Raw genomic sequence first — 172,253 nt, forward strand, 5'->3', positions numbered from 1 at the left:
TGAGATTGATGAGAAGGAGCGCACGGCACTTTATCACCAGTTTCAGCAATTGGTGGAAGCCGATCTGCCGCTCATCAATGTGGCTGAATGGGGCTTCATTACTGTTGCCAATGATCGCGTGCAGAATGTTGCCAACAATCCGCGCTGGGCTGTCTCCAATTGGGCCGATAGCTGGATTAAACAGTGACGCAGCTTCTGTTGCTTCTCAGAAAACGACTGATCGGCAGCCTGATGGTGCTGCTGATTGTTATTATAGGCTGTTTTCTGATGCTGGAAACAGCACAGGGAGATGCGGTCGATGCCTATGCTGTGAGCTTTGGTGGTGATGCGGTTGCTATTGCGGACATGCGTGCGCGTTGGGGGCTTGATCAGTCTATATGGCATAGGCTCACGGCCTATCTTACAGCGCTTTTACAGGGAAATCTTGGTTGGTCGGTCAGTTTTAACCGTCCTATTCTGGATGTCATTCTTGAACGTTTGCCCAATACGCTTTTGTTGATGGGCGCAGCCACCGCGCTGTCCTTTGTTGTGGGTTCTGCTCTGGGTATAGTGGCCGGTACAAAGCCCGCAAGTTTTCGCGACCGTTTTTTGTCCGTTGCTTCGCTTGTGCTTTATGCCATTCCCGGTTTCTGGCTGGCGCTTGTGCTGGTTATCCTGTTTTCGATCCGGCTGCGCTGGCTGCCTTCAAGCGGCATAGAGACAATTGCTTCCGGCAAGGAAGGTCTTGCGCGTGGACTTGATATAGCGCGTCATCTTGTGCTGCCGGTTGTCTCGCTGGCCCTGATTTATCTGGCTCTTTATCTGCGTGTCATGCGTGCTTCGATGGCTGAGATTTGGCGTATGGATTTCGTCCGCGCACTGAAAGCGCGAGGCATATCTCACCCGCGTATCGTGTTGTGCCATGTCGTGCGCAATGCACTCCTTCCACTGGTCACTATGCTTGGGCTGCAAGCTGCGTCCATGCTGGGCGGCAGTGTGGTGATTGAAAGCGTTTTTGCGGTTCCTGGCCTCGGTCGGCTCGCGCAGGAGGCGGTGGGAAGCCGTGATACGCCTCTGCTGCTGGGCGTCATTTTGACCAGCGCCATTATGGTGATCTTGGTCAATTTCGTCGTTGATCTTCTCTATCTCTGGCTTGATCCGCGCATATCTGCCGGAAAGGTCCGACAATGAATGGGGGCAGGCGTTATTTCAGTTCAGGAGAAGGCATTGCAGGCGCGATTATTCTGCTCGTGCTGATCGCCGCAGCACTCTTTGCGCCATTGCTCTTTCCCGGTGATCCTTTGCGCATTGTGGCAACGCCGATGCTTGCGCCTTTCGACAATGCATCCTTTCCATTTGGAACGGATCGGCTGGGTCGTGATGTACTGGCCGAGCTATTCCACGCAAGTCGCACATCGCTGATCGTGGGGCTGGCCGCAGCGGCGGTATCCATCCTGATTGGCAGTGTTGTCGGCACATTGGCAGGTTTTGTGGGAGGGCTGGTTGATGAAGTGTTGATGCGCATAACAGAAGCTTTCCAGACCATTCCGGGTTTTTTACTGGCGCTTGCCTTGGTCAGCATTGCCGGGCCTTCGTTGCCTGTGCTGGTTGCAGCGATTGCGCTTTCAAGCTGGACGCAGGCCGCACGCCTGACGCGCGGACAAGTGCTGTCAATCCGCGAGAGCGATTACGTAGCCTCAAGCCGTGTGATCGGTATGCACTCGCTGGAAATCGCATTCCGGCAAATCCTGCCCAATGCTTTGCCGCCGGTGCTGGCGCTTGTGCCGGTCATTGTCGCCTCTGCTATTTTGATTGAAGCAGCACTTTCATTTCTGGGGCTTGGCGATCCCAATCGCGTGACGTGGGGCGGTATGATTGCCGAGGGCCGCACGGTTTTGCGCTCGGCGCCATGGCTGTCTATTCTGCCGGGGATGGCACTGGCGTTCACGGTCGTGGGGGTCTATCTCGCAGGCGAAGGCATCACCAATGCTGCATCGCGGCGGGAGGTGCAGACATGAGTGTGCTTGCCCATATAACCAATTTCGGTGTGCGTTATGGTCGGGATCATGCGCTGCACAATATCAGTCTGGATATCAATAAGGGCGAAACGCTTGCCATTATCGGCGAAAGCGGTTCTGGAAAAAGTACGTTTGCTTTGGCGCTGGCCCGTCTGTTGCCTCTTAATGCTTGCACTTCAGGCGCGATCCAATGGCCGGGTGGAACCCCAAAGCAGGGGCGTGATGTGGGCTTCGTGTTTCAGGACCCCGCTTCAAGCTTTGACCCCTTGATGCGTGTTGGGGCCCAATTGATTGAAACGATTCAGGCTCATGAAAGCATAGATCGGAATGCTGCAAAAGATAAAGCAATCAATCTGTTAGAGCGGGTTCATATACCTGTTCCCGAACTCAGTTTTTTACGCTATCCGCATCAGTTTTCCGGTGGGCAAAAGCAGCGCATCGCCATAGCGCTCGCCATGGCTGCAAACCCTTATATTCTGATTGCGGATGAACCGACCAGTGCGCTCGATACCATTGTGCAACGGGAAATCGTGGCACTGCTGCGTGCCTTGGTTAAGGCCAATGGCATGACGCTGATTTTTATCACGCACGATATTGCACTGGCTTCCAATCTGGCGGACCGCATCGCCGTTTTCCGTCATGGTGAACTGGTGGAATGCGGTTCAGCGCGCACAATTGTTACCACGCCGCAGAGCGATTACACGAAAGCGCTGATTGCAGCCGTCCCCGTGCTGGAGCCTCAGCATGGATAGAGCGTTGTTACAGGCGAGCGACGTGACCGCGCGCTATGGCGATAAGCTGGCGCTCGATCATATAAATCTCGCGATTAAGGCCGGTGAAACGCTGGCGCTGGTGGGGCCTTCGGGCAGCGGTAAATCGACATTGGCGCGTGCGCTGTTAAGGCTGCATCCCCTTGAAACGGGTTCGGTTCAGTTTGAAGATGAAGACTGGCTTGCCCTCAAAGGGGGCGAACTCAGAAAGCGCCGCGCGCGATTGCAGATGGTGTTTCAGGACCCGCTCTCTGCTTTTAATCCACGCGCAACGGTCTATGATCTGCTGCGCGAGCCACTGCGTATTCATGGGATAACACGGGATATTTCAGAGCTTTTGAAAAAGGTTGGGCTTGATCCTGAACTGAGCAAACGCGGCGTGCATGAGATTTCCGGTGGGCAGCGTCAGCGTGTGGCGATTGCACGCGCGCTTGCAACAAGGCCATCGCTCATTGTCCTGGATGAAGCGGTGTCTGCGCTTGATGTAACGGTGCGAGGCACAATTCTGAAATTGTTGCTGGAGATACAGAAGACCGAGGGCACAGCCTATCTTTTTATCACGCATGATCTGGCCGTTGCGGCACAAATGGCTGATCAGATTGCTGTGATGGAGCAAGGGCGGATTGTTGAGTGCCGCCCGACGCAGGAGTTGATTGCGGCACCGCACATGCCTGTTACGAAAGCATTGATAGAAGCGGTGCCGAAAATATTGGTTTAAGCCTTTCCCAGCTCAATAGAACGGTTGCGCGCAGCTTCAACCGCTTCTGTTACAAGGTTCTTGAGGCGGTTTTCACCCATCAAAACATCTAGCGCTGCGGCTGTTGTGCCATTGGGGCTTGTGACCTGCTCGCGCAATTTCGTTGGGCTGTCGCTGCTGGAGGCAGCCAGCGCTCCCGCACCCATCACGGTTTGCATGGCAAGAAGCGCTGCCGTTTCGCGCGGAAGACCGGCGGTCACGCCAGCATCGGTCAAGGCTTCAATGAAGTGGAATACATAAGCAGGGCCAGAGCCGGAAACGGCAGTCACGGCATCCATCTGTGCTTCATCGTCAATGCTTGCAACCTTACCGGATGTTTTGAGCAGGCTTTTTACGAATGCTGCATCATCGTCACTAACATTTGTGTTTTTGAAGGTGACAAGCATGCCTTTACCAATTGCGGCAGGCGTATTTGGCATACAGCGCATGATTTTTGCATCGCTACCCAGATGCTGTTCGAAAAATGAAACTGGAATGCCAGCAGCCACGCTGACAAAAGTGGCATTGGGTGCAAAGCGCTTATAAGCCGGCAGTACATCGCCCATAACCTGTGGCTTGACGGCAACCAGCACCATACGTGGGTTAAGGTTATCAGGGAGCGAGCCGGCGCTTGAGCAGGCATTCACACCGGCAAGCGCTGCCCGCGTCTGAAGGGTTTCTGAAGGCTCAACCACATGCACATTCTCAGCTTGTAGAATCCCGCTGTCGAGCCAGCCTTTGAGCATGGCAAAGCCCATATTGCCGCAACCAACGAGAATGACTGTGTCCTGCATGAGAAAGTTCCGCCCTGATTAAATTGATATGTTTTCGGGTATAGCCTCCACCGACAGCAATTCGCAAGGCTTGTAGCAAAAACGGCGTGTTTGAAATGAACTGTATATTTATAATTTTATCGTGATTTATTGAGCGCTCTTATTTTATAGAAATAAAGCATGTCTCCTAAAAGCGGGGACCGATTTTGGATTAAAGACATGCGTCAAACCAAGAGTTAAAACGTGTTATATGACGAGAATAACACACAACACGCTTTCATTCGGTAAAAGCTGGATTTGAGGGAATAATGGATCCATCGCTTACAACAGGTGTGCCGCCTGCAGAGGCCTTCACGCATGTCCGCATCATTATTGGCATTATCCTTGGCCTGTGTGTGTCGCGTCTTCTGACAGGATTTGCCCGTTTTATTCAGCATCCGGGCAAACAGAAAATCTATCCTGTGCATCTGGCATGGGTGGGCTTTATTCTGCTCTCGGTTATCCATTTCTGGTGGTTCGAGTTCAATTTGCGTGCCGTTCATGTGTGGACGTTCGAGAAATATTTCTTCGTCATTTTTTATGCAGGGCTTTATTTTCTGCTCTGCACGCTGCTTTTTCCGGACGATATGGGGGAATATACCGGCTATCGTGATTATTTCATTTCGCGGCGCAAATGGTTCTTTGGCATTCTGGCGCTGGTATATGTTGCCGATGTTGTTGATACCTTTCTCAAGGGCGTGGAGCATTATCAGCTATACGGGGTTGAATACCCTATTCGTGTCGGTGCGCTGGTTGTCGCAAGTCTTATTGCGATGTTTACGGATAACCGGCGCTATCATGCGATTTTTGTGAGCGTCGCGCTGCTATACGAAATAGCCTTCACGCTCCGGCATTTTGCGACTTTATCCTGAAACTCGGCCAATCTGAGATTGTCATCTTGGCCGATGACGCTTATTGGCATGGTTTCAGGATCAAGGCGATGTATCCCAAGGCATCGCCTGTTTAAAGCGGAGCATTGATATGGCCCAATTGATCGACGGCAAGAAGCTCGCCGAGGACGTGGTGTCCACGGTGAAGCGTGAGACCGAAAAACTCGTGGCTGCAACTGGCGTGGTTCCCGGTATTGCGGTGGTGATTGTCGGTGAAGACCCGGCAAGTCAGGTCTATGTTGCTTCCAAGGGCAAAAAAGCCAAGGAATGCGGCTTTGTTTCCGTGCAGCACGATCTCCCGGAAGACGCTTCTGAGCAGGAGCTTCTGGATCTGATCGACAGCCTCAACAACGATCCTGCCATTCATGGCATTCTGGTACAGTTGCCACTGCCAAAGCACATTGATTCCGGCCGTGTGATCCAGACAATCGCGCCGGAAAAAGACGTCGACGGCTTCCATTTCATCAATGTCGGTAAGCTTGGCACCGGCGAAGTCGATACGGCTTTCGTACCTTGCACACCAGCTGGAGCAATGATCATGATTGAGCGCGTTCATGGACGCGATCTTTCGGGCCTCAATGCGGTTGTTATTGGTCGCTCTAATATCGTTGGCAAGCCGATGTTCAACCTTCTGCTTGCTGCCAATGCAACGGTAACGGTTGCACATAGCCGTACCAAAGACCTGCCAGCGATTGCCCGCACCGCCGATATTCTGGTTGCAGCAGTCGGTCGTCCGCAGATGGTCAAGGGCGACTGGATCAAGCCGGGTGCGACTGTGATCGATGTGGGTATCAATCGCATTCCTGCACCTGAAAGGGGCGAAGGGAAGACGCGTCTGGTTGGCGATGTCGATTTTGTGGATGCGGAAAAGGTGGCAGGTGCCATTACGCCAGTTCCGGGTGGGGTTGGTCCGATGACCATCGCCATGCTGATGGCAAACACTTTAACCGCCGCATGCCGCAGCGTTGGATTTGAGAAGCCAGTATTCTGAAAATAAAAGAAAGGCCGCATGGATGATGCGGCCTTTCGATTTTCAGAACACCGATGCACCTTCATCGGCGCGTCCGGCGATGCTTCGAAAGGCGCGGAAAAGTTCACGGCCCATACCATGATCATTGGCTGAAAGGTCGGGACGCTGTTCGATGCGTTCATGAAGAAGTGCATCACTGATCAGCACGTCCAGAGTTCCGTTCACGGCATCAAGTCGAACAATATCGCCATTGCAAATTTTTCCGATCGCGCCACCATCGAGTGCTTCCGGTGTCACATGGATGGCCGATGGCACCTTCCCGGATGCGCCGGAAAGACGGCCATCGGTGACGAGCGCTACGCGCTGTCCGCGATCCTGCAAAATACCAAGCACAGTCATCAGTTTGTGCAACTCAGGCATGCCATTGGCTTTTGGCCCCTGATAGCGCACAACGGCGATAAAGTCGCCGATGAGGTCGCCAGCCTTGAATGCGGCTTGCAATTCGGCCTGATCGTTGAAGACTTTTGCCGATGCTTCAATGACATGGCGCTCTGGTTTCACTGCTGAAACCTTGATGATCGCATTGCCGATGTTGCCGGTCAGAACCTTAATGCCGCCTGAGGGCTGGAAGGGCGCGCCGATCTTGGCCAGAACCTTGTCGTCGCCGCTCTTTTCGGGAACCGGTTCGCGAACAACCGTGCCATTTTGCCCAAGTTTTGGTTCGATTGCGTAAGGTCGCAAACCTTCTCCCCAGACAGTGCGGACATCTTCATGCAGAATGCCGCCGTCGAGTAATTCGCGGATCAAAAAGCCCATGCCGCCAGCTGCATGGAAATGGTTCACATCGGCGAGGCCGTTTGGATAAACACGCGCCAGTAAAGGCACGACGTCAGAAATCTCCGAAATATCCTGCCATGTCAGTTTGATCCCGGCAGCTGCGGCCATGGCGATCAGGTGGATCGTATGGTTTGTCGAACCGCCGGTCGCGTTCAACCCAATGATACCATTGACGAAAGACCGCTCGTCCAGCATCTCGCCAACGGGCGTATATTCATTGCCGCAAGCAGTAATCGCCAAGGCGCGCTTGGTGGCTTCGCGGGTCAGCGCTTCGCGTAACGGTGTGCCAGGATTGATGAAAGACGAGCCGGGCAGGTGCAGCCCCATGATCTCCATCAGCATCTGATTGGAGTTGGCGGTGCCATAGAAGGTACATGTGCCGGGGCCGTGATAGGATTTTGATTCAGATTCGAGCAATTCCGCGCGGCCAACCTTACCTTCCGCATAAAGCTGGCGGGTCTTGGCTTTTTCGTCATTCGGCAGACCGCTTGTCATAGGCCCTGCCGGAATGAAGACCGCTGGCAGATGACCAAAGGTGAGGGCACCGACGATTAGCCCCGGTACAATCTTGTCGCAGACACCCAGATAGACGGCAGCGTCAAACATGTCATGTGAGAGGCCGACAGCCGTTGCCATGGCAATGACTTCGCGCGAAAACAGTGACAGTTCCATGCCCGCAAAACCCTGCGTGACACCATCACACATGGCAGGCACGCCGCCTGCAACCTGCGCCACGCCACCTGCGTCACGCGCAGCCTTGCGGATCAGATCGGGATAGGTCTCAAACGGCTGATGCGCTGAGAGCATGTCATTATAAGCGGTTATGATGCCGAGATTTGGGACAACATCGGCGGTCAGGGCAGCCTTGTCATTGGGGCCGCAGGCTGCAAAACCGTGGGCGAGATTGGCGCATCCAAGGATCGAGCGATGTGGCTTGCGGGAGGCCGCATCACGAACACGTCCAAGATAGGCTTCTCGAGTGGGCTTTGAGCGCTCAACGATACGCTCTGTGATGGCCTTGATGCGGGTATGCGCAGTCTGCGTTGTCATGGGTATCACCTGTTGGAAAATGCCAGGCTTGCCTGTGGTTGATTATAACACAGTCCCAAACGCAAACTGCTGCGTTCAATGAGACCGTTAGCTTGTCCAATAAAGTTGTATCGGCTTGCGGGCGTGATGGAACACGGCGCGAACCGGCATTTCATTTTCGTCGTCGCTGGCAAGTGCCTTTTCAAGTGTTGCCTGCTTGGCAGCACCCTCAATATGCAGAACCAGCATGTCTGCTTCCACCAGCAATGGCAGGGTCAGTGTCAGGCGCTTTTCACCTGCACCTTCTGCATGAATTGGCAGAACAACAGCCTTGGTCTTTGGATCAATCGCCTGATCAAGACGGTCGGCATTCGGGAAAAATGATGCTGTGTGCCCATCATTGCCCATGCCAAGCACAACGACGTCAAACGGGCGACGCAATGCATCAATACGGCTGGCAGCCGCCAGTGCTGCTGTTTCTGCGGTCGCAGCCGGATTATAAAGGCCGACAAATTTCGCGACACCTGCATGATCACGCAACAGATGATCACGCACCAGCTTTTCGTTGGAACGTTCGTTGGTTGGTGCGACAAAGCGCTCATCGACGAGCGTAATGGTCACAAGCGTCCAGTCAATCATTTTGCGGGACAAGATGTCGAACAGCTTGAGCGGCGTTGTGCCGCCGGAAACAGCAAGTGTCGCTTGCCCCCGCTCAGCAATAGCGGCAGCCAACTTGTTCGCAATTGCTTCAGAAAGCGCCTGCGCAAGTTCTGTTCCACTGGTAAAATCGTGCCGTTCGATGCTCATGCCGTACCTTTCAAGTCCAAACGTCCGGAACGAGCGCAATCTCTGCGGATATTCGCGCTCGCTCTTTATTTTGTGGCACAAAGACTGATCCGGGAATGTCTGTCAACGTCCCCGGACTTTGCTTTGTCAGCTTTCGTGCCAGGTCCGACCATCACGCTCGATAAGAGCGATCGAAGACGACGGTCCCCAGGTGCCTGACGTATAGCCCTGAACCTGTTGGTTGTTCACCTCCCAACCCTTGAGGATCGGATCAACCCAGCGCCATGCCGCTTCCACTTCATCGCGGCGCATGAAGAGTGTCTGGTTGCCACGTACAACGTCCATGATCAGACGCTCATAGGCATCAGGATTGCGTTCATTGAAGGATTCAGCAAAGCTCATATCAAGTGGAACGTGGCGAAGGCGCATCCCGCCCGGACCTGGATCCTTGATCATCAGCCACTGCTTGACACCTTCATCCGGCTGCAAACGGATAACGAGCTGGTTGGCGACAACTTTGCCGGCATGTTCTCCGAAGATCGAATACGGGATCGGCTTAAAGGTGACGACGATTTCCGAAACACGGGACGCAAGGCGTTTGCCTGTACGCATGTAAAACGGAACGCCAGCCCAACGCCAGTTGTTGATTTCGGCCTTCAGCGCCACAAAAGTTTCGGTGTTGCTATCGTCGCTGCCAAGGTCTTCGAGGTAGCCCTTAACAGGACCACCTGCGGATGCGCCAGCGCGATACTGGCCGCGTACCGTCACGTCTTCGACATTGGCCGAGGTAATTGGTTTGAGCGAACGCAGTACCTTGACCTTTTCGTCATGGACGGCATCGGCTTCGAGCGACGAAGGTGGCTCCATGGCGACGAGGCAAAGAAGCTGCAGAATATGGTTCTGTACCATATCGCGCAATGCGCCAGCAGTGTTGTAATAGCCCGCGCGACCTTCAAGGCCGACAGATTCGGCAACCGTAATCTGAACGTGGTCAACGTGCGCAGAATTCCACAATGGCTCATAAAGTGCATTCGCAAAGCGCAGAGCCATCAGGTTCTGGACGGTTTCCTTGCCCAGATAATGGTCGATACGGAAAATCTGGTCTTCGCGGAAAACGCTGCCGATGGTGTCATTAAGCGCATTGGCGGATTCGAGATCGCGGCCAATTGGCTTTTCAACGATGATGCGCGTATCGCGCGTGATCAAGCCATGCGACTTGAGACGGTTGGCAATGTCACCAAACAAAGCTGGGCTGACTGCGAGATAAAACGCGCGGATCTTTTCAGGCTTTTTGCCAATAGCCTCTTTCAGAGCAGCCCAGCCATCTTCCGACTTCGCATCGACTGCGACATAGGTCAGCCGAGCCATAAATGCCTCGACTTCCTTGGCGTCAATTTCGGAAGCTTTCACATGCTCGTTGATCGCATCACGGGCAAATTTACGATATTCCTCATCGGTCATGGCGCTACGCGATGCACCGATGATACGTGTTGGCTCACTGAGCTGACCTGCACGTTGGCGCTGGTACAGAGCAGGAATCAGTTTGCGTTCGGCAAGATCGCCGGAACCGCCGAAAACGATACAATCGAAGGGCTCTACCGGTATTATCTGGCTGGTCATATATTGCTCTCTTCCACTTCTGACGCAAATCACTTCGCTAATAGCAGATTGCGATTTTCGCGCAGCCTTTGTCTACGATCTAATCGATTTAAATTCAACCGTCCAATATAACATTCTCGCGAATGTTGCCAATTACAGGTGTCTTATGACTCTGGTTAACGGCATATGCATATATAGCGTGTTCAAGATAATGCGATAGAAGTGATTTGACGGGCGGATTCTAATAAATATCCGCGAAAGGAGCATGACATGAAAAGGCTGCAGGATAAGGTTGCGATCATCACAGGTGCGGGATCGGGTTTCGGTTCTGCGATAGCGCGCCGATTTGCAGCTGAAGGCGCTAAAGTCGTGCTGGCGGATGTCAATGTGAAGCGCCTTGAAGACGAGTTAGCCGATATTGGCGAGAATGCTTTATCCGTACAGGCTGATGTTTCGCGCAAAGATGACATGGAGCGGCTGGCGCGCGCGGCATTCGACAAGTTTGGTCGTATCGACATCATGGTCAACAATGCCGGTTTCACCCACCGTAACATGCCTTTGACGGATGTGGATGAGCATAATTTCGATCTCATCAATGCCGTTAATATGAAGGCGATCTATTATTCGACGCTGCTCGTTGCCCCGATCATGGAGCATCAGGGGAGCGGCGCGATTATCAACACGGCATCGGCGATGGCCAATCACCCACGCAAAGGGCTTACATGGTTTGCGGCGTCCAAAGGCTGGGTTGTGAGCGCAACCAAGGCGATGGCGCTTGAGCTGGCCGAGAAAAATATTCGCGTCAACTGTATCTGCCCCGCTGAAAGCGACGGCGAAGCTTTGGCGCTTTTTCTCACGGAAGATACGCCGCAGGCGCGTAAAGATCTGAAAGAAACCATTCCGCTTGGCCGCTTCTCCAAGCCTGAAGATGTGGCCGAGGCTGCGCTGTTCCTTGCTTCCGATGCATCATCAATGGTGACAGGAACAGCGCTTAGCGTTGATGGTGGTTACTCTATCTAACGCCGTTCCTGAGAGCGCCCCAGTTATAAGCCGCACCGAGGCCCATGAGCACTGACGTGGCAATAAATACGGCGGGCATGCTAAACTGTCCGCCGACAAAGCCACCGGCCACTGGACCCGCAACCTGCCCGACATATTGGGCGGAAACAGAAAGTCCAAGCACGCTGCCTGCTACGCGGTCAGGGACATTGTGCCGGATGACGCTGCTGATGCAGGGTAAAAGGCCGCCCAAAGCCAACCCCATCAGGAAGCGGAGACCGATCAGCTGCCAGGCTTCGGTCACAAAGGCTTGGGGAATAAGCAACAGTGCTGCAATGGCCAATGCGCCGGTAATGACGCGAGTATGGCCGATGCGATCTGCAAGGCGGCCAAGGCGTGAGGCGGACAGGATGCTGCCGAGCGCTGCCGCAGCCATGACGACACCGGAAATCAGAGTGACCTTCGCCTGATCATCCATCAGTTGCATCACATAGACGGTGATGATCGGCTCAATCGACATATTGGCAAACATCAGCAACATGCCGGTCGCAAGCATGGCGATGACGGGTTTGCGGTCGGGAACTAAAGCCCATATCGATTGCTTCTTTTGTTCGTTGTTTCGCTTGGGTGGTTTGCGATCTTCGCGGATCAGAAATGTTGTTGCAAGAAAGGTCAGGAAGATCACGCTGCCTGCCAGCCAGAAGGTCGTGCGGATACCGATCAGCGGTGGAAGCGCACCACCCAGCAAAGGGCCAGCCAGATTGCCAGCCATGATGCCGGCAGAAAGTGCACCCAGTGCCCAGCCGGTCTTGTCCTTTGGTGTCTGGGTTGCGACGAGAATCATAGAGCCAGAGGAATAGCCGCCTGCAATGCCGACAAACAGGCGCAGCGCCACCAGCTGCCAGATATCTGTGACCATGCCCATCAGCGACATGGCAATCGCCATGCCTAGGCTTGCGCGGATCAGCATCAGCTTGCGGCCATAAAGGTCACCGAGCTTGCCCCAGAAGGGGGCCACGATAGCGGCTGCGAGAAAGGTCGCGCCATAGGCGATGCCCGACCATTGCACGATTGCAGCTTCGTCGGCCACGCCCAATTGTGCCACATAAAGCGGGAGGAACGGCAGAAGCAGCGACATGGCAATGAGCGTGGTGAATGAACCAATGAGGCAGATGAAAAGATTCTGCTTCCAATAGCGTTCGTGGTTTTCATCACCAATTGCCGCCTTATCGCCTGTTTCGGCATGCCGGGTATTCATGGTTTATTCCGTTGTAATAATGTGCGGTTGTTTTGTATTCCATTTTGGGATACCAATTTGGAATACACACATGCGCCTGACACAATAAGTTGTCAATCAGGCAACCGGAAAAATTGGGATGCAGATGTCACAGATGCGGCACGTCGAAGAACAGCTTCGCGATATGATCCTTGGGCTTGAACTGGGACCAGGCGAGCGGCTGACTGAACGCTGGATCGAGACGCAGTTCAATGCTTCGCGCACGCCGATCCGAGCGGCGCTTTTACGGCTTGAAGCCGAGGGACTTGTCGGACGGGAAGGCCGCGGCTGGACTGTTTCACCGATCAATCTCGCCGAGATTGAACAGATCGGCGTCTATCGCGAGGCACTGGAGATTGCCGCCCTCAAGGTCACTTGCGCGATGGAAGATCGCAGTGGGGTCGATGCGATTGCTGAAATGCTCAACAGTTGTGATGCGACGCGTTCGCGTGAAGAGTGGCATCGCGTGGGGATGGATTTTCACATCGAGCTTGCCCGACTTTCGGGCAATGAATTTCTCAGCCGTGGCGTTCGCGATGCCATGCAGCGGCTTTCGCGCGCACGCTGGCTTGAAGTGCGCGATGCGGATGCGCTGGCGCGCGCCTGGCAACAGCATCATGCCATTCTGGATGCGGTGCGAGAAGGAAACGTGTCTCAAGCCACCACTCTGATGACATCGCATTTGGGTGGGAGCCGGTCGCGTCTGATCGACAATCTGCGCGAAGACCGGCGCGGCCTGAAAGCGCGTGGCTTTGCAGTGGTTAGTGGCTAAAGCATTTCCAGCAAAAGTGCGAAGCGGTTTTGCGCGGAATAATGCGTTAAAACAAAAAAATATCACCATTCAGGCAGCTTATGTCCGTCACGGGCAAAACGGGTTGGTCTGCCTTCTTTGATACCCACATCGCGCAGCAAATATTCCGGCGAGTGTTCGTTGATGACGTAATACTTACGTTTCCGCTTGAACAAGTGCGCAATCCACTTGCGCAAGCTCAATGGCGTAGTTTTTTCAGGGCAAGCAGCGGCAATCGTTGATGAGCTGATCACAAAATCACGCATAGTAGGTCTCATTTTTTAGGGGTATGTGTTAAATTGTGCCTATAGTTATGATGGAAAAATGCTTTGTTTTCCAATTGAATGTCGATTATCCTATATAAGGAGAACTTATGTATTATGACGTCGCCCCTGCCACCGCTTTCAGCCATTCGTGTTTTTGAATCCGCTTCCCGCCACGCAAGCTTTACGCGTGCGGCGAAAGAGTTGGGAATGACGCAGGCTGCCGTCAGCTATCAGATCAAATTGCTGGAAGAGCGTGTCGGCGCTCCACTGTTTCTGCGCAAACCGCGACAGGTGGAATTGACCGAACTGGGCAAGCGCTTGGCTCCTGCGATTAACGATGCCTTTGAAACAATGCGGGCGGCCTTTGCTTCGGCACGGGATGACACGCAGGGCGTTTTGACAATCAGCGCTGTGGTGACGTTCGCATCAAACTGGTTGGTACAGCGGTTGGGATCGTTCCAGATGCAACATCCGGCGCTGGCCGTGCGACTGGATACCTCAAACGATATAATTGATTTCTCGACGTCAAATGTCGATATGGCCATTCGCGCCGGGCGAGGAAATTGGCCGGGACTTGAGGCGCATGAGCTGATCAAGGCGCAGTTCTCACCGATGCTCAGTCCCAAGCTTATAGAATCGGTCGGAGGTATCAGGGAACCATCGGATCTGTTGCGTCTTCGCGCTGTCGATCCCAACGATCCATGGTGGAAAATCTGGTACAAAGCTGCCGGAATTGAAAATCCGGCCATAAAGGGCAATTCTTTCAGCCGTTATGGCGCGCAGCATCTCGAAGGGCGAGCAGCCGCTGCCGGGCAGGGCGTTGGTATCCTGACACCTGCGTTTCATGCCGCAGAACTGGCATCAGGGCAACTAATCCAGCCCTTTGATCTTCTTTGTGATGACGGACAGGCCTATTGGCTGGTTTATCCTAAAGCACGCAAGAACATGCCCAAAATCCGTGCTTTTCGCGAATGGATTATGGGCGAGCTTGCCCCGTAACCCTAGCCCATCAGATAGCGGAAAAAACCAGCCGAGCAGATGCCGATGATGACGGTCGGCAGCATAGAAAAGCGTGTTGCCGCTAGAATGGTGATCGCAAGCGCTGCAAGATCAGCCGGTTTGTCGGAAACGAAATCGGGCGCAATGACGGAAATCAGCACGCAGCCGGGAGCGGCTTCCATGACGGCTGTGGCGCGCTTGCTGAGCGTACGATTGCGCAACAGAATATAGCCGCCAATACGCGTGAGATAGGTGACGCTTGCCATTAAAACGATGGCTACAACTGCTATTGGATCAATCATTGTCTTTACCTGCCAGAACATAAGCAGCAATCAGACCGGAAATCGCACCGGCTGCGACATACCACGCACCGGGGATAGTGAGATAGGTTGTTGCTGCAACAACAAGGCTGACCAGCCATGGACGGGCGGCGGCAACGCCTTTCCACATGCCTGCAAGCAGCACGAGGAAGACAGCCGGAAAAGCCATGTCAAAGCCATATGGACGCATATCGCCCATCATCGGGCCGAAAGCTGCGCCAAGGGTCGTAAAGAACACCCATGCAATGTAAAACGGGACCGCAACACCGGCATAGAATTTAAGGCTGAGAGCAGGGTTGATGCCTTTGGCCTTTCGGCGTTTCGCATCGGCAATGCCGATTGCCCAGCTTTCATCGCACATGAGAAACAGCGTCGCAAAAGCCTTGCGCTTGGGCAGATGACGGATAAATGGAGCGAGCGCTGCCCCCATCAGTAGATGACGGCTATTAACGAGAAAAGTAATTGCGGCAATCAGCAAAATATGCGGCGGGGAGGTCCACAGCTGAATAGCTGCAAATTCCGATCCCCCAGCAAAGTTGAGACCGGTCATCAATGGAACTTCGACGAGACTCAACCCTTTTTGTGCAGCAAGCGCACCCAGAACCACCGCATAGGGAATAATGCCAAGCAGAACCGGAAACCCGGCAACTGCACCCCGGCGAAATTCCGAATAACGCGCAGTTCTGCTTTTTTGCGGCGCATAGGCCTGTGAAATATCCATAAAACGTCCGTTGGCCTGCCGTCAGGCTGCCCCTTATGCATTGCATGATTTGTCTGAATTTTGGATAATGTAGCCAATGTCTGACGCAATTTGGTTGCAAAGATTGGTCTTATGCATCAATGTTTGGCACAAAATGCCAATAATATTTTAAAAAATGGAATTGATAGCCAATGAAGCTGGATGATATCGATAGACGGATCCTTCGTGTACTTCAGCGCAATGGTCGCATTGCCAACAATGATCTGGCGCGTGAGGTGGGGCTGTCGGCGTCACCATGTCTGCGTCGCGTCCGGCTTCTTGAAGATGCGGGCGTGATTGATCGCTATGTTGCGGTGCTTAATCCGGCAAAAATTGGCAAAGGGCTGACTTTTTTCGTGCGCATTCGTCTCGATCAACAAGATGAGGAGACACTGCAAACCTTTGCAAAGGCCATCCTGAAGCTACCGCAGGTGGTTGAGTGCTATTTCATGTTGGGGGATTTTGATGCAATGATCCGCGTTGTAGCGGCTGACATTGAAGACTATCGCCGTTTTCAGTCGGAGCATTTGAGCCGCATCAAAGGCGTGCAAAGCCTCAAGACAGACGTTCCGAGCCAGACGGTAAAGCAGGTTTCCGAAATCCCGGTTTAAATCAAGAAAAAGGCCCGGAATGACCGGGCCGTTTTTCATTTCGTTATGCTGCGAGGGTCGCGCTGTCGATGACAAAGCGGTATTTCACATCACTTTTCAGCATGCGTTCATATGCATCTTCGATGTTCTGGATTGCAATCATTTCAATATCGGCAACAATGCCTTTTTCAGCGCAAAAGTCGAGCATTTCCTGCGTTTCAGCAATGCCTCCGATCAGCGAACCGGCAATCGAGCGACGTTTGAAGATCAGCGTAGCGACATTTGGCGATGGATGCGCATGTTCCGGCACGCCAACCAGTGTCAGGGTGCCATCACGCTTTAAGAGCTGGGTGAAGGCATCGAGATTGTGGCTGGCTGCAACGGTGTTGAGGATAAAGTCAAAGCTGTTGGCGTGTGCCTTCATCTCTTCATCGTTGCGCGAGACGATTACTTCATCAGCACCGAGCGCCTTGGCGTCTGCGCGCTTGCTTTCGGATGTGGTGAAAGCGACTGTATGAGCGCCAAGCGCATGAGCAAGTTTGATGCCCATATGTCCAAGGCCACCAATGCCGACAATGCCGACTTTCATGCCGGGACCAACGCGCCAGTGACGCAGCGGCGACCATGTGGTGATGCCTGCGCAAAGCAGTGGTGCAACGGCAGCAAGCTGTTCCTTAGGATGGTTGATCTTGAGAACGAACTTGTCTTTAACAACGATCTGCTGCGAGTAGCCGCCAAGTGTGTGGCCCGGCGCGTCAGGCGTAGGCGAATTATAGGTGCCCGTGAAGCCGTGTTCGCAATATTGTTCCAGCCCGTCATCGCAGGCATAGCAATGCTGGCAACTATCGACCATGCAGCCAACGCCGACCGTATCGCCGACCTTGAATTTGCTGACATTTGCGCCGACAGCGGTAACGTGGCCGACAATTTCGTGGCCGGGAACGCAAGGATAGACCGTTCCGGCCCATTCCGAACGAACCTGATGCAGATCGGAATGGCAGACACCGCAATAAGCGATTGCGATCTGCACATCGTCTGCACCCGGCGCGCGGCGTGTGATGTCGATCGGTTCAAGTGGCTTGTCACCGGCATAAGCACCATAGGCTTTTACGACCATGTGGTTGCTCCTTGTTGTGGTTGAGACCGGACGCATGCTCACACATGAGGCCAGTCGGAAATCTGTTCTGTTGCCGTTCGTTCTTTCGATGCCAGCATATCCACAAACCTGAACACAGGTTTATGACAATCGGCTGACTTGGCAGGCATGTTAAGATGGGGTGAAGAAGCGAAAAAGGAAGAGCAATATGCCGCATTGGCCATCACGAATGCGTGCGCCGTGTTGCTCAGCTTAAAGCGCCAATCTGGTTTGACGTGCTTTAGGGATGTGGTTGTGCAAAGCCATGGCGTTCGGAAAGGGCCTTGAGGATTGCATCCTTGTCGGAGATGAAGGCGCGTCCTTCATATTCGCCTGTTTGATGGATTGAGCTGTCACCTTGCGCCAATATCAGCAGTGGTAAAGACTGGTTTTCCTCACCCACAAGTGCGATTACATCTGGTCTCGGACGCGGCCAGGCGATGCGCATGATCTCGATTTTCTCTCCCAATGCGGGAAATGATGCGAGCACGCCTTCCATCAGCGCACAATGTTCGCAGTAAAAAGTCTGGCCCGGATAGGCCGGATCTTCAAAACCGGGCATTAGAAGAAAAAGCGTGTCTTTGCTCAATGGAAACTCCTGCGCTGCTTTGTTCGTGAAATGATAGGATGATTCTCAGAGCAATTGCGCGTTTCTATTGTGTTTTACTTAATCTCGGTTAGCGCTGCGCGCCCTTGAGAGCACCCACAATCTCATAAAATCTACGCCCTTTGCCCTATGCTCTACCTCTATTTGCGGACGTGGTAGATCGGATTGCTGTAACATTTTCAATGGCATGGTGGAGTAATATCAGAGCGGTAATTGGGGTGAAGTAATCGAGGCATTCTAACTCCGTGCAACACGGAATGGTGCTTCATGTTCTTGAACAGACGCATCGTGCTTTGCAAAAACATGCTGTTTTTGGCCCGATGCCATAACTCTTAGAGCGGAGGGACTTATGTCAGCAGATAAAGACCGGCATTCACCGAGCAGTCGCGCGCGACGCCATTTTCTGGGTGCTGCGGCGGGCATGATTGCAAAGGGTTCGGCCCTGGGCGCGCTGGTGGCGACTGTATCGTCTTTTCCAGCTCGAGCTCTTGGTACGAAATGGTGGGAGCACGGCGGCGGTTCAGGTTCTAACTGTCTTTTGAAAGGTACACTCATAGAGACCGCGAAGGGGCCGGTTGCGGTAGAAAATCTCGTGATCGGAGATTTCGTCAGGACAGTTGATGGTTCTTTTATGCCCGTTAAGTGGGTGGGCTGGCAAAGCCACCGCAAAGGCGGAGCGGGTTGGAACGAGAACATCATGCCGATCCGTATTGCACGTCATGCGATTGACGGCAAAGCGCCTCGCCGTGATCTCTATTTGTCTCCAAACCATGCTCTTTTTATTGATGGCGTTTTGATCAGAGCGAAAGATCTCGTCAATGGCCGGTCTATCACGCGCGCTTTAGCACAAAATATCATCGACTATTATAATATTGTGCTCGATAGCCATGCGGTTGTGCTGGCCGAAGGCGCCGCGGTCGAAACTTATTTGATGCGCGGCGAAAGCTACAAAAGCTTTACAAATTTTGCGGAGTATGAGGCTCTTTACAGAGGCGAAGCACGTATCGTTATGCAGTCTTTTGTGCCGATCATTGGCTATGAAGGTGTGCGTGAACACATAAAGGCATTGCTATGTTTGAGCGGAATTCTGCCGATGTGTGATGTGGTGGAAGAGACATATCAACGCCTTGCAGCAAAAGCCGGGGAGGGTGTGGTTTAAATCCGATCCATCAGCGCATACCATGACAAGGCAACAAATAGCAGTGGGGCACGCAACGTGCGGCCGCCGGGGAAGGCGGGAATGCGCAATTCTTCAAAGAGTTTGAGCTTCTCGCGCTTACCGCTGATCGCGTCCGCATAAAGTCTGCCCATGTAATTGGCGAGCATGACTCCATGGCCGGAGTAACCACCTGCTGAAATAACGCCAGGCATCACTTCACGCACAAATGGCTGGCGCGGCATGGTTATACCAACGGATCCGCCCCATGCGTGTGTAATGTCGACCTTGTCGAGTGCGGGATAGATTTCAGCAATCTGGCGGCGGATATGTTCGCTGATGTCACGCGGATTGTCGGCGGTATAGGCTTCACGGCCTCCGAACAGAAGACGGCCATCCTTTGATTTACGGAAATAACGAACGACGAAGCGCGAGTCATCAACCGACTCACCACCGGGAATGACCGGGCTGTTGTCGCCCAGAGGGGCAGTTGCGCCAATAAAAGAACGGATTGGCATCACGTGAGTTGCACTTGTCGGCTCCAAATCACCGCCGTGCGCATTGACTGCGAGAAACGCTCTCTTTGCTGAAATCGTGCCGCGTGGCGTTTCAACTTCAACGCGACCGCTTGCTGTGGTTATCTTTGTGGCTTTGGTGTTTTCAAAGAGATGCGCACCGGTGGACTGTGCCGCTTTTGCCAGCCCAATCAGCAATTTCAACGGATGGATATGACCGGTGCCCGCATCATAAATCCCGCCATGATAGCGGTTAGAGCCGAGAAGTGTGGCCATTTCGTCGCGTTCAACAAAACGAATATGAGGGTAATTGAAGCGCGTGGCCATCAGTTCCGCATGGGCCTGATAGTGCTTCAGATAACGCGGCTTGTGCGCGGCTGAAATCTGGCCGGGCATATATTCCATATCGATAGAGTGTTCGCGCGCAAAGCCAAGAAGGTAAGCCTTGGCTTCTTCCGCAACATCGAACAGAGCCTTCGCCCGTTCAAAGCCATATTGCTTTTCGAGGTCTTCCGGCCATGTGCGCTGACCGGTGCCGAACTGACCACCATTGCGTCCCGATGCGCCATCGCCAAAGCGTGCCGCTTCGATCAGCACGACGTCAGCTCCCTGTGTGGCCAGATGATAGGCTGCCGAAAGTCCCGTATAACCACCACCAATAACAACGACATCTGCCTGACGGGCACCATCAAGTTCTTCGTATTGTGGTCGCTCTGGAGCGCTCGCTTCGTACCATGAGAAGCCGGGCGAGATTGGGCTTTGATAGGTCATGTGGAACCGGTCAGACGTTGAGCAGAAGGAACTCACGTTCCCACGGGCTGATGACTTCCATGAAAGTCTCGAACTCCGCGCGCTTGATTGCTGCATAAGTGGTGACGAACGAGTTTCCGAAAAGGTTGCGCAATTCCTGATCATTTTCAAAGAGTTGCACAGCTTCTATCAGACCGCGCGGCAGATCGATTTCCTTGGTGTTAACGCTTGTCGATGCAGGTTGATCAGCTTCGATTTTGTTCACCAAACCAATCAACCCGCAGGCGAGCGATGCAGCGAGTGCCAGATAAGGGTTGGCATCAGATGAAGGAATGCGATTTTCGACGCGGCGGCTACCGGACTCGGAACGCGGTACACGGAAGGCCGTCGTGCGGTTGTCGTAACCCCATTTCACGTTAACCGGCGCCGATGCATCAGGCGTAAGGCGGCGATAAGAGTTAACATAGGGCGCGAACATCACGAGCGCGTTTGGTACATGATGTTGCATGCCGCCGATGAAGTGGCGGAAGGCTTCGCTTTCACTGCCATCTTCGTTGGAGAAGATGTTGCGTCCTGTTTTCTTGTCGACGATCGATTGATGGATATGCATCGCCGAACCCGGCTGGCCTTGAATAGGCTTGGCCATGAAGGTTGCATACATATCATGCTTAAGGGCGGCTTCGCGGATTGTGCGTTTGAACAAAAACACCTGATCGGCCAGCTCAACCGGATCGCCATGGCGCAGATTGATTTCAAGCTGTGCTGCACCTTCTTCGTGGATCAGTGTATCGATCTCAAGGCCCTGTCCTTCGGAGAAATGATAGATGTCGTCGATCAGTTCATCAAACTCGTTGACGCCTGCAATTGAATAGCCCTGACCGCCACCAATGGCGCGGCCGGAGCGCCCCACCGGTGGCGTGAGCGGATAATCGGGGTCCGGGTTCTTACGTACCAGATAAAACTCGATTTCCGGTGCAACAACCGGCTTGAGGCCGCGCTTGTTATAGGCAGCAACGACAGAGCGCAGCACATTGCGCGGCGTGAATTCAACCGCGCGTCCATCCTGATAGACCAGGTCGCAGATGACCTGCGCTGTTGCATCCGTTTCCCATGGCACCGAGGAGAGTGTCGAGAGATCAGGCAAAAGCCTGAGATCACCATCATCTTCGGGATATTGAAAACCATGACCGTCTTCAGGATAATCCCCTGAAATGGTCGTCATGAACACAGCAGAAGGCAGAGCAAGCGACGTATTGGAAGTGAACTTCTTTGATGGCATCATCTTGCCACGCGCCACACCCGCCTGATCAGGGGTAATGCATTCGATGTCTTCAATGTCGCGCCATGCCAGCCACTCTGTGGCTTGCTTCCAGTTCTTCACGCCGCGAAGCGATTTGACATAAGCAGGCGTACGGCGACGCGGCGCACGCGTAACCTTCTTTTCCGTCGTATCAGCAGACATCCAACACCAAAAAATGATTTCGTATAGCATCATGATAGCTGGAGCATGATGCGTTGACAAATGAAGCTTTGAACAACAACAACATTAAATATGGGGAGTGATAAATGAGGGGGTATGCACAAACGTGTGGATTGCCGTGTTTGCGTAATGTTGGCGCCATGTTTGAGAAAAGAATTCGCGAAAACATGTCTTGAGAGGTTTTCTGGATGCAAAGAACGATCAAAGCGGCTTTGGGAATGGCAGGAAGCGCTTTTTGCATGATGCTCGCCCTGCAAGGACAGGCATCGGCCAAAAGCGAAAAACTCACCTGCATGATCATCCTTAATGCGAATAATGGCGACATCATCTCTAAAGAAGGCGACGTTTGCGATACGCGCAACAGCCCGGCATCAACCTTCAAAGTGCCATTGGCGTTGATGGGGTTTGAAAGCGGCATTCTCGAGGATGCACACACCCCCTCCTGGCCTTACAAGGAAGGTTATCCCGCGTGGCGTGAATCATGGAGGCAATCTGTCGATCCGACCTATTGGGAGGATCAGTCGGTTGTGTGGTTCTCACAAGAGCTGACGCGGAAGCTAGGAAAAGATAAATTTCAAAAATACACAGATCAACTCAATTACGGTAACCGTGACCTAAGTGGCGATCGGTGCAAGAATAACGGCCTTTTACGTTCTTGGATTTCCTCATCATTGCAAATATCACCCAATGAGCAGGCTGATTTTCTCATGAAGATGGTGAATTACAAGGTGCCGTTTTCTGAGGTTGCGATCACCAAAACCATGGAAATTTTGCCAAGTCATCAGCTTTCAAACGGCTGGATGGTCCATGGTAAAACCGGCTCGGCCTTTGAAACAGGCCCTAAAGGCAAGCCGGATCGACGCCGTCAGTTCGGCTGGTATGTCGGATGGGCGGAGAAAGGCGATCAAAAGGTTGTATTCGTGCGTCTCAATCGAAATGTGCTGGCCAGAAAGGGCGGAATGGGTTCGGTGACGCGTGAAGAGCAATGGGCGATATTGGAAAAGACACTTCAATAATGCGAAATCCGCGCCGTCGCTGAGCATATGTAGTTTATTGTGCCTAATTTGGTCTTGTGAACGGCGAAAGAAAAAATCCGAATGAGCTGTGAAGCAGATTGCGTCTTTTGGGCTGCATAGCAGCATCGAAGCATTTAGGCTTCACGCCTGCGCGATCCATTCGCGCGAAGCGGTGTGGGAATAGATTTCCCAAAAGCGCCTAGCCAAAAATGTCTGTTGACGCAAAAAAGAACCCGACTGGCAGAGCCAGCCGGGGAGGTCAGTTAAGCTAATCCAACATGAATGGACTGGTATATCAAGTTATAATCCGTTGTTTTTTGCTGATCACGGGTTTCGGGTAACGATAACCGGGATCAAGAGGTCGCCCCAGTTGCCATCTCCCGCATGATGTCGGGCAGAACGAACCAGCTCTACAGAAACACCGGCCTCGACTGCTTTCATAACCGACTGATTGAGACGGTGCAGGTCATTGGCAAGCATACGGATCGCGCTTTGCTGATCGGTGCTCATCGAGGTTGATTGCTCTTCTGCTCTTTCCTTAACGCGTGCAATCGAAGCCATTTTATGTTCCCTTCGTTGTTATTCCGCAGCCGGACGGAACTGCGCTGTTTCGGTGGATTCCTTCATGGCGGTGGTCGAAGACTGGCCGCCGGTGATTGCGAGCGATACGGCATCGAAATAGCCGGTGCCGACTTCGCGTTGGTGTTTGGTCGCGGTGTAGCCGTTGGCTTCGGCTGCAAATTCCGCCTGTTGCAGTTCGGAATAAGCCGCCATCTGACGATCTTTGTAACCACGCGCCAGTTCGAACATGCCGTAGTTGAGCTGATGGAAACCGGCCAGCGTAATGAACTGGAACTTGTATCCCATCGCACCAAGCTCGCGCTGGAACTTGGCAATTGTTGCGTCGTCGAGGTTCTTCTTCCAGTTGAACGATGGCGAGCAGTTATAAGCCAGTTTCTTGCCCGGATGAGCCTTATGCACAGCCTCTGCAAAGCGCTTAGCCTGTTCGAGATCGGGCTTGGATGTTTCCATCCAGATCAGATCGCAATAGGGTGCGTAGGCAATGGCACGGGCGATGCATGGCTCAATGCCGCTTTTCACCTGATAGAAGCCTTCCGCCGTGCGGCCAGCATCGTAATCGACGAATGGCTTATCGCGCTCGTCAATATCCGAGGTCAGAAGCTTGGCGGCTTCTGCATCCGTGCGAGCGATGACCAACGTTGCCGTTCCCATGACATCGGCTGCAAGACGTGCCGCATTGAGGTTGCGGATATGGGCCGCAGTCGGGATCAGAACCTTGCCGCCAAGGTGGCCGCACTTCTTTTCAGAGGCCAGCTGGTCTTCATAATGCACGCCAGCAGCACCGGCTTCGATGAAGGCCTTCATGATCTCAAATGCATTCAGCGGTCCGCCGAAGCCTGCTTCCGCATCCGCAACAATTGGTGCAAACCAAGTATCAACCGACAGGCCTTTGCCTTCCGCAGTCTCAATCTGGTCGGCACGCTGCAATGTCTTGTTGATGCGCTTTGCCAGTTCTGGGGCAGCATTGGCCGGATAAAGCGACTGGTCGGGATACATGGCCGATGCCGTGTTTGCATCCGCTGCAACCTGCCAGCCGGACAGATAGATCGCCTTCAAACCAGCACGTACCATCTGCATGGCCTGATTGCCGGAGAGCGCGCCAAGCGCGTTGACGAAATCTTCCTCGTGGATCAGTTTCCACAGACGGTTTGCACCCATCTCGGCCAGCGAATACTTGATCTCCACCGAACCGCGCAGCCTTTTCACATCTTCGGCTGTATGTGCGCGCTCAATGCCGTCAAAGCGGCCTTTGGGTGCCGAAGGGATGAGGCTGTAAAAATCTGTCATTTCGGTGTCTCCTCACACTAAGATTAGGTTCTGGAAGAGCTGATTGTTGTCGCTCTTTCTGTGACCAGATTTACAACCCTATTGCTCGAACAGCTAGAAAAAGCAGGAAAACGGCTGAGAAATTGAGGTAATGCTGTCTGAAAATTGACTGAGGTTATTTGTAAATTTGTAAATCTTGTCAAAATCAAACTTTGCAGCTATTTTGTCATGAATTGTAAATTTCATCATTGCTGACTTGGGAGGCCTCATGAGCGAACGCAAGATCTTTGCTGGTCCACGCATCAGGCGCATCCGCAACGAACGCGGTCTGACGCAGACATCCATGGCCGAGGCGCTTGGTATTTCGCCGTCCTATCTCAATCTGATTGAGCGCAATCAGCGTCCGCTGACGGTGCAGCTCTTGTTGAAGCTTGCCAGTGTTTACAAGCTTGATCTCGACAGCCTTCAGGCTGAAAGCGGCGCAACGGTTGCTGGGCTGAAAGAAGTATTTTCCGATCCACTGCTGACGGGAGAATTGCCGGGCGATCAGGAACTGGTGGAGATTGGCGAGGCGGCACCCAATGCCGCCACCGGCATCGTTAAACTCTACCGTGCATACCGCGAGCAACAGCAGCGCCTTTCTGATCTCTCGCAATTGCTTTCGCATGAAGGCAGTGATGCGCAGCTTTCCGCCACGCGTTTGCCGCTGGATGAAGTGCGTGATGTTATGGCGCGGCGGCCCAATCATTACCCGCGGATCGAGGAAGAGGCGGAAAGCTTTTATGGTTTGCTGAAACCTGATGGCGACTTGTCAGGTGCGTTGAAAGAATGGCTGCGGCGCGAGCATGGCATTACGGTGCGCACATTGCCCGTTGCAACCATGCCGAACTGGCGCAGGCGTTACGATCGGCATTCACAGCGGCTTTTCATATCGGAGCGATTGTCGCCTTTTGATCAGTTGCAGGAAATTGCCATGGAAGCAGCGCTGATCCGTATGCAAGTAATGATCGGCGCTGAAACAGAAGGGCTAAAACTCTCGTCCAGTGAAGCAAAGCGCATCGCGCGTTTTGAACTGGCGCGTTATGCGGCACAGGCTTTGATGATGCCTTACCGGCAGTTTCGTGATGCTGCTGTGCGGGCGCGCTATGATATAGACGTGTTGCGTTCACGCTTTGGCGTGTCGTTTCAACAGGCGGCAAACCGACTGACAACGCTTCAGCGGCGGGATAATTCTGCTTTACCGTTTTTTCTGATGGAAATCGATCATGCTGGCAATCGCTTGCGCATGGCGGGTGCCGAAGGCTTTCCGGTGCGATTTGGCGGTCAGTGTCCGAAGCTTCCGGTCTATGCAGCATTCACACAGGCGGGGCAGGTGCTGGTGGAGCCAGCCGAATTGCCCGATGGTTCCAGTTTTCTGACGGTTGCGCGAACGCTTGAAGGACCGCAAGGTGCATTTAACGAGCGTCCGCGGCGCACGGCAATTCTCATCGGCTGCTCGCTCGATGCTGCTATAGAGACAGTTTACGGTACAAACAGTGCGCCTCGCACAGAAATAGGCCCCGCTTGCAGGCTTTGTGAACGGCAAGGCTGCATCACCCGTGCCGAGCCGCCGTTGACGCGTCCATTAGGGCTTGATGAAATGGTGGCGGGGCTATCTGCTTTCGATTTCCAGTAAAGCCGCGATATTTTGACTCCGACGGTCTGCAAATGGCGTGGTTCTGCGCTCCCGGTGCTCGTGTACCCGAAGTACACTCCGCTCCGGTTCTCGAACCTCACTATTTTCGCCGCGCCATAGTCAAAATCTCGTTGGCTCTCAGGCGTGGCATCGCAATTTTTATGTTTGTGTTGTCATCAGCCGGTTGACGAATGCTGCACAATCTAAAAAGGTAGAAAATGAAACAATTTACCCACCCTTAAGCTGTACCGGAAATTACGGTGCAGAATGGAGCACGCGATGAGGATGAAATCCTTTCTTCTGGCGACAACGATGGTCACGACCCTTGTGAGCGCCACCGTATTTCCCGCAAGCGCGCAGGAGCGGGTTGTCAATATTTATAACTGGTCGGATTATATCGACGATTCGATCCTCAAGGATTTTACCAAGGAAACGGGCATTAAGGTCGTTTACGACGTTTATGATTCCAATGAAATTCTTGAAACCAAGCTTCTTGCCGGTGGTAGCGGCTATGATCTTGTTGTGCCATCGGGTGAATTCCTTGGCCGTCAGATCCCGGCTGGTGTGTTCTTGAAGCTCGACAAGGACAAGCTGCCAAACCTCAAGAATATGTGGGATGAAATTTCGACCCGTGCCGCGACCTACGATCCGGGCAACGAATATTCCATAAACTACATGTGGGGCACGACCGGCATTGGCTATAACAAGGCCAAAATCAAGGAAATCCTTGGTACCGATACGATTGACTCTTGGGATGTGCTCTACAACCCGGAGATTTCGGCGAAGCTGAAAGACTGCGGTATTTATCTGCTGGATACATCAAGCGAAATGCTGCGCCCGGCTTTGAATTACCTTGGTCTTGATCCCAATTCCCCTTCACCGGAAGATATGGAAAAGGCGCAGGAGCTTTATCTCAAGATTCGTCCGAATATCCGCAAGTTCCATTCGTCGGAATATATCAACGCGCTGGCGAATGGCGACATCTGCATGGCTGTTGGTTATTCAGGTGACATCTTCCAGGCACGTGATCGTGCCGAGAAGGCAAATCAGGGCGTAGAGATCGGTTATTCGATCCCGAAGGAAGGCGCGCTGATGTGGTTTGACCAGATGGCAATCCCTGCTGACGCAAAACATGTACCTGAAGCGCTTGAATTCATGAATTATATCATGCGCCCGGAAGTTGCGGCGAAAGCATCCAATTTCGTATTCTATGCGAATGGTAACAAGGCTTCGCAGGCGTTCATCGATAAAGATATTCTCGATGACCCAGAAATCTATCCGAGCGAAGAGGTGTTGAAAAAATTGTTTGTGCCAACACCTTATGACCAGAAAACTCAGCGTTATGTTACGCGGGCCTGGACCAAGATCGTCACAGGTCAGTAACAGTTGGATAATAAGACGGTTGTGAACGTCTGATCGGGTTTGGTCCCGTCAAATTGTTAAGAGCGGCTCACTGTTCATACAGGAGGGCCGCTCTACGTCTTAATATAGTCGTTTAGTGGCAGACTGTGCCTGTGAATGCAGGCCCTCGATTAAGTCGATAGGGGAACGGAATGGAATCTTTTGGCAGCTTTCGCCGCAAATTTGCACCCTGGAATGATCCGGCGGCGAAGCCTTTCATCTCTTTTGAGAATGTGACCAAGATTTTCGGCGATTTTACCGCGGTTGATGATCTGTCGCTCAATGTTTTCAATCGCGAGTTTTTCTCGCTCTTAGGTGCTTCCGGCTGCGGCAAGACCACATTGATGCGCATGTTGGCGGGTTTTGAGGAGCCGACATCGGGGCGCATTACGCTCGATGGTCAGGATTTGCGCGGCATTCCTCCCTATAAGCGACCGGTCAATATGATGTTCCAGTCCTATGCACTGTTCCCGCATATGACGGTAGAGAACAACATTGCTTTTGGGCTCAAGCAGGACGGCATGGCGAAATCGGAAATCGATGCGCGTGTCGCTGAAATGCTCAAACTTGTGAAGCTTGAGAAATATGGCAAGCGCAAGCCGCATCAGCTTTCTGGTGGTCAGCGCCAGCGTGTGGCCTTGGCGCGTGCTGTTGCCAAGCGTCCGAAAGTGCTGCTGCTGGATGAGCCGCTTGGTGCGCTCGACAAGAAGCTGCGCGAAGAAACCCAGTTCGAATTGATGGATTTACAGGTCAAGCTCGGTCTTACCTTCATGGTCGTCACCCATGATCAGGAAGAAGCCATGACCATGTCTGATCGTATCGCTGTCATGGATAAGGGTCGCATTATGCAGGTGGCAACACCGGCAGAAGTTTATGAGGCGCCGCGTTCAAAGTTTGTGGCCGACTTCATTGGGAATGTGAACATCATCGAAGGTGAAGTGGTCAAGGTCGCCAATGGTGAGGCTGAAATCGCCACGGAAAAATTTGGCTTTCATATCCACACTGAAACGCGCGAGCAGCTCAATGCCGGTCAGAAGGTTTGGTATGCGGTGCGTCCTGAAAAGACACGCATTAACCGCGAAAAGCCGGAAGAGACCGCTGTCAACGCGGTTGAGGGTGAGCTTTGGGATATTGCCTATTTTGGCGATATGACGGTTTTCCACGTCCGCCTCGACAATGGTCGCACCATCAAGGCTGCAAGCCTGAATGCTGTGCGCAAGACGGAAAATCCGCTGACCTATGATGAGCGCGTATGGGTTTCGTTTGATACCGATGCCGGTCTGGTGCTGACGGCCTGAGGAGGGGAAGCACATGCAAAAGCTGATCGCTTCCATAACCAGTCGCCTCGTGATCGCAGTCCCTTATCTGTGGCTGCTGATCTTCTTTCTGGTTCCGTTTTTTATTGTCTTCAAGATTTCGCTTTCCGAAGTCACGATGGCAATACCGCCTTATCAGCCAGTTATTGATTTGACGCAGGGCTTTGGTCTTGCATGGGAGCGCGTGAAGCAGCTTTCTATCGATAACTATCTCTGGCTGATGGATGATCCGCTTTATTATATGGCGTATCTTTCCAGCGTGCGGATTGCGGCAATCTCGACATTTCTGACATTGCTCGTCGCTTATCCTATGGCTTATGGCATGGCGCGGGCACCGCAAAGTCTGCGACCGACATTGCTTATGCTGGTCATCCTGCCGTTCTGGACATCGTTCCTGATCCGCGTTTATGCGTGGATTGGCATCCTCAAGCCGGAAGGTCTGCTCAACCAGTTTTTAATGTGGCTGAATATCATCGATACGCCACTCAACATTCTGAACACGGAAACGGCAATCTTCATTGGTATCGTTTATTCTTATCTGCCGTTCATGATTCTGCCGATTTATTCGTCACTCGAAAAAATGGATTATTCGCTGATCGAAGCGGCGCAGGATCTCGGCTGTACTGCATTTTCAGCTTTCTGGAAGATCACCTTTCCACTATCGCTTGCAGGCGTCGTGGCGGGGTGTTTCCTTGTGTTCATTCCGGCTGTTGGTGAATTCGTGATCCCCGATCTTCTTGGCGGATCGCAGACGCTGATGATCGGTAAGACAATCTGGAGTGAGTTCTTCTCCAATCGCGACTGGCCGGTATCTTCGGCTGTGGCCGTGGTTCTGCTGCTCCTGCTTATCGTGCCGATCGTGATTTTCCAGCAGGTGCAGGCGCGCCAGCAGGAGAAGGGGAAATAACATGCAAAACAATTGGTCACGTTTTAATATTGTCTCGGTGTCGCTTGGCTTTGCTTTTCTTTATCTGCCGATTGTTCTGCTGGTCATCTATTCGTTCAACGAATCCCGCCTCGTCACTGTCTGGGCGGGCTTCTCGACCAAATGGTATGTGGAGCTGTTCCGCAATCAGGCGCTGATGGATGCGGCATGGGTGACGATCCGCGTCGGGCTTTTGTCTGCGACGATTGCAACCGTGCTTGGAACGCTGGCCGCACTTGCACTCACGCGCTACACGCGGTTTCGCGGGCGAATTCTGTTCTCGGGCATGGTCTACGCGCCGCTGGTCATGCCGGATGTCATCACCGGCCTTTCGCTGTTACTTTTGTTCGTGGCGATGAATTTTGACCGTGGTTTCTGGACGGTTACGCTTGCGCATATCACCTTCTCGATGTGCTTTGTGGCCGTTGTCGTGCAGTCGCGTCTGGTGAGTTTTGATCGGTCGCTGGAAGAAGCGGCAATGGATCTTGGCGCGCCACCCGTGACAACATTCATGAAAATCACATTGCCAGTTATTCTGCCTGCCGTTGTTTCCGGCTGGATGCTGGCTTTCACCCTTTCACTCGATGATCTGGTGATTGCAAGCTTCACCTCTGGTCCGGGTGCAACCACACTGCCGATGAAGATTTACTCTCAGGTGCGGCTTGGTGTGACACCGGAAATCAACGCGGTCTGCACTATCCTGATTGCACTGGTGGCGACGGGCGTGATCATTGCTTCGGTTGTCAACAAGCGTCGCGAAGTGCAGCGCCGCCGTGACGAGCAAGCCGCATTCCGTATGGGATGATGATCATAAGGAGAGGGGCTTACTGCCCCGTTTCGCTTCCTGTCGATGATGGGGAGATAAAGGGCCGATCCCAGGAGCCGCCAACAAAGAAATGCAGCGGTGGCTTCGCGGGCGTGGTTTCGGCAAGTTGTCCATCCGTATTCTGCGGCTGCGGCTGGCTATCGGGGAAGATGACTTCGCCGCTTAATGCCAGACTGCGGTCAACAAATGGAACAATACCAGCCAGATTGAGCGTGCCATCATTCGTGGCAAGACGCGCATTCTCCAGCGTTGCCACGCCATCGGAAAGATTTGCCTTGAGGTCGAGGCGATTGAAGGCAAGAGAGACGTTTTCCTGCCGTTCAAGCGCAAAGAAACCTTGGCTCTGCGCTTTTGTCAAAAAATCCTGAACCGAAAAGCCTTGCATTTGCCCGTTGTTAAGCTGAACGGAGACATTGCCCTGCGCGCTGTTCAGAAGCGCTGACCAACGGTTGGCTGGCGCTTTCATAAACAGTGAAACATTACCCTTGCCATTGACGAATGGCTTGTCAAAGCCGAGCGCTGCAAAAAGCTGCGAGCTGTCAATGTCTGATGCGTTGAACCGCAATTCACCACTGGCGGTCTTCAGGTCGCGAACAATCTGCAGATTGGCCTGAATAATGCCGTTAAAGGCTTTGGCGTCACCAATATCGAACATCGCGCGACCGCCTCTGATCTGTACGGCCGCTGCAACGCTGGTTAATGATACCGGACCTGCGGTGGCGGCTTGCGCCGAAAGACGCAGGTCAAGCTCAGCCCGGTCGATGAAGCTCGTATTGATATTGTCCTGCTCGCTTTGATTCCGTTCGCTCGGAGAGCGAGGCTGATTGACGGGCAGCGGCACGAAGATGGAGAATAACCGTCGCAGATCAAGCTTATCGAAGGCGAGGGTGCCGGTAACCGCAGGCGTGTCCTGCTCAAAGCCAATTTCAATCACACCCTTGGCCGGGCTTTCATCCGTTGTCATTTCGACATTATCGAATTTCAGCCGCTTCGGTGTTGATGTAATGGTTGAATCAAGGGAAAAAGCCCCGATTTCGGTGCTGCCGGCGACGGGTGGCAGGCCGAGCCAGCGAACACTGTTGCTGAGCGAGGGCGTTTTTGCACTCAACGCGCCCTCAAAGAAGCGGTCATTGGAAATATTGGCCTTACCCTCAAAGGTAATATTGAGGGGTGTGGATGTGAAGCTTGCGTTTACGTCAGAGGTGCCACCGGCAAGAAGCGACAATGCTTGACCGGCGGTGACATTGAATTGGGTGGCCTCGCCCCGCCATTGCGCACTGCCGCGCAAGGTTGCCGCACTTGATGTTCGCGGCCATTCAAGCGTGGCGTTCAACTTTGTAATCTGCTGCTCTTCCTTCGAAGCCTCCTGCTCGTCGGGATGATTAAATGAGACCGTACCATCACGGATCACAACGCGGCCAAAAGGTTGCGATGCCTGTTGCGCGGCAAGCGCTTTGTCATTGGCGCCGTTTTGCTGCAAAGCGCGTTGCGCGCGGATGGCCGTGCCGAGGCGCCCGCTGGAATTGGCAATCGCATCAAGCAGACCGGAAAAATTATCGACCGGTCCACCAATATTGAAATGCGGCCTTACAATCTGCGTTTCAGAGAAAGACAAACGCCCCATAAGTGCATCGAGTGGGGAAAGTTCAACTTCAATCCGGTTGGCACTCATGAAGGGCTTGGAACCCTGATCTGAAACCTTACTCAGTGTGACACCATCAAGTGAAGCGCGTAACACCGGAAATACCCGCAAACGCGGTGCTTCACGCAGCTCGACGCTATAGCCGGTCCAGGCACTGATTTCCTGGGCAACGCGAATACGGATCGCATCTGTGGAAACGATAAAAGGAACGATTGCGAGCAACGTTGCTGCTGCTGCCGCACCAAGAATGATGAGCGCAATAATAAGGCGCGTAAATCTGGGCCAGCGCATCAACCATCCTATCAGTGACATATAATCCGTAATCTATCTCAGCATTATAGCAAAGCATAGCCACCTATGCTGATTCCAACATATGGTTAGTTCATCAATGCAAAAACCGGTAATGATTTTTGAAAGCTGGAATCATAGATTTAGGGATTTAATCTGCCAGAACGCGTGTTGGCGGAAAGATGATTTCGACAACTGTGCCCTGACCCGGTGTCGAATCGATTGCAAATTGTGCGCGATTGGCCTCAACCATCGCCTTTGTCAGCGGCAGTCCGAGGCCTGTGCCTTCGTTGCGCCAGTCCTTCGCATTTTCTGCCTGCCTGCGTTGCATGGCATTGACCTGACGGAAAGGTTTGAGTGCCTGCTGAACTTCCGCTTTTGTCATGCCAACGCCTGTATCGCGCACGCGCATAACGACATCGCCGTTCAATTCGTAATTTGTTGAGACGATGACCTGTCCGCCGGTTGATGTGAAGCGAACTGCGTTGGAAAGCAGGTTGAGCGCGACCTGTTTGATCGAGCGTGCGTCTGCGACAATATCCGGCAGGTTCGACTGGAAGCTCGAGCGGATAATCACGCGCTCACGATTGGCCTGCGGCTGCATCAACGCGATGGCCTCGCCAATCGCGTCATTGAGCGAAACCGCTTCAAACTGCATATCCAGACCACCCGCTTCGATCTTGGATATATCGAGCAGATCATTGACCAGCGCCAGCACATGGTTGCCGGAACGATTGATATCCCGCAGATAATCGCGATAGCGGTCATTGCCGACAGGTCCGAATTTCTCATCCGCCATCAGCTCCGAAAAACCGATGATCGCATTGAGCGGCGTGCGGATTTCGTGGCTGATACGGGCCAGAAACTCGGTCTTCTGGCTGGATGCACGCTCGGCTTCCTTGCGTGCTTTGGTCAGTTCTTCTTCAGTGCGCTTCCATTGTGTGATGTCACGAAGAACGGCGCAGTAACCGCTTGTGTGCGGTAGTTTGCCGATGGTCATATACAGCGGAATAAAGCCGCCTTGCGCTTCCCTGCCGATCACTTCGCGGCCGTCATTGAGCACACTGAGAACACCGTTGTCAGAAAGCCCGTGCAGATAATCCATCGCAGCACGCTGGCTTTCAATGGCAAAAAGCATTGAGAAGAATTTGCCTTCTGTATCTTTATGATCATAACCAAAAAGCGCAGCCGCTGAATGGTTCATCGAACGAATGCGGCCTTCCGGCTCAATGAGCACAACGCCGTCAGTGGCGGTGTCGAGGATGATCTTGAGTTCTTCCACATTGGCTTGAAGCGCTTGCTTCTCAGCGAGATCGGCGCTTGGCGTTTCTGCTGGCCCGGTCACCTCTGCAAGTGTAGGAGCCACAGGCATCAGGCTCAGCATGAGCGCACGACCATCACGCCAGCCAATGGCGTTGAGATGAGCCTCTACGGGCTGTTCGCTGCCATCCGCACGTCGCAGAACCATGCCCTGGGAATTTCCGCCATCTTCGTTGTCGCTGTTGAACAAAGCTTCCACACCACCGGCATGATGAATGTCTTGCAGCGTTGCATAGCCTGTCAGGTCAAGAAGTGCCTGATTAACATAATGAATTTCGTCGCCGGAATGAATGATGACCGGGATAGGCAGATTGGCGAGAAGCGTTGTTTCGTCGGAAGCATGCTTCTGTTCGGTCTTGGCGGCATGCTGCGTCTCGTCCGCTGGTTTGGGGTTTTCAGACACAAGCGCTACAACCGCTGAATGCTCCGCCGCAGGCTGCTCGCCGTCTTGCCTGGAATTGGCCAGTCCCTGCTTGCGCAAACGATCTGCAATCTCGCGAAATGCGCTGCGTTCCGTAGCAGTCAGCCCGCCTTCTGGGCGCTGTTCCTTGTTTTTGCTGTGCTTTGCCTGATCCGCTTCCACTTTTCCGCGTGCGGCAGCATTGAGCAGCTCAATGATCTTATCTGACTCGCGGCGCCCCGCGTTCGGAGTCAGCTCAAATGGCAACGTTGGCGAGGCAGGGGGCGGATGCCCGGCTCCGATTCGATCATCATTGGCAACTTCCTCTGAAAGCGCCAATATATCGCCTTCATCATCCGCGTTCAGCATATCCTGTATCGTCGGCGCGGCGTCCCGTTTCTGCGGAACGCCACCAGCAAGTACCAGACCGATTGCCTCTGGATCCTCTTCCGCATCTTCCGGGCGCACAAGGCCAAACCCACGGAAGCCAATGAATTCGCGGTCGCGCGAATATACGGGCAGGGCTGCAAGCTCTACCGGTACACGCAGCTGCGTTCCTTCAACAGGCCAGAGCAGTTTCTTGCCGGACCACGTGTCTCGCTTTTGCAGCAGTGACGCGATGCTGCCATCCGTATCAAAGCCGAAAACCTTTGCTACCTCCGAAAAGCGTCTGCCAATGACGTCTGCCGCATTCGGCCCAATGATGACGCCAAGCTCCGGCGAAACCTCGGTAAATGAACCTGCTGCATCTGTTTTCCAGATGAACCGGGCAGGCGCGCCTTTTTCATCGAATGCGAAGCTTTTGGGCTCTACTTTCTTTTCCACAGCGGCATCGGCTGTTGGAGCTCTCTGTTTATCGCTTGTTTTGGCAACCGCTTCCCCGACGATGCATACCAGATGCAGGGCAGGATGATCGGAAAGCCGGGCAATCGCACCGGGTACCGAGTGTTTGCCCGCACGAATGCGGCGCTTCACGACACGGTCGCTGGCGTCGCCTGCTTCAATGATAAGGTCTTCAAGGGTTGAGACAGAAATATCCAGCGCAGAAAAACCTGGGCTTGCGGCGATGATTTTCGCGTCTCCCTCAATGAGGGCGACATGGGTTTCTTCATCACTGATGCCAGAAATAATCGTTTCGGGCGAAGCATTGTGGTTTTCGACTGTGAGCAGCGTGGCTTTTACACCATCTGGCATTGTCAGTTGTGAAACCTGAAGACGGGTGAGTTCGGAACGCATGCCTGAGCTAAGGCGCACTGCAACAATATGCGGTTCGCCGTCTTTAGGGCTGCTGGAGCCTGCGATCTGGCGACGGGTTGCGACGGGTAGTTCAAGCTCGCCGCCGATAATGTCTTCGATATGCTCAAAACCGAATAGCTTGGCGCCGGGGCCATTGATCCACAGAACAGTCGACAGGTCGTGCGTCAGCACGAGCTGCGCATCGCCTTTTATAAAGCCTTCGCGGATTTGATCCAGCGCAGCAATATTGATGAAGGGGTATGATCCTGACATACCGGTCCTTTACCTGTTCTTCCGACCACCCAAAGTGCTCTTTAATTATATGTTAATAAGCTGCTTGCGGGTTCGGGTCTACATTCCCGTTCGATATGGACCTGACTTTCTGTTCCATTAGTTAATAGAGGCGTGGTAATTTTAAGTGTCAGCTCATTTACGAGCTTTGTGCACAAGCATGCATAAAACATGGTAACCAGAATGCATCCAATTTTAACGATTGGGGCGTTTGCGTTAACAAACGGGGATTTCTTCAACAAAGATCATTTTAATGACTTGCAATATGGATCGATTCTCCGTATGTGACCCCCTGTCAGCGGACGCCGTAAGTGAGTTCGTTGAGATTTAGGTACGCGGTCGTAGCTCAGTTGGTTAGAGCGCAGGATTGTGGCTCCTGAGGTCGGTGGTTCGAATCCACCCGTCCGTACCATCTAGTTTTCCCTAAGTGATTGATATTGCTGCATAAAATGCCAATGCAAAAATTGACTATTGTGCTTCGCTCAGTAATTGTGCCACATTTCGCTCCACATTTTGCGCCACGCGCACCCTTGGGGAACGTCTTTAATGTCACGCAAACGCGAAGATAAACGGCCTGACAGGCACCTGCAGCAGCGCAACGGAAATTATTTTTATAAGCGTCGTGTCCCGCGCGAAGTTGCTGCATTCGATACGCGAGGTGAACATATTCGGATATCCCTTAAAACGGATGACCTCGCCACAGCTCGCGCCAAGCGCGACATCTATGAAGCTGCCGACAACGATTACTGGGCGTCGCTTATTCTCGGATTCGACGGCGATAAGGCAAAGCTGCAGTATAGCGCAGCCGTAAAGCGTGCTGAGGCATTTGGGTTCACGTATAAGCCGGCCTCCTTGCTTGCGCGTGAGTCTATCCACGCGCTGGCGGATCGTTTTGAGGCGATCCTGACATCGCGGACCGATAAAAATTCAGTCACAGCCGTTCTCGGAAGTGTCGATCAGCCAACGGCTACGGTCTCGCAAGCTGAGAAAATCTATCTGGATGAGATCGTACCCCACGAGTTGACCGGCAAAAGTGCCGATCAGCGCAAGCGATGGATCGACAAGAAAAAGCGTTCCTTCAAAAATTTCATTGAGGCAATCGGGGACAAGGCGCTCGTTGATATAACTAAGGACGATGCGAACAAATTCTATGGCACGTGGATGGTGCGTATCGCTCCAAAAGAAGGCCGTGGAACGCATTCAGCCTCCAGCGGCAATCGAGACATGGGAAATCTGCGCACGCTCTATTCGTCTTATTTTGCCTATATGGGCGACAAAGAGAGGAAGAACCCGTTTGAGGGGCTGAGTTTCAGCGAGCGCAAAAAGCGCAAGCGCCCACCGTTTCCTGTCTCCTGGATCACCGATAAGATCCTCAAGCCCGGATCGCTGGCCGGTTTGAACGATGAGGCTCGTGGCATTCTTTTGGTTCTGATCGAAACCGGGGCACGTATGGGTGAGATCGCGAATTTGTCAGCAAGCACGATATGCCTCAAGAGCAATATCCCGCACATCAACATCGAGCCGCGTGAAGATCCGGACGATCCGCGTGAGATCAAAACGACTTCGTCAATCAGGTCTGTGCCGTTGATCGGCGTGGCTCTGGAAGCTTTGCAGAAACACCCGAATGGGTTTCCCCGCTACAAGGACAAAGAAACCGTTCTATCAAATACGCTAAACAAGTATTTTCGGGACAATGAGCTGTTCCCGACTGAGAATCACACAATCTATTCGCTACGCCATGCTTTTGAGGATCGGATGAAAAATGCCGGACTGGATCACGAGCTGCGCCGGATATTAATGGGGCATACGATAGACCGCCCTGATTATGGGGAGGGCGGCTCTATGGAGTGGCGTTTGACGGAGATGCAGAAACTGCAGCTCCCGTTTGATCCCGCGATTGTCTGACGCGTTCCCGGATCAGCGACATTTTATCTACTGATTTTCGCCGATCTTCGATCTCCTGTTCCAGTCTTTCGTAGATTGGAAGCAGGTTATCAAATTCGGGGCTGTGATCGACCATTAGTCCACCAAGGAAATTCAGGTAGACCTCAAGCCGTTCAATTGTGACAGGAGGACGCCTAGCCACGTTTCCCTCCTGTGGGTTCGCTTGTTGGAGCGACTGAATTCAGATAGGTGATCTCCCATGTCGGGTGATATCGTTGTCCAGTTTTCAGGCCGTCTAATTTAATCAACAAATATGCGCCGTCCGCACCAATGATTGTTCCAAGCCTCGGCTTGCGTCCGCCTGTGTATTTTACGCGCGCGCCTTCGATCGCCGGTACTCGATAGTGGCTCTGAATATATTCTAAGCTCATGGCGCCACCTCAAGCTGATCGATATTTCGGTTGATGACGTTGAAAGTGTAAGCAGCAACCCATGGGTTAGTCTCCCATGTGTCCGCACCATTGATGTGGTTCCAAAGTTTGAGGAACGGCGTGGTTGCGGAGGTATGGCAAAGGCCCGACAGGTCATAATCAAAGCCACGGATAACGTGACAGGCGTCGCGTATTTTCACCACACCTTCAGCAATAGCATCAACTTCTGTAATGTCTTTTAATCGCTCAACGCGAACGTCGATCACGTCCAATGTAATACGTGAAGCCCAGCGAGGCATGTGGATTGAAGGTCGTAGCCGGGCATGTTTGCTCCAATCAATATTCGGATGACATACGCGCAATTGTTCGATGCTTGCGAGATGCAAATGAACGGATTCGGCGTCAGCAGCATAAACCGCCGATGGATAATCCCCGTCGTCTGTGAGATAGTAAGCCTCTCGCACCCAAAGTCGATCTCCCGCTTGTGCAAGTGGTCGCCACCATTTCGGCCGGCCATCTTTATCGCGCATGTCGGGTCCGAATGCGATTTCCATTCTACCATGATTGAAGCTAACTAAAGGATCAATCCTGCCTGCCGGTTGAGGCTTCACAATGCGGCGGGTCTGCGTCTTGCGGCCTTCAAGAAGCGCACGCACCATTGGCGCGCTGAAAAGAATGGGACGGTCGGTCATTGAATTGCTCCCATTTTAACAAAGTGGGGGGTTCCATCAGGCATGACATCAAACCGATAGGCTATTTCATCGCCCCACCAATAGATGTCGATCTCGTATTCGCCGGGTGATAAAGGGCCGTTAAATTCGACGCTCTGCCGTATGGCGTCCTCAACGCTGTCACCGATAGTTTCGGTTTCAGGCAGATAGAATGTGTTAGCTTTGGCTGGAAAATAGCCCTCAACGTGATTGGTCTTATTCTTGCTGATCCACAGCGGAAATGTGCCGTACTGCTCGTTTGGCCGGAAATGCACGATGTCGCCAATGCTGAGTTTAATCAATAAACGTTCTTGTTCTTCGGTGCCCACTTCAGGAGTGTGGTCATCTTTACCGTTCTTCGGTGTGACGATAAATGAACCATCTTCGCCCTTGTGAATGAAGTCGGTCGGATGACGCAAAGTAGCGGGAATGCATTCATCCATCCATTCTGCGGGTAGCCATGTGGTTTCGTAGCTGGAATTGCTCATGGTGCATCTTCTCCCATGGCTTCTGTGATTGATTTAAGCAGATCAATCCGGATGCCTTCCTTGCGTGAAATCTTGGGCTGGCCATTTCCAATGCGACGCTTGTTTTCGTCCTCGATGCCGTCAATAGCTTCCCATACTTCATAAATTTCAAGGAAGCTGACAAAGTCGTCGCGATCCAGATATTCAGGAAACTCAGTCATCGCCAAAAGCGTTGCTTCCAAAATACCGCCGTCCCAGATGTCGGCGTTATCGCGATAGCCTTCGGCTTGCATGAGGATGGCGAGCGCTTTGATGAGGGCTTCCCGTGGGCGGGTTTCGACCAGCTTGCGGAACATACGGGCAGCATAGATTTGGCCTGGCTTTCTGTCCTTGCTGGAAGGTGTTGAAAGCATCAGCCGGCAGCCGCCTTCTTTGGCGATAGCGTCGCATTCGACAGCCCACGGTTCGCCAGCCGCAAGAGCTGCTTTCAATAGATTTAGCGCGGTAACTTTTGTGATGTTACCATTCACGGCTGCGAAGCTTGCCGCTTGTTCCACTGGCGACATCTGCACGATCTGGCATGGCACTGATTTGTAGCCACGTATTGCTGCAGCATGCGCTCTGTGCTGGCCGTCAATAATAGCAAACAAGCCACCTTCTACCGGTGCGCAAAGAACAGGTGAGAAACGTGACCACCTGAAACTATCTGCGATCTGTCGAATATTTTTCCAGTTGTGGGACGAAAGAGGGCGCTGATAATCATCATCAATGACAAGCTGTTCAATTTCCACCCATTGAAGCATTGGCGCAGGTCCAGCTTCTGCAGGTGCCATTTCTGCTTTGGTAAAAACGACTTTGCGAAGATTGCTCATATCAACCCCACGATCTGTGCACCCAAAGTGGCTGCTACGCACACGCTGGCTATGAGCGAGGCGATTGCGATCAGGTGATCATGTTTGCGACTGTGCGATTTGAAGGCGGAGGGCAGGTTGAAACCGCTATCAACTACAGTTTTTAAATCGATGTCGTCATGCATGGCGCGATGCTCCTGCGCTCAAATGATCGGAAAGGTTGTGATTTATGGGGAGGTTGCACGCTGCTGACAGTGCGGCGCTAGACTTCGTCGCTGACCGACGATTGTAATGGCGGTGCCGATTCGTTTTCGCGTCTGAACCGGCACCTATCGCCCTCTCATGAGAACAGCACGAAAGGACAATGAGAATGTCTGTCGATGTAAAAAGAAGCCTTGGGCCACGCCAACCGGCTCCAGCCCCATCAAACCAGGGCGGTGTCGGTGCCGGAGTTGGTCCACGCCAACCGGCACCAAGGCCAAGTGCCCCTAAACCCGGAAAGTAACTGCCAATATGAACTTCGAGAATGTCCGCTTTAACGTATTGCGCAACGCGCTTTACCACACGGCCATGCGCCGCCATTTTGAGAAATGGAATCGATGGTTTAATTTTCTTGTGGTATTGCTCGGTGCAGCGTCTATCGCGGATGCACTCGTAAAATGGAATATTCCGCCATACGTTGTCGGAATAGCCGTCGCGGGGATTGGTGCGGCACAGCTGGCGTTCAATTTTGGGGGTAACGCCAGCCTGCATCAGCAATTGCAGCGGGATTATTACAACTTGCTGGCCGACATGGATGTAGCACTTCAGCCGTCCGACGAGGACTTGGCAAAGTGGTACTCGGCCATGATCCGCATAACCGGCGATGAGCCGCCCACGATGCGCACGGTAGATGCGAAAGCCTACAATGACGCCCTCAATGCTACCGAAGGTGAACGTGACGAACGGCTTTACATTCCTTTGTGGCGCTGGCTTGTCGAGTTTTGGTTCTCTTCCGAGGGCTACACTTTTAGCAAGCTGAGTGAACGTAAGCAAAAAATCGAAGACAGAAAAGCGCAATGGAAACAGATTTGGAAGCGTTGAATTAGCGGTCATTGCGTCGCCTCCTCCATAAATGTGAGGGTAGGTCGCTTCGTAAGAATGGTATTTGGTTGACCCTCAAGGGCGTCTGCAAGAGCTGCAACAGCTTCCAGTGGTGCTGGATCCCATATTTCAATCTGGGCATCGCTTGAGCGGTCGCCGTCAACAATGCCGTGCAAAGCTGCACGATCCGCTTCATTCAGGTTTCGCCATTTCTGGATATCGTAAGCGCCGAACATGATGCCGCGTGATGATCCACGTTGGGTCGTTCCAACTGAAAAGCCGTGCTGTTCAAGCAGTTGTTCTGCGCGGCGGACGGCAGCAAAGTCGCCCTGATCCGTCAGTCTTGCCATGAAAATAATGTTTGACATTGGTCTCTCCGCTTAACCCCGGAGAACCAGCTGCGCTTTCTACTCAAAACCCGATCCAGCGCAGCCGGTTTCAGGCGGGGTAGGGAGAGAAATACCGCGATAAAAATACCGCGTCAATAAAAAATAAGATAAAAATACCGCATTATTTAAAACGTATAAACATCAGATAGTTACGCACGCGACTCGGATGTTTGGTGATTTAAGTTAACCATTAGTAAATTATGTTCTTGAAATGTTCCCATCGATTAAAGCATCCTGACATCTCGACAGGGTGCGGGGTGTGAGTGTCATGAAAGAAGAATTACCGATCGAGTGGAGGGTGATGACGCCGATTGAGCAGAAAGAATTTATTGATCTTTTAAGGCGCGTCGGGATCGCAGGAGCGCGAGAATTACTTGACGATCTTCGTCAGAAGCATCTTTCCAAAGAGCTATGAAGTCCTTGTCTTCTTCAGATAAATGCAGGTTTTCTGGGGATTCGACATCTTCCGGTCCTTCTCCCGTCAACAGCCATGATTCGGTTGTCTGTAATGTATGGGCAAGCTTCGATAGATTTATCCCTCGCGGGGATTCGGATTTTCCAGAGATTATATTTCTGATAAATGCGTCACTTAGGCCAGCCTCAAGCGAGGCTTTCCTCATTGATAGATCTAGTTTTTTAAGCCGCAATTGTACGCGCTGAGCTATGTTGGTCATCATGTGGGGTAATTTAACCTCACTATTGCAAAACGATTAGCGATATAAATACCGTTGACAGTGCGGTAAAAATATCTCATCTGTTGCGCATGTTGAAATTGTTGCTTCTAAAATTATCCGACCGTTACGCTGCAGCGAGAGGCTTGAGCATTTCGCGTGTGTCAACGCTTGTGTTCGCAGATGGTAAGGTGCTTACCCGCATTTCAAATGGCGGTGATCTTACAACTGGGCGATTTGAAGCGGCAATAAGTTGGTTTTCCGATAACTGGCCGACAGGTGTCGACTGGCCCTCTGAAATTGTTCGCCCATCTCATGTATCCCATTCGCCCGATTATCCCCCATCGGGTGAGGCGGGGGCGCAGTCTATGGGCATTGGCTGCGCCCCTGCATCCGTTTCCGGGGAGGGCGCGTGATGAGTGGAGGCGCATTATCTTACCTCCTAGTCTTTGCATCTCTGGCAATTGTCGCCTGTTCTATAATGCTGGTTATTTTGTGTTTGTCGATGCATCGTATGCTTCGGTTTCTGGATGTTGTCAGGTCTATGGTCAGCCACAATTTGGCGATTGTGGAGCTTATTGATTCCAGATTATCGGGTCCGGTGCCGGATGGAGCGCGGCCCGATTGTGCAAGGCCGGGCCATTTTATATACAGTAATGTCTCGCCTGAGCAGCCGCTTGGAGGTGTTTGCTGTGCTGCAAGAAAAATCCATTTAACCGTTAAGGTTTCATCCTCTTCAGTAACCGAAGAGGGAGCAATATGAGACAATCTTGCTACTTTAACGCCAGATATTCGGATATTATGCGCATAAAGGCGCTCGTCCCAACGGTTGGTTATGCTGATTTGCGTGGCAAGCCAGCCGTTATCATCTGGTTTCTCGCATATTTTCCATTCCGCATAAGTCGATTCAGCTCGCGCACGGTTTTTCCGGTCCTTCCATGCCCACGCAAACGCGATGAGGCCAGATATGGGAAGCAGGAAGGTAGCTGGGGATTTCGGCCAAGCGGCTGCTGTTTGCGTTGCGACCACAAACGAAGCCCACCCGGCCTGAGTCCACGAAACAAGCTCTTCTACCATGGTGCTTATTCTCCAGTTTTTTCACAGTTACATGAGGTCATGCACCATGGTGGATGGCAAGCGCGTCGCTCCTTCCGGCTGCGGCGTGCTTGTCGCTTTGTGTCACCTTCTTCTGCATTGATGCCTCCATAATCAGAACGGTTTGAAACTCTCAAATTTTTGACCTTCCCGCCACGGGAAACGACGCCGGGTTTTCCCGGCGCGGGAAAGCTTTTGTCTTGAGGACTGCACGATATGGCTGACAACGAACCTCGTGAATTTACCGAACGCTGGCGTATGCGCGTTTTAGCTGCCCAGACCGACCTTATCGACGCTTATGGTGGTAGCCGCCGCGTGGTTGACAAGTTCGCTATATCAAAGAGCCAGGTCGGGCGTTGGTATGGCGGTGTCGATCGTGACACTATGCCGACGCCGGTTGTCATGGCACTTGAAGGTTATGTTGGTCGCCCGATCGTAACCGGCATTATGGTCGAGTTTCTGGGATTGGATATTGGCGGTACGGCTGCGGGTAACTCTGTTGAGGCTTGCCTGTCTGCACTCAATGCCGATCTTGTCGAACTGGCCGGAAACATGATGGTCGAAACCGTCCGGGCCAAGGCTGATGGGGTGATAACGCCATCGGAAGCGCAGCAGCTACGCAAACTCTCCCGTCAGATTGCAAAAATTCACGCTGATATCGATGGGCGGCTTGCCGGGGTGGAGGCGCGCGAGTTTTCAGGCCTGCGCATGGTGTCGGAATGAAGACTTCGCAGGTTCTCAAGTACATCACGTGGTCAAATGGCCGGTGGGTGATGCGCTGGCGTCACCCTATCAGCCGATTTGGCAATGATCGGTCACGCCGTATCGTCGAGCACTTCTCTCACAAGCCCGAAAAAGTTGATCGTATCGCCCGACTCGTCATCGAGGCGGGTTCGACTTTGCGCTCAGGAAAGGCAGTTGAGCATGTCTGATTATGATCCATGGAGCGCAAAGCCTGTCGAGAAGCCAAAGGCAAAAGCAAAGGCGAAAGCAAAAGCTGATGAGCCGACCGTTAGCATCAGCATTCCGGGTGGGCCGAGTACGCCCGAAATTCCTTTGAGTGATTTTACAACTGCAGCGGAAGACATCGCCGGTCACATACGGGGTCCGAAGAAATCGAAGGTCGGTAAAGCCGAAGAAGTTTCTTCCAATGTGATTGCTGTCGGACAGCTGCGCGCGTTTATCGAGCGCATTGAGCGCCTTGAGGACGAAAAGAAGACGGTCGCTGACGACATTAAGGAAGTTTACGGCGAACTGAAAGGTTCCGGCTTCGACAGCAAGACCGTCCGAACAATCATTCGCCTGCGCAAAAAAGAAGACCATGAGCGCCATGAAGAGGAAGCAATGCTTCAACTCTACATGGATGCTCTTGGCATGTCGTGAGGCTTTCCGATGAAAAATTTCATCCTGAAACACGACTTCTTTTTCGCAGTTCTTCTCGCTGTGGTCAGTCTTCTGGCAGCGGCTTCCCCCTTTTTCATTGTCGTCTGGCTCGCGGAGGTTCGCTGATATGGACACGTCAACCTTTAAAGTTCCTGTTCGTTTGAATGCCAAAGCCTATGCCAGTCTTTCGGCTATGGCTGAGCGCAAGGGTTACAAGCCAAGTGCATTTGCGCAGATGCTTTTTGATGCAGCATTTGCCGCGCGTGTCGGTCAGGAACGCGGCGCTCCGGCACCGGATCGCGAATTGGATTTACATGTTCGCGTTGCGACCGCTCTTGCTGATGGCGTTGGGGCTGCGACCTTGGAAAGAGCCATTCTTCTGCTGGAAGGACATCGGGCCAAAGCAGCTGCGCCTGCGCGAAAGGCGAGGAAAAGAGAGGGGCAGGCATGAGTTACCCTGCGCACCCGCTTGCCGATATGTTCCCCATGATCCCGGAGGCGGATCGGAAGTTGCTCGCTGATGACATTGCCACGTTCGGGCTGCGTGAGCCGATTATTCTTCTTGAGGGCATGGTGCTGGATGGCCGCAACCGTCAGTGGGCCTGCGGCTTCGCAGCGGTTGAGCCGATTTATGAACATTATTCCGGCGATGATCCGCTCAATTTTGTTTTGTCGAAAAATCTGCATCGTCGCCACTTGACGGAAAGTCAGCGCGCGTTGATCGCGGCGAAAATTGTCGATTGGGAACGGGGTATCAATCAGACGACTGCCGGGCCTGCAAATTTACAGACCCGCCGTGCCGCTGAAAAGCTGTCCATTTCGGAACGTGCCGTTTATTCGGCCAAGCGTATCTATGAAAAGGGCGCGCCGGAGCTACTTGATGCCATCCGCGCAGGCAAGGTGACGATTCACACTGGTGAGGCGGTTTCTGAATTGCAACATTCGGAACAGGCCAAAGTTGTTCGTGAAGAGAAGAAAGCGATTGTCGCCAAGGCCAAGGAAATCCGCGCCGACCAGCAAAAGGTAAAGCATGCGGTTCGCATGACAACCATGGGCATGATTGCAGACCGGGGAACGGCCACGGCACCGGCAGAGCTGGGGCGTGTCTATCCGGTCTACTATTTTGACGCGCCGTGGCAGTTCGGCGTTCATTCGGAAGTGACAGGCCGCGAAAAGAGCGCGGAAAATCATTATCCGACGATGCCCACAGATGACATTGTTGCTCTTATGTCGCGGCTGATTGGTGGCGCCAATCCAGCGGTGTGTTTTGCGTGGGCGACCAATCCGATGCTGCCGGATGCGCTGCGGGTGCTGGATGCCTGCGGTTTCACTTATGTTCATCATTGGATCTGGGACAAGGAAGTCGCCGGAACCGGATATTGGGGGCGTGACCGGCATGAGCTGTTGCTGATCGGTCGGCGCGGCGATGTTGCGGCACCTTTGCGCGGTACACAGCCGGAAACAGTCCATCGCGAGCGCAAGGGCAAACACTCGGTCAAGCCTGCATTTTTCGCGGAACAAATCGAGCGGCTTTATCCCGATCTGCCGAAACTTGAATTGTTTTGCCGCAATCCGCGCCCCGGCTGGGATGCCTGGGGATTTGAAGCTGCGGGGAGGGCTGGGGAATGAAGCCTCTTCGCGTGTTTATTGCATGTGAATTTTCTGGAACGGTCAGAAACGCATTTTTGGATCGCGGTCATGACGCATGGTCATGCGATCTTTTACCTGCTGAAGACAAAACAAACCGTCATATAGTAGGCGATGCTCGTGATTACCTTGATGACGGATGGGATTTGCTCATAGTTGCCCATCCGCCATGCACGCGATTGTGCAATTCCGGTGTGCGTTGGCCGACAAAGCCGCCACGCGGCAAGACCATCGAGCATATCTGGCGGGAATTGGATGAGGCGGCAGATCTGTTTTCTGCTTTCTGGAATGCGCCTATCCATCGTATTTGCGTGGAAAACCCTGTCATGCACAAGCATGCCAAGTCGCGCATTCGAAATTATACGCCGCATGCTCAAAGTGTCCAGCCATGGCAGTTCGGTCACGGCGAGGTTAAAAGAACGTGCTTCTGGCTTAATAACCTGCCACCACTGGCGGCGACCAGCATTGTCGATGGCCGTGTAGCTCGCGTCCACAGAATGCCACCAGGTCCCGACAGATGGCGGGAAAGAAGCCGCTTTTTCTCTGGAATCGCTGACGCCATGGCCGATCAGTGGGGTCGTTTGCCCGCTGCCGATTTTATGGAGGCGGCTCAATGACCGACACTATGCTGCCTATCCTTCGGGCAATGCATGACGCCGGGACCGACGCTGAACGGGCTGCAATCCTTCTGACATGCCCGATTTTAATCATGTTGAAGTATCGGCATGTGCTGGAAGCGTCATGCGCGCGGCACGGTTTCGACGCTGGCAGTGAATATCTCACCTGCTTTTACGCAGCTATGCATGAAACACGCTATCGCGGTTTGATCAAAGGTGCTGCGCTGAAACATGCGCAAGGCCACTTATTGCTGCTTTGTGATGCGGTGTTGTCATGAGCGCTGATGCAATCAAACTGCGCCGCATAAGATCAAAGATCGCATCGCTTGAGGGCGCGCAATGGTTTCGCTCAGCCGATGAGCGCGGCGAGTTTGTCGAAGCGAAAACCCGCAACGGCGAGCTTAATGAGATTGCGCGGTTTCATCCCGGCACATTGCAAGAAGAAATCGACTTCGTTGTCAGCGCACCCGAAATGGTTTCGTTTCTGCTTCGTCTTGTTGATCGCGCTATCAAGTCTGCGCGCAACAATCAGGAGCCGCAACAGCAACAGACGCGGCGACAACACAAGCGCGAAAAAGACTTCGCGGCGGAAGCAGCCATGAAGTGCGATGACGCTGTTTTTAGGGCGTTTCTCGAAGAGCGGCACGGTCTTGAGCGGCCTTTGACACCGGATCGCGCGGCGCAACGGCTGCGCTCGATCCTCAATATCAAAACCAGAAAAGAATTGAATGAAAGCAGCGCTGCAGCTGAACGCTGGCAGGATTTCCGCGCTGCTTTTGAAGTATGGAAGAGGGTGGGGTGATGAAGGAAGAGGCTACCATTCGCCGTGGTGCGCGAAATGCGCGATATGCGGCGATACCTAATCACGTATTTGAAGAAACGCGTCTTTCTATGGAGGCGCGTTGGCTTCTTGGTTATCTTTTGTCAAAGCCTGATAACTGGACGGTGGTGCTGCGCGACATCATTAACAAAGGCAATTGCGGTCGCGACAAGGCGCGCCGCATGATCGCTGAGTTAGTCGAGCTTGGCTACGCACAGAAAGAACAGGCGCGTGACGGTGGACGCTTTAGTGTCCTGTCACTGGTTATCTATGATGAGCCGTTTGCAAACCAAGTTGCTGAAAGTGTTGCATCTTTACCGCAGACTGAAAATCCGTCAACGGTAAATCCGTCAACGGATAAACCGGCGCCGGTAAATCACCCCCTAGTAATAACTGATAATCTAGAAAAAACTGATCATAGATCTGAGAGAGGCGCGAGCGCAAATGATCGGGAAGATCGAAAGAAAATAGAGAAGGCTTATTGGAGGTTGGTTCGGTCTTGGCCAAAGCTTGATGGAACGCCGCAGGCAAAGTGGTTCGATTCTTGGCTGGCTCTGACCCCCGAAGAGCGAATCCAGGCAGTGGAAAAACGCGATGCTTGGGTTGAACTGCTGCGTGCGAACGGTCGTGATCACATCCATGTGCCGGGGACATACTTCGAAAACAAGCTTTGGGAACAGGTTCCAGATGCACCGGCAGAGTCCGCTGATCAACCCGCGCGCCTTGAAGCTAAACCCTTCGGGAAACTGTTTGGTATCGACGTTTATCGTAATTTCCTGACAGTTTCTCCGGGTCCAATCTCAGGACCGACAGCTTTCGAGCGTGCTCAAATCCAGCACGGAGAGCGGACCGAGAATGAAATATTTCGAGAAAAATTGGTGAAACAGGGTTGGGCCTCGGTTGAGGCTATGTTCGAGCGTGCAGCTACTGGTCGCTCTATCGCTGTGTCAGGAAAGCTGCAAGCGCTTAGCGACCAAATGGAATCCGTGGCTGTCGGTAGTGATCGTTGGCTTGAGTGGCAGGCATACCACGCTGAGCGCGGATGGCGTTGGTACCCTTCACCTGACTGGCTCAAATGGGTCTATTTTCCGGTCGGTGGCCCAGATGGTCTGAAAGAATTCGAAACAGCTTTGAGGGGATTGGGTGAAAATGATGGCAATTGATCCATGTCAGATCGATACCGCAATAGCATCTTCACCTACAGCTGAGCAGTGCAGAGCGATTGATAAGGTGATTGCAGAGCGCCGTCGCATTGAGTGGTTGAGGGCGTCCGCCGCGAATCGTGTGAGCGATGATTCTCCTTGGTTGGTGCTCAATGTGATGACTGGGCGTGAACTTTCCGTTCGTGATGAACTAATCGCGTCAAATATTGAAGTGATTGTCCCCATGAAAATGGGGCCAAAAATTCGCAGGCAGCGTCGTGAAATACCGGCAAAACAGCAGCCCGTGATGAATGGCTATGTGCTTGTTCGTTGCGCCATAGCGAATGAATGTATTGCTGGCTTATTGAGCTTTGATGGTGTGATTTCTGTACTGGGTGGCTACGAAGCGCCGTTTCTTGTGAATGCGGAAAAAGTCATTCTTTTCAAGGTGAAGGCTGAAGGTGGTAAATATGATTATGAACATTTTCACCGTAAGTTTATTGGCGTCAAATGGGTTCGGATAGCTGATGGACCATTCGCTGGAAGCCGTGCCGAATTGATCTCTGGTGGCGCGAAGGGCAATGGTCTGGTGATTGTTGAACTTGCCGTTATGGGTAGGCCAGTCGCGATGACTTTGCCTATTGCATTCCTTGAACCATTATGAGTTTAATCCGATCACTGGATGATCCGGTTTAGATAGTGATCCTCGATACACGGTAAAACGTGGGGACAAGTTCCTGAGGTGGCCGCGCTCGGACCCCGCCCTGACAGTCTCAATTGTGAGACACCGATTCAGGGCCAGAGCGTGAGCTATGTCTTAAATTCATCAACGAAGCTGAGCGCCTTTGAGGCGCTCTTTCATTAGATGCTTTCTGCATGCTTGATGATGCGAGCAATCTGTGTCGGATCTTCAATGCCGCTGTCATAGATGCGGTATATGCGCTTTGCGAGTTCTTGCACTTCGGCTTCTGTTTGTGTGGTTCGTCCCAGTAGCGCGCAAGTTTCGTGATATGCTGTTTGCAAGGCTTTAAGCTGGTCGGGGTTATAGGTTCCAATAAATTGGTCGGAACGAAACGGCATACTTATCTTTCGTTTTAATGGCACCGGCTCACTGATTATAATTCAGGGTTGTGCGAGTGGATATGGATTTCGCGCATCTTTCTCAAACACGCTAATTATGAGCTGCATCGGTACGAAATGCTCCCGCTGTATGGCAGAAGAATGGCGGATTTGTTCGCGATCCCGTGCGTTTTATCGCATTGAACCTTGATCAAATGTAGTTGGCAATTTTCTCAGCAAAGTTTGGTTAATCAAAGGGGCGGTTGAAAATGCTATGAATCTGGATGTCTCAACCGGTCTTGATGGATCATCGGCTGCATATCTGAACTTTGATACGAAAGGCTTTGATGCGCTGCTGACTTCGCTTGAGCGCGACGTGATGCCAAAAGCTGCTGTCGCGGCACTTAATCACGTTGCAGCCGTTGGACGGCTTCAGGTGCAGGAAGAAATGGAGCTTAAGCTTGATCGGGTAACACCTTTTGCGAAAAAGGGTATTATCTACGAAAAGGCAAACAAAGATCGCCTGTCCGCCATGGTTATGATTTCCGGGCGATCATGGGCGGCAAAAAACGCTACGCCGCCTGCAAATTTTCTGACACCGCAATTCTTTGGCGGGCAGCGCAATCTGAAGTCTTTCGAGCGCCAACTGCAATCGGCTGGTTATCTCAAGGCTGGCGAGTATGCTGTTCCTGCTAGGGAAACGCCGCTCGATCAATACGGCAACGTTAAGGTGGCCCTGATCGTCCGCATCCTTGCTGATCTGAGAGTTACACCAAGAACCGAGGGGTATAACCGCAAGCGCAGTGAGGCTTCGACAAAACGCAACCGGAACTATCGCTTCGCTCGTTTCTTTGTCGCGGATCGCAATTCACACCTCCACCCTGGAATTTGGCAGCGTGACCCTCGTGATAACAGCATCAAGGCGGTGTTTTTGTTTGTTCGCATGCGTCCTTACGCAAAACGTATCGACTTTTTCGGGGTCGTGAAGGAAGTTGCCGAGAAGAAATTCGGCCAGTTCATGGCGGAAGAGATCGGGAAGCGGATGAAGCGCTGATCGATCGGATTTCGGTTTGCCCCTCAAAATGTTTCGGGTCCTTCCTCGCCGGGGCTGACTGCGGGTATTTCGCACCGCTGCATTGGGTCAGTCTGAGCCGGAAAACAAAGCCTAAACTCAAGGCTAAACAACTAAAGTCAAACACTAAAGTTGGAACATTGAGCGCGGGATCAAGCGCCGCCGCTGCTTTATCCCGAGGTTGACAGATGACAGCAACGCAATCGTTGCCCACGATGACGAAGGGCGAGTTTGCCCGATTGATCAATGTCACGCCGGGCCGTGTCTCTCAATACATTGCATCGGGGCAGATTGGTCCTGATGCGCTTGATGGGACAGGCCGTAGCGCGCGGATTATTGTCGATAAGGCGCGCCGTCACCTGAGTGGCCGTCTGGATGTAGCGCAACGGGTCGGGCTTAACGGCATTGGCACGCGGGTTGCATCTTCGGAGGAAGCGAAGCCGGAACTTGATCTTTCGAGTGCGCCGACAGTTACGGTGCCGCGTACAGACGCGGTGGCCGACCAGATCGCCCTGGAAAAACTTGAACAAGCCAAAATGCAGACTGCGCGGGCACGCCGCGAGGAAGCACTTGCAGAGGGCCGGTACATTTTCGCAGACGATGCAAAAGCAGAAATCACCCGCGCTGTTGCGATGGCTTACCGGGTGATGGAGGGCGGACTAGCGGACATGGCGACATATCTGGCTGGGAAGTTTGAAGTGCCGCAACGCGATATTCTGCATCACCTGCAGAAGTCCTTTCGTGATGTCCGTGCTCGCGCCGCTCAAGGCTTTCGTGAAGCTGCCGAGAATGAGCCAGACCATATATCTGATGATGTCGCTGAAAAAGCCGATGAGGATGAAGAATGACACTTCTCTGCAATCCGCGCCGCTTGACGTTTCAGGTGCTGATGCAGGAAACCGAGCCGCCACCGCCTGTCGATTATCTAAAATGGGCGAAAGCAAACATCGTCTTTTCGGATCGTATCACGCAGTTTCCGGGGCCGTATAACGAAGCGCTGTTTCCGTTCTTCTCGGAAATTCTTAGAGCGCTCTCGCCTGAAGATGCTTGTCGTATGGTGACAATTTCAAAGTCGGCGCAGGTTGGCGGTACTGTTCTGGCGAACATCTTCACGCTTGGCACCATGGACATGGACCCGTGCGATTTCTTGTATGTGCATCCGACTGAGGAAAACGCCTCACGTTGGTCCAAGCAAAAGTTAATGCCATTGTTGCGGGAAACCACGGCACTGGCGGCGCTCTTCCCCGAAAAAAGCAGGGATGGCAGCAACTCGATCCATTACAAGGAACGCGCAGACGGTCGCGGGGCTATTCAGGCCGCGGGGGCAAATTCGCCTTCAGGCCTTTCGATGATTTCGCCGCGCAAACAGGTTCAGGACGATCTATCGAAATGGCAGAATAATGAGGCGGGCGACCCGGAAAGTCAGGCAGAAAGCCGTTCAAAGGCATTCATTGCGGCGAAGATTCTTAAAATCTCCACGCCGCTGATTGCTCCCGGCTGTCGGATTTCGAGCAATTTTGAGCAGGGTACGCAGGAACGCTATCATGTTCCTTGTCCGCATTGTTCTCATCTGCATGCTCTCGAATGGGAGAACATGCGCGATCATATCGATGCCGAGCACCCTGAGAAGGCCGGTTTCTTCTGTCCCAAGTGCGGCGGCGAAATCCGCGAGCATCACCGGTCTTGGATGGTTGATCCTGCGAATGGTGCAAAGTGGGTGGCCAAATACCCGGAACGGGCGCGCTATCATCGTTCGTTTCATATCTGGGTGGCTTACTCGCCGCTGGAAAGCTGGGAGGCGTTAGCACGAGCGCATCTCAATGTGCAGCGTGGCGGCCCAGATGATAAGGGCAAGAAATCGGGTGCCGAACAGGTGTTCTTCAATGACTGGCTGGGCCAGCCATTTGAAACCGATGGTGAGGCGATTGGCTGGGAATTGCTACGAGATCGTGCAGAGCTTGGCCAAGTCATTCGCGGTGTTATCCCGCCACGTGCATTGATCCTGACCATCGGCATCGATGTGCAGGGTGACCGCGTTGAATGGCAGCTTCTGGGGCATGGCAAGAACCGCTATCGTGTTGTGATTGATCGCGGCAGCTTCGATGACACTGCTGGCAGATCCCTGCCGGGATATGTCGCTCACTCTGGTCATATTTCAGAGCCACAGGTGCAGCATGCGCTGTCAAAGCTCGTTCAGCGTGAATGGCCCGATACATGGGGCAACAAACGCCGCGCTGACCTGACTGCTATCGACGGCAACGCTTACACTGAGGATGTCTGGGAATGGGCGCGTAAGCATCCGATTACGGATGTCATCATGGTGCGCGGTGATAACCGTGAAACCGCTCCGATGTTGGCGCAGGTGAAGAAGGAAAAGGACAAGCGCGGCAAGCCGCTTCGCTATCAGCGCCGTTTCTTCAACTTCAATGCTTCGGTGATGAAGGCTTCGCTTTATCGATCCTATAAAAAGGAAGATCCAGAACAGACCGGATATATCGAGTTTGCCAAGGGCCTAGGCGATGATTTCTTTCAGCAGGCCACGTCAGAGAGGCGTGTTCAACGCAAAAGCCGTGCAGGCCATCCCTACTATGAATGGGAACTGCCATCAGGCGTGCGTAACGAAGCGCTTGATATGATCAATCAGGCGCAGGCCGCAGCCCTTCGTCTCGGTATCAATTACTGGACCGAGGAAGAATGGGATGCTCTCGCAGAGCGCCTCGCGAGTGAACCGCCACCTGCGCAGCTCGATCTTGAAGAGATAATGTTTAAGTCGGCGCCGCATTTGTCGCCACCATCAAAGCCCGAACCTCAGAAAAACAATCCGCTAGTAGCGGCAGCAATTGCCAAAGCGCGGGCGCGAGCCTCCCGCCGAGGCTGACAGGAGAAGTCATGGCCAGTCGTGAGATTATTCAGCAGCGTCTCACCGAGGCACAGAATGCGTTGCATAAATTGCTGACAGGCGCTGCAACAGTACAGCTGAGTTATCAGGGCGAAAGCATCACTTATACCACCGCGGATGAGGGAAGGCTGCGCAGCTACATTAAGCAGCTCGAAGCCCAGCTTGGCATTGCTCCGGCTCGCACGCGGGCGCGAAGGGTGGTGTTCGGATGAGCGAAACTGTCATTCTGGACGGCTTCGGCAATCCTCTGCCAACTGCTGTTCGCACAGCGGCACGCAGACGTTATGCAATGAGTGCGGCCTATAGTGCAGCTGGTAACGATCATTCCTCAATGGCCGGTTGGCGGCCCGGAACTTATTCCGGGCAGTCTGCGCTTGGTGTTAACCGCGATGTCGTTGTTGACCGTATTAATGATGCGGTTCGTAACAGCGGCTGGGCCTCCGCAGGTGTAACGCGTCTTGTTGATAATGTGGTCGGCTCAGGCTGGCGCTTATCGTCTAAGCCGAATGCCCGCACACTCAATCTCACCGAAGACGAAGCCGACGAGATCGCCGATCAGATTGAGGCTCTCTGGTCGGATGTGGCGACGGATCCGAGCAACTGGTTTGATGCCGAACGCACTAAGTCGGTTTCCGGCATCCTTGGGCTGGCAGCGCGCCATCGCTTTACCGATGGTGAGGCCTTTGCGGTGTTGCCTTATCGTATGGGCGGAAACGGTTATGGTACATGCGTGCATGTGATCGACCCGGCGCGTTTGTCGAATCCAATGGGGAAAATGGACTCTGAGACGCTGCGCGATGGCGTTGAACTCGACGAATATGGTGCGCCGATTGCCTATAATGTTCGCAAAGCACATCCTGGCGACGTGTTTGGTCGTATGCGCGACACCTTCATCTGGGAGCGGATTGAGCGCGAAGATGAATTTGGCAGGCCGCTTGCAGTTCATTCCTTTGAAGCAACACGCGCAGGCATGACACGCGGGGCCTCGCGTTGGGCACCGATCTTGCAGCAATTGAAACAGGTATCGGATTATAACGATTATGAATTGCAGGCTGCATCGCTCAATGCGGTGATGGCAGCTTTCATCAAAACGCCTTTCGATATGGACCAGTTGGCGGATTCTCTGGGTGCTTCCGATATCGGCAAGTCGGTTAATGCATTGGGTGCTGCGCAGGCAGCGGCTTATGCCGTTGACCCTATCCGGCTTAAGGGGGCGCAGATCAATTTCCTCAATCCCGGTGAGGATGTGGTTTTTACAAAGTCTGAACATCCGAATGCTGCATTTGAAGTTTTTGTGAATGCTGGACTTCGCAACATCGCATCCTGTGTTGGTCTGACCTATGAGCAGCTCACCATGGACTGGTCGAAGGTCAATTATTCCAGTGCGCGTGCAGCGCTTCTGGAAATCTGGCGTGGACTTTCGTCTGAGAAATCGAGCTTCGCTCATTCGTTCATGCAGCCGATTTACTGGGCTTGGCTTGAAGAGGTGTTCGATCAGGGCCGCATTCGTCTGCCAGCGCGCGCAGCTTCATTTGAAGCAAATCCGGCTGGCTGGGTGCGCGCTGCATGGATTGGCAGTGGTCGTGGTTGGGTTGATCCTGAGAAGGAAGCGAAAGCCGCTGCCATCCGCCTGGCAACGGGTCTGACCACGCAGGAATCAGAGTCTGCCGAACAGGGGCGCGACTGGAAGGAAGATACAATCCAGCGTGCGCGTGAGCTTCGGTTTGCCCGTAAGCATGGTGTCACGCCAGGTGAAGCGGCAAGTGCCGGTGTCGTGTCGCGCTTCGTCAATGAGCCGGCCAAGCCGGGCGAAGGCGATGAGGAAGAACAAAAATGATGCCATATGCAATGCCAGAAGTTGCGGCGCGTCTCTTCAATACACCTTTGATGCTGCATGAGGGGAAGGCTAACATCATCGCGCGGGCTTTTGGTCCGCGTGTTCTCGGAAATGAGGTGAACGTTCGCGCTTCCCCTGAAATGGGTGTCCTTACTCAGGACATGCGCGAGTTGCGTGACGGTTGGACCGGAGAGAGAATATACAATGGTCCCAAGATGTTGGGGCCTATTGCTGTCATTGAGGTTGAAGGCTCACTCGTTAATAAGGGTGCATGGGTGGGGAAGTCTTCGGGTGTCACTTCCTATGAAGGGCTGAACATCCAGATTGCCGATTGTATTGAGCGCGATGACATTAAAGCTGCTGTCTTTGAAATCGATAGTTTCGGCGGTGAAGTTGATGGCTGTTTTAATTGCGCTGAGGATTTGTATCTTCTGTCTCAGAAAAAGCCGACGATTGCCATTCTGACCGATCATGCCTGTTCTGCAGCCTATTTGATCGCCTCTGCCTGCCGTCAGATTATTATCCCTGCCACGGGTTATGCCGGTTCAATCGGCGTAATCTCGATGCATGTTGATGCATCTGAATGGGCCAAGAAACAAGGGCTTGGTGTTACGATCCTGCGAGCCGGTGAGCGAAAAGCACGTCCGGGTATGTTCGAAGCTATGTCCGATGAAGAATACGATACCGCAATTGAGGATCTCGAATCCATGCGCGTGTTGTTTGCCGAAACCGTTGCACGTTATCGCGGCGGTCGCATTTCTCTTGATGCCGCTCTCGCAACCGAGGCGGATACGTTTCGAGGCCAGAAGGCCGTTGATCTTGGCATTGTCGATGCTGTTGCACGGCCAAAAGATGCCTTCAACGCTTTTCTGGCAGCGATAGGCGCGTAAGCGCAACGCCTGACCCACACTCACAATTTAAATAAGGAATAGAGCCGATGTCGCTTACACGCGCTATCCGGGCTGCCGTTGGTGGCCGCTCCATGAAGTCACGTCTTGAGGAAGATAAACCCGAGGAACTCGAAGACGACGAACGTCCAGAAGAGGCCGAGGATGACGAAAATAAAGAGCCGTCGGCAGAAGGTCATGACGATCAAAAGCCTGAAGCCGAAGAGGATGAACCTGTCGCCGATGAAAATAAGGATGAAGGCGAATATGCACGCGGTCGCCGTGCTGAGCGTCAGCGTATGTCTTCGATCCTTGGTTGCGCTCAGGCTGATGGCAATCCATCACTTGCTGCACATTTGGCGTTCAATACCAATATGAGCGCCAAGAATGCGATCGCAGCTCTGAAGGCTTCCGGCCCTGCAGCATCTTCGCAGCCTTCCTTGTCATCGCGCATGAATGGCCGCGTTCCAGCCCTTGGCAATGGCGGCGTAGCTTCACAGCCAAAGTCAGCGGATGCGAAGCTCGTTGCGTTCGCCAAGAACCGTGCGGCAGCACGCAAGGCATAAGCCTGCAAGCCTTTTTCATTTTCAATCGTTTATAGGGAGTGCTGCAAATGCAGACCCAAGATTATACGCCGGGCGATCTGCTCGTTGGCGATTATCCCGTTGCTGTGCGCACCGTTACAATTGGCGCAGGGCAGGTTCTCAAACGCGGTGCCGTGCTGGGTGATGCCGCGGGCACATTTATTCTGTCTGCATCTGCCGCAAGCGATGGCTCCGAGGTGCCGTCTGTTGTTCTCGCGGTTGATGTCGACACGGCAGCCGGTCCGGTGCAGACCCGGATTTATGCCTCTGGCGGTTTTGACGGTGCAAAGCTCATCCTGGGGGAAGGCCATACCGTTGATAGTGTTGAGAGAGCATTCCGCGAAGCATCGGCACCGCTGTTCATCCACAAACTCGCTTAACCGCAGTCAGTCACCCTTCGCGTTTCAAACGCAATATTCAAGGAATTTCCAGAATGGAAAACTATCTTTTCAGCACGATTGCGCTGGCGGCGGTTATTGAATCACGCGACCGTCCAACCGCATGGATCCGCGATACATTCTTCCCGAACGGCTTTCAGTCGGATTCGGAAGAAATTGCATTCGACAAGCTGAAGCGGCGCCGCAACGTCGCACCATTTGTTTCACCTTTGGTGCCTGGTCGTGAGCGCGCTATTCGTGGCCGACAGACCACGACCTTCAAGCCAGCCTATGTGAAGCCAAAAAACACCATTCGCCCAGGTGAAGGCTTCCGCCGCCGTCCCGGTGAGCGTATTGGCGGTGAGATGAGCACAGAAGATCGCTACCTCCAGACTGTCACCGATACGCTTTTTGATCAGGATGATGAAATCACCCGCCGCGAAGAGATCATGGCAGCTGAAGCTCTGAAACTTGGCAAGATTACTGTCAGCGGCGAAGATTATGAAACGCAGGTAGTTGATTATGCCCGTAAAGCGGAATTGACAGTTGCGCTGACTGGTGCTGCTCGCTGGGGTGAAAACGGCGTGAAGGTTCGCACCTCCATTCGTGACTGGGGCACACGGGTTGCCAAGGCTTCTGGCGGTTCCGCAACAGAAGTCGTTCTTGGTGCAGAAGCTGCTGAATTGCTTCAGACCGATGAGGAAATGCGCCAGCTGCTTGATAACCGTCGTCAGGCTGACGGTATCATGCAGCTGGGTCCCGTTGCCGCTGGAAGTGAAGACATGGTTGCGGTTTATCTCGGCTCGGTCGGTCAGTTTAATTATTGGCAGTACACACAGCTGTTTCAGGATGATGCCGGTAACGACATTGAAGTCTGGCCAAGTTTCGGCGTTGGCGTGATCTCGCCTTCGCAGTTGCAGGGCTTCATGGCACACGGCGCGATACAGGATGTTGGCGCGCGCCTTTCGCCGCTCTCACGATTTGCCAAAATGTGGGAACAGCAGGATCCATCCGCAACCATGCTCATGACCCAGAGCGCACCGCTGCCGGTTCCCGGCGATGCGAATGCGTCCCTCTTCGCCATGGTTCGTTAATCGAATCGGCTCAAACGGAGAATTAATTCCATGGCTAAGAAAACCATTACGCAGGCTTATGGCGCGACACTCGTTGTTGGGGGCAAAGATATTGCTCCCGGCACGCCGGTGCCGCTTCCTGAAGATGAGGCAGACCGGATCGGTGCGTTGTTTGGTATTGTTCCGGCAGTCAATGAGGCCGTGAAACCATCGCGCTCGCAGCAAGCTACAACACCGGCTCCTTCAAAGCTTGATTTGCTGGCAAAAGCAGTTGAACAAGCACAGCAGACCTTTGACAAAGCGAAAGCCGCATTGGAAGACCAGAAGGCTGGCGATGATGAGTTGAGGGTATTCGAGGCGGCGGAAGCTACTCTCAATGAAGCTGAAAAAGCGCTTCAGGAGGCGCAGGGCTGATGTCTCGGCCTGCTGTTTTTGCCGGTATGGGAGGCGCATTTGTTGCCTCCCTTGGCAATGTCAATATCGAGTTGACGATCGGTGGTGAAGTGCGCGAACCGCTGCGGGGTATTTTTCGCCGGGTTCGTGACACTGACCTGCTCGATCTTGAGGGCGTGGCTGCGGAAGGCATTCACTATTCTCTCGCCCTCAAGGGTGATGGCATTGATGCGGTGCGGCAGGGTGACACCATAAAAATCCTTGCCAGTGATGACGGCAAGAATGTCGGTGACGTGTTCGAGATTGCCAGTCATGTTGATGACGGGCGCGCCATGAAACGCTTTCTTTTACGGGATTATTGATCATGCACCTGCGCTATCAGATCCTTGAAAAGATCAAGGCCGATCTGACGCCTGTTGTTACGGGAAAAGGTGGCAAAGTCTCTCTCATGCGCGCGAATGCGATCGAGCAGGAGGATATGCCATTTTTTACAGTCATTCATACAGGTGAAACATCCACGCCGGATGGCGTTATCTACGATGATGTAACCGGTCAGGAGCTTGTCCGTATTAACCGTCGATTGATGGTCAATGTGATCATCTACTTCAAGGGCCGCTCCAATCCGCAACGTGAATTTGACGACCTGGCAGCACTGGTTGAAACGGCGTTACCGCCTTCGCATCTCGGTGATCTGGTCATCGACATTCTGCCGACCGCGTCAGAAATGTTCATTGATCCGCAGACAGCGCAAAGTCTCGGTTCTGGCCGCGTGATTTTTGAGGTGAGTTACCGCACCTTCGCTGGCATCCCAGATCGGGCTGCCTGACAATCCACTATAATTTCAGGAGAACAGGCCATGGCTCAGCACATGGGGCGTGAACTCGTCATCAAGCGGATGATGGAAGCCAATCAGGAGTTTGTTTCGGTTTGTGTTTCCGAAGCGCGCTCAATTGAAATCAATAATGAGGAAATCGACATCACCAAGCCTGATTGTGCCGATCCCGGCAGCAAGCTGGTGCGCTCGCTGATGTATGGTATGCAAAGCATTGCAGTACAGCTTGACGGTGCTTTCGTCGGCAATTCCGCGCAAAAAGCTATGACAGCAGATGCCGTTAATCAGATCGTCACCGAATATCAGATCGTGGTTCCCGGTGTCGGAACGTTCGAGGCTGACTTCCTTGTCTCGATGACCTTCTCAGGTGACAAGACAGGTGAGTTGCAGGCGCAGGGCCGTATGGCCGCGTCGGGCGTCATTGGTTTCACGGCGGCTGCATAATATGGATCCGATTTTTAATCCCGCACGCGGTGAAGCACCTTGCCAGATCGGCAAAACGAAACTTGTCATCGTCGTTGAGTTTGGTCGTCTGGCGCAACTTGCTCAGCTGGCCGACTGTGATGACATGCAGACGCTCTATAAGCGTCTCATAGGTTTTCATCCGAAAACCGTTATGGCAGCCATCCGTGTGCTGACCATTCACCCAGATGGTGAGGAAGAGGCCCGCAAGCTGGCCCATCAAGCCATGCAGCAATTGAGCGGTGCAGATGAGCCAGCGTTTCGCGATGCTATCACCAAGGCACTTGCTGGTCATATTGCTGAGGGTCGCAAAAGCCGTGGCGAAGAAAATCCTATCGCTGACCTTGACCGCGCATTTGACAAGCTCGATCCGGGAAACGCCCCAGGCCCTTCAGTGTAACTGATCGAATTCAGCATATGCAGCGCATTGCGACCGGCCAACTTGGCTGGGAGCCGCGTTCATTCTGGCGATTAACGTGGCCGGAAGTTCTGGCCGCAATTGAAGGGCGCACAGGTCGCCGTCTCAATGACATCATCACGCCGGAACGGGCTCGTGAAGTTGCCCGTTCCCATCCCCCTACAAAATCCATTCGGAGTAAGCCGCAATGAGTGCACGTGCCGATATTATGGCTTTTATCGGAGCGAATGCTCGTGGCTTTCACGATGCCATGCGTCGTGTGCGTGGAGATGCCAAAGATACGGCTCAAGACACTAAACGTGAATTTGCCAATCTGTCTGCCGGTATGGATCGCAGTTTCAATTTTTTGAAGTCATCTCTTGCGGGACTGGGTGTTGGTATCAGTCTCGCAGGCGCACAGCAGGTTATCAGCGATATTGCGTCCATTGATCGTGAAGCCAGGAGGGCTGGCGTTTCCATTAAAGCGTTTCAGGAAATGCGTTATGTGGCTGAGAAAAATCGCATCGATGTTGATGCGATGATTGACGGTCTCAAAGAACTCAGCCTGCGCGCAGATGAGTTTGCAGTGACCGGCAAAGGCTCGGCCTCGGAGGCTTTTAATCGTCTTGGTTTTGATGCCAGTGACGTTGCAAAAAGGCTGAAAGAGCCGTCGGAGCTATTTGTTGAAATTATAGGGCGTGTAAAGCAGCTCAACAAAGCCGCGCAAATCCGCATCATGGATGAACTTTTTGGCGGCAGTGCGGGCGAGCGCTTCGTGGAACTGATTGCGCAGGGCGAAGATGGAATCCGTCAGGCAATTCAAGAGGCTCATAACTTAGGCGTTGTCATCGAAGATGAATTGGTGAAACGCGCAGCTGATCTCGATCAGGAGTTTAATACCGTTGTCACAACGGTGAGCAACAACCTTAAACAAGCTGTAGTCAGTGTTGCATCAGAAGTTCGTTACATTCTCGATCTCTTTAACAATATCGAAAATCGCAGCATTTCCACGCTTGAACAGCAGCTTGCAGAAAAGCGCCGTGAGCGTGAATCGATGGATGCGGGTGGCGTTCGTGGCTTTGTGGCGCGTGGTCGCGATGGTGGGCGTATTCCGGTTGTTGAAGCGGAAATTGCGGCGCTGGAAAAGTTGATCGCTACAAAAAAGGAGGCTGCAAAGCCTCTTCAACCGCCTACTGATAAGCCGACTTTTACACCAATCGAAACGCTTGAGAAAACGACCAGAGCACGTAGGGCGGCGATTTCTGAAACAGATCGTCAGAAGAAAGCTGCTGATGAACTCATTCAATCGTTGGAGCATGAGCTTTCCATCATTGGATTGACTGCCGAACAGCAAAAGCTTTCGAATGAGCTTCGCAAGCTTGGTGCGGGCGCAACACAAGAGCAGAAAGACCGCATCACGGAACTTATAACCGTCATTGATGCACAGAAGGCGGCACAGGAGCGGGCAAACAAGGCGCAGCAGGATTTTATCGACGGACTTGATCAGCTTGGTTCTGACGCGGTTGACGCACTCGGTAACGTCATTGCCGGCACCGAAGATGCCGCTGATGCTTTCAAGAAACTCGCAATCGAAATTGTGAAATCCGCTCTGACAGGAAAAGGCGCTTATGCTGATTTCTTCAGCGGACTATTTGGTGGTGGCAGCGGAATTGGTCTTGGCGGCATGGTTGCAGGCTTATTTGGCTTTGGTGGTCAGAAGTCTATCGCCATGAACGGCGGCATCGGCCTGTATGCGAATGGTGGTATCAGCGACAAGCCAGCGATCTTTGGAGAAGCTGGTCCTGAAGCTGCTGTTCCATTGCCTGACGGCAGAAAAATTCCTGTAAACTTGCGTATTTCAGATCTGCCATCGTCCCCGCAATCTATGGACAGCGCCCCAGTCGTACATTTTGCACCGGTCTATCAGATAGATGCGAAAGGTGCGGACGCCAAAGCGGTTGAACGTCTTCAAGCCGGACTTGAAAAGACCAACCGCGAAATGCGTGCGACCGTCATTGAGACGGTGCGTAAGGCTCAATGCCAAAACGTAAAGCTGGCTTAATATGGCAATTACTTATCCATATGACATTCTCGCTAGCTTTCCGGGTTGGTCGACAGAGTTTGATTTGCTCTATCGGCAGGAGCAGAGCCGAACGGCGGGCGGAAAAACCTACGTTAAGGATCTTGGCTCACCACTGTGGCAAGGGTCGTATGTTTCTCAGTCTCTCTTGCCTAATGAGCTGGATGCATGGCGTGCACGTCTAAAACTGCTCGAAGGCGGACTGCAAGAATTTCTTGGTCGTCCGATCAGTCGATGTTTTCCTATCGCTCACCCGAATGGGTCAGGTGTAGGGGATGCATCCAATGTGACGCTTGGAACCATTGGTGAAGATTGCAAGACTTTGCGATTGAGTAATCGGCCTGCGGGCTATTCGCCAAGCATCGGTGATTATCTACAGCTTGGCCCGCGCAATTTGCATCAGATTGGCAATATCGACGGCCTGGATATTGAAGTCAGGCCGCATTTGTGGCCGGAAACCGTCATCGGCAATTCGGTGACAATTGTGCGACCATCGTGCCGCATGACCATTGTGCCGGGGTCAATCTCGACAACAGCTGAGCTGCAAACGGGGCGCGGCACTGTGTCGTTTCAGGCTATCGAAAGCCGCTGATTTATAGGGCAATCATGAGAAACATATCGGCTGAAAACCATGCGGCCTTGCTGGGCCGTATGCTGGTGGCGCGTGACTTCCTTTGGCTGGTTGCGCGCAATCGTCAGACAAATGCGCCTGAGACTGAGGGGCTGTGGTCTGACGTTGGAAATATTACTGCACCGATCACGCACCCCGACAGCGGCTTGCCCGTTACCCGTGAATGGTTTGGCACTGGCAGCCTGGTTGCGATTGATGACATTCCGCTTGTTGCCAATCTGTCCGTGCAGGAAGTCAATATCCGCATGTCGCAGGTGCATGAGGAAGTTGAGCGTATTGTTCGCGATTACGACTGTCAGCAAGCGCGTGTTGAAATCTATCGCGGCCTGTTTGATCCAAATTCCCGCCAACTGGTAGCGCCTGCGGAATGCCGCTTTATCGGCTTCGTCGATCGCATACAGATCAGCACGCCAAGCGAAAACGAAGACGGTGCTGTTATCATGACCTGCGTCAGTCACACGCAGGAATTCACCCGCTCTAATCCCGATACCCGGTCAGATGCAACGCAACGGCTAAGGCTCTCGACAGATGGCTTTTATCAGGATGCCGATACCGCCACAGAATGGGAAATCTGGTGGGGATCGGAAAAGGGTAAAGTACCGACACAAAAGAAGAAAAAGAAGTTTTTGGGGCTGTTCTGATGGGTGTTCGTTTGGCTCTGCCTTCAGATCGTGCTGCATGTGTCCAGCTTCTGCGATCCAGCCATAGTGCGGCTGGCTTCACGTTTCCATTTCAGGCGGCTTATGCAGCAAGCCTATTTGATCAGCACCTCGCATCACTGCAAGCGGTTGCACTTGTGCTGGGTGATGAGCCGCAAGGCATTCTTCTGGCTGCATGGTTCGAGCATCCTTTTGGGGCTGGCAGATACGCAAAAGAAACAGTCTGGTTTATCGATCCATCCGCACGCGGTCGCTCTGCGCTTTTAATGCTTGATGCGTATGAGGCTTGGGCGCGTGAACAATCCTGTACTGCAATCGGTATGGCGTCTCTCGCCAGCAATGATGTGTCCCGGATCTATGAGCGGCGCGGCTACCAGGCTGCGGAAACACATTTTCTTAAGCCGCTCTGAGAGAGCTTAATCTCAAGGTTACAACATGGCTATTTTTTCCGGCTTGCTGGCTATCGGCTCTGCTATCGGTTCGTTTATTGGTGGCCTTGGCGTTATCGGGTCATTTCTGCTTAAAACTGCTGTTGGTATTGGCGTTAATCTGCTTGCGCAGGCGGTTTCAGGAAAGCCCAAAGACCCGACGTTCTCTATCAACGGCACCTTGCAGGGCGGCGGTGACCTTCCGCGCTCTTTCATCATTGGCAGAACAGCAACGGCCGGTTCGCTTGTTTGGGCAAATACATGGGGCAAGGATGGCGACAGTCCGAATGCATACCTCACGCAGGTGATCGCTCTCTCCGATTTGCCGGTCAAAGGTCTGCTCAATGTTTGGGTGAACAATGAGAAGGTAACTCTTGATTTGAATACCCCGGATATGTCGTGGGGCTGGCAGGTCAAAGAATACCGCAAAAAGGGCGATAACCTCTGGGTCAAGTTTTACGATGGGACACAGACGGCAGCGGATAGTTTTCTCGTCAAAACCTGCTCAAACGGCAATCGTGCCTGGGGCGCCAATCGCGTCGGGCATGGTGTCGCTTATGTGATCGTTACGGCGCGCGTTTCCAAAAATATGTTTTCGGGCATTCCATCCTTCAAATTCGAGGTTGATGGCTATCCGATGTATGACCCATCACGCGATAGCAGCGTTGGCGGGGTAGGAACGCAGCGTTTGAGTGATCCCAGCACATGGGGCGGCGATGGTGATTATCTGCCTGCTGTGCAGGCTTACAACATGCTGCGCGGCATTTATCTTGATGGCAAGTGGTTCTACGGCGTGCAAGGCATGTCGGCGGCAAGACTGCCAGTCGCCAATTGGATTGCTGCGATTAATAAATGCCGTCAGGTTATTGGCTTTGAGCCACAATATCGGTCCGGCGGCGAGATTACGATTGATGCACCGCTCTCAGCAGCACTTGAGGCTATTAATACCACCTGTCAGGGCCGGATTTCAGAAATCGGTGGCGTCTATCATATGTATCTCGGTTCACCTGATGCGCCAGTGATCCACTTTACCGATGATGATATTCTTTCGACCGATGAACAGTCATTCTCCCCTTTTTTCGGGTTGGCGGATACGATCAACGGAATTTCTGTAACCTATCCGTCGCCAGATGATGGCTGGGTGATAAAGACTGCACCGCCACTCTATCGCACCGATCTTGAGGCGCGGCACGGCAATCGTCGCCTGATGGCATCGATTGAGCTGTCGTTTGTTTCTTATCCTGAGCAGGTGCAGCGCCTTCAAAAATCTGCATTGGAAGAAGGGCAGCGGGCGCGACGGCATACACACGTGCTGCCGCCTAAGTTTTGGGCTTACGCCGTTCCGGGTGTCGTTTTCGCCTGGACATCAAAGCGCAACGGCTATGTCAATAAACTGATGCGTGTTGATGGTGCTGCGGATCGGGCCAATCTCGACATTATGGTTGATCTGACAGAAGTCGATCCATCTGATTATGACTGGGATAGTGCTTCCGATTATAAACCACCGATTGATGGCGCTGTTGGGCCGATGCGTCCGCTGCCCCAGCCGATTGTTGATTTTTCAGCTGCGCCTGATGTGGCACAGGATGCACACGGCAACAATCGCCGCTGCGCAATCCTGCTTGGCTGGGATGGCACGAAAGAGGACATTGATTTTGTTCGCTTTGAAGTGCGTCTGGCGGCTGATCTGGGCGTTGTTTATTCCGGTCGGGCTGATGATGTTGAACGTGGCAGCATCAAGATTGCGCCGGGCATACTTCTGCCAAATACGGATTATGACGTTCGGGCGGTGTATGGCACTTTTGCAGGCAATCGCTTGTTTGAGTGGTCAGACTGGATCCGGGTGCGCACGCGTGACATTCGCTTAGGCCCACTCGATCTTTATCCAATCGGGGTAGACAGCTTCAATGAAGAGCTACGCAATATTCTCGTTCAAGAACAGCAGAATGCCCGACGCACCCGTGATGAGGTAACGCGTGTTTCGACTATCCTCGCTGAGGGGCTTGCCGACAATTCTATGCAAATGCAGGGCTTCCGTGAGGAAGTATTCCTCTCAATGGGGCAAGACAGGGCAGAGTATCGACGGCTTGTTCTTGCGGAAGTGAATGAGCGGCAGGCGCAGGTTACGGCAATTGAGCAGATCACTGCGCAAATGCAGAATAATATTGCTGATGTCACCACAATGTCGCAGGCAACGGCAACGGCAGTCTCTGCCATATCGGAAAGCGTTTCGCTCATCTCTGCACAGATGAACGGCATATCAGCTGATGGCTATTTCCGGGTGTATTCCGAGGTGGCGAGCGGCGGGGCTTTGTCTCGTGCAATCCTGAGCGTATCCACGACTATGGGTGGGCCTCCGGTAACCGGCGCTCTTATTCTTGAATCGATCAACGGTGATAAATCCCGCGTTATCGTTGATGGCGACGAGTTTTACATCACTGGCAGCGGTGCACGAGGTCGGCCCCTCGTGTTTAAAGACGGCGAACTGACGCTCACAGTCGTCAATGTTGGCACGGCTTATTTTGATGTTTTGCAGTCGCGCAATGGTGCTCTTTGTTTCCGTGGTTACGGCGACTTCGCAGATATACGGCTCTTCACGATAGCCGCTTGAGGAAATTCATATGAGTTATCTGGCTATCGGTCATAAGCCGGGCTCCGGTCCGGTCGTGAAGGTTATGCGCAATGACACCGACGATTTTAGGGAGGTGCCAAGCTCAAACTTTGGTGCCTTCCTGTTCAATTCAGAAAACCAAAACATTTCCTACATGAAAGAGCCGGGGGTTTTATCCGTCAATGCAGATAAATATCCTGCGCGAAGTGGGTATTTCGATTTCTACATCGCAGATGGGAGCAGCAATACCAATGCCAGGAAGTTCATCATAGCCAAGGGAACAGCGGGCGTAGGATATTTTGTTCCCCACTTTCTGATTGACAGAATGTTCCCCGGTGATTTTCCGCCTATTTTTGAGGCGAAAGTAAAAAGGCCGGATGGGCGTTTTCTTGGTCCGTCATTCAGTATTAACAATCAGTATCAGATCGGTATGCAATATCGTTCCCTGATTGCGAGAATGACCGTTCAAACAAATGGGCCATTTGACAGCTTTCAGAGTTCTCCGCCGGCTGCCGTGGCGCGCACCAATATTATTCCCTCATCTTACGGTTACGATGGCTGGAGTGGGCGGGTTACTTCCAGCCTTTCTCTACGACCTGAATATGACAATGCCGGATGGGAAACGCAGGCCGCTGATATTTACTACACATTTTGGGATCTGCCTGCTGATCAAACGCCAATTCCAAAACCGTCTGCCCCTGTTGTCAGCGGTCAGGAGGTTGTCCGGCTTGACAGCAAGGGGCTTATCATCGCCCGGCCCGGCTTTACCGTTGACGGATCGACAGGTCGCCAGCGCATCATTGACAGCACGCGCAACCCACCATTCTGCATTATGGCAGATGAAATCATGAATATTCCTGCGGGGGGCAGTTATTTTGTCCCGGCTCCATACGGTGTGGCTTTAACCGAGAGTATGTTTGTTGATATTATTGCCGGAATTGCAGGCCGCGATTACATCCTACCGATATTTGACAGGGAATTGCACAATACCAATCAGGATGTTTTGATCACATATCGGTTGGAGCGGGGTGGCGTCACGTTTTTCAATGAAAGCGCGAACGTGGCCGTTAATATCAGGTATCTTGTTTATTGTAATGATCTGATGCCTCCATCATCTGGGGGAAATCAGGTGATGCGGCGTGTCTTCAACGACATCCAGATAAAAAAGCCCGGATCGAGTGATACTACCCCGGCATTCAATGACATTCTTCTGGATACACGGTTTCCGGCAATGCAAATCCTGTCCGAGGCGTTCATTTCGGCTGATCAGTTTAATGAAAGCCCTGCGAACGCAATGTACGGGCAAGTTGCCAAAACCATTAATTTTAATGGTTCGGATATGCTGGTTTTTCCAAAGGTCGTGGGTGTGTTTCCGAATGTGCTGCGTCAGTCTTATGCCGCACTTTACAAAATTCCCAACGGCTCCGGTGGTTACGGCATCTCTAATCAGTCTGTTGTTTCCGTTCTCTATGAGAACAGCATGAAAGTTCATTTGTCACCCAGCCAAGCGACCGGCGTGCGTTGGACGGGTAGCAATAGTTGGAACTACGATCATTCTTTCGATGGGCCAATAGGGGTCCGTTACTACATCCTCGGCGTAGCGAAGCGCTAACTCAAAGGTAAATTGGCATGACAACACCCACGACAGAACAGTCGGCGGAACCCACTCGCACATATATTGATCCTGTCGCAATGGCGAATGAAGCGCGAGCTTTGAATGATTTCCTCATGACGCAAAGCCTGCAAAATGCCAACAACGTGGTTTTGTTGTTGCGCAGGATTAAAGAATTAGAGGCGGCGGCAGAAGAGCAAACCAACGTCCATGGCAGTGAAATGCAGCGCATCACTCAGGAGCGAGACCAGATGATGCAGATGTACGATAGTTCCCGCCAGAAAATCAAAGAAATCCAAGATAATACGCTGGATATTCAGCGTCAGCTTAATGATGCATTGGATGATAATGCAAAGCTAAAACAGGGGATGCGTGCTGCGCGAAAGGCTAAGGTCAATGGCTGATAACTTCGATAAGTTTTACCCTGATTGGGTTGTTGGTACGCTCACGCTCACATCTGGATCCCGGAATTTCGTTGCTACAGACGCGCAATTGTTGCTCGCTGGCATTCGCGAGGGTGATACGATCCTTACGCCGGGCGGCTTGGTACTTCCGATAGAAAGCATCAATGCTGACGGAAGTGGTGGCGTTCTCGCGCAAAATGCACCTGTGTCGGCGACATTTACGACGCGCATCCGGTTTCAGTCGGATAATTCTCGTTTTACCGGAATGTTGGCGGCTCTTGTAGCGCGAATGTCGGGTGGCAACTTGCAAGCGTTTGCAGGACTACTCGGTGCGCACGATAAAATGCCGATTTTCACAGGGCCCGGAACGCTCGGCCTTGTCGATAAAGGCGATCTAGGCATCCAAGATCCGAATGGCAGCCTTGAAAAGTTGGCGGCATTGACGCTTTCCGCACGGCAATTACTCCAAACCGATGACACAGGCGCGCTGAAAGCCATAGCGCTCTTAGCAAACAAAGCGCTTGTTACGGATGAAAATAAAGACCTTCAACAGATCGACCTTGGAACGCTCGGTCGTGCGTTGCTGGCGCTGACCGCAGGCACAAACGCGCAATACGTGCAGGGTGATGGGACGTTGCAGGAAAAATCCGCGCTGCCCGTAAGCACTCCCGTGCAGGCGGCTCTTGACGGGAAAGCTAATTTGTCAGGGGCAAATTTTAACGGCACTGTTTCTACTGCTGACAATTTTATAGCAGGTGGCAGCGCTCAAGGTAAACTGCGCATGAAGAATACTGCTGGTATTCAAGTTTTTGAACTCGGTGTCGCTGTAGGGACGGGTTACGGTGATGCTATAGGCTATTATACCAACATTTCTAGCGGTTCTCATTATTTCTACACGAATGGTGCAGAGAGATTGGTAGTACGCAATAACGGCACCGTAAGTGTAAACGGCGCTCTATCGAAAGGGTCTGGTACGTTTCTGATTGATCACCCGCTGGACCCGTATAATAAAAATCTGCGCCATGGGTTCGTCGAAAGCACTGAGTACGTCAACCTTTATCGCGGCATGGTCGATCTTGTTGACGGACGAATGACTGTTGATATTGACGCAGCTTTTGGCATGACAGACGGCACCTTCGCGGCGCTGAATGCTGACGTTATGGTTTCTTCATTGCAGAACCAGTACGGGCCGGAACGTGTGTGGGTTGAAGGACCTGCCGACAGTGGCAAGTTTACCATCATCTGCGAAGACGCAGAAAGCACAGCGACTATAGCATGGACGGTGACAGGTCGGCGCAATGATGCCTTTGTACTGTCCGATCTTGATCCAAACACTGACAGCGAAGGCCGGTTTGTCCCTGAGTTTGAGAAGGAGGACGCGTAATGAGCGCTACGAAGCAAGTTCCAGATATGTCCGGCGTTGGCAAGAAGGGCATGCCAATGCACTATCAGGCATTCGGCATTGAACCTCCTATGAAAACTGTTCCAGTCGAAAAGAATGAACCACAAACCTCACACCCCGGTCTTGATCCTGTTGATATCTATCGTATTGAAATTCAAACGATGATTGATGCAAAGGCGAGAGAACGGCAGTACGACAACGGTTCAACGTTGGCGAGCTATGTGAACTCGACAATTAAGCAATGGTCAATTGAAGCTCAGTCTTTTGTTGCTTGGCGTGATGCTGTTTGGCTCTATGCACTTTCAGAACTGGATAAAGTACAAAAGGGCGAACGTGGTCAGCCTACCATTGAAAAATTTATGGCTGAGTTGCCACCATTCCGGTGGCCATTGGCTTAAGCCACTCCGGCAACTTGATTTACCGCCCTGCCTTTGAGACAGTTCTGTACCGAAAGGTAACACAATGAATATGAAATTTTTCTAAAACCTCCTCTTGGTTGAGGCTCGTCGAGAACGTAGTCTATTGCGTAAACAGCTGGCTTAAATGCTGGCGACCACCTACCATGAGACCGTCCACACTATAAAGTCGACCCAGAAAACGGGCGGCGAAAACTATCTTCATTCCAAAAAATATTATCCGTATGTCGGCGTGGGGCTTTGTGCCGATCACGCGGGATTACAATTATGCGAGAGCTAGTCGACCACATGGCATCGACTTGTATAAGTAATCCCAAATTTCTGCTTGAGCCAAAGTGTGCCGCCCCAATCATCATAGTAGGCATGGTTGAAGGTTGGTTTGCTCCCGACAAGCAAGGGTGTCATGGTCTTAATCGGTACATCTAGCTTCAAAAATCAGGCTTCAAAGCCGCTCGTCAGATTGTCAACGGCACAGATAAAGATGTTATGTTTGCAAACTATGCACGTGAGTATGAGAAGGCATTATTTTCAGATGGTTATGGCATTTATCCGAGTGTCAATATGCGGTTTGACAGGTGCACGTCTATCATCTAGGTCAGTTTTAAACAGGAGATTTATATGTCAAGAAAAGCACGCGTTTTGGTGTTTGGAGGCTCTGGATTCATAGGCACCCATTTATGTAAACAGCTCTTGCAAGATGGGTATGAAGTTAGTGTGTTTAGCAGATCGCTACCTACGCAAATTGATAGCAGAATTGAATATATTCGGGGTGACTTCTCTGAAGCAATGAGCGTGCAAAATGCTGTCATTGGATACGATTACGTATTTCATCTGATACATGGGACGAACCCACCTAGCATCAATGCTGACATCGTGGGGGACATTCACAGAACTATTATTCCTACATTGTCATTGCTTGAGGCGTGTTCAGTCAACTCAATTAAAAAGATAGTATTTTTAAGTTCAGGCGGTACTGTTTATGGCAATAATGGAATGATAGCTTCTAGGGAAAGTGATCCCACTTTACCAATAAATGCTTATGGTGCACATAAGCTTCTGATTGAGAATTATTTTCGTATTTACGCTGGTTCAAAAAATTTAAATTACAATATAATTCGGCTATCAAATCCATACGGTTTATTTCAATCAATAAATAAAGGCGTTGGGTTAGTCGCTGCGGTAATTAACTCAATAAAAACCGGATCTCCACTAAACATTTACGGAGATGGGGAGATTCAAAGGGATTTCATTTATATTTCGGATGCTGTTCGGGCCATGTCGGCAGTTCTCGAATATTCAGGAGGTAGCAAAATATTTAATGTGGGTATTGGTAAAGGGAGGAGTATAATGGATGTAATATATTCGGTGGAGGAGGCAATGAACCAAAAAGTTATAAAGAATTATCTACCACCGCGGCAAATCGATGTTAGCAAAAGTATTCTTGATGTTTCTTTGGCGAGAACTGAACTAAACTGGCAGCCAGAGGTGGAGCTAGAAGAAGGAATTATGCAAATAGTCGGTAGAGATTAGCTGGCTTTTGGGAGAAGATAGCCGGGTTCTAGCAAAACCCGGCTTTATGGTTAAATTATTTTCTGATAAATTTTGCAACACTTCTACCGATGTATTTGAGGGTGGCGCGAATTCTTGGGAATTTAGAAAGAACGCCCGGAAAGCGTCTTACTATTCGCCAACTCCAACTATTCTCAATCAAACTCATCCGGTGGACTTCTGAGGACAATCGATCATTCTCCGCCTGGAGTTGTCTCCAGTTTGGCTGGATGAGTGCTCGCATTAATCCAAAGCGATTGTTGTCTGGTACAGATGGTATTGATTTAGAAATTCGCATCCAGGCATCGAACTCAGGGTAAGTTCTGAGCATTGAGTTTTTTCTGACACGATAAAGGATAAGTTCTTTTGGTATAACTAAAATTTTCTTTCCATTCGCTGCTAGCTTCAGGAATAGTTGCCAATCTTCCCACATAGCTTTTGAGGTTCCATCCCACCCGCCAAACTCTTTTAGTGTGGAAGTTCTATAGACTGCCATCGCATCGCCAAATACGTTATTAGTCATACCCATACCTATATCTGGTCCAATAGGTCTAAACGAATAATCAATCGTAGTGGTTTGTGCGGATTGCCAATCGTCTCCATCATGAAAGGCGCGTGTCCAGCATGTAACAGCATCAATTGTCGGATCTAAGTCCATCACCCTACATGCCAGCTGTAAGAAGCGATTGAGTAAAATATTGTCATTGTCATGCGCACATACATACTCCGTAGTGCAATCATTTAAACCAACATTCCGAGTTTGCGCTAATCCTAAATTTTCCGAGTTTCGAATTACCCGAATAGAAAGTTTATCAGCTTGTTTTATAGTCTCTAAGAGGGTGTTGTAATTTGGCTCGGAAGAGCAGTCGTCAATTACTAGAATGTGATCCGGCCTTCTGAATGAGTTTCCAAGACCGAAAAAAGCATCTGCAAGGAACAATTTTTCTCCATTGTAGTTCGGCATTATGACGGTTATTTCGCCAGATTCCGTTGCATACGGCCTTACAGAACTATTTTTTAGCTCATCTATAAAACTCATATAATTGTCTGAATGTATTTTATACATCTCTGACGTAAGTTCCTTGATGTCACGTATTAAGCAACAACGGTCCCAAAACGAAAGACTGATCGCTTTTTCGATCCCCTTAGCGAGGTCTGCGCTATTTGGGTTGCATAGAGTCCTGTCATGCAATTCGTTGGGGATCTGCTCAGGTATACCTCCTGCTCGATAAGCTAATAATTGACTGCCAGAAGACACGACTTCAAATAGAGACAATGGATGATTGTCCCCTTTGTAGGGTAAGACAACTAGTGAGCGCTTGGATAAATCATCAAGGATTTTGAGAACTTCACTATGAGGAAATACGCCATAAGAAATCTTCACTTCAGGAAAATCAAACAAGCGTGGATCAGGTGATGTCGACCCTAAAATTACTATTTCTCTAATTTGGTGCGTGCATGGTTTTGTTCTATCGCTGAGCAAATTGACAACAGCATCGCAAAAATCAAAGTACCCTTTTTGTTTCGTATGCTTTCCATAAAATACTATAGTGTCAATTTTAGAGTATTGTGTATCTATTATTGGAGATTCCGAAATATAGATTGGGTAGGGCTGAAGTCTGTGATTAGATATGTCGAGTTGTCCAGTTTCGATGTACAGATCACGCAGGAATTTTGAAGGAAACGCTACTACGTCAGCAAGTTCCATGCTGATCCTCTCGCGTACATCTATCTCCAGTTCGCGGTAGCGATTGATGTTCTGCGCGGCATTATCAAGATAAAGGTGACTACCATGTGCATAAGCTAATATGCATACGCTCTCAGGAATTAGACGTGCACGTTTGGCTTGGGCAATAACTGCTCCTATGCCAGAAAAATCCTGATATTCGATTAGCTTGATTTGATCGTAAAGAAAAATCGCTGCTAAGGTGGCTTCTAAAATTTCATCGTGTCGATAATGGCTCGCCTCATGGAGCGTTGCAGTAGAATTTCCGCACATTAATGAGACGTGCATCCACCTATTTTTTGCACAAAATTGAGACCAATCTGAGGGAAGCCCATGACCACCGACAAACAATATAAGACGAGGCAGTCCGGTAATCTGTTCTGAGACTTTATAGTAAGTTCCAATTCCTCCTGTATATAGCGCTTGAGAATGTTCTGTTGTAACGACTAAATGGTCACTTGGAGCCGGTAGGGACATTTCCTCCAAGATTTTTCTATGAGCCTTTTCGCTGCAGGAAAGTTCGACCAAAATCGTTCGATCTAGCTCATCAAATTGGTTCTCTGGAACATATTTTATGTCTTCAACAACGAAGCAACCAGACTTTAAAGATCGCTCCAACTCTACGGCCGTCCATTGACGCACATGCGTAGGATTATCTGGAAGAGAGGATGACAACTTACCGTCGATGCGATCTCTATCTGGGGTAGAGAGTACAAGTCGATTATTGGGATGACATTTTAAAAGTGAACGGAGAACTCTTAGTATCATCCGTGGATCTTCTAAATGCTCGATTACATCAGATAAAATAAACGTTGTTGGTGTGTTATCTGAGAATCTCTTACAGAGATTTTCAAGATCTAGTACGTCTTCAAAATTCGCTTTAACAAATTCTGGCATTTTAACATCTGACTGCTTTTCCCGATTGTCTGTCCAATCAACCTGGAAAAGCTCGATATCGATGTCATTAAAAAAGGTAATTAGCTTCTGGCCGGCGCCAGCACCAATGTCAACGACACGCTGCGCGTTGGTTCTTTCAGCTATTATTCTGGCGTTATGATACACCATACCCTGCCATATAACGGTTTGATCAGAGTATTCCCGTGTTATGTCGACTAGCCTCCGAGATGCTCCACCCGCACCAAAATTTTCAGAAGTACACCATTCATTTTTGAAAGGTACGGACTGAACATTCGTTGTGGCCATCATTTTTTCCTATTTTGTAGTTCGATTACTATTTATTCGCTTAACATGAGACTACTAATCACGCCAATGCTCTACGCACTTAAAACTGAACCGTTTATCATTAGAGTTTGCCGCGCCTTGCGTTGAGCCGTTTATTTTAAAATAAAAAAGGTCCCAGTCCTCGAATACATTTGCACGAACCTTTCTAGAGAAAGGTGGCACGTCAACTAATAACAATGAGGCCAATATGGCTTACGTTTTGCAACCAAGTTCACACTTCCCTCACGGTCAATGTCTACATTTAACTTATATATAGATAGAACGTAGATATGGAGGAGTGCCATCCATAATTGAAAGCTAGTATGTCTCACCTCTTTCAGGATTAATCACGAAGATAAGTTTCTTATCGATGATTAGCACAGGTGGAATAATCTTCAATGACGACAGATTATCCTCAATTGCATCGCATTCCTCTGGGGCGCACGATCTGGTTTCAAGCTCAAACTGTTTATAGAGAAAATTCCGCAGGTGCCGATTGCTATGAAACCACTCTGTTTCCCTGTTTTTCTTAAGGTCGCCAAAGAGAATAATCCCGTCATATTTACCTTGGTTTTCAGAGGCCGCTATAGATATAGTTTGTCCAATAAACTCTGCGTATGGGAACAATCTCGAATAATGCGAGTAATGGTTTATCCATGCCGTTACTCCCATAAAAAGGGGAACTAGCGCAAACACCATTCCAACTGTTCGCATTCTGTTATTATAAGCGAGAAATAGTATAGGTGCCACAAGGGCAGCCCAAACCCATAGAGATGTTCTAGAAGGTAAATCAAGCCCCGCTATAATGGAAGAAGAGGCCTCCATGCCAACAATGAGAACAGAGCCAAACAATATATTGATACACTCGCGAGGCTTTGTTTTTGAAAGAAGGCAGAGTGCGTAAGAAAGGGCGGAAACGATAGCTAGAGGCCACAACGGCAGCAAATCCACCCAGAATTGAGCATATCTATGGAGATTAAATAGGAAGTCTCCGTTAGGGAATAACGGTGTCGGGTGCCTCCAACCGGACACCGTTATACCGAAATTCTTATGGAAAACGTAATTTAGACTGAAAATTATAACAATCCCGGCAGCATATGAGAATATGTATAATGAAATTGTTTTGATAAAATCAATAGATGACAGTTTTTTAAACGATAGATATATAACAAAAATAAGGGGTGCGTAGGCGGGATACGTTAAAAGACAGCTTACGACAGAGGCAAAAACAACAAGATTCCTAGTAAGTGCGCTTTTTATATAGTATATAGCTAAGGAAAATAAAATAAGTATTATAATGCTTGATGACTGGGTGACAGGCCATGTCGAGAGGCTAGCTGAAGCTGGGGAAACGTAGAAAACTAAAGCTGCCAATAGAGCAACTCGCTTAGCATATATTTGGGATATGGCAAGAGAAGATGCAATAGATAGTGATACAAACAGATAAACTGCACCTTTAATGCTCAACCCCATGGTGAGCAATGACCAAGGGTAGTTCAGCCACCTACCTTCGGTAGACGCCTTTGACCACGGCGTTTCAAAGCCTTGCCCGAAGGATGGAGATATCAGCCAATCAAAATCGTCATGAGATATGAATGGGTTTGTTAATTGACCAACGTATAGATTGAGAAACAAAATCAGCGCTGATGCACTTAGAATAATCAGCGTTGTGTTCATCGAACTGAAATGAGCATCAGATTTTAACGGCAGATTTTCAGTCTTCATTTCTAAACACCCAATACCGCGAAAGAATGAAAAAAAGCATTGTGTACGAAGCCATTGCTAACAGCTGAGGTACTAATACTTGGTATTTTGACAGAGGCAATGTTAGATGCAGGATGAAAACGTTTAAGGCATAACAGATACCGAAAGAGACCAGAAAGCGGACAGATCTTGTCAAGTTGGCATTGGACTTGAATGTCCATTTTATATTTCCGAAGTAGCTGTTCACGAGACCTACGGCATAACCAATGGCGTTGGCAACGAATGGTGAGGCGCCAAACCAAGTCATAACAGAAATAATTAGAAGTGTAATGAACGTGTTTAGCAGGCCGACAAGCCCAAACCGTCCGAACTGAATTATCACATTCATCTCGTTTCCGTCAGATTTCGTTTGATGCCGCTTCTGACAGTTGTTAAGCCACGTATCAAGTGAATTTCGAGGCTTGCTATGATTTCTGTTTCAATTGTTGTGCCAGTTTATTCCGGGGAACGTTATCTGCGCCAGCTTTGCCAGCGTGTCTCGGTTGTTCGTTCTAGAATTATTAATGCGTCCGCACCATTTCAGGTGACTGAATTGATCTTTGTAGATGATGGGGCGAGAGATGGATCCGGGGCAATCATTGATGATCTTGGGTTGGAATACGATTGGGTAAAGCCATGCCATCTGTCGCGGAATTATGGGCAGCATGCTGCTACTGTGGCCGGGATTATGAAAAGCTCAGGAGACTGGGTCGTGACGATGGATGAAGATTTACAGCACCCGCCAGAAGAAATAGAGGGCTTGTTGGCTAAGGCAGTAAAGCTAGGCTGCGATGTCGTTTATGCGAATCCAGAAGAGGCCGTTCACCAGAGCTTTATGCGAGACTGGACATCGAAAACATTCAAGTTACTGATGGTCAAGCTGAGTGGAAATCGAAATATTACAGTGTTCAATAGCTTCAGGCTTATTCGTGGATGCATAGCCCGTGATGCGTCTCAAGCTTGCGGGCACAGCACCTATTTCGACATGATTCTTTCTTGGTTCACACAGCGCGTTTCGAACGTCACGATGCTTCTAAAAGACGACCGGTATATCGAGACCGGAAAGAGTGGCTACAGCCTAAAGAGCTTGTTCAGTCATGCGCGTCGCCTCTTGTTCTCCACGCAAGTTAAGGCTTTGCGCATTGGTAGCGCTATCGGTGGCTTGGCTGTTTGCCTTGCGTTTCTTTTCTCCTTGGTGGTGATTGTCGCCAAACTGATTGACCCTTCGATCATTCCAGTAACGGGTTGGGCGTCATTGATGATTACAATCATGTTCTTCAGTGGGGTATCGATCTTTCTGACGGGATTGGTTATCGAGTACATCTCAATCCTCGTCATGGATACTCACGGCAAGCCGTTATACAACTTTGTCGATCGGAGCTCGGACAAGGTGTTGGCGGAGTACTTCCGGGACCTTCGAGCGGCTGAGAAAGAAGAGAAGGCCGTTTGATACATCGGTAAGCAATGAAATCGCTGCAACATTTGAAACGCAGCCCATATGTAGGAAATGTCGGAAAATCAAGGAATTAGTCTCGAAATTCCTCTTAAGTCAGCGTCAACCGTATAAAAATTGAGATTTTAACATCCAAATAAATCCGACCGAAACGACACCGATTACAATGGCCGATACAAAAGCCGTTCACCCAAAACATAATCTGCCCCTTTGATTGACCTGCGCTAACCAGTCCGAAGAAACATGCCATATGACAAGCCGCCTTTGAGGCGGTTTTTTATTGTATAAAAATACCCAGACTTGCAGGTCGTGCCGGGGCTGCGCATTCTTGAGTTTGGGGACAAAATCACACCCAACCATAATCTCATAAGAATAGGAAAACACAATGAATATGCACCTTGGCGATACCCGCCTCTTGATTGAGGCTGGTCGAGAACGCGGGCTATTGCGCAATCAAATGGCGTATGTGTTGGGCACTGCGTACCATGAGACGGCCCATACGATGAAGCCAATCAATGAGATGGGCGGCGACAAGTATCTGCGTTCAAAGAAATACTGGCCTTATATCGGTCGCGGCTACGTTCAAATCACTTGGAAGGTGAATTACGAAAAGGCTGGTAAGATTCTGGGCATGGATTTCGTGTCAAAGCCTGAATTACTGCTCAAGCCTGAATATGCGGCACCCATTATCATTGCTGGCATGGTCGAAGGTTGGTTCACTGGCAAGAAGCTTTCCGATTACATCACTCTGCAAAAATCCGACTTCAAAGGCGCACGACGGATCGTCAACGGAACTGACAAGGCCGAACTGATTGCAGGTTATGCGCGTGAGTATGACAAGGCATTGCTTGCAGAAGGCTATGGCGTTGATCAGGAGATCAAGGCCAAGACGGACGATGTTCTGCCGGAACCGGTTGTTGAAAAGCCAGTCGCGAAAACAACCCGCTTCTGGACTTGGTTGACTGCCGCAGCACTCCCCGCCGTTGGCCTGCTCGACTGGAGAGCACAGCTTATCTCAGTGGTTGTCGTGGCCGCTCTTGCAGTCTGGGCGATCTATTCTATGCCACAGATTAAGGCCAAGCTTGAAAAGCTGGTAGATGCGATATGAGTGCAGTCTGGGCCTTAATCCCGAACTGGTTGAAGATGACCGCCGCCGCTGTTTTGGCGGCATTTTTGTGTCTGGCTGCTGGGTATTTGGCTGGCACGCGTGACGGTCGATCCAGTGTCGAAATCAAAATCGAAAGGCAGAACAATGAAGCGACTGAGAAAGCCTTTGGTGCTGCTCTCTTTTATGATCAGTGCATTGACGCTGGCGGGGTGTGGACATTCAGGACCGGCAAATGTGAGCGGCGTCCGTCGCGTGCTTGGAACTGATTTGCTCGGCGCACGTGGCGCAACTGACGCGGATCAGCGAAAGATAGACCGCACAATCGTTCGAGGCTGCGCCGGTGGCGTCTGGTCGAAAGATGAATGCGCAAAGCATGATAAGAAATGAGGATGCATTTTTAATGGGTGAAGACATTAAATGGCTGATCGGAACAGCGATCACTCTCTGCCTTTTTTTCGGCGGGGCGCTGCTGACGGCGTTTCGTTCCCTTTCGTCGTCCATCAAGGTCGGCGATGATCAATTGCATGATCGCGTAAATCGAGTACGTGATGAGTATGTCAAGCGAGTTGATTTAGACGATCACGTGCGGCAGTTGCGCGAAGGTATGAAGGAAATGCGTGACGAAACGCGCGAAGGCTTGAAAGAGACAAATAAGCGCCTTGATCAGGTGCTTGCCGTCTTGGCGCAAGATAAGAAATGATAAAACCGTCCCCATCGATGGGGCCTTTTCCATTTAAATTTTGCCAGTCTATGTTGATAAAATGGTTTCCAAATCAGCTGAAGCACGAATCAAGACTACCTTTCAGGAGGCAAGGCGAGTTGAGCAGAGCAAGCAGCAAGAATATCAACGTAGGATGTCACGAGGGAATCGACCCGAATGTACGGTAGGCCGAAAATATACATAACAGGCGCTTCCTGTTCTGGTGTCTCTACGCTCGGTTCGGCGTTGTCAAAATTGTACGAAACACCGCAAGTTGACGTTGATGATTTCTACTGGATGCCGACCGATCCGCCGTTCAGCGTGAAACGCCCATTTGAGGAGCGGGTGCGCCTGATCGCCGAACGGCAAAGTACAGCTGACGGGTGGATATTGACCGGCTCCTTCATCGGCTGGGGAGAAGCCCTGATCCGTGACGTCGATCTGATTGTCTTTCTTTACACACCTTCCGCCATCAGACTGCAACGTCTCGACCAACGAGAGGCGGCGCGCCACGGTGATCGCATTCGCCCCGGTGGCGACATGCACGAAGCGCATTTAGCATTTCGGGAATGGGCATCAGGTTATGATGACCCCGACTTTGCCGGGCGGAATCTCGCTCAACATGAACGCTGGCTTGGCCAGCAAACGGCTCCGACTCTTACACTGCAAGGCGAGAAGCCAACAGATGAGCTGGCAGGTGCGGTATACAACGAATTTGAGCGCATCCTTAAGAGGGCGGCAGGTTAACTGCGTTGGATATGTCGTGAGGTTTTTGATAGTGTTTATGCGGCATTTCCAAGTTGTTTGACTTTGAAATCTGCTTTGACGGAATTGAGGTGTTGTTTATTAGCAATTCTTCAAAAGGCATAGTGAGCTCTGCCTGCATTCATTTGAGCAATATCAAATCGCAAGCAAGATGGACGATTCCCATGAAAGCGGAGAGCGTTTTCTCGCATCGCGGTGCGATCCTGCTGAAATTTTTGATTCTGTTGAAGAAGCATTCAATCTGATAGCGCTCCTTGTAGAGTTCCAATTTATTGTAGGTATGAAACAAGTCGGAAAATATATCCACATAACGCGCCACATTATGCGCCACATAGTTATCAAGAAAGATGCTGAAAGCCCGTAAAATATGGGCTTTATAGATAGCGGTGAAGCGACCCGTCCGTACCATCTAATCTAAAATCACATTAATTCTGGGTCTTTACGCACTATTTTGAGTGTAACGTTTCTGTTTGGAACCAAATCCTCCATTGATCATTGGCCTATTGTATAGGTTTCGAGGCAGGAGGAGGTTTGATCCGTGAAACAGCTAAACCCGGATGAAGCAAGGCAGGGCCGGGAGGGGAAGCCGGTTCTTATCATTTTGCTGATCAGTCTTGCTGCGGCTGCGGTAGTCTGGGTGCTCGTTGAAATATTTGGCAGCGTCATTGCGCCTGAAGTGCCCTCCAACAGTGAGCGTTCCGTTTCTCCTGCTGCAACGCAAACTAAGCCGCCAGCATCAGCAGAATGATCCGAGCAGATATCTGCCGTCTTTTGAGGACGGCTTAGTGATTGCTCGATGAGCCATGAAAAAGTGTTGCCGAATAAACCGTGTTTTGAGCTTGAAAGTTATCTTGATAATTTCCAATGCAATTTTCAGAGAGCACAAAAATTGCATTGAAAGTATGTGGGCTCGTAGTGGCAACGCCAAGTTTATATTTTTTGAAACGTGCTCAACTGTTCTCTAAGGCGCGCAAGATTGCGTCCTTTAAGTTGAGGCGATGTTTGCGTAGATTTGTTTCCTCTTCTTCGCTGACCGGCGAAATTCTGGTTTCGGCGCGATGAATACGGTCGTTGACTGAGTCGTATTCTTCAAGAATGCGCGCAAATTTTGGGTCTGCACTTTTTAAAGCATGGATGGCGCTGAGCTTGTCAGGAAATTCTTCACCCAGTGTATGTGGAGTGTTGGACATGATTTTCTCCTTTTATGAAGGCACTTTGGCAACAGGGAAATGAAGTATCATTGATTCCGATCAATATGGATGTTTATCCGCGCTGCCAGTAGGGCCGCCCTATCAGCGTATGACATCACAGATTTTCATCCATACCACGAACCAAGATATAATTGTCCACGCAGCCTGGAGTGTCTTGCGCTTAATCGTACCCAGAACGCTCGCTCTATCTTCTCGTTTTTATGAATGCCGTTCTCGAAAAGGCGGTTCTCACTTTTCCCGGACATGCTTTAACTATAAAGCCAGCCAGCTCGCTTGACGCGGCTGGTATCGGGACGTAATAGAGTTACGACGGTTCCCCGACCGAGAGCGAAGGGGATTAATAGGGAACACGGTGAGGACGACCCAAAAGGGACCGAGACCGTGGCTGCCCCCGCAACTGTAAGCGGATGCTGTTCATCCTCGTGACGCTGTCAAGGCGTTATGCCACTAAGCCCACAATGGCTCGGGAAGGCAGATGAACGGCCTATATTCGCGAGCCAGGAGACCTGCCGTCTAACGTAGTCCATTGTCACGGGCGGGGATGCCCGGAGCAGGAGTTGGTTATGACAGCTTTTCGCGTCGCAAGACGTTGTTTCCTATTGTCATTCATATCCTCGGATATGTCCGTTCACTTCAGGCGCCGGACCGGTTCCGCCGTTTGACGCGGCCATTTCTCACATTTCTTTCGGGGATAAAAATGAAACTTTCAGATCAGGCGCCTTTGGGCGCACTCTTGGCTGCTGCCGCCCTTTTCGTAACGAGCTTTGCGAGCAATGCTTTCGCTGCCGATACCACTTACCCGCTAACGCTCAAGAATTGTGGCCGCGATGTAACCTTTAAACACGCACCTGAACGTGCGGTTGCCGTGGGGCAAAGCAGCGCCGAAATCATGTATCTGCTCGGCCTTGGCGACAAGATGGTCGGCACCGCCGTTTGGATCGGGCCGGTTCTCAAAGGCTATGAAGAAGCCAATGCCAAGGTGAAACGTCTTGCGGATAACGATCCGAGCTTTGAAAGCGTGCTTGCTGAAAAGCCGGATATGGTGGCTGCGCAGTTTCAGTGGCATGTGGGTCCTGAGGGCATTGTTGCAAAGCCTGAACAGTTTGAAGAACTGGGAATTCCGGTTTACACCGCGCCAGCCGATTGTGTAGGCAAGGATAATTCTGGCGGCGGTGATGGCGTACGTCACACCGTTTTCACGATGGATCTTATCTATCAGGAAGTTGAAGAACTCGCGCAGATTTTCAACGTGCAGGATCGTGGTGCACAGGTTGTCGCTGATCTGAAAGCGCGCGAAGAAGCGGCTCGCAAGAAGGTTAGCTCTGTCGAAGGCAAGCTCTCTGCTGTGGTGTGGTTCTCCAGTGCCGAACTTGATATTGATCCCTATGTCGCGGGCAAAAATGGTGCTCCGGCCTACATTCTGAAAACGCTCGGCATCGATAATATCATTGATAGCGAAGAGGAATGGCCGACAGTCGGCTGGGAAACAATCGCCAAAGCCAATCCGACGATGATTGTTGCTGGAACGATGGATCGTCGTCGTTTTCCTGCCGATGATGTTGCAGTCAAGCGGGAGTTTTTGAAGACTGATCCGGTTGCAAGCCTCATGCCCGCCGTTAAGGAAGACCATGTTTTTGATATGGATGCGCAGGCCATGAACCCGACCATTCGCACCATCGAAGGCATCGAAACACTGGCTGATGCAATTGCCGCCTCGGGTCTGAATAAATGACAATGCGCGCAGCCACGGGGCAATTATTAAAGTCAAAAGGGACGAGCGGCAGGGTGCTGTTTGCAACCTTGGCACTTGTTTTGTTACTTTTTGCCTTGTGGCTGGGCGCAGCCATTGGCGAAACACCGATACCTCTCGATGTGGTGGCGAAAACCATTGCTAATCGCGTCTGGAATGCCGGTTATCCGCTTGAGCCGATTGATGAAGGCATCGTGTGGAGTTATCGGCTGAGCCGCGCGGTTGTGGCGGCCTGTTGTGGTGCAGCGCTGGCGATGTCTGGCGTGGTCTTGCAGTCGCTCCTGCGCAATTCATTGGCTGATCCCTATATTCTGGGCATTTCAGCTGGTGCTTCGACCGGCGCGGTTGCTGTGGCAATTCTTGGCATTGGTGCAGGTATGCTTTCGCTGTCGTTGGGGGCATTTATCGGTGCAATCATTGCGTTTGTGCTTGTTTCCCTACTGGCTTTGCGGGCGGGCCATGGCAACAGCGCCATCATCCTGGCAGGCATTGCAGGTTCACAGCTTTTCAACGCGTTAACATCTTTTATTGTCACCAAAGCTGCAAATGCGGAGCAGGCGCGTGGCATCATGTTCTGGCTTTTGGGCAATTTGTCCGGGGTGCGCTGGCCTGACGTGGCCCTTGCGCTGCCTGCCTGTATGATCGGGCTTGCGATTTGTCTTTGGCATGCACGTGCGCTCGACGCCTTCACTTTTGGAACGGAATCAGCGGCATCGCTTGGAATTCCTGTGCGCCGCGTCTACGCCGTTTTGATTGGTGTCAGCGCCATGATGACGGCGGTGATGGTTTCCATCGTCGGCTCCATTGGCTTTATAGGTCTGGTCATTCCACATGCAGCACGCATGGTGGTGGGTGTTCGACATGGACGTCTGTTGCCCGCAGCGGCTCTGATTGGAGCGATTTTCATGATTATCGCAGATGTTCTGTCTCGCATCATCATCCCCGGTCAGGTTTTGCCGATTGGGGTCATAACAGCTTTGTTCGGCGCACCGGCATTTGCATTCCTGCTTGGGCAGAGGAGGGCACAGTCATGATGCTTTCGACACATAATGTCTGCTGGTCGGTGGGGCATGTTGAAATCCTTCGTGCGGTATCGCTCACAGTAAACGAAGGTGAATTTCTTGGAATAATTGGGCCGAACGGTTCGGGAAAAACAAGCCTTTTATCGCTTCTTTCAGGTGTTCGTCGCAGTCGTTCAGGTGAAGTCAAGCTTAACGACACGCCGATTCAACAGCTTAAACGTCGTGAAATTGCTCGTATACTGGCTTTGGTTGAGCAACAGGCGGGTACAACGGATCGTATTACGGCCCGGCAGGCGGTGGAATTGGGACGAACGCCTTATCTTGGAGCGCTTTCGCCATGGTCGGCGCAGGATGATGCGATTGTTAATCGTGCATTGGCCAATGTTGATATGGTGCATTTGGCCGACCGTTGCTGGCATACGCTTTCAGGCGGAGAACGTCAGCGCATTCACATCGCACGCGCGCTTGCACAGGAACCGCAGATTCTGCTTTTGGACGAGCCGACCAATCATCTTGATATTGGTCATCAGATCGGACTTCTCGACCTTGTTCGCCGCCAGAACCTGACAGTGGTGGCTGCACTCCATGACCTTAATCATGCGGCGATGTTTTGTGATCGCATCGCCGTGATGGATAAAGGTCGGTTGGTGGCACTTGGCACACCGCGTGATGTGCTGCGCGCTGAATGTATCCGTAAAGTTTTCGGCGTTGACGTTGATGTTGAATATCATGGTGTCGATGGCTGTCATATTCGCTACCGCGTACCGCACCATCCGGCTCTAGAACTCAAGCACTCCGCATGAATGGGATTGGTATGACAATGAAAAAACGTTTCTTCTTCGCCGCAGCTTTGATGGCTTTTTCCGTATCTCCGGCACTGGCTGAAACTTTTGAGGTCAAAATGCTGAACAGAGGAGAGAAGGGATCAATGGTCTTTGAGCCGGACTTCCTGAAGCTTGCTCCCGGCGACAAGGTGAAATTTATCGCGACCCAAAAGAGCCATAATGCAGCGACCATCGACGGTATGGTGCCGGAAGGCAATCCCGGTTTTAAAGGCAAGATTAATGAAGAAATCGAAGTGACATTCGATCAGGCCGGGTTCTACGGTATCAAGTGCTCACCGCATTACGGCATGGGAATGGTCATGCTGATCAAGGTTGGTGAAGCAGAGCTTCCGAAGGCCTATCGCGAGGTTAAATTCCCGGCGCGCGCCAAACCGCGTTTTGAAGAGATATTTGCAGTGGTTGATGCTGATAAATAAGGGGTTAATATAAGTAATAGCTAATTCAAATATGAGATATATCAGTAAGTCTATGTAAACATGTGACTTTTGTGTAAGTTTATCACAGCAAAGTGAGCCGGATGGTTGACAATCTGTTTCCATTTCGTTGACAGTTTGTTTATATGGTCACTCATAACATTCAGTTAAGCTCTCTTGGTTCCGAGTGAGCGAGCCCCGAAAGGCTGGCATGATCATATTTTGAGTGTGGTACTCTTTCGGCAACTGGATGCAAGAACTGTCGTAGAATTCATCGCTCGATGATGGTTCACTTTGAATGAAGTATATATAACCGACATTCTTGTCTCTGCGGGGGCAGCACTTTGAACAAGCATGTTACCAATGATTTTTTAAAATAAATTATTTTAGGTATAATGCGCGGCGGCCTTAAATTTTTGAAGGTCGCCGCTTTTTATATGGGGCGCTGTAAAAGTGTTTAACGGACAGCGGCTTTCAAACGTTGCTGGTCCAGATGAAGGTCGAGTTCCTTCGCGCGTGCAATAACTGGTACAAAGCGGCGCTGCTTCTTTTCCGCATGGTTGGATGCAATGTCTGCGATGCGGTGTTTGAGGAACGGGTTCAGAAAACGCTCGCGAACGCTGATAACATAGGCTTCCGCCTGTTCGCCCAAGCCATCAGCCGCAAAAACCGGCAGAACTTCTTCGCGCCAAAGGGCTTCAAGCTCACGTCGGATTGTTTCATCCTGCATGGCTTCCAATACGATCTCATCTTTAGGGCGATTACCATTCAGCCATTGCTCGGCAATGAAAGTGTGGCCGAGATTGAGCAGATAAAGCTTGAGACGTTCATAAAGCGCAAGATTGTCCGTCACGACGATATCGGGATGCGTGCAGGGAAGCGTGAGTCCGTCTGTCTGTTCAATGGCCCAGATCGCATAGGGCTCGGCAATAGCACCGACCGGATCGATTGGCTCAGAAACGATACGGTCAACGAGGCTGTTGGCAAAAACGCAGTTGCTCTCGACCCATTGCGTGAATGCTTTCGGCAGGCTCCAGTTTTCTGCAAGATCAAGTACAATCGAGCGCAGCTTGTCGCCATTGCGCGAGATCAGCTCGCACGGGAAAATAGACAGTGGCGCATCTGGATTAACCTGCCAGCGGTGATGCAGCAGCACAAGCAGCTTGGCGGGGAAGCTTTTTGGTAGGCGACCGACTTCGCTTAGCAGGGAAACATCATCAGACTCATCAAGCTCAAAACCCTTGTCACCCGTATTGGACAGGATCACCTGAGCCTGCGTGGCGAGGGCGCGTATTGCCTGCCAGTCGGTGTGAGCGGAATAGGCGGCGCTCACGCTCTTTGCCTGATGTTTTTCATCAACTGGCTTGCCGTCTCGTAAGCCTCGAATGATGACCGGATAGCCTTCGCCACTGTTGAGTGCGCTAATACGGCGTGTGCTTTCAGGGTTGGAGGTTGTCTGAACAATGGCGATTGTGCCGATGGCATTGCCCTTTGCCAGAGCTTCCGAGATGAAAAAATCCGCATGCCCGAGCAGAAAGCGGCTGGTGCCAAATTGTAGAATCGTTGGCTGGTCGGTCATGAGTTCCTCCTCAAAAAATGTTTTGAAATAGCTATGCCAATGGCCAAAATTGGTCAAGCCACTCTTTAAAAGCCGTCTAAATCCCGGTGCGACAAAACTGACAAACCGGTCAATATTCAATGATTACAGCATAATAGGGTATCTTGCACTTTTAAGAACTTCAAAATATGGTAAGGCCAATTTGGGAGAGAGCATGAGCGAGCATATCGGCTCCGTGGAACCGCGGAGGCTTTACCAACAGATTGCCGACCGGGTCAGGCTGCTGATCCGCGAAGGACATTTTCCAAGCGGAAGCAGACTTCCCGCTGAGCGCGAACTTGCGCAGCAGTTGGGTGTTTCGCGCCCCTCTTTGCGTGAGGCACTGATCGCGCTTGAAATTGCTGGCAATGTCGAAATCCGTATGGGCTCGGGCATTTATGTTGCGTCTGAAGAGACGCGACATCCGGCGCAGGGCGGTTCGATTGGTGAAAGCCCGCTTGAAATCATGCAGGCGCGTTCGCTGATTGAAGGCAGTGCTGTCGTTATGGCTTGCAGCCAGATCAACATGGAAGCGCTCGAACGCTTGCGCGGTAATCTTGATGCGATGCGTTTGCAGATTGAGGCTGAACGTAAGCCGATTGAACTCGATCGCCAGTTTCATCTCATTATTGCAGAGCAATCGGGCAATTCGATTGTGACCCGCATCGTGCGCGATCTGTTTGACGAGCGGCATAGTCCGCTGACCGCGCACATGCGCACCCGATATGAAAACGCCGAAACATGGGCCTATGCTTTGGCGGAGCATGAGAAGATTTATGCTGCACTGGAGGCGAGGGATCCGCTTTTGGCGCAGGCAGCGATGCGCACGCATCTGGATACATCAAAGCAGAGATGGATGGAAAACGAGCCCCGATAATGGGGTTCATATTCGTCGCTGTGGCGGTTTTGGGAGTGAGGTCAGAACAATGAATGATAAGGTTATCCCGGCTGTGACGCCGGTAATCCTTTTACATCCGTCCGATGATGTGGCGGTGGCGCGTATTCCGGTGCGCGCAGGCGACCCGATCGGGCTTGCGGGTATCATCGCACGCGATCTGATCGGGCGCGGTCACAAGGTGGCTTTGCGCGACATCACGGCCGGCAAGGAAGTGCATAAATATGGCCAGGTGATTGGCGTTGCAACCAAGGACATTGCGGTGGGCGAGCATGTGCATCTGCACAATCTTGCAATGCTTCCTTCCGAGCACGAGCACCAGTTTTCGGTCGATATTGAAGAACGCGGCATGTTGCCGGAAGCAGAGCGTCGCCACTTCATGGGCTATGATCGCGGCTTTGGTGGTGTCGGTACACGCAACTATATCGGCGTCATTTCTTCGGTAAACTGCTCTGCGACCGTGTCTCGCTACATTGCAGATTATTTCAACCGCATGGGCGGGTTGGATGGGTTCGACAACGTTGATGGTGTGGTGGCGCTCACGCATGGCAGCGGGTGTGCACTCAACACCAAGTCGGAAGGCTATCGTCTGCTGACCCGGACCATTCAGGGCTATGCTAAACATCCCAATTTCGGCGGTATTCTGCTGATTGGCCTTGGTTGCGAAACCAACCAGATCGCGCCAATCATGGAACATTATCGCATGGAAGAAGGCACGCGCCTTCGTACCATGACGATTCAGCAACACGGCGGTACGCGCAAGACGATTGATCATGCAATTGCCGAGATCAAGGAAATGCTGCCGCTGGTGAACTCTGCCAAGCGCACGCCGCAGCCTTTGTCGAAGTTGAAAGTGGCGCTCGAATGCGGTGGTTCTGACGGCTATTCCGGCATTTCTGCAAATCCGGCGCTGGGCTATGCATCCGATCTGATTGTGCGCAATGGCGGCACGACCGTTCTTTCGGAAACGCCGGAAATCTATGGTGCCGAACATCTTTTAACGCGCCGCGCAGTCACGCCTGCGGTTGCGGAAAAACTGCTCCAGCGCATCGATTGGTGGCGCGATTATACGGCACGCAACGGCGACGAGCTGAACAACAATCCATCGCATGGAAATAAGCTCGGTGGTTTGACCACCATTCTTGAAAAATCGCTCGGTGCTGTCGCCAAGGGCGGCTCCATGCCTCTCAAGGCTGTCTATGAGTTTGCTGAAACAGTCACGGAGCAGGGTTTCACCTTTATGGATACGCCGGGCTATGACCCGGTTGCCGTGACCGGACAGGTTGCGGGTGGCTGCAATGTCATCTGCTTTACCACAGGACGCGGATCTGTTTCGGGATTCAAACCAGCGCCTTGCATCAAAATCGCGACCAATTCCGAAATGTATGAGCACATGAAGGAAGATATGGACATCAATTGCGGTGGCATCGTCACAGGTGATGAAACCATTGAAGAGTCCGGCACGCGCATTTTCGAACACATTATCGCGGTGGCTTCCGGTGAGCAGACTCTGAGTGAAATCTACGACTATGGCGATAACGAATTTGTACCTTGGCAGGTTGGCGCCGTAACTTGATCTGCCTCATGCAATAAATGACAGGAATATTCTGATGGTCAAAGCTCTGCGTATCGAGAGCGAGAACATAACGCGTTTTGCCGAAATTCCCGAAGCGCCACTCTTGCCCGGTCATGTCCGGGTGAGCGTGAAGCATGTGGGGCTTTGCGGCAGCGATTTGAATACGTTTAAGGGGCTTAACCCACTGGTGGAATTGCCGCGCATTCCAGGCCATGAAATCGGCGGCGAGATCATTGAGGCGGGTGAGGGCGTGAGTGCGGCCTATGCCAAGGGCAGACGCGTTATTGTGTTGCCTTACACCAATTGCGGAACCTGTTCGTCCTGCCGCAAAGGCCGCTTGAATGCCTGCCGCTATAACAAGACGCTTGGCGTGCAGCAGAATGGTGGACTGGCAGAACAGATTGTGTTGCCAGCCGAAAAGCTGATCCTGAATGAGAGCCTCGCACCTCGCCATCTTGCACTGGTCGAGCCGCTTTCCGTTGGTTTCCATGCAGTCGAACGCGGACGTGTTCAGGCTGGCGATACCGTTGCCGTGCTTGGCTGTGGTATGATCGGCATGGGCGTGCTGATTGGTGCGGTTGCGCGTGGTGCCAAGGTTATCGCCATTGATCCGAGTGCTGAAAAGCGTGAACTGGCATTGAAGTTTGGCGCAACGCACGCACTGCCGGGTGGTGAAGGCGTGGTGGCTTCCGTGCAGGAACTCACCAATGACGATGGCGTGGATATCGCTTTTGAAGCGGTCGGACTGCCGATCACTTTCACGCAGGCGGTTGACCTTGCAGGCTTTGCGGGTCGTGTTGTTTATGTCGGTTATTCCAAGTCACCCGTGACCTATCAGACCCAGTTCTTCAATCTCAAAGAACTCGACATCATGGGCTCGCGCAATGCGACGCTCACCGATTTTGAAGCTGTCATCGCGCATCTCGAAAAGCTCGGAAATGATGCAGACCTGCTGATCTCGAAAGTGTTTCCTTTTGAAGACGCGGAACAGGCGCTGCCTTATTGGGATGGCGACCGCAACGTTTTGAAGATCATCATCGAACGCTGCTGAAATCGAAGCGCATCTCCATGCCAGGGAAGGAACGGCATGGAGATGGTGCGGAGGAACCCGGCCTATTGGCCATAAGTTAAGGACCCTAACGGGAGGATACCCATGAAGAAGTTTGTTACCGGCGCAATCGCGGCTGGCATGTTGCTGGCCGGAAGCATGGTGGCATATGCTGCCAATGTTTCGATCAAAGTTGCCTATGAAAACAATCCCGGCGAGCCTTTTGATGAGGTGATGCATTACTGGAAAGACGACCTTGCCAAGCGCAGCAATGGCGAAATCACGCTGGAACTTTACCCAAGCTCGCAGCTCGGCTCCAAGAAGGATGTAACCGAGCAGGCCATGATGGGCCTCAATGTTGTGACGATCTCCGATGTTGGCTTTCTGGCAGAATATGACCCGGATCTCGGCGTGCTTTATGGCCCGTTCCTGAGCGATGATCCGGCAGAGCTTTTCAAAGTTTATGACGGCGAATGGTTCAAGGGAAAGAGCGAAGAACTGAAGAAAAAAGGCATTCACATTGTGATGCCGAATTATCTTTATGGCATTCGTCAGATCATTTCCAAGAAGCCGATCCGTACACCTGAGGACCTCAAGGGTATGAAGATTCGTGTGCCGAACAACGTCATGCAGATCAAGACGTTTGAAGCCATGGGTGCAACACCGACCCCAATGCCACTGGGGGAAACCTTCCCGGCGCTCGCGCAGGGTGTGATTGATGGCGTCGAAAATCCGATTTCGGTTCTCTATGGCCAGAAGTTCCAGGAAGAAGCCAAGTATCTCAGCAAAGTCGGTTATCTGACCAACGTGGCTCTGATTGTCGGTGGTGAAGCCTTCTTCTCAACGCTGCCTGAAGAGCAGCTCAAGATGATCCATGAGTCCGCATATGATGCCGGTCTCTACAGCCAGAAGCTGACAATCGAAAAAGACAATGAGATGATCGAAAAGATGAAGGAGGCAGGCGTCGAGGTTATCGAAGTCGATCGCGCTCCTTTCAAGGCGCTTGCTGAAACGGTCTATACGCAGTTTCCTGAATGGTCGCCGGGTCTTTATGAAAAGATCAAACAAGAGCTGAAGAACTGATCCATCTCAATTCGGATATTGCCGTGCCGCAGTTTTGCTCCGGCACGGCATCTGCATGGAATTTAATCCGATGAAATACTTTGAAAAACTGATCGACTGGCTTGCAGCAGCCCCGCTGTTCATATTGCTTGCATTATTTAATGTGGCGGTGGTGATGCGCTATTGGCTGCATCAGCCGCTGCAATGGACAGAAGAAATTTCTGGCTTGCTGATGATCTGGATCATCATGCTGGGCAGCGTTGCCGCAGAACGGGACAACCAGCATCTTGCCATTCCGATGCTTGTCGATATTTTGCCTGAAAAGTTCCGGGTTGTGATGAATTCAATCATCTCAATCTTTTCTGGCCTGTTTTTGCTCTATGTGTCCTACGCCGGATACAAGCTGTCGGTTGCCGCTCAGTTCAAGGTGACTGACGTGCTGCGCATTTCCTATTACTGGATTGATATCGCGGTGCCTGTCGGCTTTGTCCTCATCGCTCTTTATATGTTTACTGGCGCTTTCAAATCCTTGCGCGCCGCGTTTGCGGGAGGCAAGGCATGAACCTGACCACCATCGTTCTCATCATGCTGGCGCTGATCGCGCTGAATATGCGTCTTTACGTGGCTATTCTGATTGCGGTCTTTACCTATTTTCTGTTCTTCAATCAGATGCCGATTGCCATCGCAGTTCAGCGTTTCATCAGCCCGGCACAGAACACGTCGCTGCTGGCGATCCCGTTCTTCATTATGCTTGGCACCGTTATGTCGCACACGGGTATCGCCGAGCGTTTGATCAAAGTTGCAGATATTCTGGTCGGCCGTATGCGTGGCGGCATGGCGCTGACAAACATCATGGTTTCAACCTTGATGGGCGGTGTCAGCGCGTCCAATCTTGCAGACAGCGCCATGTTAACCCGCATGATGGTGCCGGAAATGGTCAAGCGTGGCTATGACAAGGCGTTTTCATGCGGTGTGACGGCTGCTGGTTCGTTGATCACCCCGATTATTCCTCCGGGTATTGCTTTGATCATCTATGGTCTGATTGCTGACGTATCCATCGGCAAGATGTTCATGGCTGGTATTATTCCGGGCATTCTGGGAGCGATCATACTGATGATTGCGGCTTATGTGACCTCTGTGAAGCGCGGTTATAAGCCAAGCCGCGACCGGCCTATGAGCGGCGCTGAGGTCGCTTCGACGCTTGCATCAGCATGGCCTGCGGTTCTGCTTCTCTTTGCTATCATCGGCGGTATTCGCATGAATATCTTCACGCCGACGGAAGCGGGGGCGGTTGCTGTTACGTTGGTTCTGATCATCGGCTTTGTGATCTACCGCGAAATGCGCGTGTCACACGTGGTGGATTCTCTGATCGAAACCGCCAAATCCACGGCCTCGGTCATGCTGGTTATCATGGCGTCATCCGCGCTTGCATGGGTGTTTTCGCTGGAGCAGGCAGGTCAGTCGCTGATGCAGCTGATCTCAACATTCACCAGTAATCCCTATGCATTTCTGCTGGCTGTTAACGTGATCCTGTTGATCCTTGGCGCGCTCATTGAAGGCACGGCGCTGATGATCGTTCTGGTGCCGCTCTTGATGCCGACAGTAAAGGCGCTTGGCATTGATCCGGTTCATTTTGGCATTATCGTTATTGTGAACCTGTCAATCGGCACACTGACACCGCCGGTTGGAACGGTTATGCTAATGGTATGTAATATCGCCAAGGTCAGAGTGGGAGACTTCACCCGCCAATCTTTCAGCATGTATATGGCGTTGTTCATCCTGTTGGCTCTGATCACATATGTGCCGTTTATCTCGACATTTCTGGCGCATTGATTGATAGAGAAATGGAAAAAGGGCGAGGAGATTTCCGCGCCCTTTGTTATTTCACTGCACCCAAAGCCAATCCTTTGATGAGATAACGCTGCAACCAGACAAACAGCACGGCAACGGGCAGGGTGGCAACCAAAGTGGCAGCCATCACATAATGCCACTCGACGGTGTAGCGACCAGCCACCAGCGAGAAGACCTGAATAGGCAAGGTATAGGTTGCCTGACTGCGCAGCATTGTCAGTGCCACAACAAACTCATTCCAAGCATTGATGAAAGTGAAGATTGTCGTTACCGCAATTGCCGGCAAGCAAAGCGGCAGGAACACTTTAACCAATGTTTTAAAGCGACCCGCACCTTCCATCCAGGAAGCTTCTTCAAGGTCTTTGGGAAGGGTATCGAAATAACTTTGCAGCATCCACACCGTAAATGCGACGTTGAAGGCCATATAAACCGCACCGACCGCCGTAACACTTTCAATCAGCCCATAGGCTGCCAGCAAGCGAAACAGACCAAGCACCAGAACGATGGGCGAAATCATCTGTGAAATCAGCAGGAATTGCCGGAACGCGCCGTCACCTGCAAAACGAAAACGCGACATGGCATAAGCGGCGGGGATTGAGAAAACAATGGCGCCAACCGAGGCAATCACAGAGACGTAGAGCGAATTGAGAAGCGCTGTGCCGAAGCCCGTGCGCACCCACATTTCCGAAAAATTCTGCCAATGAAATTCACTCGGCCACCATGTCGGAGAGAGAACTTCCTGCGGTGGTTTGACGGCGGTCAAAAACATGACAGCAAAAGGAAACAGCGTCAGAACAACGAGCGGTGAAAGAGCCAGCCATGCGAGGAGTGTACGTTTCAGCTTGGGTTTGTTCATGCTGTTTCCTTCCGCATGGCAAGGCGAATGTATATGGCAGTGAATACCAACAGGATTGCCAGCATGATGAGCGATACAGCCGAGGCTTCACCGAGTTTTCCGAGGCGGAAGGCCAGCTTATAGAGATGCGTTACCAGAATATCGGTCGAATTTGCTGGACCACCTTGCGTCATGACCCAGATGATCGGAAAAGAGTTGAAAACATAGATTGTGTTGAGCACAATCGCGATATTGATAAAGGGTTTGAGCAGCGGAAAAGTGATCTCGCGAAACTGCTGCCATGGGCTGGCACCTTCAAGAGATGAGGCTTCGTAAAGATCATCAGGAATGGATGAAAGACCACCGAGAAAGATGGTCGTGGTGAAAGGCACAGTCACCAGAATGCCGACCAGTATTTGCATGGGAAAGGCGGTTACGGCGCTCGCCAGCCATTGAATATTGCTGTCAATCAGCCCCAGATTGCGCAGTGCAGAATTGAGCATTCCACTTTCGCCATTCAGCGCCCAGCGCCAAACGATAGCCGTCATGGTGAGCGAAACGGCCCATGGCAGCATGACGATAACACGCGCCACGGAGCGCCCGTAAAAATCCATATTGAGAATGATCGCAACCGGAATGGAAACCAATAGAGCCCCACCGACAACGGCTATGGTCCAGAAACCTGTGCGCCAAAGGGCATTGATGAAGTCGGGGGACGTGAAGAGTGCTGAAAAATTGGCCCCGCCGTTAAAATCGCGCAATTGCCCAAAGCGGTTCACATCATGGGTCGCAATTTCAATGAGATTAACGACCGGCCAGAAAATCACCACCGCAGCCAGAAGCAGGCTTGGCAAGATCAGGAAATAGGGCAGTGTGCGATTTTGCATCAGCCATAAACCCCATGTGTCGGTTGAAAAAAATGCCCCGGCAGCACGTCCTTGCACTGCCGGGATGACTGGAGCTTATTTCTTCAGGATTGCATCGGCCTTAGCGGCAGCATCTTTCAGGACGGCCTCCGGCTCACCCTTGCCGAGATAGATGCTCTGCATGGCATTGGACGTGATATCCGCAATTTCTTCCCAACCCGGAATGACCGGTGCAAAACGTGCATCGGGGAGCAGTGCTGTGAAGGCCGCAAGATCGGCATTATTGACATAATAATCCATCTTCGCTTCTTCCTTGTTCACCGGAAGAAAACCTTCGCCCTGTGTAAACTTGGCACGCCAGTCTTTCTGGAACAGGAAGTCGAGCACCTTCCATGCTTCTTCCTTGTTTTTGGAATTCTGGAACATAATCACGGAATCGGTCACACCATATGTTCCGCGCGCACCAGTCGGGCCAGCAGGGATCGCCGCGACACCATATTTCAGGTCCGGTGCTTCTTCCTTGATTTGATTGGACAGGAACGGCGCAGTGATCATCATGCCGACTTTGCCCTGCTTGAAGAGGTTCTGAACATCTTCACGCGCATAAGACGTGACGCCGGGCTGTGTCTGTCCGTTATCGATCATGGATTTGTAAAGCTTGGCGGCGGCAAGTGCGCCCGGCGAACTCAGGCCAGATGTGCCGTCCTTATTGAGGATTTCAGCCCCTTGTGACCACATGGCATAGTAATAATAGACGTCGGTCTCGATTTCCTTGCCCTGAAGGCCAAAACCATAGTTCTCACCGCCAAGCGCCTTGATTTTCTCGGCAGCGGCTTGGACTTCATCCCAGTTTGTCGGAGGATTGGCAACGCCTGCTTTTTCAAGCAAGTCCTTGTTGTAATACATGGCGCGTGCCGATGCTGCGATCGGCAGGCCGTATGTTTTGCCTTCCAGAACCGAAGGCGACAGGAATGTTTCGATGAAGCGATCTTTGAACGCATCATCCATATAACCATCAAGTGGCTCTGCAATTCCCTGTTGAACGAAATCGATCAACCAGCGTGTGCCAATAATGGACAAATCGGCATTGGTGCCCGCAGAAATATCGGTGGTGAGCTTTTGCAGCAAAACATCCCATGGCACCACTTCGAAATTGAGTGTGATGCCGGGGTTCTCGGCTTCAAAGGCCTTTTTGACTTCTTCGAAATATGGCCCGGTTTTGGAGCTGTATTCTGCGACCGTCATACGCACTTCGCCAGCCTGCGCAAACGCGCTCATTGCCAGAATGCTTAAACCAGCCAGAAAGCCGGACTTCCATTTTGCTATCATCATGTTTTCGTTCCCCTTTTTGCGACTGCCCAAGGCAATTTCTGCTAAATTTTTGTTATTTTCTTACATTATCGGCAAATGAGCGGCTTTCAAGTAAAAAGTTTTGTTGCAAACTTACATTTTGAATTTTAGTCTGGTCCCAATCAAAGGCGCAAAAAGCGCTATATAAAAGGGGAATGAAGTGGAAAATTCAGGCGATTTTGCCGGAAAATCCGTTTTGATAACCGGTGCTGGCGGTGGTGTCGGTATAGCACTCGTGCAGTTATTTGCGGCGCGTGGTGCGCGCATTGTCGGCTGCGATTTGACGCTTGACGCAATGCAAGGCGACTTATTTTCTGCGCGCCATGCGTTTGATCTGGGTGCGCCTGAAACTTTGGAAACGGCTGCCCAACACATTATCGCGACAAGCGGTGTGCCCGACATTGTTATCAACAATGCAGGATGGACGCGCGCCGATACATTCGAAGCGCTCGACGAGGGGCGGATCTCCACGGAAATTGACGTCAATCTGACCAGTGTGGCAGTGTTTTCGACTGCGTTGGCGCGATCAATGGCCAAGCGCGGAAGCGGCAGCTTCGTCTTCATCTCATCGATCAATTCACTCATGCATTTTGGCAATCCGGCCTATGCCGCAGCCAAGGCGGGTATCAATGCTTTTGTGCGGGCGCTTGCGGTTGAATATGGTGCCTATGGCTTGCGCGCCAATACGGTTTGCCCCGGATCAATCCGCACGGCTGCATGGGATCATCGCATTGCAAAAGACCCGGCAGTTCTAGACAAATTGCGGCGGCTTTATCCTTTGGGGCGTATCGTCGACGTGGCCGAGGTGGCCGAGGCGGTGGCATTTTTAGCATCAAGTCGCGCCTCTGGGATAACCGGCACGGTATTGCCGGTCGATGCCGGGCTGATGGCCGGGTGCAGGCCTTTTATTGACGATATTTTAAGTGGGAGCTGAGTGATGAAAAACGTTTCCTTGCGCGGGGTTACGAAGACTTTTGGCCAGCTTGATGTGCTCCACCGCATTGATCTGGATATAGAGGACGGTGAATTTCTTGTTCTCGTCGGACCGTCAGGATGCGGAAAGTCCACACTTTTGCGAATGGTTGCGGGATTGGAGCCGATCACCGGGGGAGATCTTATCATTGGTGGTGAACGCGCCAATGATTATCCGCCGCAAAAGCGCGACATCGCAATGGTGTTTCAATCCTATGCGCTGTTTCCGCATATGACCGCGCGGGAGAACATTGGCTTTGGTCCGCGCATTCGTGGCGAGGATAGGGCGACAACGGCGGCCAAGGTCGATAAGGCCGCAGGCATACTCAATCTCCATTCCTATCTCGACCGCTATCCACGCCAGCTTTCCGGCGGCCAGCGCCAGCGCGTGGCCATGGGGCGCGCTATTGTGCGCGAGCCATCGGTATTTTTGTTCGATGAGCCATTATCCAATCTGGATGCGCAGTTGCGCGTGCAGATGCGCACAGAAATTAAAGCCTTGCATCAAAGGCTTAAATCAACAGTGATTTATGTAACCCATGACCAGATCGAAGCCATGACAATGGCCGACCGGATTGTCGTGATGAATCAGGGAAAGATTCAACAGATTGGTGCACCGCTCGACCTTTATGACCGACCCGCAAATAAGTTCGTTGCAGGTTTTATGGGGTCCCCATCCATGAGCTTTATTCCGGGTGCGTTAATTGAGGGTGAGAAATTCCGAACCACGGCGGGCGAAGAGATCAATGTCGCCGTTAAGTCTGTGTCGGGACGAAGTGCTGAATTGGGCGTGCGGCCGGAAAATTTTATTATTGCAAAAGACGGTGAGGGGCTGACGCTCACCATTGAAGTGGTGGAACCAACCGGACCTGAAACTCACGTTTACGGGAAAATTGCCGGCGAAGCTGTGCGCGCTGTTTTTCGCGAGCGAATTCACCTTGCACCCGGAGAGCGAGTCCCTGTAACGGCAAGTCCGCAACATATTCATCTGTTTGATAAGGAAAGCGGCTTGCCGCTTTAAGCCAGTATGAGCAAGATCGCCGACATCCTCTCACAGCTTCACGCGGTGGCGCAGGATGGGTCAAAGTCTGAGCGGAGAATGGCAGCCCTGGTGCTTGCCGAGCCGGATTATATCTCCAAGGCTGCGATTTCCGAAATTGCCCAGCGCGCCGGCGTCAGCGAGCCAACGGTTACACGGTTTTGCAGAGCATTGGGTTGTGACGGGGTTCGCGATTTTAAATTTTTTCTCGCACAGGCATTGGCGATTGGCGGACAATATTTGTCGGCAGAAGCGCCTTCGCGGGATGTGCGTGAGGCGCGCATTGCGCTTGCGATTACAGATGGCGCCATTTCTGCCATTCAGCGCGCCAGTGACAATCTCGACATGTCGGTGATTATGAATATTGCCGGGCGGATTGCCGTTTCGGGTTCTGTTTTGTGTATCGGTTCAGGTGGAATTTCCTCAATGATGGCAACGGAAATGCAGAACCGGCTTTTTCGGCTTGGCATTCCGGTGGTGGCGCAGATTGATGGGCAGTTGCAACGCATGTATGCGGCAATTGCTGAATCCAAAACAATGGTGATTGCCTTTTCCGTTTCTGGCTATGCGCGTTCGGTGATTGAGGCGGCAGAGGTGGCAAAGCAATATGGTGCTGAAACTGTGGCAATCACGGCACCGGGTTCCGATCTTGCAGGAACCGTTAACACGGTTATTCCGTTCCTCGTGAATGAAGATGGTAATCTTTATAAGCCGACGTCTTCGCGCTTTGCTTTGTTGGCAATTGTGGACATGATTGCGACAGCCACTGCGGAGATGCGCGGTACTGAAGTGCTTGAACGTCTCAGACGCATCAAGCAGAGCCTGAATATGCTCAAAGTGGATGATCCGAGTTTACCACTGGGAGACTGACTGCCGGGAGACAGAATGAATGACAAGGCCTAAAACAATTGGTGAGATTGATACACCTGCCATCCTGATTGATGTAAATCGTGTGCAGGCAAATATAATCAAGGCACAGGCTCATGCCGATAAGATCGGGGTAAAGCTGCGCCCGCATATCAAAACGCATAAATTGCCTTTTTTTGCACGCCGCCAGATTGAGGCTGGTGCAGTGGGCATTACCTGCCAGAAGCTCGGCGAAGCAGAAGTGATGGCTGATGCAGGCATTGTCGATATTTTTCTGCCCTATAATATTTTAGGCAAGGACAAGCTTGATCGGCTTTATGCCCTTCATCAGCGTATCACGATTTCCGTGACGGTTGATAATTTCACCAGCCTCGAAGGCTTGGCTGAACGTTTTACCAATGCAGGGCGTCCTCTAAAAGTCCTGATTGAATGCGATACAGGCATGGGGCGCTGTGGCGTGCAAACGGCTCAGGAGGCATTGGAACTGGCGCGCCGGATCCATGAGAGCAAGGGGCTTAAGTTCGGCGGTCTCATGACCTATCCGGCAACAGGCAAAGCCGCTGAGGCTGAGCAGTGGCTTTTTGAAGTGCGTAATCTCCTGGCTGCAAATGGTCTTGAATGCGAGACGATTTCGAGCGGTGGCACGCCGGATATGTGGTATTCACCCAGAGAAAGCGTGATCACCGAATATCGTCCGGGCACGTATATTTACTTTGACCGCTTTCAGGTCGCAAAAGGTGCTGCAACGCCGGATGATTGTGCATTGAGCGTACTTTCAACGATTGTCAGCCATCCAACGGCGGATCGTGCGATCATTGATGCAGGTTCTAAGGCGCTGTCCAGCGATACTTTGGGCCTTGCCGATTTTGGCGAACTGGCAGGGCGACCCGATGCGCGCGTGACGGGCCTGAGCGAAGAGCATGGAACGGTGAAGGGTGATATTGCCGGTTTGAAAGTTGGTGACAAGGTGCGCGTCATCCCTGATCATGTCTGTGTTGTTTCCAATCTCTTCGACGAAGTGCATCTGATTTCAGGCGATGATGTCATTGATATTCTGCCGGTGGCAGCACGCGGTAAGCTGAAATGACGAACAGGACCAATCCATTTACTGGTGACAATGACCGCGCGCAGATCTGGGAGATGCTGGTCGGTCGCGATATTGAGGCCTTTGTCTCCCAGAATTGGGAGCTGGTGGCCGATGATTTCGATGAAACGCGCTTTCTTGGTATTCACGCACACGGTGAAGAAAATCCAGACAAATGGGATGCCGCTTTTCCGACACTCACGGCCTATCGTGATGAATGGCTGCGTCAGGCGGCTCACAGTGCAGCGACCGAATATGCCGAATCTCTTGCGGAAGGCATATTTCGCGCAACGCGACTCAGCGTGATTGACATCACCGGCGACGTCGCAATTGCACGAAAAAAATTCGATGGAGCCATCGCAAAACAGGACGGAAGCCATGATGTGCTCGACTGGCAGACACTTTATTTCTGCCGGCGAGATAGAGGCCGATGGCGCATAACGGGCTTCGTTGGATATATGGTTAATCGATAAATTAACCTTCGCACAGCAAGGCAATTTTTGGGGCGCATATCGACTGATTTGCGCCCTTTTTTCTGCCGGATGATATTGCGTAAGATAAAAGTATAATCATACAAATTTACTGTAATTTTGTGGAATTATAGTCTGCGAATACTAAATTACACGATGTCGCAGCCAATAGCATATTTGTCGCAGTTCGCTCCTGCGCAACCCTTTCACAGCATTACTATGATTGTGAGGCTGGCAGATTAACTCCGGTCACCGGATAGGTCTGCTAGCCCTCATATTTCGTAGCGTACCCCATCAAAAACGAACAAGGGGACGGGGTGCGCAAAGATGAATCCGTGACGGTGGGTGGACATGTCTGGAAATGGCCTATATAAATAGAACACACCAAACGCTAATCATTCATTGTGGGCTGCTCACTGCCTGCAAGTTGCGCATGTCAAATTCGCGCATGAATGAGCAAATAATGATGTTAATAAGGAGATTAAACCCGCCAGCACAGCGGGGTTAAACATAATGCATGGTATTTTATACAAGGAAGATAGTATGAAGTCGCCTGCTAAGACAAAGATAAGCTTGAATGGCGTGTTTAAAGTCTTCGGCGACGATCCGGAGCGCGCAATGCAGGAATTGCGCGCAGGTAAATCAAAAGCCCAGATACACAGTGATCATGGTGCTACAATCGGCGTAGACAACGCGAGTTTCGATATTAAAGAAGGCGAAGTATTCGTCATCATGGGCCTTTCAGGTTCAGGTAAATCGACGCTGTTACGCCTGCTAAACCGGCTTATCGAACCCACAGACGGTTCCATTGAAGTTGATGGCCGTGACATTGTCAAAATGTCGAAGCGCGAGCTGATTGATCTTCGTCGACGCGACATGAGCATGGTTTTTCAGTCTTTTGCCCTGCTTCCCAATCGAACCGTATTAAACAACGCTTCATTCGGACTTGAAGTTGCGGGAATGGGCGAGGCCGAACGGCATGAAAATGCATTGAAAGCGCTGGCAGCGGTCGGTCTTGAGCCTTACGCGCATTCGATGCCGGATCAGCTTTCAGGTGGCATGAAGCAGCGTGTTGGTCTGGCCCGTGCTTTGGCGAGTGAGCCGACAATTCTATTGATGGACGAAGCTTTCTCCGCGCTAGATCCGCTTATTCGTACGGAAATGCAGGATGAATTGAAGCGTCTTCAGGCTGAAAACAGCCGCACGATCATTTTCGTCAGCCATGATATTGATGAAGCCATGCGTATTGGCGACCGTATTTGCATCATGCAACATGGTAAGGTCGTCCAGGTCGGAACGCCAAACGAAATCGTTTCGGCGCCTGCCAATGATTATGTGCGTTCATTTTTCCGCAACGTTGATGTTTCGCGGGTGTTCAAAGCTGCCGATGTGGCGCGTGAAGACGAATTGATTGTCTTCGATCCTGCACAATTGTCTTCGGCATTGGAAAAGCTGGATGCAAGCGGCAAGTCATATGGCGTGCTTCTTGATGCGGATCGCATTTATCGCGGTGTGGTCACACGCGATGCGCTTCTCAATGGCGGTGTCAAGGCTGATGGTGAACATCCGGACGCTGCTGTAGCGATACCAGCGGACGCGCCGCTTTCAGGGCTTTTGATGCGCGTGGCTGAAAGCCCGTGGCCGGTGCCTGTCACCGATCGGCACAATCGCTATCTCGGCGCTATCAGTAAATCGGCATTGCTTGAGACGCTGGGCCGCACGGGTTGAATTGCGCCCCACACGATCTCAGGTTTTCGGGCATTTGCCCGGCCATAGGTAACTCGATCTGAAATGGACGGTAAACCATGGATTTGAATTTCAGTATCGGCGGATGGGCGGATACAATCGTCAATTATATCCTCGATCATTTTACGCCCGCGCTCAATATGATCGCGGCCACCATCGGCTTTGTAACCGACGGTATTCAAAACGCACTTCTGGCAATTCCACCCTATGCCGGTATTGCTATTCTCGCTCTGCTCGCGTTGTGGCGCGTTGGCTGGAAATTTGCAGTTTTCACGGTGTTGGCACTTGCACTCATCATTCATATGGGGCTGTGGATTGGCACCATGGAAAGCCTGTCGCTCGTGCTGGCCTCAACGATTATCGCGGTGGTCATTGGTATTCCGCTTGGCATTGCCATGGCGCGCAACGACACGGTCGCATCCGTTATTCGTCCGGTACTTGATCTGATGCAGACCATGCCAGCATTTGTCTATCTTATTCCGGCTGCAATGTTTTTTGGCCTTGGCGCTGTTCCGGGTACAATTGCGACGGTCATCTTTGCAATGCCGCCGGTGGTGCGTTTGACCAATCTCGGTATCCGCCAGGTTGATGCCGAATTTGTCGAAGCGGGTCTCGCATTTGGTTGCACATCACAGCAGCTGCTCTTCAAGGTTCAACTCCCCAACGCCATGCCGTCCATCATGGCCGGTATGAACCAGACAATCATGTTGTCGCTTTCGATGGTGGTTATCGCATCGATGATCGGGGCTGGCGGTCTTGGTAATACGGTTCTGACGGGCATCCAGCGTCTTGATGTCGGCAAGGGCTTTGAAGGCGGCCTTGCAGTGGTCATTCTTGCCGTCATTCTTGACCGCATAACGCAAAGCTTTGGCAAAGGAAATTCCGGCGGCGTGCTGGGGTTCTTCAAAAAGCTGTCCTTTATGAAAAAGACCAGCGAAGAGCCATCCTCGTCATCGTTCCGCAAGCAGGAAGCATGAATAAAAATCGGGAACAGATTCAATCCAAAGGAGAAACTATGTTCGGTAAACTGACCAAAATTGGCCTCGCAGCCGTTGTTGCAGGCAGCATGACTGCCGGAGCAGCTTTCGCGCAGGATAGCAAAACCGTAAAAATTGGTTGGGCCCCATGGTCTGATGCAGAATTTGTAACGAAGCTTGCTGCAAAGATTATTCAGGACAATCTTGGCCAGAAGGTTGAACTGGTCCAGACCGATGTTGCACCGCTTTATCAGGGCGTAAGCCGCGGTGATATTGACGCCATGATGATGGCGTGGCTGCCGGAAACGCATGCCGATTATTACAAGCGTGTGGAAGACAAGGTTGAAAATCTCGGACCGCTTTACGAAGGTGCGAAGCTTGGCTGGATCGTTCCGGATTACATTCCTGAAAGCGAAATCAGCTCAATCGAAGACCTTAAAAAGCCAGAAGTTCGCGAGAAGCTGAAGGGCGAGATTCAAGGCATTGATCCGGGTGCTGGCCTTACCCGTCTGTCTGAAGAGGCAATCAAGAAATATGGCCTTGATTACAAGCTCAATATTTCCAGTGAAGCCGCGATGCTGACGACGGTTGATCGTGCGACACGTTCGGATGGCTGGTTTGTCGCAACGTCATGGAGCCCACATTGGATGTTCGGCAAATATAAGCTGCGTTATATTGCTGATCCTGAAGGTGCATTGGGTGGTGCGGAGCATGTCGATGCGATTGCCCGCAAAGGCTTCAAGGAAGATAACCCCAAAGCGGCCGCTTTCCTTACCAAGATGAGCATTCCGATCAGTGAGCTTGAAACGGCAATGTTTGAAGCGCAGGAAACATCTTATGAAAAGGCTGTCGACAAATATATTGCCGAGCATCCTGATCGGATCAAGGAATGGCTTGCTGAATAAGCAGCCCAGATAATCGATAAGCCCGGTTTATGCCGGGCTTTTCTTTGTTTATGGCTTTGCAAAGGAACTTCAAATTAGACAAATTTATAACAAGAATGAGGTTGCATATCAGCGCAAACGTGCGTTAAAGTTGTCCAGTATTATATATCTTCGTCTGGCTTTGAGAGGCTTTGCCTTGGAAGATATACTTTTAGCATCGACCACCTTTGGCGGGGGGCGATGCATTCGGGAGCAGGTTCTTGGGGAGGAGCCTGCTCCTTTTCATTTGGAGCCGAGTTTATTCCAGCCCGCAGGCGCGCAAAAACAGCGTCGAGACTTCCTTTTCGATGCGATCGAGGTCCAGAGGCTCGTCTTTACTCAACGACATCATACTGCGGACCTGTGCTTCAAAATCTGCATAATGTTGGGTAACCGCCCAGATATGCATCTGAAACAATAGCGGATCCACCGGCTTGATGCGTCCATCATCAACCCACGACTGAATGAGCTTAACCGCATTGTGGGTTGCAGAGACGTGTTTTTTCCAATGACGGCTCAGGAACGGTGCGCCATTGGCGATTTCGGTCGTGAAGAGGCGGGAGGCCTTTGGATTTTTTTGGCTGTATTTAAGTTTTGCGCGAATATATTGCCGGATGACCTCTGCCGGGTCTTCTTCGCTGCTGACGCCTAAGAAAATATCCTCCCACTCATCAAGGATGAAGATAAGAATATCTTCGTAAAGCTCTTCCTTGCTTGAAATGTAATAATGAAGCTGCGGCTTGGTCAGGCCAGCACGCTGGGCGATGCCCTGCGTTGATGCGCCGACCAGCCCTTTTTCAGCAAATTCATCGATAGCGGCTGTGCGAATAGCACCCTGAATGCGACGCCTGCGGTCGAGAACCTTGTCTCGTCCGGTCAGTTCGTTCTCATCATTCTGGTCATCTATTGTCATACGTGCCAGCCGCTATCTTAATTACAGGCACTTATTGGCCCAGTTGCTTCTTGATGTCGAGACCTGCACCTTTGTTAACAAAGGCATCGGTTGCAACCTTGGTCATATCCAGCTCATCGCCGCTGACGATGCCAGACTTGCGCGCCAGCTCGTAAAACGCCTTGACGCGGTTCATATCGATGGCGCCGATACCTTTTTCCAGCGTGTCACCGCTGTCGATAAGCTGCAATTCTTTAAGGCGTGCAAGCTCCGCATCCAGCGTTTCCCTGCTCATATCCGCGTTGTCTTTGAGGATCAGCTCATAGGCCTTGCTGTTGTCGCCATAGAGAAAGTTGTTCCAGCCTTCGATTGAGGCTGTCACAAAGCGCTGCACCAGTTCCGGGTTTTCTTCGATCAGCTGCTGGCGCGTTTCAATGGTGTTCGCGTAGGTGTTAAAACCCTGATCAGCCAGCAGGAAGGTTGTGACCTTCGCGCCTTCTTTTTCGGCATAGATCGGTTCGGCTGTAGCATAGGCCTGCTGTACGGTTTTCTTGTCGCCAAGGAACTGCGCAAGGCTGTAGCCATAAGGACGGAGTTGCTCATCCTTGAAGCCGAATTCCTTGACCAGCCATGGCCAGAACGAGAACTGGCCGTCTTTGGAGATCAGGATCGTTTCCGCATTGGCGAGGTCTTTAAAATCTTTGTATTCGCCTTCATGTGCCATCAGTGCCTGCGGGTCTTTCTGATAGAAAGCAGCCACAACAGTGGTAGGCACGCCATTGGCAACATTGTTGAACGACAAAAGCAGATTGCCCGTCAGCAGAAAGTCGAGACGCCCAGCGGCCAGCATTGGGCGATTGTTGACCTGTGGTCCGCCCATTTCGATCTGTACATCGAGGCCATATTTTTCATAGGTGCCATCGGCAACGGCCTGATAGAAGCCGCCGTGACCGGCCTGTGCCAGCCAGTTGGTGCCGAGTGTCACCTTGTCGAGTGCATAGGCCATCTGTGCGGAAAGGCCCATGGTGAATGCAGCAAGTCCTGCAACGAGTGTCTTTTTCATTTTGGTTCCCCTTGATTAATTCTTCAATGCCATGTCGGCGGTCCAGCCACGGGTTTTGCCGGGATTAAGCAGTCCATAAGGATCCGCCTGCTTCTTGAATTCGATCTGCACGCTGTCGATTTCCTTCATGCCACCATCTTCGATGGTATAGGCGTGAGGATCGTAAATATCGCAGCCGTCAACCTGTTCGAGTTCATCGATCAGGCGGTACATTTCATCACGGCCTTCAAAGCGCACAAGCGGCAGGGCGAAAATCTGCACTTCGCCTTCCAGGCGCGCCATTTCATGATGCATATATTGAGTGTCGCCGTAGCGTTCGATCTGGCGTGTCACCACATCGACGTCGAACGGCCGTGGATAGGCCACCTGCAAATAGGTCCAGCCCGGCTCAGCCTTCAGCGCCTGAAGAGTGGTGTGGTTCCAGCCGCATTCGTAAGCAGGCTGTAAACCCGCCTTGTGCAACTCATCCAGTGTCATCGAGAAGGAAACTTTACCGCCAAACTCTGTGGCCAGCCGTTCGAAACGCGCCACTTCTTCCGGCGCGATCATTGCAAAAACTGCATCCTTGTCGGACGGGAAAAGATCACCAAACTTGGTGTAGAAACGTGCAAATCGACGATCGACCGTTGTCAGCAGATAACAGTCGAGATTGTCTTCGAGCGCTTTAAGGCAGAATTTCAGCGTTGCCTCATAAGTATCGAATAATGCAGCAGTATGCACCCATTCGGTCGCTTTAGTGAGTCCGATTTCAAGTTCAAGAATGATACCGTTGGTGCCATAGGCGTGCTGCACCTTATGGATGTCGCGGCCTGTAAGCTCGATAATTTTCGGCTCCGGTTCAACGGTGAGAACCTTCACAGAAAAGACGTTGCCGTCATCGCGTAACATGCCGTGACGCAAGGAGCCGATTCCACCCGATCCGCCTGAGAAAAAGCCGCCAATGGTGGCAATGCGCCGGGTCGAGGGATACATCAACAGTTCCTGTCCCGTTTCACGCACGGCATCGTCGAGGCGTGAAATACGTGCGCCACCTTCAACGCGAACCTTGCCGGGTTCGATTGCGATGATGCGGTCGATCTTGGTCATATCGAGAATGACGCCGCCTTCAAGCGGAACGCACTGGCCGTAATTGCCGGTGCCGCCGCCGCGAACGGTGATTGGAATGCGAAGTTTGGCTGCTGCGCCCGCCACGCGGCGCACTTCATCCTGATCTTTCGGGATGACGACGAGGTCGCCCAAATAATGGCCGATATCTTCCGTCAGGATCGGGCTATACCAGAAATAATCGCGGGACCGCAGTTCGACCTGCTTGGGGTCGTCATAAATGCGGATGCCTTCGATTTCGGCGCGAAACGCTGCCCAGTCATAGATGCGCTGTGGTGCGGCAGAATTCATGGGGTTCTCCGATTAAATTTTTATACCATCGCGCCAGACGACGCGACGCGCCTGCGGACGGCTGATGAGATCATTAATGTCTGTGGCGTCATGCCAGATGAAATTGGCGCGCCCACCCTCAAACAGCTCTTGAACGCGGTCGCTTCCGATGAAGCGGGCGGGCAGGGTGGTGATGCTGTCGAGCCATTCATCCGGCTCAAGGTGGCAGACCGGTGCTGCCAGACGCAGAACCGAAAGCGGATCGTAATCGCCATAGGGATAGAAAGCGTCACGCACATTGTCGGAGCCAAGCATGGCGTCCATGCCCGCATGACGCGCTTCTTTCAGCGGTGCTACACCGCGAAGACGTGGCGACTTTCCGCCAAGCCTGTCTTGCAGATAGAGATTGGATGTCGGCAGAGATACAAGTGCAGTTCCCGCATCCGCGGCAGCATTAAGAATGCGGCTTAGTTCTTCCGGCGAACGCAGCGAAAGCGAACAGGCATGACCGCAAAGAACGCGGCCCGCCATCTTGTAACGCTTGGTTGCAGCGGCAATGAGCGAAAAGCCATCCGCTTCCAATTCAAGCCCTTCATCGACGTGAAAGTCGAGCTTGAGATCATGCCGGACGGCCAACCGAAACATTTCTTCGATTTTGGCATCAAGATCAGCATTGCGATAGAAGAAAGCACCAAGCACGCCGCCATCTTTTGCCATCCGATCGGCAATTGCTGGACCTGCTTCAAGCACAATATCGCCATGGATAAGCGCTGCAAGCTCCAGATCGATGCGGTCTTTCCATTCCTGACGCAACTCGTTCAGCACTGGCCACGCGGTCGGCACATCTGGCGTTGTCCAGTCAATATGGGTTCGCATCGCGCCAACGCCTTGCGCATAGGCTGCTTCAAGACCGCGTGTGGCGCGTGCGCGAATGTCTTCGGCATTCCAGTTCTCGCGGTCGATATTCATCAGATCAATGGCATCGAACAGACATTCGACTTTGGCGCTGCCGCGCTCGGCAATGCGGCCAATGGTGAATGTCTTGTCGAGATGCACATGCACATCAGCGAAGAGTGGTGTGATAAAGCCGCCGCCTGTTGCTTGCGAAGGCGTTAGCGATGCAATGCGCCCGCCATCGATTGCGATGTCGTAGTAACCGCTGCTTCCAGCAATTGCGACGCCTTTGAGCATATCAGTTTCCCCGCTTTTAACGTTCACGTCGAATCTCGCTTTCGTGCCAGCGTCCCAGCACAAGGCGCGACAGCCAACTTGTTATCAGGAAAATCACAATACCAAGTAGTGAGACGAGGAAAAGTGCAGCAAACATGCGCGGAATTTCATTGCGGAAGCTCGATTCCAGAATGCGTGACGCGAGGCCCGTGCTTTGTCCGGCGCTGCCTGCAACAAATTCAGCCACCACAGCACCGATAAGCGAAAGGCCACCGGCGATCTTGAGCGCCGCCATAAAATAAGGCAGGGCGCTTGGCGCAAGCAGATAGCGCAGTCGCTGCCACGGTGAGGCGCGATAAAGCTTGAATAGATCACGCAGATTATGATCCGCGCTACGCAGGCCGATGACTGTGTTTGACAGGATCGGGAAGAAGGCCACGATCCACGCGCAGATCAGCAGGGCTGAAAACGTATCGCGCACATAGATCAGGATCAGCGGTGCAATGGCAATCACCGGCGTTACCTGAAGAATGACGGCAAATGGAAAGAAAGCCATTTCGATTGGTCGCGACAGTGCGAAGATCATGCCGAGCAGAACGCCGCCGACAATCGCGCAGAGCAGCGAAATCAGCGTGAGCTTAACTGTAAACCACATGGAGTTCATCAGCGATGGCCCGTCTTTGATCAGCGTCTCGCCGATGAGCGACGGAGCAGGGATCAGGTAATGCGGCACATTGTAATAGCGCACCAGTCCTTCCCAGATGCCAAGTGCGATGATGATCGCAAGCGTTGGCATGATGATGCGCAGATTGCGCTCACGACGGGCGAGGCGTTGTTGCTCAGAGTTCAGAACAGGTGTTTGGTTTTGCATTTCCCTGTCCTCAGTGGTCAATGTCTTGCGACGAAAGCGTTGCGGTGAGTGCATCGGAAACGCGGGCGCAATCTGTTGCATAAGCTTCCGTGGTGCGGAAATTTTCAGCGCGAGGATAGCTGCCTTCAATCGCAATATCCGCAACCACGCGTCCGGGGCGTGCAGCCATGACGATGACGCGGTTTGAGAGATAGACAGACTCATAAACGCTGTGCGTGACAAAGATCACGGTCAGGCCGTGTTCTTGCCAGAGCCGCAAAACATCATTGTTGAGCTTGAAGCGCGTCATTTCATCAAGTGCCGCAAAAGGCTCATCCATCAACAAAAGGCGCGGACGTGTGACCAGTGCACGGGCAATGGAAACGCGCATTTTCATGCCGCCCGAAAGCTCACGCGGATAGGCATCGGCAAAGCGGGACAGCCCCACCTGTGTGAGCACTTCTTCGACGCGCGGCGTGGCATCTTTGCGCGACATGCCGGAAAGACGCAGCGGCAAATAAACATTGTTGAAAACGCTGGCCCACGGCATGAGCGTCGGTTCCTGAAACACAAAGCCGATGTCCTGCGCACCAATGGGGCCTTTGCCCGGTGCGTGGCCATTGACACGAATGTCGCCTGCCGAAATGGATTCAAGGCCCGCGATCATGCGCAGCGCTGTGCTCTTGCCGCAGCCCGATGGGCCGAGGAAGCTTACGAATTGACCTTGTTCAATCTTGAGCGACATATCGCTGACCGCAATGACGCCCGTGCCATATTGCTTATAAACGCCGTTTATATCAATCAGGGAAGATGGTGTTTGCGAGTTGGGGGCCACGCTCATCGTCCTTACCAAGCAGGTTGGTTATCAAGCCACGAGAGCGGCGCTCGTTCAATCTCGGCCAGAACTTCGACGAGCCGCTCGGCAGCAAAGTCGATGGTCTTACGACCTTTTTCGGCAGATGCGAGCGTAGCATCGCCAGCGGCGCCGTAAGGATTGATGTCCTGTATCTGCCAAGCGGGCTTCGCTCCACCGCCGAGTGACAGATGCTTGTAATCAGAAGCGAGTGTTTCGGTCAGTGTGCGGAAATTCTGTGCCTTCGACATGTCCACCAGATCGGGGTGTAATTCGAGCATGACCGAGGTTTCCATGTCACCGGCATGAATGCCGTGCTTGAGATCGTGCTCGCTGTAAACGCCTTCCGGCATTCCGAGGCCAAACCAGTTGACGCTGAACACCATCATATTGTGTTTGATACGCAATTCGCGCGCCACAATGTCCATGACGGTGATCTGGCCGCCATGGCTGTTGAGCAGTGCCATTTTGCGAACGCCGCTTGCGGCAACGCAGGCGCCAATTTCACACCACATGCGAATGAGAGTCTCTGCCGAGAATGTCAGCGTGCCGGGGTAAAGGCTGTGCTCATTGCTTTTGCCGATGGCCTGCGTTGGCAGAAAAAGCGCGTGGCTCTCATTGGGCAGGCGGGCAATGGTTTCTTTGACCATGCCGTCCACAATCGCTGCATCCACCGCCAGTGGCAGATGAGGCCCGTGCTGTTCAATTGCGCCGACGGGCAGAACCGCCACGATCTTCTCACGCTCGAGGCGGGAAAACGCTTCGCTCGTGTACTCAGACCAATATCTTTTCAAGGTGGTGGCTCCTGCATTCTTGGGAGGCGGTAAAGCTTTTTACTAAACAATCTGACCGATCGGTCAAACTAAATGTTTAAAAAAATAGCGATGCATGCAATTAAGGTGTGAATCCGTGACGATTTCGCCACGCGACAGCCCGCCACATGATTATGATACGCGGAAAATCCCCGGAGGTCCGATGGACAACAGATGCATTATTATTGGTGCGGGCCATGCAGGTTCGCAGGCTGCAATCAGTCTGAGACAGGAAGGCTATGCGGGCGAAATTGTCCTGATCAATGATGAGCAGGACATCCCCTATCACAAGCCGCCGCTTTCCAAGTCTTATCTGAAAGCACCTGAAAGCGGGATTTTGGTGCTGCGCCCAGAGAGCGCTTATCGCGATAATAATATTGAAATGCTTTTTGGGCGCAGCGTTGAGCATGTGTCTTTGACGGATAAGACTGTCACGCTTGATGACGGCGAGGTGCTCAATTGGTCGGAGCTGGTTTTTGCGACCGGTGCGCGCGCCCGCATTCCTGATATGCCGGGCGTTGATCTGAGTGGTGTTGTCACGCTACGCCGTTTGGAGGATGCGCGCCGCATTGCCCAGATGATGCCACGTGTTGAAAATGTGGTGATTATCGGTGGCGGCTTTATCGGCCTTGAAATGGCGCATAGCGCAGTCGCTCTTGGCAAGAAGACGGTCTTGATTGAAGCCGCTCCTCGCGTACTGGGGCGTTCGGTTGCCACACATATTTCATCGCATGTTGAAACACGCAGCCGTGCTGCGGATATTACGCTTCTGACAGGTGTGGGTGTTGAGGCCATTGAAGGCAAAGACGGCCGCGTGACAGGTGTAAAAGCAGCCAATGGTACGCTTTTCCCGGCTGATATGGTGGTGCTGGGTACGGGTGCTGTTCCAAATGTCGAGCTTGCACGCGACACCGGACTTGTTGTCGATAATGGCATTGTGGTGGATGAGCATATGCGTGCGTCGAGTGAGCATGTTTATGCGATTGGCGACTGCGTGAGCTATGATCATTTCCATGCAGGTCGTCGCGTTCGACTGGAATCAGTGCAGAATGCGACCGATCAAGCCAAGCATGTTGCACGCTCGATTGTTGGTCGCGGCACCCCTTTTCGTGATGTGGCATGGTTCTGGTCGGATCAGGGTGACATGAAGTTACAGACCGCTGGCCTGTCATTCGATGCCGACCGTCATATTGTGTTGGGCAACCTCGAAGATAATGCGTTCTCGGTATTTCATTTCGCGGGCGACAAGCTGATTGCGGTCGATTCCATCAACCGTCCGGCGGATCACATGATCGCCCGGCGGCTTCTTGCAGCGGGTATCAACCCCACTGAAGACGATATTGCAGCGGGCGCTGCACGGCTCAAAGAATTGCTCGCAGCAGCGCCAAAGACTTAAGGATATAGAATGACTGTTTTGAAACATCTGCTGCCAGCCGATATGGCCGCACCTTTTGCTGCTTATAGCCATGGTGTGAAAGTAAATGCAGGGGCAGAGCTGGTATTCTGCTCTGGCCAGCTTGGCATTGCGCCGGATGGTTCCGTGCCGGAAGATGCAGGTGCACAGGCAGAACTTTGCTTTGAAAATATCCGCCGTATCCTGCGCGATGGCGGTATGGAATTTTCCAATGTCGTGCGCATCAATGCTTATGTGACGGATCGCGCTTATATGCGTGCCTATATGGATGTGCGGGACCGTCTGTTTCCGCAGCCTGCACCAGCCTCGACACTGATGATTGTTTCCGGCTTTACGCGCGAAGAATTCAAGGTTGAAATCGAGGTCGTGGCTGCCAAATAATCTGCTTGTTTGCGGCTCATTTGAACAAAAAATAACACCCGCCGCGGGAGGAGCGGCAGGTGTCATTTAGGGTAAGACCGGAATGGGAGGAGGAGGTCCGGTCTTGAGATCACCGAGGAAAATGGGAGGAGGGAACACCCCGGTGAAAACTCTGAAAACTTTAGAACCGCGTGGTTTTAAGTGTCGCGGTTCTTATTAGGCTTAAGCCTTTTGATGGCGCGCTCTTAGCGAGCAGCAGCCTTACGTGCAACGAATGGAATTTCCGAAGGCATAATGCCGAGGTCGTTCAGTTCGCGTGGGCTCAGGCGGCTCAGTTCGTTTACAGTGTTACGGTAACGGCGCCAGTTGTTGTACGAGCGGATCAGGTTCATTTCTCTCACCTAGTCAAAAATCAAATCTCTTTGTTGCCCACAGCATATAGGCTGCTCGCTTCGAAAGTTGCAGAGCCAGATTTGCATAGCTGCTGTGCAATTTAGCCTGTCGATTGCATGGATTTTGCGCGACTTGGTCATTTTATAATCACAATCATCTCACCACATGACCAAATCACTGATTTTAAGGCGCTCCACCGACATAATCCTTTCTAAGGTGTTAATGGATAGGTCGGTCCATGCTCGTCTCGCTCCTACTTAGAAAGTTCTTTTGCATAACGGGTGCGTGCAGATTTTTGTCGCAAAAATCCGGGAATTTGTCGGTTGAAGGCAACAATTCTGCATGACTCCCAAAGCGGATTGAGATAAGTCAATCATGTCGTGTGATGGAGCGTTGTGTTTTACGAGATCGTTCTGTCACTGTTTGTCTGCGGGAGAGAGCTGATGCAAGTTGGCCACCGAAGGGGAAATCGCCCGAAATCTCTCAGGTACAAGGAACCGCAGGCGGGTAAGGCAACTCTGGAAAGTCGGGGGAAACCCTGCGCCGAAGGTGTAAGTGTAGCTTTATAGCTATGCGAGTCTCTCAGGCTTGAGACAGAGGGGCACGAAGCAACCGCATTTCGCGGAGGCATACGTGCGACTCTGGAGTTGTTATGGGCGATACCGCACACTTGAATACCCTGCCTTTGCAGGATCTGCATGAGGAAGCTGGCGCACGCTTTGGCGGTTTTGCTGGCTGGAATATGCCGATCACTTATCCGCTTGGCGTTATGAAGGAACATCTTCACACGCGTGAGCATGTCGGCCTTTTCGATATTTCTCATATGAAGCTGATTGAAGTTTCGGGCGCAGACGCAATTGCGCTTATTGCGCAAACCTGTCCGCTTGATCCATTGGTTCTGAAAACCGGCCAATCGAAATATACGTTCTTCCTCAATGAAAAGGGCGGCGTTCTTGACGATCTTATTGTCACGCGTCTGGGTGAGGACCGGTTCATGGTTGTTGCCAATGCCGGCAATGCGAGCGCTGATATTGAACACCTCAATGAAGCGGCATCTGGCAAGGATGTAACGGTCAATCCGCTGGATCGCGTTTTTCTGGCCATTCAGGGGCCGGAAGCCGAAAGTGTCATTACGGATGCCGGTCTAAAAGGTGCCGAGCTTGGCTTTATGAATGGCTTTGAACCCAATCCTAACTGGTTCATGACCCGTTCGGGCTATACCGGCGAAGACGGTTTTGAAATTGGCTTGCCTGCCGATGAGGCGCGTGCGCTTGCAACCAAGCTTCTGGCTGACGAACGCGTCGAATGGATTGGCCTTGCCGCTCGCGACAGTTTGCGTCTTGAAGCCGGCCTTTGCCTGCATGGTCAGGATATTACCCCAGAAACCGATCCCGTTTCGGCTGGTCTTACATGGGCGATTAGCAAGCCTGTGCGTGAAAAGGCTGCCTTCCATGGCGCCAAAGCCGTGCTTGACGCGATTGCCAAGGGTGCAACCGCCAAGCGCGTTGGCCTTAAGCCGGAAGGCCGTCAGCCTGTTCGTGCTGGTGCAGAACTTTTTGACGAATCCGGTTTTCAGATCGGCACTGTTACATCGGGTGGCTTCGGCCCATCCGTAGGTTTTCCGGTTGCCATGGGTTATGTCGAGGCAAGCCTCGCAGTGCCTGGTACCCGCATTTTTGCTGATGTCCGCGGTAACAAGGTTCCCGTTGATGTTCACGCACTTCCCTTCACACCGCATCGCTATCGCAAAGGATGATTTCCATGGCCAATATCCTGTTCACCGAAGATCATGAGTGGATCAGCGTCGAGGGTGGCGTCGCCACTGTCGGCATCACGATCCACGCACAGGAGCAGCTGGGCGACCTCGTATTCGTCGATCTGCCGGAAATCGGTCGCACTGTTTCCAAGGGCGAGAGCATCGTCGTTGTTGAATCGGTCAAGGCCGCTTCCGACGTCTATGCACCGGTCGATGGTGAAGTCGTTGAAGTGAACGAAGCCGTTTCAAGTGACCCGGCTCTCGTTAATCAAGCTGCAGAAGGCGATGGCTGGCTGTTCAAACTTAAGCTTTCCGATGAAGGCCAGCTTTCGGGGCTTCTCGACAAGGCCGGTTATGACAAACTCGTAGGATAAAAAAATGACGGTAACTGTTCTACCCTTTGTTGCCCGTCATATCGGGCCACGTGTGGAAGACGAGCGTGCAATGCTTGCAGCGCTCGGCCTTCCTTCCATGGAAACACTGATTACGCAGGCTGTTCCGGCATCCATCCGCCTGAACCGTGCGCTTGATCTGCCGGCAGCTTTGAGCGAACACGCAGCCCTTGCGGAGCTTAATGAAATCATGGGCCGCAATGTGGTGAAGAAAAGCTTCATCGGTGCGGGCTATCATGGTGTGCAGACACCACCTGTCATTCAGCGCAACCTGTTTGAAAATCCAGCCTGGTACACGGCTTACACGCCTTATCAGTCGGAAATCAGCCAGGGCCGTCTGGAGCTTCTGTTTCACTTTCAGACGCTTGTTGCCGAGTTAACCGGTCTTCCGGTTGCCTGCGCTTCGCTCTTGGATGAAGCGACAGCCATTGCTGAAGCTGTGGGCGTTGCCATTCGTCATCATCGCGACAAGCGTGAGCGGGTTCTGCTTGCAGGCGATCTGCATCCGCAGAGCGTTGATGTGATCAACACCCGCGCGGAGCCACTTGGCTGGCAGGTTGAAGCCGGAAGTGTTGTCGATGATAACACCGCTGCGGTCGTCATCCCATGGCCGGATACGCGCGGTGTTTATGGCGACTTCACTGCTGTCATTGCCGATGCCAAGGCCAAGGGCGCTCTTGTCATCGCTGTTGCTGATCCGCTGGCGCTGACCATTCTGGAAGCCCCTGCCAAGTGGGGCGCTGACATGGCTGTCGGCTCCATGCAGCGCTTTGGCGTTCCAATGGGCTTTGGTGGTCCACATGCTGCGTATCTCGCAGTATCCGAGCCGCTGACGCGTATCATTCCGGGCCGTATTGTCGGCCAGTCGGTCGATGCGCATGGCCGTGCCGCTTATCGTCTGGCACTCCAGACCCGCGAGCAGCATATCCGCCGCGACAAGGCGACTTCCAACATCTGCACCGCGCAGGCGCTGCTCGCCAATATGGCAGCAGCCTTTGCTATCTGGCACGGCCCGACAGGTCTTCAAGCCATTGCAACGCGCGTTGCTACTTTTGCATCGCGTTTTGCAACGGGCCTCAAGGCTGCGGGTGTCGAAATTGCAGGCGACAGCCTGTTCGACACGGTTACGATCAAAGTTCCGGGCAAAGCCGCAAACTTTGCCGCAGAAGCCGATAAAGGTGGTCGTCTGATCCGCATCATCGATGCGGATACGGTTGGTGTGACCTTTGATGAAACCTCGACCGAAGACGATCTTGCAGCACTCGCCATTTTGTTTGGTGCAAAGCCAGTTGGCAACGACGATCTGCTGGTTCCCGGCAAAGGACGTGGTGAAGGCTTCCTGACACAGGACGTGTTCCATTCGCACCGCTCCGAAACCGAGATGATGCGCTTCCTGCGTCGTCTGGCCGATAAGGATCTGGCGCTTGATCGTGCGATGATCCCGCTTGGCTCCTGCACCATGAAGCTCAATGCGGCAGCAGAAATGATGCCGGTGAGCTGGAACACGGTTGCCAATCTGCATCCGTTCGCACCTGCCGCGCAGACGACCGGCTATGCCAAGATGACCTCGGATGTCGAAGCATGGCTTTGCGAAGTCACCGGCTTTGCAGGCGTATCGCTACAACCAAATGCTGGCAGTCAGGGCGAATATGCGGGTCTTCTCGCAATCCGCCACTATCACCAGGCACGCGGCGAAGGTCATCGCAACATCTGCCTTATTCCATCCTCTGCACATGGCACCAATCCTGCCAGCGCATCGATGGCTGGCATGAGCGTTGTGGTCGTCAATTGCCGTCCGGACGGCGATATCGACATTGATGATCTGAAAGCCAAGGCTGAGAAGCATCGCGATAATCTCGCGGCCTTCATGATCACCTATCCGTCGACCTATGGCGTGTTCGAAGAAGGTATCAAGGCTTTCTGCGAGATTGTCCATGACAATGGCGGTCAGGTCTATTTCGACGGTGCAAACCTCAATGCACTCGTTGGCCTTGCGCGTCCTTGCGACATTGGCGCAGACGTCTGCCACATGAACCTGCACAAGACCTTCTGCATTCCACATGGCGGCGGCGGTCCGGGTGTCGGTCCCATTGGCGTGGCCAAGCATCTGGTGCCTTATCTGCCAGGGCATGTTGATCTGGGTTCCAAGCACGCTGTTTCCGCAGCACCGTTTGGCAGTGCATCCATTCTGGTCATTACGTGGATGTATATCCGCATGATGGGCGGTAACGGTCTCAAGAAGGCAACCGAGGCTGCAATCCTCAACGCCAACTACATCGCGCATCGCCTGAAGGACGCTTATCCGATCCTTTATACTGGCGCGCATGATCGTGTGGCGCATGAGTGCATCGTGGATACGCGCGTGCTCAAAGACAGCGCAGGCGTCACCGTGGAAGATGTTGCCAAGCGCCTCATCGACTATGGTTTCCACGCACCGACCATGTCATGGCCGGTTGCCGGAACGCTGATGATTGAACCGACCGAGTCTGAGCCAAAGTCGGAAATCGACCGTCTTTGCGATGCGATGATTGCCATTGCAGGTGAGGCGAAAAAGGTTGCCGATGGTGTCTGGCCGAAGGATGATAATCCACTAGCCAACGCACCGCACACGGCAGGCGATACACTGGCGTCCGATTGGACACATCCCTACACGCGTGAGGAAGCCGTGTTCCCGGCAAGTGCGCTGGGTGGCGACTTTGACACGACAGCAAAATATTGGCCGCCGGTCAGTCGCGTTGACAATGTGGGGGGTGACAGAAATCTTATCTGTTCTTGCCCACCCGTTACGTCTTACGGCTAGTAACACTTTGTTAAGCGAGGGAACGGAGCGGTACTCTATCGCTCCGTTTGAGATAAAATTTCCGGTTCTTCCTGTTGGAATTGTTTATCAGCAAAAGAACAGGAAATGGCTTTTGAGTGCCGGAATGATGATGAGAACTCTGTTCCCATTCAATCATTTTTCAAGAACATTATGCATGATCATAAAAAGCGCTGCGGGAACGTGGCGCTTTTTTATTTTTGTTCTAACTTACTGAAATTTAGGCAAAAAAAGAGCCGGACTAAAAAGTCCGGCTAAGTTATGAAGGTGCCATAAAGGCAAACCTCCAGAGGGGAACACTTACCGCGCGCAATGGGAGGAGGCGCAAGCGGTAAGCACCTGTCATATGGACCCGTTGACACTATTCTTCAAGCCCTAAATGACGAAATTTTTGACCATTTCGGAAAATTCTGAAACTTTTTGATTGTTCAACAATTTTTAGGCGATGATTGGTCAATATTAGTGGCCATTTCTGCCACGAGAGTGCTCCAAATCGAAACAATCACCTGTTCCGTCGCCGGTACGTTGCGACTCAGAAATTGCGCCCAAAAGTTCTGGCAAGGATTTTCAGCACTTCATGTCTGCAAGATATATCGTAAGCACATTGGCATCAATGCGAATGAAGAATCCGGATCACACTCAAGTCATGAACAGAGGCCGTGTAGAGGTCATCTGGCGCGCTGGCTGCGTTTTTATCGATCATTTCGCATCTGTAAAAGCCATAGTTTTTAGTCTTTTCAAGAGCTTATTCAGGCTCCCTCAAACTAGGCAGAATGTGATCATTCTCTTATTGTTGACTCTATAAGCTTTTGAAATGGTTAGAATAATTCTAAAACATTCCTATGTAGGTCAAGTTCATTTTGCTTGCAGTGCTGATGGCATGGATATAAAAAGATGACAAATAAAGGAAGGCTTCTGCCGGTTTTAAGAGAGTTAATTGAGGGGCAGGTTGACAACTCTGTCTTTTGGATAAATTTGAATGCTCGTACCATTTCTCATTATGTTCCGCGAAGGCGTGGAAGCAGCGCTGATCGTTGGTATCATCGCAAGCTACCTGCATCAGACAGGGCGCAGCGCATGGATGCCCGTTGTCTGGATCGGTGTCCTGCTGGCAATCGCTTTATCGCTGGCTGTCGGCGCAATTCTCCAGCTTATCAGCGCAGAATTCCCGCAAAAGGCACAGGAGCTTTTTGAGGCTATCATTGGGCTTATTGCTGTTTTCGTGCTGACTTCCATGGTTTTCTGGATGCGCAAGGCTGCCCGTTCCATCAAGGCTGAGCTGCATCATTCTATCGATGCAGCTTTTGAAACGCCGACACATAAGGGCTTCGGTCTTATTCTGATGGTATTTTTTGCTGTGGCGCGCGAAGGGCTTGAATCGGTCTTCTTTCTGCTTGCTGCATTCCAGCAGAGCGAAGGCGGCGCTGCGCCGCTTGGTGCGCTGTTGGGTGTGGTTCTGGCAGCGTTTGTTGGCTACGGCATTTACCGTGGTGGCCTCAAACTCAATTTGCGGCGCTTTTTCCGCTGGACCGGTGTTTTCATCCTGGTCATTGCAGCGGGCATTCTGGCTAACTCCGTCATGGCGCTTCATGAAGCCGGCATCTGGAACCACTTCCAGACGGTCGTATTCGATATGAGCGAAATCCTGCCACTTGATAGCACCCTTGGCTCGGTTCTGGCCGGTATCTTTGGCTATATCGCGACACCGACGATCAGCGAAGTGGTTGCCTATGTCGGGTTCCTTGTGCCTGCGCTCATAATTTTCCTGATGCCGCCTTCCGCACCTGCACAAAGTGCTGCCGCCAAGAACGCAGCTTAATCGAAGAGATTTTTTATGACCCAGCCGAAAAGCCCGAAATCTACTGCACCATTCTCGCGCAACCTTGCGCGCGTGGTGCTGGTGCTGGCCATTGTTCTGGTGTTGGCGGCGGGTGCTGCTTTCTATTACGCCTCGCGCGTTTCAGATAAATCGCGCCATGCAGATGGCGATGGCAAAGTGCAGATCGTGGTCAATGCGAAAAGCTGCGATCCAAATGAGTTGACAGTTCCTGCAGGGCGCACGGTTTTTGAAATCGTCAACAAGTCGGACCGCTCGGTTGAGTGGGAAATTCTTGATGGTGTCATGGTGCTCGAAGAGCGGGAGAATATCGCGCCGGGCTTCAAACAAACACTGTCAGCGAAGCTTTCGCCGGGCGAATATCAGATTACTTGTGGCCTTCTTTCCAACCCGCGCGGCAAGCTGATCGTAACGCCATCGGCAAGCAGCGAAGCTGAAAAAGGCAAGTTGCCGTTGACGGCATTCCTCGGTGCACTGGCTGAGTATCAGATTTATCTTGCAACCGAAGTTGTCGAATTCCAGAAGGCCGTTGCAACGCTTTCCGATGCCATTTCTAACGGCAATATCGAAGCTGCACAGGCCGCTTATGCACCAGCACGCGAGGCTTACGCACGTATCGCTCCAGTTTCAGAAGCTTTCTCTGATCTTGATACAGCAATCAATGCGCGTGCTGATTTCTTTGAAAAGCGTGAGCAGGACCCTGCCTTTGGTGGCCTGCATCGTATCGAATATGGACTGTTTGAACAAAAATCGCTGGAAGGTTTGCAGCCCGTTGCCAATAAATTGGTAGAAGACGCGGCTGGCCTGAAGGATCGCATTCGTGCGTTGCGTATTTCGCCTGACCGAATGCTGGCGGGCACGTCATCGGCGCTCAATCGCTTTGCGTCCACCGCTGCGGATGCAGGCGATGATCGTTACGCACATACAGATTTGCAGGTATTTGCAGGCCTTGTTGAAGGCGCCGCCAAGACAGCGGACGTGTTGCGTCCGATCGTCGTCAAAGTCGATCACAAGGCATTTGAAGGGATTGATGCTCAGGTGTCTGTCGTGAAGGCGCTGCTTAGCGCTCAGAATGGCAAGGCATATAACACGCTTTCCAGTGATGAGAAGGCGAAAATCAAGGACGGCGCGATGGCTCTCGCCGACCAGTTTTCAAAACTCCGCGATCAACTTGGAGTGGATTAATGTCCAAGAAATTTTTCAAGAACGAGAATGTTAAAAAAGACAGCGTAGCATCGCCAGAACGCCGTGCAATTTTACTCGGTGCCGGTGCTACGGGGGTTGCAAGCGTGCTTGCATCGCAAGTGGCTCATGCACGCTCTTCCAACAATTCACTTTCTTCAGAGAGCGTAACCAACGCGCCTGAAAGCGACAAGTTGCAGGAGAGCCAGCCGTTTTATGGTATGCATCAGCCCGGCATTGTGACGCCGCGTCCAGCAACTGGTCTTGTCGCCTCGTTCGATGTTCTGGCGCGTGACCGCGCAGACCTTGAACGCATGTTCAAGCTTTTAACAGAGCGCGCAGCCTTTCTCATGAAGGGGGGCAAGCCACCAGTGCTTGATCCGAAATTCCCGCCTGTTGATTCCGGCATTCTCGGGCCAACGGTTACACCAGATAACCTCACGATCACCGTGGGCTTGGGGAATTCGCTCTTTGATGATCGTTTTGGGCTGAAGCCGTTCAAGCCAAAGCACTTGCAGCGCATGACGGGCTTTCCCAATGACGCCTTGCAAAAAGATCTCTGCCATGGCGATCTGGTAATCCAGTTCTGCTCGAACACCGCAGACACCAACATCCATGCGCTGCGCGATATCATGAAGAACATGCCTGATCTTCTGATGGTCCGCTGGAAACAGGAAGGCTCTGTTCCTGTGCAGCCGCCGCATTCTCCAAAAGCCAAGGAAAGCGCGCGCAATTTCCTCGGTTTCCGCGATGGTTCTGCCAATCCCGATGCCGCTGACAAAACGCTTATGGATCGCATTGTCTGGATACAACCCGATAAAGGTGAGCCGGAATGGGCAGCAAATGGCAGCTATATGGCGGTGCGTATCATTCGTAACTTTGTCGAGCGCTGGGATCGCACCCCGTTGCAGGAGCAACAGACTATTTTCGGGCGCGAAAAAGATAGCGGTGCACCGTTTGATGGTAAAACCGAAGCTGATGTGCCTAATTATTCAAAAGACCCAGAGGGCAAGGTTACGCCGATGGATGCGCATATTCGGCTGGCCAATCCACGCGATGCCAATGCCGAACAACATCTTATTTTGCGTCGTCCGTTCAACTATTCCAATGGTGTCACGAAGTCCGGTCAGCTCGATATGGGGCTACTGTTCATTGCTTATCAGGCCGATTTGGAAAAGGGCTTTATCACTGTTCAGAAGCGCCTCGATGGCGAGCCTCTGGAAGAGTATATCAAGCCGATCGGCGGCGGTTATTTCTTCACGCTACCCGGCGTGAAAAATCAGGATGACTTTTACGCACGCGCACTCCTGCAGGCGAGTGGGCCGCAGAATGCGCGCGGGTGAAGGTCTTATCACCACGGAGAGGTAAATATGAAATATCGTCTGCCATTGCTCGCGTCGGCTTGTGTCGTCGCTCTGTCTCTCAGCTTTGGTGCTGCAAAGGCCGAAGTTTCCCCACTCGATCTCGTTCAGCCAATCGCTGACTATAAGATTTATGTTCAGGATAATCTTGATGTGCTCGTGAAGGACACAAAGGCTTTCACCGACGCAATCAAGGCTGGCGATCTTGCAAAGGCGAAAGAGCTTTATCCATCCTCGCGCGTTTCCTATGAAAAGATCGAGCCGATTGCGGAACTCTTTGCTGATCTCGATGCGTCGATTGACAGCCGCGCTGATGATCATGAAGATGCGGAAAAGTCGGACGATTTTACCGGTTTCCATCGTCTGGAATATGGCTTGTTCGCGCAAAACTCAACCGAAGGCTTGGCGCCAATCGCGGATAAGCTCTACGCAGATGTTGTTGAGCTTCAGAAGCGCATCAAGGACATGACTTTCCCTCCTGAAAAGGTTGTCGGTGGCGCCGCAGCTTTGATGGAAGAAGTCGCTGCAACCAAGATTTCAGGTGAAGAAGACCGTTATAGCCATACGGACATCTGGGATTTCCAGGCCAATGTTGATGGTTCCCAGAAAATCGTTGAACTGTTCCGTCCGTTGATCGAAAAAGAAAATCCTGAGCTTTTGAAAAAGTCGGACGCAAACTTCAAAACTGTCAACGACATTCTTGCGAAATACAAGAAGGGCGATGGCTACGAATTATACGACAAGCTGACTGAGGAAGATCGCAAAGTTATGGCTGGCGCCATTACCACGCTTGCAGAAGACCTTTCGACCTTGCGCGGGACGCTTGGTCTGAACTAAGGCTTTCGTGCTGCACGGAAAATGGCGGGCATTGCCCGCCATTTTTATTGAAAAAATCAGATCGTGAAAAAAGTATTGTTTTACAATGCGCCCGGATAGACTCTAACCGGGCGATTGTCTTTGACCGACTCCATAACCACAAAAGTGGACGTGCTTGCCACATTCGGCAGGCTGGAAATCTTTTCGCCCAGCACCTCGCGGTAACGCCGGATGTTGGGCGTTCGCACTTTCAGCAGATAGTCGAAAGAACTTGCAATCATGTGGCATTCTTCAACTTCACGTATTTTGCGCACGGCAACATTGAAGGCGGTAAGTGCGCTCTCGCGTGTGTCCGATAGTTTGACCGTCGTGAAAGCAATATGATCAAGGCCAAGTTTTTCGGGATCAATGGCTGCGCGAAACCCGATAATATAGCCTTCATCGACCAGCCGTTTGACACGTGCCTGACATGGTGTCTTTGACAGGCCGACTTTTTTTGACAACTCGGTCATGGCAATGCGACCGTCGTCGCTCAAGACCTCAAGAATGCGTCGATCGAACTGATCCAGATCGTCTACAGAATCTATTTTTCGCATTCATTTTGCCTTTTTTCGTTATAATAATAAGACTGAATTTCCTTCATATGGATCAAATGAAGACAGAATGCAATTTGCGCCGATGATAGTGTGCAATCACATAAAAGCATAGTTAAACTGGGCGAGAGCCTGTTGTTGCGAGCATTGCACCATGACTGATAAACTATCCGCTCATACCACTCCTGTTTTCCAGAGCTTCGCGCCGCCAATCCGCGAGCAGACACCTTTGCGCAGGGCCATCACCGATGCCTATCGCCGGCCTGAGGCTGAATGCGTGTCTGCGCTGGTTCAGCAGGCGGCCCTGCCTGAGGAAACGGTTAAGCAGGTTCGCGAAACAGCGCGCAAGCTTATCGAAGCGCTTCGTGCCAAGCATAAGGGCACAGGCGTTGAGGGGCTGGTGCATGAATATTCGCTGTCCAGCCAGGAAGGCGTGGCACTGATGTGCCTTGCCGAAGCGCTGCTGCGTATTCCGGATATGGCAACGCGTGACGCCCTGATCCGTGACAAGATTTCCAATGGCGATTGGAAGTCCCATGTCGGTGGTGGTCGTTCGCTGTTCGTCAATGCTGCGACATGGGGCCTTGTTGTCACCGGAAAGCTTACCAACACCGTCAATGATAGCGGTCTTTCGGCAGCTCTCACACGCCTGATCGCCCGTTGTGGCGAGCCAGTCATCCGTCGCGGCGTGGATATGGCTATGCGCATGATGGGCGAACAGTTTGTGACTGGTGAAACTATTGATGAGGCACTGAAGCGCGCAAAAACGCTGGAAGAACGCGGGTTCCGTTATTCCTACGACATGCTCGGTGAAGCAGCCACGACTGCTGCCGACGCAGAACGTTATTACAAGGATTACGAGACTGCGATCCACGCGATCGGTCGCGCTTCCGCAGGTCGCGGCATTTATGATGGTCCCGGCATTTCGATCAAGCTTTCAGCACTGCACCCGCGTTATGCGCGCGCGCAGAGCGAACGCGTCATGGATGAGTTACTTCCAAAGGTGAAGGCGCTCGCAGCCCTTTCCAAGAAGTACAATATCGGCCTCAACATCGATGCTGAAGAAGCAGACCGTCTGGAGCTTTCGCTCGATCTTCTGCAGAGCCTGATTGAAGATCCTGATCTGGCTGATTGGGAAGGCATCGGCTTCGTGGTGCAGGCCTATGGCAAGCGCTGCCCGTTTGTGCTTGATTTCATTATCGATCTTGCCCGTCGCAACAATCGTCGCGTCATGGTTCGTCTCGTCAAGGGCGCTTACTGGGATGCCGAAATCAAGCGCGCGCAGGTTGATGGCCTTGAAGATTTCCCGGTTTACACCCGCAAGGTTCATACCGACGTTTCCTACATTGCTTGCGCCCGCAAATTGCTTGGCGCCCGTGATGTGATCTTCCCGCAGTTTGCAACACATAATGCGCAGACGCTTGCCACGATCTATCATCTGGCAGGCCCGGATTTCCAAACCGGCTCTTATGAATTCCAGTGCCTGCATGGCATGGGCGAGCCGCTTTATGACGAAGTTGTCGGTGCATCGAAGCTGGGGCGTCCAGCTCGCATTTATGCGCCGGTTGGTACGCATGAAACGCTGCTGGCCTATCTGGTCCGTCGTTTGCTCGAAAACGGTGCGAACTCTTCCTTCGTCAATCGCATTGGCGACAAGAGCGTGTCGGTTGATGAACTGATTGCCGATCCTGCGGAAGTCGTTCGTTCGATGGCCGTTGTCGGTGCGCGTCACGACCAGATTAACCTGCCGGAAGGCCTTTATGGCATTCGCAAAAACTCGTCGGGCTTCGACCTTTCCAATGAAGAGCAGCTGGCGGAACTAAGCGAAACGCTCAAAGCCAATGCTTCGCGCGTCTGGACTGCGGAACCGCAGGTTGCTGGTGCAAAAATTAAGGGTGAAAGCCGCCCGGTTTTGAACCCCGGCGATCATGCGGATGTCGTGGGTACGGTTACGGAAATCGCCGCCGACGATGTTGCGCAAGCAATGAAAGCGGCTGAGAAGGCAGTTGCAAGCTGGTCCAAAGTTTCGCCCGCTGATCGTGCGGCCTGTCTTGATCGCGCGAGCGACATCATGCAGCGTGAAATGCCGGAACTGCTTGGTTTGATTATGCGTGAAGCTGGCAAGTCCATGCCAAACGCGATTGCAGAAGTACGCGAAGCCATCGACTTCCTGCGTTACTATGCCGAACAGACCCGCCGCACGCTAGGCGTTGCGCACAAGCCGCTTGGTCCAATTGTTTGTATCAGCCCGTGGAACTTCCCGCTGGCAATCTTCACCGGACAGATTGCGGCAGCCCTTGTTGCCGGCAATCCGGTTCTGGCAAAGCCTGCTGAAGAAACCCCGCTCATCGCAGCGCAGGGCGTTCGCATTCTGCACGAAGCTGGCATTCCAGTTGATGCTTTGCAACTTTTGCCGGGTGATGGTCGCATTGGTGCAGCCCTTGTTGCAGCACAGGAAACCTGTGGCGTGATGTTCACCGGCTCGACAGAAGTTGCTCGTCTCATTCAGGCGCAACTTGCCTCGCGCCTGCTGCCAAATGGCAAGCCGATCCCGCTGATTGCGGAAACAGGCGGCCAGAATGCCATGATTGTGGATTCGTCCGCTCTTGCCGAGCAGGTTGTGTTCGACGTGATCGCTTCAGCTTTCGACAGCGCCGGTCAGCGTTGTTCGGCTCTGCGCGTTCTTTGCCTGCAGGAAGATGTTGCGGACCGCATTCTGACCATGCTCAAGGGTGCGCTCAAAGAACTGTCCATTGGCCGCACCGACAAGCTGAAAGTGGATATTGGCGCTGTCATCACGGCGGAAGCCAAGGACATCATCGAAAAGCACGTTCAGACAATGCGCGATATGGGCCGCAAGGTCGAGCAGCTTCCGCTTGGGCCGGAAACGGACAAGGGCACCTTCGTTGCCCCGACCATCGTCGAGATCGACAGTCTGCGCGATCTGAAGCGTGAAGTGTTCGGCCCGGTTCTTCATGTGGTGCGCTACAAGCGTGATGACATGGATCGTTTGATCGATGACATCAACGCAACCGGTTATGGTCTTACCTTCGGTCTGCATACACGTCTTGATGAAACTATCGCTCACGTTTCTGATCGGATCCGCGTCGGCAATGTCTATATCAACCGCAACGTCATCGGTGCGATTGTGGGCGTCCAGCCTTTCGGTGGCCGTGGACTGTCCGGCACGGGCCCGAAGGCTGGCGGCCCGCTTTATCTCGGTCGCCTTGTTGAAACAGCGCCAATCCCGCCGCGCATGGCTTCGGTTCACAGCGATGCAGCACTCAACGATTTCGCAAAGTGGCTTGGCAATCGCGGCATGAACGAACTGGCGCAGGCTGCTCGTGAAACCGGCAGTGCTTCTGCACTGGGTCTGAATATCGAGCTTCCGGGGCCGGTCGGTGAACGTAACCTCTATGCGTTGCATCCACGTGGACGCATTCTTCTGGCTCCGCGGACCGAATCCGGCCTTTATCGTCAGCTGACAGCAGCACTGGCTACAGGCAATGAGGCTGTCATCGATGAGACTTCGGGCCTGCGCAATGTTCTGAAAGACTTGCCTGCAAGTGTCGCTGCTCGTGTTGTCTGGACAAAGGACTGGCAGGCAGATGCACCTTTTGCAGGAGCGCTTGTTGAAGGAGAGGGCGAACGCCTGATCGACATTAACAAAAAGCTGGCAGCATTGCCCGGACCATTGGTTTTGACACAGGCAGCAAACACTGCACAGCTTGCGCAAAATGCAGACTGCTACTGCCTGAGCTGGCTGCTTGAAGAGGTTTCGACCTCCATCAACACAACAGCCGCAGGCGGCAATGCGAGCCTGATGGCGATTGGTTGACAGCATATTTTGATCACGCGCAAGAGGCGGCCTTCGGGCCGCCTTTTTGTTTAAAATAACAGTAGATGGCTTGTTAGAATGGAATTATTGGATTGTTTTTATAATTTTCAGAATAAAATTTACAAACGACATTGACACAGTGGTTTAAAAGGCAAAGACTGTGCACAGGCTTGCAAAAAGCTACAGCGTGGAGGCGCTGCATAACAAGTGGAGTTAGAGCGCAGATCTGATGCAATCATATCGAACGCGCTCTAAAGGGAGGAATATGATGCGTTCGGCACTTATGGTTGCGGCGTTTGCCGCTGGCGTTTCTTCATTTGCATTTCCGGCTCTTGCTTCGGGCAATCTTAACCTCATCTGTTCGGCAGATGTGGTCATCTGTGAGCTGATGAAGAACACATTTGAAAAAGACACCGGTATCAAGGTGAATATGGTTCGCCTGTCTTCCGGGGAAACCTATGCCAAGGTGCGTGCTGAGGCGCGCAATCCGAAGACCGATATCTGGTGGGCCGGCACCGGTGATCCGCATTTACAGGCTGCTTCTGAAGGTCTGACGCTTGAATATAAATCGCCAAAGCTCGACGAATTACAGGATTGGGCAAAGAAACAGGCGGAAAGCTCTGGTTTTCGTACCGTTGGCGTTTATGCCGGTGCGCTCGGCTGGGGCTATAATACCGAACTTCTGAGCAAGAAGGGCCTGAAAGAGCCACTTTGCTGGGCCGACCTGCTTGATCCGTCCTATAAGGGCGAAATCCAGATGGCCAATCCGAACTCTTCCGGCACGGCCTATACTGCGCTGGCCACGCTTGTTCAGTTGATGGGCGAGGATAAAGCTTTTGATTATATGGCAAAGCTCAATGCCAATGTTTCGCAATACACCAAGTCGGGTTCAGCGCCCGTAAAGTCGGCTGCGCGTGGTGAAAATGGGATCGGCATTGTGTTCATGCATGATGCGGTTGCGATGACTGCCGAAGGCTTCCCGATCAAGTCCATCGCGCCGTGTGAAGGCACTGGCTATGAAATCGGCTCCATGTCGATCATCAAGGGTGCCAGAAATCTCGACAATGCCAAGAAATGGTATGACTGGGCGCTGAGCGCCGAAGTGCAGTCGAAGATGAAGGATGCAAAATCCTTCCAGCTTCCATCGAACAAGAACGCCGAAGTTCCAAAAGAGTCGCCGCGCTTCGAGGATATCAAGCTCATCGACTATGATTTCAAAACCTATGGTGAGCCAGCCAAGCGTAAGGAAATTCTGGACCGCTGGGACAAGGAAATTGGTGCAAAGGCCAATTAAGGCATAGCCGCACTCTCCGTTATAGCGCTCTCGCCATTATGCTGGCGGGAGGCGGATAATTGCATCCACTTTGCGGCAATGCCCGAAGCAGGAAAGCGGATAAATCATGAAACAGCATAATCGCAGGCTTGATGTGGTTCTGGCGCTGGCTTTGGTCGGGTTCCTCATTCTGCCATGGTATCGCGTCGAACAAGGCTTCTTTTCCTTTAGCTGGGTAGAAGGATTATTCAGCGAAGCTGATCTCGCTCCAGCTATTCTCCAGATTTTTGCATATAATCGGTTGTGGCTCGCTGTTCTTGCAGTGCTGATGCTGGTGTGTGCTTTTGCGCGTTTTGCAGTGCCTGCTGAAAGGCGCACAATGGTTTTGATCGTTGCCAGTCTGCTTGGTGTCGGTTTTCTGGCCATTCAGGGATTGGCAATCGGCTTTACTGGCTGGAACTGGGCCATAAGTGAAAACCTGTTGGGCCAGCTTGCTGAAGGACAACCAGCTTTTGGCGCGGGTGCCGTGCTGACTGGCCTATGCTTTCTTCTGATTTTTTCGTTCAGTCTTGCTGAACGTGGGGTGATGAAAGGGGACGCATTTGTTGTCTCCTCCATCACCTTGCTGGTCGCACTTGTCAGCGTCTTCGTGTTTTATCCGATTTTCAGCATGTTCAGCGCGTCCGTGCAGGATTTTGACGGATCATTCAATCCGGATGGCTTCATTGCCAATATTCAGGATTCTTCAATTTGGAGCCTTGCCTGTGTGATTGGTGAAGGCCGTTGTGGTGTTGCATGGCGCACGCTCTGGCTGGCATTGATGACCGCGTCCGGGGCAACTCTTCTGGGGCTGGCTTTCGCGCTTGTTGCAACGCGCACGGGCTTTCCGTTCAAGAAAGGGCTGCGTATTCTCACGGTACTGCCGATCATTACACCACCCTTTGTTATTGGTCTGGCGTTGATCCTGCTTTTCGGTCGCGCTGGCGTGGTGACGGAACAGATTTCCAACCTGTTTGGTGTTGAGCCTGGCCGCTGGCTTTATGGTCTTACAGGGATATGGATCGCGCAGGTGCTATCCTTCACGCCGATCACTTTTCTGGTTCTGATTGGTGTGGTCGAAGGCGTGTCACCTTCCATGGAAGAGGCATCGCAAACCTTGCGTGCTGATCGCTGGCGCACCTTTAACAAAGTGTCGTTGCCATTGATGGCGCCGGGCCTTGCCAATGCGTTTCTGATTTCCTTCATCGAAAGCATGGCCGATTTCGGCAATCCGATGGTTCTGGGTGGCAGCCACGGCGTGCTTTCGACCGAGATATTCTTTGCCGTAGTGGGTGCGCAAAACGATCCATCGCGTGCTGCTGTTCTGGCTATTGTGCTGCTCTGCTTCACGCTGTCTGCCTTCCTCATTCAGCGTCTGTGGCTGTCCGGCAAAAACTTTGCAACCGTTACCGGCAAGGGCGATTCCGGCATGCATGCGGGCTTGCCACATGGGTTGAAGGTCGGTGTCTATGCCCTTGTTATTCCATGGATGGTCTTCACCGTCGTTGTGTACCTGATGATCCTGATTGGCGGGTTCGTGCGCACGTGGGGTCTCGATAATTCGCTGACATTCGATCATTATCGTCGTGCTTTTTCGGTTGCATGGACGGATAGCGGATTTGCATGGACGGGTGTTGCGTGGAACTCGTTCTGGACGACGATGGAAATATCGCTGATCTCGGCACCGCTTACTGCCGCAGTAGGTCTGCTCACTGCCTATCTGATCGTGCGACAACGCTTCTTTGGGCGCAACGTGTTTGAGTTTGCACTGATGCTGAGCTTTGCCATTCCGGGTACGGTCATTGGTGTCAGCTACATCATGGCCTTCAACCTGCCGCCGCTTGAAATGACCGGCACGGCGCTGATCCTGATTGCCTGCTTCGTGTTCCGCAATATGCCGGTTGGCGTGCGCGGTGGTATCGCGGCCATGAGCCAGCTCGACAAAAGCCTTGATGAAGCATCGCTCACGCTGCGTGCAGGCAGTTTCCGCACCATCCGTAAGGTGATCCTGCCGCTTCTGCGTCCGGCGATTACGGCTGCACTCGTCTATTCCTTCGTGCGTGCGATCACATCAATCAGTGCCGTGATCTTCCTTGTTTCGGCGGAATACAACATGGCGACCTCTTATATCGTCGGTCTCGTCGAAAATGGCGAATTCGGTGTGGCGATCGCTTATTCATCAGCCTTGATCGTCGTGATGGTTGTGGTCATCGCAACCTTCCAGCTTCTTGTCGGCGAGCGCCGGTTGCGGCGTGAAAACCGTGTTGCCACGCTTAAGCCGATCAAAACCGTTCAACAGGAGAAAGCCGTATGACCACGATCCGTCCCGGCTCCGTGACCTTTCAAAACATAACCAAGAAGTTCGGCAATTTCACCGCTTTGCCCGATCTGTCGCTGACGGTTGAACCCGGTACGCTTGTAACGCTGCTTGGCCCTTCGGGTTGCGGTAAAACCACGACCCTGCGCCTTCTGGCAGGGCTGGAGCATCCGACATCGGGCCGCATTCTGATTGGTGGCAAGGATGTAACCATGCTACCCGCCAATGAGCGCGATGTATCCATGGTGTTTCAGTCCTATGCACTGTTTCCACACATGAGTTCGCTCGATAACGTCGCTTACGGACTTGAATCTTCCGGATTAAAGAAGAAGGAGGCGCGTGAGCGGGCCGAGGAAGGGCTGAAGCTCGTTGGCCTTGCCGGTATGGGGCATCGCCTTCCCGCCGAGCTTTCTGGCGGGCAACAACAGCGTGTAGCCGTGGCCCGCGCGCTGGTGCTGGAGCCGCAGGTGCTGCTGCTTGATGAGCCGCTTTCCAATCTTGATGCGCGTCTGCGCCGCCGCGTGAGAACTGAAATCAGGGAACTCCAGCAACGGCTTGGTTTTACAGCAGTTTATGTCACCCATGATCAGGACGAAGCTTTGGCTGTGTCCGATACAATTATTGTCATGAAAGACGGCGATATAGCGCAGCAAGGCAGTCCGCGGGATCTTTATGAGTCTCCCGCATCTGCCTTCATCGCAGACTTCATGGGCGAGGCCAATGTCGTGCCCTGTGAAGTCGTCAGCGCAGAAAATGGAGAAGCTGTCATTCGTATCGGAAAGCTCAGTCATCGCCTTGCGTCATCAAATGCAAGGCTGGGACCAGCACAGCTGGCGGTTCGCCCAAATGCGGTGAGCCTGCAAGCTCAGAGCGGCGGAGATTTCCCGGGACGCGTCGCGCATTCCGCCTATCTCGGTGATCATATCGAATATGAAATCGAGACCGAACACGGCAAGCTTTTCATCGTCGATCCGGCTGTGGAAGAAGCGCTTCCGCCACAAACGGATGTGGCGATCCATTTCAAGCCGCGCGGCCTTGCCATCATCAATCAGTAGGCGCATGAACCATGCGCCTTTATTCCCTCGGACTGGAAACCAAGCATGACATCAGACATTTCAAAAGAGCTTGAAGCACGGTTTAAGCTTGCGCAGGACATTGCGCGCGAGGCAGGTGCACTGGCACTTGATTACTTCAATCGTCGCGAGACGCTGGTGATTGAAACCAAGCGTGATCCGCAGGATGTGGTGTCCATCGCTGACCGCAATGTCGAGCAGTTGATCAATGAACGTGTATCGGCAGCTTTCAGCGACGATGGCTTTTTGGGCGAGGAGTATGGGCTGCATGTGGGCAGCTCAGGCTATACATGGGTGGTTGATCCCATTGATGGCACCAGCCCTTTTGTCAACGGAATGCCGAACTGGTGCGTTTCCATTGCCGTGCTGAAAGATGGCGAGCCGGTGATCGGTGTTATTCAGGCACCTTGCTTTGATGAGCTTTACGCATCCGCCAAGGGGCAGGGTGCAACGCTTAATGGCAAAAAGCTTGTGCTTGATGAAACGCGCACAATTCGCAACGCGGTGACGGGCATTGGCGCCAATAATTACGTAACGCCGCAGGTTGTTGCGAAAATTGTGGAAGATCTGCTTGAAGCAGGCGGTACATTCATTCGCAATGGCTCTGGTGCGCTGATGATTGCCTATGTGGCAGCAGGTCGCTTGGTGGGTTATTACGAGCCATATATGCACGCTTGGGATTGTATGGCGGGTTTTTGCCTCGTCCGCGAAGCAGGCGGCTATGCGCATCCATTCCCAACGGAAGGGGAGCAACTGACCAAGGGTAACAAGGTTTTTGTTGCAGCACCGGGTGCTGTGAATGATCTTAAAAAGGTTGCACAGCTTTAAAAAACAAGCCCCGGAAATCCGGGGCTTATCTTTATGTTGATGGGTTATCGCGCTTATAAATCCAGTCGTGATCAGGGTGGTTTTTAAATCGCCATTTGCGGATGGGACCGGCCATGACGTTGAGATAATACATCTCATAACCATAGGGCGCGCCGCATGGGTGATGCCCCTTTGGCACCAGAACGACATCACCGTCAGAAACGGCCATGGTTTCATCGAGACTGCCATCTTCGGTGAAGACCCGCTGAATACCATAACCCTGCGATGGGTTGAGGCGATGATAATAGGTTTCTTCCAGATAGGTCATATCCGGGAAGTTATCTTCATCATGCCGGTGCGGCGGGTAGGATGACCAGTTGCCCTGTGGTGTGAAGACTTCCGTTACCAGAAGGCTGTCGGCGACATCCCGGCCTTCCATGGCAATGTTGAAGATGTTGCGGGTATTCGCACCGTGTCCACGCGTATCGAATGTCAGCCCTTCCGGTCCGAGTTTTTGCGCTTTGCGGCCCGGTTTGCCGGGTGCGGTGCAAACAGCAAGCACGCAATCGGTTGTTGCTAACGCATCCCAGTCGCTTTCAGCGGGCACATAAAGACAATGCGGAGCGAGTTTTTCAAACACACTCATCCGCTCGCCCATTTCGCCGAAATCTTCTCCAGATGCTTTGAGCCTTGCCTTGCCTTCGACCAGTACCAGAATGACTTCCCGGTCGCCGGTTTTCTCAGAAGCGCTTTCACCAGCTTTCAGGTGATAAAGGCCAAAACCGACATAGCCCCAATGGGCGTTTTCCGGCGTGATGTCGTGCACCTTACCATGCTTGCCATTGGGTTTGCGTAACAGATTGGCCATAGCTCAGTCTCCTTTGTCTAACCCTGCTTCGCGCGCAAATGCTTTGAGCGATTTCAGCCCTAGCGACTGATATTCAAATGGATTGCGCACATCTGGGTCCTGCTCGGCTTCGATCACAAGCCAGCCGTCATATCCATGTTCGGCCGCAATCTTGAGCACTGGAACGAAATCAACGCCGCCTTCAGGATCACCGGGAACCGTGAATACGCCGCGGCGCACACCTTCCAGAAAGGACAGGCTCTGGTCGCGTACCTGTGCCGCAACCGTAGGGCGCACATTCTTGGCATGGATATGCCGGACACGTTTCATATGGTTCTTTGCAACGCGTTCAGGATCACCGCCGCCAAACAGGCAGTGGCCGGTATCGAGCAGCAATTTGGCATGTGGGCCGGTATGTTTCATCAGAAGGTCAATCTCGTCTTCGCTCTGAACAATCGTGCCCATATGATGGTGATAGACGAGTGCAATACCCTGTGCGCTCGCATATTCGGCCAGTGCTTCTACACCTGCACCAAACTCAGCCCAGCGCGCTTCTTCCAGCACCGGGCGTTCGGAGAGTGACTTGCTATCGTCGCCATGAATGGCGTTCGACGTTTCGCAAACGATAATGACCTTGCAGCCCATTGCGTTCAGAAGATCAAGCGCTGGCTGGATTGCAGTCTTCTCATCCGCAACGGAATTGGTAAGAAGATTGAGTGAATGCCAGCCGGAAACATAGCGCAGATTACGAGGTTCGAGTACTGCTTTAAGTTCTGCTGCAACTTGCGGAAATTTATGACCTTTTTCTATTCCGTCGAAGCCGATTTTTGAAGTCTCATCAAGGCATTGATCAAGGCTTATATGCGCGCCAAGGCTGCGATCATCATCGTTCGACCAGGCAATCGGGTTGGTGCCATAGAGGATCATCGGTCAGTTTCTTTCTTTGATCTGAGCTTCATAATTTTCACGAGCGGCGCGTACTTGTTCGCGGTCCGAGACTTCCGGCACAGCCACGTCCCACCACCAGCCGCCGGTTTCAGGCGTCGGGTAAGGATCGGTATCGATGACGATAACTGTGGTGTGCGGGCTATTACGGGCTTCGGCCAGGGCATCCTCAAGCTCGAGGATAGAACCGACTTTTTGACTCACGGCACCCATCGCAGCCGCATGGGCTGCGAAGTCGATGTTGGATGCATTCACATGGGTTGTGTGGTCGAGCAGATTGTTGAACTCGGCACCGCCGGTCGCCATTTGCAAACGGTTGATGCAGCCATAACCGCGATTATCGGTCAGCACGACTGTGATCTTGATGCCCATCATCACAGAGGTCGCAAGCTCGGAATTGGCCATCATGTAGGAGCCGTCACCGACCATCACGATGACGTCGCGATCCGGTTCCGCCATCTTGATGCCGAGTCCACCTGCAATCTCATAGCCCATGCAGGAGAAGCCATACTCCATGTGATAGGACATGGGGCGACCGGCTTTCCAGAGCTGGTGCAATTCACCCGGCATGGTGCCAGCCGCGCACATGACGACGGTATTTTCTTTTGACTGACGCTGCACTGCGCCGATCACCTGCATGTCTGTGGGAAGCTGGTTGGCATCACCGGGGGTCGCCGTGAAACGGTCCGCTGCTTCAAACCATTTATCTTTTAGACTGCGGTCGAGGGAGGGGCGTTTATAGCCCTTCAAAGAGTGCGACAGTGCCTCCAGCCCGATCTTCGCATCTGCTACAAGCGAGATCGAACCTTGTTTGTGACTGTCATAAGGTTGAACATTGAGCGAGAGCAGCTTTCGGCCCGGATGTTTGAACAATGCCCACGAGCCAGTGGTGAAATCCTGAAAGCGTGTTCCCACCCCAATGACCAGATCGGCGCTTGCTGCAACTGCGTTGGCACTGTCTGCACCAGTAACGCCGACCGGACCGAAATTGAGCGGATGATCCCAAGGCAAAGCCGATTTGCCGGCCTGTGTTTCGATAACCGGAATATTGTGGGTTTCTGCAAAGCTTATCAGTGCTTCATGGGCACCCGAATAATGCACGCCGCCGCCCGCAACGATAACCGGGGTCTTGGAAGCTTTGATTGCGGCAATTGCCGTTGCCAGTTCATTTTCATCGGCTGGCGGTCGCCGCCAATGCCAAACCTTTGGCGCGAAGAACTCTTCCGGCCAGTCATAGGCTTCGGCCTGCACATCCTGACAGAGAGACAGCGTGACAGGTCCGCAATCCGCAGGATCGGTCATTGTACGGAAAGCGCGCGGCAAGGCAGTCAGAAGCTGCTCGGGGCGGGTTATGCGATCAAAATAGCGGCTTACGGGGCGGAAACAGTCGTTGACGCTAACCGTTCCATCGTTGAAATCCTCGATCTGCTGCAAGACGGGATCGGGACCGCGATTGGCGAAGACATCGCCGGGAATGAACAAAACCGGCAGACGATTGACATGGGCGAGTGCCGCCGCTGTGACCATATTGGTTGCGCCGGGGCCGATCGAGGAGGTGACAGCGCAAGCGCGTTTGCGACCCAGTTGTTTGGTATAGGCGATGGCCGCGTGCGCCATGGTCTGCTCATTTTGACCGCGCCACGTCACGAGCCTGTCGCGAATGCCATGCAGTGCCTCGCCAAGCGCCGCCACATTTCCATGGCCAAAAATCGCCCAGACACCAGCAATAAAAGGCTCGCCTTCGGGTGTCATCTGATTGGCAATATAGCGCACGAGAGCCTGTGCCGCTGTCAGTCGAACGGTGTTCATCTTTCCTCCCAGCGGAAATCCGCTTTCTCGTATTTCAGATTCAGGCCTCCACCTGTTTCCGAGATGCGTTTATTTCTGTCGCAGCCTATCCCAAAGATCGCAGAAACCGCGATAACGTTTTGCCATTTCGCCAACGGCATCCGTATCGCTTATCTTATCCGCAAGCCATTGCCGCGCGACATCTCCCAGAATGGTTCGACCAATGGCAAATCCCTTCACCAGATCAAAGCCAGCTGCAACTTTCAGGCTTGCTTCCAGCTCCTGTGCAGGCGCATCAAGCCCCAGAACGACAATGCCGCGCGTATAAGGATCATTGCGGGTTATGGCATCGCAGGTGTTTTGCCATGCCTGTTTCGTCGTAAGCGGTTCAAGTTTCCACCAGTCCGGATAGACGCCAATTTCATAAAAGCGTTCTATGACTTTGGCGGTGCTCATGTCATCGACAGGGGCAACCTTGGATGGAATGACTTCCAGCAGGAACTCCAAGCGATTACGCCGAGCGGCAGTGAAAAGCCGCTGCACGGTTTCTTCCTGCTGCATTTTCACAGTGTCACTGTCATCCGGGTGATAAAAGCAAAGCACTTTCACGACATGCTCAATAGGCCATTCAACAAGACCGCCGCAATCGGTACCGAGTTCGGGTTCTAGTTCCAGTGGTCGCGAGCCGGGCCATTCAGTTGGGCGTCCGATCCAAAGGCCAGTTCCAGCAGCACGATAAAGCGCGTCGCGCCCAAGCCTGCTGTCACAAAGGATGCCGTAGCCGTTTTGCCCGTCTGAAACCTCTAATGCAGCATTCAGGCATAATTCTTTGAATTGTCCGACTTTTTCATCGCTCGCACCGGCTTCATGGGCCATCTCTTCAAGCTGAATACGATGATCAAAAGCGAAGACACGTATATGCGGCCAGTCGCCGTTGCGGTTGGTTGACCAGTGCACCTGTTCGAGCGCCTGATCCTTGCGCAAGGCCTTGTCTCGAATGCCGCTTCGCAAGAAATATTGTAGCTCATCCCAGCTTGGATAAGCAGGGGTACAGCCATGACGCGATACGGCAAAGGCACCACAGGCATTGGCGAACTTCAGGCTGGTCGGCCAGTCTTCCCCCTTTAGCCAGCCGCGCAAAAGGCCAGACATGAAGCCATCACCCGCACCAAGCACGTTGAAAACTTCAATCGGAAAGCCTTCACCCGATTGTCCCTCGTCGAGATTGTCGGGAATGTTGCCTTCAAAAACCACAGCGCCCATCGGCCCGCGCTTACAAACCAGAGCGGCCTTGGTAACTTCGCGAACGGCGTTGAGCGCCTCAAGCGTATCGGTCGAACCGCCCGCGATATGAAACTCTTCCTCGGTGCCGACGATGAGATCAAACAGGTGCAATGTCGATTGCAGCTTCTTGGTGACGGCAACGGATTCTATGAAGCGGTTCTCACCATCACCATGGCCGGACAGTCCCCAGAGGTTGGGGCGGTAATCAATATCGAGCACCGTCCGGCTTTGATTTTCTCGCGCCAGCTTCAAAGCTTTGAGTACTGCTGCTTCCGTGCGTGGATGCGACAGGTGCGTGCCGGTTGCCAGCACGCATCCGGCCTCGGCAATGAAGTCTGGATCAATATCATCCTCGCAAAGCGCCATGTCGGCACAGTTCTCGCGATAAAAGATCAATGGGAAATGTTCCTGATCGCGGATGCCGAGGATGACAAGTGCTGTCAGACGCTGCGGATCGGTAACAATGCCGCGTGTATCCACGCCTTCACGCGCAAGTTCGTTGAGCAGAAAGCGCCCCATATGCTCGTCACCCACGCGGGTTATGAGGGCAGATTTGAGACCCAGCCTTGCAGTGCCTGTTGCGATGTTGGTGGGGGAGCCGCCAACATATTTGTTGAAGGATGACATGTCTTCCAGAAGACCGCCAACCTGTGCGCCATAAAGATCTACCGAAGATCGGCCAATCGTAATCAAATCCAGCCGCTTCATGAAAGCCCTCCCTGGCGCATGTTTGTTTTATAGCTTGGAATGGCTGCTCGTGACTCAGAAGGTGCAGCAACCGTTCTATTTTTTATTAAAATAGATTTATTATTCTATTTCAACTGAAAAATAGAATGGTGATCTGCTTTTACGCGAGATTACGTTTAAGACTGGCGTGACGTGCCGACAGCCACTGAAAGCGTGATGGCGAGACAAAGCGTTGCCGAAAGCGAGCGGAACGCACCAAAATCAACTTCCGAAACCAGCAAAGACTGTGTGGCAAATCTGCTCATGGGGCTGACAATCGTGTCGGTGATCGCAATAACATCAATGCCACGCGCATGTGCACTTTCTGCCATGGCGATTGTTTCAGGGGAATATGGCGAAAACGAAATGGCAATCAGTACATCTCCTTTGCGGATTGCGTGCTGGTTTTCGAGCTTGCCGACAGTGCTGTGCAGCATGGCCGGAACCTGCATTTTTTCAAGCGCATAGGCGAGATAGCTTGCAACCGGAAATGCCCGGCGAACGCCAATAATATGGATGGTCTCAGCACGCGCGAGACGTTTGACTGCATCTTCCAGCGCTTGCGGCTCAATGGTTTTCAGAAGACTTTCAAGCGATGTGCGTCCCGCTTCAGCAAACTCCGCCAGAAGGGCGGGGGGGCTGCCTGCTGCGGTTTCGCGCAGATGTTCAAGACGCGTGGAATAATCGGGCCAGCCACCAGCATAGGATTCGCGAAACAGCTTCTGCATTTCCGAAAAGCCGGAAAAACCCAATATCTGGCAAAAGCGCATGAATGCCGAACTCTGAACGCCTGCGCCTTCTGCCATTTCCGCGACCGTCGAAACAGCAATGCGATCCTGATTGGCTGCCACAAAGTCCGCGCATTGTTTCAGGCGCTTGGGCAGGCGGTCTGCGACTTCGAGCAGTCTTGCCTCGAAGTCCTTGACACTGGAAGGTGCATTTGGTTGCGCAGCAGGGGCTTGTTCGGTGTGCATCGCCATCCTTTCAGACACGGTCTCTTGACATCCTGTATATCACAATCTAGCAAAATAGAATAAATATTCCATTACACTTCATTTCCTGCAATAGTCGGGAAATATGCAAAACGGAATAGGGAAACTGTTTATCGGTCAATCGAGGATGACCGTTTTGGGAGGTTGAAAGCAATGGTAACACGTCTTGCTCTGCTCGGTGCTGGTCGTATCGGCAAAGTACATGCGGCTGCAATTGCATCGGACAGGCGGGCGCAACTTGTCGCTGTTGCAGACGCCAACCCTGATGCAGCCAAAGCAATCGCTGATGCAGCAGGCGCGGAAGTGCGCACCATCGACGAGATTGAAAAATCAGCCGATGTGGATGCAGTGCTGATCTGCACACCCACCAACACTCATGCCGATCTGATTGAGCGTTTCTCCCGTGCTGGCAAAGCCGTGTTTTGCGAAAAGCCGATCGATCTCAACATTGAGCGCGTGCAGGCTTGTCTTGGCGTTATCAAAGAAACCGGCGGTAAGGTTATGCTCGGCTTCAACCGCCGTTTCGATCCGCATTTTGCGGCAGTGCGCAAGGCGATTGACGATGGGCGGATTGGCAAGGTGGAAATGGTCACGATCACCAGCCGCGATCCGGGTGCGCCGCCTGCGGAATATATCAAGGTTTCTGGCGGTATTTTCCGCGATATGACAATTCATGATTTTGACATGGCGCGTTTTCTGCTGGGCGAAGAGATTGAAACTGTATCAGCCTCTGCTTCAGTTCTGGTCGATCCAAAAATCGGTGAGCTTGGTGATTTCGATAGTGCCAGCGTAATCCTGACCACAGCGTCCGGTCGTCAGTGTGTAATTTCCAATTCGCGCCGAGCTTCCTATGGTTATGATCAGCGCATCGAAGTGCATGGGTCGGAAGGTGCGGTTTCTGCAGAAAACCAGCGTCCGGTTTCCATCGAAGTGGCTTCAAAGGATGGTTATACACGCCCGCCGCTGCACGATTTCTTCATGACGCGCTACACGGATGCTTATGCTGCTGAAATCACCTCGTTCATTGATGCAATTGATGGCGGCAAGGCACCCAAACCGTCAGCGGATGACGGTTTGAAAGCCCTGGCGCTTGCAGAAGCAGCCCTTCTTTCGGTGAAAGAAGGGCGCGCTGTGAAAGTTGCGGAAGTTCTGGTCTAAGCACGCATTTTCATTTGCCTTTTTTCGAAATCGGTTGCGATATGCGAACATGGCTTATGAAATAGACACGCTGCCGCTCGACGCGCTTTTTGTGCCTGTGGCCAATGCCACAGCCGCACTTACAAGGCTTGACGAGCGGCTTTCCCGTTCTCCGATCCGCGATGGTATGCTGGAGCGTATGCATTTCCAGGACGCGGTTGCTTCCATGTGGCTTGAAGGTGAATTGGTCCATCTGGAAGACCTTGTTCTCCACGATGCACTTATGGATAGCCGCACGCCAAGTCATGCGCTGACAATCGCTCATTCCGTGTTGCGTTTGCGCAGGCAGATTGCAAGCCGCTCGGCGAGCTGGGTTTTAAGTGCTGCCGGTATCCAGCAATTGCTGGGCCGCAATATCGACGTGCGCACGGAAATGACCAAAGACTATGACGAACCGATGCCGGGGGATAGCGACCCTCTTTTTGACGATATTGATGCTCTGCTGGCTCGCACGGATGCTCTGCTCAAAGGGGTTGTTCAGGAAAAGCCAACACGACAATCGCCAGAGATCGATCCACTTCTTTATGATGATGACTGGAATGAAGAAGCGCGCTTGCAGGAATGGCGCGATGTCTTTGATAAAACTGCCGGTTTGCCACCGCTTTTGCGTGCAGCATTGGTGCATGATGCGTGGTTTTCTCTGGAGGTGGTACAGCGTTCATCATGGGTTGGCCGCTTGCTCACAGCGGCTTTTCTGCGCCAGTCAGCTATTGCCACAGGGCATTTGCCAGCGCTGAGTATCGGCTTGCGTCTTAAAAGACCAGACGAGCGTCGCGCGCAAAGCTGGCTTGTCAGGTTGAAAACTTTCTTGGCGTCCATAGAGGAAGGCGCAGAGGTGAGTATGAAAGAGCATGACCGGCTAATGCTTGCTCGTGAGCAGATGCAGCGCAAGCTCAAGGGCCGTCGTTCCAACTCGCGGCTCCCCCAGCTCGTTGATATGATAATACGAAGTCCGCTTGTCTCAACGCAGATGGTTGAGAAAGAGCTTGAAGTGACTTCACAGGGGGCGCTCAAGCTGATCGTCGATCTTAATTTGCGGGAAATTACAGGCCGCGGACGTTTTCGTGCCTGGGGTCTTTTGTAGCCTATCTTTTCATGCATTTGCTGCGCAGATGGGCCGCGAAAAGCTGAAACTCATTGCGCCGTGCGGCATTTGCCCGCCATACCAAAGCAAGTGAACGGAAATTATGTTGTCCTTCAAAAGGCACGATGCTGATTTCACTGCCACGCGTCACACCAGCTTTGATGGCCACCTCTGGCAAAAGCGTGACGCCCATCCCGAATTCAACAAGCTGTACCAGCGTCATGATACTTGTTGCATGAACATCACTGCCAGCCTGTGTGGGTTGCGAGCCAATGGCTGCCATCACGTGCTCGCGTAAGCAGTGGCCTGTTTCAAGCAGGAGAAAAGGCTGATCCTGAAGATCACTTGCGTCGATGCGATCACGGTTAGCAAGCGCATGATCTCTTCGCACTGCAAGAAAAAACGGATCTTTGCCGATTTCCGCAACTTCAAAGTCGTCAAGATCATAGGGATGAGCAACCAGTGCCACATCAAGCGTGCCAGACCGCAGGCTGTCGAGCAAAGTGCGTGTCAGTCCTTCGCGAACGCTTAATTGCAGTTCAGGAAATGCCTGAGCGGTCGCAGGAAGAACTTTTGGTAGCAAAAATGGCGCGATAGACGGAATCACTCCCAATCGAAGACGCGTCGTCAACGGGCGTTCAGCCTGCTTTGCGTATTCGGGCAGCTCTTCAATCGACGCCACAATTTCCTGCGCGCGGTTCAGAAAATCTTCCCCCGCAGGTAGCAATTGCATGCGTCGACCTGTGCGGTCGATGAGAGTGACCCCGATTTCAGCCTCCAAAGCCTGAATGGCAGCACTGAGCGTGGATTGGGTAACGCCAACCGCCTCGGCAGCGCGTGAAAACGATCCTGCTTTCACAAGCGCAATGAAATAATGGAGTTGGCGCACACTGATGTTGAGCATTTTCTGACACTTGCTTTCATCGTTTTAAACGATGGATTTGATCGTTTTAATCGCTTTGACCGAATGGGTTGGAATGCCTATATATAGGAAGCAAGCAGATAGTTCTGAAATTTCTGAATTTTCTGCATAACAACGAATTTACAGGCAGGTATGAGATGCTCGGTATCGGTGACAAGCTTCCTTCTTTCAAAGTAACTGGCGTAAAGCCTGGCTTCAACTTCCACGAAGAAAATGGCGTTTCGGCTTTTGAAGACATCACCGAAACAAGCTTTGAAGGCAAGTGGAAGGTTATCTTCTTTTATCCTAAGGACTTCACTTTCGTCTGCCCAACGGAAATCGCAGAATTTGCTCGTCTGGCTTCGGATTTTGAAGATCGTGATGCGGTTGTTCTCGGCGGTTCGACCGACAACGAATTTGTTAAGCTCGCATGGCGCCGCGATCACAAGGATCTCGACAAGCTGCCAATCTGGTCGTTCGCGGACACCAACGGTTCACTGGTCGATGGCCTCGGCGTTCGTTCACCCGATGGCGTTGCTTACCGCTACACCTTCGTTGTTGATCCCGACAACACGATCCAGCACGTTTACGCAACCAACCTCAATGTTGGTCGCGCTCCGAAGGACACGCTGCGCGTTCTCGACGCTCTGCAGACCGATGAGCTTTGCCCATGCAACCGCGAAGTCGGTGGCGAAACGCTTAAGGCTGCTTAATCTGCCTTCAATTGCATGAGACAAGGCGGGTTAAGGCCCGCCTTTTGTTTATCAAGAGCTGACAAATTAAAGAGGGTTCCATGTCCATTGATGATCTGAAGTCAAAAATCCCGGATTTTGCCAAGGATGTTCGTCTCAATCTTTCCTCTATGGCAAGCGATGAAACGCTGACTCCACAGCAGAAATATGGCCTGTTCATCGCCTGTGGTATTGCTTCGCGCAACGCTGATGTACGCAAGGCGTTGGTTGCTGAAGCCACTGGGAAAATTGATGCCACAGTTGTTCAGGCTGCAAAATCGGCCGCGACGATCATGGGCATGAACAATGTCTATTATCGTTTCGTGCACCTTGCCTCCAATAAAGATTATCGCACCATGCCAGCCAAGCTGCGCATGAATGTGATTGGTAATCCGGGTGTGGATAAGGTTGATTTCGAACTGTGGTCGCTGGCTGTTTCGGCAATCAATGGCTGTGGCATGTGCATTGATGCGCATGAAGACGTTTTGCGCAAAGCAAACGTGACGGCCGAGGTCATTCACACTGCAGCACGTTTCGCGTCGATCATTCAGTCGGTTGCCATTGCTCTGGAAGCCGCCGACACCGAATAGGTTTGAGTTCTCCAAAAAAAGCCCGCGCGGAGCGATCCACGCGGGCTTTTTTGTTGCGGTTCAATACAGCTTAGTTGTCGCGCTTGAACGAGATAAATGCGAAGCCAATCAGCGAGACGACGGCAGCAGCAGTCATGTAGTAGCCGACATAGGCAAAGCTATAATGGGTCGCGAGCCACGTTGCGATATAGGGGGCAACCGATGCGCCAAGAATGCCTGCCAGGTTGAAGGTCAGCGAAGCGCCGGTATAGCGAACCGAAGTCGGGAATGGTTCAGCAAGAGCGGCACCAATCGGACCATAGGTCAGCCCCATCAGCCCAAAACCGATTACGAGGAAGAGAAGAACGCCAGCTGTTCCGCTTAAGAACAATGGAGCCATGAGGAAGCCGTATAGACCAATGAGGAGTGTGACGACGATCATCACAGGTCGCATGCCGTATTTATCGGAAAGCAACGCTGCAACCGGAATGGTGAGGCCGAAGAAGATCACACCGACCATTTGCAAGATCAAAAACTCTTCACGGCTATAACCGAGTGCACGCGTGCCCCAACCAAGCGAAAACACGGTCATGAGGTAGAACAGAACGAAAGTTGCAACAGCGCCGATCGTTCCGAGGAACAGGCTTGCCTTATGCTTTTTGAAAAGTGTTGCGACGGGAACTTCAACGCGTTCAGCCTTGTCGATCGCCTTCTGGAATTCCGGCGTTTCAGCAATCTTCAGACGGATGAAGAGGCCAACACCAACCAGCAAAGCGCTCGCGATGAAGGGAATGCGCCAGCCGAACGACATGAACTGTTCTTCAGTCAGGAACTCGGCAAGGATCAGGAAGATGCCTGTTGCGAGGATGAAGCCGACAGGCGCACCGAGCTGTGGGAACATGCCGTACCATGTACGCTTGCCTTCCGGCGCGTTTTCGGTTGCGAGCAGGACTGCGCCGCCCCATTCGCCACCAAGGCCAAGGCCCTGACCCAGACGGCAGAGAGCAAGCAGGAGAGCCGCCCATACGCCGATGGATTCATAAGTAGGCAGGAAACCGATGGCGACTGTAGAAATACCCATTGTCATCAGGGCTGCGACGAGCGTTGCCTTGCGGCCCACTTTGTCACCAAAGTGACCGAAAAGAGCGCCACCAATAGGTCGTGCGAAAAAGGCAATCGCAAAGGTTGCGAGCGACTGCAGCAGCGCGGAGTTGCCGTCACTGGCCGGGAAGAAAAGGTGCGGGAAAACGATAACCGCAGCCGTTGCATAAATATAAAAATCAAAGAATTCGATTGTTGTACCGATCATGCTCGCGGCCAGAACGCGGCGCGCAGAATTTTTCTTCGGAACAACTGCCTGAGCTACAGTCATTGTTTCTATCCATATTTGTGGGCCGATAAATGTGTGGGGGGAGGCCCGAGATGTGCCTTCTTAGTGCCACAAAATACGAAACCGCAAGCTTAAAAGGGCTATCACGTAATTTTCTGATTTCGAATGTGGTGTTTTCGAAACAAAATGAACGCATGAGGTAATTTCAGGGAAAATGTCTACGGCCTTTCAATTGCCTTAAGCCAGCCTTAAGCTGAAACTCAGAACATGGAATCACTATGACTGTGCAAGCGTTCAGACGCAGCAATATTGGTATGCGTTTTCGCAAACATTCTGTTTTGCGCATGCCTTCCCGTATGCTGATAGCTCTGTTCTCGTTGTTGTTTCTGGTTTCAACCCAGCTTTGTTATGCCATGGCGCATGATCGACCGCAGACGATAACTTTCACTGACTGTCACACGACTGTGCCGGTTGCAAAGCATGATGGTGGGCATTCAATGCCGATGGATCATGGCAAGAAGGCATCTGCCACCTGCGTAATGATGAGCTGTGGCGGCATCATACAGTTTAACTCCAGTGTTGCTTTGTTCACGCCCGATCACGAATTCGGCCTGCCGCCACGCGTCGCAGCATTGAACAGCAGCGATCCCTTCGGCGTTCTTCGACCTCCAATATCCAGCCAGATCTGATCTTTTGAAATGCTGTCGGTTTTTCGGCCGCAATGAGCGCATTGTGAAGTTTTCGATGCGCGTTGATAGAGATTTATCTGGAGAATGATTATGAATAATATGACTCGCCGTCGTCTTTTGACGCTTGGAGTAAGTGCTGCTGCCTTATCCATCGTCCGGCCTTTTGAGACGTTTGCGCAAGGTACCCATCAGCATCACATGCAGCACGGTGCAGCCAGCACACAGGCAACAGTGCAGACTTTGCCTATTCCGACTTTAATTGAACCCGATGCAGCCGGTGTGGTGAAGCTGACTGTCCAGAAGGGCCGCCATGCTTTCACGCAAGGCAGCGATGCAGCATCTGCCGGAATAAATGGCACCTATCTTGGGCCGGTCGTTCGCCTTAAAAACGGGGAAGCTGTCACGCTTTCAGTCGAGAACGGTATGGATGAAGGCACAACGCTTCATTGGCATGGTCTTTTCGTTCCATCAGCTCTTGATGGTGGGCCGCATAATGTCATTGCTGCAGGCACTCGCTGGGAGCCGAAAATTACGGTCAACCAGCCCGCTTCGTTCAATTGGTTTCATCCGCATCTGCATGGTGACACTGCGCGACAGGCACATATGGGCATTGCCGGGTTGATGATCGTCAGCGATGGCAAGGATGGTGAGCGCGGTTTGCCTGAAACCTATGGCGTTGATGACATACCGCTCGTTTTGCAGGATCGCAGGGTGATCGATGGTGATAAGGGTTACCAGCCTGACATTATGGATCTGATGCATGGCTTTCGCGGCGACAAGCTTATTGTAAACGGTATTATCGCACCGCAAGCGCATGTTCCGGCGTCAGTGGTTCGGTTGCGTATTCTGAACGGTGCCAATGCACGCAACTTCTACATCCGTCTCAGCGACGGCCAGCCGTTGCACGTTATCGCATCTGATGGCGGCTTTATAAACAAGCCTGATCCGGTTAAGCGCCTGACAATCAGTCCGGGCGAGCGTTATGAGGTGCTGGTCGATTTTTCCAAATCGAAAGATATAATCGATCTGCTGACAGCCAGTGATGACAGTGGTGGCGATGACCAGCCTTTGATGCAGTTCATCATCGATGACAAAATCGAAGGTGCAATCAAAACCTTACCGGCAAAGCTTGATGGGCCGGAACAGCCGGATGAACAGCTTTCTGTTCGCAGACGGGCATATTTCTTCGATGAGCGTATGGCCGAGAACATGAAGCTTATGATGGGCGGCATGTCGAGCGATCCCCATTTTGGTCACAACATGGCACCCCCCAATATGGCAACTATGAGTGATCATGATATGCATAGCGGGCGAAGCAATGCTGATGCCGGGCCTGCGTTGCAGGCTTTAACATCTGGCGTTCAGATGGCGATTGCGAAGAAGCCTTTCGACATGAACCGTATCGATGCGGAGGTTAAGCTTGGATCGTGGGAGATATGGGAGTTAACGACGAAAGAAATGGCGCATCCATTTCATATTCATGGAGCATCGTTCCGCATCCTTACATTGAATGATGAGGCGCCGCCACAGCATCAATCCGGGTGGAAAGACACGGCGCTGATTAACGGCAAGGCAGAAGTTCTTGTGCATTTTGATCGTGACGCGACGCGCGATCACCCGTTTATGTTCCATTGCCATGTGCTGGAGCATGAAGACGTCGGCATGATGGCCCAGTTTGTTACGGTTTAAGTAACGAACTCACTAAATCCAGTGCGCGATATGGAACGGCGGCGGATCGACAACTGGTCTTTCGCCGCCGACCATATCAGCAACCAACCGCCCCTCGCATCCACCTCGCGAAGCCGCTTGGGCTGCATAAGTTTCGAACGGGAGCGATTCTTTTGTTGAAATGCCGTTCTGTAGCAACTTTATTCGCTGTTTAGCCGCGATATCACCCTCACCGTAAGACGAGACGCTTCGCATTTTGAACGTGTTTAAAGAGAGAGTTTGATTCTTAGCGATTATCCGCGGCTTTTCGCACATAGGTGGGGAAACTGCGCATCGAACAACATAGACACCGTTGAGCTCGCATAGATGCGGAGTATCAGGAGAAACTTTTTCAATTGTTGCTTCTAATTTACAACAAGTGGAAATTCTAATCGAAGATTATCCAATAGAATCAATAATTTAAATAAGAAACCTACAGAAAAACTGGAGCGGGCGAAGGGATTCGAACCCTCGACCCCAACCTTGGCAAGGTTGTGCTCTACCCCTGAGCTACACCCGCTCGCGCCAGTCTTCTCTGAGAGAAGTCGTTTCCGTTAGGCAGGCGCTATATGGACTAATGATTTGCGGATTGCAACAGGGAATTTTACGTTTCGACGAAGTTATTCACAAAGCTTCAAAAGCGATTGTCCTAAGTGGGTGGCAGTTCCCATCAGACCGTTGGCTGCGTCACTTCTGGCATGTGGGACTGGCTATGCGCGTTGACTTCACCAGTTCCAGCCTTGCGAGCGAACAAAGTGTGGATTTGGAGGACTGGCCGACAGCCTGCTGTTAATGCGCGTGGCACATCGTTCTTATCGAATCGTGTCTGCGCGTGCTGGCTTGTCGCATGTTGATCTGTTGGAAATTGTGATCCAGCATATGGAAAACGGTTCTGAGGAAATCAGGCGGTTGGCCATAAAATTCAGAGACATCACCGGAGCCGTTGCAGCAAAAATGCCCAGCTGTTTTGCGTAGGATAATGCGCGAAAACAAACAGATAGAGCATTTTCAATTGCTCAGTCAAAATAGGAAGCGCTTTAGCCAGTAGTTGCCAATTCTCATTTTCTAATCCGCTGAAAGCCTGTCAGGGGACACGCCGTTTTTGCATTGACTGATTTTGTATCCAGGATATTGTGTCCAAAAGTTGGGAGGCTTTTCTTTGGCAGTTTTTGAGTGGCGCAGTCAGACCCGTTTGCTGGACGAAGTGGCTGAAGCACTTCGCGAGCGAATCTATGCGGGCGTTTATGCACCGGGTGCGATTCTTCGTCAGGAGCATATGGCTGCTGAATTTGGCATCAGCCGTACACCGCTGCGCGAAGCTTTGCGTGTTCTTGAGCGCGACGGCCTGGTCATTCATTTGCCGGGACGGGGTGTACGTGTGGCTTCTGCCGATCTCACACGCCTCATTGATGCTTATGCCGTGCGTGAAGTGCTTGATGGTGTTACTGCCCGTTTTGCGGCTGAACGGGCGACGGATGCGGATATTGCGGCCCTGCGCGCGCTTGTTGCGGGGCAGGGCGCTGTCGTCGATCCATGGGACCCGAAAGCTTACACGCAGTCCAACGTTGATTTCCATATGGCGATTATGAATGCAGCGGGCAATGACTCACTCATTCCCTTTGTTCCACTTCTTCGAATGACATCCCAGGTGTTTGCGCCGTCTTTTTCACTCTCGGCTGACAGGGCACGTGAGGCGATCCGCGAACATGGCGCAATTGTTGAAGCCATTGCCGCGCGCAATGGCGAAGAAGCCGAAAAGCTGGCGCGGGCACATATTCGCGCAACCACGGCGAGACTGGAGGCTGAAAGACCTCTGCGGGAGAATGAAAATGAAACATGAAAACACAACCGACGGAGCAGGTCTTCTGCGCTATGGCAATTTCATTGCAGGTCAATGGCAGGACGCTGTCGGTGGCGAGCTTATTACCCTTAAAAACCCCTCCGACGGCAGCGATCTGGCGCTGATTGCACGTGGTACAAAAGCTGATATTGATCTGGCTGTCGCTTCTGCACGTTCAGCACTTTCGGGTGATTGGGGTAAGCTTACGGCAACGGAACGCGGCCGGGTTCTGCATCGCATTTCCGAGGAAGTGCTAAAAAACATCGACCTCCTGACTGATCTGGAATCAAAAGACGTTGGCAAGCCGGTGACGCAGGCACGCGCCGACGTGGTGGCACTGGCGCGCTATCTGGAATTTTACGGCGCTTCCGCCGACAAGGTGCATGGTGACACACTGCCTTATCAAAATGGCTTTACGGTTCTGAGCATCTATGAGCCACATGGTGTGACTGGCCACATCATTCCTTGGAATTATCCGATGCAGATTCTTGGCCGCAGCCTTGGTGCAGCGCTGGCCATGGGCAATGCGGCAGTGGTGAAGCCAGCCGAAGAGGCTTGTCTGACCATTCTTGAGTTTGCGAAAATTGCTGAAAAAGCCGGTCTGCCAACAGGCGCATTGAATATTGTAACCGGGCTTGGTGCGGAAGCGGGCGCGGCCCTGTCCGAACATCCCGACATCAACCACATCTCCTTTACCGGATCTGTCCGAACTGGTGAGGCTGTACAGGCGGCTGCTGCGAAAAACACGGTGCCCGTAACGTTGGAACTTGGCGGCAAGTCGCCACAGATCGTCTTTGCCGATGCGGACCTTGATCGCGCCGTTCCGTTTCTCGTCAATGCCGGCATTCAGAATGCGGGTCAGACCTGTTCTGCTTCATCACGTATTTTGGTCGAACGCAGCATTTACGAAGACGTCATTGCCCGAATGAGTGAACGCTATCGTGCTTTGACAGTTGGACCGGCCAGCACTGATCCCTCTGTTGGCCCAGTTGTGTCGCAGCGTCAGAAGGAAATTGTCGAGAGCTATCTTGCGCTTGCAAAGCAGGATGGTCTGTCCATTGCTGCTCAGGGTGAGATGGTCGCAGATGCGCCGGAAGGTGGAGCCTATGTGCTTCCGACATTGATCCGGGATGTGCCCGCTGATCACCGTTTGGCACAGGAAGAAATTTTCGGTCCGGTGCAGGTTATTCTACCTTTTGATACCGAAGAAGAAGCCATCGCGATTGCCAATGGCACGCACTATGGGCTTGTTTGCGGTATTTGGAGCAATGATGGCAGTCGTCAGTTCCGCCTTGCACACGCTATTCATTCCGGTCAGGTGTTCATCAACAATTACGGAGCCGGCGGTGGCATTGAACTGCCATTTGGTGGTGTGAAAAAGTCCGGTCATGGCCGCGAAAAGGGCTTTGAGGCACTTTACGGCTTTGCCTCGCTGAAAACGATCTCCGTGTATCACGGATAAATATCGCAGTTTCAGGAACAATGGGAACCGGTTTCCCGTCTGAAAATGCGCAGGAAATTGCATTTTGGAGAATGACAGTGTCGCTTGAAGGTAAGGTCGCGCTCATTACAGGAGCAGGTTCGGGATTTGGCGAAGGCATGGCGAAGCGCTTTGTTGCAGGCGGCGCGAAGGTCGTTATCGTCGACCGAGATAAAGTGGGAGCCGAACGTGTAGCGGGAGAAATCGGTGATGCAGCACTCGCTGTCGCCGCCGATATTTCGAGCGAAGCGGATGTGGATGCAGCTGTCGAGGCTGCAATTTCAAAATTCGGCAAAGTTGATATTCTGATCAACAATGCCGGTATCGGACATAAGCCGCAAAGTGCTGAACTGGTTGAGCCCGATGAGTTTGATCGCATTCTGGGCGTCAATGTGCGTGGCGTTTACCTTATGACGCGCAGGCTGATTCCGCATTTCAAGGCTAATGGGGAGGGGGTCATCCTCAATGTTGCATCGACAGGCGCGGGGCGTCCGCGGCCGAATCTCGCCTGGTATAATGCCACCAAAGGCTGGGTTGTTTCTGTAACCAAAGCGCTTGCAATCGAACTTGCACCGGCAAAAATTCGTGTTGTCGCGCTCAATCCGGTTGCGGGTGAAACACCGCTTCTGACCACATTTATGGGCGAAGACAGCGAAGAAATCCGCAAAAAATTTCGCGATTCCATTCCGATGGGCCGGCTTTTGAAACCTGATGATTTGGCTGAAGCTGCGGCTTTCCTTTGCTCGCCTCAAGCCTCTATGATTACAGGGGTTGCGCTCGACGTGGATGGCGGGCGTTCGATTTAAATAATTATAGGAAAAGGGGAGTCATGGGTAAGCTGCTGAAAGCCGGGCTGATAACAGCCACGATGCTGGCATCGATCAACGGTGCTTTTGCAAAAGACACACTGGTGGTTGGCGAAGTGCTGGAGCCGCCGGGCCTTGATCCGACGGCAAATGCTGCAGCTGGTATCAGACAGGTTACCTATGCCAATCTTTATGAAGGTTTGGTGCGTATTGTTGAAGATGGCACCGTCAAACCGCTTCTCGCGGAAAGCTGGACGGTGTCCGACGACAAGAAAACCTATACATTCAAGCTGCGCGAAGGCGTGAAGTTTCACGATGGCACGCCGTTTGATTGCGCGGTGGTAAAGTTCTCCTATGAGCGTGCAGTCGCCCCAGATTCCACCAATGCGCAGAAGGGCCTTTTTGAGCCGATCGCAAGCACACAATGTCCTGATCCTGCGACGGCTGTTGTCACCCTCAAACGCCCAAGTTCGAACTTTTTGTTCAATATGGGGTGGGGCGATGCGGTAATGATTGCGCCTAATTCTGCACCTGACAACAAGACCAAGCCGGTTGGCACGGGTCCGTTCAAGTTCAAGCGCTGGGTACAGGGCGATCGCGTAGAGCTTGAACGCAATCCCGATTATTGGGGCGAGCCTGCAAAGCTCTCAGCCGTCACTTTCCGTTTCATCAGTGATCCATCGGCTGCCGCAGCTGCCATTCTTGCTGGTGACATTGATCTGTTCCCGATGTTTCAGGCACCGGAGCTGATCAGCCGTTTTGAGAGTGATGACAAGCTGCATGTTGAAGTTGGTGATACGGCAGGCAAGGTTCTGCTGTCGCTTAACAATGCAAAAGCACCTTTCGACAATGTAAAAGTTCGTCAGGCACTGGCCCACGCTATCGACAGCAAGGGCCTGATTGAAGGCACTTACGCCGGGTTTGGTACGCCAATCGGATCACATTACGCGCCGGTCGATCCGGGCTATGTCGATTTGTCGGAAACCTATCCTTATGATCCGGCGAAAGCAAAACAGTTGCTGGAAGAGGCCGGTATTCCGGCTGGCACGTCAATCACCATCACGCTCCCACCACCGGCCTATGCGCGTCGTGGCGGCGAGATCATTGCCGCGATGCTGGCAGAAGTCGGTATTCAGGCCAATCTGGTGCCAATGGAATTTGCGCAGTGGCTTGATCAGGTGTTCAAGCGTTCGGATTTTGATGCGACGATCATCGCGCATACCGAACCGCGCGATCTCGATATCTATGCGCGTGATAAGTACTACTTCAACTATAACAGCCCGGAATATAAGGCGCTCTACAAAGCCTATGCCGAAGCTGGCAGTGATGAAGAACAACTCGAACTCGTCAAGAAGCTACAGGAAAAGCTTGCCGCCGATGAGCCGAATATCTTCCTTTATGCGCTGCCAAAAATTGGTGTGTGGAACAAGAACGTGAAGGGTGTGTGGAAGAATATGCCGATCCCGGCGAACGATCTCACACAGGCATACTGGGAAAACTAAAATGGTTTCGCCCCGATGCGTAATGCAAAAGGGCGAATACTGACACGAAGAATGGCTATGCGCTCCATAAAAACAAGGGGAAGGCGCTTGGCAGATTGGAATGTGGAAAGTGGGAAATCCTGCTTTCCAAGGAGGTCGCATTGCTGGCTTATATATCCGGGCGGTTCGTATCGCTCTTACTTACGACGCTTGCGGCTTCCGTCATCGTCTTTTTGCTAATGCAGGTTTTGCCGGGAGATCCCGCAGCCGTGATCCTCGGGATCAATGCGCAGCCGGAAACACTGGCTGCATTGCATCAGCAGCTGGGCCTCGATCAGCCGCTCTGGTGGCGCTATCTTTCGTGGATCGGTGGCTTTCTGAAAGGTGATTTCGGCACAAGTTACACCTATTCAGTGCCGATCAGTGAATTGCTCGGCCCGCGCATCATGGTCACGCTGCCGCTGTCTTTGCTTTCCATGTTGCTTTCGGTGGCAGTTGCCATTCCGGTGGGCGTTTATGCAGCATCAAAACGCGGCAAGACTGGCGACGTCCTTTCCATGGGCGTGGCACAGGTTGGCGTTGCTATTCCAAATTTTTGGCTCGGACTGCTCCTCATCCTTTTGTTTGCTTTGCAGCTTCGATGGTTCCCGGCTTCGGGTTTCGCTGGCTGGGAAGATGGGGTCTTGAACGGCCTTCGGTCGTTGTTTTTGCCCGCTTTGGCTCTTGCTTTGCCGCTTGCCGCCATCCTTGCCCGTGTCACACGCTCGGCGGTGATTGAAACATTGGGCGAAGATTTTGTACGCACCGCGCGCGCCAAGGGGCTGACACGCAAGGCGGCACTCTGGCGGCATGCGGTACCCAATGCACTGATCCCCGTTGTCACCATCATCGGCCTGCAATTTTCATTCCTGCTGGCGGGAACCATCATCATCGAGAATGTTTTTAATCTCCCTGGCCTGGGGCGTCTGGTGTTTCAGGCGATTGCACAACGCGATCTTGTGACCGTGCAATCACTGGTAACGCTGCTCGCCGCATCTGTGATTGCCGTCAATTTCATTGTTGATCTGGTCTATGGCTTCATTGATCCCCGCCTTTCGACAGGAGGCAACCGATGAGTGATGTTCAGGTGTCCGCCAAACCAAACCGCTTTCGGACATTGTTTTTAAGCCGTAGCCTTATGATTGGCGCGTTGATTACAGTTATTCTGGTGGCAATGGCTGTCGCGTCCTATTTTTGGACGCCCTATTCGCCAACCGCCATGAATTTCCGCGAAAAATTGCAAGGGCCAAGCCTTACGCATCTGTTTGGCACAGATAATTTTGGCCGTGATGTCTTTTCGATGATCATGGTTGGTGCGCGCAATTCCATCGCTGTGTCACTTATTGCTGTATTGGTTGGCGCGGGTCTTGGCATTCCACTTGGAGCGTTTGCTGCGGCGCGCGGCGGAATGATCGATGGTTTTGTGATGCGCATGACCGATCTGGCCTTTGCATTTCCGGCATTGCTGACCGCCGTCATCATCACGGCCATTTTTGGCCCCGGTGCGGTTAATGCAATGATTGCCATTGGTATTTTTAACATTCCGGTCTTTGCCCGTGTCACACGTGGTGCATCGCTCGGCCTATGGAAACGCGAATATGTGCAGGCAGCGCGCTGCGCAGGGCGCGGCGATATATCGATCACGCTTTTGCATGTACTGCCCAATATCAACCATGTGTTGATTGTGCAGGCGACAATCCAGTTCGCACTCGCAATCGTTGCCGAAGCCGGCCTGTCTTATGTTGGACTTGGAACGCAGCCTCCAATGCCAAGCTGGGGCAAGATGCTCAATGATGCGCAGACATTTATCTATGACGCGCCGTGGCTCGCAATTTTCCCCGGCCTTGCGATCACCTTCGCAGTTCTGGGTCTCAATATGCTGGGTGATGGTTTGCGTGACGTGCTTGACCCACGCGTGAGGAGGCAGAGATGACCACACCTTTGCTTGAAATGGACAACATGTCCGTCGAATTGCCATTTGGCGTGCGCACGGCTGACATCGTGTCGGGCATCACGCTTACGCTTAATCGCGGCGAACGGCTTGGAGTTGTCGGAGAATCCGGCAGCGGCAAGTCCATCACAGCCCTTGCCGCCATGGGCCTGCTGCCTGACCGAATGCGTGTGCGTGGTACATTGCGTTTCAATGGTCAGGATCTGGCGAATATGCCGGAAGCGCAGCTTTGTAAAATGCGCGGACGGCGCATGGCGATGATCTTTCAGGAGCCGATGACCGCGCTCAATCCGGTTAAATCCATCGGCGCACAAATTGCAGAAGGACGTCGACTGCATTTGGGTGAAAGCCGAGCTGACGCGGAGCGCAAAGCGCGCCAGCTTCTCGACCGCGTTGGTTTGCCTGCACCGCGCTTTAATCTTGATCTTTATCCGCATCAGCTTTCAGGTGGCCAGCGCCAACGCGTGATGATTGCCATGGCGATTGCCTGCGAGCCTGATCTGCTGATCGCCGACGAACCAACAACAGCGCTCGATGTGACTGTTCAGGCGCAAATCCTTGATCTGATGGATGATCTGATCAATGAAACTGGAACGGCCCTGATGCTGATCACCCATGATCTTGGCGTGGTTTCAGAAATGACCGACCGCATTGCCGTCATGTATGCAGGACGCATTGTCGAAACTGGCCAAACGGACGCTGTATTTCATCGCATGGCGCATCCTTATGCGCGGGGCCTTTTCGCAGCTTCTCCTCATGGGGCTAATCTTGTGAGAGATCATTCACAGCCGCGACAGCGCCTTGCCGCAATTCCGGGCGTTGTGCCAGACCCGCTGGCACGGCCGCCTTATTGCAGCTTCGCGGATCGATGTGCTTTTGTCGAAGGTGACTGTCGTCAAATCATTCCACCGCTTGATCTTATTGGTGAAAGCGAAGGAACAAGCCATCGTGCCGCCTGTCTTCATCCATGCGAAGGCGAGGTGATCGCATGAACAAAATGATTTTGCAGGTTCGCAATGTCGTGCGCGAATATCAGCTGCCGCGCCCATCCTTTCTTTCGAAACCTGGATCGCTGCGTGTTCTGCATGGCGTGAATGTCGAGATTGAAGCCGGACAAAGCCTTGGTATCGTTGGTGAAAGTGGATCGGGAAAGTCCACGCTCGCACGTGCCGTCATGGGATTGGAACGTCCCCAGTCGGGCCAGATTCTGATCAATGGTCAGGATATTTACGCCCTTGATCGTTCCAGCCTACGCGAAGCGAGAAAAGGGTTTCAGGCAATTTTTCAAGACCCTTATGGCTCTCTTGACCCGCGCCATACGGTCAGGCGCATTATTTCAGAGCCGATTGTGTCTCTGGAGCGCGGCACAAGTAGCAAAGAGCGTGATGAGCGCGTGGCGGAAGTGCTGGAAGCCGTTGGCCTGCCGAAAGCTTCCGCCGAAAAATATCCGCATGAGTTTTCTGGCGGACAACGCCAGCGTATCGCAATCGCTCGCGCATTGATCACCAAACCCGCGCTCATCGTTGCTGACGAACCCGTTTCGGCGCTTGATGTTTCTATTCAGGCGCAGGTTCTTAATCTGATGATGGATTTGCAGGAAAAATTTGGCCTCAGCTATCTGTTTATCAGCCATGATCTTGGCGTTGTGCGCGCAATCACCGACCGCGTGGCCGTGATTTATCACGGCAATATTGTCGAACAGGGACCGACGAACGAAGTCTTCGATAACCCGCAGCATGATTATACGCGCGCGCTTGTCGATGCTGTGCCCAAGCCGTTTGCAGGACGCCGCAAACGCGCACGGCGCGTTGATTCTACACTCAGATTGCCGGAATGAAATAAGGGAACACCATGTCTGAACTTGCCGATTTGTCAGCCGTCGAACTCGTCTCCGCTTATAAAGCCAAATCCCTTTCTCCCGTTGAGGTTACGCAAGCCGTTATTGAGCGTATCGAAGCTTATGAGCCAAAGCTGAATGCGCTTTGGGCTTATGATCCTGATGCAGCACTTGCATCGGCAAAAGCTTCAGAAGAGCGTTGGGCGAAGGCGACACCTGCCGGTCCGATTGACGGTGTGCCGCTGACGATCAAGGAAAACATTGCCACGCAAGGCACAGCCGTGCCGCTTGGTTGTGCGGCATTGCCGCTTAAGCCTGCTGCGGTTGATGCCCCGCCCGCAGCACGCACCCGCGAGTCCGGTGGTGTGCTTTTGGCAAAAACAACCATGCCTGATCTTGGCATGCTCTCGTCGGGGCTTTCGAGCTTTCATAAACTTGCACGCAATCCATGGGATCTGACTACCAATCCGGGTGGTTCAAGTGCCGGTGCAGGCAGTGCAGGGGCGGCAGGTTACGGCCCGTTGCACATCGGGACCGACATTGGCGGTTCCATTCGTTTGCCAGCAGGCTGGTGTGGACTGGTTGGCCTAAAACCGTCTTTTGGACGTATTCCGATTGATCCGGCATTTCTTGGCCGCGTTGCAGGGCCAATGACGCGAACTGTTGCTGATAATGCGCTTTACATGTCGGTGCTTTCGAGACCCGATCGCCGCGATGCCATGAGCCTTCCTTATCAGGATATTGACTGGATGGACCTCAATATCGATGTGAAGGGCCTAAAGATTGGACTTTGGCTTGATGCCGGTTTTGGCGAAACAACCGGTGAGGAAACCCGTTTGGCCGTTGAGGCCGCAGCCAAAGCTTTTGCGGATGCAGGAGCGATTATCGAGCCGGTTGAGCCTTTCCTCAATCGCACCATGATTGACGGTCTTGATCGCTTCTGGCGTGCCCGCTCATGGGCAGATGTCTCGAAAATGACGCCGGAAAATCGCGCTAAAATCCTGCCTTATATTTATCAATGGACGGAAACTGCGAAATCGCTGACCGGCGAAGAAGTCTATACGGGCTTTGCGCAGATTGATGCTATGCGCTACGCAGCATTGGCCGCATCGAACAACTTCGATTTTATTCTTTCGCCAACCTCACCGATGCCGACCTATCCGGCGGAATGGGCTTCTCCTGTCAATGATCCGCAGCGTCCGTTCGAGCATATCGCATTTACCGTTGCGATGAATATGTCGGAGCAGCCAGCAATTTCAATCAACTGCGGCTATACGTCGAAGGGATTGCCGATCGGATTGCAGATTTTCGGGCAGCGCTTTGATGATCTGGGCGTTCTTCGGCTTGCAAAAGCTTATGAGGATATGCGACCAGCGCAAAAGCCATGGCCTATCATTGCAGGATAGAAAATGGCCGCGTCATGCGGCCTTTTTCTTATTTTGGTCTGAGTGGCGAACGTTCTTTATAACGATCCACTGCGGTGAGCTTCTGGATCAGCGGATCGGCATCGCGCCACGCGTAAATCTCCGTGCGCAAATATTCGAGTTCGGCCTCGAGTTCATCTTCCCCGATTTCTGTCCACCAGGATTTCGGACGTCCATCGCTGCCATCTGACCAGCGATAGCGGCGCTCTTTCAGTTTGTCTTTCATTTCAAAAGGGCTGTTTTCGGCATAAATTCGCAGCCGCGATTTCTGGCTTGATTTGAGCAATTCGGCAAAAGGAGTGGTCTTTCCCGATTTTTCCTTCAAAACGGCAAGCAGCGCCTGACAATCATCTTCGGCCCGGTGACCATTATGGAAATATCCGCTCTGGCCGATCAGATAGCCGAGCTTGGTTCCTTCAAACCCGCGTGCAGTCCAATCGATTTCCTTGACCGAACAGGCCCAGGGCTTGTTCTCGAAAACCGGCGAAAAACGCTCCAGAAAAGGCCGGTCAAAGCCCGCATTGTGCGCGATGATAATGTCAGCTTGAGAGATCAGCGCTTCCAGCTTTGCGCGCGGAATAATCTGTCCTGCAACCATTTCATCCGTAATGCCGGTGATGCGGGTTATTTCTGCCGGAATGGGCTTCGATGGCTCCTGCAAGGCGCTAAAAGTTGCGCAGACATCACCAATTGATCCATCATCAGCATAGCGGAAGGCCACTGCACCAATTTCGATAATTTCTTCCTGCGCGGCACTCAGCCCTGTTGTTTCCGTATCGACCACAACGCCAAGCCGTGGAAAAGCGAGCTTATCAGCATCTGGCACGGTCGGCGGCGGATCAAGGCGCTGTAATATGCGATAACGCCCGCTGTCTTTAAGAAGTTTGACCATTTCCGCTTCATCAGGACCCGTCATTTTTCCGGTTCTGGCGCGGGCAGTGCGCCGTGCTGTCCGTTTTTCCTCATCCACAACGGGAGGAGTAAAGAGGTCGAACTGATGGCGCATTTCATTTCTCCGCAATAAGGCAGCATCCTTATGCCCTTTGGGATTGACAAGGCGTGAAGCAATAAAATGGCATTTTGTTAACTCTGTACCAAGCCCGCAATATAATTAGTAACAGGTAATACCGGTGACTTGGCTCCACTGGGCACCTGTTGGCGAGAGGGCCGCACAAATGTCGGACGAGATTCAAAGCGTCGATTTCAATCCCGATGAATAGATGCTGAGAAATCGCTACGCCGCAGACATAATCACTTACTGTATCTGTGGATAAAAATTCCCATAAAAGACACCCCGATGATCATGTACCCGCTCGATATGATTGTTTATCATCAATTATTAGTTTTCACTTATAAAATATACACTGAAACTTAAATTCAGATCTACTTATAATCAACAAAACTTACCTTGACTTTCCAAATTGTATATCATTCGAAGTAACATTGAATTTGAATTTTTAACTGTTTTTTAACCTGCAGGATTACACGTGAAGTTCGTCCCACCTTTGCTGATCATGCTATTTGCAACGACGATATGCGGCGTATGGATGCTGGATATGAAGCGCAGGCATATGCTGTTTTTCGGATTAAGCTTTGCAACTTTCACATGTGGGTTGCTGGTCCAGATATTGCAGGTTTTTCCGCGCCTTGAGGTTGCGGCCCTTGTGGCAACGGCGTTTTATCTTGCTGCCTGCCTTATGTTTTGCGAAGCGGTCATGCTGCGGCTTGGGAAGCAGTTTTCACCATTTGCAGGTAGCTTCATCTGCGCAATAACGCTGATTAGTATCGGTTATATGACGCATGCGGGCATGCCATACGGGGACATGACAACAGCTGCCAACTTTGGCTTGGGCTCTTTGCTGACCATTCTTTGTTTCAAGTCTCGGGAATGGCGCAAAGGCGATTGGGTTGAGCGTATTTTTCACGATGCGCTGATTGTCTTCGCAGCCCATTTCTTTTTGCGCAGTGTTTTCACAATTGGAATGCTCAATGACGTCTTAAGCCCTGAGCAGCTTGTCGAGTCGCGGTATTGGGGGATCGCCACGATCGGACTTTCCTTCGCAGGGGTATTGTTAGGTCTTCTGATTTTGGTGGTCGCAACCTCTGATGTCATCAACGAATTGCAGCATGAGCGGGATGCAGATCCCATGACCGGTATCCTCAACCGCCGCGGACTCGAACGATATGCTAACAAGTGGCTAGCCACGGAGGATTACCAAAATCATGCCATTATCATGGCTGACATTGATCATTTCAAGGCAATTAACGATGACTTCGGTCATGCCGCCGGTGATCAATTGCTGATAGAGTTTTCAAACCTGCTACGCAGCATCGCAGATGGCAGCAGTATCGTTGCTCGCATTGGCGGGGAGGAGTTTCTATTGCTTGTAAAAGGTACACCGGAGCAATGTGAAATGTTCGGCAATAGGCTTTGTAACAAAATTGCGCGCTATCCTTTTTCGGTTTTGCCTCCTGGGCGCCGGGCGACCAGCAGTTTCGGCATTGCAATGCTGCGCCAACGTGAGACGTTATGGGCAGCCGCCGAGCGCGCCGACATAGCTTTGATGCGCGTAAAAAAGCGAGGCCGTAATCGAGTGGGTGTTGAAGGGCACGAGTTCCCGAGTGCCGTCCATGCTGATTATCTTCTCACCGCTTGATATAATTGTTGAGCAAAATTTTCGTTATATCTCCTGCTAAAATTCGGAGCGTAAATAATTTAGTTACCATAATTCTTCATGCTGGGCATGGCTTTCCAGTCAGCGCTTCGAAGCAAACCTATTCGCTTTTTCGCCGAATTCTTGTTGCAAAGGGCTGGCTCGAAATTTTATTTTATTCGGGTTTAGTACAATGGCGCTGGTTACAGATACATTTGATTCAAGATTTCAGTTTAATATAAATATCTGGAAACCCTTTACTGCACAGCAGCGCAGCAAACTGGCGCGTTTTGTTACATTTACCTGTGCCGGGCTGATTGCAGGCAGCTGCATGATAGGGGCATTCGGCGTTATGGAAGCGGCTTTGCCTGCTTTTGTACCTTTCGCCCCGGTTATGCGGCGTTTACCCGAGGCCATGCCACGGCAGCTTGGAGTGGTTAATCACAAAATCGGTATAGATCATGTGATCCGTCAGCGTTTTATCGAAGCCTATACTGCCAATATGCCTTATTCCAATCTCGATTGGCATCGTAACAAGCTGGATCACGATGCCAATATTATTGCTGATATCGGCGCCGAAGGTATCGTTGAAGAAAAGCCGGCAGCAGTAGCGCCCATAATCGAACCTCGCGCTGAGCGCGTGCCGTTTACTCCGGCAGCCGAAGCAAGCCCGGCGGTGACAGTTGTCCCTCAAACTGCTCCTTATCGGGTTCCACTGCAGGCTTCTGCTAAAGCAGCGCCTGAATTGTTTGTGCCTGAAGATGTACCGCTGCCGTCGCGTAAGCCAGTTGTTGCACAGCCGCGCAAGCAAGAGGCTGCCAAACTGGCCTACGCACCGGCGACTGAAAAGACCGAAGAGCCAAAGCACGAGGGCCTTCTCAGACGATTGTTTCGATCACCGACTGCTAAGCATGCAGCGATTTATGATATTTCTGCCGCAACCGTCTATTTGCCGAACGGTGAAAAACTGGAGGCGCATTCAGGCATTGGCCCGATGCGCGATAATCCGCGTTCTGTCACACAGAAAAACCGTGGTGCAACACCACCGCATACTTACAATTTGCGGATGCGCGAAAGCTTGTTTCATGGTGTGGCAGCAATTCGCCTGACGCCGGTTGATGGCCGCAATCCACATAATCGCGATGGTCTTCTTGCGCATACCTATATGCTGGGACGAAATGGCGATTCCAACGGCTGCGTTGTGTTCAAGAACTACGAGCGTTTTCTGCGCGCCTTTAAGCGCGGCGAGTTTGATCAATTGATCGTTGTTGAACATATGAATCCGACGCCGTCGCGCGTGGCTTCAGTTTTATGACGGCAGGGATCCGATCCCAAGCACAGGGCCGGGCGGATGCCTGACCCTGTGCTTGGGTTTCATTATCGTTGGGCGACAGGACGTATCAGCGGCGTAACCCGGCGGATCGTAACACGTCGATTTTCCTGTTCCGCAGATTGCGTGCGGATTTTCAGAAAGCGTTCGCCATAGCCTTGCGTTACCAGGTTTTCAGCCGGGATGTCATAGACTTCGGTTAACAGGCTCGCAACCGATTCTGATCGCTTGTCAGAGAGAATAAGGTTGGACAAATCCGAACCGACTGCGTCTGTGTGACCTTCAATGAAGAAGGTTTCTCCGGGATCTTTCTGAAGCACTTTATGCATTGCATCCGCAACTTTGCGCAGGGTTTTGGCCTGAGACAGCGATATCTCCGCACTGCCTGTTGCAAAGTGAATTGTATCAAGATCGATACGACGCACCTTATCGCGTAGACGCGCTGAGTGTCTGACTTCGTCAATTGTATAGACGCGTTCGATGCGCTCCACAGGCGGCCTTGCGAGGAAATTATAGAAGTCCCGATCGGGATCGTCGGCAACATCGATGATATAATCACGAACCGGCACAGTCAGACGCATCGGCGGCAGATCATAGCCCACATCGACAATTGCCGCGCGCGGCCCATCATCATAGTCAGGCGCATACATCATCAGATATTCATTGCCATCATCATCTATACGGGATCGCTGAATAATATCGCCATAGCGATTATAAACAGTCACGATTTCATAACCGTCAGGGCGCACGATTGTTTCGCGCAAGCGTCCACCGGGGAGTTCGTCATAATAGGAACGTTTGGCATCGCGACGCAGGCGAGGGCGGTCATCCCCACGTACAAAGATACGATCTCCAGTTTCCAGAATGACGCGATTGTCTACCTGCTCTATAACTTTAACATTCGTCACGTTGTTATTGATGTTGTTTACATTATTGACAGTCGTATTATTCACTACGGTATTATTCACAACCGTATTGTTGATAATATTCGTTGTGTCCGGCACGGCAAAGACGGGGGCTTGTTCTTTACGAACCCCTTCTTCTCTGAGATTTGCTTCCATCCTTTTGGGCAATTCAGCCTTCAGAGTGTCAGGAATTGCAACCTGCGCGGCGGCATCATCTGTGGGTGGGACAATGTTTTCTTCTGCTGCACGCTGCTGTTCGCGCTGTTTGCGGCGCTCCTCGCGTGATTGACGCCCGCCGCGATTGTCAGCGTCTTTGTCGCTGTCAAGGATCGCCGCACCATTTTCGATCGGAAGAACCACAGTGTCGTCGGTCTTTGCGGGATCTTTGGCTATTTCCTGATTGTCCGCATTGGTGCGCGGATCAACGATTGCCTCTGTGGGGGCGGCTGGTTGGTCCTGCTGCTGCGCACGCGGCTGTTCGACTGGTTGCTCGGTCGGAGTTTTCACTGGCACTTCCGCCGGTGCTCGCTGCTCTGGTGCTGCCTGATTATTCTCATCGGGTGCTGCTGACTGTGCGGGCGGTTCGGGATTCGTCTCTGGTTCACGAACAGGCGCGTCCGGCTCATGAGTATCAACAGGTGCGGGCGGTGTTGCAACAGAACGCTGCTTCTCCGCCTCCTGTTTTGCTGCTTCTTCAGCAGCCTTTTGGCGGGCCTGCTCCTCGATAGCCTTCTGCTGCTCTTCATTGGCCAGCTGTTCCGCAGCTTGACGCTTTGCTTCTTCCACGGCCTTTTCTTGTTCGCGCGCTTGCTTTTTGGCTTCTTCCTGTGCGGCCTCTTGCGCTTCATCGGCGCGGCGCCGCATTTCCTCTTCTGCGGCACGCTGCTGTTCTTCAGCCTGCTGACGCGCCTGCTCGGCCTGCTTGCGCAATTCCTCTTCGTTCAAGCGCTGCTGTTCAGCTGCCCGCTGTTGCTCTGCGGCTTCGCGCTGAGCCTGCTCGGAGGCACGCTGCTGCTCCTGCGCCTGACGGTCGGCTTCTTCCTGAGCGGCTCTTTGCTGTTCCTCTGCCTGACGGCGGCTTTCTTCCTCCGCCGCACGTTGCTGCTCTTCGGCTGCACGGCGCGCCTCTTCTTGAGCGCGTCTGAGCTCTTCTTCCTGCTGTTGTTGCAGGCCCTGATCGTCAGATGGCTGGTCGCTGCTATCTTGCGCAAGCAATATCAGTGCATTAGGCGTTTCCGCGCGCGCAGGCTGCGTAATCATAGATACTGTGAGTGCCGGTAAGACGACCGTTGCAAGAAGCATCAAGCGCTTCGAACGAATAGACATGTCGCAGCTCCTTAGAGCATTTCCAGCAAAAGCGTGAGCCGATTTCACATTAGGAAATGCGTAGAATTCAATAAAATAGAGCGGCAGCTTCGGAAGCTTCTGCTTGTCCCGAGACCGCTCTATCAAAGGCGGATATTGCGGACATCACCTTTGGGTGATGTCCCTTGATGGCTACCATCGATATTTGCTAATTTAGAGCAAAGTGCGACAGCTTCACACAATCGTTAGCTGTTAAATAGTGAACTCAGCCTGAATGGCGATATTGCGGATTTAATTGCTTTATCAAATAAAATGAATGGCTTTCACAGAATGCTGCCGCAATCGTTTTAGTTGATGAGTCCTGAGCCTAAACGGCCGACTGTTATACCAGTGTCATCTATTTTTCTTATCAGCCTCTCCACACGCTTTACACAGTGGAGATTCTTGATATGCGCAGACTGCTTCTCTCTCTTGCCTCCGCAACCATGCTGACGACAGCGGCTGGCGCTGCAACCGTCTACCCGATTGACCGGGCGACAATCCTTGTTAATTCGCCTTTCGATTTCAAGGTTGAGTTCGATAAGGTCGTGAAGCCCGAGGACGTGAAAGTTACCGTCAATGGTCAGGACTACGAGGCTGTATTCGGCAGCAAAGCCGACTTTACCGCTGAAGAAAAGGGGACTGAAGATAAGGTTTTGGGTTCTGCGCTTATTCTGCGTGGCCTGACGATCGGCAAGCCAGGCGATTATAAGGTTGAAGTTTCCGCCGGTGATGAAACCAGGTCTGTCAACTGGGATGTTTACTCGACCGGCAAGGAAGCCAAGGCGAAGAATATTATCTTCCTGCTTGCTGACGGTCTCTCGGTTGCTCACCGTACCGGCGCCCGTATTATGTCGAAGGGCATGACTGAGGGGAAGGCCAATGGCCGCCTCAACATGGATGATATTCCGCCAGTCGCTTTCATTGGCACATCGTCCACCCATTCGATTGCAACTGACAGTGCCAACACCATGTCGGCTTATATGACGGGGCATAAGTCACGCGTGAATGCACTTGGCGTTTATGCTGACCGCACGCCTGATACCCAGGACGATCCGAAGGTCGAAACCATTGCAGAGGCTCTGCGGCGCGAAACCAAAAAGTCGATTGGCATTGTTTCAACAGCCGAACTTGAGGACGCCACGCCTGCAGCATTGGTTGCACACACACGCAAGCGTTCCGACAAGGCTGATATTGTCGGCATGATGTATAATGTGAAGCCGGACGTGCTTTTGGGTGGTGGGTCGGCTTATTTCCTCGCCAAGGATGTTCCGGGTTCCAAGCGCAAGGACGACAAGGACTATATCCAGTTGTTCAAGGATGCCGGTTACGCGCTGGTCACAAGCAAGGATGAGCTTGCTGCATCGGGTACGTCCAATCAGGATAAGTTGCTCGGTCTTTTCCATACTGGCAACCTCGATGTGACGCTTGATCGCGAATTCCTCAAGAAGGGCACGGTTGACAAATTCCCGAACCAGCCGGGTCTTGTGGAAATGACCAAGACTGCTCTCGAAAAGCTCTCCAAAAATCCGGATGGATTCTTCCTGATGGTTGAAGCTGCGTCGGTGGATAAGATGAGTCATCCGCTGGATTGGGACCGCGCACTGGTCGAAACCATTGAGTTCGACAAGGCTGTTGGGGTTGCCCGTGAATTTGCTGAAAAGAATCCGGATACGCTGATCATTGTCACCGGCGATCATACCCATGGCGTTGCGATCATCGGTACGGTCGATGATGAAAAGCCGGGGGATGAAATGCGCGAAAAGGTCGGCACTTATGATGCCGCCGGATTCCCGAACTACGAAGACACCAATGGCGACGGTTACCCGGATCGTATCGACGTGTCGCGTCGTCTGTTCCTTTCGGCCAACAACGGCCCGGATCATTATGAAACCTTCCGTCCAAAAATGGATGGCGCTTTCGTGCCAGCCGTTAAGAACGAGAAGGGCGAATATGTAGCCAATGAAGCCTATAAGGACGTTCCGGGCGCAGTCTTTGTTCAGGGCAACATCCCGAAAGAAGATGATAGCGGCGTTCACGCGGTCGACGATGTCGTTCTGCAGGCAACGGGTCCAGGTTCTGAGGAACTGCGTGGCTACATGGAACAGAGCGATGTTTACCGCGTGCTCGCTGACACTTTCGCGCTTGGCAAAACAAAGTCCGAGTAATCACGTTGAAATGAGGGCAGGCGGGCAAACCGCCTGTCCATTTATTCCGGGAGTACAAGATGCGCGCAGGACAGCATTTCAATCGCAGGCAATTCACGCTTGGCGCATTGGCAACCGTGCCCTTGATGTGCATTGCTAACAAGGCCAATGGCGCGGAGCAGCTTGGCTTCGATAATCTTTATAAAAGCTTTGGCGTTCTGGGCCTGGAATTCTCCGATCAGGTCAAAAACGCTTCCGGCAAAGAAGTGGCAATCAGCGGGTTCATGGCGCCGCCACTCAAGGCGGAGGCCAATTTCTTCGTTCTGACCGAAATTCCGATGTCGATCTGCCCGTTTTGCTCGTCGGATTCCGACTGGCCGGATAATATCATCGTCGTCTATCTGGCGTCCAAACAGACATTTGTGCAGTTCAATGCGCCGATCTTGACATCGGGCACACTGGAATATGGCTCCTGGACCGATCCAGAAACGGGCTTTGTCAGTCAAATTCGCCTGCGTAACGCTTCCTTCAAAACGGTCTGATGATGAACCTTATCAAGCATTTGGGGTTGTCACTCGATATTGCCAATCTGGAAGTGCGCTTTCCGGGGCTTGAGCTGCCGGTTCTTGCCATTGAAAAGTTCAATCTGGTCGCTGGTGGTCATCTGGCGATCACAGGAGCATCTGGCTCGGGCAAAAGCACGCTGGTCAATGCCATAACTGGCCTTGAGCCGATCAAGACTGGAAAAGTCGTCTGGGGTGGAACGGAAATCAGCAGCTTGTCTGCCTTCAAGCGCGATGCCTTTCGCGCCCGGAATATCGGGCTTGTGATGCAGGATTTCCATCTGTTTCCCGGCCTGTCAGCGCTGGCCAACGTGCTTTTGCCACTCAAACTGAGTGGCAGGGTGAAGGCTGAAGATCGCGCACGGGCTCTTCAATTGCTTGAAACGGTCGGTATTGCACGACCTGCCCAGCATATCGAAACCTTGTCGCGCGGTGAAATGCAGCGCGTGGCGATTGCGCGCGCGCTTCTTTCAAAGCCCGGTGTGATCGTGGCTGATGAGCCAACAGCAAGTTTGGATCAGAAAACCGGTGCCGATGTTGCAGAGCTTCTGGTGCGGCTTGCGAGCGAGGAGAAGGCGACATTGGTTGTTGTCACGCATGATCCGCAGTTGATGCAATATTTGCAGCGCCGCATTCGTCTTGAAGGTGGAAGGATTGCAAGGGACAGTGCGGAGACAGCATTATCATGATTGCATTCATTCTTGCCGATCTACGCCGTTTCTGGAGTGGTGCCGTTGCGATCATAGTTCTTTTGGCGTTGTCGGTTGCTTTAAGCTCTGTTGTCACTTTGCAGGAGAGGGCGGTGCGGCTTGGCACGGCGCGCGCATCGGACAAGTTTGACCTTGTGATCGGTGCTGCCGGAAGTGACACGCAGCTCACATTGTCATCCGTCTTTTTGCAACCATCACCTTTGCCGCTGATGTCTGGTGCGATGCTGGGTAAGCTTGCCGATGATGATCGCGTGGCTTTTGCGGCACCCATTGGCTTTGGTGACAGCGCAATGGGTTTTCCGATTGTCGGCACAACAACCGCGCTCATCTCGGCCTTGTCGCCGAAACTTGCTGAAGGCGCGCTATTCTCGCGTTTGGGCGAAGCGGTTATCGGTTCGGCGGTCGATCTGCCAGTCGGAGCCAAGGTCAATCCTATGCACGGCACTGTCGAAACCGGCGGACACGCACATACCGAATTGAGCTATCATGTAGCAGGAAAAATGGCACCGACAGGCACGGCATGGGATCGGTCCATTCTGGTGCCCATTCGCACAGTGTGGCAGCTGCATGGTATGGAGGCTCATGAAGAGCACACTCATGCTGACCATGATGACGAGATTAATACCGATGCCGCCCTTGACGAGAGTTTCGATGCCGATAGCCCAGGTATCCCTGCTATTCTCGTCAAGCCGAAGACCATTGCGGATGCTTACCGGCTGCGTCAAGAATATCGCTCTGATCGGACATTGGCGATCTTTCCGGCAGAGGTCCTCACGCGGCTTTATTCAACATTGGGGGATGCCCGCAGTCTGCTGCTTGGTATCGCCATCAGCACACAGGTCATTGTGGTTTTCGCCTTGTTGCTGGTTGCGGTCATGCATATCGGCGCGCGTAAACGTCAGATAGGGGCATTACGGGCGCTTGGTGCGCCGGTCCGCTCTATCATGGCAATTGTCTGGGGTGAGTTGTTTTTCCTGCTGCTTCTAGGGATATTTCTTGGGCTGGCAATTGGGTATGCAGTCGCACAAGCCATCACATCATGGCTTACGGCAACAACGGCGGTCAGAATGCCTGTGGAGTTTGCGATGAGCGATGTCTGGCTTGTTCTCAGCTTTATCGCTGTTGCAGCGGCAGCTTCAATGGTTCCGGCGCTGATGACGCTCCGCATGCGGATTGCCACTGCACTGCGATCATAAAGGCTTTGTGTAAGCTATGTTATCATTTGCAAGTCGCACTTCAAACAAGAACCCACCCCTGTTATAAGATTTGTTTTAGCAAGTTAAAGTTGCGACGTTCCCAGCAAAATAGAGATGCGACAGGTGCTGACGTTCAGCCCCCATTCCGAGAGGCTGGTCGGAGTTGCAAACGAGGAATGGGGGCGGGTGAGTATCCACCTCTTCGGCTTTAGCTTTCTCAGTAGCAATTGTTCTGTCAGCAGTTGATACTCGGCTCACCTGCATCGGGCAGGA

166 protein-coding genes, 2 tRNA genes, 2 pseudogenes and 2 riboswitches (1 of these 172 only partly in view) are annotated in these 172,253 nt (G+C 52.3%); of the genes and pseudogenes, 117 read left to right on the forward strand and 53 right to left on the reverse strand.

Annotated features, from left to right (window positions below; translation table 11 throughout):
• The 5 genes in view from ABE530_RS04860 to ABE530_RS04880 are tightly spaced (at most 44 nt apart) and all read left to right on the forward strand, a layout consistent with a single transcriptional unit that may run on beyond the window.
• Positions 1 to 187, forward strand: the end of a protein-coding gene (locus ABE530_RS04860; RefSeq protein ID WP_499693780.1) for an ABC transporter substrate-binding protein. It extends 1,427 nt beyond the left edge of the window; only the last 187 of its 1,614 coding nucleotides appear in the window; its start codon lies off the left edge, out of view; the stop codon is at positions 185 to 187.
• 44 nt (positions 188 to 231) lie between these two features.
• Complete coding sequence (locus tag ABE530_RS04865; protein WP_499693908.1) at positions 232 to 1,170, forward strand: ABC transporter permease; 939 nt, start codon at positions 232 to 234, stop codon at positions 1,168 to 1,170.
• Positions 1,167 to 1,997, forward strand: a complete 831-nt coding sequence (locus tag ABE530_RS04870) for an ABC transporter permease (RefSeq protein WP_499693781.1) — start codon at positions 1,167 to 1,169, stop codon at positions 1,995 to 1,997. Before ABE530_RS04865 ends, ABE530_RS04870 begins: the two co-directional genes overlap by 4 nt.
• Positions 1,994 to 2,749 (forward strand): ABC transporter ATP-binding protein, encoded by a 756-nt coding sequence (locus tag ABE530_RS04875; RefSeq protein WP_499693782.1) that lies wholly within the window; start codon positions 1,994 to 1,996, stop codon positions 2,747 to 2,749. The genes ABE530_RS04870 and ABE530_RS04875 overlap by 4 nt, the downstream gene beginning before the upstream one ends.
• Complete coding sequence (locus ABE530_RS04880; RefSeq protein WP_499693783.1) at positions 2,742 to 3,485, forward strand: ABC transporter ATP-binding protein; 744 nt, start codon at positions 2,742 to 2,744, stop codon at positions 3,483 to 3,485. The genes ABE530_RS04875 and ABE530_RS04880 overlap by 8 nt, the downstream gene beginning before the upstream one ends.
• Here ABE530_RS04880 and proC read toward each other — a convergent pair.
• The gene (gene proC, locus ABE530_RS04885) at positions 3,482 to 4,297 is read right to left on the reverse strand and encodes a pyrroline-5-carboxylate reductase (RefSeq protein ID WP_265984429.1); all 816 of its coding nucleotides are present in this window, start codon (positions 4,295 to 4,297) and stop codon (positions 3,482 to 3,484) included. The two genes, ABE530_RS04880 and proC, sit on opposite strands and share 4 nt — an antisense overlap.
• Positions 4,298 to 4,584: 287 nt before the next feature.
• Here proC and ABE530_RS04890 point away from each other — a divergent pair, with 287 nt between their 5' ends.
• Both ABE530_RS04890 and folD read left to right on the forward strand, forming a co-directional pair.
• Positions 4,585 to 5,187, forward strand: a complete 603-nt coding sequence (locus ABE530_RS04890) for a hypothetical protein (protein WP_265984428.1) — start codon at positions 4,585 to 4,587, stop codon at positions 5,185 to 5,187.
• A 109-nt stretch (positions 5,188 to 5,296) separates the two neighbouring features.
• Positions 5,297 to 6,196 (forward strand): bifunctional methylenetetrahydrofolate dehydrogenase/methenyltetrahydrofolate cyclohydrolase FolD, encoded by a 900-nt coding sequence (gene folD, locus ABE530_RS04895; RefSeq protein ID WP_265984427.1) that lies wholly within the window; start codon positions 5,297 to 5,299, stop codon positions 6,194 to 6,196.
• A gap of 42 nt (positions 6,197 to 6,238) precedes the next feature.
• On the opposite strand, the gene edd is transcribed toward folD, so the two are convergent.
• The 3 genes from edd to zwf all read right to left on the reverse strand — a co-directional run bounded on the left by edd (position 6,239) and on the right by zwf (position 10,447).
• Positions 6,239 to 8,062: a phosphogluconate dehydratase gene (edd, locus tag ABE530_RS04900; protein ID WP_499693784.1), complete on the reverse strand. Its 1,824-nt coding sequence runs from the start codon at positions 8,060 to 8,062 to the stop codon at positions 6,239 to 6,241.
• Between the two features lie 87 nt (positions 8,063 to 8,149).
• Positions 8,150 to 8,848 carry a 6-phosphogluconolactonase gene (gene pgl, locus ABE530_RS04905; RefSeq protein ID WP_265984424.1) on the reverse strand — a complete coding sequence of 233 codons (699 nt, stop codon included), beginning with the start codon at positions 8,846 to 8,848 and terminating at the stop codon, positions 8,150 to 8,152.
• 126 nt (positions 8,849 to 8,974) lie between these two features.
• Entirely contained in the window at positions 8,975 to 10,447 is a 1,473-nt protein-coding gene (gene zwf, locus ABE530_RS04910) for a glucose-6-phosphate dehydrogenase (RefSeq protein WP_499693785.1), read from the reverse strand.
• 249 nt (positions 10,448 to 10,696) lie between these two features.
• Here zwf and ABE530_RS04915 point away from each other — a divergent pair, with 249 nt between their 5' ends.
• Positions 10,697 to 11,446 carry an SDR family oxidoreductase gene (locus ABE530_RS04915; RefSeq protein WP_265984421.1) on the forward strand — a complete coding sequence of 250 codons (750 nt, stop codon included), beginning with the start codon at positions 10,697 to 10,699 and terminating at the stop codon, positions 11,444 to 11,446.
• Here ABE530_RS04915 and ABE530_RS04920 read toward each other — a convergent pair.
• Positions 11,439 to 12,683, reverse strand: a complete 1,245-nt coding sequence (locus ABE530_RS04920) for a multidrug efflux MFS transporter (RefSeq protein WP_499693786.1) — start codon at positions 12,681 to 12,683, stop codon at positions 11,439 to 11,441. The two genes, ABE530_RS04915 and ABE530_RS04920, sit on opposite strands and share 8 nt — an antisense overlap.
• A gap of 124 nt (positions 12,684 to 12,807) precedes the next feature.
• Between ABE530_RS04920 and ABE530_RS04925 the strand changes: the two genes are divergently transcribed.
• Positions 12,808 to 13,473: a GntR family transcriptional regulator gene (locus ABE530_RS04925; RefSeq protein ID WP_499693909.1), complete on the forward strand. Its 666-nt coding sequence runs from the start codon at positions 12,808 to 12,810 to the stop codon at positions 13,471 to 13,473.
• Positions 13,474 to 13,535: 62 nt separating this feature from the next.
• Here ABE530_RS04925 and ABE530_RS04930 read toward each other — a convergent pair whose 3' ends face one another.
• The gene (locus ABE530_RS04930) at positions 13,536 to 13,757 is read right to left on the reverse strand and encodes a hypothetical protein (RefSeq protein WP_499693787.1); all 222 of its coding nucleotides are present in this window, start codon (positions 13,755 to 13,757) and stop codon (positions 13,536 to 13,538) included.
• A gap of 114 nt (positions 13,758 to 13,871) precedes the next feature.
• Between ABE530_RS04930 and ABE530_RS04935 the strand changes: the two genes are divergently transcribed.
• Positions 13,872 to 14,756, forward strand: a complete 885-nt coding sequence (locus tag ABE530_RS04935; RefSeq protein WP_499693788.1) for a LysR substrate-binding domain-containing protein — start codon at positions 13,872 to 13,874, stop codon at positions 14,754 to 14,756.
• A 2-nt stretch (positions 14,757 to 14,758) separates the two neighbouring features.
• Here the strand turns inward: ABE530_RS04935 and ABE530_RS04940 are convergent, their stop codons facing one another.
• Together ABE530_RS04940 and ABE530_RS04945 are read right to left on the reverse strand one after the other, a co-directional pair.
• Positions 14,759 to 15,058, reverse strand: coding sequence for an AzlD family protein (locus ABE530_RS04940; RefSeq protein WP_265984416.1), 300 nt, complete (start codon positions 15,056 to 15,058; stop codon positions 14,759 to 14,761).
• Positions 15,051 to 15,797 (reverse strand): AzlC family ABC transporter permease, encoded by a 747-nt coding sequence (locus ABE530_RS04945; protein WP_499693789.1) that lies wholly within the window; start codon positions 15,795 to 15,797, stop codon positions 15,051 to 15,053. The genes ABE530_RS04940 and ABE530_RS04945 overlap by 8 nt, the downstream gene beginning before the upstream one ends.
• Before the next feature lie 170 nt (positions 15,798 to 15,967).
• On the opposite strand from ABE530_RS04945, the gene ABE530_RS04950 reads away from it, so the two are divergent.
• On the forward strand, positions 15,968 to 16,426 hold the full coding sequence (locus ABE530_RS04950; RefSeq protein ID WP_265984413.1) for an Lrp/AsnC family transcriptional regulator: 459 nt from the start codon (positions 15,968 to 15,970) through the stop codon (positions 16,424 to 16,426).
• Positions 16,427 to 16,469: 43 nt separating this feature from the next.
• Here ABE530_RS04950 and ABE530_RS04955 read toward each other — a convergent pair whose 3' ends face one another.
• Complete coding sequence (locus ABE530_RS04955; RefSeq protein ID WP_499693790.1) at positions 16,470 to 17,522, reverse strand: NAD(P)-dependent alcohol dehydrogenase; 1,053 nt, start codon at positions 17,520 to 17,522, stop codon at positions 16,470 to 16,472.
• Positions 17,523 to 17,781: 259 nt separating this feature from the next.
• Entirely contained in the window at positions 17,782 to 18,129 is a 348-nt protein-coding gene (locus ABE530_RS04960) for a DUF3088 domain-containing protein (protein WP_499693791.1), read from the reverse strand.
• 367 nt (positions 18,130 to 18,496) lie between these two features.
• Between ABE530_RS04960 and ABE530_RS04965 the strand changes: the two genes are divergently transcribed.
• Positions 18,497 to 19,306, forward strand: a complete 810-nt coding sequence (locus tag ABE530_RS04965) for a Hint domain-containing protein (protein WP_499693792.1) — start codon at positions 18,497 to 18,499, stop codon at positions 19,304 to 19,306.
• Here the strand turns inward: ABE530_RS04965 and ABE530_RS04970 are convergent.
• Both ABE530_RS04970 and ABE530_RS04975 read right to left on the reverse strand, forming a co-directional pair.
• The gene (locus tag ABE530_RS04970) at positions 19,303 to 20,589 is read right to left on the reverse strand and encodes an NAD(P)/FAD-dependent oxidoreductase (RefSeq protein ID WP_265984405.1); all 1,287 of its coding nucleotides are present in this window, start codon (positions 20,587 to 20,589) and stop codon (positions 19,303 to 19,305) included. The two genes, ABE530_RS04965 and ABE530_RS04970, sit on opposite strands and share 4 nt — an antisense overlap.
• 10 nt (positions 20,590 to 20,599) lie before the next feature.
• Positions 20,600 to 22,030, reverse strand: coding sequence for a glutamine synthetase family protein (locus tag ABE530_RS04975; RefSeq protein ID WP_499693793.1), 1,431 nt, complete (start codon positions 22,028 to 22,030; stop codon positions 20,600 to 20,602).
• 206 nt (positions 22,031 to 22,236) lie between these two features.
• On the opposite strand from ABE530_RS04975, the gene blaOXA reads away from it, so the two are divergent.
• Positions 22,237 to 23,064, forward strand: a complete 828-nt coding sequence (gene blaOXA, locus ABE530_RS04980; RefSeq protein WP_499693794.1) for a class D beta-lactamase — start codon at positions 22,237 to 22,239, stop codon at positions 23,062 to 23,064.
• Between the two features lie 324 nt (positions 23,065 to 23,388).
• Here the strand turns inward: blaOXA and ABE530_RS04985 are convergent, their stop codons facing one another.
• Both ABE530_RS04985 and aceA read right to left on the reverse strand, forming a co-directional pair.
• Positions 23,389 to 23,625, reverse strand: a complete 237-nt coding sequence (locus ABE530_RS04985) for an SMc00767 family acetate metabolism repressor (protein ID WP_265984401.1) — start codon at positions 23,623 to 23,625, stop codon at positions 23,389 to 23,391.
• A gap of 18 nt (positions 23,626 to 23,643) precedes the next feature.
• Complete coding sequence (aceA, locus tag ABE530_RS04990) at positions 23,644 to 24,933, reverse strand: isocitrate lyase (protein WP_499693795.1); 1,290 nt, start codon at positions 24,931 to 24,933, stop codon at positions 23,644 to 23,646.
• Positions 24,934 to 25,180: 247 nt separating this feature from the next.
• On the opposite strand from aceA, the gene ABE530_RS04995 reads away from it, so the two are divergent.
• The 5 genes from ABE530_RS04995 to ABE530_RS05015 all read left to right on the forward strand — a co-directional run bounded on the left by ABE530_RS04995 (position 25,181) and on the right by ABE530_RS05015 (position 31,034).
• Positions 25,181 to 26,587, forward strand: coding sequence for a helix-turn-helix domain-containing protein (locus ABE530_RS04995; RefSeq protein ID WP_499693796.1), 1,407 nt, complete (start codon positions 25,181 to 25,183; stop codon positions 26,585 to 26,587).
• Positions 26,588 to 26,866: 279 nt separating this feature from the next.
• Entirely contained in the window at positions 26,867 to 27,970 is a 1,104-nt protein-coding gene (locus tag ABE530_RS05000; protein WP_265984397.1) for a polyamine ABC transporter substrate-binding protein, read from the forward strand.
• Positions 27,971 to 28,140: 170 nt separating this feature from the next.
• The gene (locus ABE530_RS05005; protein ID WP_499693797.1) at positions 28,141 to 29,286 is read left to right on the forward strand and encodes an ABC transporter ATP-binding protein; all 1,146 of its coding nucleotides are present in this window, start codon (positions 28,141 to 28,143) and stop codon (positions 29,284 to 29,286) included.
• Positions 29,287 to 29,299: 13 nt separating this feature from the next.
• A complete protein-coding gene (locus ABE530_RS05010; RefSeq protein WP_396998294.1) occupies positions 29,300 to 30,211 on the forward strand; it encodes an ABC transporter permease subunit in 912 nt (303 codons plus the stop codon).
• A 1-nt stretch (position 30,212) separates the two neighbouring features.
• On the forward strand, positions 30,213 to 31,034 hold the full coding sequence (locus ABE530_RS05015) for an ABC transporter permease (protein ID WP_265984394.1): 822 nt from the start codon (positions 30,213 to 30,215) through the stop codon (positions 31,032 to 31,034).
• Positions 31,035 to 31,053: 19 nt separating this feature from the next.
• On the opposite strand, the gene ABE530_RS05020 is transcribed toward ABE530_RS05015, so the two are convergent.
• Both ABE530_RS05020 and ABE530_RS05025 read right to left on the reverse strand, forming a co-directional pair.
• Entirely contained in the window at positions 31,054 to 32,988 is a 1,935-nt protein-coding gene (locus ABE530_RS05020; protein ID WP_499693798.1) for an AsmA family protein, read from the reverse strand.
• A gap of 148 nt (positions 32,989 to 33,136) precedes the next feature.
• Positions 33,137 to 36,214 carry a PAS domain S-box protein gene (locus tag ABE530_RS05025; protein WP_499693799.1) on the reverse strand — a complete coding sequence of 1,026 codons (3,078 nt, stop codon included), beginning with the start codon at positions 36,212 to 36,214 and terminating at the stop codon, positions 33,137 to 33,139.
• A gap of 353 nt (positions 36,215 to 36,567) precedes the next feature.
• Between ABE530_RS05025 and ABE530_RS05030 the strand changes: the two genes are divergently transcribed.
• Positions 36,568 to 36,644 (forward strand) — tRNA-His (locus ABE530_RS05030).
• 134 nt (positions 36,645 to 36,778) lie between these two features.
• Entirely contained in the window at positions 36,779 to 38,137 is a 1,359-nt protein-coding gene (locus ABE530_RS05035) for a DUF6538 domain-containing protein (RefSeq protein WP_499693800.1), read from the forward strand.
• 406 nt (positions 38,138 to 38,543) lie between these two features.
• On the opposite strand, the gene ABE530_RS05040 is transcribed toward ABE530_RS05035, so the two are convergent.
• The 4 genes from ABE530_RS05040 to ABE530_RS05055 are packed head-to-tail and all read right to left on the reverse strand — an operon-like array spanning position 38,544 to position 40,760.
• Complete coding sequence (locus tag ABE530_RS05040) at positions 38,544 to 39,239, reverse strand: hypothetical protein (RefSeq protein ID WP_499693801.1); 696 nt, start codon at positions 39,237 to 39,239, stop codon at positions 38,544 to 38,546.
• The gene (locus ABE530_RS05045) at positions 39,236 to 39,745 is read right to left on the reverse strand and encodes a hypothetical protein (protein ID WP_499693802.1); all 510 of its coding nucleotides are present in this window, start codon (positions 39,743 to 39,745) and stop codon (positions 39,236 to 39,238) included. Before ABE530_RS05045 ends, ABE530_RS05040 begins: the two co-directional genes overlap by 4 nt.
• Positions 39,742 to 40,596, reverse strand: a complete 855-nt coding sequence (locus ABE530_RS05050; RefSeq protein ID WP_499693803.1) for a ParB N-terminal domain-containing protein — start codon at positions 40,594 to 40,596, stop codon at positions 39,742 to 39,744. The genes ABE530_RS05045 and ABE530_RS05050 overlap by 4 nt, the downstream gene beginning before the upstream one ends.
• Positions 40,593 to 40,760, reverse strand: a complete 168-nt coding sequence (locus ABE530_RS05055; RefSeq protein ID WP_499693804.1) for a hypothetical protein — start codon at positions 40,758 to 40,760, stop codon at positions 40,593 to 40,595. The genes ABE530_RS05050 and ABE530_RS05055 overlap by 4 nt, the downstream gene beginning before the upstream one ends.
• A gap of 328 nt (positions 40,761 to 41,088) precedes the next feature.
• Here ABE530_RS05055 and ABE530_RS05060 point away from each other — a divergent pair, with 328 nt between their 5' ends.
• Positions 41,089 to 41,658 carry a hypothetical protein gene (locus tag ABE530_RS05060; RefSeq protein ID WP_499693805.1) on the forward strand — a complete coding sequence of 190 codons (570 nt, stop codon included), beginning with the start codon at positions 41,089 to 41,091 and terminating at the stop codon, positions 41,656 to 41,658.
• A gap of 8 nt (positions 41,659 to 41,666) precedes the next feature.
• Here the strand turns inward: ABE530_RS05060 and ABE530_RS05065 are convergent, their stop codons facing one another.
• On the reverse strand, positions 41,667 to 42,026 hold the full coding sequence (locus ABE530_RS05065) for a hypothetical protein (protein ID WP_499693806.1): 360 nt from the start codon (positions 42,024 to 42,026) through the stop codon (positions 41,667 to 41,669).
• A 289-nt stretch (positions 42,027 to 42,315) separates the two neighbouring features.
• Between ABE530_RS05065 and ABE530_RS05070 the strand changes: the two genes are divergently transcribed.
• Positions 42,316 to 42,462 carry a hypothetical protein gene (locus tag ABE530_RS05070; protein WP_499693912.1) on the forward strand — a complete coding sequence of 49 codons (147 nt, stop codon included), beginning with the start codon at positions 42,316 to 42,318 and terminating at the stop codon, positions 42,460 to 42,462.
• Between the two features lie 82 nt (positions 42,463 to 42,544).
• Here the strand turns inward: ABE530_RS05070 and ABE530_RS05075 are convergent.
• Positions 42,545 to 42,724: pseudogene (locus ABE530_RS05075) on the reverse strand (helix-turn-helix domain-containing protein); the annotation flags it as partial.
• 140 nt (positions 42,725 to 42,864) lie between these two features.
• On the opposite strand from ABE530_RS05075, the gene ABE530_RS05080 reads away from it, so the two are divergent.
• Positions 42,865 to 43,134, forward strand: a complete 270-nt coding sequence (locus ABE530_RS05080) for a hypothetical protein (RefSeq protein ID WP_499693807.1) — start codon at positions 42,865 to 42,867, stop codon at positions 43,132 to 43,134.
• Between the two features lie 19 nt (positions 43,135 to 43,153).
• Here the strand turns inward: ABE530_RS05080 and ABE530_RS05085 are convergent, their stop codons facing one another.
• Entirely contained in the window at positions 43,154 to 43,795 is a 642-nt protein-coding gene (locus ABE530_RS05085) for a hypothetical protein (protein ID WP_499693808.1), read from the reverse strand.
• A gap of 234 nt (positions 43,796 to 44,029) precedes the next feature.
• Between ABE530_RS05085 and ABE530_RS05090 the strand changes: the two genes are divergently transcribed.
• From ABE530_RS05090 to nusG, 10 genes are all read left to right on the forward strand, one after another.
• A complete protein-coding gene (locus ABE530_RS05090) occupies positions 44,030 to 44,536 on the forward strand; it encodes a hypothetical protein (RefSeq protein WP_499693809.1) in 507 nt (168 codons plus the stop codon).
• The gene (locus ABE530_RS05095) at positions 44,533 to 44,745 is read left to right on the forward strand and encodes a hypothetical protein (protein WP_499693810.1); all 213 of its coding nucleotides are present in this window, start codon (positions 44,533 to 44,535) and stop codon (positions 44,743 to 44,745) included. Before ABE530_RS05090 ends, ABE530_RS05095 begins: the two co-directional genes overlap by 4 nt.
• Positions 44,746 to 44,965: 220 nt before the next feature.
• Positions 44,966 to 45,196, forward strand: a complete 231-nt coding sequence (locus ABE530_RS05100) for a DUF2312 domain-containing protein (protein ID WP_499693910.1) — start codon at positions 44,966 to 44,968, stop codon at positions 45,194 to 45,196.
• Positions 45,197 to 45,323: 127 nt separating this feature from the next.
• Positions 45,324 to 45,647, forward strand: coding sequence for a hypothetical protein (locus ABE530_RS05105; protein ID WP_499693811.1), 324 nt, complete (start codon positions 45,324 to 45,326; stop codon positions 45,645 to 45,647).
• Positions 45,644 to 46,825 (forward strand): MT-A70 family methyltransferase, encoded by a 1,182-nt coding sequence (locus ABE530_RS05110; protein WP_499693812.1) that lies wholly within the window; start codon positions 45,644 to 45,646, stop codon positions 46,823 to 46,825. Before ABE530_RS05105 ends, ABE530_RS05110 begins: the two co-directional genes overlap by 4 nt.
• Positions 46,822 to 47,460 carry a hypothetical protein gene (locus ABE530_RS05115; protein ID WP_499693813.1) on the forward strand — a complete coding sequence of 213 codons (639 nt, stop codon included), beginning with the start codon at positions 46,822 to 46,824 and terminating at the stop codon, positions 47,458 to 47,460. Before ABE530_RS05110 ends, ABE530_RS05115 begins: the two co-directional genes overlap by 4 nt.
• The gene (locus ABE530_RS05120; protein ID WP_499693814.1) at positions 47,457 to 47,738 is read left to right on the forward strand and encodes a hypothetical protein; all 282 of its coding nucleotides are present in this window, start codon (positions 47,457 to 47,459) and stop codon (positions 47,736 to 47,738) included. The genes ABE530_RS05115 and ABE530_RS05120 overlap by 4 nt, the downstream gene beginning before the upstream one ends.
• A complete protein-coding gene (locus tag ABE530_RS05125; protein ID WP_499693815.1) occupies positions 47,735 to 48,262 on the forward strand; it encodes a hypothetical protein in 528 nt (175 codons plus the stop codon). Before ABE530_RS05120 ends, ABE530_RS05125 begins: the two co-directional genes overlap by 4 nt.
• Positions 48,262 to 49,443 carry a helix-turn-helix domain-containing protein gene (locus ABE530_RS05130; protein ID WP_499693816.1) on the forward strand — a complete coding sequence of 394 codons (1,182 nt, stop codon included), beginning with the start codon at positions 48,262 to 48,264 and terminating at the stop codon, positions 49,441 to 49,443. The genes ABE530_RS05125 and ABE530_RS05130 overlap by 1 nt, the downstream gene beginning before the upstream one ends.
• On the forward strand, positions 49,430 to 50,086 hold the full coding sequence (nusG, locus tag ABE530_RS05135; protein WP_499693817.1) for a transcription termination/antitermination protein NusG: 657 nt from the start codon (positions 49,430 to 49,432) through the stop codon (positions 50,084 to 50,086). Before ABE530_RS05130 ends, nusG begins: the two co-directional genes overlap by 14 nt.
• A gap of 197 nt (positions 50,087 to 50,283) precedes the next feature.
• On the opposite strand, the gene ABE530_RS05140 is transcribed toward nusG, so the two are convergent.
• Positions 50,284 to 50,502 carry a hypothetical protein gene (locus tag ABE530_RS05140; protein ID WP_499693818.1) on the reverse strand — a complete coding sequence of 73 codons (219 nt, stop codon included), beginning with the start codon at positions 50,500 to 50,502 and terminating at the stop codon, positions 50,284 to 50,286.
• A 253-nt stretch (positions 50,503 to 50,755) separates the two neighbouring features.
• Here ABE530_RS05140 and ABE530_RS05145 point away from each other — a divergent pair, with 253 nt between their 5' ends.
• From ABE530_RS05145 to ABE530_RS05265, 25 genes are all read left to right on the forward strand, one after another.
• The gene (locus ABE530_RS05145; RefSeq protein WP_499693819.1) at positions 50,756 to 51,535 is read left to right on the forward strand and encodes a hypothetical protein; all 780 of its coding nucleotides are present in this window, start codon (positions 50,756 to 50,758) and stop codon (positions 51,533 to 51,535) included.
• Between the two features lie 206 nt (positions 51,536 to 51,741).
• Positions 51,742 to 52,401 (forward strand): hypothetical protein, encoded by a 660-nt coding sequence (locus ABE530_RS05150; protein ID WP_499693820.1) that lies wholly within the window; start codon positions 51,742 to 51,744, stop codon positions 52,399 to 52,401.
• The gene (locus tag ABE530_RS05155; protein WP_499693821.1) at positions 52,398 to 54,431 is read left to right on the forward strand and encodes a phage terminase large subunit family protein; all 2,034 of its coding nucleotides are present in this window, start codon (positions 52,398 to 52,400) and stop codon (positions 54,429 to 54,431) included. The genes ABE530_RS05150 and ABE530_RS05155 overlap by 4 nt, the downstream gene beginning before the upstream one ends.
• Positions 54,432 to 54,442: 11 nt before the next feature.
• Positions 54,443 to 54,664 (forward strand): gpW family head-tail joining protein, encoded by a 222-nt coding sequence (gpW, locus tag ABE530_RS05160; RefSeq protein WP_499693822.1) that lies wholly within the window; start codon positions 54,443 to 54,445, stop codon positions 54,662 to 54,664.
• Complete coding sequence (locus tag ABE530_RS05165) at positions 54,661 to 56,289, forward strand: phage portal protein (RefSeq protein WP_499693823.1); 1,629 nt, start codon at positions 54,661 to 54,663, stop codon at positions 56,287 to 56,289. The genes gpW and ABE530_RS05165 overlap by 4 nt, the downstream gene beginning before the upstream one ends.
• Positions 56,286 to 57,179, forward strand: a complete 894-nt coding sequence (locus tag ABE530_RS05170; protein ID WP_499693824.1) for a S49 family peptidase — start codon at positions 56,286 to 56,288, stop codon at positions 57,177 to 57,179. The genes ABE530_RS05165 and ABE530_RS05170 overlap by 4 nt, the downstream gene beginning before the upstream one ends.
• Positions 57,180 to 57,226: 47 nt before the next feature.
• Positions 57,227 to 57,742 (forward strand): hypothetical protein, encoded by a 516-nt coding sequence (locus ABE530_RS05175; RefSeq protein WP_499693825.1) that lies wholly within the window; start codon positions 57,227 to 57,229, stop codon positions 57,740 to 57,742.
• 47 nt (positions 57,743 to 57,789) lie between these two features.
• Positions 57,790 to 58,140 carry a head decoration protein gene (locus ABE530_RS05180; protein WP_499693826.1) on the forward strand — a complete coding sequence of 117 codons (351 nt, stop codon included), beginning with the start codon at positions 57,790 to 57,792 and terminating at the stop codon, positions 58,138 to 58,140.
• 53 nt (positions 58,141 to 58,193) lie between these two features.
• A complete protein-coding gene (locus ABE530_RS05185) occupies positions 58,194 to 59,231 on the forward strand; it encodes a major capsid protein (RefSeq protein ID WP_499693827.1) in 1,038 nt (345 codons plus the stop codon).
• Between the two features lie 30 nt (positions 59,232 to 59,261).
• On the forward strand, positions 59,262 to 59,624 hold the full coding sequence (locus ABE530_RS05190) for a hypothetical protein (protein ID WP_499693828.1): 363 nt from the start codon (positions 59,262 to 59,264) through the stop codon (positions 59,622 to 59,624).
• Positions 59,624 to 59,965, forward strand: a complete 342-nt coding sequence (locus ABE530_RS05195) for a hypothetical protein (RefSeq protein WP_499693829.1) — start codon at positions 59,624 to 59,626, stop codon at positions 59,963 to 59,965. Before ABE530_RS05190 ends, ABE530_RS05195 begins: the two co-directional genes overlap by 1 nt.
• A 2-nt stretch (positions 59,966 to 59,967) precedes the next feature.
• Positions 59,968 to 60,429 (forward strand): hypothetical protein, encoded by a 462-nt coding sequence (locus ABE530_RS05200; RefSeq protein ID WP_499693830.1) that lies wholly within the window; start codon positions 59,968 to 59,970, stop codon positions 60,427 to 60,429.
• A gap of 30 nt (positions 60,430 to 60,459) precedes the next feature.
• Positions 60,460 to 60,879, forward strand: coding sequence for a phage tail tube protein (locus ABE530_RS05205; RefSeq protein WP_499693831.1), 420 nt, complete (start codon positions 60,460 to 60,462; stop codon positions 60,877 to 60,879).
• 1 nt (position 60,880) lies between these two features.
• Complete coding sequence (locus ABE530_RS05210; RefSeq protein WP_499693832.1) at positions 60,881 to 61,297, forward strand: hypothetical protein; 417 nt, start codon at positions 60,881 to 60,883, stop codon at positions 61,295 to 61,297.
• 17 nt (positions 61,298 to 61,314) lie between these two features.
• Positions 61,315 to 61,506, forward strand: coding sequence for a phage tail assembly chaperone (locus ABE530_RS05215; RefSeq protein ID WP_499693833.1), 192 nt, complete (start codon positions 61,315 to 61,317; stop codon positions 61,504 to 61,506).
• Entirely contained in the window at positions 61,503 to 63,356 is a 1,854-nt protein-coding gene (locus ABE530_RS05220) for a hypothetical protein (RefSeq protein ID WP_499693834.1), read from the forward strand. Before ABE530_RS05215 ends, ABE530_RS05220 begins: the two co-directional genes overlap by 4 nt.
• A 1-nt stretch (position 63,357) precedes the next feature.
• Positions 63,358 to 63,966 carry a hypothetical protein gene (locus ABE530_RS05225; protein WP_499693835.1) on the forward strand — a complete coding sequence of 203 codons (609 nt, stop codon included), beginning with the start codon at positions 63,358 to 63,360 and terminating at the stop codon, positions 63,964 to 63,966.
• 14 nt (positions 63,967 to 63,980) lie between these two features.
• Complete coding sequence (locus tag ABE530_RS05230) at positions 63,981 to 64,646, forward strand: hypothetical protein (protein WP_499693836.1); 666 nt, start codon at positions 63,981 to 63,983, stop codon at positions 64,644 to 64,646.
• Positions 64,646 to 65,074: a GNAT family N-acetyltransferase gene (locus ABE530_RS05235; RefSeq protein ID WP_499693837.1), complete on the forward strand. Its 429-nt coding sequence runs from the start codon at positions 64,646 to 64,648 to the stop codon at positions 65,072 to 65,074. The genes ABE530_RS05230 and ABE530_RS05235 overlap by 1 nt, the downstream gene beginning before the upstream one ends.
• Positions 65,075 to 65,099: 25 nt before the next feature.
• Positions 65,100 to 67,703 (forward strand): methyl-accepting chemotaxis protein, encoded by a 2,604-nt coding sequence (locus ABE530_RS05240; protein ID WP_499693838.1) that lies wholly within the window; start codon positions 65,100 to 65,102, stop codon positions 67,701 to 67,703.
• Between the two features lie 10 nt (positions 67,704 to 67,713).
• The gene (locus ABE530_RS05245; protein WP_499693839.1) at positions 67,714 to 69,315 is read left to right on the forward strand and encodes a hypothetical protein; all 1,602 of its coding nucleotides are present in this window, start codon (positions 67,714 to 67,716) and stop codon (positions 69,313 to 69,315) included.
• Between the two features lie 17 nt (positions 69,316 to 69,332).
• Positions 69,333 to 69,719 (forward strand): hypothetical protein, encoded by a 387-nt coding sequence (locus tag ABE530_RS05250; RefSeq protein ID WP_499693840.1) that lies wholly within the window; start codon positions 69,333 to 69,335, stop codon positions 69,717 to 69,719.
• On the forward strand, positions 69,712 to 71,103 hold the full coding sequence (locus ABE530_RS05255) for a hypothetical protein (RefSeq protein ID WP_499693841.1): 1,392 nt from the start codon (positions 69,712 to 69,714) through the stop codon (positions 71,101 to 71,103). The genes ABE530_RS05250 and ABE530_RS05255 overlap by 8 nt, the downstream gene beginning before the upstream one ends.
• On the forward strand, positions 71,103 to 71,519 hold the full coding sequence (locus tag ABE530_RS05260; protein WP_499693842.1) for a hypothetical protein: 417 nt from the start codon (positions 71,103 to 71,105) through the stop codon (positions 71,517 to 71,519). Before ABE530_RS05255 ends, ABE530_RS05260 begins: the two co-directional genes overlap by 1 nt.
• A gap of 636 nt (positions 71,520 to 72,155) precedes the next feature.
• Positions 72,156 to 73,067 carry an NAD-dependent epimerase/dehydratase family protein gene (locus tag ABE530_RS05265; RefSeq protein WP_499693843.1) on the forward strand — a complete coding sequence of 304 codons (912 nt, stop codon included), beginning with the start codon at positions 72,156 to 72,158 and terminating at the stop codon, positions 73,065 to 73,067.
• A gap of 55 nt (positions 73,068 to 73,122) precedes the next feature.
• Here ABE530_RS05265 and ABE530_RS05270 read toward each other — a convergent pair whose 3' ends face one another.
• The 3 genes from ABE530_RS05270 to ABE530_RS05280 form a co-directional block, all read right to left on the reverse strand.
• The gene (locus ABE530_RS05270; RefSeq protein WP_499693844.1) at positions 73,123 to 76,014 is read right to left on the reverse strand and encodes a glycosyltransferase; all 2,892 of its coding nucleotides are present in this window, start codon (positions 76,012 to 76,014) and stop codon (positions 73,123 to 73,125) included.
• Positions 76,015 to 76,350: 336 nt separating this feature from the next.
• Positions 76,351 to 77,757 carry a hypothetical protein gene (locus ABE530_RS05275; RefSeq protein ID WP_499693845.1) on the reverse strand — a complete coding sequence of 469 codons (1,407 nt, stop codon included), beginning with the start codon at positions 77,755 to 77,757 and terminating at the stop codon, positions 76,351 to 76,353.
• Positions 77,747 to 78,124, reverse strand: a complete 378-nt coding sequence (locus tag ABE530_RS05280) for a GtrA family protein (protein WP_499693846.1) — start codon at positions 78,122 to 78,124, stop codon at positions 77,747 to 77,749. Before ABE530_RS05280 ends, ABE530_RS05275 begins: the two co-directional genes overlap by 11 nt.
• 78 nt (positions 78,125 to 78,202) lie before the next feature.
• Between ABE530_RS05280 and ABE530_RS05285 the strand changes: the two genes are divergently transcribed.
• The 5 genes from ABE530_RS05285 (at position 78,203) to ABE530_RS05305 (ending at position 81,783) form a co-directional block, all read left to right on the forward strand.
• The gene (locus ABE530_RS05285; protein WP_499693847.1) at positions 78,203 to 79,225 is read left to right on the forward strand and encodes a glycosyltransferase family 2 protein; all 1,023 of its coding nucleotides are present in this window, start codon (positions 78,203 to 78,205) and stop codon (positions 79,223 to 79,225) included.
• A 388-nt stretch (positions 79,226 to 79,613) separates the two neighbouring features.
• Positions 79,614 to 80,336, forward strand: a complete 723-nt coding sequence (locus tag ABE530_RS05290) for a glycoside hydrolase family 19 protein (protein WP_499693848.1) — start codon at positions 79,614 to 79,616, stop codon at positions 80,334 to 80,336.
• A 144-nt stretch (positions 80,337 to 80,480) separates the two neighbouring features.
• On the forward strand, positions 80,481 to 80,723 hold the full coding sequence (locus tag ABE530_RS05295; RefSeq protein WP_499693849.1) for a lipoprotein: 243 nt from the start codon (positions 80,481 to 80,483) through the stop codon (positions 80,721 to 80,723).
• 13 nt (positions 80,724 to 80,736) lie between these two features.
• Positions 80,737 to 81,036, forward strand: a complete 300-nt coding sequence (locus ABE530_RS05300) for a hypothetical protein (RefSeq protein WP_499693850.1) — start codon at positions 80,737 to 80,739, stop codon at positions 81,034 to 81,036.
• 177 nt (positions 81,037 to 81,213) lie between these two features.
• Positions 81,214 to 81,783 (forward strand): ATP-binding protein, encoded by a 570-nt coding sequence (locus ABE530_RS05305; protein ID WP_499693851.1) that lies wholly within the window; start codon positions 81,214 to 81,216, stop codon positions 81,781 to 81,783.
• 139 nt (positions 81,784 to 81,922) lie between these two features.
• Here the strand turns inward: ABE530_RS05305 and ABE530_RS05310 are convergent.
• Positions 81,923 to 82,083 (reverse strand): annotated as a pseudogene (locus ABE530_RS05310) (IS5-like element IS711 family transposase); the annotation flags it as partial.
• A gap of 256 nt (positions 82,084 to 82,339) precedes the next feature.
• Between ABE530_RS05310 and ABE530_RS05315 the strand changes: the two are divergent.
• Positions 82,340 to 82,549 (forward strand): hypothetical protein, encoded by a 210-nt coding sequence (locus ABE530_RS05315; protein WP_499693852.1) that lies wholly within the window; start codon positions 82,340 to 82,342, stop codon positions 82,547 to 82,549.
• Between the two features lie 202 nt (positions 82,550 to 82,751).
• Here ABE530_RS05315 and ABE530_RS05320 read toward each other — a convergent pair whose 3' ends face one another.
• On the reverse strand, positions 82,752 to 82,991 hold the full coding sequence (locus ABE530_RS05320; protein WP_265984388.1) for an HP1242/YdcH family protein: 240 nt from the start codon (positions 82,989 to 82,991) through the stop codon (positions 82,752 to 82,754).
• Between the two features lie 314 nt (positions 82,992 to 83,305).
• Positions 83,306 to 83,540: riboswitch (cobalamin riboswitch) on the forward strand.
• 169 nt (positions 83,541 to 83,709) lie between these two features.
• Here ABE530_RS05320 and ABE530_RS05325 point away from each other — a divergent pair.
• Genes ABE530_RS05325 through ABE530_RS05340 form a run of 4 tightly spaced genes read left to right on the forward strand, consistent with a single transcriptional unit; the run spans position 83,710 to position 87,045 of the window.
• Positions 83,710 to 84,744 carry an ABC transporter substrate-binding protein gene (locus tag ABE530_RS05325; protein WP_499693853.1) on the forward strand — a complete coding sequence of 345 codons (1,035 nt, stop codon included), beginning with the start codon at positions 83,710 to 83,712 and terminating at the stop codon, positions 84,742 to 84,744.
• The gene (locus ABE530_RS05330) at positions 84,741 to 85,796 is read left to right on the forward strand and encodes a FecCD family ABC transporter permease (RefSeq protein WP_265984384.1); all 1,056 of its coding nucleotides are present in this window, start codon (positions 84,741 to 84,743) and stop codon (positions 85,794 to 85,796) included. The genes ABE530_RS05325 and ABE530_RS05330 overlap by 4 nt, the downstream gene beginning before the upstream one ends.
• Complete coding sequence (locus ABE530_RS05335; RefSeq protein ID WP_265984383.1) at positions 85,793 to 86,587, forward strand: ABC transporter ATP-binding protein; 795 nt, start codon at positions 85,793 to 85,795, stop codon at positions 86,585 to 86,587. The genes ABE530_RS05330 and ABE530_RS05335 overlap by 4 nt, the downstream gene beginning before the upstream one ends.
• 17 nt (positions 86,588 to 86,604) lie before the next feature.
• Complete coding sequence (locus tag ABE530_RS05340; protein WP_265984382.1) at positions 86,605 to 87,045, forward strand: pseudoazurin; 441 nt, start codon at positions 86,605 to 86,607, stop codon at positions 87,043 to 87,045.
• Positions 87,046 to 87,499: 454 nt separating this feature from the next.
• Here the strand turns inward: ABE530_RS05340 and ABE530_RS05345 are convergent, their stop codons facing one another.
• The gene (locus ABE530_RS05345; protein WP_499693854.1) at positions 87,500 to 88,621 is read right to left on the reverse strand and encodes a mannitol dehydrogenase family protein; all 1,122 of its coding nucleotides are present in this window, start codon (positions 88,619 to 88,621) and stop codon (positions 87,500 to 87,502) included.
• Between the two features lie 193 nt (positions 88,622 to 88,814).
• Here ABE530_RS05345 and ABE530_RS05350 point away from each other — a divergent pair, with 193 nt between their 5' ends.
• From ABE530_RS05350 to ABE530_RS05375, 6 genes are all read left to right on the forward strand, one after another.
• A complete protein-coding gene (locus ABE530_RS05350; RefSeq protein ID WP_499693855.1) occupies positions 88,815 to 89,516 on the forward strand; it encodes a FadR/GntR family transcriptional regulator in 702 nt (233 codons plus the stop codon).
• A gap of 49 nt (positions 89,517 to 89,565) precedes the next feature.
• Positions 89,566 to 91,110, forward strand: coding sequence for a UxaA family hydrolase (locus tag ABE530_RS05355; RefSeq protein ID WP_265984376.1), 1,545 nt, complete (start codon positions 89,566 to 89,568; stop codon positions 91,108 to 91,110).
• Positions 91,111 to 91,144: 34 nt separating this feature from the next.
• On the forward strand, positions 91,145 to 92,161 hold the full coding sequence (locus ABE530_RS05360) for a zinc-binding alcohol dehydrogenase family protein (RefSeq protein ID WP_499693856.1): 1,017 nt from the start codon (positions 91,145 to 91,147) through the stop codon (positions 92,159 to 92,161).
• Between the two features lie 102 nt (positions 92,162 to 92,263).
• Complete coding sequence (locus tag ABE530_RS05365) at positions 92,264 to 93,241, forward strand: C4-dicarboxylate TRAP transporter substrate-binding protein (RefSeq protein ID WP_499693857.1); 978 nt, start codon at positions 92,264 to 92,266, stop codon at positions 93,239 to 93,241.
• A 70-nt stretch (positions 93,242 to 93,311) separates the two neighbouring features.
• The gene (locus tag ABE530_RS05370; RefSeq protein ID WP_265984372.1) at positions 93,312 to 93,782 is read left to right on the forward strand and encodes a TRAP transporter small permease; all 471 of its coding nucleotides are present in this window, start codon (positions 93,312 to 93,314) and stop codon (positions 93,780 to 93,782) included.
• Complete coding sequence (locus ABE530_RS05375) at positions 93,779 to 95,053, forward strand: TRAP transporter large permease (protein ID WP_499693858.1); 1,275 nt, start codon at positions 93,779 to 93,781, stop codon at positions 95,051 to 95,053. Before ABE530_RS05370 ends, ABE530_RS05375 begins: the two co-directional genes overlap by 4 nt.
• Positions 95,054 to 95,099: 46 nt before the next feature.
• On the opposite strand, the gene ABE530_RS05380 is transcribed toward ABE530_RS05375, so the two are convergent.
• The 3 genes from ABE530_RS05380 to ABE530_RS05390 all read right to left on the reverse strand — a co-directional run bounded on the left by ABE530_RS05380 (position 95,100) and on the right by ABE530_RS05390 (position 98,104).
• Complete coding sequence (locus ABE530_RS05380; RefSeq protein ID WP_265984370.1) at positions 95,100 to 95,927, reverse strand: carbohydrate ABC transporter permease; 828 nt, start codon at positions 95,925 to 95,927, stop codon at positions 95,100 to 95,102.
• Positions 95,924 to 96,793 (reverse strand): carbohydrate ABC transporter permease, encoded by an 870-nt coding sequence (locus tag ABE530_RS05385; RefSeq protein ID WP_265984368.1) that lies wholly within the window; start codon positions 96,791 to 96,793, stop codon positions 95,924 to 95,926. Before ABE530_RS05385 ends, ABE530_RS05380 begins: the two co-directional genes overlap by 4 nt.
• 75 nt (positions 96,794 to 96,868) lie before the next feature.
• The gene (locus ABE530_RS05390) at positions 96,869 to 98,104 is read right to left on the reverse strand and encodes an ABC transporter substrate-binding protein (RefSeq protein WP_499693859.1); all 1,236 of its coding nucleotides are present in this window, start codon (positions 98,102 to 98,104) and stop codon (positions 96,869 to 96,871) included.
• 178 nt (positions 98,105 to 98,282) lie between these two features.
• On the opposite strand from ABE530_RS05390, the gene ABE530_RS05395 reads away from it, so the two are divergent.
• The 8 genes from ABE530_RS05395 to ABE530_RS05430 all read left to right on the forward strand — a co-directional run bounded on the left by ABE530_RS05395 (position 98,283) and on the right by ABE530_RS05430 (position 106,182).
• Positions 98,283 to 99,056, forward strand: coding sequence for an SDR family NAD(P)-dependent oxidoreductase (locus ABE530_RS05395; protein ID WP_499693860.1), 774 nt, complete (start codon positions 98,283 to 98,285; stop codon positions 99,054 to 99,056).
• 3 nt (positions 99,057 to 99,059) lie between these two features.
• The gene (locus ABE530_RS05400) at positions 99,060 to 100,115 is read left to right on the forward strand and encodes an ABC transporter ATP-binding protein (protein WP_499693861.1); all 1,056 of its coding nucleotides are present in this window, start codon (positions 99,060 to 99,062) and stop codon (positions 100,113 to 100,115) included.
• Positions 100,116 to 100,121: 6 nt separating this feature from the next.
• Positions 100,122 to 101,003, forward strand: a complete 882-nt coding sequence (locus ABE530_RS05405) for a MurR/RpiR family transcriptional regulator (protein ID WP_265984363.1) — start codon at positions 100,122 to 100,124, stop codon at positions 101,001 to 101,003.
• A gap of 19 nt (positions 101,004 to 101,022) precedes the next feature.
• Entirely contained in the window at positions 101,023 to 102,087 is a 1,065-nt protein-coding gene (locus tag ABE530_RS05410; RefSeq protein WP_499693862.1) for a D-TA family PLP-dependent enzyme, read from the forward strand.
• Positions 102,084 to 102,557, forward strand: coding sequence for a hypothetical protein (locus tag ABE530_RS05415; RefSeq protein WP_499693863.1), 474 nt, complete (start codon positions 102,084 to 102,086; stop codon positions 102,555 to 102,557). The genes ABE530_RS05410 and ABE530_RS05415 overlap by 4 nt, the downstream gene beginning before the upstream one ends.
• A gap of 540 nt (positions 102,558 to 103,097) precedes the next feature.
• Positions 103,098 to 104,282 (forward strand): glycine betaine/L-proline ABC transporter ATP-binding protein ProV, encoded by a 1,185-nt coding sequence (gene proV, locus ABE530_RS05420; RefSeq protein WP_499693864.1) that lies wholly within the window; start codon positions 103,098 to 103,100, stop codon positions 104,280 to 104,282.
• Between the two features lie 77 nt (positions 104,283 to 104,359).
• Positions 104,360 to 105,277, forward strand: a complete 918-nt coding sequence (locus ABE530_RS05425) for an ABC transporter permease (protein ID WP_499693865.1) — start codon at positions 104,360 to 104,362, stop codon at positions 105,275 to 105,277.
• Positions 105,278 to 105,315: 38 nt separating this feature from the next.
• Entirely contained in the window at positions 105,316 to 106,182 is an 867-nt protein-coding gene (locus tag ABE530_RS05430; RefSeq protein ID WP_265984356.1) for a glycine betaine ABC transporter substrate-binding protein, read from the forward strand.
• Between the two features lie 277 nt (positions 106,183 to 106,459).
• Here the strand turns inward: ABE530_RS05430 and ABE530_RS05435 are convergent, their stop codons facing one another.
• The 7 genes from ABE530_RS05435 to ABE530_RS05465 are packed head-to-tail and all read right to left on the reverse strand — an operon-like array spanning position 106,460 to position 113,196.
• Positions 106,460 to 107,113, reverse strand: a complete 654-nt coding sequence (locus ABE530_RS05435; protein WP_265984355.1) for a TetR family transcriptional regulator C-terminal domain-containing protein — start codon at positions 107,111 to 107,113, stop codon at positions 106,460 to 106,462.
• 31 nt (positions 107,114 to 107,144) lie between these two features.
• Positions 107,145 to 108,155 (reverse strand): ABC transporter substrate-binding protein, encoded by a 1,011-nt coding sequence (locus ABE530_RS05440; RefSeq protein ID WP_265984353.1) that lies wholly within the window; start codon positions 108,153 to 108,155, stop codon positions 107,145 to 107,147.
• Between the two features lie 15 nt (positions 108,156 to 108,170).
• Complete coding sequence (locus tag ABE530_RS05445; RefSeq protein ID WP_499693866.1) at positions 108,171 to 109,550, reverse strand: FAD-binding oxidoreductase; 1,380 nt, start codon at positions 109,548 to 109,550, stop codon at positions 108,171 to 108,173.
• Positions 109,551 to 109,562: 12 nt separating this feature from the next.
• Positions 109,563 to 110,720, reverse strand: coding sequence for an amidohydrolase family protein (locus ABE530_RS05450; RefSeq protein WP_499693867.1), 1,158 nt, complete (start codon positions 110,718 to 110,720; stop codon positions 109,563 to 109,565).
• 16 nt (positions 110,721 to 110,736) lie between these two features.
• Positions 110,737 to 111,570 carry an ABC transporter permease gene (locus ABE530_RS05455; protein WP_499693868.1) on the reverse strand — a complete coding sequence of 278 codons (834 nt, stop codon included), beginning with the start codon at positions 111,568 to 111,570 and terminating at the stop codon, positions 110,737 to 110,739.
• 10 nt (positions 111,571 to 111,580) lie between these two features.
• Positions 111,581 to 112,390 carry an ABC transporter ATP-binding protein gene (locus tag ABE530_RS05460; RefSeq protein ID WP_499693869.1) on the reverse strand — a complete coding sequence of 270 codons (810 nt, stop codon included), beginning with the start codon at positions 112,388 to 112,390 and terminating at the stop codon, positions 111,581 to 111,583.
• Positions 112,391 to 112,395: 5 nt separating this feature from the next.
• Positions 112,396 to 113,196: a creatininase family protein gene (locus tag ABE530_RS05465; RefSeq protein ID WP_499693870.1), complete on the reverse strand. Its 801-nt coding sequence runs from the start codon at positions 113,194 to 113,196 to the stop codon at positions 112,396 to 112,398.
• Positions 113,197 to 113,377: 181 nt separating this feature from the next.
• Here ABE530_RS05465 and ABE530_RS05470 point away from each other — a divergent pair, with 181 nt between their 5' ends.
• Positions 113,378 to 114,610, forward strand: a complete 1,233-nt coding sequence (locus tag ABE530_RS05470) for an NAD(P)/FAD-dependent oxidoreductase (RefSeq protein ID WP_499693911.1) — start codon at positions 113,378 to 113,380, stop codon at positions 114,608 to 114,610.
• 9 nt (positions 114,611 to 114,619) lie between these two features.
• Positions 114,620 to 115,009, forward strand: a complete 390-nt coding sequence (locus ABE530_RS05475; RefSeq protein WP_265984340.1) for a RidA family protein — start codon at positions 114,620 to 114,622, stop codon at positions 115,007 to 115,009.
• A gap of 224 nt (positions 115,010 to 115,233) precedes the next feature.
• Here ABE530_RS05475 and ABE530_RS05480 read toward each other — a convergent pair whose 3' ends face one another.
• Positions 115,234 to 115,380: a DUF1127 domain-containing protein gene (locus ABE530_RS05480; protein WP_084486680.1), complete on the reverse strand. Its 147-nt coding sequence runs from the start codon at positions 115,378 to 115,380 to the stop codon at positions 115,234 to 115,236.
• A 421-nt stretch (positions 115,381 to 115,801) separates the two neighbouring features.
• Positions 115,802 to 115,891: riboswitch (glycine riboswitch) on the forward strand.
• A 142-nt stretch (positions 115,892 to 116,033) separates the two neighbouring features.
• Between ABE530_RS05480 and gcvT the strand changes: the two genes are divergently transcribed.
• The 7 genes from gcvT to efeO (ABE530_RS05515) all read left to right on the forward strand — a co-directional run bounded on the left by gcvT (position 116,034) and on the right by efeO (ABE530_RS05515) (position 125,564).
• Positions 116,034 to 117,137 (forward strand): glycine cleavage system aminomethyltransferase GcvT, encoded by a 1,104-nt coding sequence (gene gcvT / locus ABE530_RS05485; RefSeq protein ID WP_499693871.1) that lies wholly within the window; start codon positions 116,034 to 116,036, stop codon positions 117,135 to 117,137.
• A gap of 5 nt (positions 117,138 to 117,142) precedes the next feature.
• Positions 117,143 to 117,511, forward strand: a complete 369-nt coding sequence (gcvH, locus tag ABE530_RS05490) for a glycine cleavage system protein GcvH (RefSeq protein WP_265984333.1) — start codon at positions 117,143 to 117,145, stop codon at positions 117,509 to 117,511.
• A 4-nt stretch (positions 117,512 to 117,515) separates the two neighbouring features.
• Positions 117,516 to 120,329, forward strand: coding sequence for an aminomethyl-transferring glycine dehydrogenase (gcvP, locus tag ABE530_RS05495; protein WP_499693872.1), 2,814 nt, complete (start codon positions 117,516 to 117,518; stop codon positions 120,327 to 120,329).
• A gap of 997 nt (positions 120,330 to 121,326) precedes the next feature.
• Complete coding sequence (gene efeU, locus ABE530_RS05500) at positions 121,327 to 122,166, forward strand: iron uptake transporter permease EfeU (RefSeq protein ID WP_499693873.1); 840 nt, start codon at positions 121,327 to 121,329, stop codon at positions 122,164 to 122,166.
• 15 nt (positions 122,167 to 122,181) lie between these two features.
• Positions 122,182 to 123,369, forward strand: a complete 1,188-nt coding sequence (efeO, locus tag ABE530_RS05505; RefSeq protein ID WP_499693874.1) for an iron uptake system protein EfeO — start codon at positions 122,182 to 122,184, stop codon at positions 123,367 to 123,369.
• A complete protein-coding gene (gene efeB, locus ABE530_RS05510; protein ID WP_499693875.1) occupies positions 123,369 to 124,709 on the forward strand; it encodes an iron uptake transporter deferrochelatase/peroxidase subunit in 1,341 nt (446 codons plus the stop codon). Before efeO (ABE530_RS05505) ends, efeB begins: the two co-directional genes overlap by 1 nt.
• 27 nt (positions 124,710 to 124,736) lie before the next feature.
• Positions 124,737 to 125,564, forward strand: a complete 828-nt coding sequence (gene efeO / locus ABE530_RS05515) for an iron uptake system protein EfeO (RefSeq protein WP_265984326.1) — start codon at positions 124,737 to 124,739, stop codon at positions 125,562 to 125,564.
• 80 nt (positions 125,565 to 125,644) lie between these two features.
• Here efeO (ABE530_RS05515) and ABE530_RS05520 read toward each other — a convergent pair whose 3' ends face one another.
• Positions 125,645 to 126,139, reverse strand: coding sequence for an Lrp/AsnC family transcriptional regulator (locus ABE530_RS05520; protein WP_265984313.1), 495 nt, complete (start codon positions 126,137 to 126,139; stop codon positions 125,645 to 125,647).
• 151 nt (positions 126,140 to 126,290) lie between these two features.
• Between ABE530_RS05520 and putA the strand changes: the two genes are divergently transcribed.
• From putA to ABE530_RS05545, 5 genes are all read left to right on the forward strand, one after another.
• Positions 126,291 to 129,974, forward strand: coding sequence for a trifunctional transcriptional regulator/proline dehydrogenase/L-glutamate gamma-semialdehyde dehydrogenase (putA, locus tag ABE530_RS05525; RefSeq protein ID WP_499693876.1), 3,684 nt, complete (start codon positions 126,291 to 126,293; stop codon positions 129,972 to 129,974).
• A gap of 268 nt (positions 129,975 to 130,242) precedes the next feature.
• Entirely contained in the window at positions 130,243 to 131,268 is a 1,026-nt protein-coding gene (locus ABE530_RS05530; RefSeq protein ID WP_265984311.1) for an ABC transporter substrate-binding protein, read from the forward strand.
• 106 nt (positions 131,269 to 131,374) lie between these two features.
• A complete protein-coding gene (locus ABE530_RS05535; RefSeq protein WP_499693877.1) occupies positions 131,375 to 133,600 on the forward strand; it encodes an ABC transporter permease in 2,226 nt (741 codons plus the stop codon).
• The gene (locus tag ABE530_RS05540; protein ID WP_499693878.1) at positions 133,597 to 134,658 is read left to right on the forward strand and encodes an ABC transporter ATP-binding protein; all 1,062 of its coding nucleotides are present in this window, start codon (positions 133,597 to 133,599) and stop codon (positions 134,656 to 134,658) included. Before ABE530_RS05535 ends, ABE530_RS05540 begins: the two co-directional genes overlap by 4 nt.
• 45 nt (positions 134,659 to 134,703) lie before the next feature.
• Positions 134,704 to 135,504 carry an inositol monophosphatase family protein gene (locus tag ABE530_RS05545; RefSeq protein ID WP_499693879.1) on the forward strand — a complete coding sequence of 267 codons (801 nt, stop codon included), beginning with the start codon at positions 134,704 to 134,706 and terminating at the stop codon, positions 135,502 to 135,504.
• Positions 135,505 to 135,535: 31 nt separating this feature from the next.
• Here the strand turns inward: ABE530_RS05545 and iolB are convergent, their stop codons facing one another.
• From iolB to ABE530_RS05570, 5 genes are all read right to left on the reverse strand, one after another.
• Positions 135,536 to 136,351 carry a 5-deoxy-glucuronate isomerase gene (gene iolB / locus ABE530_RS05550; protein ID WP_265984307.1) on the reverse strand — a complete coding sequence of 272 codons (816 nt, stop codon included), beginning with the start codon at positions 136,349 to 136,351 and terminating at the stop codon, positions 135,536 to 135,538.
• A gap of 3 nt (positions 136,352 to 136,354) precedes the next feature.
• A complete protein-coding gene (gene iolE / locus ABE530_RS05555; protein ID WP_499693880.1) occupies positions 136,355 to 137,257 on the reverse strand; it encodes a myo-inosose-2 dehydratase in 903 nt (300 codons plus the stop codon).
• A 3-nt stretch (positions 137,258 to 137,260) separates the two neighbouring features.
• The gene (iolD, locus tag ABE530_RS05560; RefSeq protein ID WP_499693881.1) at positions 137,261 to 139,084 is read right to left on the reverse strand and encodes a 3D-(3,5/4)-trihydroxycyclohexane-1,2-dione acylhydrolase (decyclizing); all 1,824 of its coding nucleotides are present in this window, start codon (positions 139,082 to 139,084) and stop codon (positions 137,261 to 137,263) included.
• Positions 139,085 to 139,153: 69 nt separating this feature from the next.
• Entirely contained in the window at positions 139,154 to 141,055 is a 1,902-nt protein-coding gene (locus tag ABE530_RS05565) for a bifunctional 5-dehydro-2-deoxygluconokinase/5-dehydro-2-deoxyphosphogluconate aldolase (RefSeq protein ID WP_499693882.1), read from the reverse strand.
• A 155-nt stretch (positions 141,056 to 141,210) separates the two neighbouring features.
• Positions 141,211 to 142,047, reverse strand: a complete 837-nt coding sequence (locus ABE530_RS05570) for a MurR/RpiR family transcriptional regulator (protein WP_265984302.1) — start codon at positions 142,045 to 142,047, stop codon at positions 141,211 to 141,213.
• A gap of 171 nt (positions 142,048 to 142,218) precedes the next feature.
• Here ABE530_RS05570 and iolG point away from each other — a divergent pair, with 171 nt between their 5' ends.
• Positions 142,219 to 143,223 carry an inositol 2-dehydrogenase gene (gene iolG, locus ABE530_RS05575; protein ID WP_499693883.1) on the forward strand — a complete coding sequence of 335 codons (1,005 nt, stop codon included), beginning with the start codon at positions 142,219 to 142,221 and terminating at the stop codon, positions 143,221 to 143,223.
• A 49-nt stretch (positions 143,224 to 143,272) separates the two neighbouring features.
• Positions 143,273 to 144,346: an RHE_PE00001 family protein gene (locus ABE530_RS05580; RefSeq protein WP_499693884.1), complete on the forward strand. Its 1,074-nt coding sequence runs from the start codon at positions 143,273 to 143,275 to the stop codon at positions 144,344 to 144,346.
• Between the two features lies 1 nt (position 144,347).
• Here the strand turns inward: ABE530_RS05580 and ABE530_RS05585 are convergent, their stop codons facing one another.
• Positions 144,348 to 145,250 carry a hydrogen peroxide-inducible genes activator gene (locus ABE530_RS05585; protein ID WP_499693885.1) on the reverse strand — a complete coding sequence of 301 codons (903 nt, stop codon included), beginning with the start codon at positions 145,248 to 145,250 and terminating at the stop codon, positions 144,348 to 144,350.
• 155 nt (positions 145,251 to 145,405) lie between these two features.
• Here ABE530_RS05585 and ABE530_RS05590 point away from each other — a divergent pair, with 155 nt between their 5' ends.
• Positions 145,406 to 145,960 (forward strand): peroxiredoxin, encoded by a 555-nt coding sequence (locus tag ABE530_RS05590; RefSeq protein WP_265984295.1) that lies wholly within the window; start codon positions 145,406 to 145,408, stop codon positions 145,958 to 145,960.
• 80 nt (positions 145,961 to 146,040) lie between these two features.
• Positions 146,041 to 146,568, forward strand: coding sequence for an alkylhydroperoxidase, AhpD family (gene ahpD, locus ABE530_RS05595; RefSeq protein ID WP_499693886.1), 528 nt, complete (start codon positions 146,041 to 146,043; stop codon positions 146,566 to 146,568).
• Positions 146,569 to 146,638: 70 nt separating this feature from the next.
• Here the strand turns inward: ahpD and ABE530_RS05600 are convergent, their stop codons facing one another.
• A complete protein-coding gene (locus ABE530_RS05600; protein ID WP_499693887.1) occupies positions 146,639 to 147,919 on the reverse strand; it encodes an MFS transporter in 1,281 nt (426 codons plus the stop codon).
• A gap of 236 nt (positions 147,920 to 148,155) precedes the next feature.
• Here ABE530_RS05600 and ABE530_RS05605 point away from each other — a divergent pair, with 236 nt between their 5' ends.
• Together ABE530_RS05605 and cueO are read left to right on the forward strand one after the other, a co-directional pair.
• Positions 148,156 to 148,566, forward strand: a complete 411-nt coding sequence (locus tag ABE530_RS05605) for a hypothetical protein (protein ID WP_499693888.1) — start codon at positions 148,156 to 148,158, stop codon at positions 148,564 to 148,566.
• Positions 148,567 to 148,656: 90 nt separating this feature from the next.
• Positions 148,657 to 150,255 carry a multicopper oxidase CueO gene (gene cueO, locus ABE530_RS05610; protein WP_499693889.1) on the forward strand — a complete coding sequence of 533 codons (1,599 nt, stop codon included), beginning with the start codon at positions 148,657 to 148,659 and terminating at the stop codon, positions 150,253 to 150,255.
• 463 nt (positions 150,256 to 150,718) lie between these two features.
• Here cueO and ABE530_RS05615 read toward each other — a convergent pair.
• Positions 150,719 to 150,793, reverse strand: a tRNA-Gly gene (locus tag ABE530_RS05615).
• A 639-nt stretch (positions 150,794 to 151,432) separates the two neighbouring features.
• Here ABE530_RS05615 and ABE530_RS05620 point away from each other — a divergent pair.
• From ABE530_RS05620 to ABE530_RS05660, 9 genes are all read left to right on the forward strand, one after another.
• Entirely contained in the window at positions 151,433 to 152,113 is a 681-nt protein-coding gene (locus tag ABE530_RS05620; protein WP_265984288.1) for a GntR family transcriptional regulator, read from the forward strand.
• Entirely contained in the window at positions 152,103 to 153,575 is a 1,473-nt protein-coding gene (locus ABE530_RS05625; protein WP_499693890.1) for an aldehyde dehydrogenase family protein, read from the forward strand. Before ABE530_RS05620 ends, ABE530_RS05625 begins: the two co-directional genes overlap by 11 nt.
• 77 nt (positions 153,576 to 153,652) lie before the next feature.
• Positions 153,653 to 154,399, forward strand: a complete 747-nt coding sequence (locus ABE530_RS05630) for a glucose 1-dehydrogenase (protein ID WP_265984284.1) — start codon at positions 153,653 to 153,655, stop codon at positions 154,397 to 154,399.
• Positions 154,400 to 154,422: 23 nt separating this feature from the next.
• On the forward strand, positions 154,423 to 155,901 hold the full coding sequence (locus tag ABE530_RS05635) for an ABC transporter substrate-binding protein (protein WP_499693891.1): 1,479 nt from the start codon (positions 154,423 to 154,425) through the stop codon (positions 155,899 to 155,901).
• 140 nt (positions 155,902 to 156,041) lie between these two features.
• Positions 156,042 to 156,995 (forward strand): ABC transporter permease, encoded by a 954-nt coding sequence (locus tag ABE530_RS05640; protein WP_499693892.1) that lies wholly within the window; start codon positions 156,042 to 156,044, stop codon positions 156,993 to 156,995.
• Positions 156,992 to 157,852 (forward strand): ABC transporter permease, encoded by an 861-nt coding sequence (locus tag ABE530_RS05645; protein WP_499693893.1) that lies wholly within the window; start codon positions 156,992 to 156,994, stop codon positions 157,850 to 157,852. Before ABE530_RS05640 ends, ABE530_RS05645 begins: the two co-directional genes overlap by 4 nt.
• Positions 157,849 to 158,862 (forward strand): ABC transporter ATP-binding protein, encoded by a 1,014-nt coding sequence (locus ABE530_RS05650; protein ID WP_499693894.1) that lies wholly within the window; start codon positions 157,849 to 157,851, stop codon positions 158,860 to 158,862. The genes ABE530_RS05645 and ABE530_RS05650 overlap by 4 nt, the downstream gene beginning before the upstream one ends.
• Positions 158,859 to 159,707 (forward strand): ATP-binding cassette domain-containing protein, encoded by an 849-nt coding sequence (locus ABE530_RS05655; RefSeq protein ID WP_499693895.1) that lies wholly within the window; start codon positions 158,859 to 158,861, stop codon positions 159,705 to 159,707. Before ABE530_RS05650 ends, ABE530_RS05655 begins: the two co-directional genes overlap by 4 nt.
• Before the next feature lie 14 nt (positions 159,708 to 159,721).
• Positions 159,722 to 161,113 (forward strand): amidase, encoded by a 1,392-nt coding sequence (locus ABE530_RS05660; protein WP_499693896.1) that lies wholly within the window; start codon positions 159,722 to 159,724, stop codon positions 161,111 to 161,113.
• 28 nt (positions 161,114 to 161,141) lie between these two features.
• On the opposite strand, the gene ABE530_RS05665 is transcribed toward ABE530_RS05660, so the two are convergent.
• Positions 161,142 to 162,137 (reverse strand): 3'-5' exonuclease, encoded by a 996-nt coding sequence (locus ABE530_RS05665; protein ID WP_499693897.1) that lies wholly within the window; start codon positions 162,135 to 162,137, stop codon positions 161,142 to 161,144.
• 481 nt (positions 162,138 to 162,618) lie between these two features.
• Between ABE530_RS05665 and ABE530_RS05670 the strand changes: the two genes are divergently transcribed.
• Together ABE530_RS05670 and ABE530_RS05675 are read left to right on the forward strand one after the other, a co-directional pair.
• Positions 162,619 to 163,788: a GGDEF domain-containing protein gene (locus tag ABE530_RS05670; protein ID WP_265984273.1), complete on the forward strand. Its 1,170-nt coding sequence runs from the start codon at positions 162,619 to 162,621 to the stop codon at positions 163,786 to 163,788.
• A 328-nt stretch (positions 163,789 to 164,116) separates the two neighbouring features.
• Positions 164,117 to 165,100, forward strand: a complete 984-nt coding sequence (locus ABE530_RS05675; RefSeq protein ID WP_499693898.1) for a DUF2778 domain-containing protein — start codon at positions 164,117 to 164,119, stop codon at positions 165,098 to 165,100.
• A gap of 62 nt (positions 165,101 to 165,162) precedes the next feature.
• Here the strand turns inward: ABE530_RS05675 and ABE530_RS05680 are convergent, their stop codons facing one another.
• The gene (locus ABE530_RS05680) at positions 165,163 to 167,346 is read right to left on the reverse strand and encodes an OmpA family protein (protein ID WP_499693899.1); all 2,184 of its coding nucleotides are present in this window, start codon (positions 167,344 to 167,346) and stop codon (positions 165,163 to 165,165) included.
• Between the two features lie 428 nt (positions 167,347 to 167,774).
• Between ABE530_RS05680 and ABE530_RS05685 the strand changes: the two genes are divergently transcribed.
• The 4 genes from ABE530_RS05685 to ABE530_RS05700 are packed head-to-tail and all read left to right on the forward strand — an operon-like array spanning position 167,775 to position 171,980.
• Positions 167,775 to 169,532 carry an alkaline phosphatase gene (locus ABE530_RS05685; protein ID WP_499693900.1) on the forward strand — a complete coding sequence of 586 codons (1,758 nt, stop codon included), beginning with the start codon at positions 167,775 to 167,777 and terminating at the stop codon, positions 169,530 to 169,532.
• 59 nt (positions 169,533 to 169,591) lie between these two features.
• Positions 169,592 to 170,053, forward strand: coding sequence for a hypothetical protein (locus ABE530_RS05690; RefSeq protein ID WP_499693901.1), 462 nt, complete (start codon positions 169,592 to 169,594; stop codon positions 170,051 to 170,053).
• On the forward strand, positions 170,053 to 170,763 hold the full coding sequence (locus ABE530_RS05695; RefSeq protein ID WP_499693902.1) for an ABC transporter ATP-binding protein: 711 nt from the start codon (positions 170,053 to 170,055) through the stop codon (positions 170,761 to 170,763). The genes ABE530_RS05690 and ABE530_RS05695 overlap by 1 nt, the downstream gene beginning before the upstream one ends.
• Positions 170,760 to 171,980: an ABC transporter permease gene (locus ABE530_RS05700; protein ID WP_499693903.1), complete on the forward strand. Its 1,221-nt coding sequence runs from the start codon at positions 170,760 to 170,762 to the stop codon at positions 171,978 to 171,980. Before ABE530_RS05695 ends, ABE530_RS05700 begins: the two co-directional genes overlap by 4 nt.
• A 75-nt stretch (positions 171,981 to 172,055) precedes the next feature.
• Here ABE530_RS05700 and ABE530_RS05705 read toward each other — a convergent pair.
• Positions 172,056 to 172,253: hypothetical protein (locus tag ABE530_RS05705; RefSeq protein ID WP_499693904.1), on the reverse strand; the 198-nt coding region annotated here is incomplete at its 5' end.

This window comes from Brucella sp. TWI559 (genome assembly GCF_039674265.1).
GTDB lineage: Bacteria > Pseudomonadota > Alphaproteobacteria > Rhizobiales > Rhizobiaceae > Brucella > Brucella chromiisoli.

Excerpts from the sequence above, each read along its gene's own strand:
- gcvP (WP_499693872.1), top strand. The coding sequence starts at position 117,516 with ATGACGGTAACTGTTCTACCCTTTGTTGCCCGTCATATCGGGCCACGT.
- ABE530_RS05000 (WP_265984397.1), top strand. The coding sequence starts at position 26,867 with ATGAGGATGAAATCCTTTCTTCTGGCGACAACGATGGTCACGACCCTT.
- ABE530_RS04940 (WP_265984416.1), bottom strand. The coding sequence starts at position 15,058 with ATGATTGATCCAATAGCAGTTGTAGCCATCGTTTTAATGGCAAGCGTC.
- iolD (WP_499693881.1), bottom strand. The coding sequence starts at position 139,084 with ATGAACACCGTTCGACTGACAGCGGCACAGGCTCTCGTGCGCTATATT.
- ABE530_RS05340 (WP_265984382.1), top strand. The coding sequence starts at position 86,605 with ATGAAAAAACGTTTCTTCTTCGCCGCAGCTTTGATGGCTTTTTCCGTA.
- ABE530_RS05345 (WP_499693854.1), bottom strand. The coding sequence starts at position 88,621 with ATGACCGACCAGCCAACGATTCTACAATTTGGCACCAGCCGCTTTCTG.
- ABE530_RS05290 (WP_499693848.1), top strand. The coding sequence starts at position 79,614 with ATGAATATGCACCTTGGCGATACCCGCCTCTTGATTGAGGCTGGTCGA.
- ABE530_RS05285 (WP_499693847.1), top strand. The coding sequence starts at position 78,203 with ATGATTTCTGTTTCAATTGTTGTGCCAGTTTATTCCGGGGAACGTTAT.
- ABE530_RS05355 (WP_265984376.1), top strand. The coding sequence starts at position 89,566 with ATGAATGATAAGGTTATCCCGGCTGTGACGCCGGTAATCCTTTTACAT.
- ABE530_RS05540 (WP_499693878.1), top strand. The coding sequence starts at position 133,597 with ATGACCACGATCCGTCCCGGCTCCGTGACCTTTCAAAACATAACCAAG.
- aceA (WP_499693795.1), bottom strand. The coding sequence starts at position 24,933 with ATGACAGATTTTTACAGCCTCATCCCTTCGGCACCCAAAGGCCGCTTT.
- ABE530_RS04880 (WP_499693783.1), top strand. The coding sequence starts at position 2,742 with ATGGATAGAGCGTTGTTACAGGCGAGCGACGTGACCGCGCGCTATGGC.
- ABE530_RS05260 (WP_499693842.1), top strand. The coding sequence starts at position 71,103 with ATGAGCGCTACGAAGCAAGTTCCAGATATGTCCGGCGTTGGCAAGAAG.
- ABE530_RS05225 (WP_499693835.1), top strand. The coding sequence starts at position 63,358 with ATGGCAATTACTTATCCATATGACATTCTCGCTAGCTTTCCGGGTTGG.
- ABE530_RS05180 (WP_499693826.1), top strand. The coding sequence starts at position 57,790 with ATGCAGACCCAAGATTATACGCCGGGCGATCTGCTCGTTGGCGATTAT.
- ABE530_RS04970 (WP_265984405.1), bottom strand. The coding sequence starts at position 20,589 with ATGACCTATCAAAGCCCAATCTCGCCCGGCTTCTCATGGTACGAAGCG.
- ABE530_RS04935 (WP_499693788.1), top strand. The coding sequence starts at position 13,872 with ATGACGTCGCCCCTGCCACCGCTTTCAGCCATTCGTGTTTTTGAATCC.
- ABE530_RS05605 (WP_499693888.1), top strand. The coding sequence starts at position 148,156 with ATGACTGTGCAAGCGTTCAGACGCAGCAATATTGGTATGCGTTTTCGC.
- ABE530_RS05095 (WP_499693810.1), top strand. The coding sequence starts at position 44,533 with ATGAAGACTTCGCAGGTTCTCAAGTACATCACGTGGTCAAATGGCCGG.
- ABE530_RS05700 (WP_499693903.1), top strand. The coding sequence starts at position 170,760 with ATGATTGCATTCATTCTTGCCGATCTACGCCGTTTCTGGAGTGGTGCC.
- ABE530_RS05205 (WP_499693831.1), top strand. The coding sequence starts at position 60,460 with ATGGCTCAGCACATGGGGCGTGAACTCGTCATCAAGCGGATGATGGAA.
- ABE530_RS04930 (WP_499693787.1), bottom strand. The coding sequence starts at position 13,757 with ATGCGTGATTTTGTGATCAGCTCATCAACGATTGCCGCTGCTTGCCCT.
- ABE530_RS05685 (WP_499693900.1), top strand. The coding sequence starts at position 167,775 with ATGCGCAGACTGCTTCTCTCTCTTGCCTCCGCAACCATGCTGACGACA.
- folD (WP_265984427.1), top strand. The coding sequence starts at position 5,297 with ATGGCCCAATTGATCGACGGCAAGAAGCTCGCCGAGGACGTGGTGTCC.
- ABE530_RS04920 (WP_499693786.1), bottom strand. The coding sequence starts at position 12,683 with ATGAATACCCGGCATGCCGAAACAGGCGATAAGGCGGCAATTGGTGAT.
- ABE530_RS05445 (WP_499693866.1), bottom strand. The coding sequence starts at position 109,550 with ATGAATTCTGCCGCACCACAGCGCATCTATGACTGGGCAGCGTTTCGC.
- ABE530_RS04955 (WP_499693790.1), bottom strand. The coding sequence starts at position 17,522 with ATGGTCGTAAAAGCCTATGGTGCTTATGCCGGTGACAAGCCACTTGAA.
- ABE530_RS05330 (WP_265984384.1), top strand. The coding sequence starts at position 84,741 with ATGACAATGCGCGCAGCCACGGGGCAATTATTAAAGTCAAAAGGGACG.
- ABE530_RS05300 (WP_499693850.1), top strand. The coding sequence starts at position 80,737 with ATGGGTGAAGACATTAAATGGCTGATCGGAACAGCGATCACTCTCTGC.
- efeO (WP_265984326.1), top strand. The coding sequence starts at position 124,737 with ATGAAATATCGTCTGCCATTGCTCGCGTCGGCTTGTGTCGTCGCTCTG.
- ABE530_RS05635 (WP_499693891.1), top strand. The coding sequence starts at position 154,423 with ATGGGTAAGCTGCTGAAAGCCGGGCTGATAACAGCCACGATGCTGGCA.
- ABE530_RS05170 (WP_499693824.1), top strand. The coding sequence starts at position 56,286 with ATGATGCCATATGCAATGCCAGAAGTTGCGGCGCGTCTCTTCAATACA.
- ABE530_RS05675 (WP_499693898.1), top strand. The coding sequence starts at position 164,117 with ATGATAGGGGCATTCGGCGTTATGGAAGCGGCTTTGCCTGCTTTTGTA.
- ABE530_RS05470 (WP_499693911.1), top strand. The coding sequence starts at position 113,378 with ATGGACAACAGATGCATTATTATTGGTGCGGGCCATGCAGGTTCGCAG.
- ABE530_RS05060 (WP_499693805.1), top strand. The coding sequence starts at position 41,089 with ATGAACTTCGAGAATGTCCGCTTTAACGTATTGCGCAACGCGCTTTAC.
- ABE530_RS05400 (WP_499693861.1), top strand. The coding sequence starts at position 99,060 with ATGAAAAACGTTTCCTTGCGCGGGGTTACGAAGACTTTTGGCCAGCTT.
- ABE530_RS05440 (WP_265984353.1), bottom strand. The coding sequence starts at position 108,155 with ATGAAAAAGACACTCGTTGCAGGACTTGCTGCATTCACCATGGGCCTT.
- ABE530_RS05435 (WP_265984355.1), bottom strand. The coding sequence starts at position 107,113 with ATGACAATAGATGACCAGAATGATGAGAACGAACTGACCGGACGAGAC.
- ABE530_RS05380 (WP_265984370.1), bottom strand. The coding sequence starts at position 95,927 with ATGAACAAACCCAAGCTGAAACGTACACTCCTCGCATGGCTGGCTCTT.
- ABE530_RS05140 (WP_499693818.1), bottom strand. The coding sequence starts at position 50,502 with ATGCCGTTTCGTTCCGACCAATTTATTGGAACCTATAACCCCGACCAG.
- ABE530_RS05115 (WP_499693813.1), top strand. The coding sequence starts at position 46,822 with ATGAAGCCTCTTCGCGTGTTTATTGCATGTGAATTTTCTGGAACGGTC.
- ABE530_RS05450 (WP_499693867.1), bottom strand. The coding sequence starts at position 110,720 with ATGCTCAAAGGCGTCGCAATTGCTGGAAGCAGCGGTTACTACGACATC.
- ABE530_RS05155 (WP_499693821.1), top strand. The coding sequence starts at position 52,398 with ATGACACTTCTCTGCAATCCGCGCCGCTTGACGTTTCAGGTGCTGATG.
- ABE530_RS05120 (WP_499693814.1), top strand. The coding sequence starts at position 47,457 with ATGACCGACACTATGCTGCCTATCCTTCGGGCAATGCATGACGCCGGG.
- ABE530_RS05250 (WP_499693840.1), top strand. The coding sequence starts at position 69,333 with ATGACAACACCCACGACAGAACAGTCGGCGGAACCCACTCGCACATAT.
- ABE530_RS04950 (WP_265984413.1), top strand. The coding sequence starts at position 15,968 with ATGAAGCTGGATGATATCGATAGACGGATCCTTCGTGTACTTCAGCGC.
- ABE530_RS05295 (WP_499693849.1), top strand. The coding sequence starts at position 80,481 with ATGAAGCGACTGAGAAAGCCTTTGGTGCTGCTCTCTTTTATGATCAGT.
- ABE530_RS04995 (WP_499693796.1), top strand. The coding sequence starts at position 25,181 with ATGAGCGAACGCAAGATCTTTGCTGGTCCACGCATCAGGCGCATCCGC.
- ABE530_RS05405 (WP_265984363.1), top strand. The coding sequence starts at position 100,122 with ATGAGCAAGATCGCCGACATCCTCTCACAGCTTCACGCGGTGGCGCAG.
- ABE530_RS05245 (WP_499693839.1), top strand. The coding sequence starts at position 67,714 with ATGAGTTATCTGGCTATCGGTCATAAGCCGGGCTCCGGTCCGGTCGTG.
- ABE530_RS04985 (WP_265984401.1), bottom strand. The coding sequence starts at position 23,625 with ATGGCTTCGATTGCACGCGTTAAGGAAAGAGCAGAAGAGCAATCAACC.
- ABE530_RS05350 (WP_499693855.1), top strand. The coding sequence starts at position 88,815 with ATGAGCGAGCATATCGGCTCCGTGGAACCGCGGAGGCTTTACCAACAG.
- ABE530_RS05625 (WP_499693890.1), top strand. The coding sequence starts at position 152,103 with ATGAAACATGAAAACACAACCGACGGAGCAGGTCTTCTGCGCTATGGC.
- proC (WP_265984429.1), bottom strand. The coding sequence starts at position 4,297 with ATGCAGGACACAGTCATTCTCGTTGGTTGCGGCAATATGGGCTTTGCC.
- ABE530_RS05580 (WP_499693884.1), top strand. The coding sequence starts at position 143,273 with ATGGCTTATGAAATAGACACGCTGCCGCTCGACGCGCTTTTTGTGCCT.
- ABE530_RS05690 (WP_499693901.1), top strand. The coding sequence starts at position 169,592 with ATGCGCGCAGGACAGCATTTCAATCGCAGGCAATTCACGCTTGGCGCA.
- ABE530_RS04890 (WP_265984428.1), top strand. The coding sequence starts at position 4,585 with ATGGATCCATCGCTTACAACAGGTGTGCCGCCTGCAGAGGCCTTCACG.
- ABE530_RS05650 (WP_499693894.1), top strand. The coding sequence starts at position 157,849 with ATGACCACACCTTTGCTTGAAATGGACAACATGTCCGTCGAATTGCCA.
- ABE530_RS05570 (WP_265984302.1), bottom strand. The coding sequence starts at position 142,047 with ATGCACACCGAACAAGCCCCTGCTGCGCAACCAAATGCACCTTCCAGT.
- efeU (WP_499693873.1), top strand. The coding sequence starts at position 121,327 with ATGCTCGTACCATTTCTCATTATGTTCCGCGAAGGCGTGGAAGCAGCG.
- ABE530_RS05410 (WP_499693862.1), top strand. The coding sequence starts at position 101,023 with ATGACAAGGCCTAAAACAATTGGTGAGATTGATACACCTGCCATCCTG.
- ABE530_RS05265 (WP_499693843.1), top strand. The coding sequence starts at position 72,156 with ATGTCAAGAAAAGCACGCGTTTTGGTGTTTGGAGGCTCTGGATTCATA.
- pgl (WP_265984424.1), bottom strand. The coding sequence starts at position 8,848 with ATGAGCATCGAACGGCACGATTTTACCAGTGGAACAGAACTTGCGCAG.
- ABE530_RS05185 (WP_499693827.1), top strand. The coding sequence starts at position 58,194 with ATGGAAAACTATCTTTTCAGCACGATTGCGCTGGCGGCGGTTATTGAA.
- ABE530_RS05520 (WP_265984313.1), bottom strand. The coding sequence starts at position 126,139 with ATGCGAAAAATAGATTCTGTAGACGATCTGGATCAGTTCGATCGACGC.
- edd (WP_499693784.1), bottom strand. The coding sequence starts at position 8,062 with ATGACAACGCAGACTGCGCATACCCGCATCAAGGCCATCACAGAGCGT.
- cueO (WP_499693889.1), top strand. The coding sequence starts at position 148,657 with ATGAATAATATGACTCGCCGTCGTCTTTTGACGCTTGGAGTAAGTGCT.
- ABE530_RS05005 (WP_499693797.1), top strand. The coding sequence starts at position 28,141 with ATGGAATCTTTTGGCAGCTTTCGCCGCAAATTTGCACCCTGGAATGAT.
- ABE530_RS05040 (WP_499693801.1), bottom strand. The coding sequence starts at position 39,239 with ATGACCGACCGTCCCATTCTTTTCAGCGCGCCAATGGTGCGTGCGCTT.
- ABE530_RS05335 (WP_265984383.1), top strand. The coding sequence starts at position 85,793 with ATGATGCTTTCGACACATAATGTCTGCTGGTCGGTGGGGCATGTTGAA.
- ABE530_RS05430 (WP_265984356.1), top strand. The coding sequence starts at position 105,316 with ATGTTCGGTAAACTGACCAAAATTGGCCTCGCAGCCGTTGTTGCAGGC.
- ABE530_RS05240 (WP_499693838.1), top strand. The coding sequence starts at position 65,100 with ATGGCTATTTTTTCCGGCTTGCTGGCTATCGGCTCTGCTATCGGTTCG.
- ABE530_RS05020 (WP_499693798.1), bottom strand. The coding sequence starts at position 32,988 with ATGCGCTGGCCCAGATTTACGCGCCTTATTATTGCGCTCATCATTCTT.
- proV (WP_499693864.1), top strand. The coding sequence starts at position 103,098 with ATGAAGTCGCCTGCTAAGACAAAGATAAGCTTGAATGGCGTGTTTAAA.
- ABE530_RS04865 (WP_499693908.1), top strand. The coding sequence starts at position 232 with ATGGTGCTGCTGATTGTTATTATAGGCTGTTTTCTGATGCTGGAAACA.
- ABE530_RS05280 (WP_499693846.1), bottom strand. The coding sequence starts at position 78,124 with ATGAATGTGATAATTCAGTTCGGACGGTTTGGGCTTGTCGGCCTGCTA.
- gpW (WP_499693822.1), top strand. The coding sequence starts at position 54,443 with ATGGCCAGTCGTGAGATTATTCAGCAGCGTCTCACCGAGGCACAGAAT.
- ABE530_RS05680 (WP_499693899.1), bottom strand. The coding sequence starts at position 167,346 with ATGTCTATTCGTTCGAAGCGCTTGATGCTTCTTGCAACGGTCGTCTTA.
- blaOXA (WP_499693794.1), top strand. The coding sequence starts at position 22,237 with ATGCAAAGAACGATCAAAGCGGCTTTGGGAATGGCAGGAAGCGCTTTT.
- ABE530_RS05055 (WP_499693804.1), bottom strand. The coding sequence starts at position 40,760 with ATGCATGACGACATCGATTTAAAAACTGTAGTTGATAGCGGTTTCAAC.
- ABE530_RS05175 (WP_499693825.1), top strand. The coding sequence starts at position 57,227 with ATGTCGCTTACACGCGCTATCCGGGCTGCCGTTGGTGGCCGCTCCATG.
- ABE530_RS05385 (WP_265984368.1), bottom strand. The coding sequence starts at position 96,793 with ATGCAAAATCGCACACTGCCCTATTTCCTGATCTTGCCAAGCCTGCTT.
- ABE530_RS05590 (WP_265984295.1), top strand. The coding sequence starts at position 145,406 with ATGCTCGGTATCGGTGACAAGCTTCCTTCTTTCAAAGTAACTGGCGTA.
- ABE530_RS05415 (WP_499693863.1), top strand. The coding sequence starts at position 102,084 with ATGACGAACAGGACCAATCCATTTACTGGTGACAATGACCGCGCGCAG.
- ABE530_RS05130 (WP_499693816.1), top strand. The coding sequence starts at position 48,262 with ATGAAGGAAGAGGCTACCATTCGCCGTGGTGCGCGAAATGCGCGATAT.
- ABE530_RS05360 (WP_499693856.1), top strand. The coding sequence starts at position 91,145 with ATGGTCAAAGCTCTGCGTATCGAGAGCGAGAACATAACGCGTTTTGCC.
- putA (WP_499693876.1), top strand. The coding sequence starts at position 126,291 with ATGACTGATAAACTATCCGCTCATACCACTCCTGTTTTCCAGAGCTTC.
- ahpD (WP_499693886.1), top strand. The coding sequence starts at position 146,041 with ATGTCCATTGATGATCTGAAGTCAAAAATCCCGGATTTTGCCAAGGAT.
- ABE530_RS05645 (WP_499693893.1), top strand. The coding sequence starts at position 156,992 with ATGAGTGATGTTCAGGTGTCCGCCAAACCAAACCGCTTTCGGACATTG.
- ABE530_RS05050 (WP_499693803.1), bottom strand. The coding sequence starts at position 40,596 with ATGAGCAATCTTCGCAAAGTCGTTTTTACCAAAGCAGAAATGGCACCT.
- ABE530_RS05015 (WP_265984394.1), top strand. The coding sequence starts at position 30,213 with ATGCAAAACAATTGGTCACGTTTTAATATTGTCTCGGTGTCGCTTGGC.
- ABE530_RS05545 (WP_499693879.1), top strand. The coding sequence starts at position 134,704 with ATGACATCAGACATTTCAAAAGAGCTTGAAGCACGGTTTAAGCTTGCG.
- ABE530_RS04945 (WP_499693789.1), bottom strand. The coding sequence starts at position 15,797 with ATGGATATTTCACAGGCCTATGCGCCGCAAAAAAGCAGAACTGCGCGT.
- ABE530_RS05475 (WP_265984340.1), top strand. The coding sequence starts at position 114,620 with ATGACTGTTTTGAAACATCTGCTGCCAGCCGATATGGCCGCACCTTTT.
- ABE530_RS05325 (WP_499693853.1), top strand. The coding sequence starts at position 83,710 with ATGAAACTTTCAGATCAGGCGCCTTTGGGCGCACTCTTGGCTGCTGCC.
- ABE530_RS05085 (WP_499693808.1), bottom strand. The coding sequence starts at position 43,795 with ATGGTAGAAGAGCTTGTTTCGTGGACTCAGGCCGGGTGGGCTTCGTTT.
- ABE530_RS05105 (WP_499693811.1), top strand. The coding sequence starts at position 45,324 with ATGGACACGTCAACCTTTAAAGTTCCTGTTCGTTTGAATGCCAAAGCC.
- ABE530_RS05530 (WP_265984311.1), top strand. The coding sequence starts at position 130,243 with ATGCGTTCGGCACTTATGGTTGCGGCGTTTGCCGCTGGCGTTTCTTCA.
- ABE530_RS05070 (WP_499693912.1), top strand. The coding sequence starts at position 42,316 with ATGAAAGAAGAATTACCGATCGAGTGGAGGGTGATGACGCCGATTGAG.
- ABE530_RS05655 (WP_499693895.1), top strand. The coding sequence starts at position 158,859 with ATGAACAAAATGATTTTGCAGGTTCGCAATGTCGTGCGCGAATATCAG.
- ABE530_RS05200 (WP_499693830.1), top strand. The coding sequence starts at position 59,968 with ATGCACCTGCGCTATCAGATCCTTGAAAAGATCAAGGCCGATCTGACG.
- ABE530_RS05125 (WP_499693815.1), top strand. The coding sequence starts at position 47,735 with ATGAGCGCTGATGCAATCAAACTGCGCCGCATAAGATCAAAGATCGCA.
- ABE530_RS05010 (WP_396998294.1), top strand. The coding sequence starts at position 29,300 with ATGCAAAAGCTGATCGCTTCCATAACCAGTCGCCTCGTGATCGCAGTC.
- gcvH (WP_265984333.1), top strand. The coding sequence starts at position 117,143 with ATGGCCAATATCCTGTTCACCGAAGATCATGAGTGGATCAGCGTCGAG.
- ABE530_RS05110 (WP_499693812.1), top strand. The coding sequence starts at position 45,644 with ATGAGTTACCCTGCGCACCCGCTTGCCGATATGTTCCCCATGATCCCG.
- ABE530_RS05090 (WP_499693809.1), top strand. The coding sequence starts at position 44,030 with ATGGCTGACAACGAACCTCGTGAATTTACCGAACGCTGGCGTATGCGC.
- ABE530_RS05480 (WP_084486680.1), bottom strand. The coding sequence starts at position 115,380 with ATGAACCTGATCCGCTCGTACAACAACTGGCGCCGTTACCGTAACACT.
- ABE530_RS05255 (WP_499693841.1), top strand. The coding sequence starts at position 69,712 with ATGGCTGATAACTTCGATAAGTTTTACCCTGATTGGGTTGTTGGTACG.
- nusG (WP_499693817.1), top strand. The coding sequence starts at position 49,430 with ATGATGGCAATTGATCCATGTCAGATCGATACCGCAATAGCATCTTCA.
- ABE530_RS04875 (WP_499693782.1), top strand. The coding sequence starts at position 1,994 with ATGAGTGTGCTTGCCCATATAACCAATTTCGGTGTGCGTTATGGTCGG.
- iolE (WP_499693880.1), bottom strand. The coding sequence starts at position 137,257 with ATGATCCTCTATGGCACCAACCCGATTGCCTGGTCGAACGATGATGAT.
- ABE530_RS05150 (WP_499693820.1), top strand. The coding sequence starts at position 51,742 with ATGACAGCAACGCAATCGTTGCCCACGATGACGAAGGGCGAGTTTGCC.
- ABE530_RS05460 (WP_499693869.1), bottom strand. The coding sequence starts at position 112,390 with ATGAGCGTGGCCCCCAACTCGCAAACACCATCTTCCCTGATTGATATA.
- ABE530_RS05390 (WP_499693859.1), bottom strand. The coding sequence starts at position 98,104 with ATGATGATAGCAAAATGGAAGTCCGGCTTTCTGGCTGGTTTAAGCATT.
- ABE530_RS05455 (WP_499693868.1), bottom strand. The coding sequence starts at position 111,570 with ATGCAAAACCAAACACCTGTTCTGAACTCTGAGCAACAACGCCTCGCC.
- iolG (WP_499693883.1), top strand. The coding sequence starts at position 142,219 with ATGGTAACACGTCTTGCTCTGCTCGGTGCTGGTCGTATCGGCAAAGTA.
- ABE530_RS05660 (WP_499693896.1), top strand. The coding sequence starts at position 159,722 with ATGTCTGAACTTGCCGATTTGTCAGCCGTCGAACTCGTCTCCGCTTAT.
- ABE530_RS04965 (WP_499693792.1), top strand. The coding sequence starts at position 18,497 with ATGTCAGCAGATAAAGACCGGCATTCACCGAGCAGTCGCGCGCGACGC.
- ABE530_RS04975 (WP_499693793.1), bottom strand. The coding sequence starts at position 22,030 with ATGTCTGCTGATACGACGGAAAAGAAGGTTACGCGTGCGCCGCGTCGC.
- efeB (WP_499693875.1), top strand. The coding sequence starts at position 123,369 with ATGTCCAAGAAATTTTTCAAGAACGAGAATGTTAAAAAAGACAGCGTA.
- ABE530_RS05270 (WP_499693844.1), bottom strand. The coding sequence starts at position 76,014 with ATGGCCACAACGAATGTTCAGTCCGTACCTTTCAAAAATGAATGGTGT.
- iolB (WP_265984307.1), bottom strand. The coding sequence starts at position 136,351 with ATGGCCAATCTGTTACGCAAACCCAATGGCAAGCATGGTAAGGTGCAC.
- ABE530_RS05665 (WP_499693897.1), bottom strand. The coding sequence starts at position 162,137 with ATGCGCCATCAGTTCGACCTCTTTACTCCTCCCGTTGTGGATGAGGAA.
- ABE530_RS05320 (WP_265984388.1), bottom strand. The coding sequence starts at position 82,991 with ATGTCCAACACTCCACATACACTGGGTGAAGAATTTCCTGACAAGCTC.
- ABE530_RS05210 (WP_499693832.1), top strand. The coding sequence starts at position 60,881 with ATGGATCCGATTTTTAATCCCGCACGCGGTGAAGCACCTTGCCAGATC.
- ABE530_RS05145 (WP_499693819.1), top strand. The coding sequence starts at position 50,756 with ATGAATCTGGATGTCTCAACCGGTCTTGATGGATCATCGGCTGCATAT.
- ABE530_RS05600 (WP_499693887.1), bottom strand. The coding sequence starts at position 147,919 with ATGACTGTAGCTCAGGCAGTTGTTCCGAAGAAAAATTCTGCGCGCCGC.
- ABE530_RS05230 (WP_499693836.1), top strand. The coding sequence starts at position 63,981 with ATGAGAAACATATCGGCTGAAAACCATGCGGCCTTGCTGGGCCGTATG.
- ABE530_RS05045 (WP_499693802.1), bottom strand. The coding sequence starts at position 39,745 with ATGAGCAATTCCAGCTACGAAACCACATGGCTACCCGCAGAATGGATG.
- ABE530_RS05190 (WP_499693828.1), top strand. The coding sequence starts at position 59,262 with ATGGCTAAGAAAACCATTACGCAGGCTTATGGCGCGACACTCGTTGTT.
- gcvT (WP_499693871.1), top strand. The coding sequence starts at position 116,034 with ATGGGCGATACCGCACACTTGAATACCCTGCCTTTGCAGGATCTGCAT.
- ABE530_RS05025 (WP_499693799.1), bottom strand. The coding sequence starts at position 36,214 with ATGTCAGGATCATACCCCTTCATCAATATTGCTGCGCTGGATCAAATC.
- ABE530_RS05275 (WP_499693845.1), bottom strand. The coding sequence starts at position 77,757 with ATGAAGACTGAAAATCTGCCGTTAAAATCTGATGCTCATTTCAGTTCG.
- ABE530_RS05305 (WP_499693851.1), top strand. The coding sequence starts at position 81,214 with ATGTACGGTAGGCCGAAAATATACATAACAGGCGCTTCCTGTTCTGGT.
- ABE530_RS05195 (WP_499693829.1), top strand. The coding sequence starts at position 59,624 with ATGTCTCGGCCTGCTGTTTTTGCCGGTATGGGAGGCGCATTTGTTGCC.
- ABE530_RS05425 (WP_499693865.1), top strand. The coding sequence starts at position 104,360 with ATGGATTTGAATTTCAGTATCGGCGGATGGGCGGATACAATCGTCAAT.
- ABE530_RS05235 (WP_499693837.1), top strand. The coding sequence starts at position 64,646 with ATGGGTGTTCGTTTGGCTCTGCCTTCAGATCGTGCTGCATGTGTCCAG.
- ABE530_RS05220 (WP_499693834.1), top strand. The coding sequence starts at position 61,503 with ATGAGTGCACGTGCCGATATTATGGCTTTTATCGGAGCGAATGCTCGT.
- ABE530_RS05565 (WP_499693882.1), bottom strand. The coding sequence starts at position 141,055 with ATGAAGCGGCTGGATTTGATTACGATTGGCCGATCTTCGGTAGATCTT.
- ABE530_RS05370 (WP_265984372.1), top strand. The coding sequence starts at position 93,312 with ATGAAATACTTTGAAAAACTGATCGACTGGCTTGCAGCAGCCCCGCTG.
- zwf (WP_499693785.1), bottom strand. The coding sequence starts at position 10,447 with ATGACCAGCCAGATAATACCGGTAGAGCCCTTCGATTGTATCGTTTTC.
- ABE530_RS05165 (WP_499693823.1), top strand. The coding sequence starts at position 54,661 with ATGAGCGAAACTGTCATTCTGGACGGCTTCGGCAATCCTCTGCCAACT.
- ABE530_RS04925 (WP_499693909.1), top strand. The coding sequence starts at position 12,808 with ATGTCACAGATGCGGCACGTCGAAGAACAGCTTCGCGATATGATCCTT.
- ABE530_RS05695 (WP_499693902.1), top strand. The coding sequence starts at position 170,053 with ATGATGAACCTTATCAAGCATTTGGGGTTGTCACTCGATATTGCCAAT.
- ABE530_RS05585 (WP_499693885.1), bottom strand. The coding sequence starts at position 145,250 with ATGCTCAACATCAGTGTGCGCCAACTCCATTATTTCATTGCGCTTGTG.
- ABE530_RS05365 (WP_499693857.1), top strand. The coding sequence starts at position 92,264 with ATGAAGAAGTTTGTTACCGGCGCAATCGCGGCTGGCATGTTGCTGGCC.
- efeO (WP_499693874.1), top strand. The coding sequence starts at position 122,182 with ATGACCCAGCCGAAAAGCCCGAAATCTACTGCACCATTCTCGCGCAAC.
- ABE530_RS05215 (WP_499693833.1), top strand. The coding sequence starts at position 61,315 with ATGCAGCGCATTGCGACCGGCCAACTTGGCTGGGAGCCGCGTTCATTC.
- ABE530_RS05065 (WP_499693806.1), bottom strand. The coding sequence starts at position 42,026 with ATGTCAAACATTATTTTCATGGCAAGACTGACGGATCAGGGCGACTTT.
- ABE530_RS05375 (WP_499693858.1), top strand. The coding sequence starts at position 93,779 with ATGAACCTGACCACCATCGTTCTCATCATGCTGGCGCTGATCGCGCTG.
- ABE530_RS04870 (WP_499693781.1), top strand. The coding sequence starts at position 1,167 with ATGAATGGGGGCAGGCGTTATTTCAGTTCAGGAGAAGGCATTGCAGGC.
- ABE530_RS04915 (WP_265984421.1), top strand. The coding sequence starts at position 10,697 with ATGAAAAGGCTGCAGGATAAGGTTGCGATCATCACAGGTGCGGGATCG.
- ABE530_RS05535 (WP_499693877.1), top strand. The coding sequence starts at position 131,375 with ATGAAACAGCATAATCGCAGGCTTGATGTGGTTCTGGCGCTGGCTTTG.
- ABE530_RS05035 (WP_499693800.1), top strand. The coding sequence starts at position 36,779 with ATGTCACGCAAACGCGAAGATAAACGGCCTGACAGGCACCTGCAGCAG.